Annotated in this window: 218 protein-coding genes, 4 tRNA genes and 5 pseudogenes (1 of these 227 cut by a window edge); 118 read left to right on the top strand and 109 right to left on the bottom strand. The window is 63.5% G+C overall.

The annotated features are described in order from the left end of the window. The 14 genes and pseudogenes from rfbC to NJG22_RS02920 form a co-directional block, all read left to right on the top strand. Nucleotides 1-36, top strand: a pseudogene (rfbC, locus tag NJG22_RS02985) (dTDP-4-dehydrorhamnose 3,5-epimerase) (its annotated part extends 507 nt beyond the left edge of the window); the annotation flags it as partial. Between the two features lie 6 nt (nucleotides 37-42). Then, entirely contained in the window at nucleotides 43-474 is a 432-nt protein-coding gene (locus tag NJG22_RS02980) for an FdtA/QdtA family cupin domain-containing protein (protein WP_253092626.1), read from the top strand. A gap of 181 nt (nucleotides 475-655) precedes the next feature. Further along, nucleotides 656-1,771, top strand: a complete 1,116-nt coding sequence (locus NJG22_RS02975) for a DegT/DnrJ/EryC1/StrS family aminotransferase (RefSeq protein WP_253092425.1) — start codon at nucleotides 656-658, stop codon at nucleotides 1,769-1,771. After that, nucleotides 1,771-3,051 (top strand): O-antigen translocase, encoded by a 1,281-nt coding sequence (locus NJG22_RS02970; protein ID WP_253092423.1) that lies wholly within the window; start codon nucleotides 1,771-1,773, stop codon nucleotides 3,049-3,051. Before NJG22_RS02975 ends, NJG22_RS02970 begins: the two co-directional genes overlap by 1 nt. Nucleotides 3,052-3,066: 15 nt before the next feature. Beyond that, entirely contained in the window at nucleotides 3,067-4,125 is a 1,059-nt protein-coding gene (locus NJG22_RS02965; RefSeq protein WP_253092421.1) for a glycosyltransferase family 4 protein, read from the top strand. 1 nt (nucleotide 4,126) lies between these two features. Beyond that, complete coding sequence (locus NJG22_RS02960; RefSeq protein ID WP_253092419.1) at nucleotides 4,127-5,077, top strand: glycosyltransferase family 2 protein; 951 nt, start codon at nucleotides 4,127-4,129, stop codon at nucleotides 5,075-5,077. 126 nt (nucleotides 5,078-5,203) lie between these two features. Beyond that, nucleotides 5,204-6,115 carry a glycosyltransferase gene (locus NJG22_RS02955; protein ID WP_253092417.1) on the top strand — a complete coding sequence of 304 codons (912 nt, stop codon included), beginning with the start codon at nucleotides 5,204-5,206 and terminating at the stop codon, nucleotides 6,113-6,115. Next, on the top strand, nucleotides 6,112-7,080 hold the full coding sequence (locus tag NJG22_RS02950; protein ID WP_253092415.1) for an SDR family oxidoreductase: 969 nt from the start codon (nucleotides 6,112-6,114) through the stop codon (nucleotides 7,078-7,080). The genes NJG22_RS02955 and NJG22_RS02950 overlap by 4 nt, the downstream gene beginning before the upstream one ends. Beyond that, nucleotides 7,077-8,099, top strand: a complete 1,023-nt coding sequence (locus NJG22_RS02945) for a glycosyltransferase family 4 protein (protein ID WP_253092413.1) — start codon at nucleotides 7,077-7,079, stop codon at nucleotides 8,097-8,099. Before NJG22_RS02950 ends, NJG22_RS02945 begins: the two co-directional genes overlap by 4 nt. Nucleotides 8,100-8,146: 47 nt before the next feature. Then, nucleotides 8,147-10,144: a nucleoside-diphosphate sugar epimerase/dehydratase gene (locus tag NJG22_RS02940; protein ID WP_253092411.1), complete on the top strand. Its 1,998-nt coding sequence runs from the start codon at nucleotides 8,147-8,149 to the stop codon at nucleotides 10,142-10,144. 110 nt (nucleotides 10,145-10,254) lie between these two features. Next, on the top strand, nucleotides 10,255-11,325 hold the full coding sequence (rfbB, locus tag NJG22_RS02935; RefSeq protein ID WP_253092409.1) for a dTDP-glucose 4,6-dehydratase: 1,071 nt from the start codon (nucleotides 10,255-10,257) through the stop codon (nucleotides 11,323-11,325). Then, nucleotides 11,322-12,218, top strand: coding sequence for a dTDP-4-dehydrorhamnose reductase (gene rfbD, locus NJG22_RS02930; RefSeq protein ID WP_253092407.1), 897 nt, complete (start codon nucleotides 11,322-11,324; stop codon nucleotides 12,216-12,218). The genes rfbB and rfbD overlap by 4 nt, the downstream gene beginning before the upstream one ends. A gap of 4 nt (nucleotides 12,219-12,222) precedes the next feature. Then, nucleotides 12,223-13,101: a glucose-1-phosphate thymidylyltransferase RfbA gene (gene rfbA / locus NJG22_RS02925; protein WP_253092405.1), complete on the top strand. Its 879-nt coding sequence runs from the start codon at nucleotides 12,223-12,225 to the stop codon at nucleotides 13,099-13,101. Nucleotides 13,102-13,205: 104 nt separating this feature from the next. After that, complete coding sequence (locus tag NJG22_RS02920) at nucleotides 13,206-13,730, top strand: GNAT family N-acetyltransferase (protein ID WP_253092403.1); 525 nt, start codon at nucleotides 13,206-13,208, stop codon at nucleotides 13,728-13,730. 131 nt (nucleotides 13,731-13,861) lie between these two features. On the opposite strand, the gene NJG22_RS02915 is transcribed toward NJG22_RS02920, so the two are convergent. From NJG22_RS02915 to NJG22_RS02855, 13 genes are all read right to left on the bottom strand, one after another. Continuing rightward, on the bottom strand, nucleotides 13,862-15,667 hold the full coding sequence (locus tag NJG22_RS02915) for a thiamine pyrophosphate-binding protein (RefSeq protein WP_253092401.1): 1,806 nt from the start codon (nucleotides 15,665-15,667) through the stop codon (nucleotides 13,862-13,864). Then, on the bottom strand, nucleotides 15,630-16,376 hold the full coding sequence (locus tag NJG22_RS02910) for an ATP-binding cassette domain-containing protein (RefSeq protein WP_253092399.1): 747 nt from the start codon (nucleotides 16,374-16,376) through the stop codon (nucleotides 15,630-15,632). The genes NJG22_RS02915 and NJG22_RS02910 overlap by 38 nt, the downstream gene beginning before the upstream one ends. 3 nt (nucleotides 16,377-16,379) lie before the next feature. Further along, nucleotides 16,380-17,183, bottom strand: coding sequence for an ABC transporter permease (locus NJG22_RS02905; protein ID WP_253092396.1), 804 nt, complete (start codon nucleotides 17,181-17,183; stop codon nucleotides 16,380-16,382). 11 nt (nucleotides 17,184-17,194) lie between these two features. Then, nucleotides 17,195-18,508 (bottom strand): lipopolysaccharide biosynthesis protein RfbH, encoded by a 1,314-nt coding sequence (gene rfbH / locus NJG22_RS02900; protein ID WP_253092395.1) that lies wholly within the window; start codon nucleotides 18,506-18,508, stop codon nucleotides 17,195-17,197. 17 nt (nucleotides 18,509-18,525) lie between these two features. Next, nucleotides 18,526-19,617: a CDP-glucose 4,6-dehydratase gene (rfbG, locus tag NJG22_RS02895; RefSeq protein WP_253092393.1), complete on the bottom strand. Its 1,092-nt coding sequence runs from the start codon at nucleotides 19,615-19,617 to the stop codon at nucleotides 18,526-18,528. Beyond that, entirely contained in the window at nucleotides 19,602-20,372 is a 771-nt protein-coding gene (gene rfbF, locus NJG22_RS02890) for a glucose-1-phosphate cytidylyltransferase (RefSeq protein ID WP_253092391.1), read from the bottom strand. Before rfbF ends, rfbG begins: the two co-directional genes overlap by 16 nt. A gap of 74 nt (nucleotides 20,373-20,446) precedes the next feature. Then, nucleotides 20,447-21,985: a glycosyltransferase family 2 protein gene (locus tag NJG22_RS02885; protein WP_253092390.1), complete on the bottom strand. Its 1,539-nt coding sequence runs from the start codon at nucleotides 21,983-21,985 to the stop codon at nucleotides 20,447-20,449. Nucleotides 21,986-22,007: 22 nt separating this feature from the next. Then, entirely contained in the window at nucleotides 22,008-23,093 is a 1,086-nt protein-coding gene (locus tag NJG22_RS02880) for a hypothetical protein (protein ID WP_253092388.1), read from the bottom strand. Next, nucleotides 23,090-24,040: an NAD(P)-dependent oxidoreductase gene (locus NJG22_RS02875; RefSeq protein ID WP_253092386.1), complete on the bottom strand. Its 951-nt coding sequence runs from the start codon at nucleotides 24,038-24,040 to the stop codon at nucleotides 23,090-23,092. Before NJG22_RS02875 ends, NJG22_RS02880 begins: the two co-directional genes overlap by 4 nt. After that, nucleotides 24,040-25,131, bottom strand: a complete 1,092-nt coding sequence (locus NJG22_RS02870) for a 3-dehydroquinate synthase family protein (protein WP_253092384.1) — start codon at nucleotides 25,129-25,131, stop codon at nucleotides 24,040-24,042. The genes NJG22_RS02875 and NJG22_RS02870 overlap by 1 nt, the downstream gene beginning before the upstream one ends. Beyond that, nucleotides 25,115-25,840: an SDR family oxidoreductase gene (locus NJG22_RS02865; protein WP_253092382.1), complete on the bottom strand. Its 726-nt coding sequence runs from the start codon at nucleotides 25,838-25,840 to the stop codon at nucleotides 25,115-25,117. The genes NJG22_RS02870 and NJG22_RS02865 overlap by 17 nt, the downstream gene beginning before the upstream one ends. A 3-nt stretch (nucleotides 25,841-25,843) precedes the next feature. After that, nucleotides 25,844-26,644 carry an aldolase/citrate lyase family protein gene (locus NJG22_RS02860; protein WP_253092380.1) on the bottom strand — a complete coding sequence of 267 codons (801 nt, stop codon included), beginning with the start codon at nucleotides 26,642-26,644 and terminating at the stop codon, nucleotides 25,844-25,846. Between the two features lie 609 nt (nucleotides 26,645-27,253). After that, nucleotides 27,254-28,807, bottom strand: coding sequence for a polysaccharide pyruvyl transferase family protein (locus NJG22_RS02855; protein WP_253092378.1), 1,554 nt, complete (start codon nucleotides 28,805-28,807; stop codon nucleotides 27,254-27,256). Nucleotides 28,808-29,326: 519 nt separating this feature from the next. Between NJG22_RS02855 and NJG22_RS02850 the strand changes: the two genes are divergently transcribed. Then, the gene (locus tag NJG22_RS02850; RefSeq protein ID WP_253092377.1) at nucleotides 29,327-29,959 is read left to right on the top strand and encodes an acyltransferase family protein; all 633 of its coding nucleotides are present in this window, start codon (nucleotides 29,327-29,329) and stop codon (nucleotides 29,957-29,959) included. Nucleotides 29,960-30,618: 659 nt separating this feature from the next. Here NJG22_RS02850 and NJG22_RS02845 read toward each other — a convergent pair. Continuing rightward, nucleotides 30,619-31,143, bottom strand: a pseudogene (locus tag NJG22_RS02845) (SOS response-associated peptidase family protein); the annotation flags it as partial. A 253-nt stretch (nucleotides 31,144-31,396) separates the two neighbouring features. Here NJG22_RS02845 and NJG22_RS02840 point away from each other — a divergent pair. Both NJG22_RS02840 and NJG22_RS02835 read left to right on the top strand, forming a co-directional pair. Then, a complete protein-coding gene (locus NJG22_RS02840; protein WP_253092375.1) occupies nucleotides 31,397-32,179 on the top strand; it encodes a hypothetical protein in 783 nt (260 codons plus the stop codon). 363 nt (nucleotides 32,180-32,542) lie between these two features. Continuing rightward, nucleotides 32,543-32,869: a ComEA family DNA-binding protein gene (locus NJG22_RS02835; protein ID WP_253092624.1), complete on the top strand. Its 327-nt coding sequence runs from the start codon at nucleotides 32,543-32,545 to the stop codon at nucleotides 32,867-32,869. A gap of 55 nt (nucleotides 32,870-32,924) precedes the next feature. On the opposite strand, the gene NJG22_RS02830 is transcribed toward NJG22_RS02835, so the two are convergent. Continuing rightward, nucleotides 32,925-33,092: a DUF2897 family protein gene (locus tag NJG22_RS02830; protein WP_134693713.1), complete on the bottom strand. Its 168-nt coding sequence runs from the start codon at nucleotides 33,090-33,092 to the stop codon at nucleotides 32,925-32,927. A gap of 183 nt (nucleotides 33,093-33,275) precedes the next feature. On the opposite strand from NJG22_RS02830, the gene pyrF reads away from it, so the two are divergent. Then, the gene (pyrF, locus tag NJG22_RS02825; protein WP_253092373.1) at nucleotides 33,276-33,977 is read left to right on the top strand and encodes an orotidine-5'-phosphate decarboxylase; all 702 of its coding nucleotides are present in this window, start codon (nucleotides 33,276-33,278) and stop codon (nucleotides 33,975-33,977) included. 33 nt (nucleotides 33,978-34,010) lie between these two features. Here pyrF and NJG22_RS02820 read toward each other — a convergent pair whose 3' ends face one another. Next, on the bottom strand, nucleotides 34,011-35,012 hold the full coding sequence (locus tag NJG22_RS02820) for an NADP-dependent oxidoreductase (RefSeq protein ID WP_253092371.1): 1,002 nt from the start codon (nucleotides 35,010-35,012) through the stop codon (nucleotides 34,011-34,013). Nucleotides 35,013-35,187: 175 nt separating this feature from the next. Here NJG22_RS02820 and NJG22_RS02815 point away from each other — a divergent pair, with 175 nt between their 5' ends. Continuing rightward, a complete protein-coding gene (locus tag NJG22_RS02815) occupies nucleotides 35,188-35,949 on the top strand; it encodes an SDR family oxidoreductase (RefSeq protein ID WP_253092369.1) in 762 nt (253 codons plus the stop codon). 6 nt (nucleotides 35,950-35,955) lie between these two features. On the opposite strand, the gene NJG22_RS02810 is transcribed toward NJG22_RS02815, so the two are convergent. Beyond that, nucleotides 35,956-37,128, bottom strand: a complete 1,173-nt coding sequence (locus NJG22_RS02810) for an MFS transporter (protein ID WP_253092367.1) — start codon at nucleotides 37,126-37,128, stop codon at nucleotides 35,956-35,958. Nucleotides 37,129-37,245: 117 nt separating this feature from the next. Between NJG22_RS02810 and NJG22_RS02805 the strand changes: the two genes are divergently transcribed. Then, a complete protein-coding gene (locus tag NJG22_RS02805) occupies nucleotides 37,246-38,643 on the top strand; it encodes a PLP-dependent aminotransferase family protein (protein ID WP_253092365.1) in 1,398 nt (465 codons plus the stop codon). A 130-nt stretch (nucleotides 38,644-38,773) separates the two neighbouring features. Next, nucleotides 38,774-40,714, top strand: coding sequence for a methyl-accepting chemotaxis protein (locus NJG22_RS02800; RefSeq protein ID WP_253092363.1), 1,941 nt, complete (start codon nucleotides 38,774-38,776; stop codon nucleotides 40,712-40,714). Between the two features lie 154 nt (nucleotides 40,715-40,868). Here the strand turns inward: NJG22_RS02800 and NJG22_RS02795 are convergent, their stop codons facing one another. Continuing rightward, nucleotides 40,869-42,059: a benzoate/H(+) symporter BenE family transporter gene (locus NJG22_RS02795; RefSeq protein WP_253092361.1), complete on the bottom strand. Its 1,191-nt coding sequence runs from the start codon at nucleotides 42,057-42,059 to the stop codon at nucleotides 40,869-40,871. 146 nt (nucleotides 42,060-42,205) lie between these two features. On the opposite strand from NJG22_RS02795, the gene NJG22_RS02790 reads away from it, so the two are divergent. Continuing rightward, nucleotides 42,206-42,808 carry a glutathione S-transferase family protein gene (locus NJG22_RS02790; RefSeq protein WP_253092359.1) on the top strand — a complete coding sequence of 201 codons (603 nt, stop codon included), beginning with the start codon at nucleotides 42,206-42,208 and terminating at the stop codon, nucleotides 42,806-42,808. A gap of 166 nt (nucleotides 42,809-42,974) precedes the next feature. Here NJG22_RS02790 and NJG22_RS02785 read toward each other — a convergent pair whose 3' ends face one another. From NJG22_RS02785 to NJG22_RS02765, 5 genes are all read right to left on the bottom strand, one after another. Next, nucleotides 42,975-43,346, bottom strand: a complete 372-nt coding sequence (locus tag NJG22_RS02785) for a glutathione S-transferase N-terminal domain-containing protein (protein WP_253092358.1) — start codon at nucleotides 43,344-43,346, stop codon at nucleotides 42,975-42,977. Nucleotides 43,347-43,404: 58 nt separating this feature from the next. After that, the gene (folE, locus tag NJG22_RS02780; protein ID WP_134693722.1) at nucleotides 43,405-43,950 is read right to left on the bottom strand and encodes a GTP cyclohydrolase I FolE; all 546 of its coding nucleotides are present in this window, start codon (nucleotides 43,948-43,950) and stop codon (nucleotides 43,405-43,407) included. Between the two features lie 69 nt (nucleotides 43,951-44,019). Continuing rightward, nucleotides 44,020-44,580, bottom strand: a complete 561-nt coding sequence (locus tag NJG22_RS02775; RefSeq protein ID WP_217853512.1) for a Smr/MutS family protein — start codon at nucleotides 44,578-44,580, stop codon at nucleotides 44,020-44,022. A 204-nt stretch (nucleotides 44,581-44,784) separates the two neighbouring features. Further along, on the bottom strand, nucleotides 44,785-45,105 hold the full coding sequence (locus NJG22_RS02770; protein WP_253092356.1) for a hypothetical protein: 321 nt from the start codon (nucleotides 45,103-45,105) through the stop codon (nucleotides 44,785-44,787). Between the two features lie 90 nt (nucleotides 45,106-45,195). Then, the gene (locus tag NJG22_RS02765) at nucleotides 45,196-45,786 is read right to left on the bottom strand and encodes a cysteine hydrolase family protein (RefSeq protein WP_217853514.1); all 591 of its coding nucleotides are present in this window, start codon (nucleotides 45,784-45,786) and stop codon (nucleotides 45,196-45,198) included. 179 nt (nucleotides 45,787-45,965) lie between these two features. On the opposite strand from NJG22_RS02765, the gene prmB reads away from it, so the two are divergent. Then, the gene (prmB, locus tag NJG22_RS02760) at nucleotides 45,966-46,874 is read left to right on the top strand and encodes a 50S ribosomal protein L3 N(5)-glutamine methyltransferase (protein WP_253092354.1); all 909 of its coding nucleotides are present in this window, start codon (nucleotides 45,966-45,968) and stop codon (nucleotides 46,872-46,874) included. A 153-nt stretch (nucleotides 46,875-47,027) separates the two neighbouring features. Here the strand turns inward: prmB and NJG22_RS02755 are convergent, their stop codons facing one another. Both NJG22_RS02755 and NJG22_RS02750 read right to left on the bottom strand, forming a co-directional pair. After that, a complete protein-coding gene (locus tag NJG22_RS02755; RefSeq protein ID WP_253092352.1) occupies nucleotides 47,028-47,810 on the bottom strand; it encodes a hypothetical protein in 783 nt (260 codons plus the stop codon). A 110-nt stretch (nucleotides 47,811-47,920) separates the two neighbouring features. Beyond that, nucleotides 47,921-48,883, bottom strand: a complete 963-nt coding sequence (locus tag NJG22_RS02750; RefSeq protein WP_253092350.1) for an alpha/beta fold hydrolase — start codon at nucleotides 48,881-48,883, stop codon at nucleotides 47,921-47,923. 187 nt (nucleotides 48,884-49,070) lie between these two features. Between NJG22_RS02750 and aroC the strand changes: the two genes are divergently transcribed. The 3 genes from aroC (at nucleotide 49,071) to NJG22_RS02735 (ending at nucleotide 51,975) form a co-directional block, all read left to right on the top strand. Next, complete coding sequence (gene aroC / locus NJG22_RS02745) at nucleotides 49,071-50,156, top strand: chorismate synthase (protein WP_253092347.1); 1,086 nt, start codon at nucleotides 49,071-49,073, stop codon at nucleotides 50,154-50,156. Nucleotides 50,157-50,284: 128 nt separating this feature from the next. Continuing rightward, the gene (locus NJG22_RS02740; RefSeq protein WP_253092345.1) at nucleotides 50,285-51,439 is read left to right on the top strand and encodes an MFS transporter; all 1,155 of its coding nucleotides are present in this window, start codon (nucleotides 50,285-50,287) and stop codon (nucleotides 51,437-51,439) included. After that, complete coding sequence (locus NJG22_RS02735; protein WP_253092343.1) at nucleotides 51,439-51,975, top strand: oxidase; 537 nt, start codon at nucleotides 51,439-51,441, stop codon at nucleotides 51,973-51,975. Before NJG22_RS02740 ends, NJG22_RS02735 begins: the two co-directional genes overlap by 1 nt. A 78-nt stretch (nucleotides 51,976-52,053) precedes the next feature. Here the strand turns inward: NJG22_RS02735 and NJG22_RS02730 are convergent, their stop codons facing one another. Further along, on the bottom strand, nucleotides 52,054-52,326 hold the full coding sequence (locus NJG22_RS02730; RefSeq protein ID WP_253092341.1) for a DUF3509 domain-containing protein: 273 nt from the start codon (nucleotides 52,324-52,326) through the stop codon (nucleotides 52,054-52,056). Between the two features lie 267 nt (nucleotides 52,327-52,593). On the opposite strand from NJG22_RS02730, the gene NJG22_RS02725 reads away from it, so the two are divergent. Beyond that, the gene (locus NJG22_RS02725) at nucleotides 52,594-53,115 is read left to right on the top strand and encodes an ankyrin repeat domain-containing protein (protein WP_253092339.1); all 522 of its coding nucleotides are present in this window, start codon (nucleotides 52,594-52,596) and stop codon (nucleotides 53,113-53,115) included. Nucleotides 53,116-53,176: 61 nt separating this feature from the next. After that, nucleotides 53,177-53,707: a hypothetical protein gene (locus tag NJG22_RS02720; protein WP_253092337.1), complete on the top strand. Its 531-nt coding sequence runs from the start codon at nucleotides 53,177-53,179 to the stop codon at nucleotides 53,705-53,707. Nucleotides 53,708-53,923: 216 nt separating this feature from the next. Here the strand turns inward: NJG22_RS02720 and NJG22_RS02715 are convergent, their stop codons facing one another. After that, nucleotides 53,924-54,862 carry a ZIP family metal transporter gene (locus NJG22_RS02715; RefSeq protein ID WP_253092334.1) on the bottom strand — a complete coding sequence of 313 codons (939 nt, stop codon included), beginning with the start codon at nucleotides 54,860-54,862 and terminating at the stop codon, nucleotides 53,924-53,926. Between the two features lie 126 nt (nucleotides 54,863-54,988). On the opposite strand from NJG22_RS02715, the gene NJG22_RS02710 reads away from it, so the two are divergent. From NJG22_RS02710 to NJG22_RS02695, 4 genes are all read left to right on the top strand, one after another. Then, nucleotides 54,989-55,180 (top strand): PLDc N-terminal domain-containing protein, encoded by a 192-nt coding sequence (locus NJG22_RS02710; protein WP_217853524.1) that lies wholly within the window; start codon nucleotides 54,989-54,991, stop codon nucleotides 55,178-55,180. A 184-nt stretch (nucleotides 55,181-55,364) separates the two neighbouring features. After that, nucleotides 55,365-57,440: an LTA synthase family protein gene (locus NJG22_RS02705; RefSeq protein ID WP_253092333.1), complete on the top strand. Its 2,076-nt coding sequence runs from the start codon at nucleotides 55,365-55,367 to the stop codon at nucleotides 57,438-57,440. Nucleotides 57,441-57,580: 140 nt separating this feature from the next. Then, complete coding sequence (locus NJG22_RS02700) at nucleotides 57,581-57,817, top strand: hypothetical protein (protein WP_217853526.1); 237 nt, start codon at nucleotides 57,581-57,583, stop codon at nucleotides 57,815-57,817. A 185-nt stretch (nucleotides 57,818-58,002) separates the two neighbouring features. Next, nucleotides 58,003-58,335 carry a ribonuclease E inhibitor RraB gene (locus tag NJG22_RS02695; protein ID WP_217853527.1) on the top strand — a complete coding sequence of 111 codons (333 nt, stop codon included), beginning with the start codon at nucleotides 58,003-58,005 and terminating at the stop codon, nucleotides 58,333-58,335. 101 nt (nucleotides 58,336-58,436) lie between these two features. Here NJG22_RS02695 and NJG22_RS02690 read toward each other — a convergent pair whose 3' ends face one another. Continuing rightward, the gene (locus NJG22_RS02690; protein WP_253092331.1) at nucleotides 58,437-59,243 is read right to left on the bottom strand and encodes a cytochrome c; all 807 of its coding nucleotides are present in this window, start codon (nucleotides 59,241-59,243) and stop codon (nucleotides 58,437-58,439) included. Nucleotides 59,244-59,770: 527 nt separating this feature from the next. On the opposite strand from NJG22_RS02690, the gene NJG22_RS02685 reads away from it, so the two are divergent. Next, a complete protein-coding gene (locus NJG22_RS02685; protein ID WP_253092329.1) occupies nucleotides 59,771-60,493 on the top strand; it encodes an amidotransferase in 723 nt (240 codons plus the stop codon). 65 nt (nucleotides 60,494-60,558) lie between these two features. Here the strand turns inward: NJG22_RS02685 and NJG22_RS02680 are convergent, their stop codons facing one another. From NJG22_RS02680 to NJG22_RS02670, 3 genes are all read right to left on the bottom strand, one after another. Continuing rightward, nucleotides 60,559-61,530, bottom strand: coding sequence for a magnesium and cobalt transport protein CorA (locus NJG22_RS02680; protein ID WP_134693741.1), 972 nt, complete (start codon nucleotides 61,528-61,530; stop codon nucleotides 60,559-60,561). 104 nt (nucleotides 61,531-61,634) lie between these two features. After that, nucleotides 61,635-62,354 (bottom strand): 1-acylglycerol-3-phosphate O-acyltransferase, encoded by a 720-nt coding sequence (locus NJG22_RS02675; protein ID WP_253092328.1) that lies wholly within the window; start codon nucleotides 62,352-62,354, stop codon nucleotides 61,635-61,637. 223 nt (nucleotides 62,355-62,577) lie between these two features. Then, the gene (locus NJG22_RS02670; protein WP_253092326.1) at nucleotides 62,578-64,890 is read right to left on the bottom strand and encodes an acylase; all 2,313 of its coding nucleotides are present in this window, start codon (nucleotides 64,888-64,890) and stop codon (nucleotides 62,578-62,580) included. 193 nt (nucleotides 64,891-65,083) lie between these two features. Here NJG22_RS02670 and NJG22_RS02665 point away from each other — a divergent pair, with 193 nt between their 5' ends. Beyond that, the gene (locus NJG22_RS02665) at nucleotides 65,084-65,446 is read left to right on the top strand and encodes a fe2+ zn2+ uptake regulation protein (RefSeq protein ID WP_217847626.1); all 363 of its coding nucleotides are present in this window, start codon (nucleotides 65,084-65,086) and stop codon (nucleotides 65,444-65,446) included. A gap of 35 nt (nucleotides 65,447-65,481) precedes the next feature. Here NJG22_RS02665 and NJG22_RS02660 read toward each other — a convergent pair whose 3' ends face one another. Then, nucleotides 65,482-65,670, bottom strand: a complete 189-nt coding sequence (locus NJG22_RS02660; protein WP_011533313.1) for a hypothetical protein — start codon at nucleotides 65,668-65,670, stop codon at nucleotides 65,482-65,484. A 395-nt stretch (nucleotides 65,671-66,065) separates the two neighbouring features. Here NJG22_RS02660 and NJG22_RS02655 point away from each other — a divergent pair, with 395 nt between their 5' ends. Continuing rightward, a complete protein-coding gene (locus NJG22_RS02655) occupies nucleotides 66,066-66,446 on the top strand; it encodes a Mor transcription activator family protein (RefSeq protein WP_253092324.1) in 381 nt (126 codons plus the stop codon). 122 nt (nucleotides 66,447-66,568) lie between these two features. On the opposite strand, the gene NJG22_RS02650 is transcribed toward NJG22_RS02655, so the two are convergent. From NJG22_RS02650 to NJG22_RS02640, 3 genes are read right to left on the bottom strand one after another with little or no spacing between them, the layout of a single operon-like run. Next, entirely contained in the window at nucleotides 66,569-70,240 is a 3,672-nt protein-coding gene (locus NJG22_RS02650) for a translocation/assembly module TamB domain-containing protein (protein ID WP_253092322.1), read from the bottom strand. Then, on the bottom strand, nucleotides 70,240-71,982 hold the full coding sequence (locus tag NJG22_RS02645; protein WP_253092320.1) for an autotransporter assembly complex family protein: 1,743 nt from the start codon (nucleotides 71,980-71,982) through the stop codon (nucleotides 70,240-70,242). Before NJG22_RS02645 ends, NJG22_RS02650 begins: the two co-directional genes overlap by 1 nt. 53 nt (nucleotides 71,983-72,035) lie before the next feature. Further along, entirely contained in the window at nucleotides 72,036-72,686 is a 651-nt protein-coding gene (locus tag NJG22_RS02640) for a GNAT family N-acetyltransferase (RefSeq protein ID WP_217847622.1), read from the bottom strand. Nucleotides 72,687-72,852: 166 nt separating this feature from the next. On the opposite strand from NJG22_RS02640, the gene xthA reads away from it, so the two are divergent. Further along, the gene (xthA, locus tag NJG22_RS02635; protein ID WP_253092318.1) at nucleotides 72,853-73,665 is read left to right on the top strand and encodes an exodeoxyribonuclease III; all 813 of its coding nucleotides are present in this window, start codon (nucleotides 72,853-72,855) and stop codon (nucleotides 73,663-73,665) included. 76 nt (nucleotides 73,666-73,741) lie between these two features. Beyond that, nucleotides 73,742-76,207 (top strand): hypothetical protein, encoded by a 2,466-nt coding sequence (locus NJG22_RS02630; RefSeq protein ID WP_253092316.1) that lies wholly within the window; start codon nucleotides 73,742-73,744, stop codon nucleotides 76,205-76,207. Between the two features lie 12 nt (nucleotides 76,208-76,219). Here NJG22_RS02630 and NJG22_RS02625 read toward each other — a convergent pair whose 3' ends face one another. Next, nucleotides 76,220-76,972: an anti-sigma factor gene (locus tag NJG22_RS02625; protein ID WP_253092314.1), complete on the bottom strand. Its 753-nt coding sequence runs from the start codon at nucleotides 76,970-76,972 to the stop codon at nucleotides 76,220-76,222. Continuing rightward, nucleotides 76,969-77,487, bottom strand: a complete 519-nt coding sequence (locus tag NJG22_RS02620) for a sigma-70 family RNA polymerase sigma factor (RefSeq protein ID WP_253092313.1) — start codon at nucleotides 77,485-77,487, stop codon at nucleotides 76,969-76,971. Before NJG22_RS02620 ends, NJG22_RS02625 begins: the two co-directional genes overlap by 4 nt. 219 nt (nucleotides 77,488-77,706) lie before the next feature. Here NJG22_RS02620 and NJG22_RS02615 point away from each other — a divergent pair, with 219 nt between their 5' ends. The 4 genes from NJG22_RS02615 to NJG22_RS02600 all read left to right on the top strand — a co-directional run bounded on the left by NJG22_RS02615 (nucleotide 77,707) and on the right by NJG22_RS02600 (nucleotide 81,192). Next, nucleotides 77,707-78,753 carry a catalase family peroxidase gene (locus NJG22_RS02615; RefSeq protein ID WP_253092312.1) on the top strand — a complete coding sequence of 349 codons (1,047 nt, stop codon included), beginning with the start codon at nucleotides 77,707-77,709 and terminating at the stop codon, nucleotides 78,751-78,753. Further along, complete coding sequence (locus NJG22_RS02610) at nucleotides 78,750-79,283, top strand: cytochrome b/b6 domain-containing protein (protein WP_253092310.1); 534 nt, start codon at nucleotides 78,750-78,752, stop codon at nucleotides 79,281-79,283. Before NJG22_RS02615 ends, NJG22_RS02610 begins: the two co-directional genes overlap by 4 nt. Before the next feature lie 78 nt (nucleotides 79,284-79,361). Continuing rightward, nucleotides 79,362-80,567, top strand: a complete 1,206-nt coding sequence (locus NJG22_RS02605) for an MFS transporter (RefSeq protein ID WP_253092309.1) — start codon at nucleotides 79,362-79,364, stop codon at nucleotides 80,565-80,567. A 79-nt stretch (nucleotides 80,568-80,646) separates the two neighbouring features. Further along, entirely contained in the window at nucleotides 80,647-81,192 is a 546-nt protein-coding gene (locus tag NJG22_RS02600) for a cupin domain-containing protein (RefSeq protein ID WP_134692009.1), read from the top strand. Between the two features lie 69 nt (nucleotides 81,193-81,261). On the opposite strand, the gene NJG22_RS02595 is transcribed toward NJG22_RS02600, so the two are convergent. Both NJG22_RS02595 and NJG22_RS02590 read right to left on the bottom strand, forming a co-directional pair. Continuing rightward, on the bottom strand, nucleotides 81,262-81,861 hold the full coding sequence (locus NJG22_RS02595; RefSeq protein WP_253092307.1) for a 2-hydroxychromene-2-carboxylate isomerase: 600 nt from the start codon (nucleotides 81,859-81,861) through the stop codon (nucleotides 81,262-81,264). A 25-nt stretch (nucleotides 81,862-81,886) separates the two neighbouring features. After that, nucleotides 81,887-82,618 carry an SDR family oxidoreductase gene (locus NJG22_RS02590; protein ID WP_253092305.1) on the bottom strand — a complete coding sequence of 244 codons (732 nt, stop codon included), beginning with the start codon at nucleotides 82,616-82,618 and terminating at the stop codon, nucleotides 81,887-81,889. Nucleotides 82,619-82,707: 89 nt separating this feature from the next. Here NJG22_RS02590 and NJG22_RS02585 point away from each other — a divergent pair, with 89 nt between their 5' ends. The 6 genes from NJG22_RS02585 to NJG22_RS02560 all read left to right on the top strand — a co-directional run bounded on the left by NJG22_RS02585 (nucleotide 82,708) and on the right by NJG22_RS02560 (nucleotide 91,328). Continuing rightward, nucleotides 82,708-83,271, top strand: coding sequence for a TetR/AcrR family transcriptional regulator (locus NJG22_RS02585; protein WP_253092303.1), 564 nt, complete (start codon nucleotides 82,708-82,710; stop codon nucleotides 83,269-83,271). After that, a complete protein-coding gene (locus NJG22_RS02580; protein ID WP_253092301.1) occupies nucleotides 83,258-83,851 on the top strand; it encodes a DUF4157 domain-containing protein in 594 nt (197 codons plus the stop codon). Before NJG22_RS02585 ends, NJG22_RS02580 begins: the two co-directional genes overlap by 14 nt. A 299-nt stretch (nucleotides 83,852-84,150) precedes the next feature. Beyond that, entirely contained in the window at nucleotides 84,151-85,392 is a 1,242-nt protein-coding gene (mexE, locus tag NJG22_RS02575) for a multidrug efflux RND transporter periplasmic adaptor subunit MexE (protein ID WP_253092299.1), read from the top strand. 12 nt (nucleotides 85,393-85,404) lie between these two features. After that, nucleotides 85,405-88,584, top strand: coding sequence for an efflux RND transporter permease subunit (locus NJG22_RS02570; RefSeq protein WP_253092297.1), 3,180 nt, complete (start codon nucleotides 85,405-85,407; stop codon nucleotides 88,582-88,584). After that, complete coding sequence (locus NJG22_RS02565; RefSeq protein WP_253092295.1) at nucleotides 88,581-89,996, top strand: TolC family protein; 1,416 nt, start codon at nucleotides 88,581-88,583, stop codon at nucleotides 89,994-89,996. Before NJG22_RS02570 ends, NJG22_RS02565 begins: the two co-directional genes overlap by 4 nt. 276 nt (nucleotides 89,997-90,272) lie before the next feature. Next, on the top strand, nucleotides 90,273-91,328 hold the full coding sequence (locus NJG22_RS02560) for a tetratricopeptide repeat protein (RefSeq protein WP_253092293.1): 1,056 nt from the start codon (nucleotides 90,273-90,275) through the stop codon (nucleotides 91,326-91,328). Between the two features lie 27 nt (nucleotides 91,329-91,355). Here NJG22_RS02560 and NJG22_RS02555 read toward each other — a convergent pair whose 3' ends face one another. Then, nucleotides 91,356-93,407 carry an ATP-binding protein gene (locus NJG22_RS02555; RefSeq protein ID WP_253092291.1) on the bottom strand — a complete coding sequence of 684 codons (2,052 nt, stop codon included), beginning with the start codon at nucleotides 93,405-93,407 and terminating at the stop codon, nucleotides 91,356-91,358. Then, complete coding sequence (locus NJG22_RS02550) at nucleotides 93,397-93,846, bottom strand: nucleoside deaminase (RefSeq protein WP_253092290.1); 450 nt, start codon at nucleotides 93,844-93,846, stop codon at nucleotides 93,397-93,399. The genes NJG22_RS02555 and NJG22_RS02550 overlap by 11 nt, the downstream gene beginning before the upstream one ends. 126 nt (nucleotides 93,847-93,972) lie before the next feature. Between NJG22_RS02550 and NJG22_RS02545 the strand changes: the two genes are divergently transcribed. Then, nucleotides 93,973-94,659: a type 1 glutamine amidotransferase domain-containing protein gene (locus NJG22_RS02545; RefSeq protein WP_253092288.1), complete on the top strand. Its 687-nt coding sequence runs from the start codon at nucleotides 93,973-93,975 to the stop codon at nucleotides 94,657-94,659. Between the two features lie 87 nt (nucleotides 94,660-94,746). On the opposite strand, the gene hppD is transcribed toward NJG22_RS02545, so the two are convergent. Continuing rightward, nucleotides 94,747-95,823 (bottom strand): 4-hydroxyphenylpyruvate dioxygenase, encoded by a 1,077-nt coding sequence (hppD, locus tag NJG22_RS02540; RefSeq protein WP_253092286.1) that lies wholly within the window; start codon nucleotides 95,821-95,823, stop codon nucleotides 94,747-94,749. Nucleotides 95,824-96,137: 314 nt separating this feature from the next. On the opposite strand from hppD, the gene NJG22_RS02535 reads away from it, so the two are divergent. Both NJG22_RS02535 and rarD read left to right on the top strand, forming a co-directional pair. Continuing rightward, the gene (locus tag NJG22_RS02535) at nucleotides 96,138-97,724 is read left to right on the top strand and encodes an EAL domain-containing protein (protein ID WP_253092284.1); all 1,587 of its coding nucleotides are present in this window, start codon (nucleotides 96,138-96,140) and stop codon (nucleotides 97,722-97,724) included. Nucleotides 97,725-97,757: 33 nt separating this feature from the next. Further along, entirely contained in the window at nucleotides 97,758-98,645 is an 888-nt protein-coding gene (gene rarD / locus NJG22_RS02530; protein ID WP_253092281.1) for an EamA family transporter RarD, read from the top strand. Here the strand turns inward: rarD and NJG22_RS02525 are convergent. Continuing rightward, on the bottom strand, nucleotides 98,608-100,179 hold the full coding sequence (locus NJG22_RS02525; RefSeq protein ID WP_253092280.1) for a TerC family protein: 1,572 nt from the start codon (nucleotides 100,177-100,179) through the stop codon (nucleotides 98,608-98,610). The genes rarD and NJG22_RS02525 overlap by 38 nt on opposite strands. A gap of 360 nt (nucleotides 100,180-100,539) precedes the next feature. Here NJG22_RS02525 and NJG22_RS02520 point away from each other — a divergent pair, with 360 nt between their 5' ends. After that, nucleotides 100,540-101,121, top strand: a complete 582-nt coding sequence (locus NJG22_RS02520; protein WP_253092278.1) for a LysE family translocator — start codon at nucleotides 100,540-100,542, stop codon at nucleotides 101,119-101,121. A gap of 29 nt (nucleotides 101,122-101,150) precedes the next feature. Here NJG22_RS02520 and NJG22_RS02515 read toward each other — a convergent pair whose 3' ends face one another. After that, entirely contained in the window at nucleotides 101,151-101,927 is a 777-nt protein-coding gene (locus tag NJG22_RS02515; RefSeq protein WP_253092276.1) for an AraC family transcriptional regulator, read from the bottom strand. A 9-nt stretch (nucleotides 101,928-101,936) separates the two neighbouring features. Further along, entirely contained in the window at nucleotides 101,937-102,479 is a 543-nt protein-coding gene (locus tag NJG22_RS02510) for an XRE family transcriptional regulator (protein WP_253092274.1), read from the bottom strand. 153 nt (nucleotides 102,480-102,632) lie between these two features. Between NJG22_RS02510 and NJG22_RS02505 the strand changes: the two genes are divergently transcribed. The 7 genes and pseudogenes from NJG22_RS02505 (at nucleotide 102,633) to NJG22_RS02475 (ending at nucleotide 111,325) form a co-directional block, all read left to right on the top strand. Then, entirely contained in the window at nucleotides 102,633-103,415 is a 783-nt protein-coding gene (locus NJG22_RS02505) for an aldolase (protein ID WP_217847598.1), read from the top strand. Nucleotides 103,416-103,447: 32 nt separating this feature from the next. Further along, complete coding sequence (locus NJG22_RS02500) at nucleotides 103,448-104,341, top strand: dihydrodipicolinate synthase family protein (RefSeq protein ID WP_253092271.1); 894 nt, start codon at nucleotides 103,448-103,450, stop codon at nucleotides 104,339-104,341. A 286-nt stretch (nucleotides 104,342-104,627) separates the two neighbouring features. Continuing rightward, entirely contained in the window at nucleotides 104,628-108,023 is a 3,396-nt protein-coding gene (locus NJG22_RS02495) for an Ig-like domain-containing protein (protein WP_253092269.1), read from the top strand. A gap of 131 nt (nucleotides 108,024-108,154) precedes the next feature. Continuing rightward, nucleotides 108,155-109,081, top strand: coding sequence for an SCO family protein (locus NJG22_RS02490; RefSeq protein WP_253092622.1), 927 nt, complete (start codon nucleotides 108,155-108,157; stop codon nucleotides 109,079-109,081). Between the two features lie 175 nt (nucleotides 109,082-109,256). Beyond that, nucleotides 109,257-110,141, top strand: coding sequence for a hypothetical protein (locus NJG22_RS02485; RefSeq protein ID WP_253092267.1), 885 nt, complete (start codon nucleotides 109,257-109,259; stop codon nucleotides 110,139-110,141). 78 nt (nucleotides 110,142-110,219) lie between these two features. After that, a pseudogene (locus tag NJG22_RS02480) lies at nucleotides 110,220-110,495 on the top strand (PLP-dependent transferase); the annotation flags it as partial. Nucleotides 110,496-110,560: 65 nt separating this feature from the next. Next, nucleotides 110,561-111,325 (top strand): hypothetical protein, encoded by a 765-nt coding sequence (locus NJG22_RS02475; RefSeq protein ID WP_217847593.1) that lies wholly within the window; start codon nucleotides 110,561-110,563, stop codon nucleotides 111,323-111,325. Between the two features lie 127 nt (nucleotides 111,326-111,452). Here the strand turns inward: NJG22_RS02475 and NJG22_RS02470 are convergent, their stop codons facing one another. Together NJG22_RS02470 and NJG22_RS02465 are read right to left on the bottom strand one after the other, a co-directional pair. Next, a complete protein-coding gene (locus tag NJG22_RS02470; protein WP_253092265.1) occupies nucleotides 111,453-111,755 on the bottom strand; it encodes a DUF3077 domain-containing protein in 303 nt (100 codons plus the stop codon). A gap of 497 nt (nucleotides 111,756-112,252) precedes the next feature. Further along, nucleotides 112,253-112,909: an HD domain-containing protein gene (locus tag NJG22_RS02465; protein ID WP_253092263.1), complete on the bottom strand. Its 657-nt coding sequence runs from the start codon at nucleotides 112,907-112,909 to the stop codon at nucleotides 112,253-112,255. A 312-nt stretch (nucleotides 112,910-113,221) separates the two neighbouring features. Between NJG22_RS02465 and NJG22_RS02460 the strand changes: the two genes are divergently transcribed. Next, complete coding sequence (locus NJG22_RS02460) at nucleotides 113,222-113,644, top strand: hypothetical protein (protein WP_253092262.1); 423 nt, start codon at nucleotides 113,222-113,224, stop codon at nucleotides 113,642-113,644. Between the two features lie 70 nt (nucleotides 113,645-113,714). After that, entirely contained in the window at nucleotides 113,715-115,538 is a 1,824-nt protein-coding gene (locus tag NJG22_RS02455) for a hypothetical protein (RefSeq protein ID WP_253092260.1), read from the top strand. 212 nt (nucleotides 115,539-115,750) lie between these two features. On the opposite strand, the gene NJG22_RS02450 is transcribed toward NJG22_RS02455, so the two are convergent. Further along, nucleotides 115,751-116,299 (bottom strand): AAA family ATPase, encoded by a 549-nt coding sequence (locus NJG22_RS02450; protein WP_253092258.1) that lies wholly within the window; start codon nucleotides 116,297-116,299, stop codon nucleotides 115,751-115,753. A 16-nt stretch (nucleotides 116,300-116,315) separates the two neighbouring features. Next, nucleotides 116,316-117,422: pseudogene (locus tag NJG22_RS02445) on the bottom strand (IS66 family transposase); the annotation flags it as partial. A 575-nt stretch (nucleotides 117,423-117,997) separates the two neighbouring features. On the opposite strand from NJG22_RS02445, the gene NJG22_RS24540 reads away from it, so the two are divergent. Next, nucleotides 117,998-118,129 (top strand): hypothetical protein, encoded by a 132-nt coding sequence (locus NJG22_RS24540; protein WP_290444502.1) that lies wholly within the window; start codon nucleotides 117,998-118,000, stop codon nucleotides 118,127-118,129. Nucleotides 118,130-118,198: 69 nt separating this feature from the next. On the opposite strand, the gene NJG22_RS02440 is transcribed toward NJG22_RS24540, so the two are convergent. The 9 genes from NJG22_RS02440 to thrS all read right to left on the bottom strand — a co-directional run bounded on the left by NJG22_RS02440 (nucleotide 118,199) and on the right by thrS (nucleotide 125,687). Then, a tRNA-Pro gene (locus tag NJG22_RS02440) sits at nucleotides 118,199-118,275 on the bottom strand. A gap of 99 nt (nucleotides 118,276-118,374) precedes the next feature. Then, the gene (locus tag NJG22_RS02435; protein WP_011533210.1) at nucleotides 118,375-118,731 is read right to left on the bottom strand and encodes a MerR family transcriptional regulator; all 357 of its coding nucleotides are present in this window, start codon (nucleotides 118,729-118,731) and stop codon (nucleotides 118,375-118,377) included. After that, entirely contained in the window at nucleotides 118,712-119,014 is a 303-nt protein-coding gene (gene ihfA / locus NJG22_RS02430; protein ID WP_009394049.1) for an integration host factor subunit alpha, read from the bottom strand. The genes NJG22_RS02435 and ihfA overlap by 20 nt, the downstream gene beginning before the upstream one ends. 4 nt (nucleotides 119,015-119,018) lie before the next feature. Beyond that, nucleotides 119,019-121,412, bottom strand: a complete 2,394-nt coding sequence (gene pheT / locus NJG22_RS02425) for a phenylalanine--tRNA ligase subunit beta (protein WP_253092256.1) — start codon at nucleotides 121,410-121,412, stop codon at nucleotides 119,019-119,021. Nucleotides 121,413-121,443: 31 nt separating this feature from the next. After that, nucleotides 121,444-122,460, bottom strand: coding sequence for a phenylalanine--tRNA ligase subunit alpha (gene pheS, locus NJG22_RS02420; protein ID WP_253092254.1), 1,017 nt, complete (start codon nucleotides 122,458-122,460; stop codon nucleotides 121,444-121,446). Nucleotides 122,461-122,571: 111 nt separating this feature from the next. Then, complete coding sequence (gene rplT, locus NJG22_RS02415) at nucleotides 122,572-122,928, bottom strand: 50S ribosomal protein L20 (protein ID WP_003250671.1); 357 nt, start codon at nucleotides 122,926-122,928, stop codon at nucleotides 122,572-122,574. Between the two features lie 27 nt (nucleotides 122,929-122,955). Next, the gene (gene rpmI / locus NJG22_RS02410) at nucleotides 122,956-123,150 is read right to left on the bottom strand and encodes a 50S ribosomal protein L35 (protein WP_003250667.1); all 195 of its coding nucleotides are present in this window, start codon (nucleotides 123,148-123,150) and stop codon (nucleotides 122,956-122,958) included. 63 nt (nucleotides 123,151-123,213) lie between these two features. Then, nucleotides 123,214-123,747: a translation initiation factor IF-3 gene (gene infC / locus NJG22_RS02405; RefSeq protein WP_031314567.1), complete on the bottom strand. Its 534-nt coding sequence runs from the start codon at nucleotides 123,745-123,747 to the stop codon at nucleotides 123,214-123,216. 17 nt (nucleotides 123,748-123,764) lie between these two features. Next, a complete protein-coding gene (gene thrS / locus NJG22_RS02400) occupies nucleotides 123,765-125,687 on the bottom strand; it encodes a threonine--tRNA ligase (protein WP_253092252.1) in 1,923 nt (640 codons plus the stop codon). A 332-nt stretch (nucleotides 125,688-126,019) separates the two neighbouring features. Here thrS and NJG22_RS02395 point away from each other — a divergent pair, with 332 nt between their 5' ends. Both NJG22_RS02395 and NJG22_RS02390 read left to right on the top strand, forming a co-directional pair. After that, nucleotides 126,020-126,322 (top strand): hypothetical protein, encoded by a 303-nt coding sequence (locus tag NJG22_RS02395; protein WP_253092620.1) that lies wholly within the window; start codon nucleotides 126,020-126,022, stop codon nucleotides 126,320-126,322. Between the two features lie 164 nt (nucleotides 126,323-126,486). Continuing rightward, nucleotides 126,487-126,699 (top strand): cold-shock protein, encoded by a 213-nt coding sequence (locus tag NJG22_RS02390; RefSeq protein WP_253092250.1) that lies wholly within the window; start codon nucleotides 126,487-126,489, stop codon nucleotides 126,697-126,699. Between the two features lie 210 nt (nucleotides 126,700-126,909). Here the strand turns inward: NJG22_RS02390 and NJG22_RS02385 are convergent, their stop codons facing one another. Continuing rightward, complete coding sequence (locus tag NJG22_RS02385; protein ID WP_134693706.1) at nucleotides 126,910-127,230, bottom strand: I78 family peptidase inhibitor; 321 nt, start codon at nucleotides 127,228-127,230, stop codon at nucleotides 126,910-126,912. Nucleotides 127,231-127,518: 288 nt separating this feature from the next. Between NJG22_RS02385 and NJG22_RS02380 the strand changes: the two genes are divergently transcribed. Next, nucleotides 127,519-127,731, top strand: coding sequence for a hypothetical protein (locus NJG22_RS02380; protein WP_253092248.1), 213 nt, complete (start codon nucleotides 127,519-127,521; stop codon nucleotides 127,729-127,731). Here the strand turns inward: NJG22_RS02380 and NJG22_RS02375 are convergent. From NJG22_RS02375 to NJG22_RS02345, 7 genes are all read right to left on the bottom strand, one after another. After that, nucleotides 127,703-128,713 (bottom strand): nucleoside hydrolase, encoded by a 1,011-nt coding sequence (locus tag NJG22_RS02375; RefSeq protein WP_253092247.1) that lies wholly within the window; start codon nucleotides 128,711-128,713, stop codon nucleotides 127,703-127,705. The genes NJG22_RS02380 and NJG22_RS02375 overlap by 29 nt on opposite strands. 60 nt (nucleotides 128,714-128,773) lie before the next feature. Further along, nucleotides 128,774-129,178 carry a D-ribose pyranase gene (gene rbsD / locus NJG22_RS02370; RefSeq protein WP_253092245.1) on the bottom strand — a complete coding sequence of 135 codons (405 nt, stop codon included), beginning with the start codon at nucleotides 129,176-129,178 and terminating at the stop codon, nucleotides 128,774-128,776. Continuing rightward, on the bottom strand, nucleotides 129,175-130,083 hold the full coding sequence (rbsK, locus tag NJG22_RS02365; RefSeq protein WP_253092242.1) for a ribokinase: 909 nt from the start codon (nucleotides 130,081-130,083) through the stop codon (nucleotides 129,175-129,177). Before rbsK ends, rbsD begins: the two co-directional genes overlap by 4 nt. Nucleotides 130,084-130,092: 9 nt before the next feature. Next, a complete protein-coding gene (locus NJG22_RS02360) occupies nucleotides 130,093-131,115 on the bottom strand; it encodes a LacI family DNA-binding transcriptional regulator (RefSeq protein ID WP_253092241.1) in 1,023 nt (340 codons plus the stop codon). Nucleotides 131,116-131,119: 4 nt separating this feature from the next. Next, nucleotides 131,120-132,112: an ABC transporter permease gene (locus NJG22_RS02355; protein ID WP_253092239.1), complete on the bottom strand. Its 993-nt coding sequence runs from the start codon at nucleotides 132,110-132,112 to the stop codon at nucleotides 131,120-131,122. Next, the gene (locus NJG22_RS02350; RefSeq protein ID WP_253092237.1) at nucleotides 132,109-133,662 is read right to left on the bottom strand and encodes a sugar ABC transporter ATP-binding protein; all 1,554 of its coding nucleotides are present in this window, start codon (nucleotides 133,660-133,662) and stop codon (nucleotides 132,109-132,111) included. Before NJG22_RS02350 ends, NJG22_RS02355 begins: the two co-directional genes overlap by 4 nt. Before the next feature lie 80 nt (nucleotides 133,663-133,742). Continuing rightward, complete coding sequence (locus tag NJG22_RS02345; protein ID WP_253092235.1) at nucleotides 133,743-134,690, bottom strand: sugar ABC transporter substrate-binding protein; 948 nt, start codon at nucleotides 134,688-134,690, stop codon at nucleotides 133,743-133,745. Between the two features lie 341 nt (nucleotides 134,691-135,031). Here NJG22_RS02345 and NJG22_RS02340 point away from each other — a divergent pair, with 341 nt between their 5' ends. The 3 genes from NJG22_RS02340 (at nucleotide 135,032) to NJG22_RS02330 (ending at nucleotide 137,290) form a co-directional block, all read left to right on the top strand. Next, nucleotides 135,032-136,120: an asparaginase gene (locus NJG22_RS02340; protein ID WP_253092233.1), complete on the top strand. Its 1,089-nt coding sequence runs from the start codon at nucleotides 135,032-135,034 to the stop codon at nucleotides 136,118-136,120. Between the two features lie 228 nt (nucleotides 136,121-136,348). Then, nucleotides 136,349-136,591, top strand: a complete 243-nt coding sequence (locus NJG22_RS02335) for a DUF1654 domain-containing protein (protein ID WP_253092231.1) — start codon at nucleotides 136,349-136,351, stop codon at nucleotides 136,589-136,591. Nucleotides 136,592-136,597: 6 nt separating this feature from the next. Next, entirely contained in the window at nucleotides 136,598-137,290 is a 693-nt protein-coding gene (locus tag NJG22_RS02330) for an endonuclease I family protein (RefSeq protein ID WP_134693696.1), read from the top strand. 6 nt (nucleotides 137,291-137,296) lie between these two features. Here the strand turns inward: NJG22_RS02330 and NJG22_RS02325 are convergent, their stop codons facing one another. The 10 genes from NJG22_RS02325 to NJG22_RS02280 form a co-directional block, all read right to left on the bottom strand. Next, a complete protein-coding gene (locus NJG22_RS02325; RefSeq protein ID WP_253092229.1) occupies nucleotides 137,297-137,722 on the bottom strand; it encodes a GTP pyrophosphokinase in 426 nt (141 codons plus the stop codon). A gap of 139 nt (nucleotides 137,723-137,861) precedes the next feature. Next, nucleotides 137,862-138,431, bottom strand: a complete 570-nt coding sequence (locus NJG22_RS02320; RefSeq protein ID WP_253092227.1) for an SPOR domain-containing protein — start codon at nucleotides 138,429-138,431, stop codon at nucleotides 137,862-137,864. 173 nt (nucleotides 138,432-138,604) lie between these two features. After that, complete coding sequence (gene ahpF / locus NJG22_RS02315; protein ID WP_253092225.1) at nucleotides 138,605-140,167, bottom strand: alkyl hydroperoxide reductase subunit F; 1,563 nt, start codon at nucleotides 140,165-140,167, stop codon at nucleotides 138,605-138,607. Nucleotides 140,168-140,292: 125 nt separating this feature from the next. Continuing rightward, nucleotides 140,293-140,856: an alkyl hydroperoxide reductase subunit C gene (gene ahpC, locus NJG22_RS02310; protein ID WP_133330622.1), complete on the bottom strand. Its 564-nt coding sequence runs from the start codon at nucleotides 140,854-140,856 to the stop codon at nucleotides 140,293-140,295. Nucleotides 140,857-141,155: 299 nt separating this feature from the next. Then, nucleotides 141,156-142,511, bottom strand: a complete 1,356-nt coding sequence (gorA, locus tag NJG22_RS02305; protein ID WP_253092223.1) for a glutathione-disulfide reductase — start codon at nucleotides 142,509-142,511, stop codon at nucleotides 141,156-141,158. Between the two features lie 99 nt (nucleotides 142,512-142,610). Next, nucleotides 142,611-143,450 carry a UTP--glucose-1-phosphate uridylyltransferase GalU gene (gene galU, locus NJG22_RS02300; protein ID WP_217847568.1) on the bottom strand — a complete coding sequence of 280 codons (840 nt, stop codon included), beginning with the start codon at nucleotides 143,448-143,450 and terminating at the stop codon, nucleotides 142,611-142,613. A 47-nt stretch (nucleotides 143,451-143,497) separates the two neighbouring features. Beyond that, the gene (locus NJG22_RS02295) at nucleotides 143,498-144,859 is read right to left on the bottom strand and encodes a UDP-glucose/GDP-mannose dehydrogenase family protein (protein ID WP_253092221.1); all 1,362 of its coding nucleotides are present in this window, start codon (nucleotides 144,857-144,859) and stop codon (nucleotides 143,498-143,500) included. Nucleotides 144,860-144,953: 94 nt separating this feature from the next. Beyond that, nucleotides 144,954-145,868 (bottom strand): c-type cytochrome, encoded by a 915-nt coding sequence (locus tag NJG22_RS02290; RefSeq protein ID WP_253092219.1) that lies wholly within the window; start codon nucleotides 145,866-145,868, stop codon nucleotides 144,954-144,956. Next, the gene (locus NJG22_RS02285; protein WP_253092217.1) at nucleotides 145,865-146,515 is read right to left on the bottom strand and encodes a c-type cytochrome; all 651 of its coding nucleotides are present in this window, start codon (nucleotides 146,513-146,515) and stop codon (nucleotides 145,865-145,867) included. Before NJG22_RS02285 ends, NJG22_RS02290 begins: the two co-directional genes overlap by 4 nt. Nucleotides 146,516-146,661: 146 nt before the next feature. After that, complete coding sequence (locus NJG22_RS02280) at nucleotides 146,662-147,021, bottom strand: hypothetical protein (protein ID WP_253092216.1); 360 nt, start codon at nucleotides 147,019-147,021, stop codon at nucleotides 146,662-146,664. Between the two features lie 160 nt (nucleotides 147,022-147,181). Here NJG22_RS02280 and NJG22_RS02275 point away from each other — a divergent pair, with 160 nt between their 5' ends. The 8 genes from NJG22_RS02275 to csrA all read left to right on the top strand — a co-directional run bounded on the left by NJG22_RS02275 (nucleotide 147,182) and on the right by csrA (nucleotide 153,120). Continuing rightward, the gene (locus NJG22_RS02275; protein WP_134693685.1) at nucleotides 147,182-147,484 is read left to right on the top strand and encodes a DUF1883 domain-containing protein; all 303 of its coding nucleotides are present in this window, start codon (nucleotides 147,182-147,184) and stop codon (nucleotides 147,482-147,484) included. A 7-nt stretch (nucleotides 147,485-147,491) separates the two neighbouring features. Next, on the top strand, nucleotides 147,492-147,662 hold the full coding sequence (locus NJG22_RS02270; protein ID WP_167659519.1) for a hypothetical protein: 171 nt from the start codon (nucleotides 147,492-147,494) through the stop codon (nucleotides 147,660-147,662). 34 nt (nucleotides 147,663-147,696) lie between these two features. Beyond that, nucleotides 147,697-148,785, top strand: coding sequence for a nitronate monooxygenase (locus NJG22_RS02265; protein WP_253092214.1), 1,089 nt, complete (start codon nucleotides 147,697-147,699; stop codon nucleotides 148,783-148,785). 271 nt (nucleotides 148,786-149,056) lie between these two features. Next, complete coding sequence (gene modA, locus NJG22_RS02260; RefSeq protein ID WP_253092212.1) at nucleotides 149,057-149,815, top strand: molybdate ABC transporter substrate-binding protein; 759 nt, start codon at nucleotides 149,057-149,059, stop codon at nucleotides 149,813-149,815. Beyond that, a complete protein-coding gene (modB, locus tag NJG22_RS02255; RefSeq protein ID WP_253092210.1) occupies nucleotides 149,815-150,495 on the top strand; it encodes a molybdate ABC transporter permease subunit in 681 nt (226 codons plus the stop codon). The genes modA and modB overlap by 1 nt, the downstream gene beginning before the upstream one ends. Nucleotide 150,496: 1 nt before the next feature. Beyond that, nucleotides 150,497-151,588, top strand: a complete 1,092-nt coding sequence (gene modC, locus NJG22_RS02250) for a molybdenum ABC transporter ATP-binding protein (RefSeq protein WP_253092208.1) — start codon at nucleotides 150,497-150,499, stop codon at nucleotides 151,586-151,588. 56 nt (nucleotides 151,589-151,644) lie between these two features. Continuing rightward, nucleotides 151,645-152,655, top strand: a complete 1,011-nt coding sequence (locus tag NJG22_RS02245) for a DNA topoisomerase IB (protein WP_253092207.1) — start codon at nucleotides 151,645-151,647, stop codon at nucleotides 152,653-152,655. Between the two features lie 264 nt (nucleotides 152,656-152,919). Then, a complete protein-coding gene (gene csrA, locus NJG22_RS02240) occupies nucleotides 152,920-153,120 on the top strand; it encodes a carbon storage regulator CsrA (protein ID WP_134693679.1) in 201 nt (66 codons plus the stop codon). A gap of 70 nt (nucleotides 153,121-153,190) precedes the next feature. On the opposite strand, the gene NJG22_RS02235 is transcribed toward csrA, so the two are convergent. From NJG22_RS02235 to NJG22_RS02220, 4 genes are all read right to left on the bottom strand, one after another. Then, nucleotides 153,191-153,550: a response regulator gene (locus NJG22_RS02235; RefSeq protein WP_253092204.1), complete on the bottom strand. Its 360-nt coding sequence runs from the start codon at nucleotides 153,548-153,550 to the stop codon at nucleotides 153,191-153,193. 4 nt (nucleotides 153,551-153,554) lie between these two features. Further along, nucleotides 153,555-155,000 carry an ATPase domain-containing protein gene (locus NJG22_RS02230; RefSeq protein WP_253092203.1) on the bottom strand — a complete coding sequence of 482 codons (1,446 nt, stop codon included), beginning with the start codon at nucleotides 154,998-155,000 and terminating at the stop codon, nucleotides 153,555-153,557. A 6-nt stretch (nucleotides 155,001-155,006) separates the two neighbouring features. Further along, nucleotides 155,007-156,161: a PAS domain S-box protein gene (locus tag NJG22_RS02225; protein ID WP_253092201.1), complete on the bottom strand. Its 1,155-nt coding sequence runs from the start codon at nucleotides 156,159-156,161 to the stop codon at nucleotides 155,007-155,009. A gap of 81 nt (nucleotides 156,162-156,242) precedes the next feature. Next, a complete protein-coding gene (locus NJG22_RS02220) occupies nucleotides 156,243-156,524 on the bottom strand; it encodes a hypothetical protein (RefSeq protein ID WP_253092200.1) in 282 nt (93 codons plus the stop codon). 102 nt (nucleotides 156,525-156,626) lie between these two features. Here NJG22_RS02220 and NJG22_RS02215 point away from each other — a divergent pair, with 102 nt between their 5' ends. From NJG22_RS02215 to NJG22_RS02205, 3 genes are all read left to right on the top strand, one after another. After that, entirely contained in the window at nucleotides 156,627-156,839 is a 213-nt protein-coding gene (locus NJG22_RS02215; protein WP_253092198.1) for a hypothetical protein, read from the top strand. Nucleotides 156,840-156,932: 93 nt separating this feature from the next. Beyond that, nucleotides 156,933-157,017 (top strand) — tRNA-Leu (locus tag NJG22_RS02210). A gap of 129 nt (nucleotides 157,018-157,146) precedes the next feature. Further along, a complete protein-coding gene (locus NJG22_RS02205) occupies nucleotides 157,147-157,560 on the top strand; it encodes a DoxX family protein (protein WP_253092187.1) in 414 nt (137 codons plus the stop codon). 27 nt (nucleotides 157,561-157,587) lie between these two features. Here NJG22_RS02205 and NJG22_RS02200 read toward each other — a convergent pair whose 3' ends face one another. Then, a complete protein-coding gene (locus tag NJG22_RS02200; RefSeq protein ID WP_253092185.1) occupies nucleotides 157,588-157,773 on the bottom strand; it encodes a hypothetical protein in 186 nt (61 codons plus the stop codon). Between the two features lie 261 nt (nucleotides 157,774-158,034). Between NJG22_RS02200 and NJG22_RS02195 the strand changes: the two genes are divergently transcribed. After that, nucleotides 158,035-158,709, top strand: coding sequence for a polysaccharide lyase family 7 protein (locus tag NJG22_RS02195; RefSeq protein WP_253092183.1), 675 nt, complete (start codon nucleotides 158,035-158,037; stop codon nucleotides 158,707-158,709). Between the two features lie 446 nt (nucleotides 158,710-159,155). Here the strand turns inward: NJG22_RS02195 and NJG22_RS02190 are convergent, their stop codons facing one another. Next, the gene (locus NJG22_RS02190; protein ID WP_253092181.1) at nucleotides 159,156-159,590 is read right to left on the bottom strand and encodes an anti-virulence regulator CigR family protein; all 435 of its coding nucleotides are present in this window, start codon (nucleotides 159,588-159,590) and stop codon (nucleotides 159,156-159,158) included. 96 nt (nucleotides 159,591-159,686) lie between these two features. On the opposite strand from NJG22_RS02190, the gene NJG22_RS02185 reads away from it, so the two are divergent. After that, nucleotides 159,687-159,893 carry a DUF6434 domain-containing protein gene (locus NJG22_RS02185; RefSeq protein WP_253092179.1) on the top strand — a complete coding sequence of 69 codons (207 nt, stop codon included), beginning with the start codon at nucleotides 159,687-159,689 and terminating at the stop codon, nucleotides 159,891-159,893. Nucleotides 159,894-160,046: 153 nt separating this feature from the next. Here the strand turns inward: NJG22_RS02185 and NJG22_RS02180 are convergent. Together NJG22_RS02180 and sohB are read right to left on the bottom strand one after the other, a co-directional pair. Further along, nucleotides 160,047-160,120, bottom strand: a tRNA-Cys gene (locus NJG22_RS02180). A 144-nt stretch (nucleotides 160,121-160,264) separates the two neighbouring features. Beyond that, complete coding sequence (sohB, locus tag NJG22_RS02175) at nucleotides 160,265-161,281, bottom strand: protease SohB (protein ID WP_253092177.1); 1,017 nt, start codon at nucleotides 161,279-161,281, stop codon at nucleotides 160,265-160,267. Between the two features lie 198 nt (nucleotides 161,282-161,479). Between sohB and NJG22_RS02170 the strand changes: the two genes are divergently transcribed. From NJG22_RS02170 to NJG22_RS02155, 4 genes are all read left to right on the top strand, one after another. Next, nucleotides 161,480-162,193, top strand: coding sequence for a histidine phosphatase family protein (locus NJG22_RS02170; RefSeq protein WP_253092175.1), 714 nt, complete (start codon nucleotides 161,480-161,482; stop codon nucleotides 162,191-162,193). Nucleotides 162,194-162,247: 54 nt separating this feature from the next. Further along, nucleotides 162,248-162,565 carry an SCP2 sterol-binding domain-containing protein gene (locus NJG22_RS02165; RefSeq protein ID WP_125464629.1) on the top strand — a complete coding sequence of 106 codons (318 nt, stop codon included), beginning with the start codon at nucleotides 162,248-162,250 and terminating at the stop codon, nucleotides 162,563-162,565. A gap of 198 nt (nucleotides 162,566-162,763) precedes the next feature. Beyond that, nucleotides 162,764-163,831 carry a phosphotransferase family protein gene (locus NJG22_RS02160; protein ID WP_253092173.1) on the top strand — a complete coding sequence of 356 codons (1,068 nt, stop codon included), beginning with the start codon at nucleotides 162,764-162,766 and terminating at the stop codon, nucleotides 163,829-163,831. 33 nt (nucleotides 163,832-163,864) lie between these two features. After that, entirely contained in the window at nucleotides 163,865-164,632 is a 768-nt protein-coding gene (locus NJG22_RS02155) for an SDR family oxidoreductase (protein ID WP_253092171.1), read from the top strand. A 50-nt stretch (nucleotides 164,633-164,682) separates the two neighbouring features. Here NJG22_RS02155 and NJG22_RS02150 read toward each other — a convergent pair whose 3' ends face one another. After that, nucleotides 164,683-165,504, bottom strand: a complete 822-nt coding sequence (locus tag NJG22_RS02150) for a class I SAM-dependent methyltransferase (protein WP_253092170.1) — start codon at nucleotides 165,502-165,504, stop codon at nucleotides 164,683-164,685. A 72-nt stretch (nucleotides 165,505-165,576) separates the two neighbouring features. After that, nucleotides 165,577-165,927, bottom strand: a complete 351-nt coding sequence (locus NJG22_RS02145; RefSeq protein WP_253092168.1) for a hypothetical protein — start codon at nucleotides 165,925-165,927, stop codon at nucleotides 165,577-165,579. A gap of 182 nt (nucleotides 165,928-166,109) precedes the next feature. On the opposite strand from NJG22_RS02145, the gene NJG22_RS02140 reads away from it, so the two are divergent. From NJG22_RS02140 to NJG22_RS02125, 4 genes are all read left to right on the top strand, one after another. Beyond that, a complete protein-coding gene (locus tag NJG22_RS02140) occupies nucleotides 166,110-166,295 on the top strand; it encodes a hypothetical protein (RefSeq protein ID WP_217847535.1) in 186 nt (61 codons plus the stop codon). Nucleotides 166,296-166,367: 72 nt separating this feature from the next. Beyond that, entirely contained in the window at nucleotides 166,368-166,751 is a 384-nt protein-coding gene (locus NJG22_RS02135; RefSeq protein ID WP_253092166.1) for a glycine zipper domain-containing protein, read from the top strand. A 180-nt stretch (nucleotides 166,752-166,931) separates the two neighbouring features. Beyond that, nucleotides 166,932-168,761: an SLC13 family permease gene (locus tag NJG22_RS02130; RefSeq protein ID WP_253092164.1), complete on the top strand. Its 1,830-nt coding sequence runs from the start codon at nucleotides 166,932-166,934 to the stop codon at nucleotides 168,759-168,761. A 114-nt stretch (nucleotides 168,762-168,875) separates the two neighbouring features. Further along, nucleotides 168,876-170,306, top strand: a complete 1,431-nt coding sequence (locus tag NJG22_RS02125; RefSeq protein WP_253092162.1) for a sensor domain-containing diguanylate cyclase — start codon at nucleotides 168,876-168,878, stop codon at nucleotides 170,304-170,306. Nucleotide 170,307: 1 nt separating this feature from the next. Here the strand turns inward: NJG22_RS02125 and NJG22_RS02120 are convergent, their stop codons facing one another. Further along, nucleotides 170,308-171,069 carry a TSUP family transporter gene (locus NJG22_RS02120; RefSeq protein ID WP_217847531.1) on the bottom strand — a complete coding sequence of 254 codons (762 nt, stop codon included), beginning with the start codon at nucleotides 171,067-171,069 and terminating at the stop codon, nucleotides 170,308-170,310. Between the two features lie 102 nt (nucleotides 171,070-171,171). On the opposite strand from NJG22_RS02120, the gene NJG22_RS02115 reads away from it, so the two are divergent. Next, the gene (locus tag NJG22_RS02115) at nucleotides 171,172-172,080 is read left to right on the top strand and encodes a LysR family transcriptional regulator (protein WP_253092160.1); all 909 of its coding nucleotides are present in this window, start codon (nucleotides 171,172-171,174) and stop codon (nucleotides 172,078-172,080) included. A gap of 129 nt (nucleotides 172,081-172,209) precedes the next feature. Here the strand turns inward: NJG22_RS02115 and NJG22_RS02110 are convergent, their stop codons facing one another. From NJG22_RS02110 to NJG22_RS02100, 3 genes are all read right to left on the bottom strand, one after another. Continuing rightward, nucleotides 172,210-172,401: a hypothetical protein gene (locus NJG22_RS02110; protein WP_217847529.1), complete on the bottom strand. Its 192-nt coding sequence runs from the start codon at nucleotides 172,399-172,401 to the stop codon at nucleotides 172,210-172,212. A 508-nt stretch (nucleotides 172,402-172,909) separates the two neighbouring features. Then, on the bottom strand, nucleotides 172,910-174,064 hold the full coding sequence (cfa, locus tag NJG22_RS02105; RefSeq protein ID WP_253092158.1) for a cyclopropane fatty acyl phospholipid synthase: 1,155 nt from the start codon (nucleotides 174,062-174,064) through the stop codon (nucleotides 172,910-172,912). A 33-nt stretch (nucleotides 174,065-174,097) separates the two neighbouring features. Continuing rightward, on the bottom strand, nucleotides 174,098-174,523 hold the full coding sequence (locus NJG22_RS02100; RefSeq protein ID WP_253092156.1) for a DUF6306 domain-containing protein: 426 nt from the start codon (nucleotides 174,521-174,523) through the stop codon (nucleotides 174,098-174,100). Between the two features lie 271 nt (nucleotides 174,524-174,794). Between NJG22_RS02100 and NJG22_RS02095 the strand changes: the two genes are divergently transcribed. Further along, nucleotides 174,795-175,376, top strand: coding sequence for a cysteine hydrolase family protein (locus tag NJG22_RS02095; protein ID WP_253092154.1), 582 nt, complete (start codon nucleotides 174,795-174,797; stop codon nucleotides 175,374-175,376). Here the strand turns inward: NJG22_RS02095 and NJG22_RS02090 are convergent. Then, the gene (locus tag NJG22_RS02090; RefSeq protein ID WP_253092153.1) at nucleotides 175,373-175,864 is read right to left on the bottom strand and encodes a GNAT family N-acetyltransferase; all 492 of its coding nucleotides are present in this window, start codon (nucleotides 175,862-175,864) and stop codon (nucleotides 175,373-175,375) included. The two genes, NJG22_RS02095 and NJG22_RS02090, sit on opposite strands and share 4 nt — an antisense overlap. A gap of 153 nt (nucleotides 175,865-176,017) precedes the next feature. Next, complete coding sequence (locus NJG22_RS02085; RefSeq protein WP_253092151.1) at nucleotides 176,018-176,722, bottom strand: SDR family oxidoreductase; 705 nt, start codon at nucleotides 176,720-176,722, stop codon at nucleotides 176,018-176,020. Between the two features lie 103 nt (nucleotides 176,723-176,825). On the opposite strand from NJG22_RS02085, the gene NJG22_RS02080 reads away from it, so the two are divergent. Together NJG22_RS02080 and NJG22_RS02075 are read left to right on the top strand one after the other, a co-directional pair. After that, nucleotides 176,826-177,731, top strand: coding sequence for a LysR substrate-binding domain-containing protein (locus tag NJG22_RS02080; RefSeq protein ID WP_253092149.1), 906 nt, complete (start codon nucleotides 176,826-176,828; stop codon nucleotides 177,729-177,731). A 318-nt stretch (nucleotides 177,732-178,049) separates the two neighbouring features. After that, nucleotides 178,050-178,235 (top strand): hypothetical protein, encoded by a 186-nt coding sequence (locus tag NJG22_RS02075; protein ID WP_253092147.1) that lies wholly within the window; start codon nucleotides 178,050-178,052, stop codon nucleotides 178,233-178,235. Nucleotides 178,236-178,281: 46 nt separating this feature from the next. Here NJG22_RS02075 and NJG22_RS02070 read toward each other — a convergent pair whose 3' ends face one another. Beyond that, a complete protein-coding gene (locus NJG22_RS02070; RefSeq protein WP_253092145.1) occupies nucleotides 178,282-179,532 on the bottom strand; it encodes a phospholipase D-like domain-containing protein in 1,251 nt (416 codons plus the stop codon). A gap of 241 nt (nucleotides 179,533-179,773) precedes the next feature. Between NJG22_RS02070 and NJG22_RS02065 the strand changes: the two are divergent. Together NJG22_RS02065 and NJG22_RS02060 are read left to right on the top strand one after the other, a co-directional pair. Next, nucleotides 179,774-180,070: pseudogene (locus NJG22_RS02065) on the top strand (integrase core domain-containing protein); the annotation flags it as partial. A gap of 145 nt (nucleotides 180,071-180,215) precedes the next feature. After that, nucleotides 180,216-181,226, top strand: coding sequence for a hypothetical protein (locus NJG22_RS02060; RefSeq protein ID WP_253092143.1), 1,011 nt, complete (start codon nucleotides 180,216-180,218; stop codon nucleotides 181,224-181,226). Between the two features lie 90 nt (nucleotides 181,227-181,316). Here the strand turns inward: NJG22_RS02060 and NJG22_RS02055 are convergent, their stop codons facing one another. After that, nucleotides 181,317-181,640: a phage holin family protein gene (locus NJG22_RS02055; RefSeq protein ID WP_253092141.1), complete on the bottom strand. Its 324-nt coding sequence runs from the start codon at nucleotides 181,638-181,640 to the stop codon at nucleotides 181,317-181,319. 209 nt (nucleotides 181,641-181,849) lie between these two features. Here NJG22_RS02055 and NJG22_RS02050 point away from each other — a divergent pair, with 209 nt between their 5' ends. Next, a complete protein-coding gene (locus tag NJG22_RS02050; RefSeq protein WP_253092140.1) occupies nucleotides 181,850-182,047 on the top strand; it encodes a hypothetical protein in 198 nt (65 codons plus the stop codon). A 111-nt stretch (nucleotides 182,048-182,158) separates the two neighbouring features. Here NJG22_RS02050 and NJG22_RS02045 read toward each other — a convergent pair. After that, nucleotides 182,159-182,246: transfer RNA gene (locus tag NJG22_RS02045), tRNA-Ser, on the bottom strand. Nucleotides 182,247-182,393: 147 nt separating this feature from the next. Between NJG22_RS02045 and NJG22_RS02040 the strand changes: the two genes are divergently transcribed. The 8 genes from NJG22_RS02040 (at nucleotide 182,394) to NJG22_RS02005 (ending at nucleotide 188,203) form a co-directional block, all read left to right on the top strand. Further along, nucleotides 182,394-183,065: a Bax inhibitor-1/YccA family protein gene (locus NJG22_RS02040; protein ID WP_028692373.1), complete on the top strand. Its 672-nt coding sequence runs from the start codon at nucleotides 182,394-182,396 to the stop codon at nucleotides 183,063-183,065. A gap of 223 nt (nucleotides 183,066-183,288) precedes the next feature. Then, nucleotides 183,289-184,668, top strand: a complete 1,380-nt coding sequence (locus NJG22_RS02035) for a uracil-xanthine permease family protein (RefSeq protein ID WP_134692794.1) — start codon at nucleotides 183,289-183,291, stop codon at nucleotides 184,666-184,668. Between the two features lie 86 nt (nucleotides 184,669-184,754). Then, the gene (gene tusD, locus NJG22_RS02030) at nucleotides 184,755-185,147 is read left to right on the top strand and encodes a sulfurtransferase complex subunit TusD (RefSeq protein ID WP_253092138.1); all 393 of its coding nucleotides are present in this window, start codon (nucleotides 184,755-184,757) and stop codon (nucleotides 185,145-185,147) included. A 1-nt stretch (nucleotide 185,148) separates the two neighbouring features. Further along, on the top strand, nucleotides 185,149-185,508 hold the full coding sequence (gene tusC, locus NJG22_RS02025; protein ID WP_253092136.1) for a sulfurtransferase complex subunit TusC: 360 nt from the start codon (nucleotides 185,149-185,151) through the stop codon (nucleotides 185,506-185,508). After that, nucleotides 185,508-185,804 carry a sulfurtransferase complex subunit TusB gene (gene tusB / locus NJG22_RS02020; protein WP_253092134.1) on the top strand — a complete coding sequence of 99 codons (297 nt, stop codon included), beginning with the start codon at nucleotides 185,508-185,510 and terminating at the stop codon, nucleotides 185,802-185,804. Before tusC ends, tusB begins: the two co-directional genes overlap by 1 nt. Continuing rightward, nucleotides 185,801-186,136, top strand: coding sequence for a TusE/DsrC/DsvC family sulfur relay protein (locus NJG22_RS02015; protein WP_253092132.1), 336 nt, complete (start codon nucleotides 185,801-185,803; stop codon nucleotides 186,134-186,136). The genes tusB and NJG22_RS02015 overlap by 4 nt, the downstream gene beginning before the upstream one ends. Beyond that, nucleotides 186,133-187,149 carry a glycosyl transferase family protein gene (locus NJG22_RS02010; RefSeq protein ID WP_253092130.1) on the top strand — a complete coding sequence of 339 codons (1,017 nt, stop codon included), beginning with the start codon at nucleotides 186,133-186,135 and terminating at the stop codon, nucleotides 187,147-187,149. Before NJG22_RS02015 ends, NJG22_RS02010 begins: the two co-directional genes overlap by 4 nt. A gap of 94 nt (nucleotides 187,150-187,243) precedes the next feature. Continuing rightward, nucleotides 187,244-188,203, top strand: a complete 960-nt coding sequence (locus NJG22_RS02005; RefSeq protein ID WP_253092128.1) for a glutathione S-transferase family protein — start codon at nucleotides 187,244-187,246, stop codon at nucleotides 188,201-188,203. Between the two features lie 117 nt (nucleotides 188,204-188,320). Here NJG22_RS02005 and cysG read toward each other — a convergent pair whose 3' ends face one another. From cysG to NJG22_RS01970, 7 genes are all read right to left on the bottom strand, one after another. Beyond that, nucleotides 188,321-189,712 carry a siroheme synthase CysG gene (gene cysG, locus NJG22_RS02000; protein WP_253092126.1) on the bottom strand — a complete coding sequence of 464 codons (1,392 nt, stop codon included), beginning with the start codon at nucleotides 189,710-189,712 and terminating at the stop codon, nucleotides 188,321-188,323. Continuing rightward, nucleotides 189,713-190,993, bottom strand: coding sequence for a serine--tRNA ligase (gene serS, locus NJG22_RS01995; protein WP_253092124.1), 1,281 nt, complete (start codon nucleotides 190,991-190,993; stop codon nucleotides 189,713-189,715). It lies immediately after the preceding gene. 30 nt (nucleotides 190,994-191,023) lie between these two features. Beyond that, on the bottom strand, nucleotides 191,024-191,398 hold the full coding sequence (gene crcB / locus NJG22_RS01990) for a fluoride efflux transporter CrcB (protein ID WP_253092122.1): 375 nt from the start codon (nucleotides 191,396-191,398) through the stop codon (nucleotides 191,024-191,026). After that, nucleotides 191,395-192,720, bottom strand: coding sequence for a replication-associated recombination protein A (locus NJG22_RS01985; RefSeq protein WP_134692784.1), 1,326 nt, complete (start codon nucleotides 192,718-192,720; stop codon nucleotides 191,395-191,397). Before NJG22_RS01985 ends, crcB begins: the two co-directional genes overlap by 4 nt. Nucleotides 192,721-192,732: 12 nt before the next feature. Further along, nucleotides 192,733-193,356, bottom strand: coding sequence for an outer membrane lipoprotein chaperone LolA (gene lolA, locus NJG22_RS01980; protein WP_253092120.1), 624 nt, complete (start codon nucleotides 193,354-193,356; stop codon nucleotides 192,733-192,735). Between the two features lie 62 nt (nucleotides 193,357-193,418). Next, entirely contained in the window at nucleotides 193,419-195,836 is a 2,418-nt protein-coding gene (ftsK, locus tag NJG22_RS01975; RefSeq protein WP_253092118.1) for a DNA translocase FtsK, read from the bottom strand. Nucleotides 195,837-196,352: 516 nt separating this feature from the next. Then, the gene (locus NJG22_RS01970) at nucleotides 196,353-198,575 is read right to left on the bottom strand and encodes a TonB-dependent siderophore receptor (protein WP_253092116.1); all 2,223 of its coding nucleotides are present in this window, start codon (nucleotides 198,573-198,575) and stop codon (nucleotides 196,353-196,355) included. 311 nt (nucleotides 198,576-198,886) lie between these two features. Between NJG22_RS01970 and NJG22_RS01965 the strand changes: the two genes are divergently transcribed. Beyond that, entirely contained in the window at nucleotides 198,887-199,891 is a 1,005-nt protein-coding gene (locus NJG22_RS01965) for a TerC family protein (protein WP_253092114.1), read from the top strand. Nucleotides 199,892-199,968: 77 nt separating this feature from the next. On the opposite strand, the gene NJG22_RS01960 is transcribed toward NJG22_RS01965, so the two are convergent. The 5 genes from NJG22_RS01960 to NJG22_RS01940 form a co-directional block, all read right to left on the bottom strand. Then, nucleotides 199,969-200,850 (bottom strand): DMT family transporter, encoded by an 882-nt coding sequence (locus NJG22_RS01960; protein ID WP_253092111.1) that lies wholly within the window; start codon nucleotides 200,848-200,850, stop codon nucleotides 199,969-199,971. A 152-nt stretch (nucleotides 200,851-201,002) separates the two neighbouring features. Then, the gene (locus NJG22_RS01955; RefSeq protein ID WP_253092109.1) at nucleotides 201,003-203,096 is read right to left on the bottom strand and encodes an EAL domain-containing protein; all 2,094 of its coding nucleotides are present in this window, start codon (nucleotides 203,094-203,096) and stop codon (nucleotides 201,003-201,005) included. 97 nt (nucleotides 203,097-203,193) lie between these two features. Further along, on the bottom strand, nucleotides 203,194-203,694 hold the full coding sequence (locus tag NJG22_RS01950) for a GNAT family N-acetyltransferase (RefSeq protein WP_253092107.1): 501 nt from the start codon (nucleotides 203,692-203,694) through the stop codon (nucleotides 203,194-203,196). Nucleotides 203,695-203,752: 58 nt separating this feature from the next. Then, a complete protein-coding gene (locus NJG22_RS01945) occupies nucleotides 203,753-204,169 on the bottom strand; it encodes a RidA family protein (protein WP_253092106.1) in 417 nt (138 codons plus the stop codon). Between the two features lie 67 nt (nucleotides 204,170-204,236). Next, nucleotides 204,237-204,449 (bottom strand): PLDc N-terminal domain-containing protein, encoded by a 213-nt coding sequence (locus tag NJG22_RS01940; RefSeq protein ID WP_217847456.1) that lies wholly within the window; start codon nucleotides 204,447-204,449, stop codon nucleotides 204,237-204,239. A gap of 128 nt (nucleotides 204,450-204,577) precedes the next feature. On the opposite strand from NJG22_RS01940, the gene NJG22_RS01935 reads away from it, so the two are divergent. Continuing rightward, nucleotides 204,578-205,330, top strand: coding sequence for an NAD-dependent deacylase (locus NJG22_RS01935; RefSeq protein ID WP_253092105.1), 753 nt, complete (start codon nucleotides 204,578-204,580; stop codon nucleotides 205,328-205,330). 3 nt (nucleotides 205,331-205,333) lie between these two features. Here NJG22_RS01935 and NJG22_RS01930 read toward each other — a convergent pair whose 3' ends face one another. After that, entirely contained in the window at nucleotides 205,334-205,843 is a 510-nt protein-coding gene (locus NJG22_RS01930; protein WP_253092103.1) for an FAD/FMN-containing dehydrogenase, read from the bottom strand. Between the two features lie 123 nt (nucleotides 205,844-205,966). Between NJG22_RS01930 and NJG22_RS01925 the strand changes: the two genes are divergently transcribed. From NJG22_RS01925 to NJG22_RS01890, 8 genes are all read left to right on the top strand, one after another. Beyond that, nucleotides 205,967-206,974, top strand: coding sequence for a GlxA family transcriptional regulator (locus NJG22_RS01925; protein WP_253092101.1), 1,008 nt, complete (start codon nucleotides 205,967-205,969; stop codon nucleotides 206,972-206,974). A gap of 341 nt (nucleotides 206,975-207,315) precedes the next feature. Then, on the top strand, nucleotides 207,316-209,541 hold the full coding sequence (locus tag NJG22_RS01920; protein WP_253092099.1) for an NADP-dependent isocitrate dehydrogenase: 2,226 nt from the start codon (nucleotides 207,316-207,318) through the stop codon (nucleotides 209,539-209,541). 221 nt (nucleotides 209,542-209,762) lie between these two features. After that, a complete protein-coding gene (locus tag NJG22_RS01915; protein WP_253092097.1) occupies nucleotides 209,763-210,203 on the top strand; it encodes an NUDIX hydrolase in 441 nt (146 codons plus the stop codon). Between the two features lie 51 nt (nucleotides 210,204-210,254). Next, nucleotides 210,255-211,379: a tRNA 2-thiouridine(34) synthase MnmA gene (gene mnmA / locus NJG22_RS01910; protein ID WP_253092095.1), complete on the top strand. Its 1,125-nt coding sequence runs from the start codon at nucleotides 210,255-210,257 to the stop codon at nucleotides 211,377-211,379. After that, nucleotides 211,376-212,002 (top strand): high frequency lysogenization protein HflD, encoded by a 627-nt coding sequence (gene hflD / locus NJG22_RS01905; protein ID WP_186661950.1) that lies wholly within the window; start codon nucleotides 211,376-211,378, stop codon nucleotides 212,000-212,002. The genes mnmA and hflD overlap by 4 nt, the downstream gene beginning before the upstream one ends. Nucleotides 212,003-212,239: 237 nt before the next feature. Further along, nucleotides 212,240-213,610: an adenylosuccinate lyase gene (purB, locus tag NJG22_RS01900; protein ID WP_253092093.1), complete on the top strand. Its 1,371-nt coding sequence runs from the start codon at nucleotides 212,240-212,242 to the stop codon at nucleotides 213,608-213,610. Between the two features lie 81 nt (nucleotides 213,611-213,691). Beyond that, nucleotides 213,692-214,858: a cupin domain-containing protein gene (locus tag NJG22_RS01895; protein WP_253092091.1), complete on the top strand. Its 1,167-nt coding sequence runs from the start codon at nucleotides 213,692-213,694 to the stop codon at nucleotides 214,856-214,858. Then, complete coding sequence (locus tag NJG22_RS01890) at nucleotides 214,851-215,285, top strand: GNAT family N-acetyltransferase (RefSeq protein WP_253092089.1); 435 nt, start codon at nucleotides 214,851-214,853, stop codon at nucleotides 215,283-215,285. The genes NJG22_RS01895 and NJG22_RS01890 overlap by 8 nt, the downstream gene beginning before the upstream one ends. Before the next feature lie 197 nt (nucleotides 215,286-215,482). Here NJG22_RS01890 and NJG22_RS01885 read toward each other — a convergent pair whose 3' ends face one another. Next, a complete protein-coding gene (locus tag NJG22_RS01885) occupies nucleotides 215,483-217,333 on the bottom strand; it encodes a calcium-binding protein (protein ID WP_253092087.1) in 1,851 nt (616 codons plus the stop codon). 237 nt (nucleotides 217,334-217,570) lie between these two features. Here NJG22_RS01885 and NJG22_RS01880 point away from each other — a divergent pair, with 237 nt between their 5' ends. The 5 genes from NJG22_RS01880 to NJG22_RS01860 all read left to right on the top strand — a co-directional run bounded on the left by NJG22_RS01880 (nucleotide 217,571) and on the right by NJG22_RS01860 (nucleotide 223,748). After that, the gene (locus NJG22_RS01880) at nucleotides 217,571-219,517 is read left to right on the top strand and encodes a DNA topoisomerase III (protein WP_253092085.1); all 1,947 of its coding nucleotides are present in this window, start codon (nucleotides 217,571-217,573) and stop codon (nucleotides 219,515-219,517) included. Nucleotides 219,518-219,657: 140 nt separating this feature from the next. Beyond that, a complete protein-coding gene (locus NJG22_RS01875; RefSeq protein WP_253092084.1) occupies nucleotides 219,658-220,947 on the top strand; it encodes an FAD-binding oxidoreductase in 1,290 nt (429 codons plus the stop codon). Then, nucleotides 220,940-221,491 carry an XRE family transcriptional regulator gene (locus tag NJG22_RS01870; protein ID WP_253092082.1) on the top strand — a complete coding sequence of 184 codons (552 nt, stop codon included), beginning with the start codon at nucleotides 220,940-220,942 and terminating at the stop codon, nucleotides 221,489-221,491. The genes NJG22_RS01875 and NJG22_RS01870 overlap by 8 nt, the downstream gene beginning before the upstream one ends. A gap of 10 nt (nucleotides 221,492-221,501) precedes the next feature. Then, nucleotides 221,502-222,854 carry a glutamine synthetase family protein gene (locus tag NJG22_RS01865; protein WP_253092081.1) on the top strand — a complete coding sequence of 451 codons (1,353 nt, stop codon included), beginning with the start codon at nucleotides 221,502-221,504 and terminating at the stop codon, nucleotides 222,852-222,854. Nucleotides 222,855-222,974: 120 nt separating this feature from the next. Continuing rightward, complete coding sequence (locus NJG22_RS01860; protein WP_253092079.1) at nucleotides 222,975-223,748, top strand: TSUP family transporter; 774 nt, start codon at nucleotides 222,975-222,977, stop codon at nucleotides 223,746-223,748. The last annotated feature ends 164 nt before the right edge of the window (nucleotides 223,749-223,912 follow it).

Genomic DNA, 223,912 nt, shown 5'->3' with positions numbered 1-223,912 from the left:
GTCAGTGAAAAGGATCAGCAGGCGCCGAGCTATGCACAGCTCATGAGCGTACTGGGCACACCGTCGCTTCCGCCACATTCCGAGTTGCTCCAGTTTGTTAGGAAAGGCGATGAGCGTGGTTCACTGGTTGCGTTGCAGGGGCACGACAACGTGCCCTTTGGCATCCAGCGTGCCTATTATCTAACCGATACCAAGCCAGGCGTATCGCGAGGGTTCCATGCCCATCATCAGTTGAAGCAATTGGCGGTATGTGTGTCAGGCCGTTGTCGTATGCTGATGGATGACGGGGTCACTCGGACGGAACACTGGCTGGATGCCGCCGACAAAGGTATCTATATCCCACCCATGGTCTGGCATGAAATGCATGATTTCAGCGTCGACTGCGTGCTGCTTGTGCTTGCGGATTCCTATTACGATGAAAATGATTACATTCGCGATTATGCGCACTTCAAGGCGTTAGTTCAGAAGGTCTGACTTTTTAAGGCGTGGCGCGGTTCGTGAAACAATCGTTTATTGCTTTCTGTTTGCGGAGTGCTCCAACTGCGTTGTGCAGACGCTGAGATTTTTTGCACTCAGCCACTCCCTGAGTAAACAGTAGCTCAAATATGGTTTTAATGCGTGTCATGCAAATGCTCGCCACCAAGGTAAGTTTAATATGATTAAGTTTCTCGATCTCCATGCGATCAACGCTCAGTACCGAGAGGCCCTGATCAAGGCATGCACCGATGTTATCGATTCCGGTTGGTACATCATGGGTGAGCAGCTGGCCCAATTCGAGTCGGCATTCGCCCAGCACTGTGGCACGACGCACTGCATAGGCGTGGCCAACGGCCTGGATGCCCTGAGTCTGACCCTGCGTGCCTGGAAGGTGATGGGCAAGCTGTCGGCGGGGGATGAAGTGCTGGTGCCGGCCAACACCTATATCGCCAGTATCCTGGCAATTACCGAGAATGATCTGGTTCCGGTGTTGGTCGAGCCGGATGAGCGCAGTCTCAATATCGATATCGATGGCCTGCGCAAGTGTTTGACGCCACGAACCCGTGTGATTTTGCCGGTTCACCTCTATGGTCGCCTGGTTGATATGGCGCCGATCATGCGGTTCGCGCAGGAGCACAGCCTGCTGGTACTGGAGGACTCTGCCCAATCCCATGGTGCCCAGTTGCAGGGGCGACGTTCGGGGGCCTGGGGTGATGCTTCCGGGTTCAGCTTCTATCCAGGCAAGAACTTCGGCGCCTTGGGTGATGCTGGTGCGGTGACCACCAATGACGAAGCGCTCGCCACGACCTTGAAGGCGTTGCGCAACTATGGTTCGCACGCCAAGTATCAGAATATCCATCAAGGCGTGAACAGCCGCCTGGATGAGATGCAGGCCGCGATGCTGCGGGTCAAGCTGCCTTACCTGGACAAAGAGACCGAGCAGCGACAAGCGGTTGCCCAGCGCTATCTTTCAGGTATTGATAACGCCCATATCCTCCTGCCGGACGCAGGTCAGCCCGGACAGCATGTCTGGCATCTTTTCGTGGTGCGCACAGCCCAACGCGCGGCGCTGCAAGAGCACCTGGCCAAGCAGGGCGTCCAGACTTTGATCCACTACCCGATTCCGCCGCATCGGCAAGCGGCCTACCCGCAACTCAACGCCTTGTCGTTTGAGCTCACCGAGCGTTTGCATGAAGAGGTGTTGAGCCTGCCGATGGGGCCGACGCTTACCGAGCAGGAGGTTGAGCGAGTCATTGCGGCCTGCAATGCGTTCCAGCCGTTGGTAGCTGGCTGATGTCGCTGGTCCGGACCAGTCTGCTGAACGCCATCGCCGTATTGGTGAAGACGCTCAGTATGTTCGTCTTGAACAAAGTACTGGCGGTGTACGTTGGGCCTTCCGGCTACGCCGCGATCGGCCAGTTGCAGAATGCGCTGACGATGATCACCACGCTGTCGAGCGGGGCGGTCAATACCGGCGTTACCAAATACACGGCAGAGTACGCCGACGACCCGCAGCGGCAGGCGAAGGTCTGGCAGTCGGCCACGGCATTGGCTGCGGCGGGCTCTTTGTTTACCGCGTTGCTGGTGGGAGTGTTCAGCCGGCAATTGGCGGCGTATTTTCTGCACGATGAGGGCTTCTACGGTGTGTTCATCGCCGTGGCCTGTTCGCTGCTGTTCTTCACCCTCAATGCGCTTTTGCTGGCCATTCTCAATGGCCGCAAGGAGGTGGGGCGTTATGTCATCGCTAATATCGCCGGTAGTTTGGTTTCGCTGCTGCTGACCGGTTGGCTGGCGTTTCAGTTCGGCTTATATGGAGCGTTGTTGTCCATCGGTATTGGCCAGGCGGTGATTTTCTTCGCCACTGTCCTTGTCTGCAGTAGGGCGTCCTGGTTCAAGGTGCACCTGCTGTTCGGTCGCTGGCAGCCGGCAATCCTGCTCGACTTGTCCAAGTTCGCGGCCATGGCCGTGACCACGGCAATCTGTCTTCCGGTTGCCCAGGTGTTGATTCGAAACCATCTGATCCAGCGTTTTGGCATCGATGCGGCCGGTTACTGGGAGGCCATGTGGCGCTTGAGCAGTGCCTACCTGATGATCGTCACCATGACCCTGAGCGTCTATTACCTGCCGCGCTTGTCGGAGTTGAAGGGCGCGCGGGCGATCTTCGGTGAGATCCGCAGCGGTTATGCGCTGATCCTGCCTGTGGCGGCAGTGGGGTCTTTGGTTGTCTATTTACTGCGCGATTTCATCATCCATTTGCTGTTCACGCCAGACTTCCTGCCGATGCGTGAGTTGTTCGCCTGGCAGTTGCTGGGCGATGTATTGAAAATTGGCAGTTGGCTTTTCGCTTTCGTCATGCTGGGCAAGGCGATGTTCAAGCTTTATATCGTCAGCGAGATTGTTTTCGCTGCACTTTTTTACGGACTGACCGTCTGGTTTACGGGTAGTGATGGCTTGCAGGGGGTAGTCAAGGCCTATGCATTGAACTACCTGATCTACTGGGTCTTCATGGTGGTGAGCGTCGCATTCGTGCTCAGGGCCTCGCACCGAACGAAACCTGTTGACGGTCAGGCCTGAGTATTGGAACGCATCATGAAAGTAGCGATACCTGTATTGGGCTTTTCGGCCGCCGGTGGTATGCGGGTGTTGTCCCGCTTGGCCGATGATTTTCTTGCGCAAGGGCACGAGGTGGTGTTTTTCGCCTCGCAGGCTATCAACGAGCCTTATTACCCGACCCGGGCGAAGATCGAGACATACCGCAGTCCATGCCCCAAGGTGCCGGTGTTGCGTGGGTTGTTCAATCTGCTGGGCATGTTCTATTTCGTGCTGCGCAATCGTCGGCGCTTCGACGTGTTCCTGGCCAATTTCTGCCTGACAGCCTTTCCTGTCTGGTTGGGAGCCCTGGGCACCGGCAGGGCCTGGTATTACATCCAGGCCTACGAGCCGGAGTTTTTCCCAGGGCGCACGCCAGGGGCGTTGATTTCGCGGGCGCTTGCCGGGCTCAGTTATTTCCTGCCTGTGCACAAGGTGGTCAACGGTGCGATCTACCGCAACTACAAGTTGCTCAAGGCCGAACGCGTCGTCGAGCCTGGTATTGATCTTGCGGTGTATGTGCATCAGCCGCGTCAAGCTGCCGAGGATGAAATTGTAGTCGGTTGCATTGGGCGCAAGCTCGCCTGGAAGGGCACCCGGGAAATCATCGATGCGGTGCAGCACGTGCGGCAGGCGACGGGTCGCAATCTGGTGCTGGATATCGCGTTCGAACTGCCTGACGGGATCGATCTGGCGCGGCATGGGTTCGTGCGGCTTTCCCAGCCCCATGGTGACCAGGCATTGGCGTCGTTCTATCGGCAGGCCGATGTCTTTGTTGCCACAGGGCTGTTGCAGGATGGTGGCTTTCATTACCCATGCCTTGAAGCCATGGCCAGCGGTTGTGTGGTGATTTCCAATTACGGCCCGGCGCGTGAAGGCGCTGCGATCTGCGTGCAGCAGGTGAATACCGATGTCATCGTCGCGGGCCTCGAGCGTTACCTCGATATGCAGCCAACCCAGCGACAGGCGATGAGGGCGCGCGCCGCCGAAGTGGTCGTCGAATACGACTGGGCCCGGATCTCGCGGAAAATGCTCGCTTATTTTGCTGAGGCGGCCTGACATGAGTATGGTGCAACTAGTCAGCGAACCGTGTGACCAAGCCGCCGTCCGCGGTGTTGGCGCTGTCGTGGTGCTGTATCGACCTGATCTTGGCCTGTTGAAACGGCTTATCACGAGTGTGGTTGGGCAGGTCGAAGTGGTGTATGTCATCGACAACACCCCGGGCGGGCGACGCGACGATTACGGCGTGCTCCTGGACGCCCCCGGCGTTATCTACCACCCCTTGAACGACAACCTCGGGATCGCCACTGCCCATAATCGTGGCATCGACTTGGCCAGGCATGACGGCTTGAGCCATGTGTTGCTGATGGACCAGGACAGCGAACTCGAGCCTGAAACCGTGTCGCGGCTTTTGCAGCATGAGGCGCGCCTGCTTGAGGCCGGTAGCGCAGTTGCAGCAGTCGGGCCGGTTTTCGTCGATGACAAGACGGGCGAACCGGCCCCGGCCATCGTACCTGGCTTGTTTGGCCCCCGTAAGGCGCCAATCGAGCTTGCGGGGGAGGCGCCGGTACGTTCCACCTATATCATCGCCTCGGGTTCGCTGATCCGCCTGTCGGTGCTCGAACGCATTGGCGGCATGCAGGACAACCTGTTCATCGACTTCGTCGATATCGAATGGGGCGAGCGGGCCGCGCTGGCAGGCTATGGGTGCTACCTTGTCCCGTCGGTGACGATGAAGCACAGTATCGGCGATGAGTTCGTCACCTTGTTGGGACGGCGCGTGTTGCTGCATTCGGACTTCAGGAACTACTTCATCGTGCGCAACGCCGTGTTCCTGGCTTTGTGGAGTTCGCTCTCGGTCGCGACAAGGCTGCAACTGGTATTCAAGGTTCCTTACTACCTGTGTTGCTATTCGTGGTATTCAGCCAAGCCTGGTGCGGCCCTGCGTCTTTTGCTCGGCGCGGTGGGGGACGGGGTTCGAAAACGCATGGGTAAAGGGCGTTTTCAGTGATGCCGAATATGGCGGCTGTCATGGTCACTGCGGCCTGGCTCTGCAGATAAGTCATTCCAAGTGTTGTGGATAGGTAATTTTGAACCGACTGCTAGAAGGGGCTCCTGAACGGGGGCGTGAATCGCAATGACACCGAGATGTCTAGTCTTGCTCGCCGCCTATAATGGCCGGGCATTCATCGAGGAACAGGTGCGCTCCATCCTCGGCCAGCGCGGCGTGTCAGTGACCCTGCTGATCAGTGTCGATTGCTCCAGCGATGGCACCGAAGCCTGGGTCGACGAGCTCGCGCGGAGCGAGCCGCGCGTCAAGGTGCTGCCTCACGGCCTGCGCTTTGGTGGCGCGGCCCCGAATTTCTTCAGGTTGATCGAGGCTGCGGCAGCAGACGATCATGATTTCTTTGCCTTGGCCGACCAGGATGATATCTGGCTTGATGGCAAGCTGGCCCGCGGCTGCGAGGTCTTGAAGCAACAGCCCGTTCACGGTTTTTCATCGGACGTTCTGGCGTTCTGGCCTGATGGCCGCGAGCGGATTGTCAGGAAGTCGCAGCCGCAAGTCGCCCACGACCATTTATTCGAGGCAGCCGGGCCTGGCTGTACTTACATACTTGATCGCGACCTGATGAAAGCGTTGCAGCTGAACCTGCGCAGCCAAGGCGCAGACTTGCAGCGGGTCAGCCTGCATGACTGGTACATCTATGCCTTCGCCAGGGCAAATGGCTTTCGCTGGCATATAGATGACCAGGCACTCATGCGCTACCGGCAACATGCCAACAACCAAGTCGGCGTCAACAGCGGAATCAGCGCTTACAAGGCGCGCCTGGCCAAGGTGCTCAATGGCTGGTGGTTGGGGCAGTCACGTCTGATTGCCCAGCTGGTCGGGCTGGCTGACGATCCTTTCGTCAGGCAATGGCGGCGCTTGGATCGCGGCGCGTTGTTGAGGCTGGCGTGCAAGGGAAGGCAGTGCAGGCGCCGGCCCAGGGACCAGCTGTCTTTTGCGCTGTTTTGCCTGGCGCTGGCGATGGTTGGGGCGGGCAAATGAGCACAGGGCTTCTGATCACTGGTGCTACTGGCTTTATTGGTAGTGCTCTCATGCGTCGGCTGCAGCACGAAGGCAAAGCACCGCTGCGGGCGCTGGTACGGCGCGTCCCCGATGGCCAGCATCCGGGTATCGATTACTGTCTTATCGATGACCTGTGCGCGATTCCCTCGGAACAGGCAGTGTTCGCTGGCATCGATACCGTCATCCATCTCGCCTCGCGGGTACATGTGATGAACGAGAACTCCCAGGATCCCCTGGCGGCGTTTCGCAAAGTCAATGTCGAGGGCACTCTCAACCTTGCCCGCGCGGCAGCACGGGCCGGGGTGAAGCGGTTCGTCTTCGTCAGTTCCGTCAAGGTCAATGGGGAAACCACCGATGGCCGCGGGCCGTTCACCGCCGATGAGCAGCCCGCTGCGCAGGACCCTTATGGCATCTCCAAGCACGAGGCCGAAGCGGCGTTGCGCCAACTGGCCGGTGACGCCTCGCTGGAAGTGGTCATCGTGCGCCCGCCGTTGGTGTACGGCCCAGGGGTCAAAGCCAATTTCCGCAGCATGCTCGGCTGGCTTGGCAAGGGTGTGCCGCTGCCCTTTGGCGCTATCCACAATGCGCGCAGCCTGGTGGCGCTGGACAACCTGGTCGACCTGTTGGTGACCTGCGCCGATCACCCAGCCGCCGCTAACCAGACCTTCCTGGTCAGCGACGGGCAAGACCTTTCCACGACCCAGTTGCTGACGGGCCTTGGTGTGGCGCTGGGCAAGCCCGCACGGTTGCTGCCGGTGCCGGCGGCCTGGCTGCGTGGTGCTGCCATCTTGCTCGGCAAGGGCGCACTGGCTCAGCGTCTGTGCGGCTCGCTGCAGGTGGATATCGGCAAGACCCGCGAGCTGTTGGGCTGGGCGCCACCGGTCAGCGTCGAACAGGCATTCAAGGCGACGGCCGAACACTTTTTGAAAGAGCGTGAACAATGACAGGATGGTGGTTGCTTCCCTTGGCTCTCGGGGCCTCTCTGCTACTGACAGCGGTTCTGCGTCGTTACGCCTTGAGCCGGCAGATCATCGATGTACCCAATGCCCGCAGTTCGCACACGGTTCCCACGCCTCGCGGCGGTGGTGTGGCGATCGTGGTGACCTTCCTTGCATGCCTGCCGGTATTGGGCGTGCTCGGTTGGGTGCCGCTTGCCGTGCTGATGGGTATCGGTGGGGCTGGCGCGGTGGTGGCGGTAATCGGTTTTATGGACGACCATGGCCATATCGCTGCGCGTTGGCGCCTGCTGGGGCATTTCGCCGCCGCAGCCTGGATGCTGTTCTGGCTCGATGGGCTGGCCCCCCTGGCGTTCGCGGGCTTGCACCTGGACTTGCAGTGGTTCGGTTACCTCCTGGCAGCGTTGTATAGCGTGTGGATGCTTAACCTCTACAATTTCATGGACGGTATCGATGGCATCGCCAGCCTGGAGGCCATCAGCGTCGGCGTCGGCATGGCCGTGATCGCCATGCTGGTCGGCACGCCCGAGCTTATGACCTTGCCCCTGTTGCTGGCAGCGGCCACGGCGGGTTTCCTGTTCTGGAACTTCCCGCCGGCGAAGATTTTCATGGGCGATGCCGGCAGTGGTTTTCTTGGTATCGTTCTGGCGGGCCTGTCGCTGCAGGCGGCCTGGCACTCGCCGCAGCTGTTCTGGTGCTGGCTGATCTTGCTGGGCGTGTTCGTGGTCGACGCCACGTTCACCCTGTTGCGTCGCTTGTTGCGCGGCGACAAGGTATACGAAGCCCACCGTAGCCACGGCTACCAGTTCGCTTCGCGTCACTATGGGCGGCACTTGCCCGTGACGCTGGCGGTGACGGCGATCAATGTAGGCTGGCTGCTGCCGGTGGCATTGTGCGTGGCACTGTTGGGCCTCGATGGTGCGTTGGGCGTGGTGATTGCCTACCTGCCGCTGGTGTTGTTGGCTGCGCGTTGGCGCGCCGGTGCGCTCGAGCATCCGGCCAAGTGAGATGAATAGGGAATGGTTTAGTGTCGGACAACGCTTGCAGGGGTTTTATGGATAAGCTGCGCGCTCGATTACTGGGATTGTCACGGCGGCACAAGCGTCTGCTGCAGGTTGCGGCGGATGTGGTGCTGGTGTGGGTCGCGCTGTGGCTGGCATTCCTGGTGCGGCTGGGTATCGATGATGTGATCGACCCGCTGCGTGATCACTCATGGCTGTTCATCTGCGCGCCGCTGGTGGCCATTCCGTTGTTCATCCGGGTCGGCATGTACCGCGCGGTACTGCGTTATTTCGGTAATGACGCATTGATCACCATCATCAAGGCGGTCACGCTGTCGGCGCTGGTATTGGGGCTGCTCATCTATTGGGTGGGCAACAAAGAGAATGTGGTGCCCCGCTCGATCACCTTCAACTATTGGTGGCTGAGCATGATCATGCTCGGCGGGTTGCGCTTGCTGATGCGCCAATACTTCCTGGGCGACTGGTTCAACAGCGCAGCTACGCAGGGAAGGCGCGCCAGCCAGGGCGAGGCGTCCACGCGGGTCGCCATCTATGGCGCAGGCGCGGCAGGTAACCAGCTGATGGCCGCCCTGCGGATGGGCAAGGCCATGCGCCCGGTAGCATTCATCGATGACGATGCCAGCCTGACCAATCGGATGATCGCAGGGTTGCAGGTCTATGCTCCCAAGAATCTGCAGCGCATGATCGACGCCACTGGCGCCGAGGAAATCCTCCTGGCGCTGCCTTCGGTAAGCCGCAGTCGGCGCCGCGAAATTCTCAACCTGCTTGAAGGCTATCCGCTGCATGTGCGCAGTGTGCCAGGGTTCATGGACCTGGCGAGCGGCAGAGTCAAGGTGGATGATATCCAGGAAGTGGATATCGCCGATTTGCTAGGGCGCGATGCCGTGCCCGCCCAGCAGGATTTGCTGGCGCGCTGCATTGCCGGGAACACGGTCATGGTGACCGGCGCCGGTGGCTCGATCGGCTCGGAGCTGTGCCGGCAGATCGTCGGCCAGCGCCCACGCACGTTGCTGTTGTACGAACACAGTGAATTCAACCTGTACAGCATCGCCAAGGAACTGGAAGAGCGCATTGGCCAGGACCAGCTTGGCGTGCAGCTGCTGCCGATCCTGGGTTCGGTGCGTGACCAGCGCAAGCTGCTAGACATCATGCAGGCCTGGAAGGTGGATACCGTCTATCACGCCGCGGCCTACAAGCACGTGCCCATGGTCGAGCACAACATTGCCGAAGGGGTGCAGAACAACGTCATCGGCACGCTCTATACGGCCCAGGCTGCGCTGCAGGCCCAGGTGGCCAACTTCGTGTTGATTTCCACCGACAAGGCCGTGCGTCCGACCAACGTCATGGGCAGCACCAAGCGCCTGGCCGAAATGGTACTGCAGGCCTTGAGCAACGAGCGTGCGCCGACGCTCATGGGCGATGTCGGCAATGTGGCCCAAGTCAACAAGACCCGTTTCACCATGGTGCGGTTCGGCAATGTGCTCGGCTCGTCCGGCTCGGTGATTCCGTTGTTCCATGCGCAGATCAAGGCCGGCGGGCCCTTGACCGTGACTCATCCGAAGATCACCCGTTACTTCATGACCATTCCCGAGGCGGCGCAGCTGGTGATCCAGGCGGGTTCCATGGGGCAGGGCGGCGACGTGTTCGTGCTGGACATGGGCGAGCCGGTGAAAATTGTAGAGCTGGCGGAAAAGATGATTCATCTGTCCGGCTTGAGCGTGCGCTCCGAGCGTAACCCGCATGGGGATATCGCCATCGAGTTCAGCGGTTTACGGCCTGGCGAGAAGCTCTATGAAGAGCTGCTGATCGGAGACAATGTGCTGGGCACCCGGCATCCGATGATCATGAGCGCCAACGAGGATTGCCTGCCTTGGGAGGTGCTCAAGCGTCGCCTTGAGGCATTGCTGGCTGCTATCGCCACTGATGAGTATCCCGCAGTCCGACAGCTGCTCAGGGATACCGTGAGCGGTTATACCCCTACTGAAGAGATTGTCGACTGGTTGTACCAGCGTCGGCGCCATGAATTGTAGTGCCTGGCAGCAGAGTGTGATTAAAAACGCGACATTCTTGAAAGAATGACGCTGGTTTACGAAGCGCGAACCTTGTCAGGTTCGAGTTCAAATATCGGAAAAACAGACATATGACTATATTGGTTACAGGTGGCGCCGGTTTCATCGGTGCGAACTTCGTATTGGATTGGCTTGCCGCTGGAGACGAGACTGTCATCAATCTCGACAAGCTAACCTACGCGGGTAACCTGCAGACGTTGGCCAGCCTGAACGATGATAAACGTCATGTGTTCGTGCACGGTGATATCGGAGATGCAGAGCTGGTGGGGCGCTTGCTCGAAGAGCACAAGCCTCGGGCGGTCATCAATTTCGCAGCCGAATCCCACGTCGACCGATCGATTCACGGCCCTGAGGCTTTCGTCGAAACCAATGTCATGGGGACCTTCCGCCTGCTCGAAGCCGTACGGGCTTACTGGGGGGCGCTGGGTGACGAGGCCCGCCAGGGTTTCCGCTTCCTGCATGTCTCTACCGATGAGGTATATGGCTCCCTGGCCGCGGACGAGCCTGCGTTCGCTGAAACCCACCAGTACCAGCCAAATAGCCCTTACTCGGCCAGCAAGGCGGCGAGCGACCATCTGGTGCGGTCGTACCACCATACTTACGGCCTACCGGTATTGACCACCAACTGCTCCAACAACTACGGGCCGTATCACTTCCCCGAGAAACTTATCCCACTGATGATCGTCAACGCCTTGGCGGGGAAAGCCCTGCCTGTCTACGGCGATGGCCAGCAGATTCGCGACTGGCTGTACGTCAAGGATCACTGCAGTGCCATTCGCCGTGTTCTCGAGGCTGGGCGGGTTGGCGAGGTGTACAACGTTGGTGGCTGGAACGAGAAGCCAAACCTGGAGATCGTCCAGCGCATCTGCACCTTGCTGGATGAAATGCGCCCACGTGGCGATGGCAAGCCCTACAGTGAGCAGGTGGCTTATGTCACGGATCGCCCCGGTCATGACCGCCGCTACGCCATTGATGCCCGCAAGCTCGAGCGCGAGCTGGGATGGAAGCCTGCCGAGACGTTCGAAACCGGTATTCGTAAAACGGTCGAGTGGTATCTGGATAACGAGCAGTGGGTGAAAAACGTCCAGTCCGGTGCTTATCGAGACTGGGTCGAGCAGAACTACGCAGATCGTACGGCATGAAGATCCTCCTTTTAGGCAAGGACGGCCAAGTGGGCTGGGAGCTGCAACGCAGTCTCGCGCCCCTAGGGCAGGTGGTGGCGCTCAATACACGTAGCGAAGCGTTTTGTGGCGATCTCGCAAACCTTGCGGGATTGGCCAATACCGTTGCGAGCGTCGCTCCCGACGTTATTGTCAACGCGGCGGCCTACACTGCCGTGGACAAAGCTGAGTCCGAACCTGAGCGAGCGCACTTGATCAACGCGCAGGCGGTGGAAGTGCTGGCGAGGTCTGCGAAGGCCATCGGGGCGCTCTTGGTGCACTATTCCAGCGACTATGTGTTTCCTGGCAGCGGCGTCGCCGCGTGGCGGGAGGACCTGCCGGTTGCGCCGTTGAATGTCTATGGGCAAACCAAGCTGGCCGGCGAGCAGGCCATTGAGGCCAGCGGCTGTGCGTATCTAATCTTGCGCACCAGCTGGGTCTATGCCGCTCGCGGTAACAACTTTGCCCGGACCATGCTGCGTCTGGCTGGAGAGCGCGACAACCTCGCGGTGATTGACGACCAGGTGGGCGCACCCACGGGGGCTGACCTGATTGCCGACGTCACCGCCCATGCCGTTCGTGCCGTGCGAGGCAATCCTGCACTGTGCGGTCTATATCATCTGGCGGCGGCAGGGGAGACGACCTGGTGTGGCTATGCGCGTTATGTCCTTGAGCAAGCAGCTGAGCTTGGTGTGGAGCTGAAGGTGCGTGCCGAGCAGGTCAAGGCGCTGACCACTGATGCATATCCTACGCCTGCCAAGCGTCCGGCCAATTCACGGCTCGATACTCAAAAATTACAGCGGGCCTTTGACCTGAGCTTGCCAGATTGGCATCAGGGCGTCGCCCGGATGCTGGTTGAACTTCAAGGAAAGTAATTAAATGAAACGTAAAGGTATTATCCTGGCTGGTGGCTCCGGTACCCGTCTGCATCCAGCGACGCTGGCGATTTCCAAGCAGTTGCTCCCGGTCTACGACAAACCGATGATCTACTATCCGTTGACCACGCTGATGTTGGCGGGTATTCGCGATATCTTGATCATCTCCACGCCTCAGGATACCCCGCGCTTCGAACAGCTTCTTGGTGATGGTAGTCAGTGGGGGCTGAATATCCAATACGCGGTACAGGCGTCTCCAGACGGCCTGGCTCAGGCGTTCCTCATTGGTGAGCAGTTCATTGCTGGCGATCCCTCTGCCTTGGTGCTGGGGGACAACATCTATTATGGCCACAACTTCCAAGAGCTGCTGGGTAGCGCCATGACGCGATCAGAGGGCGCCAGCGTGTTCGCTTACCACGTTCATGATCCTGAGCGTTATGGTGTGGTCGAGTTCGATAAGGTCGGCAAGGCGGTTAGCCTGGAAGAGAAACCCAAGCAGCCGAAGTCGAAGTATGCCGTGACCGGTCTGTACTTTTACGATAACCAGGTCGTCGATATCGCCAAGCAAATCAAGCCTTCACCTCGTGGTGAGCTTGAAATTACCGATGTCAATCGCACCTACCTGGAACAGGGCAAACTGTCGGTCGAGATCATGGGACGCGGGTATGCCTGGCTGGATACCGGCACTCATCAGTCCCTGTTGGAAGCCAGTCAATTCATTGCAACGCTCGAGCATCGCCAAGGGCTTAAAGTCGCCTGCCCTGAAGAATTGGCCTATAGAATGCGGTGGATTGGTCCGGAGCAATTGGAGAAATTGGCAATGCCTCTGGCAAAGAATGGCTATGGCCAATATCTGCTGAGAGTCTTGAAAAGCGAAGAATAATATGCGCAAGGGGCGCCTTGGTGCCCCTGCCTTTGAGCGGATGTGGCGATGTCCAAAGTGTATGATGCGATGGCCGCCAATAAACGCTGTGGGAGTTTGCGACGGTGGAAGTAACAGCTAAAACGATACGGTTACGACTCATAGAAGAGAGCGATGCTGTGTTTGTCGTTGGGCTGCGCACGGATGAAAAGTACAATAAGTACTTGTCGGCAGTGGGCAGTGATGTGGAAGCTCAGCGTCAATGGATAAGAAACTACAAGGCGGAAGAGCAAGCGGGAAGGCAGTACTATTTTATTATTGAACGATTGGATGGGGTCCCGTGTGGGACTGTGCGCTTATATGACTTTAAGGCGCATTCGTTTTCATGGGGCAGCTGGATTCTTAATGAAAGTAAAACCAAGTATGCAGCAGTTGAGAGCGCCTTTTTAGTCTATGATTTCGGTTTTCAGCATTTGAAGTACTCTGCTTCTCACTTCGAGGTGATGAAGGGGAATGAAAAAGTTACTTCGTTTCACGAAAAGATGGGCGCAATCCAAGTGGGCGAAGATCAGGATTTTCTTTACTTCGAGGTCCGCAAGGAGGCCATTGAAGCTGCAAAGGATCGCTTTTCGAGATTTCTGCGGGGTTGAACCTAGTTGATCTCCGATAGCTGGAACCTTGCGACACCCGGCAGGTTTGGAAAAGAGGCCGCGAGACGGGCTCGCGGTAAATGCGTCAGCCGTAGACCAGGCGGCCCAAGGGCCACCTGATCAATGGTTTGCTATATGAAACGCGTAACCAGCGCCGCTACCGATTCATTCAGGTCAGGCGACATTTGGTGCAGCGGATTGGAAGCCATGCCCGTCGGAGTGACCCGGCTGGTGATTTTCGGGAAATAGGTCTGCTCAGGATCGACCTTGACGATGAAGGCTCCAGGGCCGTCGCTCTCAAGTTGCGCAATGAAATCTTGCGAGTTTTCGAAACCCGGCTCTACGCGTACGACGGGAATACCGTAGGCCGCAAACAACGCTGCCCAGTTTGGCAAGCCCAAACCCGTTTCGATATCACAACCCACGTAACGGCCACCAAAGTAGCTACGTTGGGTGGAACGAATAGACGCATAACCCGAGTCGTCGAAGATGAAGATTTTCACATTCAAACGGTTAACGCCAACAGTGCCGATTTCCTGAAGATTCTGAGCGAAGCCCCCATCACCTTCGACCAGCACCACGCGCTGCTCTGGGTTGGCAAATGCCGCACCGATAGCGCCGCTCAAACCATAGCCCATAGAGGCCAGGCCCTTGTTGGTAACCACGCGCTGTCCGGCCTTTTGAGCGAATACCTGCATCATGACCGTGAAAGCGCCACCGCTGCTGCAAGGCACGACCACGTCGTCCGCTTTGAGCAAGGTTGACAGATGCTCAACGAATTTGAAGGGAGACTGATAGCCCGCGTGGGTCACGTTCTCTTCAATCAGCGGCAAAGCTGCCTGAACCTCACGGCAGTAGCCGTGCCATTCGCTCCACTGGCCATCGAGCTTGGCAGCCAGTTTCTTCAGCCAAGGGTTGACGTCAGCGCAGATCGGCACATCGACACGAGGGTGGCCCTTGGTCAGTTCGGCTACATCGCAGTCTATTTGCACGACTTTGCCACCACGCCCGAACTCTTGCCAGTTGAAGCCGGTTTGCTGCAGGCCAAGCCGCGTCCCCAACGCCAGGACCATGTCGGCCTGCTGGAGCAGAAGGTTGGCGTAGCGCTGGCCCCAAGTATTCGGTCGGCCGAAATAGCACGGATGGTCTGCAGCAATACGGTCCAGGCCGTTCCAGGTTGTGAACAACGGCAGTGAGTGCTGTTCGGCCACGGCCGCCAGGGCCGCCGCTGCTTCATGGCTGACCCCGCCACCGATCAACACCGCAGGGCGCTGAGCACCTCGCAGCAGTGCCAGAACCTCATCAAGCGAAGTCTCGGCAGTGCGAATATTCGCTGGCAATGGCATTGGCTTGCCAGTGATGGCCGCCGCGGGGGTGGTCGGCAGTTCTTCGACGCTCAGCAAGCGACCTTGCACGTCCAGCGGCAGTTCGATGAAGACCGGGCCCGGGCGGCCGCGCTCAGTAGCCGCGCACAGAGCCAAGAAGGCTTCGCGGGACACTGGAGTATCCAAGCGCTCGGCTGCAACCGTGATAGGACGGGCGATGGCAATACCGTCGATTTCCTGGATGCCGCGTTGGCGCAATTCGCCATGGCTCAAATCGGCTGTCTTGACCTGGCCACCGATGACCAGCAGCTCGCGGCTTTCGAGGAACGCGCCGGACAAGGCAGTGACGATATTGGTCAGCCCGGGACCTGCGGTGACCAGAGCCAACGCCTTGTGACCTTGGTCGTTGGTGGCGTTGAAATATTCTGCCGCGATACCTGCTGCCACTTCATGTACCACAGGAATGCAGGTCAGGTTATGGCTGAGGCTTTCCAGCAGGTGCATAATATTGCCACCAGCCACAAAGAAACAGTGAGTGTAGCCTGCTTCTGCCAACCAGGTGCTGACCCAATCACTATACTTTTTCTGCATGACCACTCCCAGTGAGCTCATTGACGGTTTCTTCACGAATAATCCTGCCGTGGTCCACGTGCAGAATTCGCGTACAAGTGCGCGCTAACAGCGCTGTGTCATGCGAGGCGATCACAACGATCGCTGCACGATTGAACAAATGGTTGAGCCGCTCTGTGGCGCGCGCCTTGAAGTCGTCGTCGCCGACACTCAGCCACTCGTCCATCAATAGGATGTCGGAGCCGACTGAGGTCGAGATAGCGAACGCCAAGCGCATCATCATCCCGCTCGAATAAGTGCGGACAGGCAACTTCAGGTAATCGCCCAGCCCGGAGAAATCGCAGATTTCATCAATGTGCGGTTTGATCTGCTTGCGCGAAATACCCATGGTAATGGCGCGTAGCGTGATGTTCTCGATGCCACTGGAATCGGTGTCGAAGCCCTGGGAAATATCCAGCAGTGACGTGACCGAGCCGGCCATGTCGAGCGTACCGCTGGCAGGCTCGAACACACCACTCAAGGTGCGTAGCAATGTTGTTTTGCCCGAGCCATTGTGACCCAGCAGCCCCACGCGCTCACCGTCGCCGATCGAAAAGTTTGCCCCGTCGACTGCACGCACAGTGACCCGTGAGTCGCTACCAGCCAGACGGCCGCCACTCGCCGCATTGAGGAACGTTTTGCGCATCGACCGCTGCGCACCCTGGTAGATCGGGAACTCGACCACCAGGTCCTTCGCAATGATATGAGCCATGGGCTACAACCAATAAACAATGCGCGAACGAAATCGCGCAAACAAAAGAAACGATACCGTTACGGTAGCCAGCAGTACCACGCCGACTTGGCCCCAGAGGGACCAAGTTAGCGGTTGACCAAGCAGCGGGTTACGGACGAGTTCGAGCATGTAGTAGAACGGGTTGATCTCGGCGATCCACATACGAGAATTCAGCACTTCCGCCTTCCACATGATCGGCGTCATGAAGAACACCACCTGCAGAATGTTGGTAACGATCAGCGGGATGTCGCGAAAACGCGCACAAAGCAAACCGACGGCCAACGCCAGCCAGAACAGGAACACCCCGATAACCGCCAGCCCGACCACGGCCTGCAGCAGCCCCATGGGGTTGAACGGCAGGAACCAAAGCACCACACCGACCAACACCACCGCGTTGTGCAGGAACACCAGAACGTTGCGCCACACCAGCCGCAGTACATAGGAAGACAAGGGGATCCGTGCGGCCTTGATACTGCCTTCCGCGCCAGTGAACACAAGGCAACTTTCAGTGATCACGACGGACATGAAGCTCCAGGTAATCATGCCCGCAGCAAGGTAGGGGATGTAATCATGAACATCCATCTTGAAGAGCCCTGCGTACATCACCCCCAGGCCACCGATCAGCACGGCAGTACTGATGGTGATCCACAGTGGCCCCAGCACGGAACGTCGATACCGCTGCCGAATGTCATGAGTACCCAGGAAGGCCCAGGTTTCAGTCGCAATCAGAGCGGCGCGAAGGTCACTCCAGGCTTCGCCTAGTCGTTTAGTAAAGCGCTTGGTCAAGGGACGTCCTATTATTTGTTGATACCGAAGAACGTTTCGATACGGTCCACGACATAATCGAGCATCTCAGTGGTCAATCCTGGCCAAACGCCGATCCAGAAGGTCTTGCTCATGATCCGGTCGGTGTTTTCCAAGGTGCCCGACACTCGATATTCGCGGCCGATCATATATGGCTGGCGCAGAAGGTTCCCAGCGAACAGGAGGCGGGTACCGATTTTGTGCTCATCCAGGTAGTTCAGCAGATCAAGGCGCTGATAAGGACTTTCCTTCAAGGTGATCGGGAACCCGAACCAGGATGGCTCACTGCCTTCGGTGGCCTCCGGAAGGATCAGGAACTCCGCACAGCTTGCAAGCTTCTGCTTCAGGTAAGCAAAGTTATGTTTGCGAGCCTCGATGAAAGACGGCAACTTGTCCATTTGCGCCAGCGCGCAAGCCGCTTGCATGTCGGTAATTTTGAGGTTGTAGCCGAGGTGAGAGTAGGTGTACTTGTGGTCATAGCCATAGGGCAGATCACCCAGCTGCCAGCAAAAACGCTTCTTGCAGGTGTTATCTTCGCCGGGCGGGCAGAAGCAGGAACGACCCCAGTCGCGAATCGACTCAACCGCGAGGCGCAACTTGGACTTTTTGGTGAATACCGCTCCGCCTTCACCCATGGTGATGTGGTGAGCAGGGTAGAAGCTCAAGGTACCGATGTCGCCAAAGGTGCCGACCAGCTTGCCGTCGTAGGTAGAACCCAATGCGTCGCAGCAATCTTCGACCAGCCACAGTTTGTACTTGTCGCAGAGCTCGCGGATCTTGCGCAGGTTGTACGGGTTGCCAAGCGTGTGAGCCAGCATGATCGCCTTGGTTTTCGGCGTAATGGCAGCTTCGATCAGTTCCGGATTGATGTTGTAAGTGGCGAGGTCGACATCGACGAATACCGGGATCGCACCATTCTGGATGATTGGGTTGACGGTGGTGGGGAAGCCCGCTGCCACGCCAATCACTTCGTCACCCGGCTTGATCGCGCGATCACCCAAGGTTGGGGAGGTCAGCGCGGTGAATGCAAGCAGGTTGGCCGAAGACCCGGAGTTGGTGGTGAGCACATGCTTAACGCCCAGGAACTTGCTGAGGCGCTTTTCGAATTCGGCATTGAAGCGACCGGTGGTCAACCAACCATCCAGCGAGGCCTGGATCATCAGACCGACTTCGGCGCCGTCGATCACTTTGCCTGCTGGTGGAATAGCGGTCACGCCAGGGATGAAGTCACGACGCGCAAAGGCAGTCTTGGAGTATTGCTGGGCCAGATCGTCAATCTGTTTTCTGAGGTCGTCTTGGGTGGTCATCAGGTAATCCGCGTTCATTAGGGTCGTGCTTCAGAAAAGCTCGAAATTTGATCGATACAAACTTGTCGCATGTCGCTGCCAGCTAGAAACTTGCGGTGCCAGCCCACGACTTCATCCAACGCCCGGGCGAGGGACCAGCGTGGTGTCCAGAACAACTGGGCACGAGCCTTGGAGCAATCAAGCTTGAGATAATTCGCCTCGTGAGGCGCTGCTGCATTGGCCTCGATACGGAATTGAGCGTCGTCGGCCCAGCATTGGGCCATGCGTTCGGCAATCCAGGCCACAGGCTGAGCATCGGAGTCCACAGGGCCGAAGTTCCAGCCTTCGGCGAACTGCGCACCGCTCTCGTAGAGACGTTGAGCGAGCACCAGGTAGCCGGACAGCGGCTCGAGCACGTGCTGCCAGGGACGAATCGCCCCCGGGTTACGGATGATAGCAACTTCGTTGCGCTCAAATGCCCTCAGTAAGTCTGGCACCAGCCGATCAGCTGCCCAGTCACCGCCGCCAATCACATTGCCTGCACGGCCACTGCCCAGCGCCATGCCATGTTCACCATGGCGGGCAGGGTTGAAATAAGAGCTGCGATAAGCCGCTGTCACCAGTTCGGTACAGCCCTTGCTGGCGCTGTAAGGGTCGTAGCCGCCCATCGCTTCGTTTTCGCGGTAACCCCAAGGCCATTCGCGATTCTCGTAGCATTTGTCGGAACTGACCACAACGCAGGACCGCACGCTGGCGCAGGCACGGACAGCCTCCAGCAAGTGCACGGTGCCCATGACATTGGTACCGAATGTTTCCACCGGCGCGTCGTAGGAGTAACGGACCAGCGGCTGGGCCGCCAGGTGCAGGACGATGTCCGGTTGTGCCTGGACAACGGCCGACGCCAATGCTGCGCCATCCCGAATATCGCCAATGATCGAGGTCATGCGCTCGCCCACCGACGCGACTTCGAACAGGCTCGGAGTCGTTTGCGGCTCAAGGGCGAACCCGGTAACGATTGCCCCCATCTCCTGCAACCACAGCGCCAGCCAGCTACCCTTGAAGCCGGTATGTCCAGTGAGGAATACCCGCTTGCCCTGCCAAAAAGCGCGATCTATCACCATACTTTCCATGGGGCAACCTTGCGTTCCCACAAGTCCTCCAGCTGTTGTTTCTCTCGCAGGGTATCCATCGGCTGCCAGAAACCGTGATGCTCAAAGGCCAGCAGCTCGCGATCACGAGCGAGTGCCTCCAGAGGCTCACGTTCCCAAATGGTTTCGTCGGCTTCGATCAGGTCGATCACTTTCGGCTTGAGCACGAAGTAACCGCCATTGATAAAGGAGCCATCACCGTGCGGCTTCTCGCGGAAGCTTTCTACATGGTGGTTGTTGATGTTCAGCGCGCCGAAACGTCCTGGGGGCTGGGTAGCCGTAACGGTAGCCATTTTGCCATGCGCTTTGTGGAAAGCCACCAGCTTGCCGATGTCGATATCGGCAACCCCGTCGCCATAGGTAAAGCAGAAGTCTTCGTCCGGTTCCAGATAGTCACGGACGCGACGCAGGCGACCACCAGTCTGGGACTCAGCCCCTGTATCCACCAGGGTCACGCGCCATGGCTCGGCGTTGTTCTGATGGACTTCCATCTTGTTGTTTGCCATGTCGAATGTGACGTCCGACATGTGCAAGAAGTAGTTGGCGAAGTACTCTTTGATGACGTATCCCTTGTAGCCCAGGCAGATCACGAAATCATTCACGCCATAGTGGGAGTAGATTTTCATGATGTGCCAGAGGATCGGACGGCCACCCACCTCAACCATGGGTTTTGGACGTGTGCTCGTCTCTTCACTGAGGCGGCTGCCCAGCCCACCAGCCAAAATAACTGCCTTCATAGTTTTCCCTGCATCAGTATTTTAAGTAAGTTTCATCCGAATCGGAGCGCCATGGCGCTCGATCGGCGGATGCGTTAACTTGCCAGTAGGCGTTTGCTAAACCGTACAAACTGCGCAAATGGATAAATAATCACTTGAGACAGCTTGCGGCCCAGTAACGTCGCTTGACGATAAATCTGGACTGAATGGGTATATTCATGAACTATACGATGCATCAAGTCGATATGCTGCCGAGCCAGCCGCTCCAATTCAGCTAGCGACTGACCTGTCTGGCTAATGGTCGGTGTCGGAACGGAAGCCAAGTACTCTCTCGCGTGTGCCTCCGCTCGAGAAACTAACGTTTCAAAATCAGAATCAATAAGCAGTAATGGCGCCCACTCCTCAAGATCTATAACAGATAGAGCATTTACAATCCCACCCTCGACCTCGGGCCTGATAGCGACCCAATGACAGGCCATTCGGTAAATTTGATAGCCGCTCCGCTCGCCCTGCCAGTTGTTACGGTAAATATCTTCATCGTGCAGGCGATGTAAATTCTCAAAGGTTTTTCGTAGGCCATCAAGCTCTTTACGGGGCCGCTGCCCCATCGCTATTTCGTTTAATCGTTCAATGGGCTCAAAGAGGTCGTAGACAAAAAGATCGCAGGAGACAAGGAAATCCCTAACTTCGGTGAATGTTTTTTGATCGACGAGGAATCGCTCATCCGAGCACCCGATGGATTCCAGGACCTGAAGATAAATTTTGTGAACTATTCCATTAAGGAGTTTGAAGCGAGAATTATCGCGCCGCCCCTCAAAGGTTCTCGGCAGCACTGATGAAGATATAATGCCGTGCTCAACAAGCCACTTAAATTGCAGTGCAACTCCAAAGCCCCAAAAGTAGTTGTCGCCCAAATTCTTATGTTTGGCTAATTTCTTGAAGTGCGCGGCTTGCTTTGCTGTGTCCGAAACGCGGTAATATACCAAGGGGCGGTTGACAATCCTGGTTCTAAGCTGCCCAAAACACGCCAGTAACCAACATACGTGCCCGTATATTGGTTGGATTGCGTTTGCCTCCCAAGCTATTTCTATGTCGGCTTTCTCGCGACGAAATATGACGTTAGAGATTCCCGCCAGCATGAACATAAGTCCGGTAGTTTCTACTAATGAGTCTCCGGATACATCCAGGTGCGAAGTTCTCATATTCGCCATGCGCCGACTAAGAACGACACCATCATCGTCGATAATCGGAGAGTTGAACACGTAGAGGTCCGCCACATCCTGACGAATCATGGTGATGATGCTGAGAATCGTATCAATGGCAGGGATGTCATCATCCCCGTGATACCAAATAAAATCACCGCCACAGAGCTCAAGCGAGTGAAACATGTTTGATTCAGCTGTATCCAAAAACTCCGTACGGTTAACCAGCGTTATCGCTTCGCCAACAAGCGGCTCGATCAGCTCTCGAGTTCCATCATTCGAGCAGTTATTAACAACAACAATTTCAACGTCATCTGTCAGCGGAAGAAGATTCCGTTTCAAAAACAACACCAGCGCATGCACTCGTTTGCCACGATTGTAAGTGGGGATACAGATTGTGAGTGCCCGAGCACGAGGCAGAATCATGTTCATGTTAGCTACCTAGATTTTTCATTCATACGTCGCTGAGTCGAGTCCGCCCAGATTTCACGCGAGCCAAGATCACGCGCGCGGTAAAAAGCACGCCCCGTTCACGAATCATCAACAGAATCGTCTTGATAATACCCATATAGCGAGAGGACTGGGAAATCTTCTCGATGTACATTTCAGACATAGGGCTGGAATAGGTCGTGGCCTGCGCCACTAGCTGTGTCGACGCCACAAAGTCCGCGAGCGCGCTTTCCGCACGTTCAAACAAGCCCAAGTAACGCTCGCGAGCCAAGCCCACGGTGTCTTGCGCGCGCTTGAAGCCAACGGCGTCGCCGTCACCCCACACATAACCTTCCGATCCGTGTTCAGCCTTGCCAATCAGGTCGGTAAAAAACGCGTTTGGCAAGAACACCACAGGGCAACCACACAGCATGGCCTCAATGGCCAATGCCGAGTTTTCATAGCAGTAGAAACGCTCACACCGCTGGAACAAATCACGAATCTGTTCAGGCGTCTGCTCATCCTTGCGATCACGAACAATTTCGATCAGCCCATCGGTAACCGCAAAGGTCTTGCCGCCGTGGTAGTTCTTATATTTACCGGCATAAAAGCACGCCCCCTGACGTTTGGCGCCCGGTGCGGGCGGAACGAAAAAATTTGGGTCCGAGGCAGGAATAAAAATCGTCTGTTTGGAATTCGGGACCGTTGCAGCAATGGCTGCGCTGTAGGAAATGCAATACTCCGTTTCAGGAAACTGCGCATCACCGCCCAGGAGGCCAGCATAGTTCAGCACATATCGAACAACAAAAGGCGCCTTCATCGGGTTGCCCTTGATGCTCTCTGGATAGATGGTGATCGGTGTGAGCCCTTGAGCGCGGTGGTAATCCATAATGCGCTTGGTCAGCAATGGCGTATTCAAGGCCGGATGGGCTGACAGGTAGGGTGGAAAGTGTGGGTGCACGATCAGAAAAGCCTGCTCGCCCATACGATTGAGGGCGTGACACAGAACATGCAGCGACTTGATACCAGCAGAGGTCCGCACATAACGAGCAGCGACGATGTAATATGGGTTACGCCGCACGGGCATGAACAACGATCGAGTCTCAGTCATAACCTGTCACTTTCAACTAAACTACTCATATAGTCGGCTGTCAACTTGATCTGCTGGTCCAACCCCAGAGGCGTTATCTGAAGGCGGCGTTCGAATGCACGAATGGCTGTTGCGTCACCCACGTATCTGTCCGCGGGAGCCTCACGCAGGGGAGGGCGCTCGATAGCCAGATGTGGCGCAAGTAACGCCTGACAGCGCAGAGCGAGTTCCCCCACTTCAACGATCTCTGTGCCAACGGTGTCGAACACATGGAACACCGCCCCCTTATCACGCTCTGCAAAAATCAGGCGACAGCACAGTTCGATCAGGTCAGTAACGCTGTAGTAGGAGCGAATCACTTGATGAGTAGCGCGCACACTGATCGTTTCGCTAGACAGGCACGCCGAGATGATCGATGCCAGTGCATAGAGGTTGTGCTTATTGATGTAGGGCCCGCTGACGTTGAATACCCGTGGGCTCACAACCGGGAATTGATACCGCTGGCCAATGGCCTCGAATGCGCGCTCATCATCCAGCTTGCAGCGCCCATAGATCGCGCCATCGCTTTGGTCGGCTTGAATCAGCCCCGCGTAAGCGGCGCCACTGGAAGGTACAAACAAGCCAGCGATTGGGTTGGCGTCGACAAACTGCAGCAAGGCTTCACGAATGCTGCAGTTGAGGAGAATGTATTCCTCGTGGCTCATGGCGCCCACGCGATCCTTGGTCTGGAAGGCGTAATGAAACACTAGCGCGGGCTGCGCTGTGCGCAGCGCTGGGAGGGAAGATAAAGCCTGAACCTGTATGGTCGTGCCGTCGCGCAGGGTCAGCGACCGCGCAGTCGACGCAAAAGCGTGCACGCGCGCCCTGTCGGCTGGCGCGAGCTGGCGAAACAGGTATTCAAGTGTCGCCTGTCCCAACCATCCAGTAGCGCCGATGACAACGAAGTCAACCTGATCAAAAACTTCCATCATGCACCGCCATTGATAGCGAGCGCTGCGCCTTGAGCGAAGGCGTCGCCAATAAGCGCTTGAACAACTGGCGTACGCTCGAGCGACAACCGCTGCAAATCACCGTTATCGGCAGGAACGATGACTCGGTAATGGCTCTGGGAGTGCTTTTTATCGCTCTCGAAATGCTTTAGCAACTCGTCGGCAGTGATGCCAACCAGCGGCGCCAAGGTCTGACGCATCGGTTGCAGCAGCCCCTGTACATGAGCGACCAGGCGTCCGGCGCGAGCTTCGCCCTCTGGGGTCAGAAGCTTCGCCACCTTGGCGTACCGATAGGCCATCAAGATCCCCACGCCCACGGCAATCCCATGGGGGATCGCGAAACGGGTAGCAGACTCCACTGCGTGACCAAAGGTATGACCGAAGTTCAGCAGCAAGCGTTCGGCACGGTCGAACTCGTCTATTTCGATAAACCACTTTTTAGTGGTCAGACTCTGCTCGATGATGGCGAAGGCGGTTTCTGGTTTGAGCGGTGCTGCGGGCTGCCAATCGAGGTAAGTGGCGAATGCCTGCGCACCCCGTGCGTAGCAGATCTTGACCGACTCCATCAGGCCGCTGGTTTGCTGTTCGGCACTAAGGCTTTGCACAAACGCAAGGTCAATCAAGATACTGGCGGGCGGATGGAAATTACCCACCAGGTTTTTCAGGGCGCCGACGTTAATCGACGACTTACCACCGATACAGGAATCTACCATGCCCAGCAATGTGGTCGGGCAGTAATGCCAGCGCAAGCCGCGCATGTAGATCGAGGCGACGAACGTTGCGATGTCCTGGATGATACCGCCGCCCACTGCGACGATCTCGGTATCACGAGTCGCACCGTGACCTTTAAGCGCCTCAATGATTGGGGCGATTTGCTCCAGAGACTTGTTTTCTTCGGTTGCGTCGATAGCGATGATCGGATCGGTGACAAACGCCACCTGAGTCAACAGGCGACTGTCTACCAGAAAGATCCGATGGGCTTGGGTGGCCACTACTTCCTGGACCAGTCCTTCACCCAGCAGCACATTATACACGCCCGTCGAGCTGCTGATATTAAACGATACGCGCATGAGTGAAACCCTTGTCAACCGTCAAAAATTGTCCGGTGATGGACCGATGCGCAAGCGAGCAGCAGAACTCTACCGTCGCAGCCACATCGGCAACACCAGCCAGTCGGGAACCTGGTGTCGCAGCTTCCAGTCGAGCGATCTGCTCGGCGCTAAGATTGGCGCGCGTCATTGGCGTATCGAGCGCACCAGGCAGCACCGCGTTGATCACGTGACCTTTATCTGCCAGATCAAGGGACACCGAACGAACCAGCCCTTGCAGAGCAGCCTTGGTTACGCAATAGGAAAGCTTGTTCTGCCGGGCGATGTTCTGCCAGATCGAACTGATGACGCATAGACGTGCCCCGCCAGTGGCCAGCGCACCGGCGCCCAGCAGGGCATGTAGCGAAACCAGCACATGACCGACGTTGGCTTCGTACATGCGCATGTGGCGCTCGTAATCCAGGTCGGCAATGTTGTCTGTGCAATTGTCACCTTGGGCCCAGACCACTGCCTCGAGCTGGCCGAGCGAAGCGGGCACCGACTCGTCGGTAAGGGGATCCCACACAACTGTGGTCACTCGCTCATGCGCAACAGTGTAGGAGGTTACTTGCCGAACAATGGCAGTGACGTCCCACTCACGAGCAGCGAACCACTCCACCAGACCAGAACCGATGGCGCCGGACGCACCAAAGATAGCGATGTGCGGCCGCGCAGCCGTGGCAACGACCACGTCTTATTGACCACCCAGCAATTTCCAGCGGGCGTCGAGCATGGCGATGCGTTTGTCATCTTCCTTCTCGATCAGCCCGTAGTACTCGCGCTTGTTTTCCAGCCACAAGAGTTCGAAATGCACGGCATTGAGCAGGCCATTTTCGATATTGCTATTGCGCACCGATTCAGCCGCGTAGACGATTTTTCGGGTCTCGAAACGTGCCAGGTGATTAGCTTCGAGCTTTTTCAGCTCCTCGATCGCGTCACTGGAAACACCACCACCGACCACTAGCTCAAGCCCGGCAGCCTTGGCCGCGGTGCCTGTCACCAGGGCGTACTCAGTCACTTTGGGGTGATTGATGTCATCACGGCTGTAATTGTTCGACAGCGAAAAATCGACACGACCGAACACCACGCCGTCCAAGCCGCCTGGCACCGCGGCAGCCTGGATCAAACCATCCAGATTATTGAAGCCCGTAATGGTTTCAAGGTTGAAGAGAAACTTGGTGTCTTCCTGATCTTCCTTGGTATAGACCTTGTTCTTTGCTTCGATGAATTTCTTCACGGCATAAGGAGATTCGATCATCGGCGCGATAATATATTCAACGCCAATTTGCTTGCTCTCCAGCAAGTCGCGGATAGCCTCGCAGCCACCGATCTTCAGAGCAATGTCCAGGTCAGCACGGCGCGCGAGCTCGATCAGGCGCAACAGTTCGTCAACACGAGTCCCCTCAGCTTCGAACTCGGCCTTGACAGCGAGATAGCCATATTCCTCTTTACCGCGCTTGAGCAGATCCAGCATCTGGCGTTCACGACGATTCATTTGACACTCCTTACTCAAATATTATCAGGCAGGCAGAACTTACCCGCTTGCCAATGAGGAACAGTCACAGGACATTAGACCCCGACATCCGGGCCCTGGCAGTTAAATGAAAATCTCGAGACACACGGAAAGCGCCCGTCAAGCGAGATGGCAATTTAGTTGCTCGCCGAGCGAGCACGGAATGTACTGTATCCAGCGATACAAATAACAGAAAAGCGGCAGTAACCGTTAAAAAATTCTGATCAGTCAAGGCAAACACACCCTGTGTTCCATGCTTTGTGCGAAAGTGGCTGCGCGACGATCATGCTGCGTTGAAAACAGGCTCGGAATCTCATTTGCAATCAAAAATCTGAGTGCGACTCCGACCGTTCCTCGCCTGTTTTCGCCTTGCCTGATCGCTGCTTGGCGACTTTTCCTACAAGCTCTAGACAACCTATCCAAAGCCTTTCGCTGCTATTGGCATCCCTAGCCATTCTGACAAAACGCCGCTGCATTTTGTCAGAGCTGACGGGGAATTTCACCTGTTTTTTGAGAGGCGGGATGCCAGCAACGGCGCTGGCCTGGAGATGATCGATCCTGGGGGATATCAAGGATAAAAATGATCCGCACCTACCGCTTCCGGACTACTGCCAGAGCCCAGCGAAGCGGCTTTGTCAACCTCCAGCTCCAGCTCTGGTGCAGCAGTGCCAGCCTACGCTCAATATCCAAGGTGCGGTCTAACAAACCCTCATGCTGCGCCGACAGCCTGTCGAGAGTAGCGGAAAGATTCATCTGCCGATCGAGTTCCATACTAAGATCCAGCGAAAGCCGCTGGATTTCACTCGTCGCCGTGCTTAGGTCCAGCGAGAGCCGCTGGTTTTCACTTGTCGCCGTGCTTAGGTCCAGCGAGAGCCGCTGGATTTCATTCGCGGCAGATGCACCGCGAAGTCGCTCTGCCGCCACAGGGCCGGGAAGCAACGCTGCACGATAAACTCTCCAATCTATGAATTCTAAGGGTTTTTCCGGTATCGGTAGGCCGCACACATTCACGAGCCACGACATGAAGCTGTCGTAGAGCTCTGGGTACGCGGCATTAAGTGCGGCGGGGTCCGCCATATCAGCGAGCTCCGCTAGAGATGCATCGGCGAGGTACGCGCCTGGGAGATGCGGAATCTGGAACAGTCGACACATTTCTTCTGCTCGGACATCCCCGGCAGTCACAAGTGCTGGGCGTCCTTTATTCAGTGAGACAATGCTCCCATGCACACGGGTTCCTACGGTTAGTGCAACAGACTCGTCAAAGTAGTCTCTCCACTCAGCAGGATCCGTGAAAAAGCGGACTCGGTCACAGGCAAGTGCGCTCATGAGTTTCGATGCGTAGTCAGGCCAAGGTGCAGCCATAAATGAGTTGAGATCTTGTTGTGTGACAGGGGCGACATCAATCAGTGCCCTCAATAACTCCGCCTCGCTTTGCAACACATAGTGGACATTTTCGACAGTATTGGAAGTGAATAGTCCAACACCTACAACCGCTGACTCGGCAGTGAATTCAAGCCTCTCCACCACCCTGTCTCGCCCAGCCTCGAAGTAAGTTGGGCAGCCAACCACCTGATAATTGCGTATCCCTAACAGCTCCATGACCTGTCCGGTGAAGGCGCCTCGAACACCTATCGAAACTGCTTTGCGTGACAGAAAGCTAAAAAAATTTCTTGCTTCCATGGAGATTTCGCTGACGACTTGGTCAGGAGTCTTGTTTACGCCGCAGCAACCTAGGCTGAACACTATAAGTGGCAAGTCCAATGCTTCGAGCACGCCCTGCATTCGTGCCCACGGTGAATGATTCCACTGCTCTCCTATATGATCTTCGAAAATAAGTATTGCGTGAGAGTATTTTTCATTTGCATATTCGAAATTTACATAATGTTTGTGGCAGGTAAATATATTTTTTATGCCTCCGGTGTAGGTTTTTATTCCAAGAATCTTAGCAAGGCTCGTTGCGATCAAGCCGTTTCCAGAGTTGGTATTAATGCCGGAGTAAAGGTCGTCAAAGTTGTCGGGGGTGTCTGGATGGATAAAAAGATTGTGATTAATAAAATAAGGTGTAAATTTCACTTTGGCGTTCTCTCGCAGTGCCTGGCGGCCACGCACACAAGCAGCAACACTGAAGAAAATAACTACGGCCAATCTATTCCTGAACAGGCTAAACCCATGGAAACAGACGGCAGAGGCTAAAGTAATAGCAACATCCTCAGCAGCATCCCGCGATGACTATCCCACACTTTTGCATGCTTCGTCATGCGCCATCCGTCCAACAATTGTGACATTACCATTGGCCGCACGGAGGCTGGTGACCTTTCAATCTCGACTCGTAAAGCAGTGTACGGGCGGCTAGGGATTCTCCGATCACATTGACACAGGCTGTCTGACCTGTGCTGACCTAGCCTCCCAGTCAACCGGCCTTCGCTATTCCATGAGCCATTTCTCCGATGTCGAGTACGCCAGTTAGCGTAAGTAGGCCCGCCGTGAACGTTTCTTGGTCGAGATGGGACCGGTCGTGCTGCGGAACCGATTGGGTGCGTTGATCGAACAGCACTATTTGTGCCAGGAGCTGGCCAGAAGGCCCGTATTGTACGGGCTGCGCTATTCTTTTGGTTCATTGCTGCTGTCTTTAAAATGCCCACTACGAATGAGCGTCCTGCGCGTATGGTCGGTGCCTACCAGGCCGAGCGATCAGAGAGGGACCCATTGCTTGGTCTTCGCGCGCTTGCATGCGCCAATGTCATCATGGGGCACTGGTTCATGGTTGTGTACGGGCCGGCTGCTCCAGCTCAAGGCTCGATTGACCTGGCCCTTCGGTATCTGCTTTCCTTCTCCCCGTGGGACGGTGTGTGGATGTTCTTCACTCTCTCTGGGTATCTCATGGGCAAGGGATTTGCAAGTGGTCGACACACAGTCGATGGTGCCGGGCTTAAGAAGTTTTACCGAAACAGAATGTTGCGTATTTTCCCTATTTACTTTGTGGCGATTCTATTGGTCGGCGTTCTTATATCCCCCGGATCAAATGATATAAGGACGCATCAGGGCTGGAGCGCTATTCTGTCGTTCATGTTGTTCGATGTGCACGATAATGCGCTGATTGGCGCTCTTTGGACGGTAAGTACCGAATTTCAGTTCTATCATCTTTCGCCAGTGCTGTTCCTGCTCTTGAGCAGGGTTGCGAAAAGCCCGGCGGTTATCCTGGCGGTAGCCGCAGCCCTGCTACTTGCCCTGGGAAATATGAAGTTTTACATACTGGGGACCCAGAGCTGTGGCATGACCATGTATATTATCCACTGATCGCAAACGTCGATTGTTTTGTGGTTGGTATGGTGACGGCGATTCTCGCAAACAAAACTGTGCGATCCGGTCGTTATGTAAGGCATGGAATGCTGCTAGCAGGTGGTTTGACTGTGGCATTTCAAATTTTCCTTTCGTCTTGGTCATTTCCTGAAATGGCCTCTTACGCTGGGTTCCCGGGTAGCGCGACAAGGCTGTATTACTTGTCATGGGCGCCGGCAATTACAGCTGTTTGCATTGGCCTAATCATTTACCTGTTCGATGTATCAAGGCGCCAGCGCAGTATTTTTCCTGACTGGGCCTGGAAGGTATCAACGACCGGCGGGCTGCTAGCCTACTGCATCTACGTTTTTCACGAGCCAGTAATAATGTCGATCCGGCGGCTGTACCCGGCGACGCTATCTATCAAAGACGCTATATACGCTTTCCCTGTTGGGCTGGCCCTGATCCTGGTTGTCGCCTACGTCTTTTATGAGTCGGTTGAAAAGCGCTTTGACAGTAAGCGACAAGCGGGATCCAGCAAGGCTGATGCAGCGGCTCCTACTAATAAGCAAGTAGATCTGGAGTTTTCTCGGTAGCCGGCCTCGTCAGAGCCATATCAGCGTCTCAGGTTGTGACTGATTACGAGTTCTACACGCTTGGGCACCAGCTCTGGTTCGTCACTGATCCGGCTCCATCAGTACTGGGCCTTGATTCCGCATGTTGCCCACGGCAGTGCCCACGCGGTGCGAAAGTCTCGCCCGGCTCGCCGAGGTTCAGCACCATCTGTTCGGCGTGCTCGCTGGGCATGCCGGCCGCGACCCACTCGACTGCCAGATCTGGCGGCAGCACTACCTGCCGCCGTCTTGAGCGTCGGCGGCGATGATCACGAATCTGTCATGCTCATCCTCGGTAGACTGGCCTATGGCTGCGCAGAGGGCAGGGTGCCCGTCCCGCCGACGGATGCAGTACTGCTGCTTCGGTCCGCCTTCATCAAACCATTCATGCCAGCCTTCCACCGGTGTAATGGCCCGGCGCGGCCAGATCGCCCGGCGGTGCCCAGCTTCTCGGCGCGGGCATTGATCGGCGCAGTGGCGCTGGTCTTCCAGTACGGCTGCCCTCCCCATCTCACCAGGTTCCCTTGGGCCTGCGCCACCTACTCAAAACATGGCGACCTTAATAGTCAGCACAACGTTGTACCGGCCGGCCAGGCCTCCGGCATGCTTCGATGAGACTCATGGAGTGCGTGCCATTGATCGCTCAAACTTATGCATTACGTGTATGATGCGACGCTTTGATGGCTGGTGGCATTTTGCTATTGCTGCTAAGTGATAATATACCTCATTCTTATTGGTGCGGTTCTTGACGTCTCAAGAATGTCACAAGGCTGCCGATACACAGTCAGATATCAATGGATACCGTGCAAGCAAGTAGCACGAAAAATGGACAATTAACTCAATGATTTCGAAGTGGCTGTCGAAGCCCCCCTACCTGGGTGCTTCCGTTGTATTCGTAGTAGCGTTGTACCTCCTCTGTGCTGTCGATAACTACGCCTGGGTCGAGTCCTCGTCCCTCAAATGGCTGGTCACCGAGCAGATCCTGAGCACCAATGAAGACTCCTTCCTCGAGGTGCTGTCCGCGGTGCTTTGGGCCGTTGCGTTCGGCCTGTTCGGCAGCCTGTTCATGCGTTCGCGTTCCACCGTGGAGCGCTGCTGGCTAGCCCTCTACGCCGCTGTCAGCCTGTTCGCGTTCGGTGAAGAAACCAGCTGGGGCTACCACTGGTTCGATTACACCGACGCCGTGCCGTTGCTGACCTCGCACAATGCCCAGGGCGAGACGAACCTGCACAACATCAATGTCGCGGAAATCCTTGGGGTCAGTAGTGAAGCCAGTTACTACTATTACCTGGAAAACGTTTCGCACCTGCTCAACCCGCTGTTCTACTTGTTCTTGTCCGGCCTTTGGCTGGGCTTGCCGTTGCTGAAGACGTCCGGCGCGTTCAGGTCGATGCGCCTGCTGCGTGACATGCCGGTCGCCAGTACGGGGTTTCTCGCGTTTTTCTTCCTGCACTCGGTCTGCTTCATTTTTGTCGATGTGGTGCTGTTCAACGTGGGCTTCATTTACGAAATGTTCATCGCGCTGGCGGCGGTGCTGGTCGCAGTCGATATCGCTCGCAACAACACTGCGACCGATCCCGTCGAGCTCGGCGATTCGTTGCTGCCTGCAGGGGGTATGCGCTAAGCGTTTAGCGAGGATGATCCGGTAAGGATCGTGCGCCGCTTGTGCGGCGCTTCGCCGGCAAGGCTGGTCCTACAGGTTGTCCTGGGTGGAGCTGAAGGGGCGAAGTTGTAAACGAGCCTATTGGCGCTGGTTATTTCCGTTGAGGATTTAGGCGCAATACACTGGCGCTGTAGGCAAGCGCACCCTCAGCCGTCAGAGCTCCACTCGAACGCCCTGTCAGGCAGGGTTTGCTGGCTTGGTGGCAGCTTCAACCAAGTTGATTTTTGCAATACTTGCCGCATCGCACGCGCATCCACCCCTTGCTAGCTTGAGCAGGCAGCCACGGAAACGCTGCCAACCCATTGAGCCACAGGAGTGAACATGATGCGCAATATCGTCCTTTCCCATCTGCTGCTTGCGCTATTTGCAAGCTTGGCGTTTTCTGTCACCGCGGCCCCTGCCACCGCAACTGTCGAACCGGTGGTGCCAGTGGTTGCCACTGCAGCTTCCCCGGCTAAGCTGAATCTCAACACCGCCGACGCCGCGACCTTGCAAAAGGCGCTCAACGGCATTGGCAAGGCCAAGGCTGACGCCATCGTGATGTACCGCGACGAGCACGGGCCATTTGCGTCGGTGGATGAGTTGCTGGAAATCAAGGGCATTGGCAAGGCGTTGCTGGACCGCAACCGTGACAAACTGACCATCGAGTAAGCGTGCGAGGCAGCCGGCCAGCCGCGAGGCGGTCGGCTGTGAGGGGAGGGGCGGTTCAGCGCTCTTGCGCATCCTTGGCATCGGCCTCGGCATTGCGCTCATGCACCTTCTTCAACTGCTCGTCGGTCAATGGCAGCTTTTTCGCCGTATCGCGCAGCAGCAGCAACCCGCCGACGATCGACCCGAGTGCGATGACAAGTATCAACCAGGCATACCAAGGCATCGAAATTCCTCCTGAGCGTGTATAGGGCGCTGCTTGCATGGCATTCGAGCCGTGCTGGCAGGTGTTGGTTCCATTATAGGAGTCGCGCTTCGGCGGGCCAATTCTCATGACCTGCGGCCCCCAACCCGGCCCCACTTCGTTTACAATGCGCGCCGTTTACGACTTGCCAAGAGACTCCTGCCCATGTCCGCCTGCCAGACGCCCCTGATCGTCGCCCTGGATTTCCCTACCCGTGACGCCGCCCTGAAGCTGGCCGACCAGCTCGACCCCGCCCTGTGCCGGGTCAAGGTGGGCAAGGAACTGTTCACCAGCAGCGCTTCGGGTATCGTCGAGACCCTGTGCAGCAAGGGTTTCGAAGTGTTCCTCGACCTCAAGTTCCACGATATCCCCAACACCACCGCCATGGCGGTCAAGGCCGCGGCCGAGATGGGCGTGTGGATGGTCAACGTGCACTGCTCCGGTGGCCTGCGCATGATGTCGGCTTGCCGTGAAGAGCTGGCCAAGCGCAGCGGCCCGCAGCCGTTGCTGATTGGCGTGACGGTGCTGACCAGCATGGAGCGCGAGGACCTGGCCGGTATCGGCCTGGATGTCGACCCGCAGGAGCAGGTGCTGCGTCTGGCGGCACTGGCGCAGAAGGCTGGCATGGACGGCCTGGTATGCTCGGCACTGGAGGCGCCGGCGCTGAAGGCGGCGCATCCGTCGCTGCAGCTGGTGACCCCGGGCATTCGCCCGGCCGGCAGCGCCCAGGATGACCAGCGCCGTATCCTGACCCCGCGCCAGGCCCTGGATGCGGGTTCCGATTACCTGGTGATCGGCCGTCCGATCAGCCAGGCGGCGGATCCGGCCCGGGCGCTGGCGGCCGTGGTGGCCGAGATCCGCGGTTGAATCAGGGGCTGGGGGGCGGGCTGGCTGCTGATCTCAGACCTTCAGCACCAGCTTGCCGAAATTCTCCCCGCTGAACAGCTTGAGCAGGGTTTCGGGGAAGGTCTCCAGGCCTTCCACCACATCTTCCTTGCTCTTGACCTTGCCGCTGGCCAGCCAGCCGGCCATCTCTTGCGCGGCCTTGCCGTACTCCTTGACGTAGTCCATCACCACGAAGCCTTCCATGCGCGCGCGATTGACCAGCAGTGACAGGTAGTTGGCCGGGCCCTTGACCGCCTCCTTGTTGTTGTACTGGCTGATGGCGCCGCAGATCACCACCCGCGCCTTGAAATTCAGGCGCGAGAGCACCGCGTCGAGGATCTCGCCGCCGACGTTGTCGAAGTACACATCCACGCCCTTGGGGCATTCGCGCTTGAGGCCGGCCAGCACGTCCTCGGCCTTGTAGTCGATCACGCCATCGAAGCCCAGTTCGTCGCGCAGGTACTGGCATTTTTGCGCGCCACCGGCGATGCCCACCACGCGGCAGCCCTTGAGCTTGGCGATCTGCCCGGCAATGCTGCCGACCGCGCCGGCCGCGCCGGAGATCACCACGGTGTCCCCGGCCTTGGGCTGGCCGACGTCGAGCAGGGCGAAGTAGGCGGTCATGCCGGTCATGCCCAGGGCCGACAGGTAGCGGGGCAGCGGCGCCAGGCGCGGGTCGATCTTGTGCAGCCCCTGGGGCTCGCCGCTGAAGTAGTCCTGTACGCCAAGGGCGCCGCTGACATGGTCGCCGGGCTTGTAGTCCGGATGATTGGAACTGACCACTTCGCCCACGCCAAGGGCCCGCATGACCTGGCCCAGGGCCACGGGCGGGATGTAGGACTTGCCTTCGTTCATCCAGCCGCGCATGGCCGGGTCCAGCGACAGGTAGAGGTTCTTCACCAGCACCTGGCCTTCCCCCGGCTCGCTGGCGGGCACCTGCTCGTAGGTGAAGTCGTCACGGCGCACGGCGCCCACCGGGCGCTTGGTCAGCAGGAAACGGCGGTTGGTGTGGGGCATGGCGGTTCTCCTGAACGAGTGTGAGGGGCTGATGATCGGCGGGTTGAATGGGCCGCGTCACGCAAGATCACCGCGAACGATAGTAGTCCAACCGTGCCCCTGATGATGCTGCCCAGCCCGGCGGTGCCCTGACTAGACTCAGCCACGACTTTCCATCCTTTTGCAGGAGCCAGCGATGAGCATGACTTTCTCCGGCCAGGTTGCCCTGGTCACCGGCGGCGCGGCGGGCATCGGTCGGGCGACGGCCCAGGCATTCGCCGCCGAGGGGCTCAAGGTGGTGGTGGCCGACCGTGACGCGACCGGCGGTGAAGCCAGCGTGGCGCTGATTCGCCAGGCTGGCGGCGAGGCGCTGTTCGTCGCCTGCGATGTCACCTGTGACCGCGACGTGCGCCAGCTGCACGAGCAGGTCATCACGGCCTATGGCCGGCTCGATTACGCCTTCAACAACGCCGGTATCGAGATCGAGAAGGGGCGCCTGGCGGAGGGCAGCGAGGCCGAGTTCGACGCGATCATGGGCGTCAATGTCAAGGGTGTGTGGCTGTGCATGAAATACCAACTGCCGTTGCTGCTGGCCCAGGGCGGTGGCGCGATCGTCAACACCGCCTCGGTGGCCGGGCTGTCGGCGGCGCCGAAGATGAGCATCTATGCCGCTTCCAAGCATGCGGTGATCGGCCTGACCAAGTCGGCGGCCATCGAGTATGCGAAGAAGGGGATCCGGGTCAACGCGGTGTGCCCGGCGGTGATCGACACCGATATGTTCCGCCGCGCCTACCAGGCCGACCCGCGCAAGGCCGAGTTCGCCGCAGCGATGCACCCGGTCGGGCGCATCGGCAAGGTCGAGGAGATTGCCAGCGCGGTGCTGTACCTGTGCAGCGATGGCGCGGCGTTCACCACCGGGCACAGCCTCACCGTCGACGGCGGCGCCCTGGCGATCTGAGGGCGATCAGGCGGTGCGGGAGCAGGCATCTACCCGCGCGAGGGCCTGGGCCGATCGCCACAAGGCCAGGGCCACCGCCGCGCACCCCAGCACCAACAGACCGCCGAACACCATCAGTGCCATCCGTGGCCCCAGATGGTCGCTGAGCAGCCCGGTGAAGATCACCGGCAGACTGAACCCCAGGTAGGCCAGCAGGAAGAACCCGGCGCTGGCCCGGGTCTTCTCGCTGCCGGCCAACTGGTTCACCGCCGCCAGCCCGCCCAGGTAGATGAAGCCGTAGCAGGCACTGCTGGCGGCGAACGCGCCCAGCAACACCCCGGCCAGGTTGCCGCGGTCGGCGCCCCAGGCCAGCAGGGCATAGCTGCACGGCAATATCAGCAGGCCGAGCAACGTTGCCCGGACGCTGGCCATGCGCCGCGCCAGGGGCTGGAACAGCAGCCCGCAACTGATCACGCAGAAGGTCGAGAACCCGGACCAGGCGCTCAGGCCGTGCTGGCGCAAAATCCCCGGCAGCAGGGCGATGACCAGGCCGACGCAGGCCCAGGCCAGCAGGATCGCCAGGCCATAGGCCAGGCTGCCGGCGGGGTAGCAGGGCAGGCGCAGCATGGCGCCGCGTTGCGCCGGGCGCGGGTCGGGCAGGCGCCATACCAGCAGCAGGGCCAGGGCGGCCAGCGCCAGCTGCAGGTGGAAGCTGCCTGGGGTCAGGGTCGGGCCGGCCAGCAGGAACAGGCTGGTCAGCGCCGCGCCCAGGCCGAAGCCCAGCGAGGTGCTGGCGGTTACCCAGGTGGCGGCCTGGCCGCTGGCGCCAGGCGCCATCAACTCGCCCATGTAGGCGGTGGCGGTAGCCGAGGCCAGGCCGGTGCCCAGGCCCAGGAACAGGCGCGCCACGCCGAGTGAGGCGAGGCTCGGCGACAACAGCATGATCAGCGTGGCGAGCATCGACAGGGCGAGGGCGACCAGTATCAGCGGCCGGCGCCCGACCCGGTCGGCCAGCCCGCCAAGGGCCAGCAGCACCGGCAGCACGCCGAGCACATAGCCGGAGAAGGCCACGGCGGTGGCCGCGGCGCCGTGCCCGGAAAGCTCGGCGTAAGTGATGTACAACGGCGCCTGCAGGTTGACCGCGAGGGTGATCAGGCAGAGGGCGAAAGCCAGCAGGGCTGGGGCGTGGCGACTGGGCATCGGGCATGTCCGTACGGTGGTTTGCGCACAGGATGGTGCCTGGTGCCTGGGCTCGCCAAGGCACACTCCGTGCGCATTTATGCTTAACTGTTCGCCTGAAATCAGCGAACACTTGCCATGCACTTCACCCTGGATCGTCATCTTCGCACACCGCTGGTCCAGCAACTGAGCGAACAGTTGCTGGCCTGGATCGAACAGCAGCGCCTGCGCCCCGGCACGCGTTTACCGTCGATTCGCGCCCTGGCGCGCAGCCAGGCGGTGAGCGCGTCCTGTGTCATCGAGGCCTATGACCGGCTGGTGGCCAGCGGCTGGCTGGAGGCGCGGCATGGCGCCGGCTTCTTCGTCGCCGAGCGCAAGGCGGGCGTGCAGCGCGATGCTGGCGAGTCCTGGGGGGAGGCCGCGGACGGTCGCTGGCGGCAGTTTCACGAGGGGCATGCTGATGTGCTCAAGCTCGGCTGCGGCTGGTTGCCGGTGGCCTGGCGCGCCGAGGCCGAGCTGGCCCAGGCGATCCGCCAGGTCAGCCGGGGCGCCGCCGAGGCGCTGTTCGACTATTGCCCGCCCCAGGGCCTGGCCAGCCTGCGCCTGCAATTGCACAAGGGCTTGGCGCGCCTGGACATTTGCGCTGAGCCCGAGTGCATCGTCACCACCCAGGGCGCCAGCCACGCCCTCGACCTGCTGGTGCGCACGCTGCTGGTGCCGGGCGACACCGTGCTGGTGGAGCGCCCCGGCTACTACAACCTCTACAACCTGTTGCGCCTGCATGGGGTGCGCATGCTCGAGGTGCCGCGTACCGCCACCGGCCCCGACCTGGCGGTGCTCGAGCAGTTGCTGGCCGGGCATCGGCCGCGCTGCCTGTTCATCAACAGCCTGTACCAGAACCCCACCGGCACCAGCCTGACCCCGAAGGTCGCCTATCGCCTGTTGGAACTGGCCCGTGAGCACGACCTGCGGATCATCGAGGATGACCTGTACGCGGATTTTCAGGAGGGGCCGGCGACGCGCTTGAGTACCCTGGACAGCGAACAGCGGGTGATCTACCTGGGCAGCCTGTCCAAATCCCTCAGCAGCTCGCTGCGGGTCGGCTACCTGGTGGCGGACCCGGCGCTGGTCGCCCGCTTGGCGGAACTGAAGATGGTCAGTGGCATTGGCACCTCGCGCTTTGCCGAGCAGGTGGTCGGGCAGATGCTCGCCAATGGCAGCTACCGCAAGAGCGTGCAGCGCCTGCGTTTGCGCCTGGCGCAGCACATGGCCAGGGTGCTCGGGCAACTGGAAGCCTGCGGCTGGGAGGTGTTCTGCGAACCCTTCGGCGGCATGTTCGTCTGGGCGCGGGTGCCCGGCCGTGATTTCGCCGAGCTGGATGCCTTGGCGCTGGAACACTCGGTCCTGTTGACCCCAGGCAGCGCCTTCGACCCGCAGGGGCGGGCCAGCGATTGGCTGCGTATCAATGTCGCGTATGGGCAGGATGTGCGGGCCCAGGCGTTCTTCCAGCATGCGGGGCGACCTTCAGCGAGCTGAAAACGACACCTTCATAGCCAAATGACACCATTGCGCCGTCGCCCTCTTGTGAGGGGCGTGGCGTGGTTGTCACTCTTGGGCCATTGCGGGCAGGCGATTGTTCGCCGAGCAAACCCAGGGGGGATTGGCGATGACGGTGTCCAAGCAGGGTGTATTGGCCAACCTGGGCATGGCGCGCAAGCTGGGCCTGGGCTTTGCCCTGGTGCTGCTGCTCACCCTGGTGGTGGCTGGCATCGGCGTGTACGCCCTGGCCAGCGTCGGCCAGCGCTTCGATGGGCTGCGGCAGATGGCCCAGTTCAATACCGACCTGCTCAAGCTGCGCCAGCACGAGCAGGCCTTCGCCCTGCGTTCCGACCCCAAGCAGGCCGAGGCCCTGCGCAGCGGCTTGCAGGCTTTGATCGAGCGCGCTCGCGGCGTGCCGGCGCTGGCCTCGGCCGAAGCCGACCTGGGCGGCTATGGCCAGGCCTTCGAGCAGTTCGTCCAGGCGGTGCAGGCCAAGGAGCTGGCCCTGGACATGGCCAGCTGGTCGGTGTCCAGCGTGGCCAACAACCTCGATGTGCTGCAGGCCGGCCTGGCCGACGACGGCACCTATACCCTCAAGCAGTCCCAGGGCCAGCAGGGCAGTGAATTCCTCGAGCAGGCCGGGCAGGTGGCGCAGGTGGCGCGGTTGATGTTGCAGGCCATGGATGAAGCGCGGGTGCGCCTGGAGCAGAGCCGCAAGGGCAGTGAGGCGCTGACGCAAGGTCGTATCGCCCAGACCGTGGAAGCGGCCAGCCTGGTCGAGCAGCTCAAGGTGGCGGTGGTCGATGCCGGCTACCAGAGCGTGCTCGGCGAGGTGGCCGGGCATATCGGCAGCTTTTCCGAAAAGCTCGACGAGTACACCGACCTGCTCGGCCAGGAGCAAGGGATCAAGGACCAGTTGCAGGCCCGTGCCGAGCAGGCCACGGCGCGGGTCGACCAGGCCTATGCCACCCAGGAGCAGGCCATGCAGGCTGAGTTGACGCACAACGCCCTGGCCATTGCCCTTGCCGCTGTGCTGGCGTTGCTGGTGGGGGTGCTCGCGGCCTGGCTGATCACCCGTGCCGTGGTCGCGCCGTTGCGGCGGGTGATCAGCCAGGCCCGGCGGATTGCCGCCGGCGAGCTGGCGATGCAGGCCCAGGCAGCGCGCGGCGACGAAGTCGGCCAATTGCAGCTGGCCATGCAGCAGATGGCCGAGGGTTTGTCGGGCATCGTCAGTGGCTTGCAACAGGGCATCGAGCAACTGGCGGGCAGCGCCCAGGCGCTGTCGGCGGTGACCGAGCAGACTAATCGCGAGGTCGGCAGCCAGAAGGACGAGACCGAACAGGTGGCCACTGCCATGCAGCAGATGACCGCCACGGTCCACGATGTGGCGCGTAACGCCGAGCAGGCGGCGCAAGCGGCCCAGGCCGCCGATGAGCGGGTCGTGTCCGGGCAGCAGGTGGTGCGCCAGGGCATGCAGCGCATCGAGCAATTGGCGGCGGCGGCTGAGACCGCCAGCAGCGGTATCGACAGCCTCAGCGCCGAGATTCATACCATTGGCGATGTGCTCGAGGTGATCAAGAGCGTGGCCGAACAGACCAACCTGCTGGCGCTCAACGCGGCCATCGAGGCGGCACGGGCCGGCGAGCAGGGGCGGGGTTTTGCCGTGGTCGCCGACGAGGTGCGCGCCCTGGCCCGGCGTACCCGGCAGTCCACCGAACAGATCGAACGGCTGGTCGCCAGCCTGCGCGGCAATGCCCAGCAGTCGGTGACGCAGATCCGTGGCAGTACCGAGCTGGTACGCCTGGCGGTGGCGGATGCGCTGCAGACCGAAAGCGCGCTGGGCAGCATTGCCGCGGCGGTGTCGTTGATCCAGCAGATGAACCAGCAGATCGCCGCCGCGGCCGAGCAGCAAAGCTCGGTGGCCGAGGAGATCAGCCGCAGCGTCACGCAGATCCGTGGCAGTGCCGATCAGGCGGCGCTGGCGATGGGGGACAATGCCCGTTCAAGCGTCGAGTTGGCCCAGCTGGGCAATGATCTGAAGGGGATGGTGGGGCACTTCAGGCTGTGAGGGAGCCTGTAGGAGCGGCCTTGCCGAGGCGTCGGACCGGTCGGGAAGGGCCGTGAAGCGGCCCCGGCGATCTACGCGGCGCAGCTGAAATTTGGGGCCGCTACGCGCCCCATCGCGACACAAGGCCGCTCCTACAGTGGATCTGGGTTGGGCTTCAGCCCTTGCGCGGGCTGAGGATCAGCAGGGTCAGCACCCCGGCGACGATGCCCCAGAACGCCGAGCCGATCGAGAACAGGGTGAACCCCGACGCCGTGACCATGAAGGTGATCAGCGCCGCCTCGCGCTCGCGGGCTTCGCCCATGGCCACGCTCAGGCCGTTCATGATCGAGCCGAACAGTGCCAGCGCGGCGATCGACAACACCAGCTCCTTGGGCAGGGCACCGAACAGCGCCGCCAGGGTGGCGCCAAAGGTGCCAGCGATGCCATAGAAGATCCCGCACCACACCGCCGCGGTATAGCGCTTGGCCGGATCTTCATGGGCATGCGGCCCGGTGCAGATCGCCGCGCTGATCGCCGCCAGGTTGACCCCGTGCGAACCGAACGGCGCCAGCAGCAGCGAGGCGAAGCCGGTGGCCGAGATCAGCGGCGAGGCCGGTACCTGGTAGCCATCGGCGCGCAGCACGGCAACCCCGGGCATGTTCTGCGAGGTCATGGCCACCACGAACAGCGGGATGCCGATGCTGATGGTCGCCGCCAGCGAGAAGCTTGGCGTGGTCCACACCGGGCTGGCCACCTCCAGCTGGAAGCCGCTGAAGTCCAGCAGCCCCAAGGCCCCGGACAGCGCGGTGCCGACCAGCAGCGCGGCGAGCACGCAGTAGCGCGGCGACAGGCGCTTGACCAGCAGGTAGCTGAAGAACATGCCCAGCACCAGCAACGTGCGATGCTGGGCGGCGACGAAGATCTCGCTGCCGATCTTGAACAGGATGCCGGCCAGCAAGGCCGAGGCCAGCGAGGCGGGGATGCGCCGCACCAGGCGTTCGAAGCTGCCGGTCAGGCCGCAGATCAGCACCAGCACGGCGCAGGTGATGTAGGCACCGATCGCCTCGCCATAGCTCACCCCGCCCAGGCTGGTGATCAGCAGCGCCGCGCCGGGGGTCGACCAGGCCACGGTGATCGGCGTGCGATAGCGCAGCGACAGGCCGATGCTGCACACTGCCATGCCGATCGACAGGGCCCAGATCCACGAAGAGATCTGCGCGCTGGTCAGGCCTGCGGCCTGGCCGGCCTGGAACATCAGCACCAGGGAGCTGGTATAGCCGGTGAGCATGGCGATGAAGCCAGCGACGATCGCCGACGGGGAGCTGTCCGCCAGCGGCCGCAGGCGCGCGGAGGTGGCATCGGTCATGGGGCATTCCTTGTTGTGGATGTAAGCAATTTTTGCAGGCTACCGCGGGCCGGGCTGACCGGTGCCATACAGCAACCATTGCATTTAGCCGTACAGTCGCCAACTATTGGCCATTACTACGCAACTGCGTGAACAGGGGAGGGGTGATGTACAAGGTCTATGGGGATTACCAATCGGGCAACTGCTACAAGGTCAAGCTGATGCTGAGCCTGCTGGGCCGCCCCTATGAATGGCACCCGGTGGATATTCTCAAGGGAGAAACCGAAACCCCCGAGTTCCTGGCCATGAACCCTAACGGCAAGGTGCCGGTGCTCAAGCTGGAGGACGGTACCTGCCTGTGGGAATCCAACGCGATTCTCAACTTTCTCGCCGACGGCAGCGAGTTCCTGCCCAGCGAGCCGCGTTTGCGTACCCAGGTGCTGCAGTGGCAGTTCTTCGAGCAATACAGCCATGAGCCTTACATCGCCGTGGCGCGGTTCATCCAGTTCTACCTGGGGCTGCCGGATGAGCGGCTGGAGGAGTATCGCAAGCTGCACAAGGGCGGCTACAAGGCGCTCAAGGTGATGAACAAGCAGCTGGTAATGACCCCGTACCTGGTGGGCGAGCAGTACTCGATCGCCGATGTGGCGTTGTATGCCTACACCCACGTGGCGCAGCAAGGCGGGTTTGATCTTTCTGCTTATCCGGCAGTGCAAGCCTGGCTGGCACGGGTGGCCAGCCATCCTCGGCATGTGCCGATGGTGGATTGACTCACTGTCGCCCTCTGTGGAGGCGCGGCCTTGCCGAGGCGTCGGACCGGTCGGAAAGGGCCGCAACGCGGCCCCGGCGATTTAGGTGTAGACGCTGAGATCCTGGGGCCGCGTTGCGGCCCTTTCGCGACACAAGGCCGCTCCTACAGGGGCTGTGTACGTGCTGTCAGACCGCCGCGAAGCGTTTGTCCAGATAGGCAATGATGTCCTTGGACTCATACATCCAGGTCACCTTGCCATCCTCTTCGATACGCAGGCACGGCACCTTCACCCGGCCGCCGCCTTCGAGCAGCGCCTGACGGTGCTGCGCGTCGTGCTTCGCATCGCGCAGTGCCACCGGCACGTTCAGGCGGTGCAGGGCGCGGCGGGTCTTGACGCAGAACGGGCAGGCATGGAACTGGTACAGCGCCAGGCCCTTGGCCTGCTGCTCCACAAGGGCCTGGGCCGCCGCGTCGCGCTTCTTCTTGGCCGGGCGGCTGAGCCAGTCAGCGAACACGATGAGCTGGCCGAGGCCGACCCGCAGGGCTTTGACGATCATGCTTGACTCCTGAAATGAAAAAGCCGGCCGCAAGGGGCCGGCTCGGAACCTGTGCCGATCACTTGATCAGGCTGAGGAACTCGCTGCGGGTGGCGGCGTTGTCGCGGAATTCGCCGAGCATCACCGAGGTGAGCATGGTCGAGTTCTGCTTTTCGACGCCGCGCATCATCATGCACATGTGCTTGGCCTCGATCACCACCGCCACGCCAGCGGCACCGGTAACCTGCTGCACGGCCTCGGCGATCTGGCGGCTGAGGTTTTCCTGGATCTGCAGGCGGCGGGCGAACATGTCGACGATCCGCGCGACCTTGGACAGGCCCAGCACCTTGCCCTTGGGCAGGTAGGCCACATGGGCCTTGCCGATGAACGGCAGCATGTGGTGTTCGCACATCGAATACAGCTCGATATCCCGGACCAGCACCATTTCGCTGTTGTCGGAGGTGAACAACGCGCCGTTGGTCACTTCCTCCAGGGTTTGCTCGTAACCGCGGCAAAGGTATTTCATGGCCTTCGCGGCCCGCTTGGGCGTGTCGAGCAGGCCCTCGCGGGTAACGTCCTCGCCCAGCTGGCTGAGGATCGCGGTGTAGTTCTGTTCCAGGGACATGGATCTACCTGTGGAAAATTTCGCAAAGACGAAGGGTACGGCGGCGGCGGCGGCGCTGCAAGCGCGATGTCACTCGTCGCGGCCTTCGAGCATGGTTCGCTTGAGCATCACGTACACCGCGCCGGTGCCGCCGTGGCGGGCCTGGCACGAGGCGAAGCCGAGCACCTGCGGGTGCTGGCGCAGCCAGGTGTTGACGTGGCTCTTGATCATCGGCCGCTTGCCGTCGAGGCGCGCGGCCTTGCCGTGGGTGACGCGCACGCAGCGCACTTCCAGCTTGGTCGCTTCGGCGATGAAGTCCCACAGCGTCTGGCGGGCCTTCTCGACGCTCATGCCGTGCAGGTCGAGGCTGCCCTCGAAGGCGATCTGGCCGAGCTTGAGCTTGCGGATCTGGGTTTCCTGAACACCATCGCGGCGCCACATCAACTCGTCCTCGGCGCCGACGTCGATGACGAACTGGTCGGACAGGCCGTCGATCACCAGGGGCTGGTCGCTGCGGATGGTCGCCGCCTGGCGCAGGTCGGCCAGTTGCTGGCGGTCGGCCTTGGGTTTGCCGACGTCGGCGCGGTCGTGCTTGATCGGCTTGACGCCGCGCACCTCGGCGCTGAACAGGGAAAAATCGTCGTCTTGCATGCTGCCTCCACGTGGGCGGCGTAGTTTACGCGAGTCCTGCCCTGAGTGAAGTCCTGTGTTTCGCGTTCTCTGTAGGAGCGGCCTTGTGTCGCGAAAGGGCCGCAAAGCGGCCCCAGGATTTCAGCGTTGATGCAAGGAACGCCGGGGCCGCTGCGCGGCCCTTTCGCGACACAAGGCCGCTCCTACAGGGGATGTGTAAATCTTTCAGTCGTGCTTTTTCATCAGGTGCGGCGACAGGTTCAGCTCGCGGCCACGGCGCAGGCGGATGCGGCTGCGGCGCCAGACGCGCACGCCGATCCACAGAAGCAACAACCCGACCAAGACCAGAATCGCCGCCAGTGGTCGGTTGGCGTTGAGTTCGGCCAGGGCCGCGTAATTGCCCAGCAGGCCGGCGAATCCGGCCATGGCGAGCAGTATGCCCAGGGTGGCCAGCAGCACCGAAAAAGCGGCGGCAACCCGCGCCCCCCAGTTGCTGGGTTCGCGCTGGCGCAGGCGCTTGGCATCGAAACTGCCTTTGAGCTTCATTCGAATTCCTCAGGATCGGGTAGCACTGATCCGGATTTCGACCTGCCGGCCACCCCGGGGTTCCGCCCGTCCGCCGGGCGGTTGCAGCCTTCAGACCAGGCTGGCGGTCGGGGCGACGCAGGCGAAGTTGTCGGCCATCACGGCCATTTCGCACTGGTGGATCTGCGCGGCGGGGATCACGCTGTCCTTGAACGCCAGGTCACGGGTGGCCGAGGCGTCCTCCACCAGGGTGCAGCGATAACCATAGTCCTTGGCCCGGCGCACGGTGGTGCTGACGCTGGAATGGCTCATGAAGCCGCAGACGATCAGGTCCAGCGGGCCGAAGGCCTGCAGCGTCTCATGCAGCTTGGTGTTCTTGAAGGCGTTGGGCATGCGCTTTTCGATGACGGTTTCGCCATCGCGCGGCTCCAGGCCCGGGATGAACTCGCCTGCCGGGCCCTGCGGGTCGAAGCGACCGCCGACGGTGCCGAGGTGGCGAACATGGATGATCGGCCGGCCCGCCTGGCGGGCAGCGTCGAGCAACCTGGCAATGTTCGCCACCGCCTCGTCCATGCCCGACAGCGCCAGCGGACCGCTCAGGTATTCCTTCTGCGCGTCGATGACGATCAGGCTGGCTTGGCTCAACCTGGCCGGCGGGTAGTCGCGGCCGGTGAGGCGGAACATCGTGGTTGGAACGGACATCAAGGGCTCCTTGGGTAGGGCTTTTGTCTACCTATTCTCCCTTGCCTTGGCGCCAATGTGAATGGTTGACATTGCAGGCGGCATGATTACTGGCTTGTGGCTATCCGTTCGGCTATCGCAGGGAACATTTGTGCGGTGCGGGCTGTTAGACTTTTGTCCTGTCTGAAAAGGAGTACCCCGTGATCACATCCCGCCTGCGCACCCTGCGCGACCACATCCGCTGGGCGGTCAGCCGCTTCCATGAGCACGAGCTGTTCTTCGGCCACGGTGCCGACAACGCCTGGGACGAGGCCCGCCTGCTGGTACTGGGCGCCGTGCACCTGCCGTGGGAGGTGGCCGACAGCTACCTGGATTGCGCGCTCGAGGATGACGAGCGGGTGCGCCTGCAGCATCTGCTCAAACGTCGTATCGAGGAGCGCGTGCCTACCGCCTACCTGCTGGGCGAGGCGTGGTTCTGCGGCATGTCGTTCCTCGTCGACGAGCGCGTGCTGGTACCGCGCTCGCCCATTGGCGAGCTGATCGAGAAGCGCTTCGAGCCGTGGCTGGCCGCCGAACCTGCGCGCATCCTCGACCTGTGCACCGGCTCCGGCTGCATCGGGATCGTCGCCGCCGAGGTGTTCCAGGAGGCCGAGGTGGTGTTGGCCGACCTGTCGTTCGATGCACTGGAGGTGGCCAACCAGAACATCGAGCGCCATGGCCTCGATGAGCGGGTCTACACCGTGCAGGGCGATGGCTTCGGCGGGCTGCCGGGGCAGCGTTTCGATCTGATCCTGTCCAACCCGCCGTATGTCGATGCCGAGGATTTCGGCGACATGCCGGCCGAATACCACCACGAACCGGAGCTGGGCCTGGCCTGTGGCAACGATGGCCTGGACCTGGTGCGGCGCATGCTCGCCGAGGCGGCCGACCACTTGACTGAGAAGGGCTTGATGATCGTCGAGGTGGGCAACAGCCAGGTGCACGTCGAGTCGCTCTATCCCGAGGTGGACTTTGCCTGGCTGGAGTTCGAGCGCGGTGGTCACGGGGTGTTCATGCTGACGGCCGAGCAGTGCCGGCAGCATCAGGAGCTGTTCAAGGCGCGGGTCTGACGGATCCACACCGCTCCCCTGTAGGCGCGGCCTGGTGTCGCGAAAGGGCCGCAAAGCGGCCCCCGCGATCTTGGCGTCAATAGCGAAATCCTGGGGCTGCTGCGCAGCCCTTCGCGACACCAGGCCGCTCCTACAGGGATCGCGTGGGGCGGGTCAGCGGGTGGCGATCCAGATCAGCAAGCCTGCCTGGAACACCGCAAACGCCACCAGGCAGGTGATGGTGAAGCGCAGCCCGCTGTCTTCACGGCGGTACTTGGCCACCCGCTCGTCACGCTCGCGCAACTGGGCTTCCTTCTCGGCCAGGTTCTGCTCGGCCTGTTGCAGCATGCCGGCCGCCTCGAGGATATCGACGCGCTGGACCTTCTCGGTATTCCAGCCACCCTTGAGCTGGCCCACCGGCGTTTCCACCACGCGGCCCTTGAGCAGCTGGCCATCGGTGTATTCCACCGGCAGGCCGATGCTGGCCAGCACATGGTCGCGGCGCAGGCGGGTGTCTTCGTTCAGGGCGTCCTTGTTCGGCAGGCTCATGCCTTCGACCTGATAGTGCGAGCAACGCTGCTGCAGCCATTGCACCGCCTGGCCCAGCAGGTAGCGGCCGACCCCGCGGTTGAGCGGTTCGAGCTGCAGGCCGGCGGTATCGCCGATGCGCACCAGGCGCTGCTCGTGGTCGACCCGCACATCCAGCTGGTTCTGTTCCTTGCGGGTCTTCTGCCCGGGCAGGCGGATCTCCATGCGCAGCAGGCTGTGGGCCTTGTCATGGCGCTCGGCATAGCCAAACTGGACGAAGCGCAGCGGGCGCGCGCCACTGTTGCGGTCGGTGGGCAGCGGGGCCAGGCGCAACAGCTGGAAGTGTTCGGCGGCAAGGTCCGCCCAGGGCAGCGGCGCGCTTTCTGGCGCTTGTTCTTCAGTCGCCTCGGCGGCGGGGGCATCGGTCATCAGGGGTTTCCTCAGGTGCACGGCGGCTGATCGATCGCCGTGGCACGCCCGCGATCATCGCCTTGTTGTCCGCGTTATCGGCAGAGGCCGCCAAGACCTGAGCCTGCTCGTCACGTCGCAGGCAATCCGCGGATGAAGGCCACCATCCGTTCCCCCAGTTCGCGCGCCAGTGGCAGCTCGGGATTGCGGTAGCTGTCGCGCTGCTGGTGCATGTCCCTGGGGCTGATGCGCAGCATGTGGTTCATGCCGTCGATCAAGGCCAGTTCGGCATCGGGCTTGGCTGCCTTGAGCCGCTCAGCGTCGGCCACGTCGACCTGCACGTCGTTGCGCCCCTGGATGATCAGCGCCGGCACCTTGAGGCGGGCGAAGGCCGCTGCCGGGTCCTGGCGCAGCAGCGAGATCAGGTAGGGCTGCACGCTGGGCCGGAATACCTGGCGCAGCGGCGCGGGCACATCGAGGCTGGTCTGCCCGGCCTGCAGGCGGTCGATCAGCGCCACGCCCGCGGCCAGTTGCGCCGCAGGCAGGCGCTGGGCCAACTGCTCGCGCAGCACATCGGCCACCGGGCGGCCGCTGCCGGCCAGGGTGATCACTGCGCTGGCGCCGGCCTGCTCGGCGGCCAGGCTGGCGATCAGCGCGCCTTCGCTGTGGCCGACCAGGATCAATGGGCCGAAGCGCGGGTCGTGGCGCAGCGCCTGCCCCCAGGCCACCACATCGGCGACATAGCCTTCGACGCTGAGCTCGCGCTCGTCGGGGCTGGCCGGCTGGCTGGCGGCCACGCCGCGCTTGTCGTAGCGCACGCTGGCGATATGCTCGCCGGCCAGCAGCAGGGCCAGGCGCTTGAGGTTGTCGATGCGCCCGGCGGCCGGGTTGTTGCCGTCGCGGTCGGTGGGGCCGGAGCCAGCGATGATCAGCACCACTGGCGGCGGGGTGGCCTGCTGGGGCAGCAGCAGGCTGCCGTGCAGCACGCCATGGCCGGTGTCCAGGTCGATGGGGCGTTGCAGTACGGTCGGGGCAGCGGCATGGGCGAGGTGGGTGCAGAACAGCAGGAGCAGGGCGACAAGGCGCGACTTCATGGACGGGGCACTACGTGGGAAGTTGCTGATTCGACCTTGCGCCCTGCCGAAGGTTCTCGACCTCGAGCCCAGACGCCCTGGTGGGCGCGGTCTGGCCCCGCGATAAGGCCGGTGCAGGCAACCACAGCCCCGCGGTTTTCCGTATACTGGCGCTTTCGTTCACCTCAGGCTGATTCGCGGAGCGTCCATGTCCGGCAATACCTACGGCAAGCTGTTCACTGTCACCACCGCTGGCGAAAGCCATGGGCCGGCGTTGGTCGCCATTGTCGACGGCTGCCCGCCCGGCCTGGACATCTCCCTGGCCGACCTGCAGCACGACCTTGACCGACGCAAGCCCGGCACCAGCCGGCACACCACCCAGCGCCAGGAACCGGATGAGGTGGAAATCCTCTCCGGGGTGTTCGAAGGGCGCACCACCGGCTGCTCGATCGGCCTGCTGATTCGCAACACCGACCAGAAGTCCAAGGACTACTCGGCGATCAAGGACCTGTTCCGCCCGGCCCACGCCGACTACACCTACCACCACAAATACGGCATCCGCGACTACCGTGGCGGCGGCCGCAGCTCGGCGCGGGAAACCGCCATGCGCGTGGCCGCTGGCGCCATCGCCAAGAAGTACCTGGCCACCCAGGGCATTCGCGTGCGCGGCTACATGAGCCAGCTCGGCCCGATCGAGATCCCGTTCAAGAGCTGGGACTCGGTGGAGGACAACGCCTTCTTCAGCCCCGACCCGAGCAAGGTGCCGGAGCTGGAGGCCTATATGGACCAGCTGCGCCGCGACCAGGATTCGGTCGGGGCGAAGATCACCGTGGTCGCCGAAGGCGTGATGCCGGGCCTGGGCGAGCCCATCTTCGACCGCCTCGACGCCGAGCTGGCCCACGCGCTGATGAGCATCAACGCGGTCAAGGGCGTGGAGATCGGCGCCGGGTTCGCCAGCGTCGCCCAGCGCGGCACCGAGCACCGTGATGAACTGACCCCGGACGGTTTCCTCAGCAACAATGCCGGCGGCATCCTCGGCGGCATCTCGTCGGGCCAGCCGATCGTCGCCCACCTGGCGCTCAAGCCGACCTCGAGCATCACCACCCCGGGCCGCTCGATCGATGTCGACGGCAACCCGGTCGAGGTCATCACCAAGGGCCGCCACGACCCGTGCGTGGGCATCCGCGCCACACCGATCGCCGAGGCGATGATGGCCATCGTGCTGATGGACCACCTGCTGCGCCATCGGGCGCAGAATGCCGAGGTTCGAGTAGACACGCCGGTCTTGCGTTGAGCGAATCATCCTGGGGTCGCTTTGCGGCCCATCGCGACCCAAGGCCGCTGTCACAGGCTGCATGCGAATCCTGTGACAGCGGCCTTGGGTCGCGAAAGGGGCGCGCAGCGCCCCCACGGGCTTGAAGCATGCTCCCGATTCCTTACTGGCGGCTGTCCAGTTTCTACCTGTTCTACTTCGCCCTGCTCGGCTCCACCGCGCCATTCCTGGCGCTGTACTTCGACCACCTGGGTTTCTCCCCGGCACGCATCGGCGAGCTGGTGGCCATCCCCATGCTGATGCGCTGCGTGGCGCCCAACCTGTGGGGCTGGCTGGGTGACCGCAGCGGCCGGCGCCTGCTGATCGTGCGCCTGGGCGCGCTGGCGACCCTGGCGACCTTCTCGTTGATCTTCTTTGCCAAGAGCTACGCCTGGCTGGCGCTGGTGATGGCCCTGCATGCATTCTTCTGGCATGCGGTGCTGCCGCAGTTCGAGGTGATCACCCTGGCCCACCTGCATGGCCAGACCGCCCGCTACAGCCAGGTGCGGTTGTGGGGCTCGATCGGGTTCATCCTCGCCGTGGTCGGCCTGGGCCGGTTGTTCGAATGGCTGAGCCTGGACATCTACCCGGTGGCCCTGGTAACCATCATGGCCGGGATCGTCGTCGCCAGCCTGTGGGTGCCCAACGCGCAGCCATCGGAGCATGCCGAACGGCGCGCAGCCGGGGGCTTTCTCAAGCAGGTACGGGCGCCTGGGGTGTTGGCGTTCTATGCCTGCGTGGCGCTGATGCAACTGAGCCATGGGCCGTACTACACCTTCCTCACCCTGCACCTGGAACACCTGGGCTACAGCCGTGGCGCCATCGGCCTGCTGTGGGCGCTGGGGGTGGTGGCCGAGGTGCTGGTCTTCATGGCCATGAGCCGAATCTTCGCGCGCTTCTCGGTGCGGCGGGTGCTGCTGGCGAGTTTCCTGCTGGCCACGTTGCGTTGGCTGCTGCTGGGCAACCTGGCCGAAGTACCGGCGCTGCTGGTGTTCGCCCAGGTGCTGCACGCGGCTACCTTCGGTTGCTTCCACGCCGCCAGCATCGCCTTCGTCCAGGCCAGCTTCGGCGCCCGCCAGCAAGGCCAGGGCCAGGCGCTGTACGCGGCGTTGTCGGGTACTGGCGGTGCGTTGGGCGCGTTGTACTCGGGCTACAGCTGGAAACTGCTGGGCCCGCACTTCACCTTTGGTATGGCCAGCGTCGCAGCGCTGGCCGCAGCCGTTATCATTGCCCTTTGTCTTGAAGAAAGCAGGAAATCCACCTGATGAGCATCCTCAGCGTATTCGACCCCTCCAGCCCGGACCTGCCGCACAAGGTGCTGACCCACCACGAGGACATCGCCGCGACCCTGGCCGAACAGGGCGTGCGCTTCGGTCGCTGGCAGCCTGGCGCGCGGCTGCGCCCGGGCAGCAGCACCCAGGAAGTGCTGGACGCCTGCCGCGAACCGTTGGACCGCTTGATGACCGAGCATGGCAGCGCCAGCTTCGCCGTGTTCAGCCGTGATGGCCAGGCAGCGGGCCAGGCCGACCTGCGCGACGAGCATGTGCATGACAGCGAGGAGGTGTTCGCGGTGATCAGCGGCCGCGGCCAAGTCAGCCTGCGCCTGGGTGGCTCCGTCTACGCGCTGCTATGCGAGAAGGACGACCTGCTGGTGGTGCCCGGCGGTACCCGCCGCTGGTTGGACCTGGGCGACAACCCGTTCTGCCTGGCGCTGCGCCTGTTCGCCAGCGAACAAGGCGTGCACCCACGCTTTACCGGCGATTCTGCGGCCCGGCAGTTTTTGCGGCTCGATGAGCTCTGAGGGAAATGGCTCGCGGGGCGCTCCTCTGCCACTGAGTCCCTGGGTGGCCGGGGAGCGCCCCGCGAAGGGGGGCCGCGATCAGCGATAGGTTGGCAGGGCGAAGCGCTGCTGGCTTTGCAGCCGCGAGATCACGGGCAGTTCGCTGGCTTGTTCGGCCAGGTCGCGGCGAATGGCGCTGATGGCCCAGGATAGCTGTTCGGCACTGTGCAGTTGTGCGTACGACAGCACGCGGCGGGTCACCACGCCGTCGGCGGCGCGCAGGGTCAGCAGGACGCCGCCGTCCGGGCGGGATTGGGTGGTGACCTGGTAGGCGGCGAACACCGAGGCGAATTTTTCCTGGATGAGGTCCATATCAACTCCTGACTGTTGTGTGGGCAGACGTGAGTTGAATGTTGCAGTGACCATGCCAGGTTTTATTTGTATAAAAATCCTTATAAATCAATGATTTGTGATTGTTTTTGGATTGTTCGCCATTGCATTGTGCATGGTCGTGCATTTTGCACAGTGCAATTTGCACGGTGATAGCCTGGCTCTGTGCACCCCATAGAATCTGAACCTTTGACCCGTGGCGGCTGCCTGACCAACACTTGGGCCCACGCCATTACCAGGAGGTTCACGATGTCCAACCAACAGCCCGCCACTATGACCGACGAGGAAACCGCCGCCTTCGCCGAGGAGGTTTTCGAGCGTGCCCGCCGCGGTGACGCGCCCATGCTGGCGCGTCTGCTCGCCAGTGGCCTGCCGGCCGACCTGCGCAACCACAAGGGCGATACCCTGTTGATGCTGGCCAGCTATCACGGCCATCACGATGCCGTGCGCGTGCTGCTCGAACAGGGCGCCGACCCGCTGATCGCCAACGACAACGGCCAGCTGCCCATCGCCGGCGCGGCGTTCAAGGGTGACCTGGCGATGATCCAGCTATTGCTCGAACACGGCGTGCCGGTGGATGCCGCCGCCGCCGATGGCCGCACCGCCTTGATGCTGGCGGCGATGTTCAATCGCCTGGCGATCATCGACTACCTGCTGGCCCAGGGCGCCGACCCGGCGCACCGCGACGCCGCTGGGGCCACCGCGCTGATGGCGGCTCGCACCATGGGTGCGCTCGATGCCGCCAAGCGCCTCGAGGCGCAGGCCGGCTAACCGTTCGGGGGCGTTTGCGGCTATCCTTGGCGCCTTTTACGCCAATGCGCAGGGCCCCCAAATGAAAGACCAGTTGCTCGAATTCATCCGCCTCGTCGGCGCCGGCTGCATGCGCGAGGAAGACATCGAGCGCATCGCCGCTGAAGCCGCCCAGGCCTATGCCGACCCCGCCGCCTTCCTGGCCGCCAACCCCGACATCAACTACGATGACAGCTTCCCGTTTTGCCTGGGGGAATGGGTGGTGGTCGGCAGCCTGCCGGACACCGTGCTGTTCCAGGCCGACAGCTACCAGGATCTGTTCCAGCAGATCAGCGACTCGTTCGACAAGAGCGTGCCGTTCACCCTCAAGCCCAAGCAGCTGGCGCGCACCGAGGCGCTGACCGCGCTCAATCGCATCCAGGTGCAGATGGGCGCGCTGAACAAGGAGGCTGGCGGCTATGTGCTGCTGAACTTCAGCCAGTTGCTCGACGATGAGTTACAGATGGTGATGGTGGGGCAGAACGACCTGGCCCGTGTGCTGGAATTGGGCGAGGCCGTCGGCATCAAGGTGGAGCCGGCGCTGGAAGCCTTGAAGGTGGCGGTGCACGTCTAATCAACGTTCTGCAGGAGCCAGCCTTGCTGGCGAACCAGGCGACGCGGAGGATGGCACCGGCTATGCCGGTGTTCGCCGGCAAGGCCGGCTCCTACAACGCTTACGGCCTGCAATACCTGTAGGAGCCAGCCTTGCTGGCGAACCAGGCGACGCGGAGGACGGCACCGGCAGCGCCGGTGTTCGCCGGCCAGCTCCTACGGTATGTATGGATAGCGCTCAACCCAACGCGGTATCGAGGAACATCATCACCGCGAACCCGCCCATCAAGCCCAGCGTCGCCGCGGTCTGGTGCCCGTTGCGGTGGGTTTCCGGGATCACCTCGTGGGACACCACGAAGATCATCGCCCCCGCCGCCAGGCCCATGCTGATCGGGTAGGCCAGGGCAAAGCCGGTGGAAATCCCCAGGCCGATCACCGCCCCCAGCGGCTCCATCAACCCCGAGCCGATCGCCACCAGTGCCGCCTTCAGGTTCGACAACCCGGTGGCCCGCAAGGCCAGGGCCACGGCCAGCCCCTCGGGGATGTCCTGGATGGCGATGGCGCTGGTCAGCGGCAAGCCGATATTCATGTCGCCATTGGCGAAGCTCACGCCGATGGCCATGCCTTCAGGCAGGTTGTGCAGGGTGATGGCCAGGACGAACAACCAGACCCGGCTCAGGCGCTCGGCCTCTGGCCCGCAAGGGCCGGTGCTTTCATGCTCGTGCGGGGTGAAACGGTCGAGGCCGAGCATCAACAGCACGCCCAGGCCCATGCCCAGCACCACGGTGAAAGCCGCCGCCGGGCCGTTGCCGGTGATTTCACGGGCGGCGTCCAGGCCTGGCAGAATCAGCGAAAACGAACTGGCGGCGAGCATCATGCCGGCGGCAAAGCCGAGCATCACGTCCTGGGTGCGGGCGTTGACATCGCGCAGGATCACCGCCAGCACCGCACCCAGCGCCGTGGCGCCGAAGCCGGACAAACCACCGAGCAGCGCCAGGTGCAGGTTGTCGGCGTGGTCGCCGTTGACCGCGTTCCAGATGCTCGCCAACAGCAGGGCGACGACCACCAGCAGGCTCAGGGCCAGGCCGGCACTGAGCCAGGGAGTGCTCAGCGCCTGCTGGCGCCAGGCGCTGAGCAAGGACATGGGGGCGGGGCTGTGGGCGTGGGCAGGCGGCATACGGACCTCGAAACAATGAATGACAGCAGTCTAGCCAGTGACCTGCGCAACTGGCCAAGGATTCCCTTCTATCGCCGCCATAGGCGGCTATGCTGTGCACCAGGCACATCGCACGGGAGCTACGACATGGGTTCTACCTTCAATAGCCTGGTTGGGCTGATCATCCTGGCCCTGGACATCTGGGCGATCCTCAACGTGCTCAAGAGCGGTGCCGAGGTGGGCATCAAGGTGCTGTGGATCTTGCTGATCGTCCTGTTGCCGGTGCTGGGGCTGATCATCTGGGCCATCGCCGGGCCACGGGGCAATGTGCGTATCTGAGGCCTCCCCGGGCAACTGTGTAACTTTGTAAGGGCAGGCTGCTCTCGACAAAATTTTCACACTCGATTTTTGAAAATCCGCGCCGCACAATGCGGCCTTGGTCGGTGGCCAAGCTAGACGGTCGCACAAGGCTGCAGGCGACTCTCGCCTTCCCGCAAACCGCAATCCTAGGACCTCTCCATTCATGGCTAACACGGACGCCTTGAAGCAACAGGCTGCGCGAGGCTCGTTCTCGCCAAGCCTGAAATCCCACCTGGCCTTCACGCTGCTCAGCGCCCTGGTGATCATGTTGATGCTCAGCCTGGTGCGCCTGGCGCTGCTGGTCTACAACAGCGACATGGTCGGCGACACGCCCGCCGCCACGGTTGCCGAAGGCTTCTTCAACGGCTTGCGCTTCGACCTGCGCGTGGTGGTGTACATCAGCATTCCGCTGCTGCTGGCACTGCTCAGCCCCTGGCTGATGGCCCGGCGTGGCTTGCTCCGCCTGTGGCTGACGCTGGCCTCCAGCGTGGTGATGTTCCTCGGCCTGATGGAGATGGACTTCTACCGTGAGTTCCACCAGCGCCTCAATGGCCTGGTGTTCCAATACATCCAGGAAGACCCCAAGACCGTGCTGAGCATGCTCTGGTATGGTTTCCCCGTGGTCCGCTACCTGCTGGCCTGGCTGGTCGGCACCTGGCTGCTGAGCCTGCTGTTCAAGGGCGTCGACCGCACGACCCGTGGCACGGCAGCTGCCGCTGGCGGCGCCAGCCGTTCGATGGCGCCGTGGTATGGCCGCCTGGCAGTGTTCATGGTGGTGCTGCTGGTGGCGGTGGTCGCTGCCCGTGGCACCCTGCGCCAGGGGCCACCGATGCGCTGGGGCGACGCCTTCACCACCGACTCGAACTTCGTCAACCAGCTCGGCCTCAACGGCACCCTGACCCTGATCGATGCCGCCAAGAGCCGTTTCGGCGAGGACCGCGCCAACATCTGGAAGCCCGTGCTCGACCAGGCGCTGGCCACCCAGACCGTGCGCGAACAATTGTTGACCGCCAACGACACCCTGGTCGATGCCGACGAGGCGCCGGTGCGCCGTGATTTCCTGCCTCCAGCAAAGAACACCCTGGGGATCAAGAACGTCGTGGTGATCCTGATGGAGAGCTTCGCCGGCCACTCGGTGGGCGCCCTGGGCAGCGATGCCAACATCACCCCGTACTTCGACAAGCTGGCCAAGGAAGGCCTGCTGTTCGACCGCTTCTTCTCCAATGGCACCCATACCCACCAGGGCATGTTCGCTACCATGGCCTGCTTCCCCAACCTGCCAGGCTTCGAGTACCTGATGCAGACCCCGGAGGGCGGCCACAAGCTGTCTGGCCTGCCGGCGTTGCTCAGCGCCCGGGACTACGACGATGTCTACGTGTACAACGGTGACTTCGCCTGGGACAACCAGTCCGGGTTCTTCGGCAACCAGGGCATGACCACCTTCATCGGCCGCAACGATTTCGTCGACCCGGTGTTCTCCGACCCGACCTGGGGCGTGTCCGACCAGGACATGTTCGACCGGGGTAACCAGGAGCTGGCCAAGCACGACGGCAAGAAACCGATCTACGCGCTGCTGCAGACCCTCTCCAACCATACGCCGTACGCCTTGCCCGCCGAGTTGCCGGTGGAGAAGGTCACCGGCCACGGCCGCCTGGACGAACACCTCACCGCCATGCGCTATTCCGACTGGGCGCTGGGCCAGTTCTTCGAGAAGGCGCGCAAGGAGCCTTACTTCAAGGACACCTTGTTCGTCATCGTCGGCGACCATGGTTTTGGCAACAATCAGCAGGTCACCGAGCTGGACCTGGGTCGCTTCAACGTGCCGCTGCTGTTGATTGCCCCTGGCATCCAGGAAAAATTCGGCGCGGTCAACCATACCGTGGGTACCCAGGTCGACATCGTGCCGACCATCATGGGCCGCCTCGGTGGCCATGCCCGCCACCAGTGCTGGGGCCGCGACCTGCTCAACTTGCCTGAGGGCGACCAGGGCGTGGGCATGATCAAGCCGTCCGGCAGCGAGCAGATCGTTGGCCTGGTGCAGGGCGACCGGATCCTCATCGAGTCCAAGGACATGACCCCGCGCCTGTACCGCTATCAGCTGGGCCGCGAGTTCAAGGCCGAACTGATCGAAAGCCCGGACCAGCCAGAAATGCTCAAACGGCTCGAGGCCTATATCCAGACCGCGACCAAGAGCCTGCTGGACAACACCGCCGGTGTCGTCCACGGCACGCCGAAGTAAGCCGGTCGCCGTCATCAGCAAGCCCGCCGCTGCCCGGCGGGCTTTTTTCATGGGTTTCATGCACCCGGCTGAACATCGCCTGCTGCCCATGGTCAAGCTAGTACGGAGTGTCATTCACCGTTTCCAGCGAGGGCTGATCGATGAAAGCGTGGGAAGTCAGCTTTGCCAACCAGAAGGGCGAACCGCAAACCTTGCTGCTCAACGCCGAGCAGCGCCCCAGCGAGGAAGACGCCGCGCGGGCGATTCGCTCGCGGCTGTTTCCACTGATGGACGAGCTGGACCTCAACGACTTCCAGGACCGCAGTTATTCCCCCACGGCGCGTTGGCTCAAGGAGCAGAGCGGGGTGATCATTACCACCATCCGCGAAGCGCCCTGAAGCGCCCTGTCTGGCGTAGTGCCTGTACAGGCACTACGCTGCAATCAGGCGCCGGTCTTCTCTGCGGGCCGCCGCCGTCTACATTCGCGTCTCGCAATCCGCTCGTAATGTCAGGCATGACCTTGTTGCCAGGCAGGTGCGTTGTGCACGGAAAGTCTATCCATTGCTTTGCAGGAGGACGTTTCATGAGCAGCTCGAACGACGATATCAGCAGCAGCGTCTTGCGCCAGATGAAAGCTGGCGGTTTCGATTTCACCCGTATCCATCCCATCGAGTTCTATGCCGTGTTCCCCGACGAGGCCGGTGCGCGCCGGGCGGCTGGGCAGTTTCGCGGCGAGTCGCTCAACGCCCAGGTGAGCGAGCGTGACGACGGCGCCTGGCACCTGGAACTGAGCAAGGTCATGTACGCCACCCATGGTGGTATCGGCGCTTTCGAGCAGGCTTTCGAACTGGTCGTGTCGCCCTATGGCGGCGAGGTCGAGGGCTGGGGCGTCAAGCAGGAGCGGCCCATCGCCTAGAATGGCACCGGCGATGCCGGTGTTCGCCGGCAAGCCGGCTCCTGCGCGATTGCCGTGCGCTTTGGACCGGCAGGAGCCAGCCTTGCTGGCGAACCAGGCGCCTACGGCTGGACCTTGCGCCCGGCCATGTGCCCCAGGTAGGCCAGCAAGGCATCGAGCTCCTGCTCGTTCAGCACCTGGAGGGCAAAGCCGGGCATCTTCGCCTGGGGCCAGTGCCGCAGGCTTTGCGGGTCGCGGATGTACTGGCGCAGGAACGCCGGCTGGAAATACTCGGTCGGGTTGTGCGGCAGGTTCAGGTCCGGGCCGAATTGCGCATCCCCTGCGCCATTGAGCCGGTGGCAAGCCAGGCAGTTCTGCTGGAACAGGGCAAAACCTTGGCGCACCGGGTCGTTGGCAGCCAGTGCCGGGTCGGGCAGCAGGGCGGGAAAGCGCGCTTCGACCGCGGGCAGCCGGCGAATCGTGGCGATCTGGAACGGCCACTGCTCGGGGCGGATGCCGCTGGCCTGTGGGTTGTGCCAGACCAGGTAGAACGGCCCGGCCCCGGGCTTGCCCTTGGCCAGGGGTGGCCAGGGCTGGCTGGGGTCCTCGATGGCCAGCCAGGCCTGGGCCGGCCCCGCCTGCAACAAGGGCCCGGCAGGCATTTCCGCGGCGAAACCGTCCAGCGCCACGGCCTGCAGGTGATCGCCCGGTTGCACGCCCTCGAGCAGCACGGCCAGGGGAATGGCGCGGTAGTGCATGGTGCGCTTGTAGGCAACGTCCTGCTTTATCTCGAGGTCGCGGGCTTGCGGGTGGGCGAGCAGTTGCGCGGTTTGCCACTGCCGGCTGCTCCCCTCGAGCGTCAGGGTCAGTTGCGCCGCCGACAGTGGCAAGGCGAACAACAGGCAGAGCAGGGCGAGGCACAGGCGCATGGGCAATCTCCAACCGTCAGGGTTGGCAGATTACCTGCGCAGGGGCGGCCAAGGCCACTGCCGTGTCAACCGAACAGCCGGGTAAGGTTGGGCAGGATCAGCAGCAGCGTCGTGGCGAAGAGAATGAGCCCGGCTTGGCGTACTTTCGATTGTCTGAACATGGCGGACCGCCTTCTTGTTGTTATTCCTGAATAACCCTTGGCTTCCTTGTCGCGCGTCGGGTCGATCGCAGTGGCCTGGTCAAGCGCCGAACCTGCTTGCCTCGTGTGTCTGGATATACAACCAACAGTAGGGCCCGCGTCATCCCTGATTCAGAACCCTTTGTTCTAAGCAAACAGTGGCAAATTGCCGAACGCTTAAAGGCCATTGGCCATCCCGCTGGCGCACTTGGGCTAGACGAGTGCGCGCCCAGGGTTACCAAGGGTTACAGGGCCTACCGTCCGTCCGGATATCCTACTTGCTTGTACTGGTTTTTCGCGTCAGTCTCTACAGCAAACCCCACCCACATGTCGTTCAGGACTACCCCTATGTCGTTACGCATCTGCATCCTTGAAACCGATGTCCTGCGGCCGGAGTTGATCGCGCAGTACCAGGGCTACGGCAGGATGTTCGAGCAGCTGTTTTCGCGCCAGCCGATCGCCGCCGAGTTTGACGTGTACAACGTGATGAACGGCGAATATCCGGCCGAGGGCGAACGGTTCGATGCGTACCTGGTGACCGGCAGCAAGGCCGACTCGTTCGGCGACGATCCCTGGATCCAGACGCTCAAGGCGTACCTGCTCAAGCTCTACGAGCGGGGCGAGAAGCTGTTGGGCGTGTGCTTCGGCCACCAGTTGCTGGCCCTGACCCTGGGCGGCAGGGCCGAGCGCGCCGACAAGGGCTGGGGCGTGGGGGTTCACCGCTACAGCCTGGCTGCCCACGCGCCATGGATGGACCCGCAGGTGTCCGAGCTGACCCTGTTGATCAGCCACCAGGATCAGGTCACGCAACTGCCCGAGGGCGCCACGGTGATCGCTTCCAGCGACTTCTGCCCCAACGCCGCCTACCACATTCGCGACCAGGTGCTGTGCTTTCAGGGGCATCCAGAGTTCGTCCACGATTACTCACGGGCGCTGCTCGATGCGCGGCAGACATCATTGGGCAACGAGGTCTACGAGAAGGCCGTGGCCAGCCTGGCTACCGAGCATCAGGGGGACTTGGTGGGGGAGTGGATGTTGCGCTTCGTCCAGCAACCCAAGGCCAACGCCTGACCTAAGCCGTTTCGCGGCGGTGCGGGGGCCGTGAACACCGGCGCAGCCGGTGCCAGGCCCCGCCCCTACAGCCAGCCCGATCGCTTGAAGCTGTAGTACAGCCCCGAACAGCCCAAGCCGATCACCCCCAGCACGGTGAAATAGCCGTAGTGCCAGCCCAGCTCGGGCATGTTCTGGAAGTTCATCCCATAGATCCCGGCAATCGCCGTGGGAAACGCCAGGATCGCCGCCCAGGCGGCGAACTTGCGCTGGGTGATGCTTTGCCGCGAGGCTTCCAGCAGCATGCCGATCTCGATGGTCTGGCTGGCGATGTCGCGAATTCCGGCGAGGTCTTCCATCTGCCGGGTCACGTGGATCTGCACATCGCGAAAATACGGGCGCATGTTCTTGTCGATGAACGGGAAGCTCAGGCGCTGCAGCTCCTCGCTGACCTCGACCATCGGCGCCACGTAGCGGCGCAGGCGCAGGATGTCGCGGCGCAGGCTGTGCAGGCGCTGGATGTCCTCTTCCTGCAGCGAGTTGCTCAGCACGCTCTGCTCCAGCTCCTCGATCTCGCCGTGGATGGCCTCGCTGACCGGCTGGTAGTTCTCGGTGACGAAGTCGAGCAGGGCGTAGAGCACGAAGTCTTCGCCGTGCTCGAGCAGCAGCGGGCGCGCTTCGCAGCGTTGGCGCACCAGGGCGTAGGACTTCGAGTGGCCGTTGCGGCAGGTGATGATGTAGCCGTTGCCGGCGAAGATATGGGTCTCGATGAACTCGAGCTTGCCTTCGTGGCGCACTGGCGAGTAGGTGACGATGAACAGCGCGTCGCCGAAGGTCTCGAGCTTGGGCCGGCTGTGCTTCTCCAGGGCGTCCTCGATGGCCAGTTCGTGCAGGCCGAACTGGCGCTGCAGGTTGGCCAGCTCCTCGGCGTTGGGCTCTTCCAGGCCGATCCACACGAAGTGCCCGGGCTTGCGCGCCCATTCGGCGCCCTCATCGAGGCTGATGTTGGTGACCTTCCTGCCGGCGCTGTACACCGCCGCGGCGACGACTCGACCCATGGTTGTCCGCTTGTCTGGTTGAACACCCAGACAGCTTGGGCTGTGTCGCGCGGCAGGGCAACCTGTCGCGCATGAAGAAATGCGCGGGTGGTGCCGGCCAGCGGTTACTGGCCGGTGACTTCGCTTTCCATATGGTCGATGCAATGCTGCATCTGGCTGCGGCACTGCTCGATCAATGCCGGCAGGTCCTGCTGGGTCAGGCCGGCGGTGGCGATGGGGGCCAGGGAGCGGACGATCACCGTGCGCTGGCGCCAGCTGTTCAGGCCCAGGCGCTGCGAATAGCGGCTGACGCACACCGGCACGATCGGCACGCCGGCCTCCACCGCCATGTGGAAGGCGCCCTTCTTGAAGGGCAGCAGTCGCTCACCGGGGTTGCGCGTGCCTTCGGGGAAAATCCAGATCGAGGTGTCGTCGCGCAGGGTACGGGTGGTGGCCTGCATGGCCTTGCGCGCCTGGTAGGCGTTGTTGCGGTCCACCAGCACGTTGCCGCCAAGCCAGAACAGCTGGCCGAACAGCGGGATCCAGCCCAGGCTCTTCTTGCCGATGGCCACGGTGCGGCGCGGCACCACCTGGCCGAGGATGAACAGGTCGTAGTTGGATTGGTGGTTGGCGATGATCACGCAGCCGGGCGGTTGGTCCCACAACGGGCCGACCTCGGCCTTGACCTTGATGCGCATGAACCAGGCGGCCGGCACGCTGTACAGGCGCGCGAACAGGCGGCTGTTGTCAGGGTTGAACGGGCGCAGCAGGCCGATCACCAGGCCGACGATGCCGACCAACAGGAAATGCAGCGCCAGCAGGAGCATGCGAAACAGATAGAGCATGGTACGACTCACACCAGACAGTCGCCGCGCAGTGTACGGGTGTGCACTGGTTGGGGCAAACCTGGGTGTGGCATAGGAGCTTGGCCATGGCTTTCTGTAGGAGCGGCCTTGTGTCGCGAAAGGGGCGCGAAGCGGCCCCAGGACTCGTGCATCAAGCTGATATCGCCGGGGCCGCTGCGCGGCCCTTTCGCGACACAAGGCCGCTCCTACAAAAAGCCGAGCATTACTGGCTAGTGACCACCTGCCCCTTGTCCCGCTCGCTGATCACATACTGCCGATACTGCGGATCGGCCTTGATCTGCGCCTCGGTGAACGGAATCGACGCCAGTTGCTTGGCCGCGAAGGCCCGCGTCTGGTCGGCGGCATGCGCCGAGGCCTGCTCGCTCGACAGCGAGAATGCCAGCAACCCCTGGGCCTGTGGCCCCTGCTCGGTGAAGCTGACCACCTGCAGATAGCTCGAACCACTGACCACCAGGCGCTTGCCCGGCCCCACCGGCACGCTGACCATCGCGTTGTACACGCCCAGCGCCTGCGGACCGCCCGGCACCGGCGTACCATCGGCGGCCTGCTGGATCTGCCCCCAGCGCTGGTCGGCGGCGATACCGGCCTTGGCGAGCTGCGCCTGGGAAGCCAGGGCGGCCTCGCGCAGCAGCTTGCCGACCGCCGCCTGCTCCACCGCCAGGCCACGCGGGGTATGCAACGGATCGGCCGGATCGAACGGCACCCGCCAGGTCTCGGGATGCTCCGACAACGCCGCGAGGATGTTCATGAAGTGGAGCAGGCCCACGCCGCTGTCCAGGTCGGCCTTGCCATCCCAGGCCTGCAGGCTGTCGCACACCGCCTCGAGCTCGGCCTCGACGCCCTGGCACCACTGCAGCAGATCGGATTTCACCAGGCTGGCCTGGTAGACCTCGTCATCGAACACCATGCGCCGCAACTCTTCGACACCCAGCTTGCCCTTGCCTTGCAGACGCTGCAGGGCGAAACGGCTGCGCATGCCCAGGGGCTGGTCGGCGCGACTGACCAGCGGTGAAAAACCGGTGAGTGGCTGCGCCGGGTTGGTCATCCACGCCGAGTCGTTGGCATGCTGCACGAAGTCGCGACGCGCCAGGCTCGGCTGCAGGTGCGCGGGGAAGATTCCCGGCTGGGCCGCCTGCGCATCGACCTTCCACTGGCAGGCGCGGCGTGAGCCGTCGAGCACCACCAGCGGGCCTGCGGCCTTGGGATTGCTGCATTGCTCGAGCAGCGCCTGGTCGACATAGGGCACCACCGACTGGTTCAGGTACAGCGCCTGACCCGCCTCGTCCACCGCCAGGGTGTTGACCCATGGGATGCCTTGCAGTTGCGCCACCGAGTCGGTCAATGCCGCCAGGCTGTCGGCACGGTTGATCTGGTACCACTGCTGCAACACCCGGGTATTGTCCAGGTTGGCGTCGCGCAGGCTGTAGGCCGCGTGGGTGTCCCAGTCCAGGCGGCCCGGCCACTGCACCACGGGGCCGAACTTCGATACATAGACCGGACGCTCCACCTGGCTCAGGCTGCCGTCCTTGGCCTTGACCGTGACACTCAGCATCTGGCGCTCCAGCGGCAGCGACTGGCCGTCCAACAGGTAGCGGGTGGCGTCCTTCGGGTCCAGTTGCAGGCGATACAGGGTGAAGTGCTTGGAGGTATCGACGGTGTGAGTCCAGGCCAGGTGACGATTGAAGCCGATATTCACCACCGGCAGGCCCGGCAGGGCCGCACCCATCACGTCCAGCTGGCCAGGGATGGTCAGTTGCATCTGGTAGAAACGCAGGCCGCCGACCCAAGGAAAATGTGGATTGGCCAGCAGCAGGCCGCGGCCGTTTGCCGAACGTTCCGCGCCCACGGCAACCGCATTGCTGCCGCGTTCGGCGGCAAAGCTTGCCTGGCGCGCCAGCGCCACGCTGTAGTCGACCGGCGGACGCTGCGCGGCCAGCTTCGGCGGGGTCGCCGCCACCAGCGCTTCGGCGAACTGCCCTACCCCACCCTCGGCCAGCAGCCGGCGGGTCAACTTGACCAGGTCGCGACTGGTGATCGGACGCAGCCAATCCCCCGCCCCGCATTCAGCCGGCAGCCCTTGGCTGCGACGCTCAGCCAGGGCACGGTTGTAGCCGCTGGCGTAACCTTCCAGCAGGTCACGCACCGCCACAGGTTGCGCCTGCAAAAAACCATCGATGGCCGCGGGGGCGTTGAGCCAGGTGAAGAACACATCGCTGGCCAGATTTGCCCGCTGCTCGACGGTCTTGCCTTCGGCACCGAAGTAGCGCGAGCGCTCGCCATTGACCGTCAGCACCTCGCCCGCCAGCAGGCACAGGTTGTCCTGGGCATAGGCATAACCGATGCCATAGCCCAGGCCACGCTCGTCCTTGGCCAGGATATGGGGCACGCCAAAGCTGGTCCGGCGGATTTGCGCGGCGGCATCGCCCACCGCTTCGCGGGCCTGGGCAACCAGGCAGGCCCCCGTCAGCGCGACGGCAAGGCCAAGGTGGAACAGGGGACGGGCAGTCACGGGCATTCCTCATGCAACTCGGGTTATCCCGAACAGACGAGCAGCCACATGAAAATTTTACGGTTAACGGCGTGCCGCAACGTTTTCTACAGAGGTTGTCGGATTTTTTTACCGAGGAGTTGCAGTTTTGTCGATCTCGTTCGTCTTTATAAGTGAGGCACACACGATTTCAGGACAGCCCACGAAAAGGAGCATTCACATGTACAACCCGCAACGCGCGCTGGCGGTCGCCCCCAGCCCGGGCCAGCCGCCGGTCGCGCCGGAAGAGCGCCTGGCCAACGAGCAGATTCGCGAACTGCTGCGCAGCTATGGCCTGCGCACCAGCCTGATTCGCCTCAAGGTCATCGACGCCTTGCACGCCGCCGACCGCAATGGCCGCAGCATTGGCGTGCGCGGCGTCCACGCGCAACTCGAGCAACTGGACATTCCGCTGTCGTTCCTGAGCGTGCGCGAAGTGCTCAAGCGCCTATGCAGCGAAGGCGTGATCAGCCTTGGCCACGACAAATGCTACAGCCTCAACCCCGAGGCCCGCGCCGTGCTGGAACAGCACAGCGCACGCTGAGCGCATGGCCGGCAGGCAAAGGCCGGCCCGCCCCGTCAAGGCTTGACCTTGCGCCGCAGGATCCCGTTGATCACCACCACGACCACCGCGATGGCGATGGCGATGTACTGGAAGGTCTGCTCGCTGATGGTGCCCTGCTTCTGCAGATAACTTAGGCCGAGCATGATGCCCAGCACCACCAGGATGATCAGGATCGAATATTTCAGGCGCTGCACGTGTGTCATCGAAGGTTCCTTGCAACATCAGGGACATGGGGCTCCCAGGGAGCCAGCGCCATGATACCTCGCTGCCTTTTCCTATGCTGAATTTCCTGCCTTTCTCTGGAGATCGCACACCCAACGCCCTTGGGAGGCTTTCCCCTGCATCCGCGCTGGGTAAAGCACCCCAAATGCCATCATGGAAGCCGTTCTCCCCGAGGTTTGGGGCCTACAGCGTATGGGTGAAGGCATTTCCTACGTCGAGCTGGATTGCTGCCTTCAAATGATGAACCTCAAAGGCTACAGGTCCTGGTCCGCTTCGCGCCTAGCGACGCTTTCCTGAGCTGATCAAGAATCGATTCACGGCGCGACCTCTAGCGGCAAGCGCCCTGAAAAATCCATCCAGCAAAAGGAAGCTTCACGTGGAAATGCCAGATCTGAGCAACATAGAAACCAACCAACTCCCACAGTCGCTGCAAGCACTGATCGAATGCATCGGTTTGCAAAACGCCTATCGCCTGACCAGCGCCTTCGGCGGCCGGCCCAAGTACATCCCCAAGCATCGCGATCGCACCAAGCTGGCAGACGTCCTGCCACCTCAGGCGCTCGACGCGCTGATCGAGCGCTTTGCCGGCCTGGCCCTGGAAATTCCCAAGGCCGACCATTTCCAGCGGCAATTGCGCAACCAGCAGATCCAGAAAGAAAGCGCCGACGGCCTGTCCCGCAGCCTGCTGGCCGACAAATACGGTTTGAGTCTGCGCCAGATCGGCAACATCCGTCGCCAGGACTGTCACGCCCGTTGAACAATCCCGCACACAACGTACCCGGCGTCCGACACCACGCCAGGTCAGAACCGTCAGTATTCAATGGGGGCAACAGCAGCCGCAGCCGACCAGGGATGGCCGGCGCGGATGAGAGACAGCGCTTAGAAGTCGCGCTTGTAGAAGATATCCAGCGAACTGGCCAAGCCGCTGGCGGCCTCGAGATAGACCTTTTTACTCAGTTTGTAGCGCAGCGCGATGGTATTGGCCGGCTCGAACACACCAACACCATAGCGCAGGCTCAGGCGCTCGGTCAGGTTACCGCTGGCCACCACGCTGGTACTGTTGCCCGAGCCTTGGGTATCGAGCTGGAAGTCCTCGATACCCAGGTTCGACGCCAGGCCGCCGGTCAGGCCGGCACTGCCCATCAAGCCCAGGCCCAGGGCGGCCTCGGCCAGCATGTTGTTGTCCTCGCCAGAGCCGCCCAGTGGCCTGCCCAGCACCAGGTAGGACAAGGCCTGTTCCTGGCTCATCGCCGGTTCCGAGAACACCTTGGTGGTGGGCTGCTCGGCGCTGCCGCTGAGGCGGATACCGGCAATCACATCATCGACCTGGCGAATCGCCTCGATGTCCAGGTACGGCTGGTCGATGGGCCCGGCGAACAACAGGCGGGCACGGCGAATGGTCAGGCGCTGGCCGTAGGCGCGGTAGCGACCGTCGGCCAGGCTGAGCTCGCCACGGGTGTCGAGGTTGTCGCCGATGTGCACGTGGCCGAGCAGGTTGGCGCTCAGGCCAAAGCCACTGAACGACAGTTTTTCACGGCCGACATCGACGTCGATATCCATGGCCACGGCCATTGGCGGCTTACCCGCGTCAGTCTGCTGGCCGACGATCACCGTGTCATCGGAAACCTTCACCGTTGAAGGGGGCAACTCGCGCACGGTGATCTTGCCCTTGGGCACGTGGACCTTGCCGGTGACCGCCAGCCGCTCGTCGACCAGGCGGATAACCAGGTCGGGAGCCACTTCCAGGGCCGCGTAGGGCTCCACGTTGACCGGCAGTTGCTGGCCCTGCAGGCGCAGGTCCATGGCCAATGCCTGGCCCCAGGTCATCTGCCCGGCCAATTGCCCTCGCCCAGCCTCACCACTGCGCCAGTCGCCCTTGAGCTGCACCTGTTCGCCGGCGATCAGCGCTTGCACAGACAACGCCTCGAGGCTGACCGGCAGCTCGGCGCCACTGACCTCGCCACCGCTCAAGGCCAGGCTGCCATCGACTTGCGGCGCCAGCAGGCTGCCGGACAGACGCCCACTGCCATTGAGCTGACCGGCCAGGCGCTCGACCATCGGCAGGAACGGCCTGGCAATCGACAGGTCGAGCCCGGCCAGGTGGAAATCACCCGACAGCGGCTTGTTGCGGCCCAGCGGGTCGAGCCGTGTGTTCAGGCTTAGCTGACCAAGCCGCTGCCCCTGGAAATCCAGGCGCGTGTCGACCCGCCGGGGCGCCAGGCTGCTGTCCAGGCGCAACACCTGATACGGGAAATCGACCCAACGCCCTTTGTCACGTACCCGCAAGGTCCCCTGGCTGGCATCGATGCGCACCGTGCCCTTGGGGCCGCTGGCCGGGATATCGAGGTTGATGTCGGCGTTGAGCAGGCCCTGCCAGGCAAAGTCCTTGGGCAGCCATTGCGCCAGGCTGTCCAGCGGAAACTGCTTGAGGTGATAACGCAGGCGCGGCTCGGGGGCCAGGCGCTGGTCCTCGCCACACAAGCTGGCCTGGCCCGAGCGCCAGCAGTGGGCAGCAAAATCCAGCTGCCCGCTGGCCAGGCGCTGCAGCTTCGTCGGCGCCTGCAATTGCCAGTCCTGGCCCCCGGCCTGGATCCGCCCACTGGCCAGGCGGCCACGCCAGTCACCTTTGCTCAATGCGCCATCCACGGCCAGGTCGAGCTTGAGCTGGGGCCCCGCGAGGGCGAGGGTGGCGGCCTGCTGGCGGATATCGCCCTTGCCTTGTACTTCGAGGTTGCCCAAGGCGGTCTCGCCCAGGCGAATACCACCGACCTTGAGCGCTAGCTGAGCGCGCTGGGCGCTGTCCAGGCGTGCATCCAGATCCAGGCGTTGCAGACGGTTGTCGGCCTGCCCGAGTTGCTGGCCTTGCAAGGTGAACGTGCCCTGCGGGGCTGCCAGGGTGCCTGCTACATCCAGACGGCCCTTGGCCTGCCCTTGCAACTGTGGCCACAGCTGGCCGAGGCGCGGCAGCTCCAGGTCGATGCGCCCGGCCAGGCGCTGCTGCAGGCTGCCGCTGCCATTGATGCGGTTGTCACCCAACTGTACTGCCAGGCTGCCCAAGGTCCAGTGATCGCCCGCGCCTTCGGCGTCGACCTTGAGCAACGCCGGCTGGCCGCGCAAACGGCCCTTGAGGTCGAGTTGCGCCTTGAGCCTGAGCTGTTCGTTGTGCCATTCCCCCTGGCTGCGCAAGGGGCCGGCCAGGCTGCCCGGCAGCTCGGCCAGCCAGTAGGCCGGGTCCAGGGCCGACAGTTGCAGATCGACATCCCACGCCAGGCTATCGGCAAAACGCAGGGCAATGCTGCCTGCCGCCTTGCCCTGCCCCGCGCTCAGCGCCAGCTGCGGCAAGCGCACCTGAGCGAGGTCGCCTTCGAACGGGCTGGCCAGGCTGAAGGTACCGGCCGGCCCATCGAGGTCACCCTTGAAGGCCCCCTTGTAGTTGCCGTCGCGGTATTGCACCTGGGCGTCAAGGCGCTTGAGGCTGACCTGGGGCGCGGGCTCCAGCGGATACAGACGCAGCCATGGGAAGTCCAGCCAATCCAGGCTCGCCTCGGCACTCAGGCCCTGCTGCCAGTCGGCACTGGCCTGCAACTTCAGGTGCTGGCTGTCGCGGGCCTTGAGGTCCAGGGCATCCAGACGCGCCCCCTTGGCATCGACCTTGCCGGCCAGCACCAGCCCCACGGGGCCCTGCTCGGCCGGCAACGTGGCGCTGCCGGACAGCAGGTAGCCCTTGAGCAAATCCCCTTGGGCATCGAGCTTCAACTGGTTCAGTTGCAAGGTGTCGGGCAGGCTGCCAGCAGGCTTGAACCCATCGCTGCGAATGCTCAAGCGTGCCGGCAGGTGCTCGGCCAGGGCTTGCAGCTCACCGGTCAGACGGGCATCCAGATAACCCGTGCTATCGGCCTGCAGGATGAGCGTCTTGTGCAACTGCCCCTTGGCGTTCAGCGCCAATTGCCAGGCCTTGCCGTCAACCGCCGGCAATTGCAGCGTACCTTGCAGTTGCAGTGGCCAGTCGCCCTGAGGTTGCACATCAGCGCAAATATCAAGGAACAGGTCATCACGACGCACGCGCAGGGTGTCGACCCGCAAACCGCCGGCGGTCCAGTGCGCCGCCAGTTGCAGGTCGCCGAGCAAATCGCTGCCGTCCAGGCGCAACTGGCCCACCTTGACCTCGCCCAGTTCGATCGCCAGTGGCAGGTGCAGCGTCGGTAACTGCAATGGGCTGCTATCGGCCTGTTGCTCACCCGGGGCAAAGGCCATGTCGATACGCTCGGCTTGCAGGCGCTCGATACACAGGGTGGCACGCAGCAGGCAGGCCGGTGACCAGCTCATTTGCGCGGCTTGCAGCTCGACCCGGTTGTCACCCTCGACCCAGCGCAGCTGGCTGGCCTGCCATTGGCCGCCCAGGCGACCACTGAAATCACTGACCTCAAGCCCCGGCACCCGCCCCAGCAGCCAACGGCTGCCGGCATCGGTGCCAAGCAGCAGGCCCAGGGCAAGTCCGATGAGGATCAACAGGCCCAGCAGCACGAGCAGGCAGCTTTTGAAGACACGCATCACAGCTCAGGCCCCATGGAAAAGTGCAGGCGCAGACCGCCATCGTCATCCAGCGCGCGCGCCAGGTCCAGGCGCAACGGCCCAACCGGCGACACCCAGCGCACGCCGAAACCGACACCGGTCTTGAGGCTAGGCAGCTCCAGCGAGTTGAAGGAGTTGCCCTGGTCGATGAAGGTTGCCAGGCGCCATTTTTCCGCAATCGAATACTGGTACTCGGCGCTGCCCGCGACCAGGTAGCGACCACCAATGCGGTCGCCCTTGTTGTTCTTCGGCGACAGCGACTGGTAGTCGTAGCCGCGCACGCTCTGGTCGCCACCGGCAAAGAAGCGCAGCGAGGGTGGGATGTTCTGCTGATAGCCATTGGTCGCGCTGCCGCCGAACTGCACCCGGCCGAGAAAACGATGGTTCTGGCCAAGGGTGGTCAGGCCCTTGAGCAGCACGTTGCCATGCACCAGGTTGGTGTCCGAGCCCAGCCCTTCCTTGGCCGCCTGCAGGTCGAACTGCAGGCGATAGCCGTTGTGCGGGTCGATGCGGCTGTCGCTGCGCAGGTAGGAGAAGCTGACGCCCGGCATGAGCAGGTTGCTCAAGCCTGAGTCGTCGCCCAGGCGGTACTCTTCACGCTGGTACTTCAGCGAGATGACCCGCTGCCAGCCGCTGGGCAGCTTGCTGTGCCATTCCGGCCCGACCGTCAGCAGCTTGCTGAGGGTGTCGGTGCCGGAGATGTCTTCGTTCTGGTAGCCACCAGCGAAACGCAGCTTGTCGGTGAGTGGCGGGTCCAGCGGAATGTCGTACCACAGGCCGACGTTCTGCCGCGGCGCCGAGAGCTCGGTCTCCCAGCCGTAACTATGGCCTTGCGGGTTGACCCAGTGCCGGGTCCAGTTGGCCTTGCCACGCGGGCCGACGTCGGTCGAGAAGCCCAGGCCCAGGCCCATGGTCCGCGGCTTGCGGGTATCGAGGCGCACGTCCACGGGGATCTCTTCACCCACTGCCGCGGTGGGCGCTGCATCTACCCGCACGCCCTCGAAGTAGCCGCTCGATTGCAGATCGTTGTTGAGTTCGGCGATCAGTTCGGAATCGTAGGGGGTACCAGGCTTGAACGACACCATGCGTTGCAACAGGTCGTTGTCCAGCGGCGTATCGCCGCCGAAGTTCACCGCGCCCAGGCGATAGCGCGGGCCGCTCTGGTAGATGAGCTCGATGTCGGCCACCCCGGCCTGGGGGTCGACCGCCAGGCGCTGGCGCTGGAAACGGCCATCGAAGAATCCGTAGCGCGAGGCCTGGTTCTGGATCAGGCGCTTGGCATCCTCGTAGCTGCCATGGTTAAGTTGCTCGCCTGGGCGCAGGGCCTTGCTGTCGGGGATGCGAAAGGCCTTCAGTTCGCTGGCCGGCCCCTCGATGCGCACGGTGACGTTGCGCAGGTGCACAGGCTCCCCCGGCTCGATTCGCAGGATCAATTGCGCGGGTTTGTCCTTGTCGCCAGGCGCCTTGACCTCGCTGTCGACTTGCGCCTGATAGTAGCCCAGGGCCTGGGCCGCCTTGCGCGCCTGCTCCTCGGCGCCCCGGCTGAAACGCAGCAGCGCTTCTTCGTCGCGGTCACCCAGGCTGCCGATATAACCTTCGATATTGGACTTGAGCGTCTTGTTGGCGGGTTTGACCCGCACCAGCAATTCGCTCTGCGCCCATGCCATGGAGCTGGCGGCCAACAAAAGCAGGCCCCAGCCAAGTCTTCCTGAATACGTCATGGGGCGCATGCTACCAGAGCGCAACGGTCAAAGGGCCCGCCGGTAAATACCTGTCACAGGTTTGCAGACTTGGATGATACGGGATTGGGGTGAAAGAACACTCGCTCGCGGATTGGTCCTACTGCAACTTCACCGATTTCCTGGTAGCCCTGGCGCTGATAGAACGCCAGGTAATGGGCATTGCCAGTATCGAGCACCACGCCGTCGGTGCTCGGATCCTCGGCGCACCAGTCATGCACGGCCTGCAGCAACTGCTCGCCGTGCTGCTGCCCCTGGAATTGCGGATGCACCCCTAACAATGGCAGCACATGCACCTGCTCGCTGGGCAGGCAGCCGGCCAGGGCCGCCTGGTAGTCCAGGTAGCGCCGGGTGCAGCGCAGGCCGGTGCCGAGGATCATGCGCAGGCGCCAGGCCCAGCTGTCCGCCACGCCCAGGCGCCGCTGCGGCGGCACGATCAACGCCACGCCGATCAGGCGATCGTCGCGCAACAGGCCAATAGCCGGCAGTTGCAGGTAGAAATGCTGGCGCACCCATTCACGCACCATCACCCGCAGGCGCCGTTCGTAGCCTGGGCGCTGGGCTTCGAACAGCCAGGCGAAGGTCGGCTCGTGGCGATAGGCATGGTAGAGCAGCGAACGCACCTCGCGGGCATAGCCCTGGTCGAGCAGACAGGTGCGCGCCGTGGTGGCGATGGTCTCAGGCATTGCGGGCAGTCCTCCTGGAATGGGCATACAGTGCCTTGGAGCCGTTTCACGGCATGTGGTTCAGCGCTTCTCCCAGCACGTTAGCAGCGCCGCCGACACCGCGCCACGCTGGCCGCGAGCGCCGATGTCGGCTAGCATCCGAGGCTTTTACCAGGATCGTCTTGCCATGAAGATCGTCTCGTTCAACATCAATGGCCTGCGCGCCCGTCCGCACCAACTGGCGGCGCTGGTCGACAAGCACCAGCCGGACGTGATCGGCCTGCAGGAAACCAAGGTCAGCGACGAGCAGTTCCCGCTGGCCGACATCGAGGCGCTCGGCTACCACGTCCACTACCACGGCCAGAAAGGCCATTACGGCGTGGCCCTGCTGTCCAAACAAGCCCCGCTGACGCTGTCCAAGGGTTTCACCACTGACGAGGAAGACGCCCAGCGCCGCTTCATCTGGGGCACCTTCGCCGACGCCGACGGCACGCCGATCACCATCATGAACGGCTACTTCCCCCAGGGCGAAAGCCGTGACCACCCCACCAAGTTCCCGGCCAAGCAGCGCTTCTACAGCGACCTGCAAGCGCTGCTCGAAGGGCAGTTCAAGAACGACCAGCCTGTAGTGGTGATGGGCGATGTGAACATCTCGCCCCAGGACTGCGACATCGGCATCGGCCCGGACAATGCCAAGCGCTGGCTCAAGACCGGCAAGTGCAGCTTCCTGCCCGAGGAGCGTGAATGGATGGAGCGACTCAAGGGCTGGGGGCTGGTCGACAGTTTCCGCCACCTGCACCCGGAGGTCGCCGACCGCTTCAGCTGGTTCGACTACCGCAGCCGCGGGTTCGAGGACGAGCCCAAGCGGGGCCTGCGCATCGACCTGATCATGGCATCGCAGGGGCTGCTGCCGCGGCTGAAGGCGGCCGGGGTCGACTATGATCTGCGTGGCATGGAGAAACCCTCGGATCATGCACCGATCTGGCTTGAGCTGGCCTGAGTCCTGACATTCCACCCGCCCCCTCTGAATCACCAGGCCCCAATGTGCGGGGCCTGCGCCTGTCATCGAGATCGCTGTGAGCAAGAAAGGAATCAAAGGAAGGTTGTTGCGTGACTTCGAGCCGCTCAACACTGCGGAAGAACTGGTGTTACGCGGTTGCAACACTGGTGAGCCGATCAGTATCGGCCGGGACAGGCCTCATGTGCCCTACCCTGTACGCACTGTCCGAGGGTCGTTTCTCAGGTTTCTGATCCTCGGCGGTGATGACACCACGGCCATCCATGAGCGCGGCATTCTATTGCGCGGGGCTTATATTTCAGGGCGTCTCGATCTGCGCAAGACGACCACCACAGCGCCCTTCGAGTTGCAAGACTGCACCTTCGAACAACAACTTATGCTCAGCGAAGCCCACGTCGCAGGCGCGTTCCGCCTGCGTGGTTGCCGGTTATCCGCGATCGTTGCCAATCGCTGCACCTTGCAGAGCGATCTTCACCTCGTCGACACTTCGCTAGCCAAAGGTCTGAAAGCCTGGAATGCCAACATCCAAGGCAACCTCCTGCTTCAGAAGGTGCGAAGCGGCGAGGCTCTGGCACTTCCCGGTACACAGATCAACGGCGTACTTTATTGCCTGGAGTGTTCACTGCACGCCAGGGCTGAACCTGCGCTGATTCTCAACAACATCACCACCGGTTCCAACGTCGTCATTGACGATTCAACGCTCGACAGCATCCGTTGCCAGCATGCCAGGATCGGTGGCGCTTTACGCTTTTCCAACTCCACATTCATGAGCCATGAGGGGTTGGCGCTTGACTTGTTTGGGAGCCGGGTAACGCACAGCCTGCAAATGCATGAAGCGCAGGTGCAAGGCCAACTCAAGCTCGATAGAGCACAGATCGGTGCCACCCTCGACCTCCACGGCACATTCGATGGGGGAAGCCGAGCGGCAATTAACGCCAATGGCTGCACTCTCCAAGGTGGGCTGTACCTGCGCAAAGGTTTCAACGCCAAAGGCCTGGTCAGATTCAGCAAAGCGCAAATCAAAGACAACGTCATGTTAGAAGGTCGCTTCGAAGCGAGCGGACAAGCCATCACGTTCGATGGGGCAACGATTGACGGCAGCCTCAAGCTGGCTCAAATCGAGGTGTTTGGCGAGGTGCGGCTGATAACAACCCGAATCAGTGGACAATTGGTCTGCTCAGCGGCTCGGCTGCATGGAGACAATGGCACTGCCCTGAGCGCCGATGCCGCGACCATCGGCAGAGATGCGCATTTCATTGCCGATTTCTACGCCAAAGGCACCGTAAGACTGCTGTGCACGACGTTCGAAGGCGACTTGATCTTCAACCATGCACGGTTCGAGGGCGATGCTGGCAGTCGATCGCTCAATGCCAACCAATCGAAAATCCTAGGCAAGGTCGTACTTAATATTCAGGCCAATGGCAGTGTTGCGTTCAACGATGCCTGCATCGAAGGTGAGTTGCGCTGCGATCGCAGTACATTCGCCACCGACGCGACTGAAACCCTCAGCCTGAAAAAGACCCGGATCCAGGGCACGCTCTCGCTTCTCAAGTTCGCCAGGCCATTGAGCAGGGCCTCGTTCGAACATGCCCAGGTAGGACGCCTGGATGACGATGAAGGCACCTGGGGAGAACGGATTGTCCTCAATGGTTTCAAGTACGACGCACTGGCCGCCAATCCGCCGTTGAGCCTGGCCAGACGACTCAAGTGGCTGCAATCGCAGGTCGCGCAACTGGCTGCGCCAACGCCACCCCAACCATCAGGCTGGCACCAACGCTTCAAGTGCTGGCTGAACAAGCGCTGGCCGGAGGTATGCCGCTTCAATACGCGGCGCGCCGAGGATTTTCGTCCTCAACCCTGGTGGCAACTCAAGCAAGTGCTTGAGGACTCCGCGCATTTTGCCGAGGCACGGCGGGTTGGCATCGAGTTGGAAAAGGAAAGACGCAAACTCGGCCTTATCGACCAGCCGCTCGATCCCGAGCACCGGCATCGCGGCCTGGTCAGCCGCCTGGTGAGCCGATGCCTGCATTGGGCGTACGGGCAATTCACCGACTACGGTTACCGGCCTATCAAGCTGCTGCACTACTTCGTGGGCACCTGGCTGGTGTGCGCAGCAATCTACTGGGCCGCCGCGCTGGTGGGGATCTTCGCCCCGACCGACCCACGCATCTATCAGAACCCTGACTATCAGGCCTGCCGCCCCAGCGGCAGCGAGGCCTGGCCAGCGATCGAACCGAGGCTCAAGGAAAACTGGTACCTGTGCGCCGAGCTACCCGCCGAGTACACAGGCTTCAGCCCTCTGGCGTATTCGCTGGATGTGCTGATGCCCTTTGTCGACCTCAAGCAGGAAACCGACTGGGCGCCGCTGGTCCCCACGCCCAAGGCCGACCCCAGCCAGGAGTTCCAGGCGCTCACGGCGCAACATGCCGTGCGCCTGGTGATCTGGCTGCAGACCTTGATCGGCTGGGGTATCGGCCTGTTGGCCGCGGCGATCATTTCGGGCCTGGCGCGCAAGACCGAATGAAGCCTGCCCCACCTACAGGCTGACGCCCAGCGCCTTGCGCAGCGGTTCGACGCGCGCATCGCCGGCGGCGCTGACCAGGGCAAAGTTGTAGTCGCCATGCGACCAGTACCGCGCCGCCAGTTGGCCCTCGGTACGCTGGCCGCTGGGCATGCGCTCGAAATGCTCGCCGGGCGAGCGCAGGAACAGGCTGACGCGCTGGCCCTGGCCGTCCTCGAACACCAGCAAGGCCGCCGGCCCCGCTTCGTTGCTCAGCAAGCGCGCGCCCACCGGCTGCAAACCGAAGCCGGCCAGGTCCGGCAACTGGCCGACCCGGTTGAAATGGCGGCCCAGCCACGCCTGCAAACGCGCCGGATCACGGGCCTGGATATCCAGCGCACTGGTCTGGGCGAACAGCCGGTGGGCTTGCACGGCATCGGCCATCGGCAACATCCCGGCGAACAGCGTCGCCTCCCGCGCCTGCCAGCCCCCCAGCCCGCCCAGGCCCACGGCCAGCAGCAGCACGGCTGCCGCGGCCAGGCGCCGCTGCCGGCGTTGGCGCAAGCGCTTGCGCAACGGCGCCAGTTCCAGCCCGGGGTCGAGCGGGCGCTCGCCGAACCCCGCCAGGGCCGCGCGCAAGCGCCGGGCATCCGCTTGCCAGGCCTCGATCCGCGCCGCCTCCTGCGGGTTGGCCGCCAGCCAGGCCTCGACCTCGGCCCGGCGCGCAGGCGCCAGGCACTCGTCGACGTAGGCGTGCAGTTCGTCTTCAGTGGGGATCAAGCGTGTCATTTGAGTCTCCGCAAGGCCGAGGGCGCAGGGTTGCCCTCGGTCAGTTGACGCAGGGCGGCGCGGGCCCGGGACAGCCGCGACATTACGGTGCCGATGGGAATGCCAAGGGTTTCGGCGGTTTGCTTGTAGCTCAAGCCCTCGACGCTGACCAGCAACAGCAAGGCCCGCTGCTCGGTGGGCAGGCGCGCGAACGCTTGCAGGTCGGCCTGGGCCAGGACGATGCGCTCGGTCTGATCGCCCGCCGCGTCCTCGGCAAGGCCCTGGCCAAACCAGGACAGCCAGCGCGCATGCAGGCGCTCGCGGCGCTTACCGTCCAGAAACAAGCGGTACAGGATGGTGAACAGCCAAGGCCGCAGGCCCTCGCTTTCGCGCTGCTGGCCACGGCGGCTCAGGGCACGTTCGACCGTGGCCTGGACCAGGTCGTCGGCGCCGCCGGGTTCGCGGGTCAGCCACAGGGCGAAGCGCCGCAGGCGTTGCAGCAGTTCGCGCCATTGTTGCTCATCCAGATCGTGCATGGTCGGGTTCCAGGCCCCTGCGGGCTGTCAGTGTAAGGGGCTGACGCACCCGCACGAAATTTATTCCCTGTCATCGAGCAATCCAAAGCGTGGGCGCCAGCCTTGCTGGCGAACCAGGCGCCGCCGTTGTTCGTCGACAAGCCGACGCCTGGCACAACCGAGGAATAAACCATTGCCTCGCGCGTCGTACTGGCTCATACCAACAACAGGGACCGCCCCATGAATACCCCCTTGCCCGGCCCCGCCAAAGCCTTGCGCCTGGCCGCCATCGGCGCCACCCTCGCGGCGCTGGGCGCAGGCTTCGCCTATGCCGCCGGCTGGATCGGCAGCGCCAAACTGACGCCGCAACGCATCATCGACACCTTCGAGGCCCAGGCCGGCCATCACCCAGGCTATCGCAAGAACCACGCCAAGGGGCTGTGCGTGAGCGGCTACTTCCAGAGCAGCGGCCAGGCCGCGACGCTGTCCAGCGCGCGGGTCTTCAGCCAACAGCGGGTGCCGGTGATCGGCCGCTTCGCCATCGGCGGCGCCAACCCGTACGCAGCCGATACCGCGATACCGGTGCGCAGCCTGGCGCTGCAACTGACCAGCGACGATGGCCAGGTCTGGCGCACCGGCATGAACAACCCACCGGTACTGGCGGTCAGCACCCCCGAAGGGTTCTACGCCCAGGTCCTGGCCGGCACCCCCGACCCGGCCACCGGCAAGCCCGACCCGGCAAGGCTGCAAGCCTTCTTCGCCAGCCATCCCGAGAGCGCGGCATTTCGCCAGTGGGCGGCCAACTACAGGCCCAGCGACAGCTTCGCCAGCACCGCCTACCACAGCATCAACGCCTTTCGCCTGATTGCCGCCGACGGCAAGGCGCAACCGGTGCGCTGGGCCCTGGAGCCCCAGGCCCCCTTCGCCGCCCTGCCTGCCCAGGTCGACGACAAACAGTTCCTCCAGCACGACCTGCGCCAACGCCTGGCCCAAGGCCCGTTGCGCTGGACCCTGCGCCTGACCCTGGCCGAGCCGGGCGATCCGGTGGACGATCCGGCACGCCCCTGGCCTGCCGAGCGCCGCAGCCTGGATGCCGGCACCTTGGTCCTGGAACAAGTCGATGGCCCCGAGCAAGGCGCCTGCCGCGACCTCAACTTCGATCCGCTGATCCTGCCCCAGGGTATCGAGCCCTCCGCCGATCCGATCCTGGCGGCCCGCTCGGCCGCCTATTCGGTGTCGTTCAACCGCCGCAGCCACGAATCGCTGAGCGAAGGAGCCCAGCCATGACCGTTACCGCCTTCCACCCCCTGGCGCGCTTGCTGCACTGGCTGATGGCGCTGCTGATCCTGGCCATGTTGTTCATTGGTGTCTCCATGGTTGCCGACCTGTCGCCTCGCCACCCGCTGCTGGTCGAGTTGCACAAGGCCACGGGCCTGGCCTTGCTGGTGCTGGTGATCCTGCGCATCGTCCTGCGCCTGACCCTGGCGCACCCGCCGCTGCCACACCAGCTGCCGACCGCGCAACGCCTGGCCGCCGGGGCATCGCACCTGTTGCTCTACACCCTGATGCTGGGCATGCCGCTGCTGGGCTGGGCCATGCTCTCGGCCGGCGGCTATCCACGCCCGCTGCAATTGCCGGCCATCGCGCCACACGATCTACAGCTGTATGCCCTGCTGCGCCAGGCCCACGGCTGGGCCGGCTACCTGCTGTTCGCCACCGTGCTGCTGCACCTGGGGGCGGCACTGCTGCACGCCCTGGTGCACCGCGACGGCGTCTTGCGTAGCATGTGGCCAGGCCCATTGCGAGGTGGTGAATGAGCACTGCCGGGGTCGACAAATGTAAATAATTATTACTAACATCGGCACTCATTTTGTCGAACGGCCCCGGACTGCCCCATGAACGTCGCAAAGGACCCTGCTGCATTCACCCCAGCCAGCACCCTGGACTTGCGTCCACTGATGCTGGTCAACATGGCCTGCACCATGTCGATGATGGCCTTCGTCGCCCTGATCGGCCCGATCGCCCGCCTGCTGGGCATGGCCACCTGGCAGGCCGGTGCGGCGGTGACCGTGGCCGGCGTGGTCTGGGTGATCCTGGCGCGGCCCTGGGGGCGCCTGGCTGACCGTTATGGCCGGCGTCGGGTGCTGCTGCTGGGCAGCGGCGGCTTCACCCTGGCCTACTGGGTGCTGTGCCTATTCATCGACGGCGCCCTGCGCTGGCTGCCGGGCGCGACCCTGGCGTTCTTTGGCTTGATGCTGGCCCGTGGCCTGATCGGCGCCTTCTATGCCGCGCTGCCGGTAGGCGGCAACGCGCTGATCGCCGACCATGTCGAGCCGCAACGCCGGGCTCGGGCCATGGCATCGCTGGGTGCGGCCAACGCCGTCGGCCTGGTGGTGGGCCCGGCGCTGGCCGCGCTGCTGTCGCGCTACAGCCTGAGCCTGCCGTTCTATGCCATGTCGCTGTTGCCGGCCAGCGCGTTCGTGGTGCTGCTGTTCAAGCTCAAGCCGCAGCCACTGGCACAAACCCATGCGCCCAATCCGGTGCGGCTGTCCGACCCGCGCCTGCGCCGCCCCTTGCTGGTGGCCTTCAGCGCGATGCTCAGCATCACCGTGTCGCAGATCGCGGTCGGCTTTTTCGCCCTTGACCGCTTGCAGCTCAAGGCCGGGGCCGCCGCCCAGGCCGCCGGCGTCGCCCTGACCTGCGTGGGCGTGGCGCTGATGCTGGCCCAGGTGTTCCTGCGCAAACTGGAGTGGCCACCGGCAAAAATGATCCGCATCGGCGCCAGCGTTTCCGGGCTGGGTTTCGCCGCTGCGGCGCTGGCCACCCAGGCATCCTGGCTGTGGGGCGCGTTCTTCGTCGCCGCGTTCGGCATGGGCTTCGTCTTCCCGGCCTTCTCTGCCCTGGCCGCCAATGCCATGCAGGCCGGCGAACAGGGCGCCACCGCAGGTTCGATCGGCGCGGCGCAGGGCATGGGCGCGGTGGTCGGGCCACTGGCCGGCACCCTGGTCTATGCCCTCGATCCGCGCTTGCCGTTCCTGGCCGTGGGCCTGCTGTTGCTGGTGGTCGGGCTATGGCCGACAGCGGCCGACCAACGCCACTGATGCACACAGCGCGCAAGCGTGCAGAGTATGTTTTAATGCGTCGCCCATTATTTTTGACACCTCTGCAAACAAGGCGGCTATGGACACGGGGACACGACTCAAACTGGTGCGTGAACGCAACAACCTCTCCCAGCGGGAGCTGGCCCGCCGCAGCGGCCTGACCAACTCGACGATCTCACAGATCGAGCAGAACCGCGTCAGCCCTTCGGTCAGTTCCCTGAAGAAGTTGCTCGAAGGGATCCCCATGTCCCTGGCGGAATTTTTCAGCTTCGACGAGCCGGTACGCGAAGAGCGCTATGTGTTCCGTGGCGGCGAACAGCCGGACCTGGGCCGCAACGGCCTGCGCATGCTGTTGGTCGGCGCCAGCGTCGAAGGCCGGCAGATGCGCATGCTGCGCGAGTTGTACGCCCCCGGCGCCGACTCCGGCGAGCCGATCGTGCATGCCGAAGGCGAGGAATGCGGCCTGGTCACTCGGGGTACCCTGGAGCTGTGGGTCGACGGCCAGGTCAGCGTGCTCAACGCCGGCGACGGCTACTATATCCCCACCACCCTGCCCCACAGCTTCAAGAACATCGGCCCGGACGAGGCCGAGATCATCAGCGCCAATACCCCGGCGAACTTCTGACCTACCCATGCCCAGCATCTGCAGGCGCGGCGTTGGGTCGCTCCTGCAGGGGTGGCATGGCCCAGATCATCACACCTGCCGAGCCAACGCCTGTTCGACGAAATCCAGCCGGTCCTGGCCGAAGAACATCTGCCCCTCGACGAAGAACGTCGGCGCGCCGAACAAGCCACGTTCCACCGCCTCCTCGGTGGCTTTGCGCAAGGCGTCCTTGACCTCTGGCCGGGCGGCCAGCTCGTGGAACTCCTCGGCCTCGAAGCCACCGTCAGCCAGGGTCTGCTCCAGAACCGCAGGATCTGCCAGATTGCGCCCGTGCTCGAACAGCCCTGTGAACAGCACCTTCAGCAGCGCCTCGAAACGCTCGTTGGCAAACAACTGGACACCGGTCAGCCCCCGCATCAGGGTCAGGGTATTGACCGGGAAGCCTGGAGGTAGGGTCAGCGGCACGCCATAGCGACAGGCGTAGCGCGCCAGGTCGATGAACACGTAGCGCCCCTTGGCCGGCACCGTGATCGGCGAAACATTGCCGGTGGCCTGGAACACGCCGCCCAGCAGAATCGGCTTGTACACCAGTTGCGCTGCGTGGCGCGCGCACAGGCCAGGTAGTTGGGTCCAGGCCAGGTAGGTGGCCGGGCTGCCCAGGTCCAGGTAGAACTCGACGGTCTTGCTCATGATTCGATCCTTGTATGAGGGGGGCTTACCAGCGCTCCAGCCACGGACGCAGGTCAAGTTCGAAGGTCCAGGCATCGCGCGGCTGGGCATGCAGGAACCAGTAGTTGTCGGCGATATGCGCAGGCTCGAGGATGCCGTCCTGGTCCTTGAGCGCGAAGCGTTCGGGGAAACTGTCGCGGATGAACGCGGTGTCGATGGCGCCATCGACCACCACATGGGCGACATGGATATTACGTGGCCCCAGTTCCCGCGCCATGCTCTGGGCCAGGGCGCGCAGGCCGTGCTTGGCCCCGGCGAAAGCGGCGAACCCCGCCGCGCCACGGGTACCGGCGGTGGCGCCGGTGAACAGGATGCTGCCGCGCTCGCGGGTGACCATGCGCCGGGCCACCGCCTGGGCGGTGAGAAAACCGGCGAAGCAGGCCATCTCCCAGATCTTGAAGTACTTGCGCGGGGTTTCCTCGAGGATGCTGCAGGGCACATTGGCGCCAATGTTGAAGACAAAGGCCTCGATCGGGCCGATGTCGCGCTCGATGGTTTCCACCAGTTCGGCCACCTCCTCTTCCTTGCGCGCATCAGAGCCAAAGCCATGGGCCTGCCCGCCTTCGGCACGGATCTGGTCGAGCAGAGGTTGCAGCTTCTCGGCCTGGCGCCGGGTCACACACGCGATGTAGCCCTCACGGGCAAAACGCTTGGCGATCTCGCCACCGGTAGCGTCGCCCGCACCAATCACCAGCACGACCTTTTGTTGTTCTGCCATGGACCGCTCCATTGGTAAATGATCGTTTAGTAAACGAACGCTATGCTACGATCACCCCATCGTCAAGCCCGCGCCACGAGGTTTCGCGCATGCGCTACGCCACCGACCATAAACAACAGACCCGCGAAAAACTGCTGATCAGCAGCGGCGCGCTGGCCAAGCGCGGCGGTTTCGCCGCCACCGGCGTGGCCGAGCTGATGAAGGCCATCGGCCTGACCGGCGGGGCCTTCTACAACCACTTCCCTTCCAAGGACGACCTGTTCAGCGAAATCGTCCACCGCGAACTGAGCAACAGCCCCCTGGGCCGGCAGGCCGAGCATGGCATCGACCGCGCGCGGCTCAAGCGCCTGCTGGAGCAGTACCTGAGCCTGGCCCACCTGCACAACGCCGAAGGCGGCTGCCCGCTGCCGCCACTGGGGGTGGAAATCGCCCGCGCCGAGCAACCGCTGCGCGAGCAGGCCGAGCACTGGCTGGTGGCGCTGCATCAGGCGTGGAGCGAGACCCTCGACGACCCCGAACTGGCCTGGGCGCTGCTCAGCCAGTGCGTCGGCGCACTGGTGGTTGGCCGCATGCTGGCCAGCGAGCCCGTGCAGGCGCAGGTGCTGGACGCCAGCCGCAAACTGGTCGGACGCGTCTTCGATGAGGTTCGCTAGCACCCTGCTCGGCCTGCTGCTGGCCCTGCCCGCCTGCGCCCAGGACAGCTGCCCGACCGGGCAGTATCAGGTGTGCCTGGTGGTGTGCTTCTGCGCGCCCCTGGACCCTGGAGCAGGCGGCCAGGTACTGCAGGATGTCGAGCGCATGGCCACTGGCAGCCTGGTGTTCGCCCTGCGCCAGGCCCACGAGGAAGCCACTGCCAGTGGCACCCAACCCATTCCCTTGCACATCCGCGCCCAGCTCGAACCCTGGTATGACTTCGCCGTGCTCGACGCGGCACGCTACCGGGTGGGTGACGAACAACAGATCAGCGCGGCCAATGCCTTGCTGCAGAACCCGGACGTCAATGCGCTGACCCTGATCGACACCATCATCTTCCGCCGCACCGCCGATGCCCAGGACAACGTGGCGCTATGGGCCCATGAACTCAAGCACGTGCAGCAGTACCAGGAACTGGGGGTCGAGGAATTCGCCCGGCGCTATAGCCGCGACTACCAGGCGCTGGAGGGGCCGGCCTACGAGGTCGAGGCGCAGGTGGCCAAGGCGTTGCGCGAAAAGGCATCCGGGGGGCCGCGCTGACTACACCGCCCCCCCTGTAGGAGCGGCCTTGCCGAGGTGTCGGACCGGTCGGAAAGGGCTGCAGAGCAGCCCCGGCGATACATGTGCTAACGCTGAAATCCTGGGGCTGCTGCGCAGCCCTTTCGCGACACGAGGCCGCTCTTACACAGTGAGGTGCCGCTCTGCAATCATGCGTAACGATCGATGATGGCAGGCGACCCATCATTGCGCGTGATAATAACCTTCGCTCCGTTTGATTCGTGCGTCACGCGCAAGACACTCACACTCCGCCCACTACTAATACATTGGCGGAGTTCTCCATGGATCACTCACTCAAACCCTTGCGCTTCCCCCTCGCTGCCCTGGCGGTGGTGGTGCTCAGCGCTTGTGGCCGCACACCCGACGCCGTGCAGGCTCCCGCCGCGCCCAAAGTCAGCGTCGCCAAGGTCATCGAACAGCCGATCAATGAATGGGACGAGTTCACCGGCCGCCTCGAAGCCCCGGAAACCGTCGAGATACGCCCCCGCGTGTCTGGCCAGATCGACCTGGTGGCCTTCACCGAAGGGGCCCAGGTGAAGAAAGGCGACCTGCTGTTCCAGATCGACCCTCGCCCGTTCCAGGCCGAAGTGCGCCGCCTCGAAGCGCAACTGCAACAGGCCAAGGCCACCGCCATTCGCAGTGCCAACGAGGCCCGCCGCGGCGAGCGCCTGCGCGACAGCAACGCGATCTCCGCGGAACTGGCCGAGTCGCGCAGCAGTGCCGCCGCCGAAGCCCGTGCCGGGGTCGATGCGATCCAGGCACAACTGGACCTGGCCCGGCTGAACCTGAGCTTCACCCGGGTCAGCGCGCCGATCAGCGGCCGGGTCAGCCGCGCCCAGTTCACCGCCGGCAACATCGTCACGGCCGACGTCACCCCGTTGACCAGCGTGGTCTCCACCGACAAGGTCTACGCCTACTTCGACGCCGACGAGCGTGTGTACCTCAAGTACACCCAGCTGGCCCGCGAAGGCCAGCGCGGCCAGAGCACCCCGGTGTACCTGGGCCTGACCAGCGAAACCGGCAACCCGCACCTGGGCCAGATGAACTTCGTCGACAACCAGGTCAACCCGCGCACCGGCACCATCCGTGGCCGCGCGGTGTTCGACAACCGCGACGGCCAGTTCACCCCCGGCCTGTATGCGCGCCTGAAGCTGGTCGGCAGCGCCCAGTACGACGCCGTGCTGATCAACGACGAAGCGGTCGGCACCGACCTTGGCAAGAAGTTCGTGCTGGTCATGGACAAGGACAACAAGGCCGCCTACCGCGCCGTGGAGCTGGGGCCCAAGCTCGAAGGCCTGCGCATCGTGCGCAGCGGCCTGGGCAAGGACGATCGCATCGTGGTCAAGGGCCTGCAGCGGGTCCGCCCAGGCTCGCCGGTGACGCCTGAGGAAACGCCGATGGCCAGCGAGCAGACCCTCGCCGCCCTCGCCCAGCAGCGCCAGGCCCTGGAGGCCAGCAACCCGACGCCGCAAGTGGCCGGGGCCAATGTAAAAGTCGCCAGCGCCCAAGCGCCGCGCGGTTAAGGGACAACACCGATGAACTTTTCGAAATTTTTCATTACCCGGCCGATCTTCGCCGCGGTGCTGTCGCTGGTGCTGCTGATCGCGGGTTCCATCTCGCTGTTCCAGCTGCCGATCAGCGAATACCCCGAAGTGGTACCGCCCACCGTGGTTGTGCGCGCCAACTTCCCCGGCGCCAACCCCAAGGTGATCGGCGAAACCGTCGCCGCACCGCTTGAGCAAGCCATCACCGGTGTCGAGAACATGCTGTACATGTCCTCGCAGTCCACCGCCGACGGCAAGCTGACCCTGACCATCACCTTCGCCCTGGGCACCGACCTGGACAACGCCCAGGTGCAGGTGCAGAACCGTGTGACCCGCACCCAGCCCAAGCTGCCGGAAGAGGTGACGCGCATCGGTATCACCGTCGACAAGGCCTCGCCCGACCTGACCATGGTCGTGCACCTGACCTCGCCGGACAACCGCTACGACATGCTCTACCTGTCCAACTACGCCATCCTCAACATCAAGGACGAGCTGGCGCGCCTGGGCGGCGTGGGCGATGTGCAGCTGTTCGGCATGGGCGACTACTCGCTGCGGGTGTGGCTCGACCCGAACAAGACCGCCTCGCGCAACCTCACCGCCAGCGACGTGGTGGCAGCGATCCGCGAGCAGAACCGCCAGGTCGCCGCCGGCCAGCTGGGCGCCCCGCCCGCCCCGGGTTCGACCAGCTTCCAGCTGTCGATCAACACCCAGGGCCGCCTGGTCAACGAGGAAGAGTTCGAGAACATCATCATCCGCGCCGGCGCCGACGGCGAGATCACCCGCCTGAAGGACATCGCCCGGGTCGAGCTCGGCTCCAGCCAGTACGCCCTGCGTTCGCTGCTGAACAACCAGCCGGCGGTGGCCCTGCCGATCTTCCAGCGCCCAGGCTCGAACGCCATCGAGATCTCCGACCAAGTCCGGGCGAAGATGGCCGAGCTGAAGCAGGACTTCCCCGAGGGCATGGACTACAGCATCGTCTATGACCCAACCGTGTTCGTCCGCGGCTCCATCGAGGCGGTGGTGCATACACTGTTCGAAGCGCTGATCCTGGTGGTCCTGGTGGTCATCCTGTTCCTGCAGACCTGGCGCGCCTCGATCATCCCGCTGATGGCGGTACCGGTGTCGCTGATCGGCACCTTCGCGGTGATGCACCTGTTCGGCTTCTCGCTCAATGCGCTGTCGCTGTTCGGCCTGGTGCTGGCCATCGGTATCGTGGTCGACGACGCCATCGTCGTGGTGGAGAACGTCGAGCGCAACATCGGCCTTGGCCTGAAGCCGCTGGAAGCCACGCAAAAAGCCATGGGCGAGGTGACCGGGCCGATCATCGCCACCGCCCTGGTGCTGTGCGCGGTATTCGTGCCGGCGGCGTTCATCTCTGGCCTGACCGGGCAGTTCTACAAGCAGTTCGCCCTGACCATCGCCATTTCGACCGTGATCTCGGCGTTCAACTCGCTGACCCTGTCGCCGGCCCTGGCCGCGGTGCTGCTCAAGGACCATCACGCCCCCAAGGACCGTTTCTCGCGGATCCTGGAAAAGCTGCTGGGCAGCTGGCTGTTCGCGCCGTTCAACCGCTTCTTCGACCGCGCCAGCCATCGCTACGTCGGCGGCGTGCGCCGGGTCATCCGCTCCAGCGGCATCGCCCTGTTCGTCTATGCCGGCCTGATGGGCCTGACCTACCTGGGCTTCTCGTCCACCCCGACCGGCTTCGTTCCGGCCCAGGACAAGCAGTACCTGGTGGCCTTCGCCCAACTGCCTGACGCCGCCAGCCTCGACCGCACCGAGGCGGTGATCAAGCGCATGAGCGAGATTGCCCTGAAACAACCGGGCGTGGCCGACTCGGTGGCCTTCCCGGGCCTGTCGATCAACGGTTTCACCAACAGCCCGAACAGCGGCATCGTGTTCACCCCGCTCAAGCCGTTCGACCAGCGCAAGGACCCGAGCCAGTCGGCCGGCGCCATCGCCGCCGCGCTGAACGCACAGTTCGCCGACATCCAGGACGCCTACATCGCGATCTTCCCGCCACCGCCGGTACAAGGGCTGGGCACCATCGGCGGCTTCCGCCTGCAAATCGAGGACCGCGGCAACCTGGGTTACGAAGCGCTGTACAAGGAAACCCAGAACATCATCGCCAAGAGCCACAACGTGCCGGAACTGGCGGGCCTGTTCACCAGCTACCAGGTCAACGTGCCCCAGGTCGATGCTGCCATCGACCGGGAAAAGGCCAAGACCCACGGCGTGGCGATCAACGATATCTTCGACACCCTGCAGGTCTACCTGGGCTCGCTGTACACCAACGACTTCAACCGCTTTGGCCGCACCTACCAGGTCAACGTCCAGGCCGAGCAGCAGTTCCGCCTCGATGCCGAGCAGATCGGCCAGCTGAAGGTACGCAACAACCTGGGCGAGATGATCCCGTTGGCGACCTTCCTCAAGGTCAGCGACACCTCCGGGCCAGACCGTGTCATGCACTACAACGGCTTCATCACCGCTGAAATCAACGGCGCCGCAGCCCCCGGCTACAGCTCCGGCCAGGCCGAGGCTGCGATCGAGAAGTTGCTGAAAGACGAACTGCCCAACGGCATGACCTTCGAGTGGACCGACCTGACCTACCAGCAGATCCTCTCGGGCAACACCGCGCTGTTCGTGTTCCCGCTGTGCGTGCTGCTGGCCTTCCTGGTGCTGGCCGCCCAGTACGAAAGCTGGAGCCTGCCACTGGCGGTGATCCTGATCGTGCCGATGACCCTGCTGTCGGCCATCACCGGGGTCATCGTCTCCGGCGGCGACAACAACATCTTCACCCAGATCGGCCTGATCGTACTGGTGGGCCTGGCGTGCAAGAACGCGATCCTGATCGTCGAGTTCGCCAAGGATGAACAGGCCAAGGGCCTCGACCCGCTGGCCGCGGTGCTGGAAGCTTGCCGCCTGCGCCTGCGGCCGATCCTGATGACCTCGATCGCCTTCATCATGGGCGTGGTGCCGCTGGTGTTCTCCTCCGGGGCCGGCGCCGAGATGCGTCACGCCATGGGTGTGGCGGTGTTCTCGGGGATGATCGGGGTGACCGTGTTCGGCCTGTTCCTGACCCCGGTGTTCTTCTTCCTGATCCGCCGTTTCGTCGAACGACGCCAGGCCCGCAAGGCCACGCCTGCTCTGCCGCTGGAGAATCACCCATGAAGCTGCTCAAGCCCCTGACCCCGAGCCTGCTGGCACTGGCCCTGGCGGCCTGCGCGGTGGGCCCGGACTACCAGGCCCCGCTGACCGAACCGGCCAAGCTGGACGCCGGCCTTGAAGCCAAAGCCTATGACCGCGGCCGCTTCGAGAGCCTGTGGTGGAAACAGTTCGACGACCCGGTGCTGAACCAGTTGGTGCAGGCATCGCTGGCCGGTAACCGCGACCTGCGCGTGGCCTTCGCCCGCCTGAAAGCGGCGCGGTCGATTCGCGAGGACGTGTCCAACGACCAGATCCCCGTGGTCACCAGCCGCGCCAGCAGCGACCTGGGCAAGGGCCAGGTCCCTGGCCAGACCGAGCGCCGGGTCAACAGCGAGCGCTATGACCTGGGCCTGGACATGGCCTGGGAGCTCGACCTGTTCGGCCGCATCCAGCGCCAGATCGAGGCCAGCGAAGCCCAGGAAGCGGCGGCCGAAGCCGACCTGCAGCAGTTGCAGGTTAGCCTGATCGCCGAGCTGGTCGACGCCTACGGCCAACTGCGCGGCGCCCAACTGCGCGAGCAGATCGCCGTGGCCAACCTCAAGACCCAGCAGCAGTCGCGGGACATCACCGTGACCCTGCGCGACACCGGGGTCGGCAACGAACTCGACGTGGTCCGCGCCGACGCCCGCCTGGCGGGTGTCGAAGCCAGCGTGCCGCAGTTGCAGGCCGCGCAGGTGCGGGCGAAGAACCGCATCGCCACCCTGCTCGGCCAGCGCCCGGACGCCCTGGCCGTCGATCTGTCGCCCAAGGCCCTGCCGGCGATCGCCAAGGCCCTGCCGGTGGGCGACCCCGGCGAGCTGCTGCGCCGCCGCCCGGACATCCGCAGCGCCGAGCGCCAGCTGGCCGCCGCCACCGCCAATGTCGGCGTGGCCACCGCCGACCTGTTCCCCCGGGTCAGCCTCAGCGGCTTTCTCGGCTTCACCGCCGCACGCGGTTCGCAGATCGGCTCTTCGGCGGCCAACGCCTGGGCGCTGGGCCCGAGCATTACCTGGGCGGCGTTCGACCTGGGCAGCGTGCGTGCCCGCCTGCGCGGCGCCAAGGCAGATGCCGAAGGGGCGCTGGCCAACTACGAACAACAGGTGCTGCTGGCCCTGGAAGAGTCCTCCAACGCCTTCAGCGACTACGGCAAGCGCCAGCAGCGCCTGCTGGCGTTGATGCGCCAGAGCGATGCCAGCCGCAAGGCGGCCGAGCTGGCCTCGATACGCTACCGCGAAGGCACGGTGGATTACCTGGTGCTGCTCGACGCCGAACGCGAGCGCCTGAGCGCCGAGGATGCCCAGGCCCAGGGCGAGGTCGAGCTGTACAGCGGCATCGTGGCAATCTACAAGGCGCTCGGCGGCGGCTGGCAGCCGGAGGTGGTCGCCACCGCGCAATGATTGTCTTGTGACGTAAAGACTCCTTTGGTTGGTTCCTCCCCCAACCGTTTGCCCCGCAGGCCTTGGCCCGCGGGGCTTTTTTTGGATGATGGATCGGCAAAAACCGGCCTGACAGATAAACACCCTTGAAGCCGCTGCCATATACCGAGGCGCCTTCTCCGCCAGCAAAGCTGGCCTCCAACCACCGCATCGGCAGGTGGCAGCGAGCTTGTCGCTTGCAGCCCAGGCCATTGTGCCCCAAGCTCTGCCTTCATTCGCCACGGACCCTCGCGCACGATGCCCACACGCCACCGCTACCTGCTCGCCCTGCTGCTCGCGGTACTGGTGCCCGTCGTGCTCGGCTACCTGTGGCGCACCCCGCAACCCAGCGTGCCCAACCTGCCCCCGCACAGCTATGCCAAGGCCCTGCGCCAGGCTCATGAGGGCCAGCCAGGTGCCGCGCGGGTGCTGTACCAACAACTACAGCGCGACGACCTGGCGCCGATTCGCCGCGCCGCCCTGTATGCCGAGCTGCCCAACTATCCCTCGCCACAAGCCTTGAAACTGGCCAAGCAGGACCTCGAGCACGATGAGCCGATGGTGCGCCGGGCCGCGATCGCCGCCGTGCGTCGCCTGTTGCCGGCCGCCCAGCGCAGCCTGGTGCTCGGCCCCCTGCTCGAGGACGACGAGCAAAGCGTGCGCTTCGCCGTGGTCGACGCCCTGCTCGGCCTCGATCCCGATGCCATCGGCCTGTACTTCGGCCCCTTGCAGGACACCCTGGAGCAATACGAGCAAACCTTGGAACAACAACCCGACGACGCCGCGGCGCAGGTGCACTTGGCCAGGCTGTACATGCACGAGCAAGCGTTCGATGCCGCTGCCCGGGCCCTGCAGCGCAGCCTGGCGGTGGCGCCCGACAACCTCGATGCCCTGGCCACCCAGGTCCGCCTGCTGGAGCGCCAGGGGCAGCACGACGCTTCGCGCGCGGTACTGGCCAAGGCCTTGGCCCTGCGTCCGGATTCGGCGTTCCTGCAATATGAACTGGGCTTGTGGCTGAGCCGCCACGAACAGCAGGAATACGCCCTGCTGGCCCTCGCCCGCGCCGTGGAGCTGGAACCGGAGAACAACGATTACCGCTACACCCTCGCCACTACTTTGCACCAGCTCGAACAGGTGGATGCCGCGCAAAAGCAGTTGGAGGCCGTGCTCAGCCGCGAACCTGCCAATCGCCGGGCGCGGGTGCTGCTGATCCAGTACTGGAAAGAAACCGGACAATTGCAGAATGTCCAGGTGCTGCTGGCCGAACTGGAGCGCCAGAACCCCGACGACCCTTACCTGCAACAGGGGCTCTGAGAGGACGGCCGCGCACTGGCCAGGCGCTCACGCCTGCAACAGGCGTCGAATCCGCTCAACCAGGGTCTCCAGCGAGAAGGGCTTGAGCAGTAGATCGATACCTGGCTCGGCGAGCAGCGACTGCTCTACCGGATCGTCGTTGAAACCGGTGATGAACAGGATCTTCTGATCCGCATCGATCAAGCGCAAGGCCTTGGCGACTTGTCGGCCACTGAAACCGCCCGGTAATCCGATGTCGGTCACCACCAGGTCGAACGGGCCATGGTGTCGATACTCAGCCAAGGCGCTGTTGGCGTCAGCCACGTCGCAGACCTCGAAGCCTCGGTCGCTGAGCATTTCCGTCATCACCCGCCGCAGGCCGGCTTCGTCATCCACCACCAGCAGCCGCCCCCCCATGACCTGGGCTTCTGTGGGTAACTCCGGCTCCGGCACGCTGTCGAGACAGCGTGGAAACATCAGTACGACCCGCGTGCCTTGCTCAAGCTTCGAGTCAATCCAGACCTGCCCCCCCGACTGACGCACAAAGCCATGGACCATCGGTAAACCCAGGCCGGCCCCTTGGCCGAGGGGTTTGGTGGTATAGAACGGGTCGAACGCGCGCTGCATGTCTTGCGCCGACATGCCCTGCCCATCGTCGTCGATCTGCAGCATGACGTAGTCGCCTGCCAGCAACTCGGCGTGGCCGGTATTGCCCTGCTCGACCCGCTCATTGGCGATGCGGATCGTCACCTTCCCTTGGCCTAGGCAGGCGTCATGGGCGTTGCTGCACAGGTGCAGCAACGCGTTGCGAAACAGGTCCGGATCAAGTTTCAGTGTCCAGGGAGCTACGTCCATCTCCCAGCACAGCTGTATGCCGCTACCGAGCGTCTGTTGCAACAATGGCGCCATCGATTCGAGCACACGCTTGATGTCCAGCGCCTTGGGGCAAAGCGGCTGGCTGCGGGCAAATGCCAACAGGTTGCGGGTCAGGCCTATGGCCCGTTCGGCAGCCTCGCGGGCCATGGCCACGTAGGCGGCCAGGTTTTCCAAGCGGCCCTGGGCCAGACGCCGGTCCAGCAGTTCCAGGCTGCTGCTGACCCCGGAAAGCACGTTGTTCATTTCATGGCCCATGCCACCGGCCACCTTGACCAGCGGCTCCATGCGCTGGCTGTCGAGCACCGTGGCCTGTGCCAGGCGCTGCACGGTTTGCCGCTCCTCGGTGAGGTTGCGCCCGACCAGGGCCGGCAAACCCTGGTCGCAGGCACCCCGCCAGCGAAACCACAGGTAATGGCCGTCGCGATGACGCACCCGGCCATCGAAGTGGTCCATTTCGGCGCCCTGGCGCAGCGCGCTCAGCCCAAGCATGGCCTCGGTGCGCTCGGCGGGGTGGAACAGTTCCGGCAACGCGAACACCCGCGATTCTTCCTCAGACCAACCCAACAAACGCTGCCAGGCCGGGTTGGCCATACGGATCCGGAAGTCGGCATCGAGCAACAGCATCAAGTCGCCAGACCAGGGCCAAGTGGGCGTGGGGTTGGCCAGGTGATGCGCCAACCGGGCCTCGAAGGACTGCGCCAGCTCCCGCCACTGCCGAGTCGTTTCGACACTGGCGGTGGTCTCGATCAAGGTATGCAGGAACCCGGCTATCTCCTGGCGGTCATCATGCAAGGGTGAAAAACTACCCGTGACCCAGACCGTTGCCACGCCGCCTTGACGCTCGATCGGCAACGGCGCGTCCGCCAGCAGGCTGCCGCGCCCTTCGAGGGCCATGAACACCGATGGCCCCAGGCTGTCCCAGGCATGCGCCCACAGCTGATCGAAGCGCTGGCCCTGAATGTCCGCGGCTTCGCCCAGCAGTAGCTTGTAACCCTGGTTGTGGACCAAGGTCAGCTCCGGCCCCCAGATCAACGCGCAGGGAAACGGCGACAACAACAGCATGTCCACGGCAATACGCAACGCCGCGGGCCACAGCACCAGAGGCCCGAGGGGGGTGGTGCTCCAGTCGAAACCGGTGACCACTTCGTTCGGCCCGTTCACCCTCGCCGCCGAGCGCTGCAATTGGATGACTTGCTCGGCAAATGGGTCCTGCTCAGCGGCCAATGTCTTCGTCCCACAGTTCAGGCTTGCGGGCGATGAACTCGCGCATCAGCGCCTTGCAGGTCTGGTCGTGGCGCACCTCGAGCTTCACGCCACGGCCGCTGAGCAACTGCTCTTCACCCATGAAGGTGTCGTGCTCGCCGATGACCACCTGCTTGATGCCGTACAAGAGGATGGCCCCGCTGCACATCGCGCAGGGCGACAAGGTGGTATAGAGGGTAGCCTCTTGGTAAACGCGCGCCGGCTGGCGCCCGGCATTTTCCAGGGCGTCCATTTCGCCATGCAGGATGGCGCTACCTTGCTGCACCCGTCGATTGTGTCCGCGACCGATGATCTTGCCGTCGTGCACCAGCACCGACCCGATCGGTATACCGCCCTCTTCCAAGCCTTTGCGGGCCTCGTCGATAGCGGCCTGCATAAAGGCGCAAGTTGCCTGATCCATGGTCTTTCCCTGGGGTGCAATTGTTTTGCAGCAGACTAGCACAACACTCGCCGCAGCACGGCTATGCTCTATAGGCTTTCGCTGGCCTGGCCATCCGTTTCCCATGGGTTCGACGGGTATGCACACATGAACAAGAAGATCCTGGTCGTGCTGACCAACACCGCCAAATATCCAGACTTGAAGCGCGCCACCGGGCTGTGGCTGGGTGAAGCCGTGCACTTCGTCGACAAGGTGCAGCAGGCCGGCTACAGCGTCGACTATGTCAGCCCGGCCGGTGGCTATGTACCCATCGACCCGCACAGCTTGCAGATGGCGCCGGAGCTGGACTGGCAGTGGTACAACGACCGGGCCTTCATGAACCGCCTGGGTTCCACCCTGAGCCCCGGCCAGGCCAAGGCCGAGCACTACAGTGCGATCTACTACACCGGCGGGCATGGGGTGATGTGGGACTTCCCCGACAACCAAGCCTTGCAGGAGCTGGCGCGGCGTATCCATGAGCGCGGCGGTGCGGTGGCGGCGGTGTGCCATGGCGTGGTCGGGCTGCTCAACATCAAGCTCAGCGACAACAGCCTACTGCTCAAGGGACGCAAGGTAACCGGCTTCTCCAACACGGAAGAGAAACTGGCCGAACTGGATAAGGTGGTGCCGTTCCTGACCGAAAACGAGCTCATTGCCCGTGGCGGCGAATACCACCAGGCCGATGATCCCTGGGCAGCCTTTGTGATGGAGGATGGCAGCCTGATTACCGGGCAGAACCCCGCCTCCACCCGCCAGGTTGGCGAAGCCGTCATTCGCTTCCTGGACAACCGATAACCAGCACAAATGCAGCGCGGGGCAAGCCCGCTCCCACCTGAATGTGGGAGCGGGCTTGCCCCGCGCTAGCGTGCAGCCTGAAGCGGGTTACTCGACGCTCAGCACGCCACGGCGCACCTGGTCGCGCTCGATCGACTCGAACAGCGCCTTGAAGTTGCCTTCGCCGAAGCCATCGTCACCCTTGCGCTGGATGAACTCGAAGAAGACTGGGCCCAGCAGGGTTTCCGAGAAAATCTGCAGCAGCAGGCGCTTGTCGCCGGCCTCGGACGCGCCATCGAGCAGGATGCCACGGGCTTGCAGTTGGTCAACCGGCTCACCGTGACCCGGCAGGCGCTCTTCGAGCATTTCGTAGTAGGTCTGCGGTGGCGCGGTCATGAAGCGCATGCCGCACGCCTTGAGGGCATCCCAGGTCTTGAGCAGGTCGTCGGTGAGGAAGGCCACGTGCTGGATGCCTTCGCCGTTGAACTGCATCAGGAACTCTTCGATCTGCCCGGCGCCCTTGGACGATTCCTCGTTCAGCGGGATGCGGATCATGCCGTCCGGGGCGGTCATGGCCTTGGAGGTCAGGCCGGTGTACTCGCCCTTGATGTCGAAGTAACGGATTTCGCGGAAGTTGAACAGTTTCTCGTAGAAACCGGCCCAATAGGCCATGCGCCCGCGATAGACGTTGTGGGTCAGGTGGTCGATGATCTTCAGGCCAGCACCGACCGGGTTGCGGTCGACGCCTTCGATGAACTTGAAGTCGATGTCGTAGATCGAGCTGCCGTCTTCGTAGCGATCGATCAGGTACAGCGGCGCGCCACCGATACCCTTGATCGCCGGCAGGCGCAGTTCCATCGGGCCGGTTTCGATCTCTACCGGCTGAGCCCCCAGCTCCAGGGCCCGGGCGTAGGCCTCGTGGGCGTTGCGCACGCGGAACGCCATGCCGCACACCGACGGGCCGTGCTCGGCGGCGAAGTACGAGGCGATGCTGTTGGGTTCGTTGTTCAGAATCAGGTTGATGCCACCCTGGCGATACAGGTGCACATCCTTGGAGCGGTGGCTGGCCACCTTGGTGAAACCGAGCATCTGGAATACCGGCTCCAGCACGCCTGGGGTCGGCGAGGCGAGCTCGATGAATTCGAAGCCTTCCAGGCCCATCGGGTTTTCGAAGATATCTGCCATGTTCGTGTCCTCATCTGCAGCGAATAACGGTTGATTAGTTGCTTTGGATGTCGAACAGGGGTGGAGGTGAGCAAGGAATGCCGCGCACGCTACGGGCAAGGAAGTCACCAATGATCAGCTTGAACCCATGGTATGTCATATGGACCCATTCTCGGCGGGCTTGATTCCCCGGGAAGCGGAGAACCTTATTGTTGTATTCGTAAATCGATTCTACAGGGCGTAAATGGCTTTGTCGCGCTTTAGTTGGCAGCCTGCGTCGACAAACGGCTATCCTTCGCTTCATCACGCCCGCGAGCCACAAGGTTTACCTGCCCATGCCACTGACCGCCAAACGTCCTGCCCGCTGGAGCTGGCGCTCGTTGCTGCCCTGGGTGGTAGGCGTGCTGCCGCTGCTCTGCGGGCTACTGGTGATGCGCTGGCAGACCGAACACGACTTGCACGTCAGCAGCCAGACCACCGCCAAAGAGGTGGTCGGGCATATCGAGCAGATCCTCGACAGCCTCTCCATCGCCGCCAACCATCTGCTGCCCATGGCCGGCCTGCCCTGCGAACAGGTGCAGTTGGCGCTGCGCGGGGAGGTCACCCGCAACGCCTTCGTGCGCTCGACCAACCTGTTCGACCACGACACCCTTTATTGCTCGTCCTTGTTCGGCGATTTCGACGAGCCGGTGGATGCCCGTGACTATACCGACGGGCAACTGTGGCTGATGGACGGCAACTCGGTCACCCCAGGCCACCCGCTGCTGGTCTACCGGGTGAGCGCAGGGGATCGCGGGGCGATCAGCACCGTGGACGGCGGCCACCTGCTCACCGCCCTGCGCCTGATCGGCGAGGACGACGAACTGCAAGTACAGGTGGGCAACCACTGGATGGGCGCAAATGGCAAGGTTCACTCGGGCACACCGCCGGTAGCGGCCAGCGCCGCGGTGACCTTCTCCTCCACCCGCTACCCGTTCAGCGTGCATGGCGGTTATGCCGCCAGCAAGCCCGGCGAGGTGATGCGCGCGCGCTACCCGGCGCTGCTGAGCCTGCTGCTGGTGCTGGGCGTGCTCGCCGGCGCTGCCTGCCGCTGGCAACTGCGCAGGGCCAGCTCCCCACGCGCCGAACTGGAGCGGGCGCTGGAGGCCAACGAGTTCGTGCCCTACTTCCAGCCGGTGGTGCGCAACGGCGACTATCACTGGGCCGGCATCGAGGTGCTGATGCGCTGGCAGCACCCACGCGAAGGCCTGGTACGCCCCGACCTGTTCATTCCCTACGCCGAGCACAGCGGCCAGATCGTCGCCATGACCCGCAGCCTGATGCTGGCCACGGCCCAGGCCCTGGCCCCTCACGTCGCACTGCTGGAGGACGGCTTTCATGTCGGCGTCAACATCACCGCCGACCATTGCCGCGACCTGAGCCTGCTCGACGACTGCCAGACCTTCCTCCAGCACTTCCCTCCAGGGCGGGTGGTGCTGACCTTGGAGCTGACCGAACGCAAGTTGCTCGAACCCACGCCGGTGACCCTCGAGTTGTTCGAAAAGCTGCATGCACAAGGGGTGATGATCGCCCTCGACGATTTCGGCACCGGTGTGTCCAGCCTCAACTACCTGCGCCAGTTCAAGGTCGACTACCTGAAGATCGACCAGAGCTTCGTCGCCATGATCGGCGGCGACGCGCTGTCCCAGCATATCCTCGACACCATCATCGAGCTGTCGGCCAAGCTGGACCTGGGCATCGTCGCCGAAGGCGTGGAAACCGAAGTGCAGCGCGACTACCTGGCGCGCCACGGGGTGGACTTCCAGCAGGGCTACCTGTTCGCCCGGCCGATGCCCGCCCACGAGCTGCTCCTGGCCTTGGCCGCGCGTCCCGGCAGCCCACGGTTGCCGCAAGGCAACGCCCCTGAGATCATGCGCGGCTGACCCACCCGCCCACTTCCCGTTTCCGAGGCATTCGTGTCAAAAGGCATTCTTTCGTCGGTCATGGCGTCCTGTCTGTTCGCCGTGATGTATTTCTATACCTCCTTGCTCAAGCCCCTCGACGGCGAGGAGATCTTCGGTTGGCGAACCCTGCTGACCCTGCCCTGCCTGACCCTGTTCATGCTGGTGTCCAAGGACTGGAAACGGGTCGGCGAACTGCTTGGCCGGGTGCGCCGCCGCCCGATCCTGCTGCTGGGCATGCTCGGCACCTCGTGGCTGATGGGCGTGCAGCTGTGGTTGTTCCTCTGGGCCCCCTTGCATGGGCGCAGCCTGGAAGTGTCGATGGGCTATTTCCTGCTGCCGCTGGCCATGGTCCTGACCGGACGCCTGGTCTACGGCGAGCGCCTGTCGCGCCTGCAGAAGGTGGCGGTCGGCTGCGCGGCCCTGGGGGTCGGCCACGAGCTGTACCAACATGGCAGCTTCGCCTGGGAGACGCTGCTGGTGATGATCGGCTACCCGATCTACTTCGTGCTGCGCCGACGCTGCCGCACCGACCACCTGGGGGGGTTGTGGTGCGACATGGGCCTGCTGCTGCCGTGGGCCCTGTACTTCGTCATCCAGGGCCCGTTGTCAGCCGCGGACCTGGCCGAGCACCCGGGCCTGTACGGGCTGATCCCGCTGCTCGGGGCGATCAGCGCCAGCGCCCTGATCGCCTACGTGCTGGCCAGCCGGCTATTGCCGTTCAGCCTGTTCGGCCTGCTCAGCTACGTCGAGCCGGTGCTGCTGGTGGCAGTGGCCCTGCTGCTGGGCGAAACCATCGGCCCGGACCAGTGGCTGACCTACCTGCCGATCTGGGCCGCGGTGCTGGTGCTGGTGCTCGAAGGTTTCAAGCACCTGCTGCGTCAACGTCGGCGCCCGGTGTAAGGCGCACCTGGCGCACCCGGCGCTCCTCCACCGCGACCACGGTCATGACCCAGCCATTGCAGGCCAGCCGATCACCGACCACCGGCAGGCGGTCCAGCAAGCTCATCACCAGGCCCGCAAGGGTCTGGTAGTCCTCGGTGGCGCGGGCCACGAAGCCGGTACGGGCCTGCACCTGGGCCAGGTTCAAGGCGCCGCTGACGACAAAGCCACCCTCCTCCTCGACCACGCCCGGGCCCTCCACCTCGCTGGCGTCCGGCAGTTCGCCGGCAATCGACTCGAGGATGTCGGTCATGGTCAATACGCCGGTGAAATCACCGAACTCGTTGACCACGAAGGCGATGTGCGTCGACTGCCCGCGCATCTGCTCCAGGGCGTTGAGAATGCTGAAACTCTCCAGCAGGTTCAGCGGGGCACGGGCCAGGGTTTCCAGCTCGGGCTGGTTGCCGGCCAGCAACTCCTTGAGCAGCTCCTTCTTGTGCACGAAGCCCAGCGGTTCCTCGATACGGCCTTCGCGGATCAGCGGCAGGCGTGAGTATGGCGAGTTGACCAGGGCCTGGGTGATCACCTCGGCCGGCTGCGAAAGGTCGATGGCATCGACCTTGGCGCGCACCGTCATCACGGTGCGGATCGGCCGTTCGGCCAGGTTCAGCACGCCGCTGATCATCACCCGCTCACGGCGGTCGAACACCACTTGCTCGTCGCCACCTGCCACCAGGTCGGCGATCTCCTCACCCACTTCATCAGCCTCTACCCGGCGCCCGCCCATCAGGCGCAGCACGGCATGGGCGGTGCGCTCGCGCAGCGGCCGATGCTGCTGCACGCTGCGCTTGCGGCGGGCGCGGGCCAGCTGGTTGAACAGCTCGATCAGCAGCGAGAAACCGATGGCCGCGTACAGGTAGCCTTTGGGGATATGGAAGCCCAGGCCCTCGGCGGTGAGGCTGAAGCCGATCATCATCAAGAAGCCCAGGCACAGCATGATCACCGTCGGGTGTTCGTTGACGAAACGGGTCAGCGGCTTGCTGGCGACGATCATGATGCCGATGGAGAAGATCACCGCGATCATCATCACCGACAAATGCTCGACCATGCCAACGGCAGTGATCACCGCATCCAGGGAGAACACCGCATCCAGCACCACGATCTGCGCGACGATGGGCCAGAAGGCAGCATGACGCACCGCGCCGCCGGCCTGGGCGACATGGCCCTCGAGGCGTTCGTGCAGCTCCATGGTGGCCTTGAACAACAGGAACACACCACCCAACAGCATGATCAGGTCACGGCCGGAGAAGCTCTTGCCGAAGACCTCGAACAGCGGCGCGGTCAGCGTCACCATCCACGAGATGCTGGCCAGCAGGCCCAGGCGCATGATCAGCGCCAGCGACAGGCCGATCACCCGGGCGCGGTCACGCTGGTGGGGCGGCAGTTTGTCGGCCAGGATGGCGATGAACACCAGGTTGTCGATACCCAGCACCAGCTCGAGGACGATGAGCGTCAACAGGCCCAGCCAGGCCGTGGGGTCGGCTAGCCATTCCATTAGCGGGTACTCACTGGGGAAGCGTCACGGGAACGCGGGGAGGAAGGCCGGGATGGCCAGGGACTGGGGGGCTCCGCGAAGGTGCTCATATAGACCTTGATAGAAAATAGGGAAGACGATCCTACAATCGAAGCAGAATTCTCTGATAGCGCAAAACTATTACAAAAGCTGTAGCAGTTGCACCACCTGGCATGCGCCCTGCGTTGCAGCCTTTCGCCGGCAAACCGGGGCCTACAGGGACCCTGCCAGGTCTCGGGGCTGCGCTGTAACCTCGATGGGCCAGAGGGCATTTTCGTTCAATACCCACGCTCAAGCCTCGGCCAGGATAGCCCCGCCACCCACCCAACAAGGAACCCGTCAATGAGCCTGACATTGTCCATGGCCGCCTTCGCCCTGGCCGCCTCCATCTCCCCTGGCCCGGTCAATATCGTCGCCCTGGGCAGCGGTGCCCGCCACGGCCTGCGCGCCAGCCTCGGGCATGCGGCCGGCGCCACCCTGGGGTTTTGCCTACTGCTGGTGCTGGTGGGGCTGGGTGTGCACGAGCTGCTGCTGCGCTGGCCACTGCTGGGGCGCCTGCTGCACTGGGGTGGGGTGCTGTTTCTGCTGTACATGGCCTGGAAGCTGGCCAGTGACGATGGTCGGCTTGGCAGCGACGATAGCCGACAAGCACCCAGCGCATGGCATGGCGCAGCCATGCAGTGGCTGAGCCCCAAGGCCTGGTTGGCAGCCGTGGCCGGCATTGGCGCCTACACGGCGGGCGAGCAGCCGTTGCTGTGGTTGTTCACCTGGATCTATGGCCCAATCTGCTTTGTGTCGGTGGCCAGCTGGGCCTGGGCCGGCAGCATGATCCGCCAGTACCTGGGCGAGCCGTGGCGAATGCGCTTGCTCAATCGGCTGCTGGCGGGGTTGCTGGTGGCGAGCGCGTTGTACCTGATGGTGTGAGGTGGACGGTCAGGGCCCAATCGCGGGGCTCAGCCGTTGCGATAGTGCCCCGGCGTGGCCGCCAGGTGTCGCTTGAATGCTCGCTGCAGATGGGCCTGGTCGGCGAAACCCGCCTCCAGCGCCACCTCGGCGATCGGCCTGCCGGCGCGCAGTTGCGCCCGGGCATGCTGCACCCGTTGGTCGAGCAGGTAGGCATGGGGCGTCAGGCCGAAGCGCTTGGCGAACGCGCGGATCAGGTAGGCCCGCGACAGGCCCGCGGCGGCGCAGATGTCCTCCAGTGTCAGCGGGTCGAGGCGATGGGCACGGATGAACGCGGCGGCCAGCTCAAGGCGCGGCTGACCTGCAGCCAGGCCAATCGCATCGACCTCCAGCAACTGCGGCAAGGCCCTGAAGAACGCCTCCAGCTGCGCTTCCCGGCCCTCGCCCCCGGGCTCGAACAGCGCGGCGAACAGCCCCAGCAACTGCCCGTACAACGCCGCCGACGTGCTCAAGGCCGCCGAGGGCAGCTGGAAACCTCGCGCCAACAGCCAAGGCATGTCGACGAACAGCATCAGGTACGACCACGGCTGGCCGTCGATCGGGTTGCAGCTGTGCACCACCCCCGGGTTCATCAACACCGTGGTGCCCGCCGCCACCTCGTGCCGGGCGTTGCCGGTCAGGTAGCGGCTGCGCCCGCCAGTGATCAGGCCGATCGAAAAGCTCTCGTGGGAATGCGCCGCATAGCACACCTGGCGGCCGTCGCCGACACGCCGGGCCTCGACAAAAGGCAATGCCGGATCACGCCAGAACCGCGAGGCCTCGATCATCGCCGGCCCTCAGCCTTCGCCGCCCTGCACCACCACCAGCAACTGCGCCTGGTGCTCGCCCACCGAACGCAGGCGGTGGGGGGTCTGGGCATTGAAATGCAGGGCGTCGCCGGCCTCCAGCAGTACCCGCTCGCTCATGAAGTCGACCTCCACCTGCCCGGCGTGGACGAACAGGAACTCCTCCCCCGCATGTTCCTTGAAGGTCGGGTCACTGAACTCGCTCGGCGGCTGGATCAGGAACGGCAGCAGGCTGCGCTGGCCTACCTGCGAGGTCAACACCGCATAGCCTGGCCCCTCGCCACCGCCCACCAGCGCCTGGCGCTCGCCACGGCGCACCAGGCTGTAGCGCGCCTGGCCGTCGTGTTCACCGTCGAACAGCTCCTCGACATTGACGTTCAGCGCCCGCGCCAGCTTCAGCGCAGCAGCGATCGACGGCGTGTTGAGGCCACGCTCGACCTTGGACAGGTAGCTCTTGGTCATGCCGGATTTCTCAGCCAGCTGCTCAAGGGTGATGCCCAGTTTCTTTCTCAGCAATTTCAGTCGGATAGACATGTGACGCGGGTTTCCCGAACGAACGCACTTGCGCATGACACTTTGTGTCATATAGGATGATTTGTGTCATGTGATGGTTCGCCCCCTCACCGTCCAAAGCTCGGGGGCGAGCCAGCCCTGGCACCCAACATCACGCCACAGAGGAAGTTCCCCATGGCCAACACCCTTACCCTCAGCAAAGACCAGCTGGTGCAAAAGGCACTGACGCAGATGCAAGGCTCGCTCGCCGATAATACGTGGACTGTGCGCGAAAAGCTGGCCCTGACCTGCCGAATTCTCTTCGACCATGGCCATGACTCGGGCCTGGCCGGGCAGATCAGCGCCCGCGGCCCGCAACCTGGCACCTTCTACACCCAGCAACTGGGCCTGGGCTTCGACGAAATCAGCGCCAGCAACCTGCTGCTGGTCAACGAAGACCTCGAGGTGCTCGAAGGCCAGGGCATGCCCAACCCGGCCAACCGCTTCCACAGCTGGGTGTACCGCGCTCGCCCGGATGTCGACTGCATCATCCACACCCACCCCACTCACGTGGCCGCCCTGTCGATGCTCGAAGTGCCGTTGCAGGTCTCGCACATGGACCTGTGCCCACTGTACGAGGACTGCGCATTCCTTGAAGCCTGGCCGGGCGTGCCGGTGGGCAACGAGGAAGGCGAGATCATCAGCACCGCGCTGGGCGACAAGCGCGCCATCCTGCTCTCGCACCATGGCCAGCTGTCCACCGGCGCCAGCATCGAGCAGGCCTGCGTCTACGCCCAGTTGATCGAGCGCGCCGCGCGCCTGCAACTGCTGGCGATGGCCGCCGGCACCATCAAGCCGATCGCCCCGGCGCTGGGCCGCGACGCCCACGACTGGATCGACCGGCCCAAGCGCCACGGCGCCGCCTTCAACTATTACGCCCGGCAGGCGCTGCGCAGCCACGCCGATTGCCTGAACTGATCCCTTTACGCCTTGCTTGAGAGCCTTGCACAATGACTAATCGATTCCACGGCATCATCGGCTACACCATCACCCCGTTCAGCGCCGACGGCGAACAGCTCGACCTGCCCGCGCTGGGGCAGTCCATCGACCGCCTGGTCGCAGGCGGCGTCCACGCCATCGCTCCGCTGGGCAGCACCGGCGAAGGCGCCTACCTGAGCGACAGTGAATGGCAACAGGTGGCGCAATACAGCCTGGAGCGCATCGGCAAGCGCGTGCCGAGCATCGTCAGCGTTTCCGACCTGACCACCGCCGGCGCGGTGCGCCGCGCACGCTTCGCCCAGCAACATGGCGCCGATGCGCTGATGGTGCTGCCGGCGGCCTACTGGAAGCTCAGCGAAGCGGAGATCCTCCAGCACTACCGCGCCATCGGCGCGGCTGTCGACATCCCGATCATGCTCTACAACAACCCGGCCACCAGCGGCACCGACATGCCGGTGGAGCTGATCCTGCGCATCGTGCGCGAAGTGGACAACGTGACCATGGTCAAGGAGAGCACCGGCGACATCCAGCGCATGCACAAGCTGCAGTTGCTCGGTGAAGGCCAGGTGCCGTTCTACAACGGCTGCAACCCGCTGGCGCTGGAGGCCTTCGTCGCCGGTGCCGCGGGCTGGTGCACCGCGGCGGCCAACCTGATTCCCGAACTTAACCAGCAGTTGTACAAGGCCGTGCTGGCCGGCGAGCTGGAACAGGCCAAGGCCCTGTTCTACCGCCAGTTGCCCTTGCTCGAGTTCATCCTCAAGGGCGGCTTGCCAGCGACCACCAAGGCCGGTTTGGCGATGAGCGGATTGGCGGTGGGCGAGCCACGTCGGCCAGTGTTCGGTTTGGATGATTCGGGCAAGGCGACATTGCAGGCCTTGCTCAAGCAGCTGGGCAACGCGAGCTGAGGCCTTGAGCACGAAGGGGCGACAGATGATGTCGCCCCTTCTGCCGCAGGCGGCACCGGTATGGCAAAGCCATGTGGGGGGCATTCCCCACCCAGCAGTGGGTGCCTGTCCCCAGCTTTGCGGCAAACCGCGAAGCGCCTCTCTTTCGCATTATTGCAACATCTTGAAACATGCAGCTTTTCGCCCTTTTTCTCTTGGCACAGCCATTGCTCAAGCCCCTGCAAGGCACATCGCCACCCCGTGCGGTGGCCCAGATGCCGGTCTGCACAACACGGGGCATACGGCAATGAACAAACCAGCAGCAACCTCCTTCCCAGTGTTCAGGTTGTCTTCCCTCACGGCACTGCTGCTCAGCCTCGGGCTGGCCGGCGCGGTCGCGGGGTCGCTCGACGACGTGAGCCCGCCTCCCCCCACCGACCCGTCCGCTTACAGCGATCCGCCAGCCAACCCGGTGGATGCAGCGGCGGCGCTGGACGCACTGCAGACCATGCCCGAGGCCAACCAGGGCGCGCTGGAACTCAGCAACGGCGCCTATGGCGACCGCGCCACGGTGACCAGCAACAACGTGCTGCCCCCCACCTTACAGACCTCGCGCAAGTACCCCACCAACGGCAAGCCCAGCCCACTGTTCGGCGCCGAGCCGTTCACCCAGCAACTGCTGCTGTTCGAGGAGTTCGGCCCGGAGAAGCTCGACCCGGCCACCCCGCCCTACGCGCTGACGTTCCCGCCCCCCGTGATCGGTGCCGCGCCCGCGCAAGACCCCGACTACGCCGCGCGCAGCAGCCCCAACGGCAATGCCCTGGAGGCCTTCCTCACTCAGCCGGGGCTGACGCCGTTCCCGTCGCAGTACGCCAACGTGCTCGACCGCAACCCATGGAAAGCGCAGATCGAGATGTTCCTCAACCGCAGCGGCGTCGGTTCGCCCGCCGAAGGGCGGCCGCCAGGAAAAGGCTGGTCGCACCAGCGCTGGAACGAGTTCTACCCGCAGGCCGCGTTCAAGACCGCCCAGGCCGGCGCGCGCATCAACCAGGGCCTGCGCGACCGCAAGCAACTGCACAACTACGCCAAGGGCGAATTCGCCCCCGGCGGCCTGTACTACCAGACCTCCGACATCCCCACCACCCTGGGGACCACCAAGGGCATCGACACGCGTTTCCACCCCAGGATGCCGCTACAGAACCACAAGGCACTATGGACCTTCGACGGCACCTTCCCGGTCAAGCTGTTGATGGTGCGCTACGGCCAGCCGCTGCTGATGCGCCACTACAACGCCCTGCCCATCGACCCCTCGGCCAACAATGGCTTCGGCCTGCACACCATCTCCACCCACGAGCACAACGGTCACTCGCCGGCCGAGAGCGACGGCTTCGCCAACGCCTACTTCTTCCCAGGCCAGTACTATGACTACCGCTGGCCGATCCAGCTGGCCGGCTACGACACCATCAACACCCGCGCCCAGGACCCGCGCGCGGCGTTCCCCTGCGCGCCGGGCGAAACCCTGTACGTCAACGACACCTCGCCCGGCCTGAAAACCTGCGAGAACGGCAGCATCAAGATTCGCGGCGACTGGCGCGAGACCATGAGCAGCCACTGGTTCCACGACCACATGCTCGATTTCACCGCGCAGAACGTCTACAAGGGCAACGCGGTGATGATGAACTACTACTCGGCGCTGGACCGCGGCAACGAAGCCTTGCAGGACGGCGTCAACCTGCGTTTTCCCAGTGGTAGCGCCATGCCCTGGGGCAACCGCGACTACGACGTCAACCTGCTGGTGGCGGACAAGGCCTGGGATGCCGCCGGCCAACTGTGGTTCAACCCGTTCAACACCGACGGCTTCCTCGGTGACCAGATCCTGGTCAACTGGCAGTACCAGCCCAAGTTGAAGGTGCGCGCGCGCAGCTATCGCTTTCGTATCCTCAACGGCTCGGTGTCGCGCTACTTCAAGTTCGCCGTGGTCCGTGAGGTGGCCGGCAACAGCGGCGAGTTCAAGGGCCCGGCCGGCTCCAACCTGTCCTATAACCGCGTGCCGTTCCACATGATCGGCAACGACGGCAACATCATGGAACACGCCGTGCCGTTCGACGGCAGCATGGACCTCAACGGCAACGGCGACCTGCAGGACAACAACGCCATCCTGCCGCTGCAAGGCATTGCCGAGCGCTACGACATCATCATCAACTTCGCCCGCAACGGCATTGCCGTCGGCGACAAGCTGTATTTCGTCAACCTGATGGAGCACGAAAGCGGCAAAGGCCCGAGCCGGGCCATCCCCCTGGCCGACGTGCTGTCCGGGCAGTACAAGGCGGTGATCAAGCAGACCAGCAAGGGCCCGGAATGGGACGGCGGCGACCCGGTGGTCGGCAAGTTCCTGCAACTGATCGTGCAACCCTACAGCGGCCAGGATGTCAGCATGAACCCGGCCCTGTATGAACCAGCCAAACCTGGCAAGGCCGCCGGCCTGACCATGATCCCGCTGCCGATCGACCGCAACAGCGCCAGCGACCAGGCCAAGATCCAGGCCGCGCGCCATCGCGAGTTCCTGTTCGGCCGCTCCGACGGCACCGACAGCGCCCCCTGGACCATCAAGACCGACGGTGGCTTCGGCTACAGCATGGACCCGCGGCGTATCAGCGCCGCCCCGCAACTGGCCAACGAAGCCACCGACGGCGGCTTCAGCGGCGACGGCACGCTGGAAGTGTGGAAGATCAAGAACGGCGGCAACGGTTGGAGCCACCCGGTGCATGTGCACTTCGAGGAAGGCGTGATCCTCAGCCGCGACGGCAAGGCGCCGCCGGAGTGGGAAAAGTGGGCGCGCAAGGATGTCTACCGCATCGGCGAGGACACCGATTCCTCGCAAGAACTGGAAGTGGCCATTCGTTTCCGTGAGTTCGCCGGCACCTACATGGAGCACTGCCACAATACCCAGCACGAGGATACGTCCATGCTGTTGCGCTGGGACCTGGAGCACCCTGGCCAGTTCCAGCTGATGCCGACCCCACTGCCGGGCTGGGATGGCGTGCAATACGTCAATTCCGCGGCCCTGCCGAGCTTCCGCACCGCAAGCAGCGGCCCGGGCAACGACGCCAACAAGCCACCGGTGGCCGTCAACGACAGCGCCGCCACTACCGCGGGCAAGCCGCTGGTGCTCAACGTGCTGGCCAACGACACCGACCCCGACGGCAACCTGCCGCTGAGCGTCAGCAGCCTGGCCCAGCCCGATTCCGGCCAGGGCGTAACCAGCAGCAACGCCACCCAGGTGACCTACACCCCGCCAGCCACGGTCGCCAGCCCGTTCACCGCCAGCTTCACCTACGCCGCCCGCGATGCCAAAGGCCTCGAGTCGCTGGCCCCGGCCACGGTGAGCATCGCGGTGTCGCCAGCGCTGCCGATGGACGAGATCCAGGTCAGCAGCGCCAGCGTGCAATTACGCAGCAACAGCCGCTGGACCTGGGACATCGCCGGTACCACCACGGTGTACAGCGGCAACAGCATCCGCGTGACCACCAACACCACCAGCGGCCCGCTGGAGCTGGGGGTCGCCACCTTGAGTGCCAGCGGCAGCGGCGGCCGTTGGCGGTTGTCGGTGACCACCACCGGCAGCGGCCCGGCCTCGCCACCCTCGGTGACGGTGAAATCGGCACTGGGGCAGAGCGTGACCGTGCCGGTGAGCGTGCGCTGATGTTGTGACGGGCGTGGCAGCGGGCTTGCCGGCGTGCGCGGCAAGCCCGCTCCACGCCATCCTGCTCCCAGGTCATCCCGCTTGATCGAGAGGGTCGAATCATGTGCCGCCTGCTGTGCCTGCTGCTGCTGATGCTCTGCCTGCCCTGCTCACTGCCTCCCACGCCCGCGCAAGCCACGCCCTGGGGCGCCGACTACTTCCCCAACGTCGTCCTGCTCACCCAGGACGGCGACAAGGTGCGTTTCTTCGACGACCTGCTCAAAGGCAAGGTGGTGGCCATCAACTTCATCTTTACCGGCTGCGGCGACTCCTGCCCGGTGGAGACCGCGCGCCTGCGCCAGGTGCAGAAGCTGCTGGGCGAGCGCGTCGGCCAGGACATCTTCTTCTACTCCATCAGCATCGACCCCTACAACGACACCCCCGCCACCCTCAAGCGCTACGCCCAGCAGTTCGCCATCGGCCCCGGCTGGACCCTGCTCACCGGCGATGCCGCCGACATCGAGCAACTGCGCCGCAGCCTGGGCCTGTACATCGAGGGCCTGGAGAACGGCCGAAGCAAAGACCACAACCTCAGCCTGATCATCGGCAACCAGGCCACCGGCCGCTGGATGAAGGCCTCGCCCTTCGAAAGCCCGTACATCCTCGCCGACCGCCTGGCCAACAGCCTGCACAACTGGAAGACCGCCAGCGCCCAGCACCACGACTACAGCCAGGCCCAGGCCCCGCAGATCCGCCCACCCAGTGCCGGCGAGCAACTGTTCAGGACCCGCTGTTCATCGTGTCACACCCTCGGCGACGCCGAGCCCGGAGCCACCCGCGCACTTGGCCCGGACCTGCTCGGGATCACCCGCCAGCGCGACGAGGCCTGGTTGAAACGCTGGCTGATGGAACCGGACCGGATGCTGGCAGAGAAAGACCCGCTGGCCATGTTGCTGTACCAGCAGTACAACCAGCTGGCGATGCCGAACATGCGCTTGGGGGAGCTCGAAGTATCTGCGCTGCTCAGCTATCTCGACGAGGAAACCCAGCGTCGGCAAACCCCTTCGGCGCAGCGTTGAGCGCCAGCGAGCGTCAAGACGCTGCGCCAGCCAATATCATTTAGCCAGCACCTCGCGCTAAGCTAGTGCGTCACCTACTGAGGAGCAAACTGGTATCCACGCGTACCAGACAAGCACGATGCACGTAATCCCGACTGGCTGCCCCCTATCGCTTTCAAGTGTGCTCAAGCAGTACATGCTTACCCCCTTGCTCAATGACGCTGGGCCTGCATTCCATCTGCAAATTATCCTGGTCTGGGCATTGTTCGCGATTGTCGCGGCCGCAATCCCGTACAAGCTCAGAACTTCCTGGAGTTATCTCGCGGGCTTCATGATCGCCACCATAGGTGCCTTGTTGATCTTCTTCTCGGTGACGGCCGACAGCCTCCAAGCCAAACGGGCCTTGACGGTGATTGCGCAGGAAGTCACAGCGATCGATGAACAACTCAAGCGCGAAGACATCAGCGATGAAGTTCGCAGCGCCCTGCTCGGAACGAAAAAGAACAAGTTGGATCAAGCCGATAACCATACCATCCGCATCGACCTGGCCGGGGTGCTGACCAACTTCGCCGCCATGACCCTGGGTGGCTATGGTGCCGGCCTGTTGGCGGCCTTTGTCACCACCAACAAGTCGCGTCGAAGGGAAGCCCAGGAAGAAGCATTGGCGTACGCGTGGCTAAGGCGAAACCTGCCTGCGCTGTTTTGCTTCGTGATGATGTCGTCATTGGCTGGCGTGGTTGGCCTGACGATCGCGGCCAGCCGCGATTTCATTGCCATACCGTGCCAGGCGCAGTATGTGGGCGCCCTGCTCGGTTTCGTCGTTGCGTTCCTGCTGGCGCTAGGCGGCTACGTATTGAACGACAACCCAGCGGTCACCCCCGCCAGGCGCGGGGCCCTGGTGCTGATCGCCCTGCTGTCGATAGCCATCCATCTGCGCGCGACCTCGCTGTCGGCGAGCTATCTGGGCGCGGTATTGCTGGTGAATATCCTGCCACTGTTGCTTCATCATGGCATCAGGCAGCGCCTCATGCGGGGTTTGTCGCGCCTGACCAAAGCCAGTGCTCATGCCCCAACTGAATGAGCGCTTGGCCTGGTTAGCGGGGTGTCGCGGCCATGCCTCGGCAGCCCATTACCTGCAAGCGCAACCGCGATGGACGCGGGCAAGACCGCGTCGATCCTCTTGTGCGGCATCCCGGGCGGCCAGGTGGCCGGCGTGCGCTGCATCGATGCATTGCAACTGCTGATGCGACTGGTCAATATCGGCGACGCCAAGCCTCTGGCCTGCCACCCCGCCTCCACCCCGCACCGCCAGCTCAACGACCCAGCGCTGGCCAAGGCCGGTGTGCCGCGGGACATGGCGCGCCTGTCGATGGGCATCGAACACAGCGACGACATCATCGCCGACCTGGCCCAGGCACTGGGGGCCAGCCGCGGCCGAGCCATCCGCGCCCGCCCAATGCCAACGGCGGGCGCACGTTCTGCAAGCCTGGATACCCCGCAATGACCCTGCTTTACCTGAAACTGCTGGTCACCCCGCTGCTGATGTGGGCCATCTCCCTCGCCGCGCGCCGCTGGGGCAGCCTGCTGGGCGGCCTGCTGTCCGGCCTGCCGATCACCTCGGGGTTGGTGATGACCTTCCTGAGCCTGGAACAGGGCAGCGCATTCGCCCTGAACGCGGTACCCGGCGCGCTGGGCGGCCTGGCGGCGGTGCAGGCCACCTATGCCTTCTACCTGTACGCCACGCGCAAGGTCGAGCTGGCCCCGGCGGTGCTGCTGGCAGTGCTGTTCTACGGGCTGGCGGCCTATGCCTTTACCCATTGGGGCAACCTGTATGTGTCGGTGGCCGTGGCACTGCTGCTGATCGGTGTGCTGATCCGCGCCAGCGGCCGCGAACCCAAGCCCGACACCCTGGCCCGAGCGCGCCACCGTTATTGGGAAATCCCCTTGCGCATGGTGTCCGCCACCACCTTGCTGATGGTCACCACCAGCCTGGCCAGTTGGCTGGGGCCAGCCACCAGCGGCATGCTCGCGCCCATCCCGGTGATTGCCTGGCCGTTGATGGTGTTCGCCCATCTGCAGGCCGGCCGGGCAGGCATGGCGGCGATGGTGCGGGGCAATGCGATTGGCGCGGTGGGGGTGATTGCGTTCTACCTGGCCGTGGCAGCACTGCTCGAGCCGCTGGGGGTTGCCGTGACCATTACCCTGGCGATGCTGCTGGCGGTGCTGTTGACCGTTGCCCTGGCCGCAGCCTTGCGCCGGGCCTGAGGCACCGATTGGCACATGGCGGCGGACACTGCAATCGCGGGGCAAGCCCGTTCCCACGCAAGCCACAGTGAACAGAGTCAACAAAAAAGCCGCTTTCGTTTGCCCGAAAGCGGCTCTTGAAAGGTGCTCACTCCCCTTCGCCCTTCTCGCCCCGCACCACCGGCAACTGCCCATCGATCATCGCCTTGGCCAGCCCGCTGAGGTAGTAGGTGGCGCGCATCAGCGTCTGTGCCTCGCGTGGCTTGACCAGTGCCTGCTGCGTGAGGCCCGTGATCACGCCAAGGATGACCGCGGTCTCCTGCAGTACCTCCCGCGTTGGCAAGCCCGGTATCGCCTGTACCCAGTTGCGAATCGAATGTCGCCCGGCACGTGCCGCCAGGCTGACGATCTTCAATTGCCCCTGGCCTTGCGGCCAATCGTCCTTGTTCACTCGCTGCCCCCCTGTAATACCCGGTAGGAAAATCAAGAGCCCGCCACGCCCAGCGCCTGGAGCCGACCAGGCCAGACCACGCGATCCGTGCGTGATGCTCTGCCCAGTAGCCGGATCGCCCCCTGCCGCTGAAGCGCGACGGGCAAGGCGAGACTAAAGCCCGGACTCACCCCGCCACAATGGCCAAACGGGTGGAAATGGGCCTTTAGGAAATGGCCTACAGCAACACCGGAATGCACGATGTAGGAACGCTACAGCCCTTGCCCGGCGTTCGTATTTCGTACGATGTCAGCAGTAATCGTCAGCTCACCTGGTCTCGATAATCTCGGGAGCCTGCCCTGGTGAGATAGACAGGCAGCATTTCGGTGAAGATTGCTTTGAAAGCGGTCCCCAAGCCCGGCCAAGCGCCGGGCTTTTCGTGACCAGGCACTAACCGTCGCCCTGATTGCAGGGGCGGCCTTGCGTCGCGCAAGGATCGCAAAACGGTCCCGGTAGTTTCAGCCCTGCCCCGCGATTTCATCCATGAAATCGGCAACAAACACCTCAAGCCGCGCATGCCGCTCAGCAGCAAGGCGAGCCCCTTCACCGGTTGTAAAACCTGATGCCAGCCTGAGCAATTTGGTATGGAAGTGCTCGAGCGTATACCTCGCATCTTGGTAATCCCGACCTTGCGCGCTGGGGTTCTGGAAATCATACAGCGCCGCCCCCATTCGCCCGGAAACGTAGAAACACCGGGCAATACCCACAGCACCAATCGCGTCCAGCCGATCACTGTCTTGCAGAATTCTGGCCTCGAGGGTCAAGGGCTCGAAACCTGCCGAGTAGCTGTGGGTCTTGATCGCATGCGCCACTTGCTCGATACGCGGCAAGGGCCAGCCCCTCTCAGCCAGAATCGACGATGCCTTTTGCGCGGACAGCGTCGATGCCTGCCCACGCAACGGCGAGTTCTTTTCCACCGCGACACAATCATGCAGCACAGTCGCTGCGAGCAACACTTCCAGGTCGCCACCTTCCACGCGCTGGATCCGTTGCGCATTGACCCAGACACGATGGATATGGGACAGGTCGTGGGAGCCATCCTCCTGGTCCGTCGGTAAATGCTTGAACAGGTCAGCAGCCAAGTGCTGGAAGGGGGCAAAAGCTTCGGTAGTCATCTTTGCTGCATTCCATTGATCATCCCTGATTACATTGCCTGACACGGACGGCAGAGGTCTGTGCGGGCTGATAGAAGGCAAGGATACAGGCCTGCCAGATTGGCGCCAGAGCCGCCGGCAGTACAGGGAATCATCGTGGGAAAGGACTCGCCCCGCGATGCAGGCGGCACGCGGTCTGGCCCCGTGGCAACTCTCATTGCGGTTACAGGCCCCCTTGGACCGTCACACGGATAAGTCCAAAGGATGATGTCATTCGGACATCAAGCCACGTTACTCTAGGGAGACGGCCAGCGAACAACAAGGAGTGACGCCATGCAGCACATTACCCAGGTCGATAACACTCTCTGGGCACTGATCAGCCGCTTGCAGGGCACGGAGCTGCAAACGCCCTCCAACGCCAGCAATACCCGTTTCAGAATCGCGGCGGTCTACGACAACCACGTACGCGTGGTAACCGGCGCAAACAACAGCTCGATCACCCTGACCCGCGCGGCCTTCCAGCAAACGCTGGATTACCTGGCCAGCAACCGACACTTCGGTGAAGCACACGCTGTGGAGATTCGCTCCAATAAAGCGCCAGATAACGCCGGCCCACTTTGCCACGCCGCTCGACGCCAACCCGATGGCCGTCCAGGCACCGTCGTCATCACCTACATCCTGCCGATACTGGAGCACTGCCAGGCTGTCGCCATTCAGCGAGATGCCAAGCCGACCAGCACCTGGCTGGTGCCTTGAACACCCCCCAACCCGCACGGGGCGCCCGCTCCCTCTTCCCGATACACCGTTCAGAAGGTAAGGACACACGATGGCAACCTCAGGAATCGATTGCGACGACGACTTGTTCACCAGCCTCATCAGCGCCACGCCCGAAGAAGTGGACATCCTGGTGGACATCATCACCGACTTCTCCCGGGGCCGCGCCGGCCTGGATGCAGACATCAAGAAGCAACTGGTACAGGCCAAGCACAGCTCGCGACCCGCGGGCTATACCAAGCAGCAACTCGACCTGCTGGGCCATGAGCTGCAGCAGTTCGGCGGGCATTCGGCAATGAACCTGGCCCGCCGCCTGTTGAAGAAATCGGCGGTGCCCTACGCCGAAATCGTCAATGACGTGTACCAGAAGCTCAATGGCAGCGGCGCAACCAGCGTGGCGGACAAGGAACGCCAGATCGCCCTGGCGCTGTTCGGTGCAGGCTGGCGGGAGCTGCCGGCCAGCGAGCGTTTCGAGCGGGCCACCAGCACCAAGGTGCTGACCGGGCTGTTCAAACTTGAAGAGGCGCTGCCCAAAGGGGCCGCCAGCGTGATCGGCCTTTCCGCCTCGCGCAGCGCGGCACTGTTCACCATGGCGGCGACCACCGGATTGCGCCTGAACCCCTTCGGCGCTGCCTTCACGGCCGGCGTGGGCCTGCATAGCAGCGTGGCTGAAGCCTACCGCGTGACCGTGCCCTTCGTTGCCCAGATGGGCTGGATCCGCCTGCGCCGGGAAACGCCCGCCATGCCCCCGGCCACAGGCCCCGACACCCAGCCAGTGGCCACCACCGACCAGACCACGGCCGACCTGATGATCCAGGACGACCAGGGCGGCACACTGCTCAAGCTCAACGTAGTGCAACGCCCGCCCGCAGGTACCCACCGCCCACTACCAACCGACCAGATCAGTGCGCTAAACCCGCTGCTGGCCAATGTGCCCGGCCTGGCCGCCATGGGCGAGCTGGCCAGCGGCAATTACGTGATGTGCAGCCTGCCATTCGAGACACTGACCAAGAACGCCAACGGCGACGGCAGCGTCCGGGCCTTCGTGCGTACCGGCGGCAAGATCAGTGAGCAGGCCAGCCTGTCGCTGCCTGAAGACCTGCAGAACGTGCTGCTCAGTGGCGCGGTGTGGAACGCGGTGTCCTCGGCGGTGGGCCAGAAACACCTGCACGACATCAACGAAAAGCTGAACGCCATCAAGCGTCAACTGGATGCCGTGCAGCACGATCTGGACGAAAAGCAGTGGGAAAAGCTGACCGGGATGTTCGAGTACACCCAAGGCGTGCTCGATCACTATCCGCAAGAAGGCATCGACAGCACTGCCCGCCAGACATTGGAAAATCACCATAGCCAGATCACCTCCCTGGCCCAGTACTTCGCTCGCAAGATGAACGAAGAACTGAAGCGCGCCCAGGCTGTGCAGGCTGACAAGCTGTTCGGTGTGGACAGCACCCGCCAGGCATTGCAGGACAGCCTGACGAAGATGGAAGGCTGGGTCAGCGGTTACCTGCAAACCGCACAATTGCAAGTGGTCAGTAGTGCCTTGCGCTACTTGGCCGAGCCACTGCAACGCTATCGCGCCCAGGCGGCCAAGGCGCTCGAAAGCCTCGGCCAGCTGGAGGAAATCGGCAACCAGAGCCGGAGCATCTACAACTCGCAGATGGAACTGACCAGCTCACGCATGTTCAGCCTGGACGCCTCCCTTAAACAAGGCTTCACGGCGCAACTGGACGCCCTGACCAGCGCATTGACCCAAGGCCCGCGAGACACCCAGCAACTGCAGCAGTCGCTGTTCGATCAAGGGGAGCGTCAGGTACTGCTGCGTTATGAGAACGGGCAAATCGCTGAAGCCCAACTGTTGGAACGGGCGGTCTGAGGGCGAGCATCGTAGCCTTTGGTGTAAGCGAAAGGGAGGTTGGCACAGGCAGGACCGGGGCGCGAGTCGCTGATCGTGTCCCGAGTAACTGAACAAGCCGAAGCAGCTCACATCCTCAGCGACCTCACCATTGGCACACAGGCTCTTCCTTACGAGAAGCATATGAGCATGAGAAAGCGACGGCTAATGGTAAGCGTATGACCAACACACGTTCACATAGCCGACGGGGTGTGGTTTAGCCCGTCGAGTGCATCCAATATTTCCAGTACCCGATCTTTAACGGATATGTCCCCTTCAATCCTTAACACAGCACAAGTAAGCCCAGACAGCCACTCCTGATGCCTGCCCAAGCTCCTTCCAGGGACGCCTCCCTCATCATACTGAGCAGCCCAAGCCAGAAACTCTGGCTTTGCTCGACCGAAGCGCTCTACCTCTCGACGTTCTAATCTTTCTAGCCTGAGCGCAGCAGGAAGATATAGGAACACCACGAGATCAAATTCATTCTCAAGGGGCTGGCCCCAACCCATCACTGATCCGGCAACTATGGCATGGCCATGAGAGCGCATTTCTTGTAGCAAGCGCTCTCCTCGCTGCGTTTTGTCTGCCAGATATTGATATGACGGGCTACTCGGCAGCCACAAAAAATCATCTGCCTCCAAGTGAGGCATGCTAAGTTCCTTTGCTAAAACCTTCGCTAAGGTCGAGGTGCCGGTACCCGCCGCGCCTGTGATCAAAATGTAACGTGCCATCTCGTTTGTCATTTCGCTCTCAGCCACTCTAAAACGAGTTTGCCATCTCCGATAAATTAATAGTACCCCACTGATGCGGCAGTAGATGCTCGATCTCACTGGCTTTCTGCGTCGGTAACCCTGTCAGCACATCCTTAAGATACGCGTACGGATCATGTCCGTTCATGCGTGCCGACTGGATCAGGCTCATGATTGCCGCAGCTCGTTTTCCGCTGCGCAGCGATCCGGCAAACAACCAATTGGAACGCCCAAGCGCCCATGGCCTGATCGTGTCTTCGACAGGATTGTTGTCGATGGGCACAGCACCATCGTCCAGGTAGCGCGTCAGCGCTACCCAGCGTTTCAAGCTGTAATCCAGTGCCTTGGCTGTGGCCGATCCCTCGGGCACAAGCGCGCGTTGAGCCAGCATCCACTCATGCAATTTCTCAGCAATGGGCACCGCCATTTCCTGTCGTAATCGCCTGCGATTTTCATCGCTCATTTCCTTGGCTTGCCGCTCGACTTCGTACAGACCGCCAATCGAGTGCAGTGCCTGCTCTGCCGGTTGGCTCTTGTTTGCCACATGCAGGCCAAAGAACTTGCGGCGGGCATGGGCCATGCAGCCGATTTCGGTGATGCCCAGCTCGAAGCTGGCCTTGTAACCCGCGAAGTCATCGCAGACCAGTTTGCCGTTCCAGGCGCCAAGGAAGTGACGTACATGTTCGCCAGCACGACTGGGGCTGAAGTCGTAGGTCACAGCCTTCAGTGCTGAGAACGGCGTCGTGCAATAAGCCCAGACATACGCGCGGTGCGTTTTCTTCTCGCCGGGGGCCAGCATCTGCACCGGCGTTTCATCGGCATGCACAACTCGCTGCGCCAGTACCGCTTCGCGCAGTGCATCCACCAACGGCTGGAGTTGCACGCCGGTTTGCCCAACCCATTGAGCCAGCGTTGAACGCGGGATCGCCAAGCCGGCACGGCCAAAGATCTTTTCTTGCCGGTACAGCGGCAGGTGATCGGAGAACTTGGCCACCATCACGTGAGCAAGCAGCCCGGCAGTAGGAATGCCCTTGTCGATAACTTGGGCGGGCACCGGTGCCTGAATCAGTGTTTCGCACTGGCGGCAGGCCCACTTTCCATGTACATATTGCTCAACAGCCCCAACAAAACAGGAAAAGAGGTTACCTACGCGCAAGCACGAACAATACTGCAAGATTTTTTACTCGATCACGGCATCAGCTCAACGAGTATAAAAGACACTATCGGAGCGTATAGCCTTGACGCGCAAATTGGGCTTAGCTCTTCCAGTGATGTTACCCGTCAGGCTGAAGAAAGCGTCATGACAAAACCCACAAAAACATCGACGTAAAGAAAGCATGGCGCAACCCACGTGCGGATGATGAGTGCACTATCAACGAAAAGAAAGTTGCTAAGGCGGAGCTTAAGCAATACCTACCAGAAATTTACGTACTGGAATTTCTAAACGCTGGCGGATATTGCGAACACCATCTGCTATGACAAGAATGATAAACTTGTCGGCATTCACTAATATGCGAGGGCACGGAATGTTTCCGTGCCTTTTTTTGGATCCTCAGTTAAGGAGTTCAGCCGAGGTATCCACTCCCACGTAATGCCCCCGTAGTGACCGAGCCCTGATTTCAATTCAAGAGGAGTTCTTCGTGGTCGTCGCGGTTACCACCGCAGAACACCAGATGGGTTACGGGATACTCCATGCCCAGCAAGGCGAGCGATGCCGCAACGTTGTTCGATGCGCTGAGCAAGCCGGTCATGCTCAACAAGAAGTCACAGATAGTGACCAGCGCACAAATCCCCGGTGGGGCAAAAAGGGGGGCAAAAATCTGAAGCCCTTAAAAACCACCAGGCATAAAAAAATCCAGCCACCGTTAAGTGACTGGATTCTTTGGAGTATTTTGGTCGGGACGGAGTGATTCGAACACTCGACCCCTTGCACCCCATGCAAGTGCGCTACCGGGCTGCGCTACGCCCCGACATCATTCTCGGTACCGCTGAGAACGTTGAAGAATTTAACCTAACCTTTTGAATAATGGAAGCTTTTTTTCAAAAAACTTTCCACTCATCGGCTTTGGTCACTTCTTGAGCACCACCAGCACATCCTCCAACTCCGCAATCATCTGCCGAATCAGCTGCTTGTACTGGCTGGACTCATCCTTGACCTCATCACTGGAGAGCCGTAACCGCGCCCCGCCAATGGTAAAGCCTTGGTCATACAGCAAAGCGCGGATCTGGCGGATCATCAGCACGTCTTGGCGCTGATAGTACCGCCGGTTACCACGGCGCTTCACCGGGTTGAGCTGCGGGAATTCCTGCTCCCAGTAGCGCAGCACGTGCGGTTTTACCGCACAGAGCTCGCTGACTTCACCGATGGTGAAGTAGCGTTTGCCCGGGATGGGGGGCAGCTCGTCGTTATGGCTTGGTTCCAGCATAGGCCTCTACCCGGGCTTTCAGCTTCTGCCCTGGACGAAAGGTGACGACGCGGCGCGCGGTGATCGGGATCTCTTCCCCTGTCTTGGGGTTGCGGCCCGGCCGCTGGCGTTTGTCGCGAAGGTCGAAGTTGCCGAAACCGGACAACTTGACCTGCTCGTTATCTTCAAGCGCGTGCCGAATTTCTTCGAAAAACAGCTCGACCAGCTCCTTGGCCTCGCGCTTGTTGAGCCCCAGCTCCTCGTACAGCCTTTCGGCCATCTCAGCTTTCGTCAGAGCACCCATGCCGTTATTTCCTTAACGTGGTGTTCAACCTTTGTTCAAGCGAGGTGAGGATAGTCTGCAGGGTTTCATTCACCTCATCGTCGTTAAGAGTGCGCGATGGATGTTGCCAGGTCAAGCCGACGGCCAGGCTTTTTCTATCAGGATCAATGCCTTTACCCTGGTAGACGTCAAACAGCCTGAGGTCTGTGAGCCATTCGCCTGCATTGTCACGAATTACTTCAAGCACCGCGCTAGAAGCCACATCACGACCGGCGATCAAGGCCAGGTCACGACGGGTTTCCGGGAACTTGGACAGCTCGCTGAACTTCGGCAGGCGGCCTTCCACGACATCGCCGAGCACCAGCTCGAAGACGAATACCGGGCGGTCGAGGCCGAGGGTCTTGGCCAGCTCCGGGTGGATGGCGCCAAGGTAGCCGACTTCCTTGCCGTCGCGCTCGATGCGGGCGGTCTGGCCGGGGTGCAGGGCTGGGTGCTTGCCGGCGACGAAGCTGAAGTCGCTCAGGGCACCCGAGTAGCCCAGCAGGGCTTCCACGTCGGCTTTGACGTCGAAGAAGTCGATGCCGTCGCGACCGTTCGCCCAACCTTCTGGCTGGCGGCTGCCGGTGACGACGCCGGCAATCATCGGCTGCTGCTTGAGGTCACCGAGCTGGCCGACGAAGCGCAGGCCGCTTTCGAACAGGCGCACGCGGTCTTGCTGGCGGTTGAGGTTGTGCTGCATCGCCTTGACCAGGCCCGGCCACAACGAGGCGCGCATGGCGGCCATGTCGTTGGAGATGGGGTTGGCCAGCAGCAGCGGCTCGACGCCTGGGGTGAACAGCTCGAACAGTTTCGGGTCGATGAAGCTGTAGGTGATGGCTTCCTGGTAGCCGCGGGCGACCAGCAGGCGGCGCAGGTTCGGCAGCTCGCCACGGGTCTCCGGGCGGGCTTGCGGGGCCAGGCGGGCCTGCGGGTAACGGACTGGCAGGTTGTTGTAGCCGTACAGGCGGGCCAGCTCTTCGATCAGGTCGACTTCCAGGCTGACGTCGAAGCGGTGGCTTGGGACGGTGACAGTCCACTCCGGCTCTCCATCAGAGCCGCCGTTGGCGCTGGTTTTCAGCTCCAGGGCGTTGAGCAGCTGCTCGACCTGGGCGGCTTGCATTTGCATACCGAGCATCTGGGTGATGCGTTCGTCGCGCAGGGTGATCGGCGCGATGTTCGGCAGGTGCTGCTCGCTCACGGCCTCGACTACGGGGCCTGCTTCGCCGCCGACGATCTCCAGCACCAGGGCGGTGGCGCGCTCCATGGCTTCACGGGCCAGTTGCGAATCGACGCCGCGCTCGTAGCGGTGCGAAGCATCGGTGTGCAGGCCGTAGGAACGGGCCTTGCCAGCAACGGAAATCGGCTCGAAGAAGGCGCTCTCGAGGAACAGGTCGCGGGTCTTCTCGGTGTTGACGCCGCTGTGCTCGCCACCCATCACGCCGGCAATGGCCAGGGCGCGGGTGTGGTCGGCGATCACCAGGGTGTCGGCGCGCAGGGCAACTTCCTGGCCGTCCAGCAGGACGAGCTTTTCGCCCTCCTCGGCCATGCGCACGCGGATGCCGCCGTTGATTTCGGCGAGGTCGAAGGCGTGCATCGGCTGGCCGAGTTCGAGCATCACGTAGTTGGTGATGTCGACGGCGGCGTCGATGCTGCGCACGTCGCTGCGGCGCAGGCGCTCGACCATCCACAGCGGGGTCGGCTTGCTCAGGTCGACGTTGCGGATCACGCGGCCCAGGTAGCGTGGGCAGGCGGCCGGGGCGCTGACTTCGACCGGGCGCACTTCGTCGTGGGCAGCCGGTACGGCTGACACCGTCGGGCGGATGACCGGTACGTCGTACAAGGCGCTGACGTCACGGGCCAGGCCGGCGATGGACAGGCAGTCACCGCGGTTCGGGGTCAGGCCGATCTCGATGCTGGCGTCGTCCAGGTTCAGGTACTGACGGATGTCCTGGCCAACCGGGGCGTCGGCCGCCAGTTCCAGCAGGCCGTCGTTCTCTTCGCTGATCTGCAGTTCAGCCGCCGAGCAGAGCATGCCGAACGATTCGACACCGCGCAGCTTGGCCTTCTTGATCTTGAAGTCGCCCGGCAGCTCGGCGCCGATCATGGCGAACGGGATCTTGATGCCTGGACGGGCATTCGGGGCGCCGCAGACCACCTGGAAGGTTTCCGCGCCGTTGCTCACCTGGCACACGCGCAGCTTGTCGGCGTCCGGGTGTTGTTCGGTGGTAAGGATCTCGCCCACCACGATGCCGCTGAACTGGCCGGCAGCGGGGGTCACGCTGTCGACTTCGAGGCCGGCCATGGACAGGCGGGCGACCAGTTCGTCACGGGAGACTTGCGGGTTTACCCAACCGCGCAGCCACTGTTCACTGAATTTCATGCTGTTCTCCTGAAAGTTGCGTCGATTGGGCCTAGCGGAATTGAGCCAAGAACCGCAGGTCGTTGTCGAAGAACAGACGCAAATCGTTGACGCCATAGCGCAGCATGGCCAGGCGCTCGGCGCCCATGCCGAAGGCGAAGCCCTGGAACTCTTCCGGGTCGATGCCGGACATGCGCAGCACGTTCGGGTGGACCATGCCGCAGCCCATCACTTCCAGCCAGCCGGTCTGCTTGCACACGCGGCAGCCCTTGCCGGAACACATCACGCACTGGATGTCGACTTCGGCGGAAGGCTCGGTGAAGGGGAAGAACGACGGGCGGAAGCGCACAGCCAGTTCTTTCTCGAAGAACACCCGCAGGAACTCCTCGATGGTGCCCTTGAGGTCGGCGAAGTTGATGCCGCGGTCGATCAGCAGGCCTTCGACCTGGTGGAACATCGGCGAGTGGGTGATATCCGAGTCGCAGCGGTATACACGGCCCGGGCAGACGATGCGAATCGGCGGCTGGGTGCTTTCCATGGTGCGCACCTGCACCGGCGAGGTGTGGGTGCGCAGCAGCATGTTGGCATTGAAATAGAAAGTGTCGTGCATCGCCCGGGCCGGGTGGTGGCCGGGGATGTTGAGCGCTTCGAAGTTGTGGTAGTCGTCTTCGACCTCGGGGCCTTCGGCGATGCCGTAGCCGATGTGGGTGAAGAACTGCTCGATGCGCTCGAGAGTACGGGTGATCGGGTGCAGCCCGCCGGTGGTCTGGCCACGGCCTGGCAGGGTCACGTCGATGCATTCGGCGGCCAGGCGAGCGTTGAGCTCGGCTTCTTCGAAGACGGCCTTGCGTGCGTTGAGCACGTCGGTGACGCGTTCCTTGGCGTCGTTGATCAGCGCGCCGACCTTGGGGCGCTCCTCGGCTGGCAGGTTGCCCAGGGTCTTCATCACCTGGGTCAGCTCGCCTTTCTTGCCGAGATATTGGACCCGGATCTGTTCCAGGGTAGTGATGTCTTCAGCGCGTTCCACGGCCTCGAGGGCTTGGGCGACCAGCGCGTCCAGGTTTTCCATGTACAGACTCCAGATACGAAAATAGGGGAAGAGCTTTTGAAGGCTCTTCCCCTATCCGATGACGTTTTACACCCGACGGCGCAGGCGCCGCCGGATGATTGTCGTGGGTACTTAAGCCAGTACGGCTTTAGCCTTCTCGACAATCGCAGCAAACGCCGCTTTTTCGTTCACTGCCAGATCAGCCAGAACCTTACGGTCGATTTCGATCGACGCTTTTTTCAGGCCAGCAATCAGACGGCTGTAGGACAGGCCGTTGGTGCGGGCACCGGCGTTGATACGAGCGATCCACAGTGCGCGGAACTGACGCTTCTTCTGGCGACGGTCGCGGTAGGCGTATTGGCCTGCCTTGATGACCGCTTGCTTGGCTACACGGAATACGCGCGAACGTGCACCGTAGTAACCTTTAGCCAGTTTCAGAATTTTTTTGTGACGCTTACGAGCGATAACGCCGCGCTTAACACGAGCCATGAGTAACTTCCTCTATCTTAACCAGAATTAACGAACGCGCAGCATGCGCTCGACTTTTGCCACGTCGGACGGGTGCAGCAAGCTGGCACCGCGCAGTTGACGCTTACGCTTGGTCGACATTTTGGTCAGGATGTGGCTCTTGAAAGCGTGCTTGTGCTTGAAGCCGGAAGCCGTCTTCAGGAAGCGCTTCGCAGCACCGCTCTTGGTTTTCATCTTTGGCATGTTGGAACTCCGCATTCGAATAAAAATTACACAATAATCATCAGGCCTGCCGTGCCCGGGAGATTACTTCTTCTTTTTGGGGGCGATGACCATCATAAGCTGGCGTCCTTCCATCTTCGGATGCTGCTCAACGGTGCCGTATTCCACGAGGTCAGCTTCGACCCGCTTCAACAGCTCCATGCCCAGCTCCTGGTGGGCCATCTCACGGCCGCGGAATCTCAGAGAGATCTTGGCCTTGTCCCCATCGCTAAGGAAACGTACCAGGTTGCGTAGTTTTACCTGGTAATCCCCTTCTTCCGTCCCTGGACGAAACTTGATTTCTTTGATCTGGATCTGCTTCTGGTTCTTCTTGGCTTCGTTGGCCTGCTTCTTCTTCTCGAAGAGGTGCTTGCCGTAGTCCATCACCTTGCAGACGGGCGGTTGCGCGTCTGCAGAGATTTCCACCAGATCCAGCTTCGCTTCATCAGCGATACGCAGCGCTTCATCAATCGAGACGATGCCAATCTGCTCGCCGTCAGCACCAATTAACCGAACCTCGCGTGCCGAGATATTCTCGTTGATCGGGGCTTTCGGTGCAGTTCGTTTATCGTTTCTCATTTCACGCTTAATAATCTTTACTCCGATTCTTGGCGACCACGCCGGGAAACCGCTTGCGACAGCAGCTCAGTGAATTGCGCGACGGGCATCGAGCCCAGGTCTGCGCCTTCACGGGTGCGCACAGCGACGGTTTGCGTTTCGACTTCGCGATCCCCTATAACCAAAAGGTAAGGGACCCGCAGCAACGTATGCTCGCGGATTTTAAAGCCGATCTTCTCATTTCTCAAGTCCGACTTGGCACGGAATCCGCTACCATTCAGGGCTTTTTCCACCTCGAGGGCGAAATCGGCCTGCTTGTCGGTGATGTTCATGATCACCGCCTGGGTCGGCGCGAGCCAGGCCGGGAACACACCAGCGTAGTGCTCGATGAGCATGCCGATGAAGCGCTCGAACGAACCGAGGATGGCGCGGTGCAGCATTACCGGGCGAACACGGCTGTTATCTTCGGCGATATAGCTGGCATCCAGACGCTCTGGAAGGTTCGGGTCGTACTGCAAGGTACCGCACTGCCAGTTACGACCGAGGCAATCGCGCAGGGTGAACTCGATCTTCGGACCGTAGAACGCGCCCTCGCCCGGCTGGTATTCCCACTCCAGGCCCGAGTCGTTCAGGGCATCGGCCAGGGCGCCTTCGGCGCGATCCCACAGCTCTTCGGAACCCACGCGCTTGGCCGGACGGGTCGACAGCTTCATGGCGACGTCGGTGAAACCGAAGTCCTTGTAGACGTCCAGGGTCAGCTTGATGAAGTCGGCGGCTTCCTTCTTCACCTGGTCTTCGGTGCAGAAGATGTGCGCATCGTCCTGCACGAAGCCACGCACGCGCATGATGCCATGCAGAGCGCCGGACGGCTCGTTGCGGTGGCAGGCACCGAATTCGGCCAGGCGCAGCGGCAGGTCGCGGTAGGACTTGAGGCCCTGGTTGAACACCTGCACGTGGCAAGGGCAGTTCATCGGCTTCACCGCGTAGTCGCGGCTTTCCGAGGCGGTGGTGAACATGTTCTCGGCGTAGTTGGTCCAGTGGCCGGAACGCTCCCAGAGAATACGATCGACCACCTGCGGGGTCTTGATCTCCTGGTAGCCGTTCTCGCGCTGCACTTTACGCATGTACTGCTCGAGCACCTGGTACACGGTCCAGCCATTGGCGTGCCAGAACACCATGCCCGGCGCTTCTTCCTGCAGGTGGAACAGGTCGAGCTGCTTGCCGATCTTGCGGTGGTCGCGTTTTTCGGCTTCTTCGATGCGCTGGATGTACGCCGCCAGCTGCTTCTTGTCGGCCCAGGCGGTGCCGTACACGCGCTGCAGCTGCTCGTTCTTGGCATCGCCGCGCCAGTAGGCGCCGCTGAGCTTGGTCAGCTTGAACGCCTTGAGGAAGCGGGTGTTCGGCACGTGCGGGCCACGGCACATGTCGACGTATTCTTCGTGGTAGTACAGGCCCATGGCCTGCTCGTCGGGCATGTCCTCGACCAGGCGCAGCTTGTAGTCTTCGCCACGCTGGGTGAACACGTCGATGACCTCGGCGCGCGGGGTCATCTTCTTGACGACATCGTAGTCCTTCTCGATCAGCTGCTGCATGCGCTTTTCGATGGCGGCGAGGTCCTCGGGGGTGAAAGGACGCTCGTAGGCGATGTCGTAGTAGAAACCTTCGTCGATCACCGGACCGATCACCATCTTGGCGGTCGGGTACAGCTGCTTCACGGCGTGGCCGATCAGGTGGGCGCACGAGTGACGGATGATCTCCAGTCCCTCTTCATCTTTAGGGGTGATGATCTGCAGGGTGGCGTCGTGGTCGATCTTGTCGCAGGCATCGACGAGCTTGCCGTCGACCTTGCCGGCCAGGGTGGCCTTGGCCAGGCCGGCGCCAATGGATGCGGCGACTTCGGCTACGGATACCGGCTGGTCGAACGTGCGTTGACTGCCATCGGGAAGAGTAATAACGGGCATGGCGCCTCCTCTCCTAGTGGTGACCCCTACCAAAGGTCACGTGGGTTGGGATGAGCCAGTACAAGATCCGCCCTGCCTTTCCCGCGGGAAAGCCTGCCTCACAGTGGCAGAGACCTTTCGGCCTGCCAGGGTCGAACCAGAGTGACTGGAAGGTAAACGCTGCAAGCCGCAAGTGGCGAGCTGCAAGCCGGGCATGCTAGCACGCAGGTTGTGCGGCTCGCAGAAATATTTGGAAATTGCGCTTTGGCGGTGAACTCTTACGGAAAATTTCCTATCAGACCTTCTGAAGCAACCTACTCTTGATGAGACCTTTAACCAAGGAGTGTCCGGTTATGCGATTTCAGTCTCTTCTGGCCGCCTGTGCCGTGAGCGCCCTGCTGCTGCCTCTGGCGGCCAACGCAGGCAACTTCCCCGCAGGCAAAGAAGCCGCCTACATGGCGCAATGCCAACAAGTGGCGAGCGGCCAGGGCGTAGACGCGGCAACGGCGAAAAAGCACTGCGAGTGCGGCGCCCAGGCCATCAAAAAGAATTTCACCGACAAGGAGATCGAGGACCTCGACAGCAAGGATGGCGTCGACGCCAAGCTGATGCAGAAGGCCCAGACCGCTGTTCAGGCCGCCTGCAAGCCGAAGTAACAGGGGCGCGCAGGCCCTGGATAGGCATCTTTTGCCCTGGATCAACATCCTGCGAAGGTAAAAGGCGCTAGATTCGTAGAAATGCACTATGATGTTGCCGGTGCTCCTGTAGCCTCGGCAACGTTGCACCCCGATAAAAAATCATGTTTCTGGAGATTCACCTCATGTCCAATCGCCAAACCGGCACCGTCAAATGGTTCAATGATGAAAAAGGCTACGGCTTCATCACCCCAGCAGGCGGCGGCGACGACCTGTTCGTACACTTCAAGGCCATCGAATCCGACGGCTTCAAGAGCCTGAAAGAAGGCCAGACCGTCTCCTTCGTTGCCGAGAAAGGCCAGAAGGGCATGCAGGCTGCACAGGTTCGTCCGGAGTAATTTCGGATAGCTGTAAAAAACCCGCCACTTGTGGCGGGTTTTTTATTGGCTGCCAGAATCACCCAGCACCTTTGTAGGAGCGGCCTTGCATCGCGAAAGGGCCGCAAAAGCGGCCCCGGCGATCTGTGTTGTGGCAACGAACCTGGGGCTGCTGCGCGCCCCTATCGCGACACAAGGCCGCGCCTGCAAGGGGCCAATTCTGGGCTTGGATCAGCCGCAGTTGACGCGGGTGACCACACCCTTGTCGTCGACGTTCAGGTTGAGGCGCTCGGAGCGGTATTCCAGGGTGATCACATCGTGCGGCGTGAGGATGCGCGCCATCTGCGAGCCGCTGGCCTTGCGCGCCTGCTCCAGCAGCGCAGGGCTGGCCGGCTTGCCGATGGTGAAGTCGGCGCCACTGGCTTCGCAGCGGCCGTGGTTGTCGGCCGGGGCGGCGGGGGCGCTGCTGCCACCCGAAGAGCCGCCAGTGCTGCAACCTGCCAGGACGGAAGCCACCAGCAGGGTCGCCAGGGAAGCGCGGGTACGGAACATGAATCCTCCTAAATCGATCTGGGAACTGCACTATCGGACAGTTCCGCCAACTGTTTGTTGCAAAACCGCACAATTCTGCCTGAGCGCGGTGCTAGACGCGAAACGCAATCGTGACTGGATTTTGCACCGAACCGGCGGTTCGGCCCGGGCCTGCGCTTATGCTTAAGTCGCAGGGCCCCTGCGGCAAAGGCATGATTTACTGCAAGAAGCGGAGCGCGAAACGCCTCCCCTTCGAACGCCAGGACGCGGTATTCGACCTATTCCCCAGGCCCCAGCGAGAACCGCCCCATGAGCAGCCACAGCATCGACGCCGATATCAAGGTCAAGTGGGACGAGGGCCAGAGCGCCTACAGCCCCAGCACCCCCGAAGAACTGATGCTGATCGCCGTCGACCTGCTGGTGCGCGACCGCGGCGGTGAGGCGGCGCGCAGCTTCATCGAGCAGGTGCTCGAGCGCCACGCGCCTCTCGAGGCTATTGCAAGCGGGCCAGGCGCGCGCTGAGCAGGTCGAAGAAGCCCTGGGCATCGCCCTCCTTGATCCACGTCACGTTGGCCGGCTGCTTGAGCACGCCGTACCAGTCGGTCACGGTCTGGCCGAAGGTTGGGCCTTCGCGGCTGTCGACCAGCATATGCACCTGCTTGCCCTTGAACAGCTCGGGCTTGAGCAGGTAGGCGATCACGCTGGCATCGTGCACCGGGCCGCCAGGCATGCCGTAGTTGTCCATGTCGAACTTGATGTAGGCGTTGAGGATATCCACCACCAGCTTGCTGGCCTTGTTGTTCACTGCCGCCAACTGTTCAAGGCGAGCGTCGCTGGTGAGCACCTTGTGGGTCACGTCCAGCGGCAGGTAGGTGAGCTTGACGCCGCTGCCTAGCACCACTTCGGCGGCATGGGGGTCGGCGTAGAGGTTGAACTCCGCCGCCGGGGTGATGTTGCCGCCGTTGAAGTGGGCGCCGCCCATCACCACCACTTCCTTGATACCGTTGGCGATCTCGGGCTTCTGGATCAGCGCCAGGGCCAGGTTGGTCTGCGGGCCGAGCATGGCAATGGTGATGCTGTGGGGCTCGGCGGCGCCCAGGGTGTCGATCAGGTACTGCACCGCGTTGCCTTTGGCCAAGGGTTTCTTCGGCTCGTGCACCTGCACGCCGGTGAGGCCTTCCTCGCCATGCACGTTGGCCGCGTAGATCGGCGTGCGCACCAGCGGGCGCCCTGCCCCGGCATAGACCGGGATCTCTTCGCGACCACCCCACTCACGGGCCAGGCGGGCGTTGCGCGAGGTTTTCTCCAGGCGCACGTTGCCGGCGACAGTGGTGATGGCGCGGATCTTCAGCTCGTCAGGGGAAGCCATGGCCAGCAGCAGCGCCACCACGTCGTCGGCACCGGGGTCGGTGTCGATGATCAGGTCGCGCGGGGCGGCCATGACGGCGGTAGCGGCCAGCGCGGACATGAGCACGGCTCCTTGGAGCAAGGTTTTGAGGGACATTCAGCACTCCTTGTTGCTAGGGTTTCAGGCAAACGGGGCTCCTAAGGCGACCGTACCTGGTTAGAAAGTGACGCCAGCCACCAGCGCGATATTGCTGTAAGGCCGGCACTCACCGGTACGAACCACGGCCCGCGCCTGCCGGCACAGCGCCTTGAAATCGGCATGATTCATCACTTCACGCTGGCCGATCTGGCCACCGGCATGCATCTGTTCGACTTCGATCAGGCCCAGCGGCGCGGCCTGGAACATTTCCTCGGCCAGCACATGCCGCTCCACCTGCATCTCGCTCAGCACCACGCGCAGCACGCTGGTGAAATCCGGGATGCCAGGGGTCAGCGCCAGGTCGATGAGCTCCACGCCAGGCGGCACCGGCAAGCCGGCGTCACCAATCACCAGGATGTCGCCATGCCCCAGGCCGGCGATGGTCCGCGACAGGGCGATATTCAGCAGCGGCGTCTTTTTCATGGCGCCAACTCCTTCAGGTAGGGTATCGACGGTTGCGCGCCAGCACGGGTCACCGACAAGGCGGCGGCGCGTTGGCCGACGATGATCGCCGCCTCCTCTGCCAGTCCACGCGCCAGGCCAGCGGCGAAGCCGCCGACAAAGGTATCCCCGGCCGCCGTGGTATCCAGCGGTTCGACTTTGTCCGTCGGAAAATGCCGCGCCCCGGCTTCATCGACCCGCAACGCCCCCTGGGCGCCGAGGGTGACGATCACCTTGCCCGCGCCCATCTTGCGCAAACGTTCGGCGGCACGCCGGGCGCTGTCCTGGTCGTGGACCTGCAGCCCGGACAGGGCCTCGGCTTCGCTCTCGTTGGGGATCAGGTAATCGATATGGGCGAACCATTGCGCCGGCAATGGGCCGCTGGCCGGCGCCGGATTGAGGATCACCGTCTTGCCCAGCTCACGACCGCGGGCCAGGGTCCAGGCCACGGTGGCGGCAGGCACTTCCAGCTGGCAGATGATCACCTCGGCCTGCTGCAGTAAACCGTCGAAGCGGCGCACCGACTCAGGCCCAAGCAGGCCATTGCCACCAGGGATGATCACGATGGCGTTCTGGCTGGCGGCATCCACCACGATCAGCGCCACGCCGCTGGAAACCCCGTTGCACACGCCGACACCCTGGCAGTCGATGCCCTCCACCTCCAGGGCGCGGCGCAACTGCTGGCCATAGGCATCGTCACCGACATTGCCGACCATCGCCACGCTGGCGCCCAACCGGGCGGCCGCCACCGCCTGGTTGGCGCCCTTGCCGCCCGGCACGGTGAAGAAGCTTTCGCCGGCCAGGGTCTCGCCGCCGCGGGGCAAGCGCTGGGCGCGGGCCACCAGGTCCATGTTGAGGCTGCCGACCACAACCACCTTGGCATTCATGGTTATTCCTTACCGGTAATCGTTGAACAGGTCCGGGCGCGGCCCGGTGGATTCACGCAGCACGATGCGCGGGGCGACGATGCGTTGCTCGGCCTCGCCGCGGCTGGGCGTGCCGATGCGCGACAGCAACAGCCCGGCGGCGCTTTCGCCCAGCTCGCGGATCGACTGGCCGACCGTGGTCAGCGCCGGGTACACGTAGCGGCTCAGCTCGATATCGTCGAAGCCGATCACCGACAGCTCGCCAGGCACATCGATGTTGCGCTCGGCGGCGGCGCGCAGCACGCCGAAGCCGATCATGTCGTTGCTGGCGAAGATCGCCGTGGGCCGTTCGCCATCGAGCAGGCGCGCCGCCGCGGCATGGCCGCCGGGGCTGGTGAAGTCGCTGTGCAGCACATGGCCGGCGGCAATGGGCGCACCCGCCTCGGCCATGGCCCGGCGAAACCCGGCAAGGCGCAGCTGGCTGACGCCGGTATCGACCGGGCCGGCGATGGTGGCGATCTGGCGATGGCCAAGTTCCAGCAGGTGGCGGGTGGCGAGGTAGGCACCCTGCTCATGGTCGATGCGCACCAGGTCGGCGGCCACGCCATCCAGGGCGCGGTCGACGATGACCATTGGCGTGCGCACGCTGCCGAGGCTGGCGAGCAGGTCCTGGTCCTCACCCACCGAGGCGACGATCAAGCCGTCGATGCGTTTTTCCAGCAGCACCCGCAGGTAGCTGCGCTGCTTCTGCGGGTTGTCGTCGGAGTTGCACAGGATCACGCAATAACCATTGCGCTCGCAGGCGTCCTCGATCCCCCGGGCCAGCTCGGCGAAGTACGGGTTGACGCTGTTGGGCACCAGCAGGCCGATGGTGGCGGTGCTGCGCGCCTTCAGCGAGCGAGCCACGGCGCTGGGTACGTAGTCGAGCTCGGCGATCGCCGCCTCGACCTTGAGCCGCACCGGCTCGCTGACCGGGCGGGTCTTGTTCAATACATGGGACACGGTGGTGTAGGAAATACCCGCCAGTGCCGCGACGTCTTTGATGGTAGCCATGGGTTCAGTTCCGCCGGCTCGCGCGCCGGCTGCGGTAAGTGTCGAGCACCACGGCGACGACGATGACCGCCCCGGTGATGATGCGTTTGGTGGGTTCCGAAGCGCCGATCTGCGCAAGGCCTGCGGCCAGCACCGAAATGATCAGCACACCGAAGAAGGTGCTGATGACCGAGCCGCGCCCGCCCATCAGGCTGGTGCCGCCGATCACCACGGCGGCGATCACCTGCAGCTCGAGGCCGGCGCCGGCGTTGGGGTCGGCGGCTTCCAGCCGGGAGATCTGGAACAGCGCGGCGAGGCCTGCGAGCACGCCCATCAGGGCGAACACCAGGATCTTGTAAGGGCGTGGGTCGATGCCGGCCAAGCGCACGGCCTCTTCGTTGGTGCCGATGCCGATCAGGTAGCGGCCGAACACGCTGCGGGTCAGCACCAGCTGGGCCAGCACGATCACCAGCAAGGCGATGATGAAGGCCGGCGAGATGCCGAAGGCGACGGGGTTGGAGAACCAGGCGAACGCATCGCCGATATAGGCGGTGCGCGAGTCGGTGAACTGATAGGCCAGGCCCCGGGCCATCTCCAGCACGCCCAGCGAGACGATGAACGAGGGGATGCGCCAGGCGACGGTGATGCTGCCGGTGACCGTGCCGGCCAGCGCCGCCACGGCCATGCCCAGCAGCGCGGCGGGCAGCACGTTCCAGCCCCAGCCGAGGATCGCCACGCTGACCGTCGAGGCGGCCAGGGCCAGCACCGACCCCACCGACAGGTCGATGCCGCCGATGATCAGCACGAAGGTCATGCCCACCGCCAGCACCATCAGGTCGGGGATCTGGTTGGCCAGGGTGCTGAAGGTGGCATAGGACAGAAAGTGGCTGCTCAGCAGCGAGAACAGCACGATCATCGCCAGCAAGGCGCCGGCAAGGCCCAGGTAGGTGCCCAGGCCGAAATAGGTGGCGCTGCGGCGCACGGGTGCGGCGACCGAGGTGTTTGTTGTGGTTTTCATGCATCCATCCTGGGAGCTGCGTCGTGCAGCAGGGCATCACGTTTCTGGTAGCCGGCGAAGGCAGCGGCAAGCAGCTGGTCCTGGGTCCAGTGATTGCGGTCGAAGGTGTCGATCAGGCGGCCGGCGCTGAGCACGGCGATGCGGTCGCAGATCAGCATCAGCTCGCGCAGGTCGCTGGACACCACCACCAGGGCCTTGCCCTGGCGCGCCAGCTCGGCGAGCAGGCCATAGATGTCGAACTTGGCGCCGACATCGATACCGCGGGTGGGCTCGTCGAACAGCAGCACCTGGCAGTCGCGCTCCAGCCAACGACCAATCACCACCTTCTGCTGGTTGCCGCCGGACAACTCGCCGACCGCCTGGGCAGGGCTGGCGCTGCGGATACGCATGGCGCCGATCTGGCGCTCGGCCAGCTCGCGCTCGGCATCGCGATCGAGCACGCCTGCGCGGGACACGGCACCGAGATTGCCCAGGGCAATATTGGCGCTGATCGACTGGCTCAGCAGCAGGCCTTCGCCCTTGCGATCCTCGGTGATCAGGGCAATACCGGCCTTGACCGCGGCCTTGGGCGAATCGATGGTCACCGGCAGCGGTGGCTGGCCGAGGGCGACCTGGCCACTGTCGGCGCGGTCGGCGCCGTAGATCAGGCGCAGCAGTTCGGTACGCCCGGCACCGATCAAGCCGGAGATGCCGAAGATCTCCCCTGCCCTGACCTCGAACGACACTTCGCGCACCTTGTCGCCACGGCTGAGCTTGTCGACCTTGAGCAACGGCGCACCGATGTTGCGCTGGCCGAGGTCGATGTGCTCGCCCAGCTCGCGGCCGACCATGAGGTTGACCAGTTGCTCGCTGTTGTAGCGCAGGATCGGCTCGGCACACACCAGCTTGCCGTCGCGCAGCACGGCGATACGCTGGGCCACGCGCTGCAGCTCTTCGAGGCGATGGGAGATATACACGATGGCCACGCCGCGTTGGCGCAGGCGCTCGATCTGGGTGAACAGCAGCTCCACTTCGCGGGCGGTGAGCATCGCGGTGGGCTCGTCGAAGATCAGCACATGGCAGTCGCCGATCAGGTTGCGGGCAATCTCGACCATCTGCTGGTGGCCGATGCCCAGTTCACCCACGGGGGTGTCCGGATCGATGGCGTCCAGGCCGACCTGGGCCATGGCCGCGCTGGCCAGCTGGCGCAGGCGCTTCTGGTTGACCCAGCCGAGGCGGCTGGGCAGGTTGTCGAGAAACAGATTCTCGGCCACGGTCAGGGTGGGCAGCAGGTTGAGCTCCTGCATCACCATGCGCACGCCCAGGCGCTCGGCTTCGGCACGACTGCCCGGGCGGTAGGGCTGGCCACGGTAGTGCATGTGCCCGGCGCTGGGCATTTCCAGGCCGCTGATCAGCTTGGACAGGGTCGACTTGCCGGCGCCGTTCTCGCCGGTCAGGGCCAGCACCTCGCCGCCGCGCAGCTCGAGGGTGACGTCGCCGAGCACCGGCTGGGCGTAGGTCTTGCCCAGGCCGCTGACGGCTAACACGGTTTCATTGGCCGTTACTGACATGGCCATTCTCTCCTAGGACGAAGCATGACGCGTTCATAAGGCGGGCATTCGTGGGCGCGGGCTTGCCCCGCGATATCACTTCACTGGGTAATCAGCTCGACCGGGGTCTGGATGACATTGTCGGCATCCACGCCAGGCTGCTCGCCCTTGACCATCTTCAGCGCCGCCTGGATGCCGTACACCGCTTGCTGGCTGGCCGCCTGGTCGAGGGTGGCAAGCACCCGGCCGTCCTTGAGCATCGGCTTGATGGCATTGATGTTGTCGTAGCCGACCACCTGCACCTGGCCGGTCTTGCCGGCGGCGCGCACGGCCGAGACCGCGCCCAGGGCCATGCTGTCGTTACCGGCCAGCAGCGCCTTGAGCTCGGGGTATTCATTGAGCATCGAGGCGGCCACGGCGTTGCCCTTGTCGATTTCCCAGTTGCCCGACTGCACCGAGACGATCTTCATCTGCGCCGCTTGCATGGCGTCCTTGAAGCCGGCGGTACGCTGCTGGGCATTGGTGGTGGTCGGCACGCCCTCGATGATGCCAACCTGGTCGCCGGCCTTGAGCTTGTGCTGGGCCAGATAGTCGCCCACCAGTCGCGCGCCCTTGCGGTTGTCGGGGCCGACGAAAGGCACGCTGATGCCTTTGCTCTTGAGCACGTCGGGGTCGAGGCGGTTGTCGATATTGACCACGGTGATGCCCGCGTCCATGGCTTTCTTCACCACCGGCACCAGGGCCTTGGAGTCGGCCGGGGCAATCACCAGGGCCTTGGCGCCCGTGGCGATCATCTGCTCGACGATACGGATCTGGTTGCCGGTATCGGTCTCGTCCTTGATGCCGTTGGCGACCAGGTCGAACTCGGTGGCGTGGTCTTTCTGGTAGGCCTTGGCGCCGTCCTCCATGGTGCGGAAGAACTCGTTGGCCAGGGATTTCATCACCAGCGCGACCTTGGGCTTGTCTTCGGCATGGGCGGCCGGGAGGGAGAACAGCAACGAAGAAACGACGGCGAGGGCCAGGGGACGGCCGGAAAACGGCAGTTTCATGGAAATGACTCCGAATCTTGTGGTTTTTATCGGATCGCAAACGTTTGCGGTAGCTCACTATGGAAATAGGCCCCGCTTTTGTCAAATCCATTCGCGCGCCCTGGCCAAGGGTACGTCTGTCGGATTATCCGCAATTTATCCGAAAAACCGAACACCTTTCCTACGCTTGTTCGGCCTACCGAACGACAGGCTACGGCGCCTGTACCGGACCGAGCGCAACACCCCACGGTTTCGGGGGGCTCAAGATGAAATGCGACGAACGGTAGTTGCTGGTACGAAACCTGCCTCTGTATCTGCGCGACATCGAGAACATCTCACCCAGGAAGAGAGAAGCAGAAATGATGAAATTCGCCCTGAACACCTTCGCACCGAGCGCCCTGGCGCTGCTGCTGGTGCTGCCGACCGCCGTTTCCGCCAAGGAAGCCGCGCAACAACAGAAGCTGGCCAACGTGGTGATCCTGGCCACCGGCGGCACCATCGCCGGCGCTGGCGCCAGCGCCGCCAACAGCGCCACCTACCAGGCCGCCAAGCTGGGCATCGACAAGCTGATCGCCGGCGTGCCGGAGCTGCAGGACCTGGCCAACGTGCGCGGCGAGCAGGTGATGCAGATCGCCTCCGAGAGCATCGGCAACGACGACCTGCTGAAGCTGGGCAAGCGCGTCGCCGAACTGGCCGACAGCAAGGATGTCGACGGCATCGTCATCACCCACGGCACCGACACCCTGGAAGAGACCGCCTACTTCCTCAACCTGGTGGAAAAGACCGACAAGCCGATCATCGTGGTCGGCTCGATGCGTCCGGGCACCGCCATGTCCGCCGACGGCATGCTCAACCTGTACAACGCCGTGGCCGTGGCCAGCAGCAAGGACGCTCGCGGCAAGGGCGTGCTGGTGACCATGAACGACGAGATCCAGTCGGGTCGCGACGTCAGCAAGTCGGTCAATATCAAGACCGAAGCCTTCAAGAGCCAGTGGGGCCCGCTGGGCATGGTGGTGGAAGGCAAGTCGTACTTCTTCCGCCTGCCGGCCAAGCGCCACACCGTCAACTCCGAGTTCGATATCAAGCAGATCAGCCAGCTGCCGGCCGTGGACATCGCCTACGGCTACGGCAACGTGACCGACACCGCCTACAAGGCCCTGGCCCAGGCTGGCGCCAAGGCGATCATCCATGCCGGTACCGGCAACGGTTCGGTGTCCTCGCGGGTGGTCCCTGCCCTGCAGGAATTGCGCAAGAACGGCGTGCAGATCATTCGTTCGTCCCACGTCAACCAGGGTGGCTTCGTGCTGCGCAACGCCGAACAGCCTGACGACAAGAACGACTGGGTCGTGGCCCACGACCTGAACCCGCAGAAAGCGCGAATCCTGGCCATGGTCGCAATGACCAAGACCCAGGACAGCAAGGAGCTGCAGCGGATCTTCTGGGAATATTGATCGGCGCTTGAGTGCAACCGGAACCATGGGGTTCCGGTTGATTCGCCGGCAAGCCGGCTCCTGCACGTATGGCGCAATCCACTGTAGGAGCCGGCTTGCCGGCGAACATTGCCTTCCGGGAACCAATCCCGCCACCACGGTCTTATACGGCTTTCATCCTACCTGCTGTTGCGAAACGGCTTACAGTGAAATACTGTATGCGCATACAGCAAAACAAGGAATAGCCCCGTGGCCAAACCCGCCTCCGCGTCGCCGAGCAGTTATGAACAACTGGGTCAGCGCATCCAGAAGATCATCAACAGCCCCACCGCCCAGCGCAGCCGCGCCGCCTTGATCTTCCGCCTCGACCACGAATCGCCCGACGACTGGGAAACCCTGCTCGAGGAAATCGCCGAAAACGACAACGTCACCCTCGCCCACCGCGACGACGGTGGCGTGCAGATTTTCTGGACCGTGCCCAAGGAAGACTGACCCCGCATGAGAGTTTCGCTTTTCGCTGTCGCCTGCCTGCTGTTGACCACCCCGCTCGCCCACGCCGACGCCCCGCGCACCTTCCAGGAGGCCAAGAAGGTCGCCTGGAAGCTGTACGCGCCACAGTCCACCGAGTTCTATTGCGGTTGCAAGTACAAGGGCAACAAAGTCGACCTGGCCTCATGTGGCTACGCGCCGCGCAAGAACCTCAACCGCGCCTCGCGCATCGAGTGGGAACACATCGTCCCGGCCTGGCAGATCGGCCACCAGCGCCAGTGCTGGCAAAGCGGCGGGCGCAAGAATTGCTCGCGCAACGACAAGGTCTACCAGCGCGCCGAGGCCGATCTGCACAACCTGGTGCCCAGCATTGGCGAGGTCAACGGCGACCGCAGCAACTACAGCTTCGGCTGGCTGCCCGAGCAGCACGGCCAGTACGGCAGCTGCCTGACACAGGTCGACTTCAAGGCCAAGAAGGTCATGCCGCGGCCCTCGATTCGCGGCATGATCGCACGCACCTACTTCTACATGAGCAAGCAGTACGACCTGCGCCTGTCCAAGCAGGACCGGCAACTGTTCGAGGCCTGGAACAAGACCTACCCGCCGCAGGCCTGGGAGCTGCAACGCAACCAGCAGGTGGCATGCGTGATGGGGCATGGCAACGCGTTCGTCGGGCCGGTCAACCTCAAGGCCTGTGGCTGATGCCGGTCAGGCCAGCGTCTGCAGGTAGGCGCTGGCTTGCTGGTAGCGGCTCAAGCGGGCCAGGTCCGCGGGGCCAGGATGGGCAATGCGCGACAGGTCGCTGTTGTCGGCCAGGTCCGCCAGCTTGACCTGGCGCGCCAAGGGATCGACGCCCAGGCGGATGACGAAGGCCTCGTAGCTCTCCCCTTCACGACGGCTCAGGGCCAGCAGCGCGGCGAGGATCTTCAGCGGGAAGCCTTCTCGGGCCAGGTCGGAGAGGGTGAACGGGGTGTCTTCCAGCACGTCGTGCAACACCGCGACGATGCGCTGCTCGGGGGTGGTCACCCGTTCCATCACCCGCAACGGGTGGAGGATGTAGGCTGCCCCGCCTTTGTCGTACTGCCCTTCATGGGCCTTGATGGCCACCGCGATGGCCCGTTCCAGCGTTGCCATGAGGTGCTCCCCCGCTCGCCCCTGCCCTTGTCAGCATAGCTGTGACAGCGGGGCCAGGCCACGTGTTCCAGCGCATGACCTGGTTGGCCGGCAAGGCTGGCGCCTGCACGGCCGAGGCGGGTTCCCCTGGCGCGGGGGCTCAGCGCTTGGCGCCGTGCTGGATGACGATCGAATCGGTGCCCAGCTTGCCCATTACCTCGGCCTTGCGCGCCTCGGCCTCGGCCTTGCTCGGGAAGGGCCCCATCAACACCACCGGCTTGCCCTCGCGATACTCCACCGACGACGGGATGCCCTTCTCGATCAGCCGCGCGGTCATGTCGGTCAGCGCGCCCATGTTCGGGCCCTGAATCACTTCCACATCCCAGCCTTGCGGTGCCGGCTGCTCGGCCAGTGCATCGGCTCGGCGCTGCAGCTCGGCACCGCCGCAGACTTCACGAATGCGCAGGTTGTTGCCGGTCTGGTCGATGAGAATCTCGTACTGGCCGTCGTGCTTGATCGCCACGTAGCTGCGATAAGGCTCGTACTGGCCGCTGTCATCCTTGCCTCGCACCTGGCCGCAGATGGAACCCTGGGTGTCGAAGCGCACGTTGGCGAACTTGGCCGTCTTGGGGTTGTGCAGATGTTCGGCCACCTGCTTGTGCACGCCTTCGACCTCGTTGTCACAGCCCGCCAGGGCCAGCACCGCCATTACCACCGCCAGATTGCGCACGCGTCTACCTCCAGATTCGAAGGGGCGGATTCTAGCATGAGCGCGGGGGCTGGCCGCAGGGGTACGGCGATAGTGGAAGGTTGCAGGGTATGTCGTGGGAAACGGTCAAAACAGCAATACGAAAACGCCGCCAGCCCAAGGGCATGGCGGCGCTTTCACCTACGGCGTTCGGCTCACGCCGGCGCCGAGCTGCGGATCAGGTGGTCGAAGGCGGCCAGCGAGGCCTTGGCGCCCTCGCCCACGGCGATCACGATCTGCTTGTACGGCACCGTGGTCACGTCACCGGCAGCGAACACCCCCGGGATGCTGGTCTGGCCCTTGGCGTCGACGATGATCTCGCCACGCGGCGACAACTCGACGGTGCCCTTGAGCCAATCGGTGTTGGGCAGCAGGCCGATCTGCACGAAGATGCCTTCCAGCGCCAGGTCATGGACCTGCTCGGTGCCGCGGTCCTTGTAGCGCAGGCCGGTGACCTTCTCGCCATTGCCCAGCACTTCGGTGGTCAGGGCGCTGGTGATCACCTTGACGTTCGCCAGGCTGTGCAGCTTGCGTTGCAGCACGGCGTCGGCACGCAGCTGGCTATCGAACTCGATCAGGGTCACCTGGGCGACGATGCCCGCCAGGTCGATGGCCGCTTCCACGCCAGAGTTGCCGCCGCCGATCACCGCCACGCGCTTGCCCTTGAACAGCGGGCCGTCGCAGTGCGGGCAGTAGGCAACGCCACGGGCACGGTACTCCTGCTCGCCCGGCACGTTCATTTCGCGCCAGCGGGCACCGGTGGCGAGGATCACGGTCTTGGCCTTGAGCGAGGCGCCACCGGCCAGGCGTACTTCGTGCAGGCCGCCAGCGGTGGCCGGGATCAGCGCCTCGCCGCGCTGCAGGTTCATGATGTCTACGTCGTATTGCTTGACGTGTTCTTCCAATGCGCTGGCCAGTTTCGGCCCTTCGGTTTCCTGCACCGAGATGAAGTTCTCGATGGCCAGGGTATCGAGCACCTGGCCGCCGAAACGCTCGGCGGCAACACCGGTGCGGATGCCTTTACGCGCGGCATAGATGGCCGCCGCGGCGCCGGCGGGGCCACCGCCGACCACCAGCACGTCGAAAGCGTCCTTGGCGTTGATCTTCTCGGCCTGGCGGGCACCGGCATTGGTGTCGAGCTTGCCGAGGATCTCTTCCAAGCCCATGCGGCCCTGGCCGAACAACTCGCCGTTCAGGTAGATGCTTGGCACCGCCATGATCTTGCGGGCGTCGACTTCGTCCTGGAACAGCGCGCCGTCGATGGCCACATGGCGCACGTTGGGGTTGAGCACCGCCATCAGGTTAAGCGCCTGGACCACATCCGGGCAGTTCTGGCACGACAGCGAGAAGTAGGTCTCGAAGGTGAACTCACCTTCCAGGGCCTGGATCTGCTCGATCACCTCGGCGCTGGCCTTGGACGGGTGACCGCCGACCTGCAGCAGCGCCAGCACCAGGGAAGTGAATTCGTGGCCCATGGGGATGCCGGCGAAGCGCAGGCTGATATCGCCCCCCGGGCGGTTCAGCGAAAATGATGGGCGACGGGCATCGCTGCCGTCCGCGCTGAAGGTAATGAGGTTCGACAGGCCGGCGATTTCCACCAGCAGGTCGTGCAATTCGCGGGACTTCGCGCCGTCGTCGAGGGAGGCAACGATCTCGATCGGCTGGGTGACCCGCTCCAGGTAGGTTTTCAGTTGCGATTTAAGCGTGGCGTCCAACATACGGGCGATTCCTTTTTCAAAACTCGGATACAAAAACGCCCAGGCGAGGTCGCCCGGGCGTTTTTACGGGGCGGTAACTGCTTCAGCTTTGGCGGCTGTCTACCGCCCGCGGGCTGTGCATCGGCTTAGATCTTGCCGACCAGGTCCAGCGATGGAGCCAGGGTGGCTTCGCCTTCTTTCCACTTGGCCGGGCAAACTTCGCCTGGGTGAGCGGCAACGTACTGGGCAGCCTTCACTTTGCGCAGCAGCTCGGTGGCGTCACGGCCAACACCGCCGTCGTTCAGCTCGACGATCTTGATCTGACCTTCCGGGTTGATCACGAAGGTACCGCGATCGGCCAGGCCGGCTTCCTCGATCAGCACGTCGAAGTTGCGCGAGATGATGTGGGTCGGGTCACCGATCAGCGGGTACTGGATCTTGCCGATGGTGTCCGAGGTGTCGTGCCAGGCTTTGTGGGTGAAGTGGGTGTCGGTGGACACACCGTAGATCTCGACGCCCAGTTTCTGGAACTCGGCGTAGTTGTCGGCCAGGTCGCCCAGTTCGGTCGGGCAGACGAAGGTGAAGTCGGCCGGGTAGAAGAACACGACGGACCACTTGCCTTTCAGGTCGGCTTCGCTGACCTGGACGAATTCGCCCTTGTGGTAGGCGGTGGCGTTGAACGGTTTGACCTGGCTGTTGATGATTGGCATGAGAGACGCTCCTTCATGGGGTTGGAATCAGTTGATGAGTGAATCCTACCGACTGTTCCGGGCAAAGGCTCATTGGCAAAGCTCATGCTGCTGATTGGTTTTGGCTATAAGGCGGGATTATTAATAGAAGGGATTGGGCTGAGCAAAGGCGGACCCAGCACGTGTAGGAGCGGCCTTGTGTCGCGAAAGGGCCGCAAAGCGGCCCCAGGATATCGGCGAACAAGCTGATGTTGCTGGGGCTGCTCTGCAGCCCTTTCGCGACGCAAGGCCGCTCCTACAAAGGTCTGCGCCAGAGGCGCTCAGCGGGTGACGGTGCGCATGGTCACGAACTCTTCCGCGGCGGTCGGGTGCACGCCGATGGTCTCGTCGAACTGCTGCTTGGTCGCCCCAGCCTTCAGCGCGATACCCAGGCCCTGGATGATCTCGCCGGCATCCGGCCCGACCATGTGGCAGCCCAGCACCTTGTCGGTGTCGGCATCCACCACCAGCTTCATCAGGGTCTTCTCCTGGATGTCGGTGAGGGTCAGCTTCATCGCCCGGAAACGGCTCTCGAAGATCTGCACCTTGTGCCCTGCCGCCAGCGCCTGCTCCTCGGTCAGGCCCACGGTGCCGATCGGCGGCTGGCTGAACACCGCAGTGGGGATGTTCTGGTAGTCGACCGCGCGGTACTGCTCGGGCTTGAACAAGCGCCGGGCCACGGCCATGCCTTCGGCCAGGGCCACCGGGGTGAGTTGCACGCGGCCGATGACGTCGCCAATGGCCAGGATCGACGGCTCGGTGGTCTGGTACTGCGCATCGACGCGGATGAAACCACGCGGGTCCAGTTCGACGCCGGTGTTCTCCAGGCCCAGGTTGTCCAGCATCGGCCGGCGCCCGGTGGCGTAGAAGATGCAATCGGCGAGCAGCTCGCGGCCATCCCTGAGGGTGGCCTTGAGGCTGCCGTCGTCGAGCTTGTCGATGCGCTGGATGTCTGCGTTGAACTCAAGGTTCATGCCGCGCTTTTCCAGCTCTTGCTTCAGGTGGGTGCGCACCGAGCCGTCGAAGCCACGCAGGAACAGGTCTGCGCGATAGAGCAAGGAGGTGTCGGCGCCCAGGCCCTGGAAGATGCCAGCGAACTCCACGGCGATGTAGCCACCGCCCACCACCAGCACGCGGCGTGGCAGGTCCTTGAGGTAGAACGCCTCGTTGGAGGTGATCGCCAGCTCCTTGCCCGGGATGTCCGGCACCTGGGGCCAGCCGCCGGTGGCGATGAGGATGTTGGCCGCGCTGTAGCGCTGGCCTTCGACTTCCACCTCATGGGCGCCGGTGATGCGCGCATGGCCGGTGAGCAAGGTCACGCCGCTGTTGACCAGCAGGTTGCGATAGATGCCATTGAGGCGCTCGATCTCGCGGTTCTTGTTGGCGATCAGCGTGCCCCAGTCGAAGTGGCCCTCTTCCAGGGTCCAGCCGAAACCGGCGGCCTGTTCCAGTTCATCGGCGACGTGGGCACCGTACACCAGCAGCTTCTTTGGCACGCAGCCGACGTTGACGCAGGTGCCACCCAGGTAGCGGCTCTCGGCCACTGCCACTTTTGCACCAAAGCCCGCGGCGAAGCGCGCCGCGCGCACACCGCCGGAACCGGCGCCAATCACGAACAGATCAAAATCGTAGGCCATGCATTCACTCCCCTAGGCAGGCGCCCAGCATACCGCCGTTGCCCGCCGCAAACAAAAAAGCCACCCCGAAGGGTGGCTCCTTGGACTGGCATGGGCGTATCAGTACGCCTTGCCGGCCTTGTAGAAATGCTCGAAGCAGAAGTTGGTCGCCTCGATATAGCCTTCGGCGCCACCGCAGTCGAAACGCTTGCCCTTGAACTTGTAGGCGATCACGTTGCCTTCGGCAGCCTGTTTCATCAGGGCGTCGGTGATCTGGATCTCGCCCCCCTTGCCCGGCTCGGTCTGCTCGATCTTCTCGAAGATGTCCGGGGTGAGGATGTAGCGACCGATGATCGCCAGGTTGGACGGGGCGTCTTCGGGCTTGGGCTTTTCGACCATGGCGTCGACACGGAAGATGCCGTCCTTGATCTCTTCACCGGCGATGACGCCGTACTTGTTGGTTTCCTGCGGGTCGACTTCCTGGATGGCAACGATCGAGCAGCGGTACTTCTTGTACAACGCAACCATCTGCGCAAGCACGCCGTCACCTTCAAGGTTGACGCACAGGTCGTCGGCCAGTACCACGGCGAACGGCTCGTCGCCGATCAGCGGGCGGCCGGTGAGGATCGCATGGCCCAGGCCTTTCATTTCGGTCTGGCGGGTGTAGGAGAACGAGCATTCGTCGAGCAAGCGGCGGATACCGACCAGGTATTTTTCCTTGTCGGTGCCCTTGATCTGGGTTTCCAGCTCGTAGCTGATGTCGAAGTGGTCTTCCAGGGCGCGCTTGCCGCGACCGGTGACGATGGAGATCTCGTTCAGGCCCGCGTCAAGCGCCTCTTCAACGCCATACTGGATCAGTGGCTTGTTGACCACCGGCAGCATTTCCTTTGGCATGGCTTTGGTAGCGGGCAGGAAGCGGGTGCCGTAACCGGCTGCCGGGAACAAGCATTTCTTGATCATATACGTCCTTAACAAGGGCTTTGCGTACGAAATTCGGCGCAGTCTAATCAGGCGGCGGTCACCTTACAATGCCCCGCCCGTGGTCGGCCGATGCCATGATAGAGGTATCCCAGTGTAGATAGTTCCGAGGGATCGTAAATATTGCGTCCGTCGAACAGCACCGGCATGCGCATCAGCCCCCTGACACGGATGAAATCGGGCTGACGGAACTGCTTCCACTCAGTCACCAGCACCAGCGCGTCGGCCCCTTCGACGCAACTGTAGGGGTCCTCGTTCAGGCGCAGTTGGCCATTGGCCAAGGCCTGCGGATAACGCCCTGCCACCCCGGCCAGCGCCGCCGGGTCGCAGGCCTGGACCTGCGCCCCGGCGGCCAGCAAGGCGTCCAGCAGCACCAGGCTCGGCGCCTCGCGCAGGTCGTCGGTGCCGGGTTTGAAGGCCATGCCCCACACCGCCACGTGACGACCGCGCAGCACGCCGCCAAAATGCTGGTGCAGGGCCTGGAACAACAGGGTCTTCTGCTCGCCGTTGCGCGCCTGCACGGCCTTGAGGATCGCCGGTTGGTAACCCTGCTGCTCGGCGCAATGCAGCAGGGCCCGCACGTCCTTGGGGAAGCAGGAGCCTCCGTAGCCACAACCGGCATAGATGAAGTGGCTGCCAATGCGGCTATCGCTGCCGATGCCACGGCGCACCTGCTCGATGTCCACGCCCAGGTGGCCGCACAGCCCGGCCAGTTCGTTGACGAAGGAGATCTTGGTGGCCAGGAAAGCGTTGGCGGCGTACTTGCTGAATTCTGCGGCCCGCGGCGACATCAGCAGGATTCGCTCGCGGTTGCGCACAAAAGGCGCATACAGCCGTTGCAGGCACTGTACGGCCTGCGCGCTGTCACTACCGATGATAATCCGGTCCGGGCGCAGGAAGTCATCAATGGCGCTGCCCTCCTTGAGAAATTCGGGGTTGCTCGCCACCTCGACGACAAAGCGGGCACCACGGCTGCGCAAGCCAGCGGCAATCTGCCGGGCCAGGCGCTCAGCGGTCCCGACCGGCACCGTCGACTTGTTCACCACCAGGCAGGCGCGCGGCAGGTGACGGCCCAGGCTGTCGGCCACCGCCAGCACCTGCTGCAGGTCGGCCGAACCGTCCTCGTGGCTGGGCGTGCCAACGGCGATGAACACCACCTCGGCCCGCGCCAAGGCCAGGCTGCAGTCATCGCTGAAACTCAGCTGGGCGCTGCGCAGGCCGGCTTGCAGCAGCGCCTGCAGGCCGGGCTCGTAGATCGGGCACTGGCCCTCGCGCAGTTGCGCCAGGCGTGCCTTGTCCTGTTCCAGGCAGACCACGCGGTTGCCCATCTCGGCGAAACAGGCGGCAGTCACCAGCCCCACGTAACCCGCCCCGATCACACACAGTTCCATGGCCACGCCTCCTTTGTCGGTTGCGGCCATGGAACATCAGCGAGGATTGCAGGGCGGTGACAAGGCTGGGGCAAGGTGATGACAGGCCTGCACCTCAGCCGCCGATGCCCTGCCCGATCAACACGCCATCGACCTTCTGCCCATACAGGTTGACCCCATCGTTGGCATGGAACTTCAGCCGGGTCTTCTCGATCGAGCCCTCCACCAGGCGAGGATCCTGCGGCCGCTCATGGCGGTTGATCCAGGCGGCCACGTCCCAGGCCTGCTGGTCGCTCAGGCTGCCAGGCTTGCCCAGTGGCATGTTGTACTTGATGAACGACGCGGCGGTGTTGATCCGGTGCATGCCGGCCCCCCAGTTATAGGAGTCCTTGCCCCACAACGGCGGCATCACGTACTCCCCGGCCACCTTCTGCCCTTCGCCGTTGTCGCCATGGCAGATTGCGCACTGCTGCTGATACACCTGCTGGCCCCGCTTGAAGTCGTAGCCAGCTGCCGGCCTGGGCACCTCGGGGTAGCCACGCCCGGCAATCTCCACACCCGTCGGCGCCTGGGTCGACAACCAATAGGCGTATACGCTCAAGGCCGTCATCTGCGGGCTGTCGGCCGCCGGTGGCTTGCCGTTCATGCTGAAGGTGAAGCACCCCTGGATACGCTCGGCGAAGGTGTTGACCTTGTCGTTCTTCTTGCGATACGCCGGGTACATCGGGTAGGCGCCCCATAGCGGCGCCGAATGCGCCATGCGCCCCTGGTCCAGGTGGCAGTTGCTGCAGTTCAGGCCATTTTTCGCAGCTTCGGGCATCAACCGCCGGGTATCGACGAACAGCGCATGGCCCTCGCGGACCATCTTGCCAAAGGCGTTGTCCGGAATCGCGTTTTCCGCCGGCGGGGTAAATTGCGGCGCAGCCTGCACACCGGGGACCTTGAGCTGGGACTGGTCTTCCATGGCGATAGGCGCGGCCTGGATGCTGCCGACGGCTAGCAGCAACAGGGTTGGAATCATCGGCTTCATGGCTTGACCTCCGGGCTGGACAGCTTGGCGAAGTAATCGGCGACTTCCTTGACCTCGGTTTCGGTCATGGCCTTGGCCACGTTGACCATCAACTGGTTGGGGTCGTTGTGGCGGCTGCCGTCGCGCCAGGCATTGAGCTGGGCCACCAGGTAGCCAGCCGGCTGCCCGGCCAGGGGCGGAAAGTGCTCGCCGATGCCGCTGCCGCCAGGCCCGTGGCATTGCACGCAACCGGGGATCTGCCGGCTCCAGTCGCCATACAGTGCCAGGCGGGTCACCGGGTCGTTGGCGATCTGCTGGCGGCGCACGTCGGGCGCGGTATCGGCGGGCAAGCTGCTCAGATAAGCGCTGACCGCCTCGATTTCCGCAGGCGCCATGGCCTTGGCCAAGGGTTCCATCACCGGCTGCTGGCGGCTGCCGTTGCGAAAATCGTCCAGTTGCTTGGCGAGATAACCGGCTGACAAGCCGGCCAGGCGGGGAAAACCAGCGGCGGCGATGCCTTTGCCATCCGGCCCATGGCAGCCCATGCAGGCCATGGCGGCGGGGTTCTGCCCGCCCTGGTTGAAGATTTTCTGGCCGTCGGCAGCGTGCGCCGAGGGCCAGGCCAGGATCAGCAAGCTGCCAATCACGACGGGGCTCAGGGGTTTCATGACGGAGGCTCCATTTTCCTTGTTATAAGCTTAGGCTTAAACGATATAAGCCCAGAAATACTAGGCTTATTCCCCGGCCTGCGACAACGTGCCGCCGGGAAGGAAAGTGGCAAAGAGCCAGTTAATTGCTTTTTAACTGAGCCAGATCAAGAACCGGAGATGCACTGGGTGGCGGCAGTACGCACGTCGCCCAGGCGCAGCGGGAAGTTGTTCAGCCGCTCGTAGACCTTGATGGCGCTACCGCTGCCACGCTTGTCGATGTCCAGCAAAGCCGCCGGGCCGGCACCGGACGAGAGTTTTTGCGGCACGATCAGGCGCAAGCCGCCATCGCGCACTTCTTCCTGCAACGGATCGCGGCTATCGGCCAGCTTGCGTTTCACGCACTCGGCATAGTCGCGCGGCGATTTGCCGGACATCACGTCCAGCGTCGCGTGGGACTGTTCCAACTCAGAAACGCTGACACAACCACCCAACGCCAGCGACACGGCTGCTACCACCCATTTCATTGCTGCTCTCTCCACCTTCAAAGTCATCCTGTGACCGCGTCCATGCCGATTTGCTCCCTGGTATGGCAGAAATCTCCCTGGCGGGGCCAGCCGGGCGCAAGTGTAACCGCACATCGTGATATCGTGCGCGTTTGCAGAACCAATCCTTGCGGAGCACCCCATGAAATTCGTACACCAGCGCGAGCACCTGAACGAGGACGACATCGTCGTCATCGAGTGCTCCCAGCGCTGCAACATCCGCCTGATGAACGACGCCAACTTCCGCAGTTTCAAGAACGGTGGTCGACACACCTATCACGGCGGCCATTTCGATAAGTTCCCGGCGAAGATCACCGTGCCCAGCACCGGCTTCTGGAACATCACCATCGACACCGTGACCACACGGCCTATTTCGGTCACGCGCAAACCGACCCTGACCCACAAGATCAAGATCATTCGTCGCTCGTCGTCGAAACTCGGATAACCACAGCATGACCCAGACCACCAAATACGTGATCAAGTACAAGCTCGACGGCCAGCGCCGCTGGGATTTCGCCCAGATGCCCGACGCCTCCCTGGAACAGGCGCAACAAGCGCTGCGCAAGATCCACGGCGAGGACGCCGAGAAGATCAGCGACATCCAGGTCAGCAAGGCCCTGTAATCACGCCCGACACGCCGCACTCAAGGAGTTGCCCATGAGCACCTGGCAAGACCGCCGCATCCTCGACCTGCTGGGCATCGAGGTGCCCATTCTCCAGGCGCCCATGGCCGGCGCCACGGGTTCGGCGATGGCCATCGCCGTCGGCAACGCCGGCGGCCTGGGCGCCCTGCCCTGCGCCATGCTCACTGCAGAGCAGGTTCGTGGCGAGATCGAGGCATTCCGCGCGGCCTGCCAGGGCCCGCTCAACCTCAATTTCTTCTGTCACCAGCCGCCCGCCCCCGACCCCGAACGCGACGCCCACTGGAAGCAGGCGCTCAAGCCGTACTACGACGAAGTCGGTGCCGATTTCGAGGCCGCGACGCCGGTGTCCAACCGCGCGCCGTTCGATGAGCAGAGTTGCCAGTGGGTCGAGCAACTGCGCCCAGAGGTGGTCAGTTTCCACTTTGGCCTGCCGTCTGCGGAACTGTTGCAACGGGTGAAAGCCACCGGGGCCAAAGTCCTGTCCAGCGCCACCACCGTGGAAGAAGCCATTTGGCTGGAGCAGCACGGCTGCGATGCGGTCATCGCCATGGGCTATGAGGCCGGCGGCCACCGGGGCATGTTCTTGACTAGCGATATCACCAGCCAGATCGGCACCTTCGCCCTGGTGCCACAAGTGGTCGATGCGGTAACGGTCCCGGTGATCGCCGCTGGCGGCATCGCCGACCACCGTGGCCTGCGCGCCGCCCTGGCCCTGGGCGCTGCGGCGGTGCAGATCGGCACCGCCTACCTGTTCTGCCCCGAGGCCAAGGTCGGCGCCGCCCACCGTCGCGCCCTGGACAGCGCGGCGGCCAGCGATACCGCTTTGACCAACCTGTTCACCGGCCGCCCGGCGCGGGGCATCAACAACCGCATCATGCGCGAACTGGGGCCGATGAGCGCGCTGGCACCCCAGTTCCCGTTGGCCGGCGGCGCGCTGATGCCACTACGGGCTATCACCGACCCACAGGGCAACAGCGATTTCAGCAACCTGTGGTCGGGCCAGGCCTTGCGCCTTGGCCGGCACATGGGCGCGGGCGAATTGACCCGGGAGATCGCCAGCAAGGCCGGCGTCTACGGTCGAGCGACCGACACCGGCTCGTAAGCACCAACCTTGCTGGCGAACCAGGCGCGCGGTGTATGGCACCGGCTGCGCCGGTGTTCGCCGGCAAGCCGGCTCCTACAGGTTTGCGGCGCACCCTGCCCCATAGGAGCCAGCCTTGCTGGCGAACCAGGCGACGCGGAAGATGGCACCGGCTGCGCTGGTGTTCGGGCGTCACTCAGGCTGGGGTCGCAGGGGCAAGGCCTTCCCCGTAGGCGGATATCGCTATATATTTCACACCACAACGATACCCCCTTCCTCAGGAGCCGTTCGCATGCGCATTCGCCTGCCCTACCTGGCCGCCAGTACCCTCGCCAGCCTTATCTGCCTCCATAGTGCCTGGGCCGACGAAGTACAGGTCGCCGTAGCGGCCAACTTTACAGCGCCGATCCAGGCCATCGCCAAGGACTTCGAGAAAAACACCGGTCATAAGCTGGTCGCCGCCTATGGCGCCACCGGCCAGTTCTACGCGCAAATCAAGAACGGCGCGCCGTTCGAAGTCTTCCTCGCCGCAGACGACAGCACCCCGGCCAAGCTCGAGCAGGAAAAGGAAATCGTCGCCGGCTCGCGCTTCACCTACGCCATCGGCACCCTCGCGCTTTGGTCGGCCAAGCCGGGTTACGTCGACGCCAAGGGCGAAGTGCTGAAGAAAAACGACTTCAAGCACCTGTCCATCGCCAACCCCAAGGCCGCCCCGTATGGCCTGGCCGCCACCCAGGTACTGGCCAAGCTGAACCTGACCGAAGCCACCAAGGCCAAGATCGTCGAGGGCCAGAACATCACCCAGGCGTTCCAGTTCGTCTCCACCGGCAATGCCGAACTGGGCTTCGTCGCCCTGTCGCAGATCTACAAGGATGGCAAGGTCAGCGAAGGTTCGGCATGGATCGTCCCCGCCGCGCTGCATGACCCCATCCGCCAGGACACGGTCATCCTCAACAAGGGCAAGGACAACCCGGCCGCCAAGGCCTTGGTGGACTACCTCAAGGGCCCGAAGGCCGCTGCCGTGATCAAGTCCTACGGCTATGAAATCTGATGCCGCTGGACGCCAGTGACCTAGCCGCGATCTGGCTGACCATCAAGCTGGCCAGCCTGACCACCGCCATCCTGCTGGTGCTGGGCACGCCCATCGCCTGGTGGCTGGCGCGTACCCGCTCTTGGCTGCGCGGGCCGATCGGCGCGGTGGTGGCCCTGCCCCTGGTACTGCCGCCGACGGTGATCGGCTTCTACCTGCTGCTGGCCCTCGGGCCCCATGGTTGGATTGGCCAGGCTACCCAGGCCCTGGGCCTGGGTAGCCTGGTGTTCAGTTTCACCGGCCTGGTGATCGGCTCGGTGGTGTACTCCATGCCGTTCGTGGTGCAACCGCTGCAGAACGCCTTCGGCGCCATCGGCCAGCGCCCGCTGGAAGTGGCCGCCACCCTGCGTGCCAGCCCCTGGGACAGCTTCATTCACGTGGTGCTGCCGCTAGCCCGCCCAGGCTTCGTCACCGCCAGCATCCTCGGTTTCGCCCATACCGTGGGCGAGTTCGGCGTGGTGCTGATGATCGGTGGCAATATCCCCGACAAGACCCGTGTGGTCTCGGTGCAGATCTTCGATCACGTCGAGGCCATGGAATACACCCAGGCCCATTGGCTGGCCGGGGCCATGCTGGCGTTCTCCTTCCTGGTGCTGCTGATGCTCTATGCTGGCCGCCGCAGCAAGGCTGGCTGGAGCTGAGATGAGCACATCGATACAGGCGCGCCTGAAACTGGCGCGCGACGACTTCACCCTGGATGTCGACCTGCAACTGCCGGGGCGCGGCATCAGCGCGCTGTTCGGCCATTCAGGCTCGGGCAAGACTTCCTGCCTGCGCTGCCTGGCCGGGCTGGAGCGCGCCGCCAGCGCCTACATCGAGGTCAACGGCGAGGTCTGGGAAGACAGCGCCCGCGGTTTTTTCCTGGCCCCGCACAAGCGCCCGGTGGGCTATGTGTTCCAGGAGGCCGGCCTGTTCCCGCACCTGTCGGTGCGCGACAACCTGGAATTCGGCTGGCGCCGGATCGCGCCCAAGGCGCGCAAGATCAGCCAGGAACACGCCTGCCAGCTGCTGGGGATCGGCCACCTGCTGGCGCGCAAGCCGGTCACGCTGTCCGGCGGCGAGGCGCAACGGGTCGGCATCGCCCGGGCCCTGCTCAGTAGCCCGCGCCTGCTGTTGATGGACGAACCCCTGGCGGCCCTGGACAGCGCCCGCAAACGCGAAATCCTGCCGTACCTGGAGCGCCTGCACGACGAGCTGGACATTCCGCTGATCTACGTCAGCCATGCCCAGGACGAAGTGGCTCGCCTGGCCGACCACCTGGTGCTGCTGGAGCAAGGCCAGGCCCTGGCCAGCGGGCCGATCGGCCAGACCCTGGCCCGCCTCGACCTGTCGCTGGCCCAGGGCGAGGACGCCGGCGTGGTACTCGAAGGCGTGGTGGTCGGCCATGACCGGCACTACGGGCTGTTCGACCTGCGCTTGCCCGGCAGCGATGGTCCACTGCTGCGCATCGCCCACCCCGAGCTGCATGTCGGCAGCACCCTGCGGCTCAAGGTCCAGGCTCGCGACGTCAGCCTGGCGTTGACCGCGGACACCGCCTCGAGCATCCTCAACCGCCTGCCGGTTCGGGTGCGCGAGTGCCGCGCCGCGGACAACCCAGCCCATGTACTGGTGAGCCTGGAGGCCAACGGCAATGCCCTGCTGGCGCGCATCACCCGCTACTCGGCCGAGCAGCTTGGCGTGCAGCCCGGCCAGCGGCTGTGGGCGCAGATCAAATCGGTGGCGCTGCTCGGCTGAGCAACAACGCGGCGGCTGTTGTCCATTGCAGCACCACCCCTGCCTGGATCGCGCCCATGCCCGACTGCCCGCTGCCCGCCGCGCTGCACTATGTCGATGACACCCAGCCTGGGCTCAGCCGGCGGCGCTGGCGTGAGCGCTTCCATTACTACGATGCCCAGGGCCAACGGGTACGCGACGCGCAGACACTGGCCCGCATCGCCGCCCTGGCGATCCCCCCGGCCTATACCGATGTGTGGATCTGCGCCGACCCGCAAGGTCACCTGCAGGCCACCGGGCGCGACGCCCGCGGGCGCAAGCAGTACCGCTACCATGAGCAATGGCGCACGCTGCGCGACCAGCACAAGTACGGGCGCATGCTGGCTTTCGCCCAGGCCCTGCCGACACTGCGCAGACAACTGGACGCCCACCTCGCCCGCCCCGGCCTGGACCGCGAGAAAGTCATGGCGCTGGTGATCAGCCTGCTCGACAGCACCCTGATCCGCATCGGCAACCGCCAGTACCTGCGCGACAACCGCTCCTACGGCCTAACCACCCTCAATACCCGCCATGTGCAGGTCAAGGGCAGCACCTTGCGCTTCCAGTTCCGTGGCAAGCGCGGGGTGGAGCACAACGTCACCCTGCGCGATCGACGCCTGGCCGGGCTGGTCAAGCGCTGCATGGAGCTGCCCGGCCAGGCGCTGTTCCAGTACCTCGACGAACAGGGGCAGCGTCACAGCGTCGGCTCCACCGAGGTCAACCAGTTCCTGCAACAACTCACCGGCGCCGATTTCACCGCCAAGGACTACCGCACCTGGGCCGGCAGTAGCCTGGCGTTGGCGCTGCTGACGCCGCTGGCCTGGCAACCGGACAGCGAAGCCAGGCGCCAGGTCGCCGCGACCGTAAGGCAAGTGGCCGAGCGCCTGGGCAACACCCCGGCGGTGTGCCGGCGCAGCTATATCCACCCGGCCGTGCTCGAGCACTTTCACCTGGGGCGCCTGGCCGGGCTGCCCCGCGCCCGCCAGCGCCAGCGCCTGGAACGCGAGGAGGTGGCGCTGCTGCGCTTCCTGCAAGCGCTGGAGCCTTAGACGATCATTGACGCCGCCTATTTACCCTATCGAGCAGAGAAATTTCCCATATGAGGCCAAGCCCCCTATCCTTGCCACCGAGCACCTTCGCCGACGGCCATCGCCGCCTGTCGTTCGGCCCCTGCGACTAAAGACCGGCTACAGAATTTGTCTGCCGGGGAATTACTATCCGCCGAAAGCGTCTTTAATGAGAAGGAAGAGGGACAGGCTCCCACCGTTGGGCACAATGGCCCTACGGTTTTCTACACCACCAAGGAGAACTACATGCTGATACTCACCCGCAAGGTTGGCGAAAGCATCGTCATCGACGATGACATCAAAGTCACCATTCTGGGCGTCAAGGGGATGCAAGTGAGGATCGGTATCGATGCACCCAAGGATGTCCAGGTGCACCGTGAAGAGATCTACAAGCGAATCCAGGCCGGCAGCCCCGCGCCAGAGAAAGGCAACGACGAGCAACACTGAAGCCTGCCACATCATGCCGCACGGATGCGCCTGATCCCTTGCCCGCCCACGCGGGGTGCCACTTCGAGCCTCAGCGCTCCAGCAGTTCCCGCACGGTGGCGATCATCCGATCGATGTCGAACGGCTTGTCGAACACGGCCGCGAACGCGTCTGGGCTGACCCGTCCCTGGCTGGCCTGGGCGCCGCTCATGAGAATGACCGGCAGGTCCTTGAACAGCTCGTTGGCGCGGATCGCATGCAGCAGTTCTTCGCCGTTCTTCCTGGGCATCATGTAGTCGGTGATCACCAGGTCCACACGCTTTTGCGCCAACGCCTCCAGGGCCTTTTCCCCATCACCGGCCTTTTCCACCAGGTAGCCTGCGTCCTCCAGGGCGAAGCCGAGGATATCGGCAATCAGGTACTCGTCGTCTACGATCAGGATGGTGTTCATCCCATCAGCGATCTCCTGGAGTGCTCGCCGAACCGCTGAGCACCCCGCTGGCACCGTCGAACGCCCTGGCCAGGCTGATACCCGTTGCACTCAGGTTCAATGCCTGCAAGGCCGGGTCGTGGTCGCTGTCACGCACCTTGACGATCGACAGCGCCCGGTGCAGTTGCGCGTCGAGCTCGGCAAACCGCATCAGCAACAGGTTGTCGACGATGCTGGACAGGTCCGGAGCCGGGGCGGTGATTTCCGCCCCAAAGATATCGCGCATTTCCCAAGTCAGCAGCACAGTGACACCGCGGCCACGCAACTCGCCGGTCAGCGCGCGGAAGAACGCGTTCAGCCGTGCCGGTTCCATGGCCAGGCGGCCGAATGCGCCAAGGCTGTCGATGACCACGCGCCTGGCACCCATCGCGCTCACCTGGTCCAGCAGCCGGGCACCCACCTGGTCCAGCAGCCCCTCGGTGGTCGGCTGCCAGCTCAGCCGTGCTATGCCACGGCGTTCCAGCGCGGCCAGGTCGTAGCCCAGGGCCGAGGCCTTCAGGCGCAAGCGCGCAGGTGTTTCGTAAAAACCGAAATGCAAGCCTGGCGCCGCCTCGCTGGAGGCCGCGAGAAAAGCGATGCCCAGCGCCGTCTTGCCTACCCCGGACGGCCCCATCAACAGGGTCACCGAGGCCTCGGCCAAGCCACCACCGAGCATGCCATCCAGGTCGGGCACACCGCTAGCGACCCGGTTAAGGGTCTGCACGCCCATTTGGCTTGGCCGGCTGTACAGCGCCTCCAGGCGCGGGTAGACCTGCAGCCCAGCGTCGTCGATCAGGCATTCGTGACGCCCCGTCAGCGCCGCGCTGCCCCGCGTCTTGCGCAACTGCAACTGGCGCAGCGCGGTGCTGCCGAGCAGTTGCTCGCTCAACTCGATCACCCCGTCGACCATGGTGTGCTCCGGGCTGCCCTCCTCCAGGCGTGCGCTGGTCAGCAACAGCAGGGTACAGCCGGCAAAGGCGGCGTGGCCTTGCAGCTCGGAGACGAACTTCTTGGTATCCAGGCTGGTTTCGGCGCGCGAACGAGCATTGAGCAGGCCGTCGACCACCAGCAGCGTCGCCTGCTGCCGGGCGATCTCCTGGCGCAACAAGCGCACCACGGCGTCCAGGCCCTCCTGCTGCAGCGTGTCGAAGGCACTGACGAACTGGATACTGTCGCCGACCAGCGTCGGGTCGAAGAAGCTCAGCGTCGACAGGTACTGAAACAGGCGCTCATGGGACTCGCTGAGCAGCGTCGCCACCAGCACCCGCCCGCCATCGCGCACATGGTTGCAGGCCAGCTGGTTGGCCAGGATGGTCTTGCCTGCGCCCGGATGGCCCTGGACGATATACGAGGCGCCCGCGACCAGGCCGCCCTTGAGAAGCGCATCGAGCCCGTCGATTCCGGTGGGCAGCCGTTTGAGAAGCTCTACCATGGCAGTCTATTCCTCGCTCGCCAGCGGGTCGGCACACGCCGGCAGGTACAGGCTCATGCAGGTGCCGACTCCGGGCTGGCTGGCCACGCCAATGGCACCCAGGCTTTGCCGGGCGAAACCATAGGCCTGGCTCAGGCCCAGGCCGGTGCCCTTGCCGAAGGCCTTGGTGGTGAAGAACGGCTCGAATATTCTCGGCAGCACCTGTGGGTCGATGCCCTGGCCATCGTCATGCACCTCGAATCGCACGAAACGCCCCTGCAGGCCCTCCACTTCCCCGGCCAACTGCACGCACTCGACCACCAGACGGATGCATCCTGCGCCCTCGATTGCATCACGGGCGTTGAACATCAGGTTGAGCAGGACCATCTGCAACTGCCCGGCGTCCACCTCGATCATCGGCAGGTTATCCGCCACCTGCTGCTGCAGTTCGATATCCCGGGACAAGGCATGTTCGAGCAAGCCGCGGGTCGCGGCGATGATCTCGGCCGGTGCCAGTCGGGTGACGCTCAACTGGCGATGACGTGCGAAGCTGAGCAATTGCCGGGTCAGTTGCGTGCCGCGCTGGCCGGCGTCGAGGATATGTTCGAGCAAGCGCTGGATGCGCGCCGGGTCCTGGCTGTTGAGCGCCAGCCGGGCGGAGCTGAGGATGATGGTCAGCAGGTTGTTGAAGTCGTGGGCCAGGCCACCGGTCAACTGCCCCAGGGCCTCGAGCTTCTGCGCCTGGAACAGCTGGGCGCGCATGGCATCGAGTTGCACTGCCGACTCACGGCGGTCGGTGATGTCGCGGGTGACCTTGGCCAGGCCAATGACCTGGCCCTGGGCATCGCGAATGACATCGAGCGCCGCCAGGGCCCAGAACTGCGAGCCATCCTTGCGCACCCGCCAGCCCTCATCCTGGGCGCCGCCCTGCTCGAGGGCCTGCTGCAACAAGCGTTGTGGGCGCCCATCGGTGCAGTCCTGGGCGGTGAAGAACAGCGAGAAATGCCGCCCGATTACCTCATCGGCGCGATAGCCCTTGATACGCTCGGCGCCCGCGTTCCATGACACCACATTGCCCGATAGGTCGAGCATGTAGATGGCGTAGTCGACCACCGCCTGAACCAGCTGTTCATAGCGCGCCTCGGGCATGACCGATGGGGGGGGGCGGCCTATTGCAACCATGCGAGCTCCGCAAGCACCGCGAAAGGACATATTGAGCGTAGTCAAAAAGTCCCGCCAAGGCCGGGTGTCAAGCGACGACCGTCAATTGCCGCGCTCTATCAGCGATGGCATCAGGCGGCGCGGCATCGCCACTTTCAGCAGCCACAGGCCGATCAGCATGATCAGCCCGCCGCCGCCCAGGGCCATGAAGCGCTGTGGCTCGGGGTGCTGCGGGTCGAAGCCCAGCATCAGCAGGTAAGCGCCCAGGGTGATGAAACCGACATACAGAAACGCCCCCACCAGGCACACCTGGATGAACAGCAGTCGCCAGAACCACTTGGGACGCACGGCACGCCCGACGGAGTTTGGGGGAGTCCCTGACATGGTGGCACGCTCAATTGGATCCAATGGCCCAACAGTGGCGCAATGGCAGCAATGTGTCAATTGGCCTATAGTGCCCCCGCCGCAAACAGCCCGGAACCCGAGATGATGTCGAACCTTCGCATGCAAGGCTTGCAGAACGACCTGCTGCGCACCGCCAGCGAGCTGGACACGCTGTGCCAAGCCCTGGACGGACACGCCCAGTACCTGCGCCATTCGGTGCACCAGGCGGATGCCACGGCCATGCACAGCCATGCCGAGGGCCTGCGCCACAGCGCCGACGACATGCGCCAGATCGCCGACGCCATCGAAGCCTGAAGCCGGCGCCCGGTTGACGCTTCTATAACAATGGGTTATAAAGCCGCCTTGATTTGCAGGCCCTTCTGCCCATGAAGCGCAGCGGTCAAACGTGCGAGTGTGGTGGAATTGGTATACACAGCAGACTTAAAATCTGTCGGCGTGAGCCTTGCGGGTTCGAGTCCCGCCACTCGCACCATCTTCTGTCGATGAAGGCGCCTTGTCAGGCGCCTTTTTCGTGGGTGGGTCTTTTGCCTGAGCCGGCCTGCCAGCAATGCGCCATGTAGCTGCTAGAGTGGACAATGTCCCTGTCCATCGGAGCGCCGCCATGCGCTATACCCTGCTCGAAGGTCAACGCGACCTTATCCTCCTGCTTGCCCGCATCCTGCTGATGATCCTGTTCGTGCTATCCGGTTGGGGCAAGCTGACCGGCTTCGAAGGCACGGTCGGCTACATGACCTCGCTTGGCGCCCCGGCGCCAACGCTGGCGGCAGGCGTGGCGGTGATCATGGAGTTCGCGGTCGGCATCTTGCTGATTCTCGGCTTCTATACCCGCCCACTGGCCCTGCTGTTCGCCCTGTTCGTGCTCGGCACTGCGCTGCTTGGCCACCCGTTCTGGAACATGGTCGACCCCGAGCGTAGCGCCAACATGACCCAGTTCCTGAAGAACCTGAGCATCGTCGGCGGGCTGCTGGCCCTGGCGGTTTCCGGCGCTGGGCGCTTCTCCCTCGACCGCCGTTGAGCGGCTGCCCAGGCGATGGCCGCGACCTCAGTCGTCGAGGTCGTCGTGCCAGGCCGGGTGCTCATCATCTTCGAAGTCGTCGAGCAGCTCCTCGTCTTCTTCCCCATCATCCATCGCACCGTGGGCATCCGCTTCAAGGTCGAAAGGGTCGTGGAATTCGTGATCGAGCAAGTGGTCGTGCTCAGGTTCGGGCAAATCGTCTTCGTCGCGCATCGCAGGCTCCAGTAACAACAGGCCGCCTGTATAGGCCGTTCGGCATGGCCGGTCAATATTTCCATCGTTAACCCTGACTTAACCGACAACGCGCAGGTTAGAGGCTCTCCCTTCAAAAACGTTCTTGCCCGCCACCCCGGCGGGCTTTTTTTCGCCCGCAATCGCCCCTGTCGGCTCATCGCCGCTTTCCTTGAACTTGCTCGCCCGCTCGGGGGGGTCGCAACAGATGTAGGACCTGACTTTCTGAAAGGAGAAACTGCAATGACCGTGAACATCGACAACCTGACCATCACCACCCCGGTCGCCAAGTCGGCCACCAACCCCGTCGCCCTCGAACTGACAGGCGCCCAGGCCCTGGCGACCTTGCCGCAGGTGGTCAGCCGCCTGGCCGATGGCACGGTACGCCTGGTGGCGCCGACCCGCGGCGCCGCCAGCAAGAGCACCCACCGCACTCGCTGCGAATGGAAAGAACCCGGTTACTGGGCCCTGGGCAGTGCCACGCGCCATCGCAACCACCAACGCATGCTGCTGCAGCAGGTCAACGCCGCGCAGAAGGTGGTGATCGCCCAGATGCACGTGAAAGACGACGACAGCCCGGCGATCAAGGTGTTCTGGAACAAGGGCAAGATCACCCTCGGCTTTCGCCAGGACTACAACCAGGTGACACCCGTCAACAGCACCCTGCTGGCCGAGGTGCCGCTCGGCGCCCCGTTCGATATCACCCTCGAAGTGACCGCGGCAGGCGCGGCGACGGTGACAGCCGCCTGCAATGGCCGTAGCGCCAGCACCGGCGCCTTGCAGTTGGCGCCGACCTGGAGCGGTCGTACCTTCAATTTTCACGGTGGCGTGTATAACCAGCTGGACTTCAGCGATAGCACGCCGGCCGAGGACGCTTCGGCGTGCGTGATCAGCCAGCTTGACTTGACTCATCAATAAGTGAATTCGCCTATCCCTTGGCGCAAGCGCGATCGGACCAACGGCTACAACGCTGCCGAGTTGTTCAACTACCAGGCCCAGCGTCCCGCGCTTGAAGAAAAGCCAAAGGAGCGCGCTCGATCACCCAATGATCTCGAAAGAGATCGCCCTACAGCAATTACGCGATGAAAAACGCTAGATCGATGAAGAATTCAGTAACGGTTATTGAGGATTGAAGCGTGTGGCCTTCACGAAATTCTGACATTCGTGAAGGCAGACTACCCTTGCTTCGATACGTTCTGTTCAACCCGCCACTTTGGCGGGTTTTCTTTTTTCTGCTGTTGTCTTTGTTGAAATGGCTAAGTTTTGACAACTTTTTCACGTGTGCCGTGGCATGTTGAAGACTCATCCGTGAAACACTTGGCCCGCCCTCCCCAGCGGGCCTTTTCTTGCCCGTTGCAGAGCCTCTAATCGAACGCCCCCTCGAGCACTTCGTAAATAAGACCCGTCGCGACCGCGACCAGAATCAGGTCGACCCCCACCTGCCTCCACTCATACCCCTGATAACGCGGCAACTGGCCCAGCAGCCGGCCATCCAGCTTCTTGGCGATACCGGGTGGCAACGGTTTGCCGCGCGCGAGGTTCTTCTGGATGCCAGGCGGCAATGCTGGGTTCGCGCCCCAGTAGTCACGGTAGTCATCAAGGATGCCGAGCACATGCCCCCGATCAATCGAAGGGCCGCCGTGCCGGGTGCCAGGACCGTGCTTGCCACCTGAATTGCCAGGCTGTTGCTGACCTTGGCCATGGCCCTTGCCGTTACCGGGATCGGCAAACGAGAAGCAGGGGGTCAGTGCCAGCAATATCGCGGTCGTACATGCAACAATCGTCTGATTCCGGCTCATGTGAGGATCCTTGGCGACAGGGAGACAGCTTGCACTGTAGCCCACGGCGAGTGCTGCTACGCTCATGCGGGTATGTCGCTCATCAGGGAGAAGGTCATGAGCTTCGATTGGCACGCAGGCCCGATCACCCGTACAACGCCGCTGGACCAGCGCTATCGCAACACGCAAAAGGTCAGGCAGTTTCTCGTTGGCGAATGCGGCGAGGCCTTCAAGTTCGACCGTGCGTTCATGGCGTGGATCAAGAGCGGGGCCGCGACCACCATGGGCGAGGTTGCTGATCACTGGCTAAGTACGCGCAAGTGACGCATGCCTGACCGCGAGTGCTTGGCATACCTTGCAGTGCCCCGCGCGTCGGTGCCATCGCCAAGCCCTCGAAAGGCTGAAGCTTCGGAACTCTGGCTTTTTCCTGGCACAAAGAAAAACCCCGCAGACCTAGATCTGCGGGGTTTCGAATAGTGGAGGCCGAGGTCGGAATCGAACCGGCGTAGACGGATTTGCAATCCGGAGCATAACCACTTTGCTACTCGGCCTCAAAGTCGGAGTCAGCTTTCGCTATCTCCTTGAAACCGCTGGGCTTTTTCAAGTCAGCTGCGTTTCGATGGAGGCCATTATGTCGGCATTCGAATCACCTTGCAACCCCCCTAAAGAAAAAAATCTTCAAGGGGTTCAAGGTGTTAGCGCAAGCGGCCAAGTTTGCTCCACAACCCCACCACGGTATTCTCCACCGCGCCGCTGGCCGCCATGCCGATGCGCTCCTGCAAGCTCTTGCGCTCGGCAAAGCGCAGGTGGAACACATTGGCCTCGCGGGCACTGCGGCTCAGGTACTCGTCGCTGGTGCCCAGCTCGTCCACCAACTGGCGGTTGAGCGCGGCGATACCCAGCCACACTTCACCGGTGGCCACTTCGTCGATGTGCAACTGCGGGCGGTAGCGGGCGACGAAGTCCTTGAACAGCTTGTGGGTGATGTCGAGGTCTTCCTGGAACTTCTCCCGGCCCTTGTCGGTGTTCTCGCCGAACACGGTCAGGGTGCGCTTGTACTCGCCGGCGGTGAGCACCTCGAAATCGATGTCGTGCTTTTTCAGCAGGCGGTTGACGTTCGGCATCTGCGCCACCACGCCGATAGAACCGAGCACGGCGAACGGCGCGCTGACGATCTTCTCGCCGATGCAGGCCATCATGTAGCCGCCACTGGCGGCGACCTTGTCGATGCAGATGGTCAGCGGGATGCCGGCTTCGCGGATGCGCGCCAATTGCGAGGCAGCCAGGCCGTAGCTGTGCACCAGGCCACCCCCGCTCTCCAGGCGCAGCACCACTTCGTCACGCGGGGTGGCCAGGGTCAGCAGCGCGGTGATTTCGTTGCGCAGGCCCTCGGTGGCCGAGGCCTTGATGTCGCCATCGAAATCCAGCACGAATACCCGGCGCTTGTCCTCGGGCTTTTTCTTCTCTTGCTTGTCCGCCTTCGCCTGCTGCTTGCGCAAGGCCTTGAGCTGGGCCTTGTCGAGCAGGCCCGATTCGAGGCGCTCGCGCAGCGCCTTGTAGAAGTCGTTCAGACGGGTGACCTGCAACTGCCCGCCCGGCTTGCGCCGCCCCTTGCCGCGCAGGCCGGCGATGGCCGACAGCACGATGAGGAGGGCGATCACCAGCGTGGCGGTTTTGGCGAGAAAGCTTGCGTATTCGGCAAGAAACTCCACATTGACTCCTTGATAGACCAGCGCCCGAACGGCGCGAAATGCCTGCAAGCATACCGGTGCGCCAGGGCCTCTGCCAGCGGGTGACAACGCTGGCAAACAGTTCAAACGACCTTTTCAAACGCTTGTATGTTTTTTCGTTGACAGCCTATCCCGGGCATCCTAACCTCGCAGCAACCTTCAACCGGGCCGGACTTCCACGTGGGCAACCTCTACCTGATCCGACATGGCCAAGCCTCTTTCGGTGCCGACGACTATGACGTCCTCTCGGCCGTGGGCGAGCGCCAGAGCCAGGCGCTGGGCGAGCATCTGGCCCAGCTGGGGCTGCGCCTGGATCGCTGCGTGGCCGGCACCTTGCGCCGCCAGCAGGACACCGCCCGCCTGGCCCTGGATGCGTTGCAGGCCCATGGACAAGCCGTCCCGGCCATAGAGACCGACGCGGCGTTCAACGAGTTCGATGCCGACGGCGTGATCCGCGCCCTGCTCCCTGCCCTGCTGCCCGAGGAACCCGAGGCCCTGCACGTGCTGCGCAACGGCGCTCAGCACCGCAGCGAGTTCCAGCGCTTGTTCGCGCTGATGGTGCAGCGTTGGCACGACGGCCAGCACGTCGATGACGAGCACCTGGAAACCTGGCAGGCCTTCACTGGCCGCGTCGGCGATGGCTTGCGACGCCTGCTCGACAGCGCCGCCAGCGGTGCCAATATCGCCCTGTTCACCTCCGGCGGCACCATCGCCGCCCTGCTCCACCTGGTTACCGGAATCACGCCGGCGCAGGCTTTCGCCCTGAACTGGCAGATCATCAACACGTCGCTCAGCCACCTGAAGTTCCGTGGCAGCGACGTGACATTGGCTTCCTTCAACAGCCAAGCCCATGTGCAGCTGTTGCGGTTGCCGGAGCTCATCACCTACCGATGAGCCCGGTCTGTTGTGTCCTTGCGGACGCGAATATCACTTAACAAGGAATACACCATGAGCGATGTAGCTAAAGCCGTCGAGGCGATGAAGGCAAAATTCAACCCAGCAGCCGCCGCCGGCCTGGACCTGGTGTTCGGCTTCAACATCACCGACGAAGACAAGCACTACGCGCTGCTCGTCAAGGACGGCACCTGCGAGATCCAGGAAGGCGAGAACGCCGATGCCAACTGCACCCTGGTGCTGGACAGCGAGACCCTCAAGGGCATCGTCAGCGGTGATACCGACGGCATGCAGGCCTTCATGGGCGGCAAGCTGCGCGTCGAAGGCGACATGATGCTGTCGATGAAGCTCAGCGAGCTGTTCCCGGCCTGATCGGCGCACGCATCGCTGAACCCGAAAAACCGGAGCCTGAAGCGCTTCGGTTTTTTTTTGCCGCGCCTTCACCGGGGCCATCAAGGCCATTGATCGGGCGGCAACACCCTGGCCAATAAGCACCTGGCACGCTTGTACCAGCCGCGACAGGAAATTAGATTAGCCAATAGTCCTTGCTACCGATCATAAGGAAATCGCATGACGCTCACCGACCAGTCCACCCAGGTCCGCCCCGGCGAAGAACTCGATGCCGCCGTCATCGATCCTTACCTGAAGGCGCACATCCCCGGCCTGCAAGGCACCCCGAGCGTCAGCCAGTTCCCCGGCGGCGCCTCCAACCTGACCTACCTGGTGGCCTACCCTGAGCAAGCGTTCGTGCTGCGCCGCCCGCCGTTCGGCCACAAGGCCAAATCGGCCCACGACATGGGCCGTGAATTTCGCATCCTCAACCAGCTCAACGGTGGCTTTCCCTACTGCCCCAAAGCCTACGTGCACTGCACCGACGAGTCGCTGATCGGTGGCGAGTTCTATGTGATGGAGCGGGTCGAGGGCATCATCCTGCGCTCGGACATCCCCGCCGAACTAGGCCTTGACGCCCGCCGCAGCGAAACGCTGTGCAAGAGCTTCATCGAGCGCCTGGTCGAGCTGCACCAGGTGGACTACCAGGCCTGCGGCCTGGCAGACCTGGGCAAGCCCGAAGGTTACGTGCAGCGGCAGATCGAAGGCTGGGCCAGCCGTTATGAAAAAGCCCTGACCCCGGACGCGCCACGCTGGGAACGGGTGATCGCCTGGCTGCGCGAGAAGATGCCCGCCGACCACCCGCGCCCGGGCATCATTCACAACGACTACCGTTTCGACAATGTCATCCTCGACAGCGCCAACCCGATGCGCATCATCGGTGTGCTGGACTGGGAAATGGCCACCATCGGCGACCCGCTGATGGACCTGGGCAACAGCCTGGCCTACTGGATCGAGGCCAGCGACCCGGCGCCGGTGCAACTGATGCGCCGCCAGCCGAGCAACGCCCCCGGCATGCTCACCCGCCAGCAATTCGTCAACTACTACGCCGAGCGCGCGGGCATCGGCATCGACAACTTCGACTTCTATTACTGCTACGGCCTGTTCCGCCTGGCCGGCATCGTCCAACAGATCTACTACCGCTTCTTCCACGGCCAGACCCAGGACAAGCGCTTCGCCCAGTTCATCCACATGAACAAGCTGCTGGAGCACATGAGCCTGCAACTGATCGGCAAATCCAGCCTGTAACCCCGGCAGCGACAGACAACAAGGAAAACCAGCATGTCCAAGACCCACCTGTTCGACCTTGACGGCAAGATCGCCTTCGTTTCCGGCGCCAGCCGCGGCATCGGCGAGGCCATTGCCCACCTGCTGGCCCAGCAGGGCGCCCATGTGATCGTCTCGAGCCGCAAGCTCGACGGCTGCCAGCAGGTCGCCGAGGCAATCATCGCCGCTGGCGGCAAGGCCACTGCGGTGGCTTGCCATATCGGCGAGATGGAGCAGATCCAGCAGGTTTTCGCCGGCATCCGCGAGCAGTTCGGGCGCCTGGACATCCTGGTCAACAACGCCGCCACCAACCCACAGTTCTGCAACGTGCTGGACACCGACCTGGGCGCGTTCCAGAAGACCGTGGACGTGAATATCCGCGGCTACTTCTTCATGTCGGTGGAAGCTGGCAAGCTGATGCGCGAGCACGGTGGCGGCAGCATCATCAACGTGGCGTCGATCAATGGCGTGTCGCCGGGGCTGTTCCAAGGCATCTATTCGGTGACCAAGGCGGCGGTGATCAACATGACCAAGGTCTTCGCCAAGGAGTGCGCGCAGTTCGGTATTCGCTGCAACGCCCTGCTGCCGGGCCTGACCGACACCAAGTTCGCCTCGGCGCTGGTGAACAACGACAGCATCCGCAACGCCGCCCTGCAGCAGATTCCGCTCAAGCGCGTCGCCGACCCGAGCGAGATGGCCGGCGCGGTGCTGTACCTGGCCAGCGCGGCGTCCAGCTATACCACGGGGACCGCGCTGAATGTCGACGGTGGCTTCCTGTCCTGACGTGAGCCAACCGGCGCCTGCAGGACAATGTGCGCCTTGGGGAGCGCGCTCTACGCCTTGACCGCCTGCAGCGTGTAGCTCAGCGGCAAGCGCCAGGGCGCCTCGATCAGGCGCCACTCGCCGTCATCGCCCAGCTTCATCTGCCCTGGCAATGCCTGCCACGGGATGCTCTGGTGTTCTTCCAGGCCCGTGATCCGCAAACCCTGCTTGAGCAGCGCCGTGATCACCTCGCCCAGGCCGTGGTTCCACTCGTGGGTCTCGGTATGGGTCAGGGCCTGGTCGGTGTCGACATAGGTCTGGTCACTGACCCACACGGTGGGCGCTTCGCGTTCGAAGTACGGGTATTGCAGCTGCAAACGGTCTTCGTGGTCCTCATTGACCGCCATCAGCATCGGGTGGCCATCACGCAGGAACAAGCGCCCACCCGGCTTGAGCAAAGCCGCCACGGTAGCCGCCCAGCGCTCGATACCAGGCAACCAGCACAAGGCGCCGATACCGGTGTAGACCAGGTCGAAATCCCCCGCCGGCAGGACTTGCGCCGCCAGGTAGACATCCGACTCGACATACGTGATGTCGGTAGCGCAACGCTGCGCAAGGCTCCGCGCCTGGGCCAGCGACGCCGAAGAGAAGTCCAGGCCGCAGACATTCGCGCCCAGGCGGGCCAGCGACAGGGTATCGGTGCCAATATGGCACTGCAGGTGCACCGCACGCTGGCCGCGGATATCACCCAGGCGCGGCAGGTCGAAGCGCACCACCTCGGAAAGATGCCCGGGGTCGGCCACGAAGCGTTCGACTTCATAGTCCTTCGACGCCGCGTGCAACGGCGCGCGCTCATCCCAACTGGCGCGGTTGAGCTCTTGTGATCGACTCATGCGATGTCTTCCTCGTCCTTGTTGAGTCAGGCGCCACGTTAGGCGCCCTTGACGTACACGGTGCCCCAACCCCTACAGGCAGGTAGCCGCCGCTGCCCGGCGCTGCAACGCCACGCCGTCATTTTTCTGCGCGTAGTAGTCCACCCGCGTGCCGCCCGCCTGGGCGTAGACATCGACGAACGACTCCGCCTCCCGGGTGTACACGGTGAAGCCGCCCTGCTTGCGCGCCTGCAGATAACCGCTGGCGTCCACGCCAAAGGTTTTCTCCTCCTGCCAGCTGAACTGGATGCACTGGGCGACCACATCGGGCGTCTTGTGCGAATCCAGCTGTGCGCTTGGCGCCCCATTGCGCGCCGCATCCATGGTCGACGAGGCACAGCCCAGCAGCAACAGCGTCGCAGTCATCGGCAAAATCGCTCGCATGTTCGATCCTCGAAAAAAAGAAAGCGACTCTAGCACTGCCGCCCAGGCTGCGCGCGGCATTTTGCAGCAGCGACCACTCATCAGCGGCGCGGCAATTTTTGCCGTGCCAGAGAACCAAATCGATCGAATCCGGTCCTATCAGTTACCCCGTAAACCTTTGCGGATCAAGGACCTATAACCTGATGAAGCGCCTTGCAAGCCTTTCGCTGATCGCTGCCGTGCTGCTGCTCGGCGGCTGCTATAGCCACCACTACCACGATGACGACGATGGCTGGCGCGACCGTGACCGCGGCCACCGTCATCACCATCGCCACGACCGTGGCGACGATGACGACAACCGTCAATACCGTGACCGTTACTGGCGCTGAAGCGTCTTTACCCCCTGACCGGCCGCCCTCTTGCGGCACCCTACCCTGATGATTCCCCTGAGGTTCCTGAACATGCGTCTGACTCTGCCTTCCCTCGCCCTCGGCCTGCTGCTGTGCCAGGGCGCCTTCGCCGGTGACGGCACCGCTGCCATCGGTGGCGGCCTGGGCGGCGCCCTGGGCAACGTCGTCGGCAAACAGATCGGCGGCAGCACCGGCGCGGCCATCGGCGCCGGCCTGGGTGGCGCGGCCGGTAGCGCGGTCGGCGCACGCAAGGGCAACCGTACCGAGGCAGCCATTGGTGGCGGCCTGGGTTCGGCGGGCGGCTCGCTGATCGGCGGCAAGCTCGGCGGCGCCAACGGCTCGACCATCGGTGCCGGCCTGGGCGGCGCGGCCGGCGGCGCGATCGGCAACCACATGGGCGACAACAACCGCAAGCACAAGCGTCACCGTCACTGACCCTCAGCGTTACGGCCGTGCCGGCGAACACCGGCGCAGCCGTAACGCCCAGCCAGCTTCGCCAGCCCCACCTGCAATCAGCGGGCAAAACACTGCAGCACGTCAACGACGCATTCGCGTCAAGCTGCCACACTTGGGCCATAACCTTACGTGCCCCGTGTGAAGGAACATCCCCTCCCCATGAACCATGAGCTGCTCTGGGTCCTCGGCCTGCTGGCCGTTGTCGTCTGCCTGTTCATCATCAACCGTCCGCGCATGGATGTGGTCGCCTTGCTGGTGATTCTCGCCCTGCCGCTGGTGGGCATCCTCACGGTGGAACAGGCCCTGGCCGGTTTCAGCGACCCCAACGTGGTGCTGATCGCCGCGCTGTTCGTGATCGGCGAAGGGTTGGTGCGCACCGGTATCGCCTACCGCATCGGCGAGTGGATGAGCGAGCGCGCCGGCAACAGCGAGGCGCGCCTGCTGGTGCTGCTGATGGTCGCGGTGGCCGGCCTTGGTTCGGTGATGAGTTCCACCGGCGTAGTGGCGATCTTCATCCCGGTGGTGCTGAGCATCGCCGCGCGCCTGCAACTGTCGCCCAGCCGGCTGATGATGCCGCTGAGCTTCGCCGGCCTGATCAGCGGCATGCTCAGCCTGGTGGCCACGCCGCCGAACGTGGTGGTGCACAGCGAACTGGTGCGCCACGGCGAGGCCGGCTTCGGCTTCTTCAGCTTCACCCCCTTCGGCCTGGTGGTGCTGGTGCTTGGCATCGGCTACATGCTGCTGACCCGCCACTGGCTCAACGGCGAGGTGCGCAAGGACGGCCGGGTGGAAAGCCGGCGCACCTTGCTCGACCTGGTCCTGGACTACAAGCTCAATGGCCGCGAACGGCGCCTGCGCATCCGCCCGCATTCACCCTTGATCGGCCATACCCTGGGCGAACTGGAACTGCGCACCCGCCATGGCGCCAACGTGATCGGCATCGAGCGCCAGCACAAGTTCACCACCCGGGTGATCGCCGCCGATTCCGGCACCTTGCTGCAACAAGGCGACGTGCTGTTGCTCGACCTGTTCGCCAACCGCGACGACCTGCGCAGCCTGTGCCAGGCCATGCTGCTCGAGCCCCTGCACTTCAAGGCGGCCTATTTCATCGACCAGTCCCAGGAACTGGGCATGGCCGAGATATCCCTGCCGCCAGGCTCGCAGTTGATCGGCAGAAGCATCCTGGAGCTGGCCTTCCGCACCCGCTACGACCTCAACGTGGTCGGCCTGCGCCGCGACCAGGAGGCCATCGAGGGCCCCTTGGTGGAAGAGAAACTGCGCCTGGGCGACACCTTGCTGGTGGTCGGCCCGTGGAAGGCGGTGCGGCAACTGCAAGGCAAACCGCGCGATTTCCTGGTGTTGAGCCTGCCGGCGGAGATCGACCAGGTGGCCCCGGCGCGCAGCCGCGCGCCGTTCGCGCTGCTGAGCCTGGCGGTGATGGTCGGCTTGATGGTCAGCGGCCTGGTACCCAACGTCATCGCCGCGCTGATCGGTTGCCTGCTGATGGGCGCCGGGCGCTGCATCGACATGAACAGCGCCTACCGCGCCATCCACTGGCAAAGCCTGGTGCTGATCGTCGGCATGCTGCCCTTCGCCCTGGCCCTGCAAAAAACCGGCGGCATCGACCTGGCGGTCGGCGCGCTGGTCGGCCTGCTCGGCGGCGCCGGCTCCGGGGTGATCCTCGCCTGCCTGTTTGCCGTCACCGCGGTGATCGGCCTGTTCATCTCCAACACCGCCACCGCCGTGCTGATGGCACCGGTGGCGGTGAGCACCGCGCAACAGTTGGGCATGTCGCCCTACCCGTTCGCCATGACCGTGGCCCTGGCGGCTTCGGCGGCGTTCATGACGCCGGTGTCCTCGCCGGTGAACACCTTGGTGCTGGGGCCGGGGCAGTACCGCTTCGCCGACTTCGTCAAGGTCGGCGTGCCCTTCACCGTGCTGGTGATGGTGGTCACGGTGCTGATGGTGCCCTGGGTGTTTGGGCTGTAAACCGGCGCCAAATCTTCGCCGTTCGCGGCGAATTGACATCAATTGCCGACTTGAAACACACTGACGCAACATATCCCAGGTGCCTACAAACGAATTCCTGGATTCTGTCTTCGCTTGCCGGTCGAGCCTATGGTGTCCTCAGTCCCGTCGCGCCTGTTGCCTCCGCTGATTCTGTTTGGCTTGACCCTGGGCCTGACCCTGGCCGGCATTCTCGCCCGGCCAATCGAATCGCTTTCGCTGTTCTGGCCGGTCAACGCGGTACTGGCCGGCGTGCTGCTGCGCAACCCGCGCCAGGCCAGCCCCGTCGGTTTCGCCCTGGTATACCTGGCCATGGTCCTGGCCGACCTGGCCTGCGGCAGCGCCTGGCAGCCGGCCTTGTGGTTCAACCTGTGCAACCTCGGCGCCATTGCCACCATCTGGTACCTGATGGCGCGCCTGCCACGCCTGCACCGCCGCCTGCGCACGCCCCACGGCACCCTGTGCCTGTTCGGCGCCTGCGCCGCCGGCGCCATGGTCGCCGCGACCCTGGCCTGCGTCATGGCCACGCCCTGGTTCGAACAATCCTTGCGCGCCACCTGGCTTGCCTGGTTCAGCGAGCAATTCTCCACCAGCGTGCTGGTGCTGCCGGTGCTGCTCACCGCGCCCTCGCCCCGCACCCTGACCCGCAGCGGCAGCAACAGCCAGCCGATTCGCCTGGCACCGCTGCTGGTGCTGCTCGGTTCATTGTCGCTGAGCATCGTCTTTGGCGGGCCCGGCGCCATCGCCTTTCCGATTGCCGCATTGCTCTGGTGCGCGCTGAGCTACTCGGCGTTTCTGGTTTCGCTGCTGACACTCACCGCCGGCAGCACCTTGATCGTCGCCGTGGCGCAGAACCTCATGCATTTCAGCGTGCCGCAGAGCGAGCCCGGGGTTACCACGCTGATGTCGGCGCGCCTGGGCATCGCCATGCTGGTACTCGGGCCGCTGGTGCTGGCCTGCGTGAGCAGCGCCAACCGCAGCCTGATGGCGCGCCTGGCGCACCAGGCGACCATCGACCACCTGACCGGCGCCCTTAGCCGCAGTGCCTTCACCCGCCGCGCCAATGCGCTGCTCGACGACCGCCAGCAGCACACCCCAGGCATGCCGCTGACCCTGATGATGCTCGATATCGACCACTTCAAGGCCATCAACGACCGCCATGGCCATGCCGTGGGCGACCAGGTGCTGCGCCAGTTCGCCAACACCTTGCAGGACCACCTGCATGAAGGCGAGTTGTTCGCCCGCCTGGGGGGCGAGGAGTTCGTCATCGTCGTCCCAGGCCTGGCGCCAGAGCAGGCCAAGTTCACCGCCGAGCGCCTGCGCCGGGCGATTCAGGACCTGCACGCGACCCATGCCGAACAGCACCTGCCGATCACCGTCAGCATCGGCCTGGCCGGCTGCGCCGCCAACGCCCCGGCGCCCAGCCTCGACCTGCTGCTGGCCAGCGCCGACCAGGCGCTGTACCGGGCCAAGGCCCAGGGCCGCAACCGCATCGAGCAGGCCGAGGCGCAGCGCCAGGTGGTCTGACTCAGCCGGCCAGCAAGTCCCAGCTGAGCTTGGCGATCAGCACGCACAGCAGGATCAGGAACAACCCCCGCACGAACCCTGCACCCTTGCGCACCGCCAGCCAGGTGCCGGTCAAGGCGCCGAGGATATTGAACAACGCCATCGGCAGGGCAATGGCCCAGAGCACGTTGCCAGTCGGAATGAAAAACACCAGCGCGGCCAGGTTGGTGGCGATGTTGACCAGCTTCGCCGACGCCGAGGCGTGCAGGAAGTCCAGGGCGAAGAAGCGGATGAACAGGAAGATCAGGAAGCTGCCGGTGCCCGGCCCGAACAAGCCGTCGTAGAAGCCGATGGCGCCACCGATCAGCACGGCCAGGCATTGCTCCTTGCGGCCGATCGCGGTCGGCGTGTGCAAGGTGCCGAAGTCCTTCTTGCAGAAGGTATAGATCGCCATCAGCACGATCAGCACCAGCACCATCGGCCGCATCACGCTGGCCGGCACCAGCGAGACCGTGGCCGCGCCGAAGAACGACATGACGAAGGCACTGAGCGCCGCCGGCACGATCAGCCCCCAGTCCAGCTTGACCTTGCGGATGAACGAACGCGCGGCGAATGCCGTGCCGCATACCGAGGCCAGCTTGTTGCTGCCCAGCAGGGAGGCCGGCTGCGCCGTGGGCAGCACGTTGAACAACGCGGGAATCTGAATCAGCCCGCCGCCACCCACGGCAGCGTCGATCAGGCCAGCGGCGAAGGCGAACAGCGAAAGCAGGGCTATATCCATCATCTCGAACGTCCAGGCGGCAGCAAACAGGCCGCCAGACTAATCAAAGCCGCGCGCTTGTGTTGAAATACCATGTTGCGAAAACTGCAATGAGGATTGGCCACCATGGCCCTGGACATGCTGCGTGAAATACAAGCCTTCGTCAGCGTTGCGCACAAGCGCAGCTTCGTCAGCGCAGCCCGCGCCCTGGGCCGCTCGCCCAGCGCGGTGACGCGCGCGGTGCAGGCACTGGAAGATAACAGCGGGGCCAAGCTGTTCAACCGCAATGCCAGCGCCGTGACCCTGACCGAAGCCGGGGAGCGCCTGCTGCCCCATGCCGAGCGCTTGCTGGATGTGCAACGGGACGCCGCCGACGAGCTGGCCGCGCTGACCGGCAGCGCGCAAGGCTGGATCCGCCTGGCGGCCCCCGAGGTGCTGGCCCAGCAGGTACTGCCCGCGGTGCTCGCGGAATTTTCCCGACGCCACCCGCAGGTAACCCTCGACGCGCAGTTTAGCGACCAGACCCTGGACCCCTTGCAGGGCAAGTTCGACTTCGTCATCCGGGGGGCGTTTCCGCAGTCCAGCGAACTGATTGGCTATCCGCTGTGGCGCTATCGCCGGCACTTGTATGCCAGCCCGCAGTACCTCGACCACGCCGGCACGCCCCAGGGCCTGGACGAACTGGAGCAGCATGCGCTGATCCTGCACACCGCCCCGCGCATCCTCAAGGCCTGGCATTTCTGCCGCGCGCAACGCATCGTCAGCCTGCGTCCGCAACCGCGCCTACGCCTGGGCTCGGGCGTGGCCGTGCTGCAAGCCACCCTGGCCGGCGCCGGGATCGCTCGCCTGGCAGACTGGCTAGGAGAGCCCGAAGTACGCGCCGGACGCCTGGTGCGGGTATGCCCCGACTACCACCTGACCTCCAGTACCGGCCAGGATCCGCAGATGCATGCCGTGTACCCAGCAGGCGATGTGCCGGCACGGGTGCGCGAGCTGCTGCAGGCCCTGCGCGAGGCCCGTCCGCACTCAGGCTGAAGGCCGGCACAGGCCTGCTCACTTTCTGCTCAATCTGACAGAGGCCTTGATAAATATGGCCTCCAGCGCTTTATCCACAGACCTACCCACGTTTTTTGTGGACAGTTTCTGCAAGCCTTGCAGGACTTTTTACAAGCGCAGCAACGCCGCATTGGCCAGCTTCACCAGCTCGATCCATTCGCTTGCGCTGATCACCCCGGAACGCTCCAACGCTTCGGCACGGCGCAATGCCTGGTCATAGTCCTCTTCGTGGAGAATACCCTCGCCGAGAAAACGACCGCGCCACTCCAGCATCGCTGCAGTGCCTTTCTTGCATTCCATAGTGTGCATCAACTCCAAGGCAGGTGATCGGCCCGTGTCTGCGGGCCCTAAACGGGGGCGGCAGATTACACGAGCGCCTTGGACTTGAGAACGACTTGCAGATACCGCTTGTCTAGACGAGCGCGGCAGAGGCGCGCCGAGGGCGCAGGGAGAGGGTCGAGCCCGCCTTGAGGCCAGACGGGCTGAAGCAGGAAAAAAGGCGGTTCAGCTTGGCGGAATGGTCCCCAGCAGGCCGATCATGATTGTCAGCAGCAGAAAACCACCCAGAAACAGCGCGAGCTTGCCCATCGGAACCTCTACAGTGTGATGACGGAACGGCTGCGGGCATAGGCGGCGCAACCGGCCCAGCGCACACCGGTGTGGAAGGCTGGGCCTGGCACTATTGTCTGCGCCTGGCTGATACGGTTACAGATTCAGATTATTGTAAAAAAAGCGTATCAGATGAACGACAAGCACTGTTTCACGCTCCGGTGCAGGAACAAGTTTTGCCCCACAAGGCGCTCACCGCTCAACTCACCCGCTGGTAACCGCCCACCACCCCGCGCCGCGACAATACCCACTGCCACAACTGGATATCCCGGGCGCGAAACGCCCCCGCGCACGACAGCAGGTAATAACGCCACATGCGCCGAAAGCGATCCCCCAGCTCGGCGGCGAAATATTGCCAATGGCGCTCGAAGTTGTCATGCCAGGCCATCAGCGTGCGGTCATAGTCGGCGCCGAAATTGTGTAGGTCCTCGACCACCAGCAGGCCATCGGCGGCATCGCCGATCTGGCCAATGGAAGGCAAGTCACCATTGGGAAAAATGTACTTGTCGATCCAGCGATCTGGCACATCGCGCCGACGGTTCTTGCCAATGGTGTGCAGCAGCATCAGCCCATCGTCGTCCAGGCAGCGCGCCGCCACTTCCATGAAGGTGCGGTGGTTCTTGCGCCCGACATGCTCGAACATGCCGACACTGACGATGCGCTCGAAGCGCTCGTCGAGCTCGCGGTAATCCTGCAGGCGAAACGTCAGCGGCAAGCCCTTGTAGCGCTGCTCCGCCCACTGGCACTGCTCGCGGGAGATGGTCACGCCGACGCATTCGACGCCGTAGCGCTCGGCGGCAAAGCCCATGAAGCTGCCCCAGCCACAGCCGATGTCGAGCACGCGCATGCCGGGGCGCAGGTCGAGCTTGCGGCAGATCAGGTCGAGCTTGTCCTCCTGGGCCTGGGCCAGGGTGTCGGCGTCTTTCCAGTAGCCACAGGTGTAGGCCATGCGTGGATCGAGCATGGCGGCGTAGAAGTCGTTGCCCAGGTCGTAGTGCTGCTCACCCACGGTCCAGGCGCGCCGGGCGGTCTGGCGGTTGAGCAGGCGCGCCTGCAGGGCATGGCGCAGCAGCGCCAGCGGGCTGACCTGGTCGACCACCCCGGCGCGCAGCAGGCGGGCGAAGAACGCATCCAGTTGCTCGCACTCCCAGTCACCGTCCATGTACGCCTCGCCCAACCCCAGGTTGCCCTGGGCCAAGGCGCGCCGGGGTACATCATCGCTGTGCAGTTGCATGTCCCAGGGGTGCTCGCCGTTGAAATCCAGGCCGGCCTGGGCCAGCAGGGAACGGGCGAAACGGGAACTACGATCAGCCGGCGCGGCCAGCGGCAGCTCGGAAGAAAGCTCGGAAGGCATAAGGGATCCTTGATTCTTATAGGGGCAGGCGGGTCAGGCGTCAGGGCTGGCCTGATGCAGCTGCAGCACCACGGCCAATTCATCGCGCAGCCAGGCAGGCTCCAGCACGGGCAAGCGCTCCTGGACCTGACGGGCGACCCAGCGCTGGCCGCGGGCGATGAACTGCATGCGTGCTTCCAGGTCGGGGATGGCCATGGCCTTGGCATGGAATTCACCCATGCCCTGCCCCGGTTCGACGCCAAGGCGCTCGAGACAGTGGCGCAGGCGCCGACAACTTTCCGCCTCGCCATGGTGCAGCTGGGCGAAACGTCGAAGCAGCCGGGGGTCGTCGGTCTGGCCGGCGCTGTCGAGCATCAGCCGAGCACCGGCGCGCTCGGCGCGCAGCAGCATGCGCAACCAGTCGATCAGGTCATGGGAAGGGATGAAGGTGGACGAGGTGACAGGCGTATCAGGCAACATCGAAAGGCTCCTGAAGCCGCTCTACGGCGCGGCGACAGCAGGAGCTTAGAGCGCTGGCACAATGAAAATAATTGAAATTAAATGGGCATTGAATGCAAAAAAATGAATAGATACCCAGGTGTACGGCAGCCCGATAGCCCACCAACATCCACGCGCTGCGAACTTGCCAGGCCCAACAGCCAAGCCTGTTGCAGCCTTTTAAATTCAATTTTTTTGAAGTATCCGGCACTGTGCTAGGGTCCGTTGCAAGCCCCGGGGAGAACCGCCAGACATGACTGCTTTTGCCAGCAACGCCGCCCTGCTGATCATCGACATGCAAAACGGCATCAACCACCCCCGCCTGGGGCCGCGCAACAACCCCGAGGCGGAACTGCGCATGGGCGAACTGCTCGCGGCCTGGCGCCACAGCGAGCGCCCGGTGATCCATGTGCGGCACATGTCCCGTGATCCCCAGTCGGTGTTCTGGCCCGGCCAATCCGGTTGCCAGTTCCAGCGCGCCTTCACACCGCTGGCCAGCGAAGCGCTGTTCGAAAAGCATGTGCCCGATGCCTTGTGCGACAGCGGCCTTGCGCACTGGCTGCATCAGCGGGCGATCCGCCAACTGGTGATCGTCGGGGTGATCACCAACAACTCGGTGGAGTCGACCGCGCGCTCGGCGGGCAACCTGGGGTTCGACACGGTGGTGGTGGCGGACGCCTGCTACACCTTCGACCAACGCGACCTGCAAGGGCGCTTATGGCCGGCGCAGGACGTTCATGCGCTGGCCCTGAGCAACCTGGCCATGGACTACGCGCGCATCCTCGATAGCGCCGAGGTACTGGCGGGGCTTGGCCCCTATAACCTGCGCGGTTAAAGCGTCATGACCATCTCATGCCAGGCCATGCCGCCATGCTCGGAGGCCGACGGGCGTACATAGGCGTAGCCCATCTTCTCGTACAAGCCGACGTGCCTGTCCTTGCACATCAGATGGATGGTCGCCTTGCCCGCCGCGCGCATCTGCTCGACGAAGCGCGCCATCAGTCGGCTGGCATGGCCCTGGCCCTGATAGGCCGGGTCCAGCACTACCGACATGATCACCACGTTCGGCGCCAGTGGGTCATGCCCGACCAGTTCCTTGAAGGCTTCGTCCGACATCACCACTTCATGGGCGCAGCCACTGTTGATGAAGCCGATCACCTGGCCCTCGGCCTGCAGGATCAGGAAACCTTGCGGGTATTGGCCGATACGCGTGGCGATCTTCTCCCGGGTGGCGGCCTCGTCACCTTCGTAGGCGCAGGTTTCGATGGCAAAGCAACGGTCCACGTCGTCAGGCGTGGCCTGGCGGAACATCAGGGAACTCATGGGGGTACATCCGCATCAGGTGAACAAGGGGCGACATGCTAACGGAAGTCGCCCCTCGCTGTATGCGTGTCGACTCATTCACACAAGGCCGGCTTGCCGGCGAACAGCGGCTTGGCCGGCGCCTAGGCGGCAGGGCATACATACCCTGGCGACTCAGACCGAGCGGGTGATCCCGCCATCGACCCGCAGGTTCTGGCCGGTGATGTAGCCGGCGCCCTCGGAGGCCAGGAAGCTGACCGTGGCCGCGATTTCTTCGGCCTTGCCGTAGCGCGCCATGGGAATTCGGCTACGCAACTCGTCTTTCTCCGGCAGGCTGTCGATAAAGCCCGGCAGCACGTTGTTCATACGGATGTTCTCGGCGGCGTAGCGATCGGCGAACAGCTTGGTGAACGCCGCCAACCCGGCACGGAACACCCCCGAGGTCGGGAAGGCCGGATCCGGCTCGAAGGCGGCGAAGGTCGATATATTGATGATCACGCCGCTTTTCTGCTGTTGCATGATCGGCGTCACCAGCCGCGTTGGACGCACCACATTGAGGAAGTAAACCTCCATGCCGCGATGCCAGTCGTCGTCGCTGAGGTCGAGGATCGGCGCGCGCGGGCCATGCCCTGCGCTATTGACCAGCACATCCACCCGCCCCCAGCGCTGCATCACGGTATCCACCAGACGCTGCAAGTCTTCTACCGACTGATTGGAGCCGGTGACACCGAGCCCACCCAGCTCGGCAGCCAGCGCCTCGCCCTTGCCCGACGACGACAAAACCGCCACCTTGAAGCCATCCGCCGCCAACCGCCGGGCAGCTTCGGCGCCCATGCCACTGCCACCTGCGGTGATGATTGCCACTTTTTGCGAAGTCATGCGCTGCTCCTTCCAAACGTTGAACAAGTGCCCCCATGAAGCCAGAATCCATCACCCCGCACCAATCACAAATACTGCCATTAGCCTGCAGGAAAACTACCGGATGAGCGCCCCCAAGCGACGCACCGCCCCCGCTATCGTCAACCACCTGGTGGCCTTCGAGGCCGCCGCCCGGCTGGGCAGCTTTCGCGCGGCCGCCGAGGAACTGCACGTCACCCCCGGCGCCGTGGCCCAGCAGGTCCGCACCCTCGAAGACAAGCTTGGGCGCCCCCTGTTCGAGCGCCTGCCACGGGGCCTGCGGCCCAACCCTGACGGCGCCGACTACCTCGCGCGCGTGCGCCTGGCGCTGGATATCATCGAGGATGCGACCCGCGAACTGCTGGAGCGCGACACTAGGCACGACCCGCAGCAGATTCTGCTCAGCACCACACCGGCCTTCGCCAGCCGTTGGTTGATTCCCCGCCTCGAGCAATTGGCCCAGGCCCATCCACAGATCGCCCTGATGATCGATGCCTCCGACAGCACCCGCCCGCTGAGCGGCAAGCACGCCGTCGACCTTGCCGTGCGCTGGGGCAGCGCGCCGTTCGAGGCAGGCTACGCCCTGCCCCTGCTGCCGGGCGTGGTGGTGCCGGTATGCACGGCGGCCCTGCGCGCCGGGCAGCCTTGGCGACAGCCGGCGCAACTGGCCGGCCAGCCGTTGATTTCCGACAGCCATAACAACTGGCAGCGCTGGTTCGACCACCACGGCCTGCCCGGCACCCGTGTGAGCGGCCCGGTGTTCAGCCAGACCATACTGGCCATCGAAGCCGCCGAGCGCGGCATGGGCATCGCCCTGGTGCCCCGCCCGTTGGTGGAACATGCGCTGCAAGCCGGCACCTTGGTGTTGGCACTCGATGGCCATGAATTGCCCGGCAAGGCGAGCTTTCATCTGCTGGCAGAACACGCACCTGCACCAGGGTCGCCTGTCGAACAGGTGGTGCTTTGGTTACGGCAGCAGGCGATGGGGTGAGGCGCGCAGAACAGGCGCTGCAAGTCATTTGCTACTTAACGTTTCAAGCACTGCCCCAGGTTGAGCGTAGATGCACGGGTGGGCCTGAGTCACTCATTGGTGCTCCAGGCCTTGACCCTCAAGGCCTTGCGCTGGCTGGGTCGAAGCAGGTCGTAACATTCAAGCCGGGATCTTTGTAGGAACCGTCCGATATTGCTGTGGGTCGCTTACCGCACTTTGGGGATAGATGTATGAATAATCAGTATTTGGCAGCGGATTGACCTGATACCGTCGCGTCATTCCTACCACGGCACGGACGCCAATAGAGGCGAGAACGACATGGAAAACTATGATAGCGCCGCACTCGGGTTGCAAAAGAACCTCCTGAACTTGCGCCGGGCGCTCGCGCAGACAGAAGCAGCCGGCGACGAGCAGCAAGCCCAGGTACTGGCCAAACTCATCGCAATGATGGAGCAGGGATTGAAGAAGGCATCAAAGGACTTCAAACCGCAGACATTGCAGTAACAGCTTTCCCGTCCCCCCGCCCAGCGCCCCGAGAAATTACCTGACGCTATCCCAAGGGCATGCCGGTAGATTCAAGCACCTGAAGCGCTACATAAGTACGCAGCTTCACCAGGCACAGTGTGTGGGATGTCCCTTCAGGGCCAAAAAACGTATCAGCCCGTTCACCTGTCAGGTTCTTCTCGAACTTGAATGGCGAGGTGATGGCCCGCTTGACATCCCGTTTGAAGCGCTCGGCATTGTCGTTGATCCAAGCGACCGCCTTGCGCCGCTCCTCGGCGCAGGCCCTGGGCTTGCCCGTTTTGCGCAGCAAGACCGCAGGGTAGATCTCCATATCCTTGGTGTTGTAGCGCATGAAGACATCGCAGAGTTCCTGGCTCTGGCGATTGAGCACCGTCACCCGCAGGTTATGGTCGCCTTTCCTGGCGGCGCAGGCCTTGTCACTCGCGTCGATGGACATTTGCCACGTGGCCTGCCCTTTGATTTCCCCTTGGCCAGTGTCGACTTGGCTCTCGATGAACGAATACCGGGTCTCGTTGACCCTGACCCAGCCAAGCTTGCCGGCAAGCGAGACGCACAGGTAGCGATGCTGGGGTTCCAAATCATAGGTTTTGCCACCGATCTTCCAGGTCAGCAGTTTCTTGCCGTCCAGCAGATATTGCCCCCGCTTGTCCTGCTTGATCTCGCATTCCCTGGGGTTCGACTGCGGTCGGTCAGCCAATTTCGAACGCACTTCGGCATCGATGCCGCTCACGCTACGTAGCACCGCCCGCCGCGCCTCGTCTGCGGCGATAAGCGTGCGCTGGGCGCGCTCTGCCTTCTCAAGCAGTTTTTTATATTCGCCCGACAATGCCTGGGCAGCTTCGTGGACGTCGTGCAGAAACTCAGGCGTCAGCAAGGTCGCCTTTTTCTCCATCTTCGCCACCAGCGCCTGGATCCCCACGCTGACACCACGCAAACGGACACTGGCTTCAAGGTTCTGCGTCGCGCCTCGACGGGTCAGGTTCTGGCTGCCCAGTGCCACGAAGCGATCCTGGGCGACGATCAACTTGGCATGAAGATCCGGCAGGACGTAGACCGCAATCTGGTTATCTAGGAGCGTCTTTAGCGTGGCATGGCATGAAGCGCCAGAGGCCAGAACCGGCACGTTGACCAGCGTGTAGACCTTGGCACTTTTCCCCAACCGCGCAATCTCCAGCGCGGCCTCGCCGGTCAGGTAGGGCGAAAAGATCTTCAGGTCGACCGGGTCGTCTTGCAGCTGCGCTTTCAACAGCGGCACGATATTGCGAGTGAACTTCAACGCTTGGCATCCCTGCTTGAAATGAAGGCAAACGATACCATATTGCCATCACCCGGCAATTCACTCACACTGCTCGGCTCGCAGCTCAGGGATGACCGCGACACATGCTCGCCGCGCCGATACGGGACGCGGTCGCTGGAGCACGCCCTCAGTCGCGCCACCTGTCGACTACAAATTCATCGAGAACGGCGGCGCCAATCTACTGGGCAAACGCCTGGAGGTGGTCGGCGGCGTGCGCATCCAGGGATCGCAATATGGCAGCCGTCAGTTCCGCCAGAAACTGTGGCGCTACCGCATTCGCCAGAGCATGAGCCGCCGAGGCAACTGCTGGGATAATGCACCGATGGAGCGAGTCTTTCGCAGCTTGAAATCAGAGTGGATACTGACCACGGGCTACCTGACCGGGCAGCAAGCTCAACGAGACATTGGCCAATACCTGATGAGCCACTACAACTGGATCCGGTCTCATCAGTTCAACGATGGACTGGCTCCGGCGAAAGCTGAAGAAAAACTCAAAACCATGTCCGGGATGAGTTGACCACTATAAATACCGCCATGTTGCAACACCGTTCATCGCCTGAATTTCCGAATAAAAATAAGTGGACTAGGGTATACATTGGGTGCGGTAAGAGTACCACCGAACCCATAATCAAGAAGACAGGTCTGGAAGAAAGGAGTTCTTCATGTCTGAGTCACTACAAAACCTCAAGTCCAAGTTCAGCGAAGTATTTCCTGAGCACGCAAAGCTTCTCGAAGGGGCCAGATCCCATACTGAGGTACTAAAACTTCAGGATCGTTTTCAGCTCGAGTCCAAGACCAAACTGGCTAGCGCGCTGAACATCAAACTTGACTCCCTGGATGACCGGAAAACCCAACCGGCCTTTGCCCTCAAGCCCGCGACCTACAATGCCCTCATAAATGCCACCGGAGGGGCCATCGAACAGCAGCTGCACGACTTGCTGACAAGCATTCAGTCTCTGTCAAAAATGGAAGATGATGACCCCATGGACGCGGTGGCGACCATGTTTGCCGGTGGGATCACAAGCCTTGGTCTGACGGCCATCGCGGCATACCAAAGCAAGCTGGTGATGGGAGCAGTCGAAGCGGCGGCGGCGCTGGCCGGTGTCGAGGTAGCCACCCTGGCTGTGGTATGTAGCATCGCGACGCTGGTGGTATTCACCCTGATTCTGCCGATCCTCTTTTACATGGAAAAACCGGCAAACTGCATCATCCTCTTGATCAACGAGGTAGGCGACAATGATGACTCACTTGAATTCCAAGAGGACTATAACGTACACGGCAAGCCCGCATTGATCACACGATCGATACTAGGCCCCTTGGATTTCGGCTCGGGCCAAGTAAGATACAACGCTGGATTCATCGCGGCGGAAAAGCGAGATAATGCGCTGGTCGGGTGCCAGTACGGATTCACCCTCACCTTCAATAACGGAGGTGCTCATAACTCTCTAAAAGGTCAGCGCTTCACCTTCGGAGTTGACTGTCCTTTGACAGGTATCGATGGCTGGAACAATTGCTATTGTAGCTTTGATGACAATGCCAAGCAGGCTGCGGAGAACACAGACAAACACGATGCAATCAGTTACACGGCGGAAAAAAACGGAATCAAACTTTCTATCAAATGCAACTCGCAAAAAGGATCCATCGCTTATTACGTGGCTCGAGTTTACAAGTGACAAAAAACCGCTGCTTTTATGAGAAGTTCTTCCCACGCATCCCAATTTACTAAGGGGCTGGGGGCTGTACAGAATATTCTCGAGCAACGGTTAAGCAAGAAAAAGCCGCCTTTCAGGCGGCTTTTTCTTACGCTGCGGCGCTGGGGTTCTACTTCTTCCCCGCTTCCAGCTCAAACAGCAAGCGCAGACTGAAAGATTGGCGGGAAGCGCGAAGTACTCCAACACCGGCAGCAAGCTGACGGCGATCAAGCCACAGATTGCGCCCTCAAGTAGCACCTTGCGTCCTCGGCCACCGCCATTGATGACTCTGAACATGGCAACGGCAGCGGCAATGCCACCGGTAGAAAGCTGGGGCTGGTGCGCGACCAACCATGCCAGCACTGCGGCCCAAAGGCCGGGATCTTTCTCAGGCATATGGACATCTCTATTCCTCCCGTTACGGGGAGCTAAAATAAAAAAGGCCCACCAAATGGCAGGCCCTAGGAGGCGAGACGCTTTCAATAAAACTAGTGCGACGCCTTGACAGCGCGCACAGCTCGCCATACCTGCTGCTGACTGAAAACGGGAAACGCGTTACGGCGCAGATGCTTCGCCACCGATGGGACGATGCCCGGGAGGAAGCCGTGAGGGAAGCGATTGCCCCTGGTGACCAGGTGCTGGCCGGCCGTATCAGCCAATTCCTGTTCCGCGACATTCGCTCGAAAACAGCTTCGGAAATCACCGATGTCGACCACGCCAGTCTGCTCCTGGACCATACCAAGGGCGACATCACAGAGCGGGTATATCGCCGAGTTGGAGCCCTGGCGAAACCCACCAAATAGGGAAAGTTTCGGAAGCGTTTCCACAACAAACCATTCCCAAGGGTGTTCCCATGGGTAGTTTTACTATGCCCCAAAAACGCAAAAAGCCCTGAAAAATCAGGGCTTTGAATATGGCGGAAGCGTAGAGATTCGAACTCTAGGATAGTTGCCCATCGACGGTTTTCAAGACCGTTGCCTTAAACCACTCGGCCACGCTTCCAGCTGGTTTTGCGGCGGCAATCATACCGTAATGAAACACGCTGTCAAACTCTCTGTGTCGCGGGTTGCGGCAGCTCTGGTATGCTTTGCGCCATATGTTCCAATACCGCAGGTCCCGGACCGCGGTCTCACCCCAAAGGAGTGCGCCATGCGCGAACAGGATTACGCCGTCCAACACGGCCAGCAGGTCGAGCAGCAGGAGGTCAGCAAGGTCCTGCGCAACACTTACAGCCTGCTGGCCCTTACCCTCGCCTTCAGCGGCATCATGGCCTTCGTCGCCCAGCAGATGCGCGTCGGCTACCCGAACATCTTCGTGGTGCTGATCGGCTTCTACGGGCTGTTCTTCCTCACCAACAAGCTGCGTGACTCGGCCTGGGGCCTGGTGTCCACCTTCGCCCTCACCGGCTTCATGGGCTTCATCCTCGGCCCTATCCTCAACCGCTACCTGGGCATGGCCGGCGGCGCCGAAGTGGTCAGCTCGGCCTTCGCCATGACCGCCCTGGTGTTCGGTGGCCTGTCGGCCTACGTGCTGATCACCCGCAAGGACATGAGCTTCCTCAGCGGTTTCATCACCGCCGGCTTCTTCGTCCTGCTGGGTGCCGTGGTGGCCAGCTTCTTCTTCCAGATCAGCGGCCTGCAACTGGCGATCAGCGCCGGCTTCGTGCTGTTCTCGTCGGTCTGCATCCTGTTCCAGACCAGCGCCATCATCCATGGCGGCGAACGCAACTACATCATGGCCACCATCAGCCTGTACGTGTCGATCTACAACCTGTTCGTCAGCCTGCTGCAACTGTTTGGCATCATGGGGCGCGACGACTGATCGCATCGGTAACCATTGCCCCACAAAAAGCCCGCTTCGGCGGGCTTTTTCGTGCCTGCTCGAAACGCTAGGGCTGGCGATCGATAGCCTGGCAAACATTGACCTAAAAGTCAGCTTATTCAGTGTTTCATCCGCGATTATGTCGCCATCGTGCTTGCCTCTACCCCAATGCCGATTCAGCCCGTAGAATGCGCTCCTTTTTTCTTCCGGGGCAGCATTTCCCATGAGTTCACACGAACACGGCCCAGGCGCGGCGGCGCCTGCCAATGAACTGGTTCTTGGCCTGGAGGACAAGCCGCGGTTGTTGATCGGCCTGCTGGCGGCCCTGCAGCACCTGCTGGCGATCATCGTGCCGATCGTCACCCCAGGCCTGCTGATCTGCCAGGCCCTGGGCGTGTCGGCGCGGGACACCAACCTGATCGTGTCCATGTCGCTGGTGATCTCGGGTATCGCCACCTTCGTGCAGTGCAAGCGCTTCGGCCCGTTCGGCGCCGGGCTGCTGATCGTCCAGGGCACCAGTTTCAACTTTGTCGGCCCGCTGATTGCCGGTGGCGCCTTGATGGTCAAGCAAGGCACGCCGGTGGAAAGCGTGATGGCGGCGATCTTCGGCGTCGTGATCGCCGGCTCGTTCGTGGAAATGGGTGTTTCGCGCATCCTGCCCTTCGTCAAACGCCTGATCACCCCACTGGTGACCGGCATCGTCGTGCTGATGATCGGCCTGACCCTGATCAAGGTCGGCCTGATCAGCATGGGTGGCGGCTTCGGCGCCATGGCCAACGGCACCTTTGCCGATGGCGAGAACCTGCTGCTGTCGGGCGTGGTGCTGGCGATCATCGTCATCCTCAACCGCATCCCGGTGGTGTGGATGCGCAGCTGCGCCATCGTCATCGCCCTGGCCGTGGGCTATGCCCTGGCCGGCTACCTGGGCCGCCTGGACTTCACCGGCATGCACCAGGCCGCGCTGTTCCAGGTGCCGACGCCGCTGCACTTCGGCCTGGGTTTCTCCTGGTCACTGTTCATCCCGATGCTGGTGATCTACCTGGTCACCTCGCTGGAAGCCATCGGTGATGTCACCGCCACCAGCAAGGTCTCGCGCCAGCCGGTGGAAGGCCCGGTATGGATGCAGCGGATCAAGGGCGGCGTGCTGGTCAACGGTGCCAATTCGCTGCTGGCGGGTGTGTTCAACACCTTCCCCAGCTCGGTGTTCGCCCAGAACAACGGGGTGATCCAGCTGACGGGCATCGCCAGCCGCCATATCGGCGTGTGGATTGCGGTGATGTTGATTCTGCTGGGGCTGTTCCCCAGCGTCGCCGGGGTGATCCAGGCCGTGCCGGAGCCGGTGCTGGGTGGCGCGGCCATGGTGATGTTCGGCGCGGTAGCTGCCTCGGGCATCAATATCCTGGCCAGCACCCGCCTCGATCGCCGCGCCTTGCTGATCATCGCCGTGTCGCTGTCTCTGGGGCTGGGCGTGGCGCAGGTGCCAGAGTTCCTCGCACACATGCCAGCGGCGCTGCGCAACGTGCTGGAGTCGGGGGTCGCCACCGGCGGCATCTGCGCCCTACTGCTCAATTGGTTCCTGCCCGAGGGCAAGGAACAGGCCTGAGCGGCGCCCGCCAGAGCAAAAAGCCCGCGCCCACCAGCGCGGGCTTTTTGCTTTATCATGGCCGCATTCATTTGCACGAGCCTTCCATGAAATTCGCCATCGCGGTCTTTTCCCCGGCCCATGCGCCCTCCTCGCGCCGCGCCTTGCGCTTTGCCGAGGCGGTACTGGCCGGCGGGCATGAAATAGCCCGGTTGTTCTTCTACCAGGACGGGGTGCACAGCGCCTCGGCCAACATCGTCACGCCCCAGGACGAGCTGGATGTGGCCGCGCAGTGGCGCACCTTCGTCAGCGACCATCGCCTGGACGCCGTGGTGTGCATCGCCGCGGCCCTGCGCCGCGGTGTGCTGGACGACACCGAGGCCAACCGCTACCAGCGCCCGGCGGTGAACCTGCCGATGCCGTGGGAACTGTCCGGCCTGGGCCAGTTGCACGACGCTGCGCAACTGGCCGACCGCCTGGTCTGCTTCGGAGGTGATTGAAATGGCCAAATCCCTGTTGATCATCAGCCGTCAGGCGCCGTGGAGCGGCCCGTCCGCCCGCGAAGCATTGGACATCGCCCTGGCCGGTGGCGCCTTCGACCTGCCGCTGGGTATGCTGTTCCTCGATGACGGCGTGTTCCAGCTAAGCACCGCCCAGCACCCCGATGCCGTGCAACAGAAGAACCTGACCGCCAACCTGCAGGCGCTGCCGATGTTTGGCGTAGAGGACCTGTTCGCCTGCGCCCACAGCCTGGCCTGCCGCGGCCTGGACAGCACAACGCTGGAGCTCCCGGTCGCGGTGCTCGACGACACCGCGCTGAGTGCGCTGATTGCCCGTTACGACCAGGTGGTGACGCTCTGATGAACACCCTGCATGTAATCGCCCACTCGCCCTTCGGCGACGAGCGCCTGGCCAGTTGCCTGCGCCTGCTGGGCCCCCACGACGCGCTGCTGCTGTGCGGCGACGCCACCTACGCGCTCAAGGCCGGCAGCGCGCCGTGTGCCGCCCTGCAGGCCGCCAACCTCGGCGAGCGCCTGTTCGCCCTCGCGGAAGACCTGCATGCCCGCGGCCTCGACAGCCCCCTGGCCAAGGCCGTGGACTACCCGGCCTTCGTCGAACTTTCCCTGCACTACGACAAGGTCAACAGCTGGCTATGAGTACCCTGACTGTCGGCGAACGCGCCATAGCCCTGGACAAGGACGGCTTCCTGGTCGATTTGCAGGACTGGTCCCACGCAGCCGCCGAAGCCCTGGCGGCGCGCGAGGCCATCACCCTCACGGCGGACCACTGGGAAATCCTCGAACTGCTGCGCCAGTTCTACCAGGAGTACCAGCTGTCGCCGGCGACCCGCCCACTGATCAAGTACACCGCGCTCAAGCTGGGTGCAGACAAAGGCAACAGCCCACACCTGAACCGCCTGTTCAACGGCACCCCCGCCAAATTGGCCGCCAAGCTGGCGGGCCTGCCCAAGCCGACCAATTGCATATGACCGAGCCTCTGTCGAACATCGTCCGCCCCCTGACCCTGGAAACCCCGGCCGAGCACCCGTTCGCCGAATTCGTGCGCATCCTTGGCAAGGGCAAGCGCGGCGCCCGTGGCCTGAGCCGCGAGGAGGCCCGCGCGGCCATGACCTTGCTGCTCGAAGGCAAGGTCGAGGACACCCAGCTCGGCGCCTTCCTGATGCTGCTGCGCCACAAGGAAGAAAGCGCCGAGGAGCTGGCTGGCTTCACCGAGGCCCTGCGGGCCCGCCTCCAGGCGCCGGCCATTGCCGTCGACCTCGACTGGCCGAGCTATGCCGGCAAGAAGCGCCACCTGCCCTGGTATTTGCTGGCGGCCAAGTGCCTGGCCGCCAATGGCGTGCGCATCCTGATGCACGGCGGCGGCGCCCACACCGCCGGCCGGCTGTACACCGAGCAACTGCTTGAGCTGCTGGCGATCCCGTTGTGCCGCGATTGGACCACCGTGGGCCAGGCACTGGATACCCAGCAGCTGGCGTTCTTCCCGCTGCAGGACTGGGCCCCACAGCTGCAACGCATGATCGACCTGCGCAACACCCTCGGCCTGCGCTCGCCAATCCATTCGCTGGCCCGGGTGCTCAACCCACTGGCCGCCCGCTGTGGCCTGCAGAGCATCTTCCACCCCGGCTACCAGGCGGTGCACCGCGAGGCCAGCCGCCTGCTCGGCGACCATGCCCTGGTGATCAAGGGCGACGGCGGCGAGATCGAGGTCAACCCGGATGTCATCAGCCACCTCTACGGCGCATCGGCCGGCGAAGCCTGGGACGAAGAATGGCCCGCCCTCAGCGCCCAGCGCCATGTCAAGCCAGCCAGCCTGCAACCCCAGCACCTACTGGCGGTATGGCGCGGCGAGGCCGAGGACAGCTACGGCGAACTGGCCGTGGTCGCGACCATGGCCCTGGCCCTGCGCGGCCTTGGCCAAGACCGCGAGCAGGCCTTCGCCCAGGCACGGGTTTACTGGCGCGCGCGCAACCCATCGATTTAATCGATTGGATAGCGGCATTCTTTGCGCTATTTATTCGAACGTTTTGCTCTAGACTGGGCTCCAACGACAAACACTGTGTTCCGAGGAGCTCGACATGGGCCTTTTGATCGAGGGTCGCTGGCATGACCAGTGGTACCAGACCAGCAAGGACGGCGCTTTCCAGCGCGAGAACGCGCAGCGCCGCAACCCGTTGCCCGCCGCCGAGGCCGGCCGCTATCACCTGTATGTGTCGCTGGCCTGCCCCTGGGCCCACCGCACCCTGATCCTGCGGGCCATCAAGGGCCTGCAGCCTTTGATCGAGGTGTCGGTGGTCAGCTGGTTGATGGCCGAGCATGGCTGGACCTTCGACCAGCAGCAAGGCTCCAGCGGCGATCACCTCGAGGGCCTGCAGTACCTGCACCAGCGCTACACCCAGGACGACCCGCACTACACCGGGCGCGTGACCGTGCCAGTGCTGTGGGACAAGCAGCAAAAGCGCATCGTCAACAACGAGTCGGCCGAGATCATCCGCATCTTCAACACGGCGTTCAACGACCTCACCGGCAATACCCTGGACCTGTACCCCGAGCCACTGCGCGCCACTATCGACGCACTCAACGAGCGCATCTACCCGGCAGTGAACAACGGCGTGTACCGCGCCGGCTTCGCCACCTCGCAAGACGCCTATGAAAAGGCCTTCGATGAGGTGTTCAACGAGCTGGACCAGTTGGAAGCGCTACTGGGCCGCCAGCGTTACCTGGCCGGGGAATACCTGACCGAGGCCGATGTGCGGCTGTTTACCACCCTGGTGCGCTTCGATGCGGTGTACCACGGCCACTTCAAGTGCAACCTGCGGCGCCTGGCGGACTATCCGAACCTGTCGAACTGGCTGCGCGAGCTGTACCAGTGGCCGGGCGTGGCGGGCACGGTGAACATGGAGCATATCCAGAAGCACTATTACCTGAGCCACAAGACCATCAATCCGAACGGGATCGTGCCCAAGGGGCCGCTGCAGGACTTTGGCCTGCCCCATGACCGGGAGCGGTTGCCTGGTAAAGGGATCTGGCAGGCTTGAGAAGTCTGGGGCTGCCTTGCAGCCCTTTCGCGACACAAGGCCGCTCCTACAGGGGTACGCGATCCCTGTAGGAGCGGCCTTGTGTCGCGCAAGGGCCGCAACGCGGCCCCGGCGATTTCAGTTGTCGTGCGAACCTTCAAACCATGCCAGTTTCTCGCGCAACTGCACCACCTCCCCAACGATCACCAAGGTCGGCGCATGCACTTCATGGCGCGCCACCAGCTCGGGCAGGTCGGCCAGGGTCCCGGTGAACACCCGCTGGTTGCGCGTGGTGCCTTGCTGCACCAGCGCCGCCGGGGTACTCGCCGCGCGGCCATGGCGGATCAGCTCGGCGCAGATGGTCGGCAGCCCGACCAACCCCATGTAGAACACCAGGGTCTGGGCCGGCGCCACCAGGTCATGCCAAGGCAGGTTGCTGGTGCCATCCTTCAAGTGCCCGGTGACGAAGCGCACCGACTGCGCATAGTCGCGGTGGGTCAGCGGAATGCCGCCGTAGGCGGAGCAACCACTGGCTGCGGTGATGCCCGGTACCACCTGGAATGGTATGCCTTCATCGGCCAGCTCCTCGATCTCCTCGCCACCGCGCCCGAAGATGAACGGATCGCCCCCCTTGAGCCGCAGCACGCGCTTGCCCTGGCGGGCCAGGTCCACCAGCAGGCGGTTGATCTGGTCCTGGGGCACGGCATGGTCGGCGCGGCGCTTGCCAACATAGATACGCTCGGCGTCACGCCGGCACATCTCGATGATGGCCGGGGCCACCAAGCGGTCGTACAGCACCACGTCGGCCTGCTGCATCAGGCGCAAGGCGCGGAAGGTCAGCAGGTCCGGGTCGCCCGGGCCGGCACCCACCAGGTACACCTCGCCGCCTTGCTGCACCGGCGCGCCATCGACCATCGCCTGCAACAGGCGCTCGGCCTCGCCGCCCTGCCCGGCCAGCTGACGCTCGGCGATCGGGCCCTGGAACACCTGCTCCCAGAAGCCGCGGCGCTGGTTTACGTCCGGGTACAAGGCCTTGACCTTGTCGCGAAAACGCGCAGCCAGCCCGGCCAGCTCGCCGTAAGCCGACGGAATCCAGGCCTCCAGCTTGGCGCGGATCAAGCGCGCCAGCACCGGCGCATCGCCGCCGCTGGACACCGCCACCACCAGGGGCGAACGGTCGACGATGGCCGGGAAGATCACCGTGCACAAGGCCGGTGCGTCCACCACGTTGACCGGCAGGCTGCGCGCCTGGGCGTGGGCCGAGACCTGGGCATTGAGCCCGGCGTCGTCGGTGGCCGCGATCACCAGGCGGCATCCCTCCAGGTCAGCCGCCTGGTAACCACGCACCAGGACCTCGCCGCCGCCCTCACGGGCCAGCGCGGCCAATTGGCCGTCGACGTCCGGCGCCACCACCCGCAGCGCGGCACCGGCATCGGCCAGCAGGCGCGCCTTGCGCAAGGCGATCTCGCCACCGCCGACGACCAGTACCCGGCCACCCTGCAGCTTGTGGAACAGCGGCAGGTAGTCCATTTAGCGGATGACCTCGACACCACCCATGTAAGGCTTCAGCACCTCCGGCACGCGGATCGAGCCGTCGGCCTGCTGGTAGTTCTCCAACACCGCCACCAGGGTACGGCCCACGGCCAGGCCGGAACCGTTGAGGGTGTGCACCAGCTCCGGCTTGCCGGTTTCCGGGTTGCGCCAGCGCGCCTGCATGCGCCGCGCCTGGAAGTCACCGCAGTTGGAGCAGGAGCTGATCTCGCGGTATTTGTCCTGGCTCGGCACCCAGACTTCCAGGTCGAAAGTCTTCACCGCGCCAAAGCCCATGTCACCGGTGCACAAGGCCAGCACGCGGTAGGGCAGTTCCAGCAGTTGCAGCACGCGCTCGGCGTTGGCCGTCATGCCGTCCAGCGCCTCCATGGACTTGCTCGGCTCCACCACCTGGACCATCTCGACCTTGTCGAACTGGTGCTGGCGGATCATGCCGCGGGTATCGCGCCCCGACGCACCGGCTTCGCTGCGGAAGCACGGGGAATGGGCGACGAACTTCACCGGCAGTTGCTTGGCATCGAGGATCGCGCCGGACACCAGGTTGGTCAGCGACACCTCGGAGGTAGGGATCAGGTAGAAATCGGCTTCGCCTTCGCGGCTGATCTTGAACAGGTCTTCCTCGAACTTCGGCAGCTGGCCGGTGCCCATCAGGGCCGGCGCTTGCACCAGGTAAGGGGTGTAGGCCTCTTCGTAGCCATGCTCGCCGGTATGCAGGTTGATCATGAACTGCGCCAGGGCGCGGTGCAGACGGGCAATCGGCCCGCGCAGCACGGCAAAGCGCGCACCCGACATCTTGGCGGCGGCCTCGAAGTCCAGGCCGCCGCTGATCTCGCCCAGGGCGACGTGGTCCTTGATCTCGAAGTCGAAGCTGCGCGGGGTGCCCCAACGGCGCACCTCGACGTTGTCGTCCTCGCTGGCGCCGACCGGCACGCTGGCGTCCGGCAGGTTGGGGATGGTCAGCAGGATGGCGTCCAGCTCGGCCTGGATACCGTCCAGCTCGCTCTTGCCTGCGGCCAGTTCATTGGCCATGCGCTCGACATCGGCCATCAGCGGAGCGATGTCCTCGCCCTTGGCCTTGGCCTGGCCGATGGACTTGGAACGGGCGTTACGCTCGGCCTGCAGCTGCTCGGTACGGGTCTGCACCGCCTTGCGGCGCTCTTCCAGTGATTCGATGCGCGCGACATCCAGGCTGAAGCCACGGGAGGCCAGGCGATCCGCCACTTCCTGAAGTTGGCCGCGTAACAGTTTGGAATCGAGCATATCGTTCTCTCGTTATAGGTAGGTGTTGGTTCAGAATCGGGTCAGGGCAAGGCCGGCCCAGGTCGCAAGCAGGCCGCCCACCACGCTGATAATGGTATAGCCCAAGGCCAGCGGCAGCTGCCCGCTTTCCATCAGGCGCACGGTATCGAGCGAGAAGGAGGAAAAAGTGGTCAGGCCGCCCAGAAAACCCACCATCAGCCCGGCGCGCAGCTCGACCGGCGCCAGGGGCTTGTGCAGGAACAGTCCGTACAACAGGCCGATCAACAGGCAGCCCACCAGGTTGACCGCCAGCGTACCGGCATAGAAGTGCCGTGGCCAGTGGGCGGCGACCCAGTTGGCGGTGGCGAAGCGCATCAAGGTGCCGGCGATGCCACCGGCACTGACCGCGGCGATGAGTACGATCACGGCTTTCTCCGCTGGCGGGGGCTGTTGCGGTCGAGCTCGGCCAGGTGGCGCAGCTTCTCGCCGATCTTCAGTTCCAGGCCACGCGGCACCGGCTGGTAGTACTGGCGCGGCTCAAGCTGGTCAGGGAAATAGTCTTCGCCGGCGGCATAGGCGTCAGGTTCATCGTGGGCATAGCGGTACTCGTCGCCATAACCCAGCTGCTTCATCAGCTTGGTCGGCGCGTTGCGCAGGTGCAGCGGTACTTCCAGCGAGCCGTGCTCGGCGGCTTCGCGCAGGGCAGTCTTGAAGCCCATGTACACCGCGTTGCTCTTTGGTGCGCAGGCCAGGTAGGTGATGGCCTGGGCCACCGCCAGTTCCCCCTCGGGGCTGCCCAGGCGCTCTTGCACGTCCCACGCCGCCAGGCACAGGCTGAGCGCGCGCGGGTCGGCGTTGCCGATGTCTTCGCTGGCCATGCGCACCACGCGCCGGGCGATGTACAGCGGGTCGCAGCCGCCGTCGAGCATGCGCGCGAACCAGTACAGGGCGCCATCGGGATTGGAGCCGCGCACCGACTTGTGCAGTGCGGAGATCTGGTCGTAGAAGGCCTCGCCGCCCTTGTCGAAACGGCGGCGGCTGTCGCCGAGCAGGCTTTGCAGCATCTGCACGTCGATCTCGCTGCCGTCTTCGGCCAGGTCGGAGGCATTTTCGAGGAAGTTGAGCATGCGCCGGCCGTCGCCGTCGGCGGCGGCCATGAGCATCTTGAAGGCTTCGTCGCCCACCCGCAGGTTGCGCTTGCCCAGGCCCCGCTCCTCGCTGAGCGCGCGGTTGACCAGCTTGCGCAGCGCCGCCTCGTCCAGGCTCTTGAGCACATAGACACGCGCCCGCGACAGCAGCGCGTTGTTCAGCTCGAACGAGGGGTTCTCGGTGGTGGCGCCGATGAACAGCAGCGTGCCGTCTTCCACATAGGGCAGGAAGGCATCCTGTTGCGACTTGTTGAAGCGGTGCACCTCGTCGACGAACAGAATGGTGCGCCGGCCGTACTGGCCGGCCTGCTGCTTGGCCACCTCGACCGCCTGGCGAATCTCCTTGACCCCGGCCAGCACCGCCGACACCGTCTCGAAGTGGGCGTCGCAGAACTGCGCCAGCAGCCGCGCCAGGGTGGTCTTGCCCACCCCGGGCGGGCCCCAGAAGATCATCGAGTGCAGCGCGCCCTGCTCCAGCGCCTCGCGCAGCGGCTTGCCGCGCGCCAGCAGGTGTTCCTGGCCGACGTACTCGTCCAGGTTGGACGGGCGCAGACGGGCGGCCAGGGGCTGGGCGACAGGTTCGCTACGAAACAGGTCCATCACAGGCTCCGTTTACTCCTTGATGACGTCCGCGCCTTTGGGGATGTCGAAGGTGAATCGACTGGCCGGCACTGGCTGGTTGGCCTTGACGCCATTGAACAGAATGTTGGTGCGTTGGCCGACGCTGTCGACCAATTGCATGTCGTTGATCAAGCCCTTGCGGAACGACACGCGCAGCGAGTCGAACAGGGTGTCCTTGGTCTTGGGCTTCAAGGTGAAGTCCATCACTTCGCCCTGCTCCTTGGAGGTGATGTCGAAGCTCTGGCTGATCTTCGACACGTCACCGGACAGCAGCAACGCCGGGGTCTGGTTCAGACGCTGGTCGAGCTTCTTGATGGTCGCTTGTTCCAGGTCCGGGTCCCACAGGGTGACGTTCTTGCCGTCGGACACCACCACTTGCTCCTGGGGCGCGTCGGTGTGCCAGTAGAACAGGCCCGGACGCTTGACGGTCATCTTGCCATTGGCCTCCTGCAGGCTGGTGCCGCTGGCATCCAGGGTCAACTGGGAGAAGTTGGCTTCGATGGTCTGCGACTTCTCCAGCAACTGGGTCAGGCGTTGCACGTCCTGTTCGCCGGCCTGGGCCGACAGGCTGGCCGCGGCCAGGGCAGAAACCAACAGCATGCGAATCGCGCGCATGGGAATCCTCATTGAGCATTGAATAGGCCGGGCGCCACCGTTGGCGCCCGGCGAGGTGATCATCAATCGCGCGGGCCGCCGGGGGCAATCACTTCCCGCGAGCCGTTGCTGTTCATCGGCGTGACCACGCCGGCCATCTCCATCGCCTCGATCATCCGCGCGGCGCGGTTGTAGCCGATCTTGAGCTTGCGCTGCACCGCCGAGATCGACGCCCGGCGGCTTTCCAGGACGAACTGCACCGCTTCGTCGTACAGGGCATCGCTTTCCGAATCTTCGCCATCGCCGCCACCGCCGCCGCCATCGAAGCCGCTGCCGGCCTCCTCGACGCCGTTGAGGATGTCGTCGTTGTAGTCCGGTGCGCCACGCAGCTTCCACGCCTCCACGGTACGGTGCACCTCGTCGTCGGAAACGAACGCGCCGTGCACGCGAATCGGCAGGCTGGTGCCCGGTGGCATGTACAGCATGTCACCGTGGCCCAGCAGCTGTTCGGCGCCGCCCTGGTCGATGATGGTCCGCGAGTCGATCTTGCTCGACACCTGGAACGCCATGCGGGTCGGGATGTTGGCCTTGATCAGGCCGGTGATCACGTCCACCGACGGGCGCTGGGTGGCAAGGATCAGGTGGATACCGGCGGCACGGGCCTTCTGCGCGATACGGGCGATCAGTTCTTCGACCTTCTTGCCGACGATCATCATCATGTCGGCGAATTCGTCGACCACCACCACGATGGTCGGCAGGGTCTTGAGCGCCGGTGGCTCGTCGTCCATGCTCTCGCGGCGATACAGCGGGTCGTGGATGACCTCGCCGGCTTCCTGGGCATCCTTGATCTTGCGGTTGAAGCCCGCCAGGTTGCGCACGCCCATGGCCGCCATCAGCTTGTAGCGGCGCTCCATCTCGGCGACGCTCCAGCGCAGGGCGTTGGCGGCGTCCTTCATGTCGGTGACCACCGGGCACAGCAGGTGCGGAATGCCTTCGTAGATCGACAGCTCGAGCATTTTCGGGTCGATCATGATCAGCCGCGCGTCTTCCGGGCCCGACTTGAACAGGATCGACAGGATCATCGCGTTCACGCCCACCGACTTACCGGAACCGGTGGTACCGGCCACCAGCAGGTGCGGCATCTTCGCCAGGTCGGTAATCACTGGCTTGCCGCCGATGTCGTGCCCCAGGGCCAGGGTCACCGGCGACTTGTTCTCGTCGAACTGCGGCGACGACAGCACTTCGGAGAAGCGCACCATCTGGCGGTTCTCGTTGGGGATTTCGATGCCCACGGTGGTCTTGCCGGGGATTACCTCGACCACTCGCACGCTGGTCACGGCCAGCGAACGCGCCAGGTCCTTGGCCAGGTTGGCGATGCGGCTGACCTTGACCCCGGCCGCCGGCTGGATTTCGTAGCGGGTGATGACCGGGCCCGGGTGGATCGAGTCGACCGAGACTTCGACGCCGAATTCCTTGAGCTTGATTTCCAGCAGATGGCCAACCGCGGCCAGGGATTCTGGCGAGTACTCGACCTTTTTCTGCTCGGCCGGGTCGAGGATGGAGATCGACGGCAGGGTGCCTTCGACGGCGCTGTCGACGAACAGCGGCGCTTGCTTCTCCTTCATGACCCGCTTGCTTGGCTCGGGGGCCTTGACCGGCGGCGTCGGGATGTTGATCACCGGGGCCGGCTGCTGTTCGCGCTGGGCAATGTGCTTGGTCAGCGCCTCGTCGCGCTCGATGATGCGCTCGCGGGCCTTGACCTGCTCGCGCTTGTCCGCAACCACCGGGGCGACCACCTCGTCGACCTGGTCGTCCACTTCGCGCAGTTGCGCCACCAGGCGCTTGCGCTCGTTGCGCGCCTCCCACCAGCGATTGGCGGCGCTCTGCACCAGCTCGAACAGATCCAGGGTGATCTTGCCGGTGACATCCATCACCTTGAACCAGGACAGGTCGGTGAACACGGTCAGGCCGAACAGGAACAGGGCGATGAACATCAGCGTGCTGCCCTGCACGTTCAGCAGGTTGCGCGCCAGGTCGCCCAGGCTCTCGCCCAGGGCGCCCCCGGCGGAGAACGGCAGGCTCGCCGACGGATGGAAGTGGATATGCGCCAGCGCCGCGCCCGACAGCACCAGGAACACCAGGCCGATCAGGCGCCAGGAGAACAGCCAGCCGCTCCACTGCCAGGGCTGGTGGCGCTCGCGGAAGATCTGCCAGGTCTTGATCGCCAGCAGCAGCGGGAAGATATAGGCGAAGTAGCCAAGGACCATGAACAGGATGTCGGCGAAGTAGGCGCCGGCGCGGCCAGCGGCGTTCTGCACCTGGTCGGCGTTGCTGGTGTGGCTGAAGCCCGGGTCGGACGTGTCGTAGGTCAGCAGGGCCATCCACAGGTACAGGCACAGGGCACCCACGGCGATCAGCGCACCTTCCTTGAGTCGGTAGTGCAGCTGCTGCCGCCACAGGGGCACGGGCAAGGGAGCTGGAGTTGCGGTGGATTTCTTCAAAACGCGTCTATTCCTGCGCGTGCTGCGCGTCCAATAGTGATCGGCCGGTCGCTGGCCAATGAACCACTACTTTTAACATTACTGCCCGCCAGCCGCCATGACGGTACGTCATGCGGGGCTCAAGTGGGGGCTGATTTCACATGCCTGCAATTTGAGCATGCATTTTCTTTTGTGACAAAGGCTTATGCTGTGTTTTTGCACAGGTATGACAGCAATTGTGCCAGATGGTGCCGGCGCGAGGATGAAAGCGCTGGGAAATTGACAGGGCGGCCAGGTGCCTTGGCCTTGCTGGTGCCTATAGCTTGTGCGGTTAAACAGGGCGCAGAACCAGCCCTTGCAAGGTCTTGGCGATGGTTTGGAAGATGGCCGGGGCTGCCACGCAGCCCTTTCCGTCCAGTCCCATGCCTCGGCAAGGCCGCCCCTAAAGGACGGCGCGGTCTCTGTAGGAGCGGCCTTGTGTCGCGAAAGGGTCGCAAAGCGACCCCAGCAGGCCCAACGACTCGAAACGGCGGGAGCTCAGAACGCGTAGCGGGTGGTCAGCATGAAATTGCGCGGGTCACCGTAATACCCGCCGTTGTAGAAGCCGAGGTTGTTGAAATACCGCTTGTCGGTGAGGTTGTTGCCATTGAGCGACACCGACAGCTGCTCGTTCACCTGGTAGCGAGCCATGGCATCCAGGGTCAGGTAGCTCGCCTGGGTGTAGCGATCGGTCTGGCCCGGCAACGGGTTGCCGATGTCCTTCCAGATCTTGCTCTGCCAGTTGGCCGCCCCGCCCAGGGTGAGCTTGCTCCAGGCACCCGGCAGGCGATAGCTGCTGGACAGGCGCAACAGGTTCTCCGGCTCGATGGTTGAGATCTTGTCGCCCTCGCCATCGCGGGTGATGCGGTGGGTAAAGCCGCCCTGCACATGCCAGTCGGCCGTCAGCTCGCCGGCCAGCTCCAGCTCGAAGCCGCGGCTCTTGGCGCCCTTGATCGAACGGTAGACGCCGCGGTTGCTGGCCGGGTCGGTGCGCACGAACTCCGCCAGGTTGTCCTGGCGTACCTCGAACACCGCCAGGCTGGCGTTCAGCCGCCCATCGAAGAATTCACCCTTGAGGCCCAACTCATAGGCATCGCCCTCCTCCGGCTCGATCATCTTGCCGCTGGCATCCTGCTGGCTTTCATGGGGCTTGAAGATGCTGGTATAGCTGGCGTACACCGACCAGGTGGGGTCCAGGTCGTAGACCACGCCGGCATAGGGCACCACCACGCCGTTCTCTTCCAGGCTCTGGGTCTTGCGCCGCTGGCCGCTGGCGGTGTCGAACCGGGAACCGTCCAACTGCCAGTTGGACAGCCGGCCACCGATGATCAGCGCCAAATCGTCGGTCGGCTTGAAGCGCCCGGTAAGGTACGCCGCGTCCTCCTGCACGCGGGTATTGACCTTGGCGCTGCGCGCGCCCCACTCAGGCTCGGGGTAATCGCCCCGCCATTGATAGATGTTGGCGCTGCCAAAACGCATCGGCCAGTGGTCCTCGTGAGTGCGCAAGTCACGGTGCGAGATCCCCGCCACCAATTCGTGCTCGCGCCCCAGCATCTGGAAGGGCCCGCTGGCGTACAGGTCGTAGGTGCTCTGGTTGGTCTGGTAGTGATAGCGCCCCAGCCATACGGTGATGCCGTCGCCGGTCAGCGGATCAGGGTAACCATTGGTGGCCGAGCCCAGGCGCATGGGCGAGTCGTTTTCACTGCGCGTGACCGAGGCCTTGAGCGTCCAGTCGTGGGCCAGGCGCTGCTCGAGGGTGACGAACAGGTTGTCCGCGGTGTTGTCCCACTGGCTCCACTTGGCCCCCGGATTGTACGAGCGCGACATGCCAAAGCGGTTGCCATTGCTGTCCAACAGCGGCGTCGAAGGCCCCCACGAGGTGGCCTCGGGGCGGTTGCCCTGGCGGCTCAGGCCGACGCTGAGCAAGGTGTCGTCGCTCAGGTCGAACTCGACGATGCCGTACAGCACTTGCTTCTTGTCCGCCAGGTTGTCCATGAACGAATGGCCATCCTCATGGGCCGCGACCAAACGCCCGCGCACATTGCCGGCGCCGGTCAACGGCCCACCAATGTCGAGCTCGCCACGGTAGGTGTCCCAACTACCGGCGCCCAGCGATACATAACCGGACAACGCCTGGGTCGGTCGCTTGCGCACCAGGTTGACCGTGGCGGCCGGGCTGCCGAAGCCACTGAGCAGCCCGGTGGCCCCCCTGAGCACCTCGACCCGGTCGAAGATGACCATGTCGGTACGGTCGACGCCATTGGAGAAGCGAAAAGCGCTGGGAATGCCGTCGACCTGGAAATTGTCGATCTCGAAGCCACGTACCTTGAAGCTGGTGCGGTTGCTGTCGAGCTTGCTCACCGTGACGCCCGGTGTCTTGCCCAGCACCTTGGCAATGTCGGTCAGGTTCTGGTCGTCCATCTGCTGACGGGTGATCACGCTTACCGACTGCGGTGTCTGGCGCGGCGACAGGCTCATGCGCGTGGCCGTGCGGCTAGCCCCGCTGGTGTAGGAGCCACTGCCCTCGGTGACCTCGCCCAGCGCGGTGGCGGTGACGGCTGTGGCGCCCAGCTCGAACGGCTTGGCCTCATCGGCCCAGGCCAGGCCGGTGCTGGTGGCCAGGCTGCTCGCCAGCATGGCCAGGACCAGCGGATGGCACTGGCGGACGGTGATGGCATTCCCTGCCGCGTGTGTCGTGCTCGAAAGTGGCGGTTGCTGCACGTTGTACGTTCCCTGTTGATCAAGAGTGAAGCTAATCACCGACGGTTTATTGCCGCTTGAGGTCGCGCACTCGTTGGCACGCCCGTTCTGCTGACGGTTGCAGCGCATGCTAGGGTTGTTAAGAGCAATTTACAATCGCTAATGATTCGCAATATTGAATTTATCGCAAAAAACTGTAACACCTCGCCATTCGGCAACCCCGGGATTCATGGCTAGGCTCAAGCCCATGTGATACCGGGCCCCTCTGACGGCGTGCGCCGCCATGTCGGAATCACTGTTGCCATGCAACGTCGACACGCAAGGAGGGGCTCATGACAGCTCTGCAGACATTCCTCTTCACGCCTTTCCTCGGCACCAGCACCTGGTTGTGGCTGGTGTTCATCATCATCGTCGTGGGCTTGCTGGTCCTGGACCTGGGCGTGCTGCACCGCCAGGACCGCGAGATCGAAATGCGCGAGAGCCTGCTGCTGTATGCCGGCTACTTCAGTGTCGGCGTGCTCTTCGGGGCGTGGGTGTGGTTCGAGCTGGGCGCGCAGCCGGCGCTGGAGTTCTACACCGGCTTCCTGGTCGAACAGTCGCTGTCGATGGACAACGTGTTCGTCATGGCGATGATCTTCAGCTTCTTCGCCATCCCTCGCCGCTACCAGCACCGCGTGCTGTTCTGGGGCATTCTCGGGGTGGTGGTGCTGCGGGCGATCATGATCGGCGTTGGCGCCGCACTGGTGCAGCACTTTGCCTGGGTGCTGTATCTGTTCGGCGCCTTCCTGCTGTTCACCGGGGTCAAGATGGCGCTGAGCAAGGACGACGGCCATCCGGATCTGGCCAACAACCCGGTGCTGCGTTTCGTGCGCCGGCACATGCGCGTCACCGACCAGCTGCAGGGTCGCCACTTCTTCGTGCGCCTGGCCCCACCCGGTACGGGCCAGGCTGTCCGTTACGCCACGCCGCTGTTCCTGGCGCTGGTGCTGATCGAGTTGGCCGACCTGGTGTTCGCCGTCGACAGCGTGCCGGCGATTTTCGCCATCACCCAGGACCCGTTCATCGTCTACACCTCGAACATCTTCGCCATCCTTGGCTTGCGCTCGCTGTATTTCGCCCTGGCGGCGCTGATGCACCGGTTCGTCTACCTCAAGTACGCGCTGGCCATGGTGTTGATCTTCATCGGCTGCAAGATCTTCTGGCACGGGCTGGTGGGCAAGGTGCCGGCGGGGGTGTCACTGGGGGTGACGTTCGGCCTGTTGCTGGGTGGGGTGTTGCTGTCGTTGTTGCGCACCCGCGACAAGAAGGCGGAGCACATCGATGCCGATCAAGCCTAGCCGGCTATTGCGGCCAGCTGGATTACTGGCAGCGGCGTTGCCGGTGTTCGCCGGCAAGTCGGCGCCTGTGCCAGAACCTAGGCGCGAGCCCGCTGCATCCAGGCCGCCCCCAGCCCGCTCAGGCAGATGATGGCAATCCCAGCCAGGCTTATCTTGTCCGGTGCCTGGCCGAACACCAGCAGGCCCAGCAACCCGGCAAACACGATCTGGCAGTAGCTGAAAGGTGCCAGCAGCGCCGGCGCGGCATGCCGAAATGCCTGGGTCAGCAGCAGGTGCGCGGTCATCCCGCAGCCCCCCAGCGCCAGCATGAACGGCACATGGGCCCATTGCGGGGCCTGCCAGAAGAACGGCACCAGCGCCGTCATGACCAAGGTGTTGCATAACCCCGCATAGAAATTACTGGTGGTCGGCGTGTCATAGGCCGCCAGTTTGCGCGTGAGCAACTGGTAGAAGCAGAACACCAGTGCCGAACTGAAGGGGAACAGGATCGCCGGGGTGAACATCGCACCGCCCGGGTGCACCACCACCAGCACGCCGATGAAGCCTGTCACCACCGCCAGCCACTGCCCCGTGGTTACCCGTTCCTTGAGCAGCGGCACCGACAGCGCGGTGACCAGTACCGGCGTCAGAAAGTTGACCGCGGTCGCCTCGGCCAGCGGCAGGTACTGCAGGCCGGCGGTGAACAGCAAGCTGGTGCCGAGCAGGCTCAAGGCGCGCAAGGTCTGCAGCAACGGTCGGCGGGTCCGGAGCACGGCAAGGCCTGCCTTGGGCAGGAAGATCCCGGCCATCAACAGGGTATGCACCAGGTAGCGCGCCCAGACCACCATGATGATCGGATAGATGCCGCCCAGGAACTTGGACAGCCCGTCATGGCTGGCAAACAGGAACGTCGCCACCACCACCAGGGCGATGCCGCGCAGCGGTTGATTGATGCCGGACAGCGGCGTGCTGGAACTCATGGGCCCCTCGGGCAAGCGCCCAGGCCAGACGCCTGGGCATGGGCGGATTCTAGAAGAGATGCATCACGCTGAACATTGCCGGCCCGGCTTTTTTGTTCCAAACGGTACATTTTCTGCCCCTTGCTGGCGAACCTGGCCGCAGCGGCACGCCCCTACAAAACCGTGGCGATCTGCTTGAGGCGTTCGCTCGCCGGTGCCGGGCGCCCGTACAGGTAGCCCTGGAAGTGCGAGCAACCCTCGGCCAGCAAGCGCTCCATCTGCTCCGCCGACTCCACCCCTTCGGCCGTGGTCTTGATCATCAGGCTGTTGGACAGCTCGGTGATCGCGCGGACGATCGACATCGCTTCGCGGCTTTCGCACATATCGTGGACGAACGACTTGTCGATCTTGATCCGATCGAAGGGGAACGAGCGCAGGTAGCCGAGCGAGGAATAACCGGTGCCGAAATCGTCGAGCGAGATCGACACGCCCAGATCCTTCAGCGCACGCAGCGTGGCCACGTTTTCCTCGCTGTTGCCCAGCAGTACCGACTCGGTGATCTCCAGCTCCAGGCGGCTGGCTGGCAGGCCTGAATCGGCCAGGGCCAACGCCACGCCGTGGACCAGGTTGGCGTTCTTGAACTGCACCGGCGACAGGTTGACCGACACGGTCTGGGTCGTGCCCCAGCTGGCCGCCTCCTGGCAGGCCAGGTTCAGCGCGCGGGCGCCGATCTCGTGGATCAGCCCGGTTTCCTCGGCAATGGGGATGAAGTCCAGCGGCATGATCATCCCCCGCGTCGGGTGCTCCCAGCGCAACAACGCCTCATAGCCGGTCACGCTGTGACTCTGCTGATCCACCACCGGCTGGTAGTGCAGTTGCAACTGCCCCAGATGCAAGGCCGTGCGCAAGTCGGTCTCGACCAGGCGGCGCTGGCGGGCGGCGACATCGAGCTCGACATGGAAGCATTCGTAACGGTTGCGACCATTGCGCTTGGCCTCGTACAGCGCCATGTCGGCATAGCCGAGCAATTGCTCGGCCTGGTCATGATCGAGGGGGGCGATGGCAACCCCGATGCTCACCCCGACGCTGAACTGGTGCCCTTCGATATGGAACGGCGGGCAGATCGCCTCGATCAGGCGCTGTGCGGTGTTGCGCGCGGCATCGCCGCTCTCCAGCCCCGCCAGCACCACGGCGAACTCATCGCCACCCAGCCGCGCCAAGGTGTCGTGCTCACGCAGCTCACGGCGCAGGCGCTTGCCCAGGGTGCGCAGCAGCTTGTCGCCGAAGGCGTGGCCAAGGGTGTCGTTGATGTTCTTGAAGTTGTCCAGGTCCAGGCACAGGGTAGCGGTCAGGGTGCCGCTGTGCTCGCCACGCAGCAGCGCCTGCTTGAGCCGCTCGTTGAACAGGGTACGGTTGGGCAGGCCGGTCAGGGCGTCGTGGTGGGCCATGTGGTGGATCTGCGCATGGGCCGCCAGCTCCTCGGTGGCATCCTCGGCAACGAACAGCACGTAGTCGCCCTGCCCCTCGCGGTTCTGGCAGCGCATGGCGCGGCTGCGCAGGGTGCGCGGGCCGCAAGCGCTATCGACCCGGGTTTCGGCCTGGCAGCCCTTGGCGCTGCGCGCGCCCCGCGCCAGTTGCTGTTCCAGGTAGTGGGCCGCGGCCAGGCACTGGGCCGGTAGCTGGCCGACCATGCTCGCGCCCTGGCCGCCGAACAGGCGTTCGGCCTGCTGGTTGGCCAGCAGGATCTGCTGGCTTTGCAGGTCCTGGACGATGACGCTGGCAGGGATGTTGGCGATCACCGAATCGAGGAACTGCGACAAGGTGGTCATTTCCTGGCTGTACTGTTCGGCGAGTTCCTTGGCCTTGAGCAGCTCCAGTTCATGCTGCCGACGCTCGGAAATATCGCGGGTGATCTTGGCGAAGCCGATCAACTGGCCGCTGCCCTCTTCCGTGATCGGCTCGATCACCACGCTGGTCCAGAAGTGCGAACCGTCCTTGCGCTGGCGCAAGCCCTCGGCCTGGAAGCGCCCCTCGACCCGCGCCGTGGCCAGGCTCAGCGCAGGCAGCCCGGCGTCACGGTCCTGGGCGGTGTAGAACACCGAGAAATGCTGGCCGACGATCTCCTCGGCGCTGTAGCCCTTGGCCCGCTGCGCGCCGGGGTTCCAGTTGGCGACGATGCCATCCGGGGTGAGCAGGTAGATGGCATAGTCCGCCACGCTCTGGATCAACAGCCGGTACATCATGTCGGAACTGGGGGCGAGCGGCATGGGCTTTACCTGACCTGCGGGTGCACAAGATGCTGGCATTATGCCGCGCGACAGGCAGGTTTTGTGAAGTCCGTCACATTATCTACTGCCAAGCACGTCAATGCAGGCGCTGGGTCACCCAATAGCTGCGCAACTGCGGCTCATCATCCAGGGCGATTTCCCGCACCGGACGCGACAGGTCTGCCACCACTGCCTGGCAGAACGCCAAGGCCGGCGCATCGTCGCCATGGCAACGCAGCAGCCAGTCGTGCGGGCCTTCGCTGAGGAACTGCCGTGCCACCGCCTGTCCCACACCCAGGCGCCGGTATTTCTTCAGCACGAACAAATCGGCCAGCTCCAGGGCATCGATCCCCGGCAGCTCGCTGCGCTCGACCAGGACGAAGCCGGCAATGAAACCATCGACCAGGATCAGGCTGGCGCTCCAGTCGGCTGACTGCCAATAGCGCTGGAAATGGGGCTCGTGAATATAGAAGCGGCCGTCCGCCTCGATGTCCTCCTGCTCCCAGTCGGAGGACTCGTAGGCGTAGAACTGGTAGAGGTTGCGCACCAGGTCGGCGTGTTCGGGGCCGGTCTGGAGCAGTTCGATGGGCACGGCCATGGATGACGCTCGGCGAAGGAAGGAATCGCGATTGTACCGGGTATCGGCAAGCCGGCGGCTATGGAAGCAACGCGGCCACCGCGTCTATTTCCACCAGCATGCCGTCGAGGGCCAGGCGTGGCACCGGGATCAAGGTGCAGGTAGGGGCCATCCGCCCGCCCCAGGCCCGCTCGGCCTCGGTCACCCACTGGCGCAGGCGGGCCTCGGAGTGGTCGACCACCAGCAAGGTCAACTTGCAGACGTGCTGCAACGTCGCGCCCCGCGACGCCAGGGCGATCTTCAGGTTGTCCAATGCCTGGCGCGCCTGCTCGTCGAAACGGCTCGACAGCCGTCCTTGCAGGTCTTCGCCACCCTGGCCGGCGACATACAGCAAGCGGCTGCCGGCCTGGACCTCGGCGACATGGGAATAGGCGTTGGCGCCAGGGTCGTACAACCCATCGGGGTTGGACAGCACAAAGGCACTGGGCAGGTTCATGGCATCGCTCCATCAAGGTAGGAGCGAGCGAGTATCAGACCTTGGCTTAACTCGAGGTCAAGCGCGATCATTTCTCCTCCAGCACGGCCCGCCCCTTGACCGCGCGCGGCCCGCGCCAGGCCCAGAACAGCAGGCCGGGGAACGGTGCGTAGACGACGAACACTACCCACAGCATCTTGCGCTCGGCGCGCCGGTCGCTGCCGATGATGTGCCAGATGGCCCAGATCTCCAGGAGGATGACCAGCAGCGCGACGACGAACCAGATCGTTCCGATTTCCATGAGCTTCTCCTGTTGGCATGTACCACCTTGGGCTGCCCGCGCTGTCCAAGGTTCAGTCGGATCTTGTGCCGCCCCAGCCACCTTGGCAAAGTGGGCGAGCGCTCTGCCCCGCCTGCCGGAGACCCTGCATGCCCTTTGACCCGACCCTGCTCGCCCAGGCCCGCCATGTGCTGGTGTTCACCGGCGCCGGCGTGTCTGCGGAAAGTGGCATCGCCACCTTTCGCGACAAACTCAGCGGCTTGTGGGAACGCTTCGACCCGGCGCAACTGGCCAGCGCCGACGGTTTTCGCGCCGACCCGGCGCTGGTCTGGGGCTGGTATGAAATGCGCCGTGCCGGCATCGCCGAGGCCCGGCCCAACGCGGCGCACCTGGCCATTGCCGAACTGGCGACACGGGTGCCGCGACTGACCCTGGTTACCCAGAACGTCGATGACCTGCATGAGCGCGCCGGCAGCCGCGACGTGCTGCACCTGCACGGGCGCCTGGATGCCTTTCGCTGCTTCGATTGTGCCAAACCGGTGCGCGACATGCCGGCGCTGGCTAGGCACGCAGGCGAAGGCCGGCGCATCGAGCCCCCCCGCTGCGCCTACTGCGCCGGTCCTTTGCGCCCCGGCGTGGTGTGGTTCGGCGAATCGCTGCCGGCGCACACGCTGGAACGCGCCTTCGCCGCCGCCGAGCGTTGCGACCTGGTGCTGTCGGTGGGCACCTCCGGCCTGGTGCAACCGGCGGCGTCGATCCCACGCCTGGCGCTGGCGGCCGGCGCGACCGTGGTGCATGTCAATCCGCAGCCGGTGCTGGCCGGCCATCCCAGGGAATTCGCCCTTGCCGGAAACGCGGGCGAGGTGTTGCCGGCATTGCTCCAGGCGGCATGGGCCCGCTAGGCGTCAGCTCGCTGGCCAAGCTAGCTCCGCAGGGCCTGGCGCCGGCTCCTGGCGAAAACGTTCCAGCGCTGCGCCCAGCGCCTGCGCGTCACTGAACGACTGCTGCGCCACCAGCTTGCCGTGGTCCAGGGTCAGCCACAGCACCTTGCCCGCGTCCCCTGCGTAGCGGCTCGCCACCCTGCCCTGGCGATCGAGCATCACCCGGTAGGAATAGTCACGCATCGCCGGCACCGCGAACAGTTTGCTGATCAACCCCGGCATACGCTGAATGTCGGCGACGAACACCGCCTGACGGGCTTCCAGGTAGCCCTTAGGGCGCTCGGCCAGGGCCGCCTTGACCAAACGCGCGGCGTCCATGTCACGGGCCACCAGCAGCACGCGGGTGTCCGGGCCCAGGCTGTAGGGCTGGTCGTACTGGTCAAGCAAGGTCCAGGGCGCCAGGGCATCGCCCGGCTCAAGGGCTTGGGCCAGCAGCGGCATCAGGCTGAACAACAGGGCGACGGCGTATTTCATGAGGATCAGGATCCCGGTAACGGCACAGGACCGCCAGCATAGCTCAAAGCGCCGCCTGCCCTGTTGTCTTTCCCTCCGAGCCGACGCACACTCAGCCGCGCCAGCCCGCCAGTGGAGTCCGCAGTGCCCACGCCACGCCAGTTCAGCAAGAAGACCAGCACCAGCAACATGCTGCGGCTCAAGCCCGCCGAGGCCGGCGCGCAGCGTCCCTACCGGGTCGACTTCGTCCTGCTCGAACACTTCTCCATGGCCAGTTTCACGGTGGCCATGGACGTGCTGGTCACCGCCAACCTGCTGCGCGCCGACAGCTTCGCCTACACCCCGCTGTCACTGGACGGCGACCGGGTGCTCAGCGACCTGGGCCTGGAGCTGATCGCCACGCCGCTGGTCCCTAGCTCACTGGCAGAACTCGACCTGCTGGTAATTTGCGGTGGCCTGCGCACCCCGTTGAAATACCCCGGCCTCGACCGCCTGCTGGCCGACTGCGCCGCCCAGGGCATGACCCTCGGCGGGCTGTGGAACGGCGCCTGGTTCCTCGGCCGCGCCGGGGCCCTGGACGACTACGGCTGCAGCGTGCACCCCGAGCAACGCGCCAGCCTTGGCGAAATCAGCCCGCAGGCGCGTATCACCCCGGCCAGCTTCACCCTCGACCGCGACCGCCTCACCGCCGCCAGCCCCAACGGCGCCATGGAGCTGATGCTCGGCCTGGTGCGCCGCCTGCATGGCGACGCCCTGGCCGAGGGCGTGGAGGAAATCCTCTCGTTCTCCGGCGCACGCTACCGCCAGGTCGGCCCCGGGGCGAAGAAGTCCATGAGCCTGCACCTGCGCACCATCGTCGAGCTGATGGAGAACAACCTCGAGGAAACCCTCAGCCTCGACCAGCTGGCCGCCTACTCGGGGCGCTCCCGGCGGCAGATCGACCGGCTGTTCCAGGCCCAGCTCGGCACCTCGCCGCGGCGCTACTACATGGAGCTGCGCATCACCAAGAGCCGGCGCCTGCTGCAGTATTCGGACCTGTCGGTGATGGAGGTGGCGGTGGCCTGCGGCTTCGTCTCGGTGTCGCACTTCAGCAAGTGCTACGCGGCGTATTTCGGCTACCCGCCGTCACGCGAGCAGCGCCTGGGCGAGTGAGCCCTGCGCCTGCGTCATTGCGCCACATTGCGCCTACGTCTTTGGTCTTATAAATGCGCTGATACCACTTCGCCTTGCTGATTAGCCCAAAGGGTTTGATATACTGCGCCGCGACCGTAGGGTCATCGGGGCGAACCCTTGGAAAATGCGGCTCGCCCTTGGCCAAGCATGGCCACGAAGCCTGGATTGTTACCGCAGCCCAGCACTTGACGCTCGACTGATGCATCCACCATCACCGCTCGCAGCCTCTCGACTTTCCGCTCATGGCGTCGCCAGGGCGAAGCGCCTACCCTGCGCACCTCGAGACTCGAGTACGCTCAGCACATAGAGAGTTAACCCGCATGCCCACCCGTTCCAAGATCATCTACACCTTCACCGACGAAGCCCCCGCCCTCGCCACCTACTCGCTGCTGCCGATCGTCGAAGCCTTCACCGCTTGCGCCGACATCGCCGTCGAAACCCGCGATATCTCCCTGGCCGGTCGTATCCTCGCGGCCTTCCCGGAGCAACTGGGCAACGAGAAGCAGGTAGCCGATCACCTGGCGGAACTGGGCCAGCTGGCCACCACCCCTGAAGCCAACATCATCAAGCTGCCGAACATTTCCGCGTCGGTCCCACAGCTGAAGGCGGCGATCAAGGAACTGCAGGCCAAGGGCTACAACATCCCCGACTACGCCGACGAGCCAGCCAGCGACGCAGAGAAAGAATCCCGCGCCCGCTACGACCGCATCAAGGGCTCGGCGGTAAACCCCGTGCTGCGCGAAGGCAACTCCGACCGCCGCGCGCCGCTGTCGGTCAAGAACTACGCCCGCAAGCACCCGCACAAGATGGGCGCCTGGGCCGCCGACTCCAAGTCGCACGTTGCCCACATGACCCAGGGCGACTTCTACGGCAGCGAAAAGGCCGCGCTGATCGAAGCTGACGACAGCCTGCGCATCGAACTGGTCGGCAACGACGGCAGCACCACCGTGCTGAAAGAAAAGACCGCGGTAAAAGCCGCCGAAGTCATCGACTGCGCCACCATGAGCCGCAAGGCCCTGAAAGCCTTCATCGCCGAGCAGATCGCCGATGCCAAGGCCAGCGGCGTGCTGCTGTCGGTGCACCTGAAAGCCACCATGATGAAGGTCTCCGACCCGATCATGTTCGGCGTCATCGTCGAGGAGTTCTACAACGACGTGCTGGCCAAGCACAGCGCTGCCCTGGCCGAAGTGGGCTTCAACGCCAACAACGGCATCGGCGACCTGTACGCCCGCATCAAGGACCTGCCGGCTGAAAAGCAAGCCGAGATCGAAGCCGACATCCAGGCGCTGTACGCCGTGCGTCCGGCCCTGGCCATGGTCAACTCCGACAAGGGCATCACCAACCTGCACGTGCCAAGCGACGTCATCGTCGACGCCTCGATGCCGGCCATGATCCGTGACTCGGGCAAGATGTGGAACAGCGCCGGCGAGCTGCAAGACGCCAAGGCCGTGATCCCGGACCGTTGCTACGCCGGCATCTACCAGGCCACCATCGAAGACTGCAAGGCCAACGGTGCCTTCGACCCGACCACCATGGGCAGCGTGCCGAACGTTGGCCTGATGGCGCAGAAAGCCGAAGAGTACGGCTCCCACGACAAGACCTTCCAGGTCAAGGCCGACGGCGTCGTACGCGTGGTCGACGGCAAGGGCAACGTGGTGCTGGAACAAGCCGTCGAGGCCGGTGACATCTTCCGCATGTGCCAGACCAAGGACGCGCCGATCCAGGACTGGGTCAAGCTGGCCGTCAACCGCGCCCGCCTGAGCAACACCCCGGCGGTGTTCTGGCTGGACCCGGCCCGCGCCCACGACGGCGTGATGATCGAGAAGGTGCAGACCTACCTGAAGGATCACGACACCGCCGGCCTGGACATCCGCATCCTGGCCCCGGTCGATGCCATCAAGTTCTCCCTGGCCCGCATCCGCGAAGGCAAGGACACCATCTCGGTGACCGGCAACGTGCTGCGCGACTACCTGACCGACCTGTTCCCGATCATGGAACTGGGCACCAGCGCCAAGATGCTGTCGATCGTGCCGCTGATGAGCGGCGGTGGCCTGTTCGAGACCGGCGCCGGCGGCTCGGCACCCAAGCACGTGCAGCAGCTGGTGGAAGAGAACTTCCTGCGTTGGGACTCGCTGGGTGAATTCCTGGCCCTGGCCGCTTCCCTGGAGCACCTGGGCAACACCTACGACAACCCGCGCGCCAAGGTCCTGGCCAACACCCTGGACCAGGCCACCGGCAAGTTCCTCGACACCAACAAGTCGCCTTCGCGCAAGGTCGGCGGTATCGACAACCGTGGCAGCCACTTCTACCTGACCCTGTACTGGGCCCAGGCCCTGGCCGCGCAGACCGACGACGCCGCCCTGCAGGCGCGCTTCGCACCGCTGGCCAAGGCCCTGAGCGACAACGAGGCGACCATCGTCGCCGAGCTGGCCGCTGTCCAGGGCAAGCCGGCCGACATCGGTGGCTACTACGCCCCGGATGCCGCGCTGACCGCCAAGGTGATGCGCCCAAGCCAGACCCTGAACAGCGCCATTGCCGCGCTGTAAGGTTCGCTTGAAGTAACCGCACAAACCCCGGCCACGCACCGGGGTTTGTGCTTTCTGCAGCACTGACAAGAGCCTTTGTAGGAGCGGCCTTGTGTCGCGAAAGGGCCGCAACGCGGCCCCGGCAATTTCTGCTGCGAAGCTGAAAACCTGGGGCCGCTTCGCAGCCCTTTCGCGACACAAGGCCGCTCCTACAAGGCCCGCGCCAACCGTAGGAATCGCATATGACCTGGCAACCCCACATCACTGTCGCCACCATCGTCGAAGCCGAAGGCAAATTCCTCTTCGTCGAGGAATTCAAGGCCGGCCAGCACGTCTTCAACCAGCCCGCCGGCCACCTGGAGCCCAACGAAACCATCACCCAGGCCGCCCTGCGCGAAACCCTCGAGGAAACCGCCTGGGAGGTCGAGCTCACCGGCGTGGTCGGCATCTACCTGTACACCGCCCCCAGCAACGGCATCACCTACCAGCGCATCTGCTTCGCCGCGCGCCCGTTGCGCCACCACGCCGACCTGGCCCTGGACAGCGACATCGTCCGCGCCGTGTGGCTGAGCCGCGACGAACTGCTGGCCGAGCCGTCGCGCTGGCGCAGCGAACTGGTACCGCGCTGCCTGGAGGACTACCGCAAAGGCCCGCTGCACAGCCTCGAACTGCTGCGCGACTGACACCGGTTTGATAGAATCGGCGTTTTTCCCCTCTGATACACATCGGTAGCCATGACCAGCCCAGCACTCAAAGACCCCGCCAAGACCCGCGTCATCGTCGGCATGTCCGGCGGCGTGGACTCTTCCGTCTCCGCCCTTCTGCTCATGGAGCAGGGCTACCAGGTGGAAGGTCTGTTCATGAAGAACTGGGAAGAGGACGACGGCACCGAATACTGCACCGCCCGCGAAGACCTGGCCGACGCCCAGGCCGTGTGCGACCGCATCGGCATCAAGCTGCACACCGCCAACTTCGCCGCCGAATATTGGGACAACGTGTTCGAGCACTTCCTAGAGGAATACAAGGCCGGGCGCACGCCCAACCCGGACATCCTCTGCAACCGCGAGATCAAGTTCAAGGCGTTCCTCGACTACGCCCTGTCCCTGGGCGCCGACCTGATCGCCACCGGCCACTACGTGCGCCGCCGCGACACCGGCGCGCTCACCGAGCTGCTCAAGGGCCTGGACCCGAACAAGGACCAGAGCTACTTCCTGCACGCCGTCGGCGGCAAGGAGATCGCCCGCACCCTGTTCCCGGTGGGCGAGCTGGAAAAGCCCGAAGTACGCGCCATCGCCGAGAAACACGGCCTGGCCACGGCCAAGAAGAAGGACTCCACCGGTATCTGCTTTATCGGCGAGCGCCGTTTCAGCGACTTCCTCAAACAGTACCTGCCGGCCCAGCCGGGCGAGATCCAGACCACCGAGGGTGAAGTGATCGGCCAGCACCACGGCCTGATGTACCATACCATCGGCCAGCGTCAGGGCCTGGGCATCGGCGGCCTCAAGGATGCCGGCGACGAGCCGTGGTACGTGCTGGAAAAAGACCTCTCGCGCAACGTGCTGGTGGTCGGCCAGGGCAACGAGCACCCGTGGCTGTTCTCCCGTGCCCTGCTGGCCTCGGAAATTTTCTGGGTCAACCCCATCGACCTGTCCAGCCCGCGCCGGCTCACGGCCAAGGTGCGCTACCGCCAGGGCGACCAGCAGTGCACGCTGGAGCAGACCGCTAGCGGCTACCGCGCAGTGTTCGACGAGCCGCAGCGCGCCGTCACCCCGGGCCAGTCGGTGGTGTTCTATGACGGCGAGGTATGCCTGGGCGGTGGCGTGATCGAAGTGGCCGAGCCGTGGAGCCCGCGCGCATGAGCAACCTGCAGGAGCAGTTGATCGCCCTCGGCGGCGTGTTCCAGGCCGCGGTGCTGGTCGACCGCATCGCCCGCACCGGCCAGGCCAGCGAGGCCAATATCGGCTGCATGCTCGGCAGCCTGCTGGTGGTCGACCCCAAGAACACCCTCGAGGTGTTCGGCGGCGACGACCTCAACCTGCGCGACGGCTACCGCGCCCTGGTCGGCGCCCTGGAGCGCGACCCCAGCAGCCTGCAGCGCGAACCACTGCGCTATGCCCTGTCGATGCTGGGCCTTGAGCGCCAGCTGAACAAGCGCGGCGACATGCTCGACACCATCGGCAACCGCCTGCCCCAGATCCAGTCCCAGGCCGAGCATTTCGGCCTGGTTCATGAAAACGTCATCGCTTCCAGCGGAGCCTTGTACCAGGACACCCTGAGCACCCTGCGCCAACGCATCCAGGTGCATGGCGACATGCGCTTCCTGCAGCAGCCGAGCAACGCCTCGAAGATCCGCGCCCTGCTGCTGGCCGGCATCCGCGCCGCGCGCCTGTGGCGCCAGCTGGGCGGGCACCGCTGGCAGTTGGTGTTCAGCCGGCGCAAGCTGCTCAATGAGCTGTACGGGATGATGCGTACCAACGATTGACGCAGAACCCGCAGGAGCGGCCTTGTGTCGCGAAAGGGCTGCGCAGCAGCCCCGGCAATCTTGAGCCAGGCCCGAGATCCTGGGGCCGCGATGCGGCCCTTTCGCGACACAAGGCCGCTCCTACAGGGGATCGCAACATGATTGATAGGCCCGACCTTTGGTCAGCCACCCGACCCGGGCGCATTTTTCATGTATGATATGCGCCCTTCCAAAAGCCTGACTGTCCGAGAACACCCCATGCAGCTCTCCTCGCTCACTGCGGTTTCCCCTGTAGACGGCCGTTATGCCGGCAAAACCCAGGCCTTGCGCCCCATTTTCAGCGAATTCGGCCTGATCCGTTTCCGCGCCCTGGTCGAAGTGCGCTGGCTGCAGCGCCTGGCCGCCCACCCGCAGATCGGCGAAGTGCCGGCGTTCAGCGCCGAAGCCAACGCCGTGCTGGACAGCCTGGCCACCGATTTCAAGCTCGAGCACGCCGAGCGCGTCAAGGAAATCGAGCGCACCACCAACCACGACGTCAAGGCCATCGAGTACCTGCTCAAGGAGCAGGCCGCCAAGCTGCCGGAACTGGCCAAGGTCAGCGAGTTCATCCACTTCGCCTGCACCAGCGAGGACATCAACAACCTGTCCCACGCCCTGATGCTGCGCGCCGGCCGTGACGAGGTGCTGCTGCCGCTGATGCGCCAGATCGCCGAAGCTATCCGCACCCTGGCCCACACCCACGCCGCCGTGCCGATGCTGTCGCGCACCCACGGCCAGCCGGCCTCGCCGACCACCCTGGGCAAAGAGCTGGCCAACGTCGTCTACCGCCTGGAGCGCCAGATCGCCCAGGTAGCCGCCGTGCCGCTGCTGGGCAAGATCAACGGCGCCGTGGGCAACTACAACGCCCACCTGTCGGCCTACTCGCAGATCGACTGGGAAGCCAACGCCTGCGCCTTCATCGAGGACGAGCTGGGCCTGCAGTTCAACCCCTACACCACGCAGATCGAGCCGCACGACTACATCGCCGAGCTGTTCGACGCCATCGCCCGCTTCAACACCATCCTCATCGACTTCGACCGCGACGTCTGGGGCTACATCTCGCTGGGCTACTTCAAGCAGAAGACCGTGGCCGGCGAAATCGGCTCCTCGACCATGCCGCACAAGGTCAACCCGATCGACTTCGAGAACTCCGAAGGCAACCTGGGTATCGCCAACGCGCTGTTCCAGCACCTGGCCAGCAAGCTGCCGATCTCGCGCTGGCAGCGTGACCTGACCGACTCCACCGTGCTGCGCAACCTGGGCGTGGGCTTCGCCCACAGCGTCATCGCCTATGAAGCCAGCCTCAAGGGCATCGGCAAGCTGGAAGTCAACGAAGCCCGTATCGCCGCCGACCTGGACGCCTGCTGGGAAGTCCTGGCCGAGCCGATCCAGACCGTGATGCGCCGCTTCAACATCGAGAACCCCTACGAGAAGCTCAAGGAGCTGACCCGTGGCAAGGGCATCACCCCTGAGGCGCTGCTGACCTTCATCGACGGCCTGGACATGCCGGCCGAAGCCAAGGCCGAGCTCAAGCAGCTGACCCCGGCGACCTACATCGGCAACGCGGTGGCCCAGGCCAAACGCATCTAAGCTGAGCGTCGCGTGCAACGCCCGGCCTGGCCGGGCGTTTTTATTCCCGTACGAAAATTACGTTTTTTCAATAGGTTGAACATGAATTCTGATACTCCACTGCAACTGTTGGGCGGCCTCACGGCCCGTGAATTCCTGCGCGACTACTGGCAGAAGAAGCCACTGCTGGTACGTCAGGCCTTCCCCGACTTCGTCAGCCCAATCGACGCGGACGAGCTGGCCGGCCTGGCCCTGGAAGAAGAAGTCGAGTCGCGCCTGGTGCTCGAGCACGGCGAGCGCCCGTGGGAGCTGCGCCGCGGCCCGTTCGCCGAGGACGCCTTCGCCGACCTGCCCGAGCGTGACTGGACCCTGCTGGTGCAGGCCGTCGACCAGTTCGTACCGGAAGTGGCCGAACTGCTCGAAGAGTTCCGCTTCCTGCCCAGCTGGCGCATCGACGACGTGATGATCAGCTACGCCGCGCCCGGCGGCAGCGTCGGCCCGCACTTCGACAACTACGATGTGTTCCTGCTGCAAGGCGATGGCAAGCGCAACTGGAAAATCGGCCAGATGTGCAACAGCGACAGCCCGCTGATCGACCATGCCGACCTGCGCATCCTCGCCGGCTTCGAACAGAGCGAGGAGTGGACCCTGGAACCGGGCGACATGCTCTACCTGCCGCCGCGCCTGGCTCACTACGGCGTGGCCGAAGATGCCTGCCTGACCTACTCGGTCGGTTTCCGCGCACCGAGCGCCGCCGAAGTGCTGACCCACTTCACCGACTTCCTCGGCCAGTTCCTGCCGGATGAAGAGCGCTACAGCGACGCCGACGCCTTGCCCGCGGCCGATCCGCACCAGATCCAGCACGACGCCCTGGATCGCCTCAAGGCGCTGATCGACAAGCACATGAACGACAAGGACCTGCTGCTGACCTGGTTCGGCCAGTTCATGACCGAGCCGCGCTACCCAGAGCAGGTGGTGGGCGAGGAAGTGTCCGAACAGGAGCTGCTCGACTACCTCGGCCAGGGCGCCATCCTGATCCGCAACCCTAGCGCGCGCCTGGCCTGGTCCGAGTTCGGTGACGACCTGCTGCTGTTCGCCAGCGGTCGCAGCTGCCCGCTGCCGGGCAAATTGCGCGAGCTGTTGAAGCTGATCTGCTCCGCCGACGCCCTGCACAGCGAAAACCTGGCCCCGTGGCTGGAAGACGAAGATGGCCTGATGCTGGTGCAGCAACTGGTCATGCAAGGCAGCCTGGGGTTCGCCGATGAATAAGATCAGCGTACGCCTGGCCGACTGGCACAAAGACAACGCCGATATCCACCGTATCCGCAGCGCCGTGTTCGTTGCCGAACAGCACGTGCCGCCGGAGCTGGAGTTCGACGCCGAAGACCCCAGCGCCGTGCATTTCCTGGCGCTGGAAGGCGACTATCCGATCGGTACCGCGCGCCTGCTGCCCGACGGCACCATCGGCCGGGTCTCGGTGCTCAAGGACTGGCGCGGCCTGAACGTGGGCGATGCGCTGATGCGTGCGGTGATCGTCGAGGCGCAGAACCGCGACCTCAAGCAGCAGATGCTCAGCGCCCAGGTGCACGCCACGCCGTTCTACGAGCGCCTGGGCTTTCGCGTGGTCAGCGAGGAGTTCCTCGAGGCCGGCATCCCGCACGTGGACATGGTCCGTGATTCGCGCGAAATCGCCTGAGTCATCAGGTGGTCACCTGCTCTTTGTGGGAGCGGCCTTGTGTCGCGAAAGGGCCGCATGGCGGCCCCGGCGATCTTTGCGTCAACGCTGAAATCCTGGGGCTGCTACGCAGCCCTTTCGCGACCCAAGGCCGCTCCCACAGGGGGACAGCGCAGCCCAAAGGGCTGGATGATCTCCTACAGGCTCGCGAAGTGCCTTCAGGCAATCACGATCTGCCCATCCCCCAGCCCCTGAGCCGAAATCCCCACCAGCGTCACGCTGTCCCCGCCGAACTTCAGCACCAGGTCATCGCCCACCTGGCTGGCATGCGCCCGCCAGTCCGGCGCCGCCGTGCCACCCTCGACGCCGATGAACACCAGCCGGTCCTGCCCGGTGAAGTCCAGCACCCGGTCCTGGCCGAACGCACCGTCGAACAGAAACGTGTCGCGGCCACCGCCGCCACTGAGCACATCGTTGCCCGCCCCGCCGACCAATACGTCGTTGCCCGCCCCGCCCACCAGGCGATCGTCGCCGCCCAGGCCGAACAGCCACTGTCCCTGGTTACCGGCCAGCAACTGGTCGCTGCCCTGGCCGCCACTGTGCGACACGGCATAGGGATTGATCTTGCCGCTGTCGAGCAAGCCACCCGGCGTCACCGCATGGCTGACCTCCTTGCTGAAGATCAACAGGCTCGACTCCTTGCTGACCAGGGTCTCGACATTGCGCACCAGGCTGATGCCGCCCTCGGCGTCGCGCACATACAAGGTGCCCTGGCCATCCCGGGCGATGCTCAGGTTGGCCAGCGCATCCTGCAGCTTCAGGGTGTCATGGCCAGCACCGCCATCGATCAGGTTGAAGCCCCCGTCGTCGCGGAAGGTGTCGTTGCCGGCCCGGCCCTCGAGGTAGTCGTTGCCGCGCCCGCCATGGATCAGGTCGTCCTGCTCGGAGCCGATGATGAAGGTGCTGCCCTTGTGCGGCTCGGCATTGCGGTTGAGGTCCTCGACCCAGGTCGAGCCACGGGTCACGTCGGACAGGTTGCTGACCACGATGGTCGAGTCGCGGCTGGTCCACTGGTAGAAGGCCGAGTTCAACACCCGGCCCAGGCCATCGGTGTAGGCCGAGGGCAGGTGCGACAGCCAGGTGGCGATATTGCCAATGGAGAACGGCAACAGGTTCCAGGCGTCGGAGGCGTAGTGGTCGTTGAAGTTGACGATGTTGTTGGTTGCCCAGGCCTTGTCGCCATCATGCACGCCCAGCGTGCCCCAGGTGGCCGAGGTACCGTCGAGCACGCGGAATACCGGATCGTTCTCGTAGCCGATGTTGAGCACCTTGCCGGCGTCGGCGGCCTGGGTCGGCGAGGCGAAGGCCACGTAGCGCGCGTCCTGGTAGAAGCCCCCCCAGCGCGAGCCGCTCAGGTCGGCCAGGCTGTTGACCGCCAGGCCGCCAAGGCTGTGGCCGCTGACGGTGATGTCGGCGCCGCTCAGGCCGTTGGCCTTGGCGAAGGCCGCCACGTTGTCGAGCAGGCGGCCGAAGGCGTTGCCGGCGTAGTCGCGGGCGTAGCCGGCCGGGCCGATCGCCGCCAGCAGGTCGTTGATGGCATCGCCCAGGGTGTCGCCGAGCAGGTTCTCGCGCGGGCCGCTGGTGCCGCGAAAGCCGATGCCGATGCCGGTGAGCTGGCCAGTGCTGTCGTAGCGGCCGAGGATCTCGACCTGGGCGCTGGTATAGCCCGGCGCCTCGCCATGGAAGGTGCCGCGGGCATCGGTCTTGCCCTGGTAACCCAGTTGCGCGGCGCTGAGCGGTGACCAGCCGGCGGCCTTGACCTGGGCCAGGGCCCTGGCCTCGGCATCCGGATTCCAGGGGATGCCGGGGATCACCCCCTGGCTGTCGGTGCCGCCGATCAGGGCCTTGACCAGGGTGGCCGGCAGGCCGAGGCCGAAACCGTGCTTCTGGTAGCCGGCGCTGAAACCGTCGTCGATGCCATGGTAGGCGTAGGTCGCCAAGGCCATGGCGTCCTTGTAGAGCGCCGAAGAGGCAGTGCTGTCGAGCTGTCGATAATCGTATACGGGCATTGGTCTACATCCCTGTTGTTCTTGTAGGAAAGGCACCCCAGCGACTTCGTCCGGTGACACGACTGACGGGCGAAAGGCAAAGCTGGCACGCACTGCCCGGTACGTCCAACCCGAAGGGGCGGCTACCCTGCCAAAGTTGCGCACAAAAAACCTGTACATGCATACAGATAAAACTTGCCTGCACGCCCCGCCTTGCGCATCCTAGTGCGCAACTTTCACGATGAAGCGTTTGCGGCCATGCGCCTGTTCCTCTGCGAAAAACCCTCCCAGGCAAAAGACATCGCCAAGGTGCTCGGCGCCCAGCGCCGCGGCGACGGCTGCTGGATCGGCAGCGATGTCTGCGTGACCTGGTGCATCGGCCACCTGCTGGAGACCGCGCCGCCGGACAGCTACGACGAACGCTACAAGCGCTGGAGCCTCGACGACCTGCCGATCATCCCAGAGAAGTGGAAGATGACCGTCAAGCCCAAGACCTCCAGCCAGTTCAAGGCGGTCAAGCGCCTGCTGGGCGAGGCCCGCGAACTGGTCATCGCCACCGACGCCGACCGCGAGGGCGAGATGATCGCCCGCGAACTGGTCGAACACTGCCGCTACCGCGGGCCGATCCAGCGCCTGTGGCTGTCGGCGCTGGACGATGCCTCGATTCGCAAGGCCCTGGGCCGCCTGCTGCCTGGCCAGGAAACCTTCAACCTGTACCACTCGGCGCTGGGCCGCTCGCGCGCCGACTGGCTGATCGGCATGAACATGAGCCGGCTGTTCACCCTGCTCGGCCGCCAATCCGGCTACCAGGGCGTGTTGCCGGTGGGCCGGGTGCAAACCCCGACACTGCGCCTGGTGGTGGACCGCGACCGCAGCATCGCCGACTTCGTGCCCGTGCCGTTCTGGGCCATCGACGTACAGCTGCAAAGCGCGGACACCGTATTCAACGCCCAGTGGCGCGCCGCCGAAGACGCCTGCGACGACCAGGGGCGCTGCCTGAACCCGGCCCTGGCGCAACAGGCGGCCGCGGCGATGCGGGCGGCCGCTGCTGCGCGGGTGCTGAAGGTCACCACCGAGCGCGTGCGCGAGGCGGCGCCGCTGCTCTTCGACCTTGGCACCCTGCAAGAGGTGTGCTCGAAAAAGCTCGGCCTCGGCGCCCAGGAAACCCTGGACATCGCCCAGGCCCTGTATGAAACCCACAAGCTCATCACCTACCCGCGCAGCGACAGCGGCTACCTGCCGCTGAGCCAGCATGGCGAGGCGCCCGGCATCCTCGGCGCGCTGCAGCGCGCCGACAGCAGCCTCGCCGCGCTGCAGCCGCACCTCGACGCCCAACGTCGCTCACGGGCCTGGAACGACCAGAAGGTCAGCGCCCACCACGGCATCATCCCCACCGCCGCCGCCAGCGATCCGGCACGCCTGCCGCCCAAGTACAAGGCGGTGTACACCTTGATCCGCGCCCGCTACCTGGCGCAGTTCCTGCCCAACCACGAGTACGACCGTACCCAGGCCGAGTTCGACTGCGCCGGCCATGGGTTGCGCGCGGTGGGCAAGCAGATCGTCGAACCCGGCTGGCGCCGCGCGCTGCCCGAGGCGCTGGCCCCCGCCAGGGGCCGTGAAGCGCCACCGGCCCAGGTGCTGCCGCCCCTGGGCGAGGGCCAGGACTGCGCCGTGCACGGGCTGCAACTCAAGGACCTGTGGACCCAACCCCCCAAGCCCTTCACCGAGGGCGACCTGATCAAGGCAATGAAGAACGTCGCCAAGCTGGTGGACGATCCGCGGTTGAAGCAAAAGCTCAAGGACACCACCGGCATCGGCACCGAGGCGACCCGCGCCAGCATCATCCAGGGCCTACTTGATCGCGGCTACCTGATCAAGCACGGCAAGGCGCTGTCTGCCACCCCGGCGGCGTTCAGCCTGATCGACGCGGTGCCCCGGGCCATTGCCGACCCCGGTACCACGGCAATCTGGGAGCAGGCGCTGGACATGGTGCAGAGCGGCGAGATGAGCCTGGAAGCGTTCGTCGCCCGCCAGTCGGCGTGGATGGGCAAGCTGGTCGAGCGTTGCAGCGGTATGCGCCTGAGCATCAGCGGGCCGGCGGCGGGCAAGGCAGCGCCGCCGTGGAAGAAAAAGCGCAAGACGGCTGCCAAGGGCAAGGCCGCAGCCGGCAAACCCAGGCAGCCTCGACGCAAGGTGTCTACATAAGGCAGACGAGCACTCTCACAGGAAAACGTGTAAACACTGACCTTCCCGCCAAGCAGTGACGCCCATAAACACTGGCGCAATGAAAATCCTCTGCTATTTTTTCATGAAAATAATCAGAAAAAATTTCACGAGGCCCCGGCATGTTCAAGCAATCCGCCCAGCACGTCGCCAGCTACTACGCCCTCACCCACCCCACGCCCCTCCCCCTGCGCCCGACCCTGCAAGCTAGCCACGACACCGAGGTGCTGATCGTCGGCGCCGGTTTCAGCGGCCTGCACACTGCCCTGCGCCTGGCCCTGGCCGGCAAACGCGTGACCTTGCTGGAAGCCAGCCGGGTAGCCTGGGCCGCCTCCGGGCGCAACGGTGGCCAGGCGCTGCTGGGCTGGTCATGTGACCTGCCACCGCTGGAAAAGGCCCTGGGCCTGGAGCGCAGTCGGCGGCTGTGGGACAGCATGTGCTGGGCCGCCGAGGAAATGCGCGAGCTCCCACGGCGCCACGGTTTCGACATCGACTACCGCCTCGGCAGCCTGTGGACCGCGGTGCTGCCGCGCCGGGTGAAGCTGCTGGAGCAGGCCCGCCAGGAAGCCGCCGACAAGTTCGGCTACGACGGCTTGCGCCTGATCGCGCGCGACGAACTGCCCGAATGGATCGACAGCCCCCGCTACCAGGCCGCCCTGCTCGACCCCAACGGTGCCCATCTCAACCCGCTGAAGCTGGCCCAGGGCCTGGCCAACGCCATCGAGGCGGCCGGCGGACAGATCTTCGAGCAAAGCCAGGTGCTCGACTACCACGCCCACCGCGACGGCTTTCTCGCCCGCACCGCCAAGGGCGAGGTACGCAGCAGCGTGGTGGTACTGGCCTGCAACGCCTATATCGACCGCCTGGACCGCGACCTGTCACGTCGCCTGCTGCCGGTGGGCGCCTACCAGGTGGCCACCGCGCCGCTGGCGCCGGACTTCGCCGCCTCGCTGCTGCCGCGCAACAGTTGCGTGATCGACAACCAGTTCGTCCCTGACTACTTTCGCCTCACCCCCGACCACCGCCTGCTGTTCGGCGGCGGTTGCACCTACCTGGGCGGGATCCCCAAGGATGTCGCCGGCGCCACCCGGCCGTACCTGGAGCGGGTCTTCCCGCAGTTGCGCGGGGTGGCCATCGAGCATGCCTGGGGCGGGCACATCGACTGCAGCATGCAGCGCACGCCCGACATCGGTCGCCAGGGCCAGCGCTACTGGCTGCAAGGTTTTTCCGGCCATGGCGTGCTGCCGACCCTGGCCGGGGCGCGGGCGGTCAGCGACGCGATCCTCGGCGACGATGCGCTGCTGACGCTGTACCAAGGCATCGACAACGGCCGCTTCCCCGGCGGCGAGCTGCTGGCCGCGCCCCTGGAGGCCGCGGCCAAGGCCTGGTACAGGATGCGCGACCATGTCTGACGATATCCAGGCCCTCGCCCGCCAGGTGCGCGACCTGCGCAAGTACCGTGGCCTGACCCTCGATGAACTGGCCAGCCGGGTCAAGCGCTCGCTGGGTTTCCTCTCCCAGGTCGAGCGGGGCCTGTCGCGCCCGACCGTGGCCGACCTCACCGCCATCAGCGAAGCGCTGCAGGTGCCCACCACCTACTTCTACCAGGCCGTGCCGCCACGCGAGCTCGACTGGGTCACCCGCCCCGGTGAGCGGCGCACCCTGTACTACGCCGCCGGGGTCACCGATGTGCTGGTCTCGCCCACCCTCAATGGCCGCTTCGCCATGCTCGAAAGTCACCTGGCGCCAGGTGCCAGCAGTGGCGACGGGCACCTGGACGACAGCTCGGAGCAAGGGGGTTTCGTGCTCGAGGGTGAACTGACCTTGTGGCGCGAAGGCCACGAAGGCGCCGTCACCCTGGGGCCAAACGACAGTTTCCAACTGCCGCCGCACAGCCAGTTCCGCTACGCCAACCTGACCGATCAGCCGACCCGGGTTCTCTGGGTCTTCCGTTGAGAGCACGCCCATGACCAGCACCACCGGCTTTGCCGACTTGCCCAGCGAAATCCGCGCGTTCCGCCAGCAACACCCTGAAGTGCGCTATGTCGACCTGATCAGCCTGGACATCCCTGGGCACTTCTACGGCAAGCGCTACCCCATCGAGATGCTGGCCAAGGTCGCCGCCGGCAGCCCGCTGAAATTGCCGCAGAACTGCGTGCTGCTCGGCGCCCAGGGCGGTCTGTTCCCGATTGGCGACTACTGCTTCAACGACGGCGACCCCGATGCTTTCAGGCGCCTGGTGCCCGGCACGCTCAAGCGGGTGGACTGGGAGCGCGAACCGCTGGGGCAGATGCTGATCACCTCCGATGGCACCGCCGCCCCCATCGCCTTCGAGCCACGGGAAGTGCTCGCCCGCGTGCTGCGACGCCTCGAACGGCGCGGCATACGCCCGGTGGTGGCGTTCGAGCTGGAGTTCTATCTGTTCGATCGCGCGCTCAAGGATGGCCTGCCGCAGTTTCCCCACGACCCGTTCAGCGATGACGCCGACGACCAGCCGAACATGCACATCGAACGCCTGTCGCGGTTCTCCGACGTGCTGCGCGAGATGGTCGATAGCGCCAACCGGCAGGGGATCGACGCCAATGTCATCAGCGCCGAACTGGGCCCTGGCCAGTTCGAGATCAACTTCGACCATTGCGACGATGGCCTGCGCGCCGCCGACTGGGCGGCGCTGTTCTGCCGCAGTACCCGCGGCGTGGCGCTCAAGCACGGCTTGCGCGCCTCGTTCATGAGCAAGCCGTACCTGCAGGCGCCGGGCAGCGGCATGCACGTGCATGTCAGCCTTTATGACGCGGCCGGCAACAACCTGCTGGCCGCCGACGGCCAGCGCCCGCTGCGCCATGCCGTGGCTGGCTGCCTGGCACTGCTGCCGCACTGCATGCCGGTGTTCGCCGCCAACCACAACGCGTTTCGCCGCTATGGCGCCATGGTCAATGCCGCCAGCCGGGCCAGTTGGGGCTTCGAGGACCGCGACGCATGCATCCGCATCCCCGAGTCGGACCCGCGCAACCTGCGGATCGAGCACCGCCTGGCCGGCGCGGACGCCAACCCGTACCTGGTGCTGGCGGCGATTCTCTGTGGCATGGAGCATGGCCTGGAGGCCGGCCAGGAGCCGATCGCGCCGTTGAACGAAAACCGTGGCAGCGGCATCGACTTCCCCAAGGACATGCTCGGCGCGGTGGCGGCCATGCGCGGGCACCCGGCAGTGAACGAAGGCTTGGGAGAGGAGTTCGTGATGGTGTACTGCGAGAACAAGCGCCAGGACCACCTGGCGTTCCTGCAGGAGGTCAGTGCGCGGGAGTACCGCTGGTTCCTCTGACCGCACGCACGCGGGGTGGGCTGCCAGGCGCCAGAGCTGGCAACCCATACCACTGAGGATTACCATGGCGTTCCCTGCGTGCGACCTTTTGTCGCCCTTTGCCGCCAAGCCCCCTATCCCATGCCCTTCGAACTGACTGTAGAACCGCTCACCCTGCTGATCCTCGCCCTGGTCGCCTTCGTCGCTGGTTTCATCGATGCCATTGCCGGCGGCGGCGGCCTGCTGACCACGCCGGCGCTGCTCACCGCCGGCATGCCGCCGCACCTGGTGCTGGGCACCAACAAGCTCAGTTCCACCTTCGGCTCGGCCACTGCCGGTTTCACTTATTACCGGCGCAAGCTGTTCCACCCGGCCCAGTGGCGCCCGGCGCTATTGGCCACCCTGGTGGGCGCGCTGCTCGGTGCGGTGATCGCCCACTACATGCCTGCGCAGTGGTTGAACAAGATGCTGCCGGTGATCGTCTTCGCCTGCGGGGTTTACTTGCTGTTCGGTGGTACGCCCAAGGCGCCGCTGGACGCCGACGCGCCGATCAGCAAGAAATGGCAGTTCCCTCAGGGTTTCACCTTGGGCTTCTACGACGGGGTCGCCGGGCCTGGCACGGGTGCGTTCTGGACCGTCAGCACCCTGCTGCTGTATCCCATCGACCTGGTCCGTGCCAGTGGCGTGGCGCGCAGCATGAACTTCGTCAGCAATATCGCGGCGCTGACGGTGTTTGTCGTTTCCGGGCAGGTGGATTACATCGTCGGGCTGTGCATGGGGCTTTCGGTCATGGTCGGGGCGTTTTTCGGCGCGCGGACGGCGATTAGCGGGGGGAGCAAGTTTATTCGGCCGGTGTTTATTGCGGTGGTGCTGGGGTTGACGGTGCGGTTGGTTTGGCAGCATTGGGTTGGGTAGCGGGTCTGGGTCTGTAGTGATTGTTTTGGTTCTTGTATGCGCATTCATTTGCGATGTCGACGCACAGTCACCTTTCCGCCTTTACGGCCATCCCTTTCAAGGTCTTCGGTAGAATCCGCTGAAATCCAGTCAGGAAGACCCGAGCGATGTGGGCTGATGTACTA

This window comes from Pseudomonas sp. VA159-2 (assembly GCF_024126635.1).
Classification (GTDB): domain Bacteria; phylum Pseudomonadota; class Gammaproteobacteria; order Pseudomonadales; family Pseudomonadaceae; genus Aquipseudomonas; species Aquipseudomonas muyukensis.
This window is presented reverse-complemented; position numbering and strand designations above follow the sequence as displayed.

Coding starts and splice junctions, on each gene's coding strand:
- NJG22_RS02145 (WP_253092168.1), bottom strand. CDS start 165,927: ATGCGAGCGATTTTGCCGATGACTGCGACGCTGTTGCTGCTGGGCTGT.
- NJG22_RS01890 (WP_253092089.1), top strand. CDS start 214,851: ATGAATAAGATCAGCGTACGCCTGGCCGACTGGCACAAAGACAACGCC.
- NJG22_RS02560 (WP_253092293.1), top strand. CDS start 90,273: ATGCCCACACGCCACCGCTACCTGCTCGCCCTGCTGCTCGCGGTACTG.
- NJG22_RS02295 (WP_253092221.1), bottom strand. CDS start 144,859: ATGGAACTGTGTGTGATCGGGGCGGGTTACGTGGGGCTGGTGACTGCC.
- NJG22_RS02600 (WP_134692009.1), top strand. CDS start 80,647: ATGGACACGGGGACACGACTCAAACTGGTGCGTGAACGCAACAACCTC.
- NJG22_RS02725 (WP_253092339.1), top strand. CDS start 52,594: ATGTCCAACCAACAGCCCGCCACTATGACCGACGAGGAAACCGCCGCC.
- NJG22_RS02285 (WP_253092217.1), bottom strand. CDS start 146,515: ATGAAACCCCTGAGCCCCGTCGTGATTGGCAGCTTGCTGATCCTGGCC.
- NJG22_RS02150 (WP_253092170.1), bottom strand. CDS start 165,504: ATGAGTCGATCACAAGAGCTCAACCGCGCCAGTTGGGATGAGCGCGCG.
- NJG22_RS02005 (WP_253092128.1), top strand. CDS start 187,244: ATGGGCCTTTTGATCGAGGGTCGCTGGCATGACCAGTGGTACCAGACC.
- NJG22_RS02510 (WP_253092274.1), bottom strand. CDS start 102,479: ATGTCTATCCGACTGAAATTGCTGAGAAAGAAACTGGGCATCACCCTT.
- NJG22_RS02605 (WP_253092309.1), top strand. CDS start 79,362: ATGAACGTCGCAAAGGACCCTGCTGCATTCACCCCAGCCAGCACCCTG.
- rbsK (WP_253092242.1), bottom strand. CDS start 130,083: ATGAATGCCAAGGTGGTTGTGGTCGGCAGCCTCAACATGGACCTGGTG.
- NJG22_RS02620 (WP_253092313.1), bottom strand. CDS start 77,487: ATGCACGATCTGGATGAGCAACAATGGCGCGAACTGCTGCAACGCCTG.
- NJG22_RS01935 (WP_253092105.1), top strand. CDS start 204,578: ATGCCCTTTGACCCGACCCTGCTCGCCCAGGCCCGCCATGTGCTGGTG.
- infC (WP_031314567.1), bottom strand. CDS start 123,747: ATGAGAAACGATAAACGAACTGCACCGAAAGCCCCGATCAACGAGAAT.
- NJG22_RS02015 (WP_253092132.1), top strand. CDS start 185,801: ATGAGTACCCTGACTGTCGGCGAACGCGCCATAGCCCTGGACAAGGAC.
- tusB (WP_253092134.1), top strand. CDS start 185,508: ATGAACACCCTGCATGTAATCGCCCACTCGCCCTTCGGCGACGAGCGC.
- serS (WP_253092124.1), bottom strand. CDS start 190,993: ATGCTCGATTCCAAACTGTTACGCGGCCAACTTCAGGAAGTGGCGGAT.
- hppD (WP_253092286.1), bottom strand. CDS start 95,823: ATGGCAGATATCTTCGAAAACCCGATGGGCCTGGAAGGCTTCGAATTC.
- gorA (WP_253092223.1), bottom strand. CDS start 142,511: ATGGCCTACGATTTTGATCTGTTCGTGATTGGCGCCGGTTCCGGCGGT.
- NJG22_RS02610 (WP_253092310.1), top strand. CDS start 78,750: ATGACCGTTACCGCCTTCCACCCCCTGGCGCGCTTGCTGCACTGGCTG.
- NJG22_RS02590 (WP_253092305.1), bottom strand. CDS start 82,618: ATGGCAGAACAACAAAAGGTCGTGCTGGTGATTGGTGCGGGCGACGCT.
- NJG22_RS02730 (WP_253092341.1), bottom strand. CDS start 52,326: ATGGACCTCATCCAGGAAAAATTCGCCTCGGTGTTCGCCGCCTACCAG.
- NJG22_RS02815 (WP_253092369.1), top strand. CDS start 35,188: ATGAGCATGACTTTCTCCGGCCAGGTTGCCCTGGTCACCGGCGGCGCG.
- NJG22_RS02695 (WP_217853527.1), top strand. CDS start 58,003: ATGAGCAGCTCGAACGACGATATCAGCAGCAGCGTCTTGCGCCAGATG.
- NJG22_RS02230 (WP_253092203.1), bottom strand. CDS start 155,000: ATGGTAGAGCTTCTCAAACGGCTGCCCACCGGAATCGACGGGCTCGAT.
- NJG22_RS02835 (WP_253092624.1), top strand. CDS start 32,543: ATGCGCAATATCGTCCTTTCCCATCTGCTGCTTGCGCTATTTGCAAGC.
- ahpC (WP_133330622.1), bottom strand. CDS start 140,856: ATGCCAATCATCAACAGCCAGGTCAAACCGTTCAACGCCACCGCCTAC.
- rfbF (WP_253092391.1), bottom strand. CDS start 20,372: ATGAAGGCAGTTATTTTGGCTGGTGGGCTGGGCAGCCGCCTCAGTGAA.
- NJG22_RS02740 (WP_253092345.1), top strand. CDS start 50,285: ATGCTCCCGATTCCTTACTGGCGGCTGTCCAGTTTCTACCTGTTCTAC.
- NJG22_RS02960 (WP_253092419.1), top strand. CDS start 4,127: ATGAGTATGGTGCAACTAGTCAGCGAACCGTGTGACCAAGCCGCCGTC.
- tusC (WP_253092136.1), top strand. CDS start 185,149: ATGGCCAAATCCCTGTTGATCATCAGCCGTCAGGCGCCGTGGAGCGGC.
- NJG22_RS02790 (WP_253092359.1), top strand. CDS start 42,206: ATGTACAAGGTCTATGGGGATTACCAATCGGGCAACTGCTACAAGGTC.
- NJG22_RS02345 (WP_253092235.1), bottom strand. CDS start 134,690: ATGAAACTGCCGTTTTCCGGCCGTCCCCTGGCCCTCGCCGTCGTTTCT.
- NJG22_RS02915 (WP_253092401.1), bottom strand. CDS start 15,667: ATGAGCTCACTGGGAGTGGTCATGCAGAAAAAGTATAGTGATTGGGTC.
- NJG22_RS02820 (WP_253092371.1), bottom strand. CDS start 35,012: ATGCCCCACACCAACCGCCGTTTCCTGCTGACCAAGCGCCCGGTGGGC.
- NJG22_RS02225 (WP_253092201.1), bottom strand. CDS start 156,161: ATGGTTGCAATAGGCCGCCCCCCCCCATCGGTCATGCCCGAGGCGCGC.
- pheT (WP_253092256.1), bottom strand. CDS start 121,412: ATGAAATTCAGTGAACAGTGGCTGCGCGGTTGGGTAAACCCGCAAGTC.
- NJG22_RS02095 (WP_253092154.1), top strand. CDS start 174,795: ATGACTGCTTTTGCCAGCAACGCCGCCCTGCTGATCATCGACATGCAA.
- purB (WP_253092093.1), top strand. CDS start 212,240: ATGCAGCTCTCCTCGCTCACTGCGGTTTCCCCTGTAGACGGCCGTTAT.
- NJG22_RS02160 (WP_253092173.1), top strand. CDS start 162,764: ATGACGCTCACCGACCAGTCCACCCAGGTCCGCCCCGGCGAAGAACTC.
- NJG22_RS02955 (WP_253092417.1), top strand. CDS start 5,204: ATGACACCGAGATGTCTAGTCTTGCTCGCCGCCTATAATGGCCGGGCA.
- NJG22_RS02860 (WP_253092380.1), bottom strand. CDS start 26,644: ATGAATCGTCGTGAACGCCAGATGCTGGATCTGCTCAAGCGCGGTAAA.
- csrA (WP_134693679.1), top strand. CDS start 152,920: ATGCTGATACTCACCCGCAAGGTTGGCGAAAGCATCGTCATCGACGAT.
- NJG22_RS02810 (WP_253092367.1), bottom strand. CDS start 37,128: ATGCCCAGTCGCCACGCCCCAGCCCTGCTGGCTTTCGCCCTCTGCCTG.
- NJG22_RS01940 (WP_217847456.1), bottom strand. CDS start 204,449: ATGGAAATCGGAACGATCTGGTTCGTCGTCGCGCTGCTGGTCATCCTC.
- NJG22_RS02455 (WP_253092260.1), top strand. CDS start 113,715: ATGGCAACCTCAGGAATCGATTGCGACGACGACTTGTTCACCAGCCTC.
- folE (WP_134693722.1), bottom strand. CDS start 43,950: ATGTCCCTGGAACAGAACTACACCGCGATCCTCAGCCAGCTGGGCGAG.
- NJG22_RS02010 (WP_253092130.1), top strand. CDS start 186,133: ATGACCGAGCCTCTGTCGAACATCGTCCGCCCCCTGACCCTGGAAACC.
- NJG22_RS02700 (WP_217853526.1), top strand. CDS start 57,581: ATGAAAGCGTGGGAAGTCAGCTTTGCCAACCAGAAGGGCGAACCGCAA.
- rbsD (WP_253092245.1), bottom strand. CDS start 129,178: ATGAAAAAGACGCCGCTGCTGAATATCGCCCTGTCGCGGACCATCGCC.
- NJG22_RS02625 (WP_253092314.1), bottom strand. CDS start 76,972: ATGACACGCTTGATCCCCACTGAAGACGAACTGCACGCCTACGTCGAC.
- NJG22_RS01985 (WP_134692784.1), bottom strand. CDS start 192,720: ATGGACCTGTTTCGTAGCGAACCTGTCGCCCAGCCCCTGGCCGCCCGT.
- NJG22_RS02475 (WP_217847593.1), top strand. CDS start 110,561: ATGACCCTGCTTTACCTGAAACTGCTGGTCACCCCGCTGCTGATGTGG.
- pheS (WP_253092254.1), bottom strand. CDS start 122,460: ATGGAAAACCTGGACGCGCTGGTCGCCCAAGCCCTCGAGGCCGTGGAA.
- NJG22_RS02060 (WP_253092143.1), top strand. CDS start 180,216: ATGTCTGAGTCACTACAAAACCTCAAGTCCAAGTTCAGCGAAGTATTT.
- NJG22_RS02100 (WP_253092156.1), bottom strand. CDS start 174,523: ATGTTGCCTGATACGCCTGTCACCTCGTCCACCTTCATCCCTTCCCAT.
- NJG22_RS02270 (WP_167659519.1), top strand. CDS start 147,492: ATGACCCAGACCACCAAATACGTGATCAAGTACAAGCTCGACGGCCAG.
- galU (WP_217847568.1), bottom strand. CDS start 143,450: ATGATCAAGAAATGCTTGTTCCCGGCAGCCGGTTACGGCACCCGCTTC.
- NJG22_RS02375 (WP_253092247.1), bottom strand. CDS start 128,713: ATGTCCCTCAAAACCTTGCTCCAAGGAGCCGTGCTCATGTCCGCGCTG.
- NJG22_RS02355 (WP_253092239.1), bottom strand. CDS start 132,112: ATGAAAACCACAACAAACACCTCGGTCGCCGCACCCGTGCGCCGCAGC.
- NJG22_RS02675 (WP_253092328.1), bottom strand. CDS start 62,354: ATGCTCTATCTGTTTCGCATGCTCCTGCTGGCGCTGCATTTCCTGTTG.
- NJG22_RS02325 (WP_253092229.1), bottom strand. CDS start 137,722: ATGGCAACGCTGGAACGGGCCATCGCGGTGGCCATCAAGGCCCATGAA.
- ihfA (WP_009394049.1), bottom strand. CDS start 119,014: ATGGGTGCTCTGACGAAAGCTGAGATGGCCGAAAGGCTGTACGAGGAG.
- mexE (WP_253092299.1), top strand. CDS start 84,151: ATGGATCACTCACTCAAACCCTTGCGCTTCCCCCTCGCTGCCCTGGCG.
- NJG22_RS02660 (WP_011533313.1), bottom strand. CDS start 65,670: ATGACACACGTGCAGCGCCTGAAATATTCGATCCTGATCATCCTGGTG.
- NJG22_RS01895 (WP_253092091.1), top strand. CDS start 213,692: ATGAATTCTGATACTCCACTGCAACTGTTGGGCGGCCTCACGGCCCGT.
- NJG22_RS02195 (WP_253092183.1), top strand. CDS start 158,035: ATGACCGTGAACATCGACAACCTGACCATCACCACCCCGGTCGCCAAG.
- NJG22_RS01885 (WP_253092087.1), bottom strand. CDS start 217,333: ATGCCCGTATACGATTATCGACAGCTCGACAGCACTGCCTCTTCGGCG.
- NJG22_RS02115 (WP_253092160.1), top strand. CDS start 171,172: ATGGCCCTGGACATGCTGCGTGAAATACAAGCCTTCGTCAGCGTTGCG.
- NJG22_RS02830 (WP_134693713.1), bottom strand. CDS start 33,092: ATGCCTTGGTATGCCTGGTTGATACTTGTCATCGCACTCGGGTCGATC.
- NJG22_RS02525 (WP_253092280.1), bottom strand. CDS start 100,179: ATGGAATGGCTAGCCGACCCCACGGCCTGGCTGGGCCTGTTGACGCTC.
- NJG22_RS02485 (WP_253092267.1), top strand. CDS start 109,257: ATGCTTACCCCCTTGCTCAATGACGCTGGGCCTGCATTCCATCTGCAA.
- NJG22_RS01870 (WP_253092082.1), top strand. CDS start 220,940: ATGTCTGACGATATCCAGGCCCTCGCCCGCCAGGTGCGCGACCTGCGC.
- rfbD (WP_253092407.1), top strand. CDS start 11,322: ATGAAGATCCTCCTTTTAGGCAAGGACGGCCAAGTGGGCTGGGAGCTG.
- NJG22_RS02550 (WP_253092290.1), bottom strand. CDS start 93,846: ATGGATCAGGCAACTTGCGCCTTTATGCAGGCCGCTATCGACGAGGCC.
- NJG22_RS02570 (WP_253092297.1), top strand. CDS start 85,405: ATGAACTTTTCGAAATTTTTCATTACCCGGCCGATCTTCGCCGCGGTG.
- NJG22_RS01955 (WP_253092109.1), bottom strand. CDS start 203,096: ATGCCGCTCGCCCCCAGTTCCGACATGATGTACCGGCTGTTGATCCAG.
- NJG22_RS02220 (WP_253092200.1), bottom strand. CDS start 156,524: ATGTCAGGGACTCCCCCAAACTCCGTCGGGCGTGCCGTGCGTCCCAAG.
- NJG22_RS02495 (WP_253092269.1), top strand. CDS start 104,628: ATGAACAAACCAGCAGCAACCTCCTTCCCAGTGTTCAGGTTGTCTTCC.
- pyrF (WP_253092373.1), top strand. CDS start 33,276: ATGTCCGCCTGCCAGACGCCCCTGATCGTCGCCCTGGATTTCCCTACC.
- NJG22_RS02965 (WP_253092421.1), top strand. CDS start 3,067: ATGAAAGTAGCGATACCTGTATTGGGCTTTTCGGCCGCCGGTGGTATG.
- NJG22_RS02690 (WP_253092331.1), bottom strand. CDS start 59,243: ATGCGCCTGTGCCTCGCCCTGCTCTGCCTGTTGTTCGCCTTGCCACTG.
- NJG22_RS02750 (WP_253092350.1), bottom strand. CDS start 48,883: ATGAAGTCGCGCCTTGTCGCCCTGCTCCTGCTGTTCTGCACCCACCTC.
- NJG22_RS01920 (WP_253092099.1), top strand. CDS start 207,316: ATGCCCACCCGTTCCAAGATCATCTACACCTTCACCGACGAAGCCCCC.
- tusD (WP_253092138.1), top strand. CDS start 184,755: ATGAAATTCGCCATCGCGGTCTTTTCCCCGGCCCATGCGCCCTCCTCG.
- NJG22_RS02340 (WP_253092233.1), top strand. CDS start 135,032: ATGAAATTCGCCCTGAACACCTTCGCACCGAGCGCCCTGGCGCTGCTG.
- NJG22_RS02870 (WP_253092384.1), bottom strand. CDS start 25,131: ATGCGCGTATCGTTTAATATCAGCAGCTCGACGGGCGTGTATAATGTG.
- NJG22_RS02515 (WP_253092276.1), bottom strand. CDS start 101,927: ATGATCGAGGCCTCGCGGTTCTGGCGTGATCCGGCATTGCCTTTTGTC.
- NJG22_RS02775 (WP_217853512.1), bottom strand. CDS start 44,580: ATGCAAGACGACGATTTTTCCCTGTTCAGCGCCGAGGTGCGCGGCGTC.
- NJG22_RS02155 (WP_253092171.1), top strand. CDS start 163,865: ATGTCCAAGACCCACCTGTTCGACCTTGACGGCAAGATCGCCTTCGTT.
- rfbG (WP_253092393.1), bottom strand. CDS start 19,617: ATGGAAAGTATGGTGATAGATCGCGCTTTTTGGCAGGGCAAGCGGGTA.
- NJG22_RS01950 (WP_253092107.1), bottom strand. CDS start 203,694: ATGGCCGTGCCCATCGAACTGCTCCAGACCGGCCCCGAACACGCCGAC.
- NJG22_RS02705 (WP_253092333.1), top strand. CDS start 55,365: ATGGCTAACACGGACGCCTTGAAGCAACAGGCTGCGCGAGGCTCGTTC.
- NJG22_RS01960 (WP_253092111.1), bottom strand. CDS start 200,850: ATGAGTTCCAGCACGCCGCTGTCCGGCATCAATCAACCGCTGCGCGGC.
- NJG22_RS02200 (WP_253092185.1), bottom strand. CDS start 157,773: ATGCGCGACGAAGACGATTTGCCCGAACCTGAGCACGACCACTTGCTC.
- NJG22_RS01965 (WP_253092114.1), top strand. CDS start 198,887: ATGACAGCTCTGCAGACATTCCTCTTCACGCCTTTCCTCGGCACCAGC.
- NJG22_RS02940 (WP_253092411.1), top strand. CDS start 8,147: ATGGATAAGCTGCGCGCTCGATTACTGGGATTGTCACGGCGGCACAAG.
- NJG22_RS02130 (WP_253092164.1), top strand. CDS start 166,932: ATGAACCATGAGCTGCTCTGGGTCCTCGGCCTGCTGGCCGTTGTCGTC.
- NJG22_RS01875 (WP_253092084.1), top strand. CDS start 219,658: ATGTTCAAGCAATCCGCCCAGCACGTCGCCAGCTACTACGCCCTCACC.
- NJG22_RS02380 (WP_253092248.1), top strand. CDS start 127,519: ATGAGCAGCCACAGCATCGACGCCGATATCAAGGTCAAGTGGGACGAG.
- NJG22_RS02615 (WP_253092312.1), top strand. CDS start 77,707: ATGAATACCCCCTTGCCCGGCCCCGCCAAAGCCTTGCGCCTGGCCGCC.
- NJG22_RS02645 (WP_253092320.1), bottom strand. CDS start 71,982: ATGACGTATTCAGGAAGACTTGGCTGGGGCCTGCTTTTGTTGGCCGCC.
- lolA (WP_253092120.1), bottom strand. CDS start 193,356: ATGCGCGCGATTCGCATGCTGTTGGTTTCTGCCCTGGCCGCGGCCAGC.
- NJG22_RS02770 (WP_253092356.1), bottom strand. CDS start 45,105: ATGAAGCTCAAAGGCAGTTTCGATGCCAAGCGCCTGCGCCAGCGCGAA.
- xthA (WP_253092318.1), top strand. CDS start 72,853: ATGAAGATCGTCTCGTTCAACATCAATGGCCTGCGCGCCCGTCCGCAC.
- NJG22_RS02435 (WP_011533210.1), bottom strand. CDS start 118,731: ATGCTGGAACCAAGCCATAACGACGAGCTGCCCCCCATCCCGGGCAAA.
- NJG22_RS02910 (WP_253092399.1), bottom strand. CDS start 16,376: ATGGCTCATATCATTGCGAAGGACCTGGTGGTCGAGTTCCCGATCTAC.
- cysG (WP_253092126.1), bottom strand. CDS start 189,712: ATGGACTACCTGCCGCTGTTCCACAAGCTGCAGGGTGGCCGGGTACTG.
- NJG22_RS02535 (WP_253092284.1), top strand. CDS start 96,138: ATGCCACTGACCGCCAAACGTCCTGCCCGCTGGAGCTGGCGCTCGTTG.
- NJG22_RS02595 (WP_253092307.1), bottom strand. CDS start 81,861: ATGAGCAAGACCGTCGAGTTCTACCTGGACCTGGGCAGCCCGGCCACC.
- NJG22_RS02685 (WP_253092329.1), top strand. CDS start 59,771: ATGTCGTTACGCATCTGCATCCTTGAAACCGATGTCCTGCGGCCGGAG.
- NJG22_RS02885 (WP_253092390.1), bottom strand. CDS start 21,985: ATGAACATGATTCTGCCTCGTGCTCGGGCACTCACAATCTGTATCCCC.
- NJG22_RS02670 (WP_253092326.1), bottom strand. CDS start 64,890: ATGCCCGTGACTGCCCGTCCCCTGTTCCACCTTGGCCTTGCCGTCGCG.
- NJG22_RS02795 (WP_253092361.1), bottom strand. CDS start 42,059: ATGACCGATGCCACCTCCGCGCGCCTGCGGCCGCTGGCGGACAGCTCC.
- NJG22_RS01930 (WP_253092103.1), bottom strand. CDS start 205,843: ATGAAATACGCCGTCGCCCTGTTGTTCAGCCTGATGCCGCTGCTGGCC.
- modB (WP_253092210.1), top strand. CDS start 149,815: ATGCCGCTGGACGCCAGTGACCTAGCCGCGATCTGGCTGACCATCAAG.
- NJG22_RS02765 (WP_217853514.1), bottom strand. CDS start 45,786: ATGTCCGTTCCAACCACGATGTTCCGCCTCACCGGCCGCGACTACCCG.
- ahpF (WP_253092225.1), bottom strand. CDS start 140,167: ATGTTGGACGCCACGCTTAAATCGCAACTGAAAACCTACCTGGAGCGG.
- NJG22_RS02785 (WP_253092358.1), bottom strand. CDS start 43,346: ATGATCGTCAAAGCCCTGCGGGTCGGCCTCGGCCAGCTCATCGTGTTC.
- NJG22_RS02970 (WP_253092423.1), top strand. CDS start 1,771: ATGTCGCTGGTCCGGACCAGTCTGCTGAACGCCATCGCCGTATTGGTG.
- NJG22_RS02350 (WP_253092237.1), bottom strand. CDS start 133,662: ATGTCAGTAACGGCCAATGAAACCGTGTTAGCCGTCAGCGGCCTGGGC.
- NJG22_RS01945 (WP_253092106.1), bottom strand. CDS start 204,169: ATGAACCTGCCCAGTGCCTTTGTGCTGTCCAACCCCGATGGGTTGTAC.
- NJG22_RS02275 (WP_134693685.1), top strand. CDS start 147,182: ATGAAATTCGTACACCAGCGCGAGCACCTGAACGAGGACGACATCGTC.
- modC (WP_253092208.1), top strand. CDS start 150,497: ATGAGCACATCGATACAGGCGCGCCTGAAACTGGCGCGCGACGACTTC.
- NJG22_RS02140 (WP_217847535.1), top strand. CDS start 166,110: ATGAAGCGCCTTGCAAGCCTTTCGCTGATCGCTGCCGTGCTGCTGCTC.
- NJG22_RS02185 (WP_253092179.1), top strand. CDS start 159,687: ATGAGCTTCGATTGGCACGCAGGCCCGATCACCCGTACAACGCCGCTG.
- NJG22_RS02465 (WP_253092263.1), bottom strand. CDS start 112,909: ATGACTACCGAAGCTTTTGCCCCCTTCCAGCACTTGGCTGCTGACCTG.
- NJG22_RS02805 (WP_253092365.1), top strand. CDS start 37,246: ATGCACTTCACCCTGGATCGTCATCTTCGCACACCGCTGGTCCAGCAA.
- NJG22_RS02460 (WP_253092262.1), top strand. CDS start 113,222: ATGCAGCACATTACCCAGGTCGATAACACTCTCTGGGCACTGATCAGC.
- cfa (WP_253092158.1), bottom strand. CDS start 174,064: ATGCCTTCCGAGCTTTCTTCCGAGCTGCCGCTGGCCGCGCCGGCTGAT.
- NJG22_RS02085 (WP_253092151.1), bottom strand. CDS start 176,722: ATGACTTCGCAAAAAGTGGCAATCATCACCGCAGGTGGCAGTGGCATG.
- NJG22_RS02385 (WP_134693706.1), bottom strand. CDS start 127,230: ATGTTCCGTACCCGCGCTTCCCTGGCGACCCTGCTGGTGGCTTCCGTC.
- NJG22_RS02120 (WP_217847531.1), bottom strand. CDS start 171,069: ATGATGGATATAGCCCTGCTTTCGCTGTTCGCCTTCGCCGCTGGCCTG.
- rfbH (WP_253092395.1), bottom strand. CDS start 18,508: ATGACCACCCAAGACGACCTCAGAAAACAGATTGACGATCTGGCCCAG.
- aroC (WP_253092347.1), top strand. CDS start 49,071: ATGTCCGGCAATACCTACGGCAAGCTGTTCACTGTCACCACCGCTGGC.
- NJG22_RS02640 (WP_217847622.1), bottom strand. CDS start 72,686: ATGCCTGAGACCATCGCCACCACGGCGCGCACCTGTCTGCTCGACCAG.
- NJG22_RS02330 (WP_134693696.1), top strand. CDS start 136,598: ATGAGAGTTTCGCTTTTCGCTGTCGCCTGCCTGCTGTTGACCACCCCG.
- NJG22_RS02715 (WP_253092334.1), bottom strand. CDS start 54,862: ATGCCGCCTGCCCACGCCCACAGCCCCGCCCCCATGTCCTTGCTCAGC.
- NJG22_RS02840 (WP_253092375.1), top strand. CDS start 31,397: ATGATTTCGAAGTGGCTGTCGAAGCCCCCCTACCTGGGTGCTTCCGTT.
- NJG22_RS02545 (WP_253092288.1), top strand. CDS start 93,973: ATGAACAAGAAGATCCTGGTCGTGCTGACCAACACCGCCAAATATCCA.
- NJG22_RS01865 (WP_253092081.1), top strand. CDS start 221,502: ATGACCAGCACCACCGGCTTTGCCGACTTGCCCAGCGAAATCCGCGCG.
- NJG22_RS02735 (WP_253092343.1), top strand. CDS start 51,439: ATGAGCATCCTCAGCGTATTCGACCCCTCCAGCCCGGACCTGCCGCAC.
- NJG22_RS02850 (WP_253092377.1), top strand. CDS start 29,327: ATGGTCGGTGCCTACCAGGCCGAGCGATCAGAGAGGGACCCATTGCTT.
- modA (WP_253092212.1), top strand. CDS start 149,057: ATGCGCATTCGCCTGCCCTACCTGGCCGCCAGTACCCTCGCCAGCCTT.
- NJG22_RS02395 (WP_253092620.1), top strand. CDS start 126,020: ATGCGATTTCAGTCTCTTCTGGCCGCCTGTGCCGTGAGCGCCCTGCTG.
- NJG22_RS02710 (WP_217853524.1), top strand. CDS start 54,989: ATGGGTTCTACCTTCAATAGCCTGGTTGGGCTGATCATCCTGGCCCTG.
- NJG22_RS02875 (WP_253092386.1), bottom strand. CDS start 24,040: ATGGAAGTTTTTGATCAGGTTGACTTCGTTGTCATCGGCGCTACTGGA.
- rfbB (WP_253092409.1), top strand. CDS start 10,255: ATGACTATATTGGTTACAGGTGGCGCCGGTTTCATCGGTGCGAACTTC.
- NJG22_RS02490 (WP_253092622.1), top strand. CDS start 108,155: ATGCTCTGCCTGCCCTGCTCACTGCCTCCCACGCCCGCGCAAGCCACG.
- NJG22_RS02075 (WP_253092147.1), top strand. CDS start 178,050: ATGGAAAACTATGATAGCGCCGCACTCGGGTTGCAAAAGAACCTCCTG.
- NJG22_RS02800 (WP_253092363.1), top strand. CDS start 38,774: ATGACGGTGTCCAAGCAGGGTGTATTGGCCAACCTGGGCATGGCGCGC.
- NJG22_RS02110 (WP_217847529.1), bottom strand. CDS start 172,401: ATGGAATGCAAGAAAGGCACTGCAGCGATGCTGGAGTGGCGCGGTCGT.
- NJG22_RS02945 (WP_253092413.1), top strand. CDS start 7,077: ATGACAGGATGGTGGTTGCTTCCCTTGGCTCTCGGGGCCTCTCTGCTA.
- NJG22_RS02580 (WP_253092301.1), top strand. CDS start 83,258: ATGAGGTTCGCTAGCACCCTGCTCGGCCTGCTGCTGGCCCTGCCCGCC.
- rfbA (WP_253092405.1), top strand. CDS start 12,223: ATGAAACGTAAAGGTATTATCCTGGCTGGTGGCTCCGGTACCCGTCTG.
- NJG22_RS02980 (WP_253092626.1), top strand. CDS start 43: ATGAGCGTACTGGGCACACCGTCGCTTCCGCCACATTCCGAGTTGCTC.
- NJG22_RS02080 (WP_253092149.1), top strand. CDS start 176,826: ATGAGCGCCCCCAAGCGACGCACCGCCCCCGCTATCGTCAACCACCTG.
- NJG22_RS02975 (WP_253092425.1), top strand. CDS start 656: ATGATTAAGTTTCTCGATCTCCATGCGATCAACGCTCAGTACCGAGAG.
- NJG22_RS02755 (WP_253092352.1), bottom strand. CDS start 47,810: ATGACCGATGCCCCCGCCGCCGAGGCGACTGAAGAACAAGCGCCAGAA.
- NJG22_RS02245 (WP_253092207.1), top strand. CDS start 151,645: ATGCCCGACTGCCCGCTGCCCGCCGCGCTGCACTATGTCGATGACACC.
- NJG22_RS02135 (WP_253092166.1), top strand. CDS start 166,368: ATGCGTCTGACTCTGCCTTCCCTCGCCCTCGGCCTGCTGCTGTGCCAG.
- NJG22_RS02585 (WP_253092303.1), top strand. CDS start 82,708: ATGCGCTACGCCACCGACCATAAACAACAGACCCGCGAAAAACTGCTG.
- NJG22_RS02290 (WP_253092219.1), bottom strand. CDS start 145,868: ATGAAGCCGATGATTCCAACCCTGTTGCTGCTAGCCGTCGGCAGCATC.
- NJG22_RS02035 (WP_134692794.1), top strand. CDS start 183,289: ATGAGTTCACACGAACACGGCCCAGGCGCGGCGGCGCCTGCCAATGAA.
- NJG22_RS02950 (WP_253092415.1), top strand. CDS start 6,112: ATGAGCACAGGGCTTCTGATCACTGGTGCTACTGGCTTTATTGGTAGT.
- NJG22_RS02520 (WP_253092278.1), top strand. CDS start 100,540: ATGAGCCTGACATTGTCCATGGCCGCCTTCGCCCTGGCCGCCTCCATC.
- NJG22_RS02565 (WP_253092295.1), top strand. CDS start 88,581: ATGAAGCTGCTCAAGCCCCTGACCCCGAGCCTGCTGGCACTGGCCCTG.
- NJG22_RS02390 (WP_253092250.1), top strand. CDS start 126,487: ATGTCCAATCGCCAAACCGGCACCGTCAAATGGTTCAATGATGAAAAA.
- NJG22_RS01860 (WP_253092079.1), top strand. CDS start 222,975: ATGCCCTTCGAACTGACTGTAGAACCGCTCACCCTGCTGATCCTCGCC.
- NJG22_RS02205 (WP_253092187.1), top strand. CDS start 157,147: ATGCGCTATACCCTGCTCGAAGGTCAACGCGACCTTATCCTCCTGCTT.
- rpmI (WP_003250667.1), bottom strand. CDS start 123,150: ATGCCAAAGATGAAAACCAAGAGCGGTGCTGCGAAGCGCTTCCTGAAG.
- hflD (WP_186661950.1), top strand. CDS start 211,376: ATGAGCAACCTGCAGGAGCAGTTGATCGCCCTCGGCGGCGTGTTCCAG.
- NJG22_RS02265 (WP_253092214.1), top strand. CDS start 147,697: ATGAGCACCTGGCAAGACCGCCGCATCCTCGACCTGCTGGGCATCGAG.
- NJG22_RS02500 (WP_253092271.1), top strand. CDS start 103,448: ATGACTAATCGATTCCACGGCATCATCGGCTACACCATCACCCCGTTC.
- NJG22_RS01915 (WP_253092097.1), top strand. CDS start 209,763: ATGACCTGGCAACCCCACATCACTGTCGCCACCATCGTCGAAGCCGAA.
- thrS (WP_253092252.1), bottom strand. CDS start 125,687: ATGCCCGTTATTACTCTTCCCGATGGCAGTCAACGCACGTTCGACCAG.
- NJG22_RS02450 (WP_253092258.1), bottom strand. CDS start 116,299: ATGACAAACGAGATGGCACGTTACATTTTGATCACAGGCGCGGCGGGT.
- NJG22_RS02040 (WP_028692373.1), top strand. CDS start 182,394: ATGCGCGAACAGGATTACGCCGTCCAACACGGCCAGCAGGTCGAGCAG.
- NJG22_RS02650 (WP_253092322.1), bottom strand. CDS start 70,240: ATGCGTGTCTTCAAAAGCTGCCTGCTCGTGCTGCTGGGCCTGTTGATC.
- NJG22_RS02235 (WP_253092204.1), bottom strand. CDS start 153,550: ATGAACACCATCCTGATCGTAGACGACGAGTACCTGATTGCCGATATC.
- NJG22_RS02360 (WP_253092241.1), bottom strand. CDS start 131,115: ATGGCTACCATCAAAGACGTCGCGGCACTGGCGGGTATTTCCTACACC.
- NJG22_RS02880 (WP_253092388.1), bottom strand. CDS start 23,093: ATGACTGAGACTCGATCGTTGTTCATGCCCGTGCGGCGTAACCCATAT.
- NJG22_RS02280 (WP_253092216.1), bottom strand. CDS start 147,021: ATGAAATGGGTGGTAGCAGCCGTGTCGCTGGCGTTGGGTGGTTGTGTC.
- NJG22_RS24540 (WP_290444502.1), top strand. CDS start 117,998: ATGCCCAGCAAGGCGAGCGATGCCGCAACGTTGTTCGATGCGCTGAGC.
- mnmA (WP_253092095.1), top strand. CDS start 210,255: ATGACCAGCCCAGCACTCAAAGACCCCGCCAAGACCCGCGTCATCGTC.
- NJG22_RS02720 (WP_253092337.1), top strand. CDS start 53,177: ATGAAAGACCAGTTGCTCGAATTCATCCGCCTCGTCGGCGCCGGCTGC.
- rplT (WP_003250671.1), bottom strand. CDS start 122,928: ATGGCTCGTGTTAAGCGCGGCGTTATCGCTCGTAAGCGTCACAAAAAA.
- NJG22_RS02190 (WP_253092181.1), bottom strand. CDS start 159,590: ATGAGCCGGAATCAGACGATTGTTGCATGTACGACCGCGATATTGCTG.
- NJG22_RS02665 (WP_217847626.1), top strand. CDS start 65,084: ATGTACAACCCGCAACGCGCGCTGGCGGTCGCCCCCAGCCCGGGCCAG.
- NJG22_RS02165 (WP_125464629.1), top strand. CDS start 162,248: ATGAGCGATGTAGCTAAAGCCGTCGAGGCGATGAAGGCAAAATTCAAC.
- NJG22_RS02505 (WP_217847598.1), top strand. CDS start 102,633: ATGGCCAACACCCTTACCCTCAGCAAAGACCAGCTGGTGCAAAAGGCA.
- NJG22_RS01880 (WP_253092085.1), top strand. CDS start 217,571: ATGCGCCTGTTCCTCTGCGAAAAACCCTCCCAGGCAAAAGACATCGCC.
- NJG22_RS02055 (WP_253092141.1), bottom strand. CDS start 181,640: ATGCCTGAGAAAGATCCCGGCCTTTGGGCCGCAGTGCTGGCATGGTTG.
- NJG22_RS02680 (WP_134693741.1), bottom strand. CDS start 61,530: ATGGGTCGAGTCGTCGCCGCGGCGGTGTACAGCGCCGGCAGGAAGGTC.
- NJG22_RS02215 (WP_253092198.1), top strand. CDS start 156,627: ATGATGTCGAACCTTCGCATGCAAGGCTTGCAGAACGACCTGCTGCGC.
- NJG22_RS02090 (WP_253092153.1), bottom strand. CDS start 175,864: ATGAGTTCCCTGATGTTCCGCCAGGCCACGCCTGACGACGTGGACCGT.